The organism is Mesorhizobium sp. ArgA1, from assembly GCF_053714375.1.
Window position 1 is genome coordinate 1,226,208 of the sequence record NZ_JBSKBQ010000001.1, and the last position, 220,456, is coordinate 1,446,663.

Here is a 220,456-nt window from a genome sequence, read left to right on the forward strand (position 1 = left end):
GCCAGCCACTGGCCGGGGCCGTTGGGCAGCACCGTCTTTTCCAGCAGGAGATGGCAGACCAGCGAAAGCGCTGCGGTGGCGGCGCAGAACCAGGTGACGATCGAGGTCGGCACCGCCGGAAAACGCCGCGACAGCAGCGAATAGGACGACCACAGCAGCGCGCAAACGGCCGCCATCGCATAGCCGAAGGCATAGCGCGCATCGAAGGCCAGGCCACCGCCCTTGGTGACGATGAGCACCGTGCCGGCGAGCCCAAGCAGCGCACCGACGACGTGGTTCCAAGCCAGCTTCTCACCCGGCATCAGCGCCGATCCCAGCACGATCAGCAGCGGCCATAGATAGGCGATCAGGCTTGCCTCCACCGCCGGTGCGTTGCGCAGCGCGGTGAAGTAGAAAAAGTGGTAGCCGAACAGGCCGGCAATGCCGATCACCCAGACCTGCGGTGGTATCTTCGGCCTTTTATCGGCAGCCGGCATGAACAGCCGGGCGACCAGCCCTACCGCAGTGCCGATGGTGAAGGTGATGGCCGACAACAGAAAGGGCGGGACAGCACCAGAAGCATCGGTGAGCAATGCCAGCAGCGCCCACATGGCAACCGCCGAAAAGCCGATCAGTGTTGCGCGCGCCATGCCCGTCTCCGGCGACGCGCAAAAACGCGTCTATTCAGTTGCTTCGAACCGCCGCGCACTAACGGTCAAGGTGCCGATCTGAGTCCCGACCGTGGCGTGGATCGGCGCATATATCCCGGTTTGGCCGAGCGGTGCAAACGTCACCATCATCTGGCTCTTGTTCTTCAGGTAATTCAGCGCCTTGCGGCCCTTGCGGTAGCCCGCCACCGGCTCGAAGCCCATCTTGCAGGTGACAGTGTCGCCCTTGTAGCCCTTGACCGAGATCGAGCCCTTCGAGGCATAGGTCAGCGTCAGATCGGCGCGCATTTCGCCGTCGTAGAACTTCACCTTGCGCCCGCAGACCTTGTCGAGGCTGTCGGCATGGATGACGGTGGCGGCCATCGGATCGAGCACCGATGCCAGATCGTTGCTGCCCAGCGGTATCCAGGTCTTGGGGTTGCGCTTTTTCGGCTCGGGAATGACCTGGGTGGCGGTGACAGTGCCATTGGCAAAGCGTATGTCGACCACGGAAGCCTTCTTGCCGGACTTGTAATCGGCGCGAAATGCCTGCGGCTGCATCTGCGTGCCCTGGATCTTGCCCTTTGACGAGATCGTGCCGCTCGTATCATCGAACAAGGTGGCGAGACCGGCTGCGGCGACGGTGCCGTCTATGGCATAGCTGTCGCCCTGGTAGCGACTGGAAAATGTCGCCTTGGCCACCGAAAGGCCGAGGAAGGACACCGTGTATTCGCCCTTGAAGGACTGCGGAGCGGCCGCCGGGGTGGCGGCAAGGGTTGAGGTGGGCAAGGCAGCGACAAGAATGGCGACAAGGGCATGTGACGGACGAAGCATGGCGGGGATCGGTCCTCGATTCTCAAAGCCGAAGGTGGGCGACTCCGGCTTGCAATGTCCCTATGCGACCGCTTATAGGCTGAATTCCGGCCTTTATGTGAAATGCCCGTCACAGCCTTGGGTACGCCGGAGCTTGACGCCCCGGCGAAATGCAACTATGGAACGGCAACTTTTCCATAAGGCCGCCTGACTGAAACCGCGCGCCGCCCGGCGCGGGCGAAAATGGTTTGGCAGGCTTAGACAGAACTGAAGGTTAGAACCATGTCCCGCACCTGCGAACTCACTGCCAAGGCAGTCCAGACCGGCAACAATGTGAGCCACGCCAACAACAAGACCAAGCGTCGCTTCCTGCCGAACCTCGTCAATGTGACGCTGATTTCGGAAGCGCTGAACCAGAATGTGCGCCTGCGCATTTCGGCCAACGCGCTGCGTTCGGTCGAGCATCGCGGTGGCCTCGACGCCTTCCTGGCCAAGGCCGACGCCAAGGAACTGTCGCAGCGTGCGCGCCTCTTGAAGAAGCAGATCGCCAAGAAGCAGGCCGACCAGCCCGCCGCTTAAGACTTTAAGGCGGGGGACGACCGCCTTGAGCATCGGAGTGATCCGATGCTCAAAATCACAAGGCAGCGCCATCCGAACTTCGGATAGCGCCTGGCTGGTTCCATTACCCAGGATAAAAAAATGACTTCCTTCTCGCGATATTTGCCCTTTGTGGCCGCCATGGCGCTTGTCGTCGTGGCATCGAACATCCTGGTGCAGTTTCCGATGCAGGGCCAGGTCGGCGGCCTGTCGCTGGCCGACATCCTGACCTGGGGCGCCTTCACCTACCCGTTCTCCTTCCTGGTCACCGACCTTGCCAACCGTCGCTACGGCCCGACCGTGGCGCGCCGCATCGTCTTTGTCGGCTTCATGACGGCGGTGATCTGCTCGATCCTCATCCCGCCCTTCCTGTTTCGCCACGGGCTGATCGAATTCGAGACCGCCGCCGACCGGCTGGTGCGCATTGCGGCGGCTTCGGGTGCTGCGTTCCTCTGCGCGCAGTTGCTCGACGTCACCGTATTCAACCGGCTGCGCCGGCAGAGCTGGTGGCGCGCGCCGATCGTCGGCACGCTGGTTGGCTCGGTGTTCGATACGCTGGTGTTCTTCAGCATCGCCTTTTCCGCCCTTTTCGCCTTTGCCGGCCCGAATGACAGCTTTGCGCTGGAGACGGCACCGCTGATGGGCGTGCTGCCGGTGGAGACCATGCGCTGGGTGTCCTGGGCGCTCGGCGATCTCTCGGTGAAGCTGATCATCGCCGTTGTGGCACTGATCCCCTACCGGCTGCTCGCCGCCCGCTGGAGCCAGCCGGCGGTCGCGGTCTAGGCCGTGATCCCCTGGGTCCAGCTCGACGCTGCAAAGACGCCCGACGGCGCCCAGGAACTGCGCTTAAAGCAGCGCGGGGCTGAATTCTCGATCATGCTCGGCACCAACGAGCTTATGAACAGCCGCCTAAGCGGTTCCGAGGAAGCGCTGGCAAAACTCTCCTGCGACAGGATTGCCGGACACGGCCGACCGAAAATCCTGATCGGCGGCCTCGGCATGGGCTTTACGCTGCGCGCAGCGCTTACCGAGTTGGGCGCCGACGCGAGCATCACCGTCGCTGAGCTTGTCCCGGCCGTCGTCGCCTGGGCGCGCGGCCCGATGGCAGTGCTTTTCGACGGCTGCCTTGACGATCCCCGCGTGAGCGTCCTTGAGGCCGATGTTGGCCACATCATAAGGGCCGACAAGGCCGCCTGGGACGCCATCCTGCTCGATGTCGACAATGGCCCTGAAGGCATTGTCTACAAGGGCAATGATGCCCTCTATGACGCTGCCGGCCTCGGCGCGGCACGTGCCGCACTGAAACCTGGCGGCGTGCTGGCGGTGTGGTCGCAAGGGCCTGACAGCGGTTTTACGCGGCGGCTGAAGCAGGCAGGGTTTTCGGTCGAGGAAGCAAAGGCGCGCGCGCATGGCAAGCGCGGCGCGCGCCATGTCATCTGGCTCGCGACAAAACCGTAGCGCCGCCGCTCAATCCTGGTGCAGGATGAATTCCAGATAGAGGTTGCGCTGCAGGATCGAATGGTTGTCGTCCGAGACCAGCGATACCATCAGCGCGCCGTCATCGCGGGTCCAGACGTCGAGCCCTTCCATATTGTCGATCTGATAGCCCATGTCGGCTTCCATCAGCACCGGCCCATCGGCAACAGCGCCCTTCTCGACGCTTTCGCTATAGATGCGTCGCAACCGCATCCTGACGCCGCCAGCCATGGAGAAACTGCGCTCGAGCAGCAGCAGGTCGCCATCCGGCAGGAAGGCGCCGTCGGTGATGTCGAAATCGCCATTGCGCTTGACCGTGAAGACGCCCTTGTGCGGCCCTTCGATGATGGCGGCAAAGATGTTGCCGGCCTTATCGAGGCTCTTCTCCGAGACCACGACCAAACCGCCCTCGTGCTGGCCGTAGGGATTGGCGTGGGTGACCGTCTCGAAGCCGCGGTTCTGCCGCAGTTCCCGGGCTGGAACCAGGAAATTCAGCTGCTTGAACGGCGCCTTCATGTTGCTGGCGTCGATCTTGAACTGGGCGACGCGATGATCGCGCTCGAAGCCGACGGTGGCAATGCCATCCTTGACCGCCAGGCCTTCGGCGTCGACCTGCCATTTCTTGTCGATCGGCCGGCCCGAGCCATCGACCATCTGCTGCATGCGGAAATTCTGGACGCCTGACGGACGCTTGTCGGCATCGTGGGTGACCGAACCGAAAAACCAGAAGCCGGTATCGGCGACGCCGATGAAATCGCCGCCGGGCTTGAGGAAGCGAAACGCTGACAGCGCTCCGAAATCGCGCGTCGGCGACGTCATCTCCAGCCCGCCGACAAACTCCAGCAGACCGAACTGTTTGTCGGCGCTGCCTATATGGAAGGTGGTGATCGGCCGTGCCGAGACTTCGACCGGCTCGACCGAGCTTGGGCCGGCGGCGTTGGCCGGCGCCAAAGCCAGGCCGGACAAGGCAGTGGCGGCGAAGAGCGTCTGCCTGAAGCCGCCGCGCAAGAAGATCATCCGGCGCGCCGATAGCCGCCGCGGCGCGTGTCGCGCGCGTTTTCCTCGGCAAACAGCGAGGCCAGTTGCTCGGTCATGGCACCGGCCAGTTCCTCGGCGTCGACGATGGTGACGGCGCGCCGGTAGTAGCGGGTGACGTCGTGGCCGATGCCGATGGCCAGCAACTCGACCGGCGAGCGTGTCTCGATCAGTTCGATGACGGCGCGCAGATGACGCTCGAGATAGTTGCCCGGATTGACCGACAGCGTCGAATCGTCGACCGGCGCGCCATCCGAGATCATCATCAGGATCTTGCGCTGTTCGGGCCGGGCGATCAGCCGGTTGTGCGCCCACAGCAGCGCCTCGCCGTCGATGTTTTCCTTGAGCAGGCCTTCGCGCATCATCAGGCCGAGATTGCGCCGGGCACGGCGCCACGGATGGTCGGCGGATTTGTAGATGATGTGGCGCAGATCATTGAGCCGGCCGGGGTTCGGCGGCTTGCCATCCTTCAACCACTTCTCGCGCGCCTGGCCGCCCTTCCACGCCCGCGTGGTGAAGCCGAGGATCTCGACCGAAACGCCGCAGCGCTCCAGCGTACGCGCCAGTATGTCGGCGCAGGTGGCGGCCACCGTGATTGGCCGGCCGCGCATCGAGCCCGAATTGTCGAGCACCAGCGTCACCACCGTGTCGCGGAATTTGGTGTCGCGCTCCTGCTTGAACGACAGCGGCTGCATCGGGTCGATGACGACGCGCACCAGCCGGGCCGGATCGAGATAGCCCTCTTCGAGGTCGAAATCCCAGGAGCGGTTCTGCTGCGCCATCAGGCGGCGCTGCAACCGGTTGGCGAGCCGCCCGACGACGCCGGAGAGATTGGCCAGCTGCTTGTCGAGGAAAGCGCGCAGCCGGTCGAGCTCTTCCTCCTCGCACAGCTCTTCCGCACCGACCGTCTCGTCGAAGGCGGTGGTAAAGACCTTGTAGTCGATTTCCTTCGGCAGGTTGGTGAAGGGGTTGTCGTTGCGGCGCGCCTCACCGGGCGTCTCGGCATCCGCATCGTCGTCGTCGGACAAATCGTCGGCCGTGGCGTCGGAGGCTTCCGTCTCGGACGACTGTTCGTCGTCGGCCGACGCCTCGGCATCCTCGGACTGCGACTGCTCGGAGCCGGAATCGTCTTCGCCGCCCTCCTCGCTCTGCTCCTCGCCTTGCGGCTGGTTCTCGTCATTGTCCTCGGAGTCTTCCGTCTCCTGATCGTCGCCGAGTTCCTCGGCCATCTCCATGGACGCCAGCATGTCGCGCACGACGCGGGCGAAGGCCTGCTGGTCGCCGAGCTTGGCCGACAGCCCGTCGAGATCGGCCTTGGCCTTCTCCTCGACCCAGGGCCGCCAGAGGTCGACCAGCCGCTCGCCGCTCTTCGGGATCGGGCGGCCGGTCAGCTTCTCGCGCACCATGAGCGCCAGCGCTTCCTCGATCGGCGCGTCGGCCTTGTCCTTGACGTCGACGAGGTTGGCCTTGGCGTATTTATCCTCCAGCATCGAGCCGATATTGTCGGCGACGCCCTGCATGGCGCGGCTGCCGATCGCCTCGACCCGCGCCTGTTCGACCGCGTCATAGATCGAGCGCGCCAGCTTGCCTTCCGGCGCCAGTTTGGTGTGGATGCGCTGATCGTGGCAGGCGCGCTTCAGCGCCATGGAGTCGCCGAGGCCGCGGGTAATGGCGATATCCTCTTTCGAGGCTTTCTTCGGCAGTTCCGGCAAGCGTGCACGACTGCCGGCCAGGGCGGGCCTGTCCTTGGCGAAACCGACCTCGAGCTCCTTGTGGCCGGCAATGGCGCGCATGCAGACGGTGACGGCGCGCTTGAAGCTGTCGGCTTCAGACCCCGTCTTCGACTTGTTGCGCGTGTTGTCGCCAGGACCCGCCATCGAGGCTCTGCTTAGCCCAGCACCACGTTGGCGGCGCTCTCGGGCAGATCCTCACCGAAGGCGCGCTGGTAGAACTCGGCCACCACCGAGCGCTCGAGCTCGTCGCACTTGTTGAGGAAGGTCAGACGGAACGCCATGCCGATATTGCCGAAAATCTCGGCATTTTCGGCCCAGGTGATGACGGTACGCGGGCTCATCACGGTCGACAGATCGCCATTGATGAAGGCCGAGCGCGTCATGTCGGCGACGCGCACCATCTTGTTGACGATGTCCTTGCCCTTGCCGTCGCGATAGTGCTTGGCCTTGGCCAGCACGATGTTCACCTCATTATCGTGCGGCAGGTAGTTCAGCGTGGTGACGATCGACCAGCGGTCCATCTGCGCCTGGTTGATCTGCTGGGTGCCGTGATAGAGGCCGGTTGTGTCGCCGAGGCCGACCGTGTTGGCGGTCGAAAACAGCCGGAACGCCGGATGCGGGCGAATGACCCGGCTCTGGTCGAGCAGCGTCAGGCGGCCAGACGATTCCAGCACGCGCTGGATGACGAACATCACGTCCGGACGGCCGGCGTCATACTCGTCGAAGCAGAGCGCGACATTATGCTGGTAGGCCCAGGGCAGGATGCCGTCGCGAAATTCGGTGATCTGCAGCCCGTCCTTGACGACGATGGCGTCCTTGCCGACGAGGTCGATACGGCTGACATGGCTGTCGAGGTTGACGCGCACGCAGGGCCAGTTGAGGCGGGCGGCGACCTGTTCGATATGCGTCGACTTGCCGGTGCCGTGATAGCCCGACACCATGACGCGGCGGTTGTAGGCAAAGCCGGCGAGGATCGCCAGCGTCGTCGCCTTGTCGAACAGATAGTCCGGATCGATGTCCGGCACATGTTCGCTGGTCACCGAATAGGCCGGCACCACCATCTTGGAGTCGAAGCCGAATTTGTCCTTCACCGAGACCGTCGTGTCGGGCAAATTGGCGATGTCGCGATCGACCTTGTTCATCTCTATCCACGTCTCCACAGGCGAAATGCCTGATTTCGCCGGCAATCGATTTTGTCCGGGGGCGGTCTTAGAGCCTTTTCCACCCTTATGAAAGTTGGAAAACGACACGAACCGTTGGGTCGCTCAGCACAAACCCGCCTGCTTGAGCACGCGATAGGCCTGCAGCACATCGCGGAACCGGTCTTCCGAACCTCTGTCGCCGCCATTCGCATCCGGATGGTGGCGCTTCACAAGTTCCTTATAGCGCGCCTTAATGTCCTTGCCAGTCGCCTTTGTATCAAGGCCAAGCGTTTCCAGCGCCTTGGCCTCAAGCGGCTTGGCCTTTCGTTCACGCGCCTCGCGCGGGTCTTTCGGCCCTTTGAACAGATCGAAAGGGTCGCGCATGCGGTTGTAATAACCGGCGCGGCCGGAGCGCATCTGCGCCATATCTGGCGAAGAGCGGGTCGAGGCGCCGGCGAGGCCCATCTTCCATGTCGGCCGGTGGCCCGTCATCGCTTCCTTCTGGAAGCGGGCGATCTCGGTGTCCGGGACGCCGGAGAAGTAATTGAAACCCTTGTTGTATTCACGCACATGGTCGAAGCAGAACTGGAAATACTCGCCTTCCTTCATGCGACCGACCGGCGCACGATGGGTGCCGGCCTCCTTGCAGCCGTCCCACTGGCAGATCGGCGAGCGTGACTTCAGCTCCGCATCCTTTTCGGGACGGATCCGAATCTTCTCGAAATATTTGGGGTACGGTTTCATCTCACCCATTTATGGGCTGTTCGCACTCGCGAAACAAGAATTGACATTTTCGCGATGATCGCCCTAACCGCTGAATCGCGGCATAAAGCAGGGCGAATGGCGATTTTTGAGGCGGCCCGGCGAGATCGATCCCGATTTCCTGATCACGCCTTGCAGATATGGTGAAGGGAAGTGGCGATGTCCATACAGGCGACCATGGAAGACAAGCTGAACAAGGCGTTTTCGCCGGAGCGGCTGGTGATCGTCAATGAAAGCCACCTCCACGCCGGTCACCACCACCACGGCTCGGACCATCACGGCGCCTATGACGGCACCGGCGAGACGCATTTTCGCGTCCGCATCGTCTCGCCGGTCTTTGCCGGCATGAGCCGTATCGACCGCCACCGCGCCGTCAACGAATTGCTGGCGGCGGAGCTGAAGGCCGGCGTCCATGCGCTCGCCATCGAACCGGCCGCACCCGGCGAAAAGACCCGCTGGTAAGTCACTCAGATCACCGCTTCGATCAGGAACGGTCCGGGGCGCGACAATGCGCTGTCGAGCAGCGCGTCGAAGCGCTCGCACGTATCGGCGCGGGCCGCTTCCACGCCCATCCCCTTGGCCAGCGCAACCCAGTCCAGCACCGGATGGTCGAGATCGAGCATGCGCCTGGCGTTCTCTCCGATCGAATTCACGCCGAGATTCTTCATCTCGCCATGCAGGATGGCGTAGGTCCGGTTGGAAAAGACGATCGTGACCACGTCGAGCTTTTCCCGGGCCTGCGTCCATAGGCCCTGCACCGTGTACATGCCGCTACCATCGGCTTCGAGATTGATCACCTTGCGATCCGGGCAGGCGATCGCCGCGCCTGTTGCCATCGGAATGCCGCCGCCGATCGATCCGCCCGTACCCATCATATAATCGTGCGGGGCAGCAAAGGCCGACAGCGCGAAGAACCGCCGTGCCGAGGTGACCGCTTCGTCGCAGACGATCGCATTCGCAGGCAGCTTGCGCGCCACCGAAAGAGCGATCGCGTCGTCCGTCAATCTGCCGCTTGGCGTCGGCTCGTCGGGAAAGGCCGTTGCGACGGTGAATTCGTTCGTCGACTTGATGCCGAGCTCGTCGGCCAACGCCTCCAGCGCCGCTTTCAAATCCTCCCCATGCGCCGCCAGGGAGAGTACCTGGCAATCGTCTCGGACCAGCCGTCCCGGCTTGCCCGGATAGGCGAAGAAGGCCACCGGCTCCTTCGCGCCGACCAGCACCAGCACGTCGACATCCCGGAGCGTGGCTGTCGCCGCATCGACCGGATAGGGGATGCGCGTCGGCGCGAACCGTCCGCGCCCGCGCTGCATCCGGGCGATCAGAACCTCGCTGAACAGGCGGACATCGCCGGCCGCCGAGATTCGACCCGCGATCTCAAGCGCATCGGCCCGCGCTGCACGCCCGCGCACCACCATGCCAATACGGCCCGGACGGGCGCGGATCGCTTCGGCGACTGCGCGCACGGCTTCCATGTCGACGGCTGGGGGCGGCGCCAGTTTCACCTTGCCAGGTGAAAGCGCGTCAACCTCGCCCCAGGCGGCATCTGCCGGCAGGATCAGGGTCGTGACACCAGGCGGCGTCAGCGAGGCGCGATAGGCGGCCTCCGCTGCCGGGGCGATATCGGCCGGACCTTTGACGCGGCCAACCCAGTTCGACATCGGCGCTGCCAGGCCCTCTATGTCGCTGGTCAGCGGCGCGTCGAGCGGCAGATGGTAGGAGGCGTGATCGCCGACAATGTTGATCATCGGGCTGCGCGCACGCCTTGCATTGTGCATGTTGGCAAGGCCATTGGCCAAGCCCGGCCCGGTATGCAGCAGAGTCGCCGCGGGACGATCGGTCATGCGCGCATAGCCGTCGGCGGCACCCGTTGCCACGCCCTCGAACAGGCCGAGCACGCACCGCATCTCAGGCTTGCGATCCAGCGCGGCAACGAAATGCATTTCGGACGTGCCGGGATTGGCGAAACAGACCGTGACGTCATTGGCCAGGAGCACGTCACACAGCAGGTCGGCGCCATTCATGAAATTCTCTCCAGTTGGCGTCACAAAGCAGACGGTCGAAAAGTGCAATAGCACCTGCAAGTGCCGGCACGGCAATATCCCGCCGGCGCTTTTGGTCTGATCCAGGACGCCTCGGCGGGTGGGCGATCAGGCGACCGTCGATTTCAGGAATGCCAGCGTGGCGGCCGTCAACGCATCGCCGTCCTCGCCAAAGTCATGGTTGATCGACATATGCGTGTAGGCGCTGCCGTCGAACAGTGTCACCGCAGTGCCGGTGGCGCGCAGGCGCTCGGCAAAGGCCGTCGATTGCTCGTCGCGGCCATCGGCGCGTGAATAGGCGATGAAGGTCGGTGGATGCTTGCGCCCGTCGATATAGCTCGCCGGCGACAGAGCCGCCCATTGCGAAGGATCGGAAAAGACGCGGGCATAAGCGCGGACCATGCCGCCGCTTTTTTCGAGTGCCGCAAGATCATAGGCCCTGGTATCGTCGAGGATCAACCCGGCAACACCGGGCAGCCCGCCGCGCATGCCGGTCAGGGCGATCAGGTGGCAGCCGGCCGAATGGCCCATGCCGACGATGCGGTTGGGGTCACCGCCATGCCGGGCGATGTTGGCCCTGACATAGGCATAGGCCTTTTCGACGTCGCCCGCCTGGGTGGCGACATCGGCCTCGGGCAGCATGCGATAGTCGATGGAGACGAAGCAGAAGCCGTTGGCAAGCAGGAAGGCCGGCTTGGCGCCGACCTGGCTGCGCTTGCCGAACCGCCAGGCGCCGCCATGAACGAAAAGCACCACCGGCAGGTTGTTCGCACCGGCGGGAGCGTAGATGTCGAGCTTGGCCGGTCCATAGTCGAACGTTTGCGGTTCTGGCTGGCGTAGCCGCAAGGCAGCCGACGCGCCGACCGGCAGCATCGCTGCCAGCGACGCGAATATCAGACTTCGCCGGTCCATCATCGCCCTCTCCTGGTCTGCCGCTACAGTGCATCGCAGTAGCGGGCACGTCCAGTTATCGATTGGCAAACAAGCCGACCGCGCGCACACTGATCTTGGCTGTTGATTCGGGTGGGCACACTGGTTCACAACGAGATGCGCGACGCGCCGCTTCTTTGCGGCCACGAGGAGTGGCGCTCTCAAAGCTATGTGATCCCAGCCGGTTAATTGAGTTTGCCGGGAACAAACAACGCTTGCCGGCAGTTGAAGGAGCGATGAGCCGATTGGCAGCCTATCGGCTCCGAGGCAAGGCATCATGCGCGAGAACCAATCAGACGTCTTCGATCTGTTTTCGGAGATCTATGCGAACGCGGCTCAGGAAGAGATAAGCCTTCAGCAATATCTGCTAGCCTGCCGTGAGGACAAATCCATGTATGCCTCGGCCCCCGAGCGAATGGTCGAGGCGATAGGCGAGCCGAACCTGGTCGATACCAGCAAGGATGAGCGGCTGGGCCGCATTTTCTCCAACCGCACGATCAAGATCTACCCCTCCTTCTCCGACTTCTACGGAATGGAGGATACGATCGAACGTATCGCCGGATATTTCCGCTATGCCTCGCAGGGGTTGGAGGAACGCAAACAGATCCTCTATCTGCTTGGCCCTGTCGGCGGCGGCAAATCCTCGCTCGCGGAGCGGCTGAAGAAGCTGATGGAGCAGCGGCCAATCTACACGCTGAAGGTCGGCAACCAGATCAGCCCGGTCTTCGAATCTCCGCTCGGCCTTTTCAACCCCGACCGCATGGGCGATCTGCTGGAAGACAAATACGGCATAGCCCGACGCCGCCTGAACGGACTTATTTCGCCCTGGGCGGCCAAGCGCCTCGACGAATTGGCCGGCGACATCTCCAAATTCAGTGTCGTCAAGCTGTTGCCGTCGCGGCTGCGCCAGATCTCCATCGCCAAGACCGAGCCCGGCGACGAGAACAATCAGGACGTCTCGGCACTGGTCGGCAAGGTCGACATCAGGCAATTGGAGAACTTCAGCCAGTCCGACCCGGATGCCTATTCCTACAGCGGCGGCTTGAACCGGACCACGCAGGGGCTGCTTGAGTTCGTCGAGATGTTCAAGGCGCCCATCAAGGTCCTGCATCCGTTGCTGACGGCAACCCAGGAAGGCAGTTACAACGGCACCGAGAATTTCGGTGCCTTCCCTTACCAGGGCATCGTCGTCGCCCATTCCAATGAATCGGAATGGCAGCAGTTCAAGAACAACAAAAACAATGAGGCCTTCCTCGACCGCATCCTGGTGGTCAAGGTTCCCTATTGCCTGCGCATCACCGAGGAAAGGCAGATCTACGAGAAGCTGCTGCGCGAGAGCGAGCTGGCGAGCAGTCCCTGCGCGCCCGAGGTGCTGGACATTCTCAGCCGCTTCACCGTTTCGACCCGCCTGGCCGAGCACGAGAACTCACCGCTCTACACCAAGATGCGCGCCTATGACGGCGAGAATCTCAAGGAAGTCGACCCCAAGGCCAAATCGGTCCAGGAATATCGCGACGCCGCCGGCGTCGACGAGGGCATGACCGGAGTTAGCACACGTTTCGCCTTCAAGATCCTGTCGCAGACGTTCAACTACGACACCAAGGAGGTGGCGGCCGATCCGGTGCATCTGATGTACATCCTCGAGGAGGCGATCAAACGCGAGCAGTTCCCGAAGGCAACGGAAGCCGCTTATCTCGAATTCATCAAGTCGGAACTCGCGGCCCGCTATGCCGAGTTCATCGGTCACGAGATCCAGAAGGCCTATCTGGAATCCTATAGCGAGTACGGCCAGAACCTCTTCGACCGTTACATCGCTTACGCCGATGCCTGGATCGAGGATCAGGACTACAAGGACCCCGATACGGGGCAGATCCTCAACCGCGAGGTCCTGGAGAAGGAATTGTCCCAGGTCGAAAAGCCGGCTGGCATCGCCAATCCCAAGGACTTCCGCAACGAAGTCGTCAAATTCACCTTGCGAGCCCGGGCTCGCAACGACGGTCGCAATCCCTCCTGGACGAGTTATGAAAAGCTGCGCGAGGTCATCGAGAAGCGCATGTTCGGCCAGGTCGAAGACCTGCTGCCGGTGATCAGCTTCGGCTCCAAGCAGGACAACGTCACCGAGAAGCGGCACAATGAGTTCGTGCAACGCATGGTGGAGCGCGGCTACACTGAACGGCAGGTGCGCCGGCTGGTCGACTGGTACATGCGCGTGAACAAGGCGGGTTGAGCAAGCCTGGACGGTTCCATGCCGATCTTCATCGACCGCCGTCTGAACCCGAAGGACAAGAGCCTTGGCAATCGCCAACGCTTCCTGAAGCGTGCGCGCGAAGAACTCAAGCGCAGCATCCGCGACCGCGTCCGCGCCGGTGGCATCGCCGATCTGGATCGCGACCATGCCGTGCCGATCCCACGCAAAGGCACTGGCGAGCCGACCTTCAGCGACGCCAAGGATAGCGGCCGGCGCCAGCACATCCTGCCGGGCAACAAGTCGTTCAATACCGGTGACCTGGTCCCAAAGCCAAGCGGCGGAGGAGGCGCAGGCGCTTCGGCTCCCGGAACCACGGAATCCGAAGACGATTTCCGCTTCGTGCTGTCGCGCGAGGAGGTGCTGGATCTATTCTTCGAAGACCTCGAATTGCCCGATCTGGTCAAGCTCAGCCTCAAGCAAATCCTCAGCTTCAAGCCGAAGCGGGCGGGTTTCGCGGCCAGCGGAGCGCCGACCAACATCAATGTCGGACGCACGATGCGAAACAGCCACGGGCGACGCATCGCGCTGAGGCGTCCGAAACGGGCGGAGGTGGAAGCCCTGGCCCGGCAGATCGCCGAACTGGAAGCAAAGCAGACAAATCCCAAGACGCATGAGCGCATCGTCGCCCTGCGCGCGGAGCTCGATCGGCTGGAGCGCCGGCGCCGGCGGATCGCCTATGTCGATCCGGTCGACATTCGCTTCAACCGCTTCGACCCCCAGCCGAGACCGAATGCCAGCGCCGTCATGTTCTGCCTTATGGACGTGTCCGGATCGATGGGCGAGCGGGAAAAGGATTTGGCCAAGCGCTTCTTCGTCTTGCTGCATCTGTTCCTGACGCGGCGCTATGAGCGCACGGAGATCGTTTTCATCCGCCACACGCACGAGGCCAAGGAGGTGGACGAGCACACATTTTTCTATCATACGCAGAGCGGCGGCACCGTCGTTTCCACGGCGCTCGAGGAGATGCACCGCATTATCGAAGAGCGCTATCCGGCCTCTGAGTGGAACATTTACGCCGCCCAGGCCTCCGACGGCGACAACTTTGCCACCGACTCCGAGCGCTGCATTGAGCTGCTCGACCGCAGGCTCATGCGGCTTTGCCAGTATTTCGCCTATGTCGAGATCATCGACGAACGGGAAAGCCACATTTTCGGTTCGACCGAGAACGGAACGTCGCTCTGGCGCGCCTACAACGCCGTCGATCAGAAATGGCCGAGCTTCCAGATGCGGCGCATCGCCGCTCCGGCCGATATCTATCCGGTGTTCCGCGAACTCTTCGCCAGACAACCCTATCTGCGCAAGAGCGCTTGAGGACATCGCCGATGGCCAGCCAGGCGCGCAAATCCGCACTGCTGTTTTCCGGATCGGACTGGGATTTCGCGAAACTGTCGCGAGTATATGACGAAATCGAGGCGATTGCCGTCGAAGAGCTCCGACTCGATATCTATCCCGTGCAGATGGAGGTCATTTCGTCCGAACAGATGCTCGACGCCTATTCGTCCGTCGGCATGCCACTGATGTATCGCCATTGGTCGTTCGGCAAGCATTTCATCTATGACGAGCTTCTCTACCGCAAGGGGGCGCGCGGCCTGGCCTACGAGATCGTCATCAACTCCAATCCCTGCATCGTCTATCTCATGGAAGAAAACACCATGGCGCTGCAGGCGCTGGTAACTGCCCATGCAGCATTTGGCCACAACCACTTCTTCAAGAACAATCATCTCTTCCGCCAATGGACGGATGCCGGCGGCATCCTGAGCTACCTGAATTTCGCCAAGGGCTACATCGCCCGGTGCGAGGAGCGGCATGGGCTGGCCGCGGTTGAGTCGATCCTCGATGCCGCCCACGCTCTGATGGAGCAAGGCGTGTTCCGCTACCATCGGCCGCCGAAACTGTCCTCCGAGCGGCAGCGCGAAGGACTGCGCGAGCGCCTCGAATATGAGGAGCGATCGTTCAACGATCTCTGGCGCACGCTGCCGCCGTCGCAGGGAAAGAACAAGCCTGAAGCGAGGGACGAGGTCCTGGCGGAGCGCAAGAAGTCGCTCAACCTGCCCGAGGAGAACCTGCTCTATTTTCTCGAGAAGAACAGTCTGGTGCTCGAGCCCTGGCAGCGTGAGATCGTCAGGATCGTGCGCGTCGTCGCGCAATATTTCTACCCGCAGCGGCAGACCCAGGTGATGAACGAAGGCTGCGCCACTTTCGTGCACTACACTTTGATGAACACGCTCTTCGATCGGGGCCGCATCAGCGAAGGCGCCATGCTGGAAATCCTGCGCAACCACTCCAATGTCATCTTCCAGCCGGCCTATGACGATCCACGTTTCTCCGGCATCAATCCCTATGCGCTGGGTCTCGACATGATGCAGGATATCCAGCGCATCTCAACCGAACCGACGGCCGAAGACCGCGACTGGTTCCCTGACATCGCCGGTCGCGGCGACTGGCGCGACACCCTGCTCGATGCCTGGGCCAATCATCGCGACGAATCCTTCATCCACCAGTATCTCAGCCCGGCGCTGATCCGAAAATGGCGGCTCTTCTTGCTGGCCGATGGTGCCGACGAGCCGCATTACCAAGTCGCCTCGATCCACAATGAGCGTGGCTATCGCAGGATACGATCCGCGCTGGCTCACAGTTACGAGATTGGCGCGAAAAGGCCCGACATTGAAGTGGTGGACGTCGACCTCTTGGGCGATCGGCACCTGCGACTGCAGCACAATGTCAAGAATGGCATCCTGCTCGATGGCGAAAGCCGCGACGCGACGCTGCGCCACATCAGGCGCCTCTGGGGCTACGACGTCAGTCTGGCGGCAATCGATGCCGAGACCGGCGCGATGCTCAGCGAGCGCTCGACAAAAGAGCTTTGAGGTGGGCTGATCTTAGAGCAATTCCAGGAAAGTGCGTAGCGGTTTTCCGTCCGGAATTTGCGCAAAAACAAAGAGATAGAGCGGTTGGCCTTTCCGTGAAACGGCGAGACGCTCTAGCCATCGCCGGCCGGCCTGATCCTCAACCGCGCAATCCGGTTCTTGTCGCGCTTCATCACCACGAAGCGCTTGCCGTGGAAGGTAAAGGCCTGCTTCTCCTCGGGGATAGACTGCGTCTCGTGGATGACCAGGCCGGCAATGGTGGTGGCTTCCTCGTCCGGCAGGTTCCAGTCGAGCGCCCGGTTGAGATCGCGGATCGGCACGGTGCCATCGACGACGACGGAGCCGTCGGCTTCCTGCTTGACGCCCTGGATGTCGACATCGTGCTCGTCGGCGATCTCGCCGACAATCTCCTCGATGATATCCTCCAGCGTCACCAGCCCTTCGACCTCGCCATATTCGTCGACGACGATGGCAAAATGCGCCTTGGCGCGCAGGAAGGCGTTGAGCTGTTCCTGCAAGGTCGTGGTGTCGGGCACGAACCACGGCTTCGACGCGATCTTCATCACGTCGATTTTGGTAAAGTCGTTGCCGACCTCGTTCAGCGCCCGCAGCAGGTCCTTGGCATGCAGCACGCCGACAATGTTGTCGAGCGAGCCCTTCCACAGCGGCATGCGGGTATGCGGGCTCTGCAGGATCTCGCGCACCACAGCTTCCGGCACATTGTCGGCATTGACCGAGCGCATATTGGTGCGGTGGACCATGATGTCGGAGACTTCGAGCTCGGCGAGATCGAACAGGCCGCCGACGCGGTCGCGTTCCTCGCGCACCATCTGGCCGTCGCGGCGGAAATCGTCGACCGCGCCGCGCAACTCGTCCTGGGTCGAACGCTGCGGCTCGATGCGCGACAGTTCGTAGCCGAACATGGCAAGCAGGCGCGTGCGCACGGCAATGAAAAACAGGATGAGGATGGCGAGGACGGCGACGACGATCCAGCCAATGTCCATCTCAGCCGGCCTTCCTGTTGTCCGGATGATTTTCCCTGAGGAATGACAGCACTTCCGACGCCGGCACATCCTTGGCGATGAAGGCCTGGCCGATACCGCGCGTCAGGATGAAGGTCAGCGCGCCGCGCGACACTTTCTTGTCCTGGGTGATGAAGCCGAGCAGCGCCTCCGCGTCGGGTAATTCGCCAGGGATGTCGGACATCCGCCAGGGCAGGCCGACGGCGCGCAGGTGCGCTTCGACCCGCGCCGCGTCATCGGGGCTCGCCAGATTGAGCCGTGCGGAAAAACGGTGCGCCAGCGCCATGCCGATGGCGACGCCTTCGCCATGGACAAGACGAGCGCCGTCATACTTTGTGGCCCCCTCCAGCGCATGGCCGAATGTATGGCCGAGATTGAGCAGCGCGCGGTCGCCGGTTTCAAACTCGTCGCGGGCGACGACATCGGCCTTGGCACGGCAGGCCTCGGCAATTGCCTCCGCCCTCTCCGCACCGCCGGCGAATACTTTTGTCCAGTTCTCTTCCAGCCATGCGAAAAACGCCGGCCGGTCGATCAGCCCGTATTTGGCAAGCTCGGCATAGCCGGCGCGGAATTCACGGACCGGCAGCGTGTCGAGCACTTCGGTGTCGGCCAGCACCAGTTTCGGCTGGTGGAAGACACCGACCAGATTCTTGCCACGCGCGCTGTTGATGCCGGTCTTGCCGCCGACCGAGGAATCGACCTGCGCCAGCAGCGACGTGGGGATCTGCACGAAATTCATGCCGCGCCGAACGATGCCGGAGGCAAAGCCGGTGAGGTCGCCGATGACCCCGCCGCCGAGCGCGATGACGACGTCGCCGCGCTCCAGTTTCGCGGCCAGGACGCCGTCGACCACCTCTTCGAGATGGGAAAAGCTCTTGGTCTTTTCGCCGGCCGGCAAGGTGATGACGGCAGGCTGGATGCCGCCTGTTTCCAGACCGGCCTTAAGCGCGTCGAGATGTGCCGCCGCGACATTGTCATCGGTGACCACCGCCGCCCTCGTGCCGGGCAGGCGGCGCGATATCTCGGCCCCGGCACGCCTCAAAAGGCCGGGGCCGATCAGAATGTCATAGGCGCGCTCGCCAAGGCCGACCTCGACAATGACAGGCTCGCTCATGGTCGCACCTCGCCCGGCGCCGTGGTGGCCGGAATGCCGAAATGCCCGCACAATGCGTCGACGACCTCGGTCGCAATGACTTCCTTGCGGTCGTCGCGGGTCGGCACGGTGACGTTTGACGTGGCATAGACCGGATAGCGCTCGCCCATCAGCCGCTCCAGCACGGCGCGCGGATCGGGGCTTTTGAGCAAGGGCCGGTTCTGCTTCTTGGAGACGCGCTCCATCAACAGATCGAGCTCGGCCTTCAGCCACACCGAGACGCCATGCGACGCGATCGCGTCGCGCGTCTGCGCATTCATGAAGGCGCCGCCGCCGGTCGACAGCACCTGCGGGCCGTGTTCCAGGAGGCGCAGGATGACGCGCTGCTCGAGCGCCCGGAATTCGGTCTCGCCATAGCGTTCGAACAGCTCCGGCACGGTCATGCGCGACACGCTTTCGATCTCCTGGTCGCTGTCGATGAACGGCAGCGACAGCATGGCCGCCACCTTGCGGCCGATCGCTGTCTTGCCGGCGCCCATCAGGCCGACAAAGACAATCGAGCGACTGCCCAGCCTGTCGAGCAGCGCGGCATGGCTCTCGCCAGGAGGAGTTGGTGGTAACACGTTCATGAGACCATGCTGTTTCTAAGCCGTCTTTGCCGGCGTATCGACATCAAAAGCCCGTTTGCGTCAAGCATCGCGCCCTGAGCAGGTCTCGGAAAGTGCAGTGGTTTTCCCGCATGGACCTGCGTTGGACAAAACCCTTCGTCCTTGAATTGCCCGGATTGGCGTCCCATAAGGACACAGGGTTTGGAATCGCAGACAAGAAGACGGGCGAAAATTGATGCCGACACTGTTCCGCTTTGTCGTGACGATGATGATTCTTGCCGGCATTGCCTATGGTACGATGGTCGCGCTGGCGATGTTCGTCGAGCCGAAAAAGGCGGAAATCACCGTGCGCATTCCGCCGGAAAAGCTGAACCCCAAGAAAAACTGACCCAAAGCAGGCTGATTTCAGAAAATGAACAGCGCGGCTCGTATCGAAGCCTTCCTCGAAATGATGAGCGCCGAACGCGGTGCCGCCGAAAACACGCTCTCTTCCTATCGCCGCGATCTCGAAGATGCCTCGCAGCAAATTGGCGGCGGGCTTGCGGGTGCCGCCGCGGCCGACATCCGCGCCTATCTCGACGACATCGCCGCGCGTGGCTTTGCGCCGACCTCGCAGGCGCGCAAACTGTCGGCGATCCGCCAGTTCTTCAAGTTCCTCTACGCCGAGGGCCTGCGCAGCGACGACCCGACCGGCACGCTGGACAGCCCGAAGAAGGGCCGGCCGCTGCCCAAGACGATGAGCGAGGCCGATACCGGCCGGCTGCTCGACCGTGCGGCGCTTGAGGCAGGCGATGGCGTTGATGGCGACCGGCTGGCGGCATTGCGCCTGCACGCGCTGGTCGAGGTGCTCTATGCCACCGGCCTGCGTGTGTCCGAACTGGTCGGCCTGCCGGTGACCGTCGCCCAGCGCGACGACCGCTTTTTCATGGTGCGCGGCAAGGGCGACAAGGAGCGCATGGTGCCGCTGTCGGCCAAGGCCCGCGAGGCCATGCGGGCCTGGCTCACGGCACGGGCCACGGTGCCGGCTTTCGCCGACAGCCCGTTCCTGTTTCCGGCCGCCGGCGACAGCGGCTTTCTCTCCCGGCAGGTCTTTGCCCGCGACCTCAAGGGCCTTGCCGCACGGGCAGGCATATCGGCCGCGAAAATATCGCCGCACGTGTTGCGCCACGCTTTTGCCAGCCATCTCCTGCAGAACGGCGCCGATCTCAGGGCGGTGCAGCAGCTGCTCGGCCACGCCGATATCTCGACCACGCAGATTTACACGCATGTGCTGGAAGAGCGGCTGGTGCGGCTGGTCAACGATCATCATCCGCTTGCCGACTAGGCCTCATGTCGCTATGTGAAGGCACGTTCCACCGCGCGGAGCCGCCACTTCCCGGGTCCCGCCAAGTCTTTGCCTTCCGACGCATCGGTCCGCTCAAGAATGTACAATTACCTCGATTTCGAAAAGCCGGTGCAGGACCTTGAACTCAAGATCCTCGAGTTGAAGAAGCTTGCCGAGAACGGCGAGGCGGTCGATGTCGGCGACGAAATCAGCCGGCTCGAGAAGCGCGTGCGCGACGCGCTGCGCGACATCTACAAGGCATTGACGCCGTGGCAGAAGGTGCAGGTGGCGCGCCACACCGACAGGCCGCATTGCCTCGACTACATCAAGGGCCTGTTCAACGATTTCACGCCGCTCGCCGGCGACCGCAATTTCGGCGAGGACCAGGCGATCATCGGCGGCTTCGCCCGCTTCCGCGGTGAACCGGTGGCCGTCATCGGCCAGGAAAAGGGCTCGGATACGGCGAGCCGGCTCAAGCACAATTTCGGTTCGGTGCGGCCTGAAGGCTACCGCAAGGCGGTGCGGCTGATGGAGCTTGCCGACCGCTTCAATATCCCGCTTCTGACGCTGGTCGACACCGCCGGCGCCTATCCCGGCGTCGGTGCCGAGGAACGCGGCCAGGCCGAAGCCATCGCCCGTTCGACCTCGGCCTGCCTCGGCCTCAAAGTGCCGTCGATCTCGGTGGTCATCGGCGAAGGCGGCTCGGGCGGCGCCATTGCGATCGCCACCGCCAACCGCGTCTACATGCTGGAACACGCCATCTATTCGGTGATCTCGCCGGAGGGCGCCGCCTCGATCCTGTGGCGCGACACCACGCGTTCGAAGGATGCGGCGACCAATATGAAAATCACCGCCCAGGATCTTCTGGAAATGAAGATCATCGACGCCATCATTCCCGAGCCGCTCGGCGGCGCCCAGCGCGCGCCTGAAACGGTGATCGCCGCCACCGGCGACCTCATCGCCAAGACGATGAAGGATTTTGCCGGCGCCAACACCGATTTCCGCGAGCAGCGCCGGGAAAAATACCTGGCGATGGGCCGCAGCCTCTAATTCTGGCTATCGCGTGCCGCAATGTGGCGTTAGGGAGCAATTTCGCCACAAAAATGCCGCTGCATTCGGTTCAATGAAAACTCCGTGAGACGGAACGAAATTGCCGTGGGGGAAGCTGCCCGGAGCTTGCGGTAAGGAATTTTCAAGGTTAACGGGCTTAGGGTTCGTGAAGGTTTAGTGTGGTGGCGCTGCGGCTGCGATGCTCCGGGCGCCCCGAGAAAAAAGACATAGCCGTAACCATGTTCGCCAAGCTTGCCCGCACCGGAATCCTGATCGCCGCCCTTGGCGTCGCCAGCTGCAACGATTCCTCGATGAAGGATTTCGCGCCGGAGGCCAACAAGCCGCTGCCGGACAAGATCCTCGCCGACATGAAGGCCAAGGGCATGGTCCGCACCTCGTCGGTGATGGCCCGCATCTTCAAGGAAGAAGGCAAGCTCGAGATCTGGAAGGCCAAGACCACCGGCCGCTACGAGATGGTCGCCAGCTACGACATTTGCAAATGGTCGGGCAAGCTCGGCCCGAAATACACCGAGGGCGACCGCCAGGCGCCGGAAGGGTTCTACACGGTTCGCCCGTCGCAGATGAACCCGCGCTCGAACTATCACCTGTCCTTCAACATCGGCTATCCGAACGCCTATGACCGCGCCAATGGCCGCACCGGCGCCAATCTGATGGTGCACGGCGCCTGCTCGTCGTCGGGCTGCTATTCGATGACCGATCCGCAGATCGAGCAGATCTATGCTTTCGGCCGCGACGCCTTCCAGGGCGGTCAGACCGAATTCCAGATCCAGGCCTTTCCGTTCCGCATGACCGCCGCCAACATGGCGCGCTACCGCAACGACCCGAACTACGAGTTCTGGAAGATGCTGAAGGTCGGATACGACAATTTCGAGATCACCAAGGTGCCGCCGAAGGTCGATGTCTGCGAGAAGCGCTATGTCTTCAACCAGGTGGCGCCTGAGGGCACCACTTTCGATCCGACCGGCGCCTGCCCTGCGACCACGCAGCCGGATTCGCTGAAGAGCGCCTACAACGCCTATCAGAGCAGCTATGACGCGGCCTTCACCGGCGCGGTCAAGGCCAGCGTGCCGGCGCCCAAGCCGACCATTGCCGGCATCAAGGAAGCCAGCATCGTTTCCGACTGGTCGAAGCGCCGCGCCCGCGGCGAGCGCGTGCCGATCGATCCGCCGTCACTGAATTCCGACGGCACGGTGACCGAGACGGCGCGCATGGGCCGCATCGATTCCCCGGCCGGCCGCAAGATGGCGGCGCTCGACGCCGAGAAGGAAGCCAAGCGCAAGGCCGAGGAACAGCGGGTTGCGGCCATCGAGGCTGCGAAAGCCGCCAAGGCCCAGGCACTGGCTGAAAAGGAAGCGGCCAAGGCCCAGGCGATAGCCGAAAAGGAAGCAGCCAAGCAGGCTGCCCAGCAGCCGGTCGCCACCGCGAGCGTCGAGGCAGCACCCGCCGAGCCGCCAACCGACGAAAGCCGGCTGTCAAAGATCAAGAACAAGCTGCTCGGCATGTTCGGCGGCTGAGCGCTTGGCCAAACGCGCTTCCGTCTATGATCTCAAGGGGCTGAACTGCCCCCTGCCCGTTCTTAAAGCGAAAAAACGCCTGGCGACGATGCAGCCGGGCAGCCGGCTGTGGCTGGAGACCACCGACCCGTTGGCGGTCATCGACATCCCCGCCTTTTGCGCCGACGCCGGCCACCAGCTGGTTGAAACAGCGGCCGTTTCCGGCGGCCATCGCTTTCTGGTCGAGCGTGGCGCGTAGCGCCTCGGAAACGCCCTTCCCGTTGTCTTGACGCAATTCCGGACGGAAAACCGCTCACACTTTTCCTTGGAACTGCTTAACCCCCGGCAATCGCCAGCGGATTGCTCTCCAGCGCCGCGCGATCCGGCGTGTCGATCGACGGACGGTTGGTGAAGGCGGCAAACAGCCGCCGCACATAGTCTTCCGGCATGTCGAGCGTGATCAGCACCAGCCTGGTGCCGCGCTGGCCGTCCGGCCAGGCCGGCAGCCGCACCGGTGGATGCAGGATCTTCTGCACGCCGTGGACGACCAGCGGCCGCGATGGATCTTCCGCAAGCTCGATGACGCCCTTCATCCGCAAAAGCTTGTCGCCATGCGCGGAGCGCAACAGGTCGAGAAACATCTCGATCGCCGAAAACGGCACCGGCCCGTTGTGGACCAGCGAATAGGAGCGCACACGGGAATCGTGGCGGTGCTCGTGCTCATGGTCGCCGTGATCGTGATCGCCATGGTGATGGTGGTGATCATGCGCGGCTTCTTCGCCGAGCCAGCGCCGGACGTCGGCGGATTTGGTCGCCGGATTGTAAAGGCCACAATCGAACAGCGCCGCGACGCCGGTTCGGCTGTCGCCGACTTCCAGCACCTTGGCGCCCGGATTGAGCTGATGGAGCCGCGCCCGCAAAGCGTCCACATCGCCGGGATCGCCGGCCAGATCGGCCTTGGTCAGCACGATGCGGTCGGCGACCGCCACCTGCTTGACGGCTTCGACATGGCCATCGAGCGTTGCATTGCCGTTGACGGCGTCGACCAGTGTAATGACGCCGTCGAGCCTGAACGCCTGGACAAGGGCGGGATGCGCCATGATGGACTGCAGCACCGGCGCCGGATCGGCGAGCCCCGTGGTCTCGACGACGACACGGGCCAGCTTTGCGATGCGGCCGGTCTGCAGCCGGTCGACGAGGTCGGCCAGCGTGTCGACCAGTTCGCCGCGCACCGTGCAGCAAAGGCAACCGTCGGACAGCTGGATGATGCCGTCCGAGGCCTGCTCGACCAGCAGATGGTCAATCGCCACCTCGCCGAACTCGTTGATGATGACGGCGGTATCGACAAGAGCCGGGTCTTTGAGCAGCCGGTTGAGCAAAGTCGTCTTGCCGGCGCCGAGGAAGCCGGTAAGCACCGTGACGGGTATCGGAAAGCCCGCCATCTCCCTAGTTCGCGGCCTTGACCGGCTGGTCGCCTTGCAGCGCGGTTGCCGAGCCTACCACGACCGGTTCCGAACCCTTTGGCGCCGGGATGTCGGGCCGCCAGTTCGGCAACGGTACATCGGCATAGTCCTGGCCGCCCTGGTCTAGCATCGCCTTCGGCGCCGGCCCGGTGGCGCCGCCAAGGCCGACGGCAACCAGCGTCGGCACATGGTCGAGCTTCTCCCGATAGGGCGATTTTGGTGCGGCCGCGGCATCCTTCGCGGCGACCGGCGGCGCTGCCTCGGACTGCTCTTCGGGTGCCTTCTTCTTGCAGATCTCGTCATGCATGTCGTTGGGCGACATGGTATCGCCGTAGGAAGGCATGGCCGCGACCGTGAGCCAGTTCGGATCCGCCATGGCAAAGCCCTGGTCGAGCAGCCTGGCAGCGGTCTCGGCGCGGCTGATCGCCGATTTTTCGCCAAGCACGACGGCGACCAAGGTACGGCCGTTGCGTGTCGCCGAGCCGATCATGTTGAAGCCCGAGGGGCAGACGAACCCGGTTTTCATGCCGTCGGCGCCGGGATAGCGCCCGATCAGGAGATTGTAGTTGGAGATCGCCTTCTTGCCGACGGCAAGGCCTTCGATCGAGAACCAGGGCGCATATTGCGGGAATTCCTTGCGGATCGCCATCACCAGCAAGGCGAGGTCACGCGCCGTCGTATACTGCTCCGGCGAAAACAGCCCGTTCGGGTTGACGAAATGCGTTCCTGTCATGCCGAGCCGCGCGGCTTCGGCGTTCATGCGGATGGCGAAGCCGGCCTGAGAGCCGCCGATGTTTTCGCCGACGGCCATTGCGATGTCGTTGGCCGATTTGACCAGCATCATCTTCAGCGCATTGTCGAGCCGCATCACCGAGCCCGGCTTGAAACCCATCTTGCTTGGCGGTTCGCCGGCGGAATGCTTGGTCACCTTGATCGGCGAATCGAGCTGGACCTCGCCGGCGGCAATCGCCCGGAAGGCGACATAGGCGGTCATCAGCTTGCTCAGCGAAGCCGGATACCAGCGGCTGAAGGCGTCCTGATGCTGCAGGACCTTGCCGCTGTTCAGATCGAACAGGACAATCGGATTGGCCGAAGCCGGCCCGGCCAGCATCGGCAGCGCCAAGGCGCCCGTTAGCAGTAATTTGAGGATATGGCTGTGCCGCATCATGGAATCCGAAATCGCCTCTTGCCGTAGTCGCCCCTGGCTCCGTAAGATTTCGTTACGAGATGGCCAGCATGATGAGATCCGGCCCTCAATTTCCGGATCACATTGTTTGCGGTGCTATTTACCCTATGTGACGCCAAGATGGCAAAGTGCCTGGCAATCACAATTGCAAAGCAGCAGGCCAAGACCGTCTGCTCCAACAGCGAGATGGAACCATAATGCCGATTCTCAACCGCGCCGCCGAGATGCAGGATGAAGTTGCCGGCTGGCGACGTCATCTGCACCAGACGCCAGAACTGAATTTCGATGTCTTCAAGACCGCCGCCTTCGTCACCGAGAAGCTGAAGGAGTTCGGCTGCGACGACGTGGTGACGGGCCTCGGCAAGACCGGCGTCGTCGGCATCATCCATGGCCGCAAGGGCGAAGGCGCGACCATAGGCTTGCGCGCCGACATGGACGCGCTGCCGATCAATGAGATCACCGGCAAACCCTACGCCTCGACCGTTCCCGGCAAGATGCACGCCTGCGGCCATGACGGGCACACGGCCATGCTGCTGGGCGCCGCCAAATACCTGACCGAAACGCGCAATTTCGCCGGCTCGGTGGCGGTGATCTTCCAGCCGGCCGAAGAAGGCGGCGGCGGCGGCAACGAGATGGTCAAGGACGGTATGATGGAGCGGTTCGACATTTCCAGGGTGTTCGGCATGCACAACATGCCGGGCCTGCCGGTCGGCCAGTTTGCCATCCGGCCGGGTCCGATCATGGCGGCGACCGCCGAGTTCACCATCACCGTCAAGGGCCGCGGCGGCCATGCGGCGATGCCGCACGGCACGATCGACCCGATCGTCATCGCCAGCCAGCTCGTCGGCGCCCTGCAGACGGTTGCCTCGCGCAGCACCGATCCGGTCGAGGCCGTGGTGGTGTCGGTGACCAAATTCCACGCCGGCGACGCCTACAACGTCATTCCCGAGACCGCCGAGATCGCCGGTACGGTGCGCACGCTGAAGAAGGAGATCGCCAAGAAATCGGAGGAGCGCATCCGCGCCATCTGCGACGGTATTGCCACCGCTTTCGGCGCGACCATCACTGTCGACTATGACGCCAATTACCCGGTAACCTTCAACAATCCGGAAGAAACGGTGTTTGCCAGCGATGTCGCGGCAAGCGTCGCCGGCGATACCCAGGTGCACCGCGCCATCCAGCCGGTGATGGGCGGCGAGGATTTCTCCTACATGCTGGAAGCCCGCCCCGGCGCCTTCATCTTCATCGGCAATGGCGAGACCGCCGGCCTCCACCACCCGGCCTACGACTTCAACGACGAAGTCATTCCGCACGGCATGAGCTATTGGGTGAAACTGGCCGAAACGGCGCTGGCGGCCTGACATAGGCTGCCGAAAGGCCGGCCGAATTGCCTTTGGCCGGCCTCTTGATTGCCTTCGGCGACCCTCTTGGCGAAACGATCCGAAGCGGCTATGTGTCTGGCCGCGTGGTCCCGTAGCTCAGTAGGATAGAGCGGCAGATTCCTAATCTGTAGGTCACAGGTTCGATTCCTGTCGGGATCACCAACGAAATCAGATACTTGGTGATTGAGATAGCCCATCGGCATGTTGCATCATGTTGCGCTGGTTTTCGGTGATTTCACTGACATGCGGCTAGGCAAGCAGCAAGATTTTAGTCCGATTGAATAAAGCCCACCACTGAGGTCTCAGCAGCGGGCTTATAAGCGACTACATCCATAAAGGGAATCGACCGCCTCGTTGAACAACTCCAGATGGGCGGCTATGGTTCCCGGTGGATCCGCTGCGGTCTGCGTTGGGAGCCGCCAACTCAATGAAAGCCGGCCATACCCTTAGCTGGCAACCAGCGGCACGGTAACGGTTGTCGAGTAATTGATGGGGAATTGGTCGAAATACGGGAAGGCGATGACGAAGGCATAGCTGGCGGTCAAATGCGCCATCTTGAAGCCGCCGTTGGCAGGGTCGGTCGCGATCGTCACAACGACGTTCTTCAGACCCAGGTTCACCAATTTCTGCGTGGCGATGGCCTGGATGTCGCTCTGCGAAAGCGTGTTGTTCAGCTGCAGCGCCCGAGAAGAGGTTTCCAGCGTATAGCGGACGGTCGACACGGCATTCATGGCCCAACCGAAGGCGAAGATACCGAACAGGAGCATCACCAGGACAGGCGCGACCAAGGCGAATTCCAGCCCTGCTGCGCCGGAGCAGTCACGGCGCCATCTGGACCCGATCCTTTCAGCGCACACGGATCACCTCCTGATGACTGAGCGCACGCGGGTCCGGGAAGACACCGAAGTTGAACGGGGGCACCCAGGTGCCCGTCGCCGTTATCTGGACGAAGACGGTCGGCAGCTTCGCTCCGGCGCATATGGTGGTCGCATTCACGACCGTGGTGCCGCACAAATAGGAGCGGACCAGCACGACCGCGGCGTCCTCGGGCTTGTCGTTCCAGCTCGAAAGCGCGACCGCCTGCGTTCCCGTGTCATTGGACGCGCCGGCCATGACGAGGTTGGCCGCGGTTTTGACGCCGGCGCGCATCTGCAGGTAACTCGTCACGTAGGACCAGCCGTCGGCGATGCCGAAGCACACCAGGCACAGGACGGGCAGCAACATGGCGAATTCCACGGCAGCTATCCCGGATTTGTCCCGGACAATGCGCAAGGTTCGCCCACCCATCCCGCTACTCGACGAGCTGAACGGACTGCGTCGCCGGAATGTCCTTCACCCCGAGGCTGGTGCAGTCCTGCTTGATGGTCGTACTGCCGGACCACTGGATGGTGTCCGCGACGACCTGAGTGCAGCCGCCGTTCCCCGAGAAGTTGCCAAGGTAGTTGACCTGCTGCTTGGGAAAATAGATGGCGCCGGTGAAAAGCGAGTCCGCGGTGCCATTGAAGGTGCTCTGCGCCGCAGTCCCGGTCCTGTCGCCGTAGAACAGCACTCCGGAATAGGTTCCGGATGTCGGCGCGCTCAGCGTCACCTTGGCGTTGCCGTTCATGCTGACGGTGTTGCTGCCTGCCATGAAGATGGTCACGCCGGTGCAAGGTGCGGCGCAGGTGACGACCGCGCCGGCGTTGATCTTCAAATTGCCCTGCACGACATAGGTGCCGGACGAAAGCGCAACATTGCCCTTCAGGTCCATGCCGCTGCAGTAGGTGCCGGCCTGGAGTGTTTGCGTGGTTTTGTTGCCGTTGACATTCTTGCACGGGTTTGTGGCGGCGGGCGTCGGCAGGCTGGAGTAAGGATCGGATGCCGGTAAGGCCTGGGTGATGTTGGACTTGCAGACCGTGGTCGCTGGATTGTTCAGCACCATGCCGCCGACCGTGATCAGGCAGTCGGCCTTGAGCACCGCCGATCCCTGCGTCTTTATGGCGTCCGAGGCAGTCGAGTTCGACATGACCGAACAGCCGGTGAGGTTGACGCTGGTATTGCCGGAAAAGAGCGCAGCCTGGGCGGCGGTCTTGCTGAGCGCCAGCACGCAAGCCTTGGAGGCATCGTTGATCAGCGCCACCGCCCTTGCCTGTTCGGCAACGGGCGCCTGGTTGAAAATCGCCGTGAAGTAGCGATCGAGGTTCTGCTTGACGATGACCTCCACCGCCTTCTTCGCGGTGTTCGGGCCGGACAATGGCGGCGTGTTGACCTGGATCGTGCCCGGCGCGGCAAAATTGTTCGAGGTCGCCGACTGCGTGGCGGCGGCGATGATGGTCGGCTTGTCGGAACCCGCGATTTTCTCGAGCGCACCGGCATAGGCCGCGGCATCGGCGACGGCCTGAAGCTTGAGGCTGTTGTAGTACCAGAAGGACGTCTCGATACCGAGGCCGGCGCCGCCGACCACGACCGGCAAAGTGAAGGCGAAGATGACGGCAACGTTACCGTTCGTGGCGCGCCTCAGGCGGCCCCAAAAAAACCAGATCCGGATGAACGCATTGAATGCCATATGTTATTAGAAACCACGAATAGATAAACGAATGTCTAAAAACTCCATTCCGATTCGACGTAGTCCGACGGGCTAGGCGCAATTGCTGCGACCGCGCCTCATGCTGTCGGAGGTATCGAGAGGCCATATGCCGCTATCGCGAGCTTTGTTGTCGGCCAAATGACATTCAGCTGCCCCGTCCCAGAAGGCAGGGGATGGTTTCAAGGCGTAAAACTGTTCAAATGTGCGGCGAGGCCGGAACGACAATCACGGCTGCTCAAGGGGTGTTCGACAGGAATGGATTTTGATTGGCAGAGCATCAACGCTTCAGGTTCGTTTGCCGAGCGTGACTACGTGACGAACAAGCTCCCAACGTGGATGCCCATTCTTGAACCGCTACGGAACACGCCGCTTTCGATTTTGGAAATTGGCTCCATGGAAGGCCGTTCCGCCCTCTTCTTTGCCAGCTATTTGCCAAAGGCCGTCATCACCTGTGTTGATCCCTTCCACAAGCGGGAGAAAAGGTTCTCCAACAATCTGCGGCGCTACGCCGATCGGGTTACGAAGATTCGAGACTTCTCGCTGCCCACGCTGATCAGGCTGCGCCAGGCAGGGGCGGAATTTGACTTGGTCTATATCGATGGCTGTCACGAGCGCGAAAGCGTCATGATGGATAGCGTCCTGGCATGGGGCATGCTCAAGCTTGGCGGCATGCTCATCTGGGACGACTACACCGACTACAAGGACGACAAGGCAAATTGGGAGCGTCCCACTTCCGCCGTCGATGGTTTCCTGGTCGCCTATGCGCAAGAGTTTCAAGAGATTTCGCGCACCAAACAGCTCATCGTGAAGAAGACTGTCGATACCCCGCGCTGCCCCGTAAGGGGAAAGATCGGCTCCCGCCGCCTCAAGAACCTTGTGCAATCCATCCAGGGCTGGCTCTGAGAGCCACGGCGACGGGGCGCCTCGGACCGACTTTCCGTCCGAAGCCACCATTCGACCCGCTATCAGCCCGCAAGCCGCCCACTAAACAACGTGGTGCCGTCCGCCAGGCGCGACCGGGAAATGTCCCGGAATCCAGCCTCGGTCATCCATGCCCGATACTGACCTTCTGTGTAGGATTCGCCTGCGCGATAGAGGTTCAGGAAGGTGAGATTGAGGAAGACACCCTCGGCCGGGCCGAGGCGGTCGTCATCGACGACACCCCACCCCGCAATCGCGATCTCGCCTCCGGGCGTCAGGCAACGCGCCGCGTTCAGGATCGAATTGCGCGCCTGGTCCGGCGGAAGAACCTGGACAACGGCCTTCAGGATCGCCAGGTCGTGCCGGCCGATCGACGGCGCGACGGTTATGTCGCCTTCTTCGACAACCACGTCGTCGGCACCGTATTCCGACAAGATGGCTGGCGCGACCGCTGCGACCGTCGGGAGTTCCATCAGCGTCGCCGCAATGTGCGGCCACCGCTCACGAAGTCCGACCAGAATCGTCCCGGCGCCACCGCCGATGTCGATCACCGAACCGACCGTCGAGAGGTCCAGCTCGCGGGCCAGATTTCGGCCGAAAATCACCCCGCCCGGTGCCAGCATGCGGCTGAAGGCCGCCGCGGACTCAGGGCTAGCCTCGGAAAAGTCGTGCAGCGCAGCCGGCCGGTTCTGCCGCAGCGAGTCTGCGGTCAAAAGGTCGGCGCCCCATAGCTCGCGCAGCAGCGCATGATCGCCGCCGCGATAGGTCGGCTTGGACGCGTCGAGGAACTCCGACGCTTCGGCTCCGTTGCGAAACTGACCATCCTCGACGTCGAGGAGAGCGATGCTGGCAAGCGCGTAGAGGAGCCGCGACAGGCGATCGGGCTCGACTTTGAGCGCCGCCCCAAGGCTCTCGGCGGTCATCGCGCTGCGGCCGAGCCGGGTGAAGATGCCAAGGTCCAACCCTGCGCGAAGCGCCAGGGCGGGTGGCACCCCTGCGATCAGCTTGTCGATCCGCTCAGAACCCACCTTGCCATATCCCGTTCCGCGATCCGGGACCGACTTTGAAACAGCTCGCCCAACCTCGTCAAATCAGTTCACCAGCGCACGCCCGCTCTCCGCGCCGCCGGCACGCCGGCGATCGTCAGATGGACCTCCGTTTCGGAGCCCGTCGGCTCGACCACGTCGACCGATGCGGGAATGCCTTTGCCCCAGGGCAGAGATGCTGAGATGTCGAAAAGCCGTAGCGCACCTGCTTTCCCCCGGCTGCGCCGAAGCTGAGGCCTTCGACCCTGATTGCGCTCGTGCCTTGTCTCATCACCGCGTCATTGCGCTATCAGCACACCAGCGCCCGCGACCTCAAGGCTACGCAGGCAAGGCCAGCAGCGCCAAGCCGGCCAGTGCCGAGCCGACTAATGTCGGCAGCATGCCGATCTTCAGTCTTAGCATGGCGACCATGGCGGCTGCCGCCAGCAGTGCGGCCCGCCAGTCCAGCGACGACAGCACCGGCACCTCCATCCCGAGGCCAACACGGTGCACCGCGCTGAAAACGACATGCAGCGCGAACCACAGAGCAAGGTTCATCACCACGCCGACGACTGCCGCCGTGATCGCGCTCAGCGCGGCCGACAGCGCCTTGTTGCCTCGCAGCGCCTCGATGTAGGGCGCGCCGAGAAAGATCCAGAAGAAGCACGGCACGAACGTCACCCAGAGCGTCAACAATGCGCCGAGCGATCCGGCAACGAGCGGGCTCATCGCACCGGCATGCCGGTAGGCGGCGACGAAGCCGACGAATTGCAACACCAGAATGAGCGGTCCCGGCGTCGTTTCGGCAAGGCCAAGCCCATCGACCATTTCGCCGGGCGCCAGCCAGCCGAACGAGGTTACGGCGGCCTGCGCGACATAGGAGAGCGCGGCATAGGCGCCACCGAATGTGACCACCGCCATCAGGCTGAAGAAGCCGCCGAGCTGCGTCCACACACTGGCAGGGCCGGTCAACGCCAGGATCAGCACGACCGGCCCGAGCCAGATCGGCAGCCAGATCGCGATAGTGCGCGGCGCGTGCCTTTTCGTCGGTTTGGTGTGAGCGAGTTCGCCGCGTTCGAACATCAGGTCGACGGCCGCCCTGACATCGGGCAAATTGTCCTTGCCGTGTGCGGCTCCGGAAAACCGCGCCGGCGCCAAACGATTGCCGATCCAGCCGGTCAGCCCAGCAAACAGGATGATCAGCGGAAACGGCAGCCTGGCGACATAGATGGCAAGGAAGGCGATCACCGCGATCGCCACCATCACCGGGTTCTTGAGCGCCCGTTTGCCGATCCGGATCACCGCCTCCACGACGACGGCCAGCACCGCCGCCTTGATGCCGAAGAACAGCGCCTCGATGACAGGCGCATCGTTGTAGAGCACGTAGAAGGTGCTGAGGCCCAACATGACCACGGCGCCAGGCAGCACGAACAGAATCCCGGCGACGAGGCCGCCGGCGGTCCGGTGCAGCAGCCAGCCTATATAGATCGCCAGCTGCTGTGCCTCGGGACCGGGCAACAGCATGCAATAGTTGAGCGCATGCAGAAAGCGCTGCTCGCCGATCCAGCGGCGCTCCTCGACCAACTCCCTGTGCATCAGCGCGATCTGGCCTGCCGGCCCGCCGAAGGAGAGCAGGCCGATCCTCGCCCACAGCCTTACCGCCTCCTTGAAGGTCGGCGCGGCGGCCGGAGCTTGCCCGGCGTCATTGTGCGCGGCAAGGTCGTTCATGGCGCCTTGCCCGCGCTTGGCCAGTTGTGGGTTTCGTCCGTGGCGTCGCGGCACCACCTGAAAAACGCATCGTAGAGCAGCATGCCGGCCTCAAGCTGTTCGAGATCGTCGCGGAACATGCGTGACAGGCCGAGCGACGCCGCCAGGAACCCCGCCGCCTGCGGCACAAGATCAAGGCGCGCGGTGTCGGCAGCGCGCACGATCAAGGCCAGGCGATCCAACGCTTCGGAGCCCAGCCCGAACTCCTCGATCATCGTGTCGAAGGTGCATCGATCGCCGCGATGGCTCCAGAACACATCGTCAATGTCGAAGGCAACCGCCGCGAAACGATCGGCGGCCGCCACCACCTCGGCCGGCTCGACGAACAGGAACACCGCCGTGGGATCGACGAAGCGGCGGATCAGCCAGGGACAGGCGATGCGGTCGACCTTGGGGCGCGAACGCGTGATCCAGACAGTGCGGCCCTCGCCATCGCGGGCCGGTATGGCGCTTGCCTTGACCAACGGGCCGCCGGCCGCGACCCAGGCCTCGAAGCCGCCTTCCAGCGATTCCGCTGCGATGCCCTCATGGCGCAGCCAGGCGACAACGCCTTGCGAGAGTTTCTGCCCCCTTTGACAGATGACCACGACCCGGGCCCCGGTGAATTCGCCCGCCCAGGTCGAAACAGTCTTGAAATCGCGCCGGCGCGAGGCCGGCAGCAGGCGCGGGTCGGCATCGTAATCGTCGTCGACGCGAACATCGATGAGTTCGGGCGCATCGGGCAGGCCGACGAGGCGGGAAAGCTGCTGTACGGTGATTGCGGTTGTTGACGGCATGGCGTCCACCTCCAGAGTGAGAGTTTGGACGCGATCGTTGGGCTGACGCCTCACGGGGCCATCGCGGTGAACCCCTTGTCACTATGCTGGATTGATCCATCGTGCTTGTCAATCCATTGGCCCGGCTGTTCGTTTCACCGTCCTCAGCGCGCAGAAATTTGCCAAACAGCGAGGCCAGCAAGAATGAGGCCGGCGATACCTTCGATGCTTCTGGATATTATGTCGAACAAGCGTGGCCGGCTGTCGAAAAAATGCACCAGCCGCTCCCGAAACAGGATCGACAACACCGCCACGCAGGACAAGGTCAGCGCCACACCGGCCATCATGGTGGCCGCAAACAGAATGCCGGCAAGTGGAACGCCTCTGGATATAGCGAAGGTCATCACGAAAAGGGTCAGCGGGCATGGAATCAAGCCGGCCGTGATCCCAACGGCTTCGCCCTCATGCTTGTGATGGTGGCCGTGGCTCAATGCGCGCCACAGCATCCAGACGCCAATCAGGCCAAGCAAACCACGGCTGACGTCTTCCAGCAAAGGCGCTCGGCCGACGCTTCCCAAGGCAACCGATACCAGCGGTAGCGAGAACGCCGCAATCAGCACCGCGATCGTCACATGCGTGAAGGAAAGCGTCAGCGACACCAGAAGGCCGCGCGAAACCTTCGCGTCCGAACCGGCCAGATACGTGGCCAGGACGGCTTTGCTATGTCCCGGCGTCAGGGCATGCGCCGCGCCAAAAAGCACGCCCATCGGCAGGAAGGCAAGGAACGCGAGCCAGCCACCGCCGGCTGAGAGCAGCTTTATCTGATCGGCGAGCGCCAGGTAGATGGTGCGCTGGAATTCAACGAGCGTCTGGAGCATCAGCCTAGACTAGCAGAGGCGGGTGGTTTTCTGCCTACATCAGTGTCGGTGGTCGTGGTGTTCGCCATGATTGTGGTCGTGCGGGTGTGGATGCTCGTGCACGCCATGTTCGCTCGAAAACCGGATGTTGGCAGTCGCGAGCGCAGGCATGTGTTCGAACAGTTCATTCTTCAGCGCTGCCGCGATCTTGTTTGCTTCTGCGAGCGGCAACGTGGCGTCTGCAGCGATGGCGATGTCGGCATGCAACTTGTGGCCAATCCAGCGAGCCTTGGCATCGACGATGTGGGCACCCGGCACATGCTGGCCGGCATGATGGATTTCGGCCATTACACCCGGCTCGACACCGTCGAGCATACGGGTGAGCACCGAGCGCGCCGATTGCCAGACGATACCGAAAATGGCGGCCGTGATGACGAGCCCGATGATCGGGTCGGCCAGCGGAAATCCGAGCCAGACGCCGATAGCGCCAATGACCACGGCAAGGCTGGTGAGCCCGTCGGTGCGGGCATGGTAGCCGTCAGCGACGAGCGCCGCACTGTTGATTTCCCTGCCGACGCGGATGCGAAACACCGCGACGGCCTCATTGCCGAGGAAGCCGACGACGCCCGCCGCCGCCAGCCAACCGAGATGCGTCACTGCCTGCGGATGGATAAGGCGCTCGATAGCCTGGTACCCGGCGACGATGGCGCTGAACAGAATGACCAGGACGATGACGATACCGGCGAGGTCTTCAACCCGACCGAGCCCGCAGGTGAAGGTTGACGACGGCTTGCGCCTCGCCAGCATAAAGGCGACCCACAAGGGGATGGCAGTGGTTGCGTCTCCAATATTGTGAATGGTGTCGGCAAGAAGCGCTACGCTGCCCGAGAGGACCACTACGGCCGTCTGCATTGCCGCCGTGACCGTCAGGATGACAAAGGACCATTTTATGGCCCAGATGCCCCGATCGGTCGTCGCGATGGTTGCATCGATGACGCCGTGTGTATGGCCATGCGGGCCGTGGTGGTCGTGATCGTGGCCGGCATGGCCGTGCGAACCGAAGCCGAACCAGTCGAGGGTACGCCTGCCGAGATCGCTCATAGGTACTTGGCCAACTGCTTGAGTTCCGCCAGCGAGTCGTGCGCTCCGCCCTCGGCGGTGTCGGCCAGGCAATGTCCGATATGATCGTGGATCAGTTCCCGCTTGGCGCTGCTTATGGCGCTTTCCACGGCATGGAGTTGCTGTGCGAGGTCAACGCAGGAACGTTGAGCCTCGAACATGGAAAGCACTGCGGCAAGGTGGCCTTGCGCGCGCTTCAGACGCTTTACGATGGCGGGGTGAGAGGCATGGATCGTGCTGGACATGCCCAATCCGGTATCCTCCCCTGGGGGATACTGTCAAGTTGCCTACTGCGCCGTCCAGCCGCCGTCCATCGGCAAGGTCGTGCCGGTGATCTGCCTGGCCGAATCCGAACACAGGAACAGCGTCAGCGCGGCAAGCTCCTCGACGGTGACAAATTCCTTTGTCGGCTGCGCTGCCAGGAGCACGTCGTGCTTGACCTGCTCCTCGGTCATGCCGCGCGCCTTCATCGTGTCGGGAATCTGCTTTTCGACCAGCGGCGTCCAGACATAGCCAGGCGCGATGGCATTGACGGTGATGCCGTCCTGCGCGACTTCGAGCGCCACCGTCTTGGTCAGGCCGGCAATGCCGTGTTTGGCCGAGACATAAGCCGATTTGAACGGCGAGGCGACCAGCGCATGCGCCGACGCGGTGTTGATGATGCGCCCCCATTTGCGCGCTTTCATGCCCGGCACCACCGCCTTGATCGCATAGAAGGCGGCCAACAGATTGATGCGGATGATGGCTTCCCATTTGTCGTCGGGAAACTCGTCGATCGGCGCGACATGCTGTATCCCGGCATTGTTGACCAGAATGTCGAGGCTGCCGAAGGCAGCTTCAGCCTCGTGGACCATGGCGGTCACCGCCGCGCCGTCCATCATGTTGGCAGCGGAATAGCGGCACTTTACGCCGAAATCCTTCTCGATGCCGGCGCGCTCCTGTTCGATCGCCGCGGCGTCGCCGAGGCCGTTGATGGTGACGTTGGCGCCTTCGGCGGCAAAGGCGCGGGCGATGGCCAGGCCGATGCCGCTGGTCGAGCCGGTGACGAGCGCATTCTTCGAAGACAGGGAACCCATGGGAGATCTCGCGACTGTTGGGAGGGACTACAAAGGCACATAGTTTGTGCGCCGCAACATGACAATGCCATAGCCATATGTCGGCCCTGTTACAGCACTTCGACGGGCTTTGCCCACTCAGCGGAGCGCCGTCGCGGGGCTGTCATGGTGCCGTGCAACATAATCGGTTGCGCGTTCGCGCGGGTCTTTCTGAACCAACCGGGGCAACACCATGGAAATCGCCGACGTTGTGAAGCGCGCCTATGCCATGCCGCTGACCAACCCTTCTTTCCCGCCCGGCCCGTACCGTTTCTTCGATCGCGAATACGTCATCATCACCTACCGCACGACGCGCGAGGCGCTCGAGGCCGTGGTGCCGGCGCCACTGGAGATCGACGATCCGCTGGTCAAATACGAATTCATCCGCATGCCTGACTCCACTGGCTTCGGCGACTACACCGAGACCGGCCAGGTCATCCCTGTCCGCTACAAGGGCCAACATGGCGGTTACGTCCATTCCATGTATCTCGACGACGATGCGCCGATCGCCGGCGGCCGCGAGCTGTGGGGTTTTCCGAAGAAGCTCGCCAGCCCAAAGATCGTGCATGAGGGCGAAGTCGTCGTCGGCACCCTGCACTATGGTAGCGTTCTCTGCGCCACCGGCACGATGGGCTACAAGCACCGGGAAGCCGATCACGACCAGGTGCTTGCCGCGCTTGCCGCGCCCAACTTCCTGATCAAGATCATCCCGCATGTCGACGGAACCCCGCGTATCTGCGAACTGGTGCGCTATTACCTCACCGATATCACGCTGAAGGAAGCCTGGACGGCCCCGGCCGCGCTCGATCTTCGCCCGCACGTCATGGCCGATGTGGCGAAATTGCCGGTGCTCGACATCGTCTCGGCCGTGCACTTCAAAGCCGATCTGACGCTTGGCCTCGGCGAAGTCGTTCATGATTACCTCGCCGACCACAGCCAGGGTGCTGCCGGCGCGACCAGACTGGAGAACGTCAGTGCTTGAGCGTAACCGCAGCAAGGCGGCTGCCGCCACGATTGGGGAAATCACCGCGCAATACGATCGCATCGCCCTGGTGTTCCAGGGCGGCGGCGCGCTCGGCGCCTATCAGGCCGGCGTCTATCAGGCGCTGGCCGATGCCGGTTGCGAGCCGACCTGGCTGTCCGGCGTTTCGATCGGCGCCATCAATGCCGCGATCATTGCCGGCAACGAGCCGAGCCGCCGGCTGCAGCGGCTGGAACAGTTCTGGCAGACGGTCTCGGGCCGCAAGATCTGGCCCTATACACCCGAAGGCGACATCTACCGCGATATCCGCAACCAGACATCGTCATTCATGACGATGGCGATGGGCCAGCCCGGCTTCTTCAAGCCGCGCTCGCCCAACCCCTGGCTCCAACTGTCGGGCGCGGAAGGCGCTACCAGCTTCTATGACACTGCCGAGCTCAAGGACACGCTGGAGAGCCTGATCGACTTCGATGTGCTGAATGACGGCAAGAAGCGGCTGAGCGTCGGCGCCGTCAATGTCAGGACCGGCAATTTCGTCTATTTCGACACCGAGAAGGTGCGCATCGAGCCGGAGCACATCATGGCCAGCGGCGCGCTGCCGCCGGCCTTCCCGTCGATCCGCATCGAGGGCGAATATTATTGGGACGGCGGCATCGTCTCCAACACACCGCTGCAATATCTGCTCGACCAGGAAGAGGACCGCTCCTCGCTGGTGTTCCAGGTCGACCTGTTCAGCGCCCGCGGCGTGCTGCCGCGCGGCATGGCCGACGTGCTGTCGCGTCACAAGGACATCATGTATTCCAGCCGTACACGCCAGAACACCGACAATTTCCAGCGCATCCACGCGCTGAAGATGAAGTTGCTCGATGCCCTGAAGCGCGTGCCGCCGGAGCAGCTGAAGGACGGCGAAAGGGAACTGATCCAGGACTATTCGGACGCCGGCGTGGTCAACATCGTCCACCTCATTTACCAGCACAAAGGCTATGAGGGGCACGCCAAGGATTACGAGTTCTCCGGCACGTCGATGCGCGAGCACTGGGAGATGGGCCTGGAGGATACGGAACGCACGCTGCGCCACAACAAGTGGCTGATGCTGCCGACCAATGCCGACGGCGTCACCATCCACGACCTGCACCGCGAGGATCCGACCTGACAGCGACACGCGGACCCGTGGACTAATCTGTCGAGTTCCTTCACACCCCCCTCTGTCCCGCGGCCATAACGAAAAAGGCAGCGCCGGTCACCCGGCGCTGCCTCGTTGGAGCTTGCGCTGCCGCTCAGAACACCTGGCGGAAGATGATGAACAGCACGAAGGCGAGCGTGATCGAGCACGGCAGTGTGAGCACCCAGGCAAGCAGGAGGTTGCGCACCGTGGACCATTGCAGGCCAGACCCGTTGGCGGCCATCGTTCCGGCGACGCCAGATGACAGCACATGGGTAGTCGATACCGGCAGGCCAAAACGGTCGGCCATGCCGATGGTGACCATCGCCACCAGTTCGGCGGCCGCACCCTGGCCATAGGTCAGGTGGCTTTTGCCGATCTTCTCGCCGACCGTGACGACGATACGCTTCCAGCCGACCATGGTGCCGAGGCCAAGCGCAAGTGCTACCGCGATCTTCACCCACAGCGGGATGAACTTCGTCGCGTTGTCGACGGCCTTGTGATAATCGGTGACCGCCTTCAGGTCGGCGGCTTCCATCGGCAGCAGTTTCTTCTTGTCGATCAGCTTTAGCGCCTCACCGATCAGATAGATGTCGTTGCGGGCGTTGCTGACCAGATCGGTCGGAACATTGTTGACCGAAGCGTAGGGCTGTAGCGAAGCCGTCGTGTCGTGGATGTATGTCTGCAGCGCCACCGTCGTCTGGTCGCTCCACGTCTTGGTGCGCACCGCATCCTGCACCGCCGCCTTGGCGTCGGGGACAGTGACGCCCGGCTTGATGTAATTGCCCAAGGCCGTCTCGACGCCGACCGAGGCCGCCTTGTAGGCCTCTAGATAGTTGATGTCGGGTGTGCGGTTAAGCGCATAGGCCGTCGGCACGACGCCGATCAGGATCAGCATGATCAGGCCCATGCCTTTCTGGCCGTCATTGGAGCCGTGCGCAAAGCTGACGCCGGTGCAGGTGAAGATCAGCAGGCCGCGGATCCACCATGGCGGCGGCGTATTGCCCTTCGGCGCTTCATAGAGCGCCGGATTACGGACCAGCAGCTTCATCACATAGAGCAGGATGGCGGCGGCGAAGAAGCCGATGATCGGCGAGACCAGCAAGGTGATGCCGACATTGGTCGCCTGACCCCAATCGACGCCGCTGGTGGCGCTGCCGGCCGGCGCCATGAACTGATTGGCGAGGCCGACGCCGATGATCGAGCCGACCATCGTGTGCGAGCTCGACGCCGGCAGACCGAGGAACCAGGTGCCGAGGTTCCACAGGATCGCCGCGACGAGCAGCGCGAACACCATGGCGAAACCCGAGGAAGAACCAACCTGAAGGATGAGCTCGACCGGCAGCAGAGACAGGATGCCGAACGCCACCGCGCCGCTCGAGGTCAAAACGCCAAGGAAGTTGAAGACACCCGACCACATGACGGCAAATTCGGCCGGCATGGAGCGCGTGTAGATGACGGTTGCCACCGCATTGGCGGTGTCGTGGAAGCCGTTGACGAACTCGAAGCCCAACGCAATCAGCAAGGCAATTCCAAGTAGGATCCACGGCACGGTCTTGGCCACCGCCAGATCCTGGCTGAGCGCGTAGCCGACATAGATGACACCGACCAGCACCAGCACGCCAAAGGCCGGCAGGAACCACTTCGCACCGCCCGTTTGATTAAGCGGATGGTCCGGTCTCGGAATCCCCGCTTCGCTAGAAACCACGTCCACCATCGTCCCACTCCGTTTTGCACTGCAGCAAAGAACTGGCCATGACGCTATGGCTGGTCGATGAAGCTGGTGTGACGGCTATGGTCTTTTTGATTGCGCAAGCAGGCCAGCAGTGCCGGCTCTCTTTCGACGCCGCCAGCGGCCACGGCGCCCTGATTTATCCCGCAATCTCGAGCAGTGCCGATACAAGCAAGCGGCGTTCGTCGGCGGAAAGCACGTCGGAATCGAAGAGGTTCATGCTGCGCAGCCCTTCGATGGCCAGAAAGCAGACCAGAAGCGCCTTGAGGTCCGGCGTCTCGCTCTTCAGCCGCTGCAGAAGCTGCGACTTGAAGGCCTTTATCGGCGTCAGGAAATCCGGATCCTCGGCAATCGCCGAAAACATCCACTGGGCCGACGGCTTCGGCTCTTCACAATCGTCGGCCGAAAGCCTGATATAGGTGGCAAGCAGGCTCTCGCTATTGGCGCCAGCGACACGGCCGGATTCCAGCGCCAGCTCGAAGGCTCGCAGATAATTCTCCACCAGACCCTGCATCAATTTGGCCTTGGTCGGAAAATTGTAGAGCAGCCCGCCTTTCGACACACCGGCGCGGCTGGCGACAGCCTCCAGCGACAGGCTGCCCGGGCCGGCTTCTCGTGCTACATCTGCGGCGGCGGCAAGAATCTTGTCGCGCGAATTTGCCCTGCGAACTGCCATCACTCCACCCCCTACATTAGCCTAGGCGGAATTGACAAGACCGTCCAGACGGTACAGTAAGTTCGCCGTCATTTGTAATCGGGACTGCCGTCGATAAGCGTCCCGCTATTCGGCTATTTTGCCGGACACCGGCCGAGGGTCAGTTCGTGAAGCGCATCATCTCCATCATCGTAATTCTGCTGCTGCTCGCTCTGGTGTGTGTCGGCATTGTCGGCTTCAACCTGTTCCGCGACAGCGCTATCAAACAGTATTTCGCCACCATGAAGCCGCCGGCGGCGACGGTCTCGACGGTTGTGGTCAAGCCTTCCGACTGGACACCGGGCGTCGAGGCGATCGGCACGGTGCGCGCCGTGCGCGGCGTCGACCTTACCGTCGAGACCAGCGGCATCGTCAAGGACATCCTTTTCCATGCCAACCAGAAGGTGCCCCTCGATTCTGTCCTGCTGCAGCTCGACGACGCCGTCGAACGTGCCGATCTCGTGGCGGCCAAGGCGCAGTCGGTATCCGACAAGACTGCGCTTGAGCGCGCGCTGGAACTGCAGCGGCGCGGCGTCGGCACGGATGCCACGCTCGACACAGCGCAGGCCGCTGCATCGGCCTCCGCCGCGCAGGTCAACAAGCTGCAGGCCGTGCTTGACCAGAAGCAGTTGACGGCGCCATTCGCCGGCACCGTCGGCATCCCCAAGATCGACCTCGGCCAATATCTGTCGCCCGGCAACGCGGTGGTGACCTTGCAGGATCTGGACACCATGCGGGTCGATTTCTCGGTGCCCGAACAGCAGTTGCCGCTGCTCAAGATCGGCCAGACGGTGCGGCTCGGCCTCGGCGGCAGCAGCGGCGGCGCCGATATGCCGTTTGCCGGCACCATTCGCGGCATCGACCCCAAGATCGATGCTTCAAGCCGGCTGGTGTCGGTCCGGGGTGAGGTTGCCAACCCTGACGGCAAGCTGACGCCCGGCCAGTTCGTCCAGGTTCGCGTCGAGCTGCCGCAGGAGAAAAATATCCTGTCCTTGCCGCAGACGGCATTGACGTCGAGCCTCTATGGCGACTTCGTCTTCGTGGTCGTTCCGGCAAAGCCCGAAGATGCCGGCGCTGCTGCGCCGGCCAAGGTCGAGGACCAGAAGCCGGCCGCCGAGAAGCCGGCCGACGACGCCGCAAAGCCGCAAGCTGATGCCGCCAAGCCCGCCGCCGACGCGGCGAAGCCCACGGACAAGGCAGCCGACAAGAACGCTGCCGACGCCGGCAAACCCGCCTCTGAAGAGGAGAAGCCGGCGCTTGTCCTGTCGCAGGTGTTCGTGAAGCCCGGCCGCCGCAACGATGGCATGGTCGAGATCGTGGAAGGCATCAAGGCTGGTGACGAGGTCGTCACGGCCGGTCAGAACCGTCTCTTCAACGGCATGTCCGTTGCTGTCGACAACACCATTGACCCCAGCAAGTCGGCGAACCAGCAGGCTCAGCAATGAACTTTTCCGACATCTTCATTCGCCGGCCGGTTCTCTCCACCGTCCTCGCGTGCATGATCTTGCTCCTGGGTTTCCAGGGCATCTTCAACCTGTCGATCCGGCAATATCCCAAGGTCGACGAGACGGCGATCACCATCACGACCGCCTACCCCGGCGCCAGCGCCGACCTCATCCAGGGCTTCATCTCCGCCCCGATCGCGCGTGCCGTCGCATCGACCGAGAACATCGACTACGTCACCTCGTCCAGCCGGCCGTCTTCGAGCACCGTGGTCGTGCAGATGAAGCTCGGCTCCAATCCGGATGTCGCGCTGACCGAGGTGTTGTCGAAGGTGCAGGGTGTGCGCGGCACCTTGCCTGACGCCTCGAAGGACCCGGTCATCGTCAAGGGCACCGGTCAAGAGTTCGCGATGATGTACATCTCGATGCAGAATCCGAACATGACGAAGGAGCAGCTCACCGAATATATCGAGCGGGTCGTACGGCCGCGCATGTCGACGGTGGAAGGCGTCGCCGACGTACAGATCTTCGGCGCCGAAGAGTATTCGATGCGCGTCTGGATCGACCCGGTCAAGCTTGCCGCGCGCGGCGTGACTGCGGCCGAAGTGCTGACCGCGATCAACAACTCCAACTTCCTGTCGGCGCCCGGCAACACCGAGAACGAATATGTCGTTTCCTCGATCACCGTTCGTTCGACGCTGCAGACGCCGGAGGCCTTCGCCGAGCTTCCACTGCGATCGACCGACGGCCAGGTCGTGCGGTTGCGCGACGTGGCGCGCGTTGAGCTGGGCGCTGCAAGCACCGACACCAGGGTGAGCTTCAACGGCAAACCCGGCACCTTTCTCGCCATCTTCCCGACGCCGGCGGCAAACCCGCTGACCACTGCGGCGGCGATCCACAAGATCGTGCCGCTGATCCAGGACACGCTGCCGAAAGGCATGACGATCGAGATCGTCTACGATTCCACCGAACAGATCAGCGCCTCGATCTATGAAGTGTTCAAGACCATCGGCGAGGCGGTCGCCATCGTCATTGTCGTCATCCTTCTGTTCCTCGGCTCGTTCCGCTCGGTGATGATGCCGATCGTCACCATCCCGCTGTCGCTAATCGGCGTCTGCTTCCTTTTGTTTGCTGTGGGATATTCGATCAACCTTCTGTCGTTGCTGGCCATGGTGCTGGCGATCGGCCTTGTCGTCGACGACGCCATCGTGGTGGTGGAGAATATCCATCGCCACATGGAGGAAGACCACATGTCGCCGATGCAGGCGGCCTTCAACGGCATGCGCGAGATTTTCTCCGCCATCGTGGCCATGACCATCACGCTCGCCGCCGTGTTCGCGCCGCTGGCCTTCACCGGCGGCCTGACCGGCGCGCTCTTCCGCGAGTTCGCCGTGACGCTCGCCGGCTCGGTGGTGTTGTCCGGCCTCATAGCCGTCACCATCACGCCGATGATGGCGGCGCGTCTCCTCAAAGCGGGAACGCACAGCCGCTTCCAGCGCATCGTCGACGGCACCTTCAGCCGTGTCGAGCATGTCTATGAGCGTGCGGTCACTGCCTCATTGCGAAATCGGCCGGTGACACTGCTGATCGTCGTGGCGCTGGTTGCGCTCACCGGCTTCATGTTCACCAAGACCTCGAGCGAACTGGCGCCGGAAGAGGATCAGGGCTTCCTGCTGTCGATCGTAACCGCACCGCGCTATGCGACATCGGACTACACCGAGACCTACGTCAACCAGATCCTCGGCCTGGTGAAGGACATTCCTGAAACCAGGGCGCAATTCTCCGCCGTAGCTTTTGGCGGCGCGACCAACGGCGCCTTTGTCGGCTTCGCCTTCAAGGATTGGGCCGAGCGCCAACGCGGTTCGAAGGAGCTTCAGGCCGACATCCAGGGACGCCTCGGCAAGGTCGCCGGCGTCGAGGCCTTTGTCTTCGCGCCGCCCACCCTGCCCGGCTCGGGCGGCGGCCTGCCGATCTCCATGGTGGTGCGCTCGACCGGCGGTTCGGCCGAGGTCTACGAGGCGGCCGAGCAGATCAAGAACAAGGCGCAGGCCTCGGGCCGCTTCATCGTCGTTCAGAACTCGATGTCCTACGACGCGCCGCAGGTGACGGTGACCATCGACCGCGACCGCGCCGCCGCCCTCAACCTGCCGATCGCCGACATCGGCCAGACGCTGACGCTGCTGGTCGGCGGCGCCGAAGTGGCGCAGTTCGACCGCGACTCCAACAGCTATGACATCATCCCGCAAGTACCGCAGGAATTCCGCGACAATCCTGAAAAGCTCGGCGAATATTTCGTGCGCAGCGTGACCGGCGAGATGGTGCCGCTTTCGGCGGTGGTGAAGATTTCGACCAACGCCTCGCCGGCCGCGATCGAGCAGTTCAACCAGCTGAACTCGGCGACGATATCAGCGCTGCCGCTTCCCGGCGTGACCACGGGCGACGGGCTGCAGACCTTGGAGAACCTTGCCAAGGAGAGCCTGCCCGACACCTTCTTCATCGACTACTCCGGCCAGTCCCGACAGGAGAAGGAGCAGGGCAACACGATCCTGATCGCTTTCGCGGCCGCCGTCATCGTCATCTACCTGGTGCTGGCGGCGCAGTTCGAAAGCTTCCGCGACCCGCTGATCATCATGATGGCTGTGCCGCTGTCGATCTTCGGCGCCATCGTCCCGCTCAATCTGGGGCTTGGAACGCTCAACATCTACACGCAGGTTGGCTTGATCACGCTGATCGGCCTGATCACCAAGCACGGCATTCTTCTGGTCGAGTTCGCCAACCAGCAGCGCGAGGTGCATGGCATGCGGCGACGCGATGCGATCGTCGCCTCGGCCAAGGTGCGCTTGCGGCCGATCCTGATGACCACCGCGGCGATGGCGCTCGGCGTCGTACCGCTGATCGTGTCCAGCGGCGCGGGTGCGGCGGCGCGCTATTCGATGGGCCTGGTGATCTTCACCGGCATCCTGGTCGGAACCATGTTCACCCTGTTCGTGGTGCCGATGTTCTACACTTTCATCGCCAGCAAGGACCTGCCGCACCACGCCGAAAAGCCCGACCCGAAGCTGATGCCGGTGCACGCCGACTGAGGGCTCCGCGGAACCGAAAAGTGCAAAGAAAAAGAGGCCGGAAACTTCCGGCCTCTTTTTTGACTGGATTGATTTACCGCAAAGCTCCTGCTGGAGCTTCAGGGAGCCTGCAGTGAAGCGCGGCGTTGGCTAGACTTCACAACTGCTCCAACCGCAGTCTGCTACTTGACGATGACGATGCTGGTGTTGGTCGGGCCGAAGGTTTCGACCAGTTGGTAGAAGTCGGCGGCATTGTCGGGATGCAGCCGCACGCAGCCATGCGACGCCGGCTGTCCCAGCCGCTTGATGGCGTTGGTCGCATGCACCGCGTAGCCACCGCTGAAGAATACCGAATGCGGCATCGGCGCGTTGTCGTATTTCTTCGAGTACCACATCTCGTGCATGCGGGTCGGCTTGAACGAGCCGGTCGGCGTGACATGCGCCCTGTCGCCGGTCGAGACCTTCCAGGCGAAGGTCGGCCGGCCGTCGACCAGCACTTCCATGGTCTGCTGCGACAGCGAGACACGCGCCACGATCTGGTTTGCCGCGGCATGGGCCGTGCTGTTGGCGACGCCAAGCAGGAGCGTGGCGCCGGTAGCGGCGGCGGTGACGTTGATGAGTTTGGCGGAAATGGCTTTGTACATGATGGCTCCCCTTTGCCGGCCCCGGCCGGCGTCAATTCGATGACCGCCTTATCCCTGCGTCATGTTTCAGGCTGACTTCGCTTGATGCTCGTTTGTGTTTCGAATCTGTTTCCCCTGGTTAACAAGCAAGGTCGATCAAGGGAGGAGCCGAGGGGTGCTTCCAGGCCTGCCCGGCTCACTCTCCACCATGACCCCGGCCTCCAAACGAAAGTGCGAATATCCTTATATGAAAAGAGGTTAGCCACCCTCGAAACCGACTTGCAACAGAGCGCGGCCCGGGCGGCATGATCTGGTTACAGGCCAACGGCACAGTCATCCCCAACGAGAACAGCCGGCGCGAAACGAAAATGAGCATCAGATCGACCACCCTGTCCTGGCTCTTCAGGATAAGCATCGCCGCACTTGTCATCGGCGGCATCGGCACGGTAGCCGGCACCCCGATGACGAAACTGGCGGTCATGAATTCGGGTGAGGTTTCGACGCTGCATGCCGCGCTGTTCATAGCCTTGGTCTGGATTGTCTCCAGTCTGCGCATCAACCGTCTCAAGGCCTTCTGGCGGGTCGGCCTTGGTTTGAAGTGGATGCGCGGCCCCTCCGGCAACTTGCTGCCGAGAGGACCGAAGGCCCGCGCCGCAGCGGGGGGCTCCGTGGGCGGCGCGGGCACTTCGGGTTTATCCTGAAGCACCCGCGGTTCTGATTTTGAGGGATTACCGATGAAGACGAAATCTGCTACCTCGGTGCTTTCGGCACTGCTCTTCGCGCAAGGCCTGTTGGGCTTCGCCGGTCTCGCCACGGTTCTTCTGAAGAACCGCGCGCATGCTTCCAGCGAAATGGTAGTCGCCAGCGATTTGCCGCCGGGACCATCGCTTCTGGTGGTGCGCTAAAGCCCATGCATGCCGCCCAAAATTGCGCAGCGGTTTTGGGCGAGCCGCGAAACAATCCAGCCTCACTGCTCTCAGTCGGCGCGCTGCGTCGGCGGGTCGAACCGGTAGCCGGCGCCGCGTATGGTGATGATGGTTTCGGTGTCGAGCTTGCGGCGCAGCCGCACGATGCGCGAATCGATCGAGCGATCGAAGGCATCGGCATTTTCGGCCGGTGCCGCGGCGATGATGTCGTCGCGCGTCAGCACCTTGCGCGGGCTGGCCAGAAACAGCCTGAGCAGCGCCACCTGGCCCGGCGACAACTGCTCTTCCGCACCCGAGCGATGCATGACGATGGCCGACCGCAAATCGACGGTGGCATTTTCCAGCACGATCAGTTCCTGGGCAGACCTGCCGCGCCGCGTCAGCAGGCCGCCAATGCGCGCGGCAAGCTCCCGGACATTGAGCGGACTTTCGATGACGTCGGCGGCGCCAAGCTCGAGCGCCAGCACCTTATCGACCAGATCGGCCGGCCGGCAGATCAGGATGAAGTCCGGCCCGGCCTTCCCGTCCACGCTCTGGCCGCCGCCATAACGCCTGAGCAGGTCCCGCCCGTCTGCCTGGCTGACGCTGTCGCCGACGATGACCACATCTATGCCTCCAGCCGAGAGCAGCGATTCAGCCTCCCAGGGCTGCCGCGCCTCGCGCACGTCATGGCCACGCCGGTCGAGATGGTCGGCGAGATCGCCGGCCACCACATCGGCGACGGAAACCAGCGCGATGACGGATCGTGCAGCCATATTTTCTTCCCCTGCCCCCGCAACCGGATATGAGTGCTGGACATCATGTTTATACCCAATCTACTTTCTGCTGAAAGCGGGAGCGAGGCCATAGTGCGGGCACGAATTGTCATCGTCGAGGACGAGCCCGATCTCAGGGACGCTGTCGCCGAGTATCTCGGCGCCAATGGTTACGATGTGATCCAGGCCGGAAGCGCCGCCGAGGCGCGCACCTTGCTCGAGACCGAATCATTCAACCTGGCCATCCTCGACATCGCCATGCCCGGTGAGGACGGCCTGTCGCTCGGCCGCTGGCTGCGCTCGAAAATGCCGATCGGCATCATCTATGCCACGGCAGCCGGCACCGCGCTCGACCGCATTGTTGGGCTGGAGCTTGGTGCCGACGATTACATCGTCAAGCCCTATGAGTTGCGTGAGGTGCTGGCAAGGGTCCGCTCCGTGCTGCGCCGGGTTCCGCAACCGAGCGCGCCGCAGGCCGCGAAGGCGCAAGCCGATGGCGGCCGCCGGCTGAGCTTCGGTCAATTCCAGGCCGACCTCGACGGCAGGCTTGTCACCGGCGCCAACGGCGCCGTCATCGACATGGCCAAGAGCGAGTTCGACGTGCTGGAGGTTTTCCTGACCCGCGCCAACCGGCTGTTGACGCGGGCGGCGATCTCCGAGGCCATCGGCTTCGTCGAGGATCCTGAATCGTCGCGCGCGGTCGACATCCGTATCATGCGGCTGCGCAAGAAGATCGAAACCGATCCGGCCAACCCGAAATTTTTGCGCACCGTCCGCGGCGAAGGCTATATCTTCTCGCTGCCGACCGGCGATGGGCACTGAGCACCACCACCCACGGCCCTGAATAGATGGCTGACATGACCGCTGACCCAGCACGCATGGACCTGAAGGGCGTTCGCCAGGGCGCCGCGATGGCGGCCGTGCGTGTCGTGCGCCGGCTGCGCGAAGCCGGCGACTGGCAGCGCGAGATGGACACCATCCTGGAGACGCTGTGCGTCGCCATGCGCTGCCAGCGCGGCATTCTGTTCAGGCTGCGCGAATTGGCCGGCCAGGGTTTTGCCCAGTCGGTCGCCGCCTACTGGATCGACCCGCGCTTCGGCGGCGAGCTGGCCTCACCGACGGTGATCATGCAATCGATCGTCGATAACGACCCGCTGCTGGAGCGGGTTGCGGAGGACGAACGGCAAGGCAAGATCTTTGCCGGCCACACGCGCAACCTCGACGGCTTCCTCAGGGCCGATTTCGAAAAGCAACACATCAAATCGTTCCTGTCGGTGTCGGTGTTCGCCCACGGCCATCTGTGGGGCACGCTTGCGGTCAATGATTGCGTCAATGAGCGCGAATGGACCGAGGAGGAGGAAGCGGCGCTGCACATCATCGCGCTCGCCATCGGCGATGCCATCGAACACTCGCCATCCGAGGCCCATGCCAGCGAGGTCATCCGCCGCACCATGTTGCAAGCCTCCCTCGACGCCATCATCGTCATCGACGAGACCGGGTCGATCATCGAATTCAATCCGGCCGCCGAAAAGATGTTCGGCTTCCAGCGCAGCGACATCCTTGGCAAGGACCTGCTCGATACGGTGGTGCCGGATTACTATCGCAAGGGCTATGCCTCGGGCGCCGAATACATGTCGGGGCGCGGCGCGCCGATGGTCGGCCAGCGGCTGGAGACCGTGACCCAGAATGCGGCCGGCGAGGTGTTCCCCATCGAACTGACGGCGACCGAGATGCAGGTTGCCGACCGCCGCCTCATCTTCGGTTGGATCCGTGATCTGCGTGACAAGCTGCGCGCCGAGGAAGAGATCAACCGCCAGCGCGAGAAACTGCACCAGAACGAGAAGATGGCGGCGATGGGTTCGCTGCTGGCCGGCGTTTCGCACGAGCTCAACAACCCGCTCGCCGTGGTCGTCGCGCAGTCGACGCTGCTGCATGAATTTGCCACCGACCCGCAGACCAAGGTGCGCGCCGAGAAAGTGCGCGCCGCTGCCGAGCGCTGCGGCCGCATCGTCAAGAGCTTCCTGTCGATGGTGCGCCTGCATCCGGCGGCCCAGGCCGAGACCGATCTCAACCAGGTGATCCGCGCGGCGCTCGAGGTGACCGCCTATGGCGCGCGCTCAAGCGGCATCATCATCGACACCGATTTCGCGCCCGGCCCGCTGCTGGCGCTGGCCGATGCCGACCACGTGACGCAGGTGGCCGCCAATTTTCTCATTAACAGCCAGCACGCTCTGGCCGGCATTGGCGGTGATCGCCTGATCAAGGTGCGGACGTTCCGCAGCGATCACGGCAATCCCGGCTTTTCGGTCGAGGACAATGGACCGGGCGTGCCGGAGGCGATCCGCGGCCGCATCTTCGAATCCTATTTCACCACCAAGCCGGTTGGTGTCGGCACCGGCATCGGCTTGTCGATCTCAAAGTCGATCATCGAACGGCACAATGGCAATGTCTGGTTCGAAGAGGTGCTGCCGCGCGGCGCTCGCTTCGTCGTCCAGTTGCCGGCGATCGCCGGCGGCGTGGCCGCCGTCGGCGACAGCTCGACCCGCTCCAGCGGTCTGCGCCATGCGCTGATCATCGACGACGAACCCGACGTCGCCGGCTCGCTCTCCGACATTCTGGAATTGATGGGCATCAAATCGCGGATCGTGCCAGCCTGGACGTCCGCGGCGGCGACCTTGACCGGCCACATGCCGCCCGACATCGTCTTCTCCGACCTGCGCATGCCCGGCATCAGCGGCATTGCCATCTACCGCGAATTGCTCACCGAGAACCTGGCGCTGGCCAAACGCTTCGTGCTGGTCACCGGCGACCTGATCGGCGCCAAGGCCGAGATCGAAGCCTTGCCGGCGCAGCAGCGGCCGCAGATCCTGGAAAAGCCGTTCTCGACGCTCGACGTCCGCGGCGTGCTCTCGGCCATCGCCGACCAGGTTGCTGCCGCCGGCTGAACTCTTCCCGAAGCTGGTCCGAGGGTTAGGCGAGATTCAGGTCAGGCAGAGTCGAGGATGGTGGCTTTCGAGAACCGGAGCGGAGCGTACTTAAGTACGTGAGCACCGGAAGCGCAGAAGGCCGCCATCCGCAGGCCGGCCTCACCTGAATATCGCCTAACCCGGAAAAAAGAGGCTCCCGACCGGCAGGACGGCGGGAGCCAGGAAGGAGCGCGGGAGGAAGCGCTCGGGAGGTTCTAGAAAACGTTGGGTGTCGTAGTCAGCGGCGCGGCGTTGGCGATCATGCGAATGGCGCGCGCCCTGTGCACGCCGGACTGGGCGGCGATGACGCGCAGGCAGTCCGCGCTCTCGGCGCCCCAAGCCTGGCCCTGGCAGGCAAAATCGATTTTCGGCTCAGGCAGTCGGGCGGTTTTGATGGTGGTCGGCGCACCCTCGACGACATTGGCCGGCGGGTTGAGCGAAGCAAAGGCCGGACCGGATGCCGGCGTCAGGAACAGGACGGCAAGGGCGCAGGCGCCCAGCATCGAGAACATCACGACCGGATGGTCGCTTGCGCGCTGGCGCAACGCCAGTTTGGCGCGCCGTTCGTTGCTGGCTGTCTCAGCTTTCGTATACATTGTTGCTCCCCTTCGCATTCTTATGAAACGAACTTAAACGCGCCCGGTAACGGGCGAATGATGTGCCTGGCTTGCCCGCGTAACAGGTTTGAAACAAGAAATTCGGGCATGTCCGGGCAGATCCGGTCATGTGCCGACGGCAGAATTCGTTTGCGGAGCTGTTTCATGCGCGCAATCAAACGTTGACGACAGGCGGGCCGTGAACGCAGCAAAGCCTGATGCTGGCCGCTCGAACTATGAACAAGCTCACACTGCGGGATGAATTTGTGGGCGGCAGGCATTTTTCGTCTCCGGCCAGAGCCGCTTTGCACGGCCAGCTGGGCTAAATCCACATACTGGACTGCCGTTTCAGGACCCCGGTTAACGCCCGGATTTTCCGGGATTTTCTTCGATCGAAGCGGCTCCGAGCTGGCTCGATCCCATCATCAAGATAATTTCTGATTTCCACAAGCCATTGCATTTCAATGCAAAATATGATTTTATTGAATGATCATTCAACAAAAGAAGAGCCTTTTTATGAACCCGCACCTCCGTAACGTGGCGATCCCCAACGATTGGGACCGGCGGGGCTTGCCGGGCTGGGCTTATCACTCCAACGCGCTTCTCGAACTCGAGAAGGAATACGTCTTCCGCAACCATTGGCAGATCGCCGGCCATGTCTCCGACGTGCCAAACGCCGGCGACTATCTGACCATGGACGTGGTCGGCGAGCGGGCGCTGATCGTGCGCGGCAAGGACGGCGTCGTGCGCGCCTTCAACAACATGTGCCGGCATCGCGGCAGCCGCGTCGTCGCCGACAGCCAGGGCACCTGCAAGAACGCGCTGGTCTGCCCGTTCCACGGCTGGGTCTACAATCTCGACGGCACGCTGCGCGGTGCAGCCCGGCCGCGCTCCTTCCCGGAACTCGACAAGACCGAATTCGGCCTGATGCCGCTCGACCTCGAAATCTGGATGGGCTTCATCTTCATCCGCTTCCGCAAGGGCGGCCCGCAACCTTCTGTGGCGGAGTTGCTGAAGCCGATCGAAGCAGAGATGGCCCACTACAACGTGGCTGAGATGGTGCCGTCCTGGGGCATCTGGACACAGAAGACGCCGGTTAACTGGAAGTCGGTGCGCGACGTCGACAATGAAGGCTATCACGTCGCCATGGCGCATCCGGCGCTGCAGGATCTCTATGGCGCGACTTATTTCGACGAGCCGTTCATCAACGGCGTGTCGCGCTCCTTCGCCACCTACAATCCGCATGCCGGACGGCGCTGGAGCGTGCGCGAATACATCAAGCTCACACCCGATGCCTCGGACCTGCCTGAGCATCTGCGCAGGGCCTGGATCTATTACGGCATCTTCCCCAACAACGCGCTGTCGATCATGCCGGAATCGGTGCAGTTCTATCAGGAGTTCCCGCTGTCGACCGGCGAGACGCTGTTGCGCGGCGCCATCTACCGCTACCCCGACGAAACCAGGGAACAGGCGGCGGCGCGCTACCTCGCCTACCGCATCGACCGCGACACCATGAACGAGGATGTGCAGCTTTCCGTGTGGTCGAACGAGTCGATGATCTCGGACGCCTTCGAGGGCTTCTACCTCTCCGACCTCGAATATGGCGTGCGCACCCACCACGACCATCTGCGCAAGGAGATTCCGGTTCTGGGCCTGGAGACGGCACCCGAGGAAAAGGACATGTGGTCGCTGAACGACGCCCTGCGCTCGCGAGGGTAGCTCTCTTCCTTCTCCCTGTTCTACGGGGAGAAGGTGCCCGAAGGGCGGATGAGGGGCGGCGCCAACGCCTCGCGATTGGTCCGGCCCATCACCTTCGAATGCTATCGTCTGGTAGAAATCTTATAAGCTGGCGCAACCCCTCACCCGCCTGCCGGCACCCTCTCCCCGTAAACGGGGCGAGGGAAGCTAGCCCTGCCACACCCCTTCTTTTCTGAGATCATCCATCGTCCGCGAAATGCCTTCGCGCAGGATCGCCACCATGTCGTCGATCTGCTCGCGCGTAATGATCAGCGGCGGCGACATCACGCACATGTTGATCAGCGGCCGCACCAAAAGGCCGAGTTCATGGCAGTGCGCGTCGATGCGTTTGCCGACATCCTTGTCGAGCTGCAGCGGATCCTTGCTTTCGCGGTCGGCGACGCATTCGACGCAGCCCATCAGACCCATGCCGCGGACTTCGCCGACCAGCGGCAGCTCTTCCAGCGTCTTCAGCTGCGCCTGGAAGTAGGGCGCGACATCGCGCGTATGGGCAAGCACGCCGTCTTCAAGGATGTCGAGGTTCTTCAGTGCCACCGCGCAGCCGATCGGATGGCTGGTATAGGTCAAACCGTGGCCGAACAGCGCGTCGGGATGGTTGGAGCGGCGCATTTCCTGAAGCAGCCGCTCCGAGATGATGACGCCCCCGAGCGGGAAATAGCCTGAGGTGACGCCCTTGGCGAAAGTGATCATGTCGGGGTCGATGCCGAACACGTCGCCGGAGGCAAAGACATGGCCGAGCCGGCCGAAGCCGGTGACCACCTCGTCCGAGACATAAAGGATGTCGTTCTCGCGGCAGATCTCGCGGATGCGCTTGAGATAGCCATCCGGCGGCACGACGACGCCGCCCGACGCCTGCACCGGTTCGCCGACGAAGGCGCCGATCTTTTCAGCGCCGACACGCGCGACAGTGTCGCGGAACTGGTCAACGAGGAAATCGCAGAAGGCCGCAATATCCATGCCCTTTGGACGTCGGAACGGATCGGGCGAAGACAACTTCACGACAAGGTCATCGGCGCCGTCCATCCAGTCGCGGTCGCGCGGGCGGCCGTTGAGCGAGGCCGACAGATAGGTCGAGCCGTGATAGGCGCCGCCGCGGCTGAGGATCAGCTTCTTTTCCGGGCGTCCGCGCACATTGTTGTAGAACTGCATGAAACGCAGCGCCGTCTCGACAGCCGACGAACCGCCGGTGGTGAAGAACGTATGGCTGAGATCGCCCGGTGCATGATCGGCAATTCGCTTGGCGAGTTCGGCCGAGGGCGCGTTCATCGTGTACCAGGGCGTGTTGTAGGACAACGTCATCGCCTGGTCGTACATCACCTTGGCCAGCTCCTCGCGGCGGTGGCCGACATTGATGCACCACATGCCGGCCGGCCCGTCGATCAGCCGCTTGCCGGTGACATCGGTGATGTAGATCCCGTCGCCTTCGCCGATCAGCGCGCGCGCTTCGGCGCCGACCGAGCCGGCATAAGGCCAGGGCTGGACAAGATGGCGCTTGGCGAGCTCGACTGCATCATCGTCGCCAGCCATCTCGATCGCTCTTAGGTCTCTTGCAGCCGCCATCATTGCCTCGCAGGTCTGGAGCGTAATTTTCGCCGGACACGAAACGAAGCCATGCGATGAAAAGCGGGCTTTCTTCACTTCATTTTGAATGTCCGTTCAATCAATATTACAGAAATAGCGCTTGATTTCAATCCACGGATGCGCTCATGATGAAAGAAGGCCGGCAAGCTTGGAGCGCGACCAGAAAATCGCGCTCCGCAAAAATTGGGAACAGGCAGCCGGCCGGTCAATGGGAGCATCATGTCGGGACAGTTCGAGCCAGCAACCGAGATCACGCCCGGTGCGCTGCAATGACGGCAGCTGCCGAAGGGGTGCCCGCGCGGCGCATGACTCGAGCAAGGCGGAACGCCCTTCTGCAGTCCGAACCCGCCCAGGGCTTTGCCCTGATCAGCCCGACTTTCCTCTATGCCCTCATCCTTCTGGTGCTGCCGATCCTGGTGGTCTTCGCCCACTCTTTCTGGACGCAGGACTACCTCACCATCGACCACACATTCACGCTGGAGAATTATCGCATCGCGCTGACCGAGCCGATCTATCGCGATCTTCTGTGGCGCTCGCTCTACATCTCGCTGACGGTGAGTTTTTTCACTGTCATCCTCGCCTATCCGATCGCCTACTTCATCTCGTTCCATGGCGGCCGTCACAAGAGCCTGTGGCTGTTCCTGATCACCATTCCGTTCTGGACCAGCTATCTCCTGCGCGTCATGTCGTGGAAGGTGATCCTCGGTTACAACGGCGTGCTCAATTCCGGACTGATGGGGCTCGGCATCATCGACGAGCCGTCGACAGCGCTGCTCTACAATTCCAGCGCCGTCATCATCACATTGACCCATGCCTGGGCGGCCTTCGCCATCCTGCCGATCTTTGTTTCCCTGGAAAAGGTCGACCGCACCCTGGTCGAGGCGGCGACGGATCTCGGCGATAGCCCGCTGCGCTCCTTCCTGCGCGTGACGTTGCCGCTATCGGCGCCGGGCGTCATCTCGGCGGCGTTGATCGTCATGATTCCGACGGTCGGCGACTACGTCACGCCGAAGCTTGTCGGCGGCAAGGACGGTGTCATGATCGCCAACGCCATCCAGGCGCAGTTCGGCAAGGCATCGAACTGGCCGCTGGGTGCGGCTCTCTCCGTCACCACCATGCTGGTCGTCTCGCTGATGGCGGGCGCCACGGTGCTGATCATCCGCGCATTGCAGAGGCTGGCGCGATGACGGCGATGCGGCGCTTGTTTGCCGGCGGCTGGCTGACCGCCTACGCCTTCCTCTACATCGTCTTTCTCTATCTGCCCGTGATCTTCCTGCCGATCTTCTCGATCAACACCGCGCCGACGCCGAAGTTTCCCCTCACCGGCTACACGCTGAAATGGTACGAGGACCTGCCCAAGACGCCGGCGCTGCTCGACGCCGCCTGGAACAGCCTGATCGTCGGTGTCTCGGCATCCGTGCTGGCGACGCTGCTCGGCATCCTCGCCGCCCGCTCGATCACCCGCTACCGCTATCCCGGCCGCCGCACCATCAACGGCCTGATCATGGCGCCGCTGGTGCTGCCGGAAATCATCCTCGCCATCTCCATGCTGCTGGTCATGCTGCAGCTTGGCCTCAGCCTGTCGCTGTTCACCGTCGTGCTCGGCCATGTCCTGATCTGCATCCCCTATTCGATGACGGTGCTGACCGCCGGGTTCGAGGGCTTCGACCGCAGCCTGGAAGAAGCCTCCGCCGATCTCGGCGAAAGCGCCTTCGGTACCTTCCGGCGGGTGACGCTGCCGATGGTGGCGCCGGCGATCATTTCCAGCCTGCTGGTCTGCTTCACCATCTCGCTCGACGAATTCGTCATCGCCTTCTTCCTGACCGGAACCGAGACGACGCTGCCGATCTACATCTGGGGCCAGTTGCGCTTTGCCGCCAAGCTGCCGGGCGTGCTGGCGCTGGGCACGCTGCTGCTGGTTGCCTCTTTCGTTTTGATGACCGTTGCCGAGATCCTGCGCCGCCGTGCGGCCAGGCGCACCCAGAACGAGGGAGGCCTCTATGCCTGAGCCAACCCAGGCCGAACGGCCCCAGTCCGAGCGGGCCCAATCCGATCGATCGATGATCGAAATCCGCGACGTCACCCGCAGCTACGGCACCTTCAAGGCGCTCGACGACGCGACGCTGACCATCAGGGAAGGCGAGTTCTTCTCGCTGCTCGGTCCTTCCGGCTGCGGCAAGACCACGCTCTTGCGCATGATTGCCGGTTTCGACAACCCGACCAGCGGTTCGATCTCGGTTGGTGGCCAGTCGATGGAAGGCATTCCGGCCAACCGCCGGCCAACCAACATGGTGTTCCAAAGCTACGCCATCTTCCCCCATCTCAATGTCGAGCAGAATGTCGCCTACGGGCTGAAGCGGCTGAAACTGGGCGCGACGGAAGAAAAACGCCGCGTCGAGGAGGCGCTGGCCCAGGTGTCGCTGACCGGGCTGGGCAAACGCCTCGCCACCGAGCTGTCCGGCGGCCAGCGCCAGCGCGTGGCGCTCGCCCGCGCTTTGGTGATGAGGCCCAAGGTGCTGCTGCTCGACGAGCCGCTGTCGGCACTCGACAAGAAGTTGCGCGAGCAGATGCAGGTCGAGCTGCGCCGCCTGCAGCAGGCGGTCGGCATCACCTTCGTGCTGGTCACCCACGACCAGTACGAGGCGCTGGCAATGTCCGATCGTATCGCCGTGATGTTCGGCGGCAAGATCGCCCAGGTCGCCTCGCCCAAGGAGATCTACCAGCGGCCGATCAACCGCCAGGTTGCCGACTTCCTCGGCGGCATGAATTTCGTCAAGGCCGAGATTGTCGAGGAGAACAGCGCCTCGCTGATCGTCGACACGCTGGGCTTCGGCCGTGTCAGGACGGACAGGCCGAAGGCGTTCGTGCGCAGTGGCGGCGCTGCCACGCTGGGCATCAGGCCGGAGCGCCTGCGGGTTCTATGGGACAATGCGACGGCGAAATTCGAGGTCGCCGGCAAGGTGGTCGAACGCCATTATTTCGGCGAGATCACCCACCTGATCGTCGAGATACCCGGATTGGAAAAGCCGCTATCAGTCACCGAGACCAACGACTTCGGCGCCGACGACATCCCCGTCGGTACCTCGATCCGCCTTGCCTATGATCCTGAGGCGCTGGTGGCTATGGCGGACTGAGCATGCCCCCGAGAGGTTGGAACCGGTTTTCGGAAAAGGTCATTCTCCGCTAAGACTCTGAAGCGCGGTCAAAATTTCTTTGGCGGCGATGCGCCCCATCACGATGGCGCCTTCGACATAGCCTGGGAAGGATGGCGACAGTTCCGATGATGCGAAATGGACAGGAGCCGCGCCGGCACGGATCGTGCGCTCGGCATCCCGGGCCGTCACATCGACAATGAGGTCGCTATAGGCGCCGCCGCTCCAGCGGTCTTGTATCCAGTCGCGCTGGCTGAAATCGAGAATGTCGGCCGCGTCCGGACCAAGGGCGCTCACCAGCTGCGCCGCTACTTCCGCGCGCAGTGAAGTATCGTCGAGAGGGCGCCAGCGCAGTGCCAGCGGTCCGCCGACGAAGACGACCAGCGCCGCATGTTGCGCATCCTTGCTGGCGTCGCAGGCGAACAGACCCGGCAGGTCGCGCCACATCACCATGCCGCACAGATCGCGCTCGCGCCAGAACGGCCTGGCATAGCGCACGAGGATCTTGATCACCGCGCCGCTTTCCCAGACGCCAAGCGCCTTGCCGAGAGCTGGCGGCAAGGCGGGCGCGAAATCGAGCGTTGCGGCGGTTGCCGGCGGCAGCGCGAGCAGCACTTTTCGCGCTTCAATGGCGCCTTTGGTCGAGACGACACGAACTCCGTGTGGACCGTGCTCGATGCGCACGACCGCGTCGTCCAACCGCATCCGGTCGCCAAGATCGCTGGCCAAATCCTCTGCCAGCGACTGCATGGTCTCGCGCAAGGAATATTGCAGCTCAGGCACCTCGTTGGTGATGCGACGGTCATTGTCGATCAGGTACCACAGTGGCACCTTGTCCGCTGCCAGGCACCACAGTCCTTCGACCAGCGAGCGAAAAGCAGCCTTGGCGTCAGCCGTATCATGCTGTTGTTCCAGCCAGGTCGCGACGGTCAGCCCGGCGATCGAGGGATCGTCCGGCTCGATCCTGTTCATGCGCTCACGGATCGCCGTTGAGGCGTGGTAGGTGCGCTCGGCCCGCGCCGGGGTCATCGACGGATGGGTGATGAAATCGCCATTCACATAAGTCTCGACAAAGGCCTTGCCGCGGGCCGCGGCCAGCGCCGTTACCTCCGGCATGTCTTCGCAAAAAAACTGGCCGCCGCTGTCGATCCGTTCGCCAAGCCCGTTGCGAACCGCTTCCACTCTGCCGCCGACGCGGTCGCGCGCTTCAAGCAGCAAGACATCGATGCCGGCCTGCTTCAGCACAAGCGCAGCCGACAGGCCGGTGAAACCGGCGCCGACGATGACGACGTCGGTTCTTTCGGTCTTGTCGCTCAATAGCCGGCCTTGATCTTCTCGAATTCGGTGACCATGCGCTGCTTGAGGTCGGGCGGGACCGGCTGCTGGAACAGCGTCTTGTCGAGGAACTTGTCGAGATTGTCGAAGCCGCGGTCGGTCAGCACCTGGTGGTCGATCGCCGCCATGCCGGCGCTGTTGCCGTGGCCATAGCCGAAGGTCTTGACCAGATAGTCGGACACGGCATGCGCGTTGACCGCACTCAGGAAATCATACGCCTGATCAAGCTTGCCCGGCGCGTCCTTCATCAGCACATAACCGCACACCCAGGTCGAAATGCCTTCCTTGGTGTCGCGGTTCATGGCGATGGGCATGCCTTGCCCCTTGAGCGTCACGAAGGTCTCGTTCCAGCCCCAGACGAGATCGACCTCATTGCCGGTAAAGGCCTGGTTGAGATCGGTGTCGTCGGTCCAGTAGAAGCGGACATTCTTGTGGACGTCGCGCAGGAAGGCAGAGGCCTCCTGGAACTGCGCGTCGGTCATCTTGGTCCAGTCCTTGAGGCCGACGACCAGGCTTGCCAGCGCATAGGCATCGTCGACATTGTCGCCGATGGTGACACGGCCCTTGAATTTCGGATCGGCGAAGACCCTCAGCGACTGCGCCTCTTGAGCCGTCACCTTGTCGGTGCGGTAGAGCAACGAGGTGTCGCCCCAGTCGAACGGCATGAACCAGGCCTTGCCGTCGGCGGTGACGGCAAGATCCTTCATCGCCATGATGCCGGGATTGAGGTCCTTCCAGCCGGCGATCCTGGATGTGTCGAGCGGCTGCAGAATACCGGCCTCGCGCCATTTGGCGACGCTTTGCGAGCAGGGGTGGGCGATGTCGGCCTTGAAGCCGGCCCGCATCTTCTCGAAGGCTTCGTCCTCGTCGCCGAAGAAAGCGAAGGTCGGCTCGGCGCCGTATTTGGCGGCGTAGTCGGGATGCAGCAGCGGATCCTCATAGCCCGACCAGTCGAACACGACGAGATCGCCACCACCCTGGGCATAGGCCAACACTGTGCCGGCGCCCACTGTTAAGGTGGCGGCAAGGGCAAGGCGGCGAAGCATGGAATTCATGATGCGAAACTCCTGATCGCTAAAAGCGCCGGGCGACGTTACGGAATTTCAGCGACCTTGGCGAGACCGTCTGCCCGGCGCAATGACGGGCAGACGGATGAAGTCGAATAGGCTTTAGTAGCCAGCTTTGATCTTCTCGAATTCGGCGATCATCTTGAGCTTGAGCGCCGACGGGACCGGCGATTGGAACAGGGTCTTGTCGACGAATTTCTGCACGTCGTCATAGCCCTTCTCCTTCAGGATCGCCTGGTCGACGCCGGCCATGCCTTTGGCGTTGGCCTGGCCATAGCCCCAGTCCTTGACCAGCACCTTGGCGGTCTCGGGATCGTTGATTGCGTTCAGATAGTCATAGGCCTTGTCGACATTGTCGGGTGCGTCCTTGAACAGGACATAGCCGCAGACCCAGGTCGAAATGCCTTCGTCCGTGTCCTTCTTGGCCTTGATCGGTACACCGGCGGCGACCGACTGTACCGTCGCATCGTTCCATGCCCAGGCGAGATCGACCTCGCCGCCGCTCAGCAACTGCACGACGTCGGTGGTGTCGGTCCAGTAGGAGCGCACATTCTTGTGCACCTGCCGGAGGAAATCGGACGCCTGCTTGAATTGGTCGTCCGTCATCTTGGTCCAGTCTTTCACCCCGATGGCGAGGCTGGCCAGCGCATAGGCGTCGTCGACATTGTCGCCGATCGAGACCCGGCCCTTGAACTTGGGATCGGCGAAGGCCTTCAGCGACTGCACCTCCTTCTCGTCGATCTTGGAGGTGTTGAAGGTGACCTGCGTGTTACCCCAGTCCCACGGCATGAACCAGGCCTTGCCATCCGACGTGGTCGCCAGATCCTTCATCGCCATGATGCCGGGATTGAGATCCGTCCAGCCGGTGATCTTCGACGTGTCGAGCGGCTGCAGCAGGCCAGCCTCACGCCATTTGGTCACGCTCTGCGAGCAGGGATGGCCGAGATCGGCCTTGAACCCGGAGCGCACCTTCTCGAACGCTTCGTCCTCATCGCCGAAGAAGGCGAAGGTCGGCGAGTCACCGTTCTTCTCGACATATTTCGGGTGGAAGCTCGGGTCTTCATAGCCGGACCAGTCGAACACGATGAGGTCCTTGTCGGCGGCAACTGCAAGCGCTGCGGCGGAAGCCGCCAGCGTTGCGGTCAGCGCCAATGTCAGTGCCAGGCGTCGGGTTGTGCTTTTCATTCTGTTCCATCCTCTGTTCTGGTTATTTGAGCCCGGCTTGGATCCGCCGGTTGTTGTCAACGTCAGGTGCCTTGCGGGTAATGCTTCGGAAAAGCGGCCGACAGGAATTCGTTAGCCGCCTGCAACGCGCTCTCGCGGGTGACGTCCTCGGTGCCCATCATCAGCCGCAGCCACAGCCCTTCCAGCATGGCGCTCAGGGCCAGCGCCATGACCTGCGGCTCGTAGCCGTAGCCACCGCTTTGTTTCAGCGTGGCGCAGAGGTCGATGAAGATCTTCTGGTAGGCTGCGTCGCGCGCGCCGCACAGCGCCTGGTAGGTCGGCCGCGACTTGGCTTCGCCCCAGAACGCGCACCAGGCGGCGAGCTTGCGCTTGTTGCAGATCGAACGGTCGAAATCGGCGGCGACCAGCGCCCGCAACTGCCGGGCCGGATCGTCGCCGGCCTTGGTCAGCGCGGCGCGCCAATGCGCGGCATATTCGTCGGCCATGTAGGCAAGCGTGGCGACGAGCAGCTTCTCCTTGCTCTCGAAATGAAAATTGACGATGCCGCGCGACAGGCCGGCGCCATCGGCGACATCGGCCATCGTCGTTTCCGAATAGCCGCGCTTGGCGAGCGAATCGATCGTCGCCTCGATCAGCTGCTGCTGCCTGACCTCCTTCGACGCCTTGCGGCCGCGTTTTTCCGGTTCGTTTTTTCCAGAAATGTCGGAGGATCGCTCTTCGCGCGCTGCAGCTTTCATCGGTGCCGTCATGCTCCATATTGCCGGCTATCCCACCACAGCCGGCTTCCACCCGCGAAGATGAGTGGGACGGTGCTCGCCACTGTCAAGCACCTTCTGCATGGCTTCCCAGGTTCGAATGTTCTTGTCGACATAGGCCACTCCGACCGCGGCCGCCGCCGTCTGGTAGAGCGGTCCTTTCAGCCTTTCCAGCTCGCCGCGCGCGACTTCGCGATACCAGGGATTGCGGTCTTTGACGGCAACATCGGCAAAGCCGGCGCGGCGCATGGCCTGCGCATAGCGCGCCGGAGACGCCATGGCGAAGGACAGACCCTCGGCCGCAACATAGGCCTTCATGTCAGGTGACGGCTCGCCGTCATGGCCGATCAACCAGTCGGAAGCAGCAAAGACGCCGCCGGGTTTCAGCACGCGAAAGATCTCGGCAAACAGCGCGTCCTTGTCGGGCACGTGCAGCAACGCATCCTTGGAGAAGACGACATCGAACGAATTGTCGGCAAAAGGCAGCGGCCCCGGCGGCGCCTGGATGAAATTGGCGCGATCTGAAAGCCCGCGCGCGGCGGCACGCTTTATCGCCGCCTCGATCACTGGGCATTCAATGTCAAAGCCGGTGGCATGGGCGGCGCCATGGCGCTCGACCAGATGCAGCGCGATGCCGCCCGAGCCGCAGCCTATGTCGAGGACGGTCATACCGCTCAGCGACAGCCCCTCGACCACCCGGTCAACCTCATCAGGCCCGCCCGGCGATAGATAACCCTCGCCCCACAGCGCCTCGAGGAAACGGATGGCGGTGTCGTCATATTCTGGCTCGGCCTCTGCCGCTTCGATCATCGAACCTCGGTCCCGTCAGCCGAATTCAACACGTTCGATTGCCGGCAAAACGTAGCGCATGCCAGAGAAAACGCAAGACTATTTGTTGAACATTCATTCAATACCACTGGACAGAATGCCGGCCACCATGCCAAATTCCGCGCAATCGGGAACGAGATCACGCAAAAATGAACGCGGATCCCCAAGAGAAAACGGACGCGAATGAAAGCTTGGGACGCGATCATCATCGGCGGCGGACACAACGGCCTGGTCAACGCCTGCTACCTGCAGCGCGCCGGCCTCGACGTGCTGGTGGTGGAGAAGAACGACTGGGTTGGCGGCGCCGCCACCAGCCGCGAACTGACGCCGGGCTTCCTCTACTCCAACTGCTCCTATGTCTGTTCGCTGTTTCGCCCCGAGATCATGCGCGACCTCGAACTGCCGCGCTTCGGCCTGCAGGTCATCTCGTATGAAGGCGGCGCGGTGTTCACCCGCGACGGCGACTACCTCGCCAACTACCGCGACCATGACGCGCACCGGCGCGAATTCGCCCGCTTCTCCAAGCGCGACGCCGAAGCCTATGACCGCTATTCGCGCGACGTGACGCGGCAATGCCGCTTCATCCAGCCGCTGCTGATGCGCACCGCGCCCGACCCGACCAGTTTTCGACCACGCGACATCGGCGAGTTGCTCTATCTGGGTAAAAAATTCGCCGGCCTGTCGGCCGAGGAAATGGCGCTGACGCTGCGCTTCTGGACAATGTCGATCTCGGAATTCCTCGACGAATATTTCGAGACCGACGTCATCAAGGCGAACTTCGCTCTGTCCGGCATCATAGGCACCGCGCTCGGGCCGATGTCGCCCGGCACGGCCTATGTGCTGCTGCACCACTATATGGGCGAGGTCGACGGCTCCGTTGGCGCCTGGGGCTATGCGCGCGGCGGCATGGGCGCCGTCACCAGGGCGCTCGCCGCTTCCTTCAAGGCCTCCGGCGGCACCATCCGCACCGGCGCCGAGGTCGACCATGTTCTGGTTGGCCGCGGCAAGGCGAAAGGCGTGGTGCTGGCCGGCGGCGAGGAGATTTACGGCAAGCTCGTCGTCTCCAACGCCGACGTGAAGCGCACCTTCCTGAAACTGGTCGAGGAAAAGGAACTGCCCGACATTTTCCTGCGTCGGGTGAAGAACTTCAAGATCCGCGGCTCATCCGGAAAGGTCAACATCGCGCTGGATTCGCTGCCGGAATTCCCGGCGCTGCCGAAGGATTCGCCGGTCTATCGCGGCGACATGCATTTCACCGATTCGATGGAGCGCATGGAGCGCGCCTATGACGACTGGAAGGCCGGGCGTTGGTCGGCCGATCCGTTCCTCGACATGGTCATCCCGACGACACTCGACCCGACCATGGCGCCGCCGGGCAAGCATTTCATGAGCTGCTTCGTGCAATACGCGCCGCCCAAGGTGAATGGCCAAGACTGGACCGATGCCGATCGCGACGGTTTCGCCGAAAGCGTGATCGCGCAAATCGCCGAGTACTCGCCAGGTTTCCGCGACCGCATCGTCCACATGGAGGTGCGTACGCCACGCGAGATCGAGGCCGAGGTCGGCCTTACCGAAGGTAATATTTTCCAGGGCGAACTGACCTTCGACCAGCTGCTGTTCAACCGCCCGGTGCCCGGCTATGCACAATACCGCTCGCCGGTGGGGAACCTCTATATGTGCGGCTCCTCGACCCATCCCGGCGGCGGCGTCATGGGCGCTCCCGGCCGCAATGCCGCGGCCGAAATTTTGCGAGATCTCGCAAAGTCCACCTCCCACATGAGCCCGGCCCATGACGTCATTTGATTGCATCGTCATCGGCGGTGGCCACAACGGCCTCGTCGCTGCAGCCACGCTGGCGAAAGCCGGCCGCAAGGTGCTGGTGCTCGAAGCCGCAGCCGAAGTCGGCGGCGCGGCGCGCACCGAAGAGTTTGTGCAGGGTTTTCGCGTCTCCGCAGTCGCGCATGTGCTCAACCGGCTGCACCCCGATGTGGTGAAGACGCTCGAGCTGGAGAAATACGGGCTGCAATTCGCGCGCAGCGATTTCATCCCGACCGTTGCGCTGTCGAAAGACGGCCCTCCGCTTGTCCTGCACGGCGCCTATGGCGAAGTGCTGACCGGCTCCACTCCGTCCGAGCAGTCCGCCTGGAAGGAATTGCGCGCGCAACTCATGCGCTATGCCGGCATATTGAAGCCGTTCCTGTCGCGTCGGCCACCCGATCTTGCCGGCATGTCGCTCAAGGAGACGGCAGCGCTTGGCCAGGCAGCCCTGTCGCTGAAGAAGCTCGGCAAGGAAGACATGCGCGACTTCCTGCGTGTTCTCCTGATGAACGTCGCCGACCTGCTCGACGAGCAGCTTGCCGACGCCAGGCTGAAGGGCCTGCTCGCGTTCGACGCGACGCTGGGCAGCCATCTCGGTCCGCGATCGCCGACCTCGCTGCTTGGCCTCTACTACCGGCTGGCCGGCGAGACTGGTGGTGCGGCCGGCGCGCAGATGCTGCCGAAAGGCGGCATGGGCGCGGTCGTCAGCGCTATTCGGGCAGCTGCGGAACAAGCCGGCGTCACCATCCGAACGGCTGCACCGGTGGCTAAGATCATCGTCGAGAAAGGCCGTGCCGTTGGCGTCGCCCTCGACAGCGGCGAGGTGCTGCGCGCCAGAACGATCGCCTCCGCCATCAATCCGGCGACCACCATGCTCGACCTCATCGGGCCGCGCGACATCGACACCGGCTTTGTGCGCAAAGTGAAGAACATCCGCATGAAGGGCGATGCGGCGAAGCTCCATCTGGCGTTGGACCGGCCGCCGCAATTTTCCGGCGTCGACGCCGCTAGCCACAAGGGCCGTCTGGTCATCGCACCCTCGCCCGACCATGTCGAGCGCGCCTTCAACCCGTCGAAATATGGTGAGTTCTCGCCCGAACCGGTGATGGAGCTCACGCTGCCGTCGCTCGCCGATCCATCGCTTGCGCCGAGCGGCGCCTGCGTGCTGTCGGCGGTCGTGCAATACGCACCCTACGCGCTGAAGGAAGGCTGGGATGCGGGCAAGCCAAAGTTCTTGAAGGCGATCATGACACAGCTCGAATCTTACGCGCCCGGTATCGGCAAGTCCGTGCTGCATTCAGAACTTTTGACGCCGGCCGATATCGAGACGCGCTACCGCATGCCCGGCGGCCACTGGCACCACGGCGAATTGCAGGCCGACCAGATGCTGATGTCGCGACCTGTCTCCGGTTGGTCGGGTTACAACACACCGGTCGAGAGGCTGTTCCTCGCCGGCGCCGGCTCGCATCCCGGTGGTGGTGTTTCGGGCGCTCCGGGTCTGAATGCTGCGCGGCGCATCCTTGCGATGAAGGGTTAGATCATGGCGCAAGCAACCAAAAGGAAGCCTGTCGCGGCGCAGACGAACTCCATCGTCCCCGCACGCCTTGCCGCGCAATCGCATTTCCGCACGCTGCGTCTCGGCACGCCGTTCCAGCCGCGTATCGATGCACTCGCCAAGACCCAGGACTGGTACAATTGGGCCGGCTACCGCGCGCCGCATTCGCTGTGGGACGAGGAGCTCGAATATTTCGCCATCCGCAGCCAGGCGGCTTTGTTCGACATCTCGCCGATGACCAAATTCCGCGTCGAGGGTCCGGATGCCGAAGCCTTCCTCGATCGCGTCACGCTGCGCGATGTCACCAAGCTGAAACCCGGCCGCGTCCACTACACCGCCTGGTGCGACGATGAAGGTTTCGTGCTCGACGACGGCACGCTGTTTCGCCTGTCACCGACGCGCTTCCGCCTGTGCTCGCAGGAACGGCATTTGCCCTGGCTGCTCGACAGCGCGATCGGCTTCGATGTCTCCGTCGAGGAAGAAACCGAAACCGTCGCCGGGCTCGCTCTGCAGGGACCAACCTCGTTTGCCGTGCTGCGCGATGCCGGTTTCGCCGGCGTCGAGAAAATGAAGATCTTCGACCTCGCCGAGTCCCCGCATGACGGCGCAACGGTGATCATCTCGCGCACCGGCTTCACCGGTGATCTCGGCTATGAACTGTTCATTCCGGCCGAAAAGGCGCTCAGCCTCTGGGATCGGCTGATGACGGGAGGCGAACTGCGCGGCATTCGCGCCATCGGCTATGCCGCCCTCAACCGCGCCCGCCTCGAGGCAGGCCTGATCGTCGCCAATGCCGATTTCACCACCGCCGAGCATGCCATTCGCGCCGACCGTCTGCGCATGCCGGACGAGATCGGCCTCGGCTTCATGATCGATCTGGAAAAGGCCCATTTCAACGGCCGCCGCGCCATCCTCCAAGCCCGCGCCAAGCGCAAGCTGCGCCACGTGCTGGTCGGGCTGGAGATCGAAGGCAACATCCCGGCCGAGCACGCCATCGTCTATCACAAGAAGCATCAGGAGGTTGGGCTGGTCAGCGCCGCCATGTGGTCGCCGATGGCCAAGCGCAACATTGCCATCGCCTCGCTGGCGCGGCCCTACGGTGATACTGTCGTGGAAGAGCTCTGGGTCGAGATCTACGCCATGCGCGAACTGCAGTACCAGAAGCTGATGAAGCGGGCCAAGGTGGTGGCGCGCCCCTTCATCAAGCTGGACCGCCGCACGGCCAATCCGCCGGCGGATTTTTGATCATGGCCGACGAAGCCGATGATGAGACGGAAGCCGGCGAACAGTGGCAGTTGGTCAATACACCGCTCGGCGAAAAATGGTCGGGCCGCACTCGCTATGCCGCCGCCATGTTTTTCTACAAGCGCGGCGAGATGAGCGCCGAGACGCTCGAGGTCTACCGCATCTGCGCACGGCTGGATTCGGAAAACCCGCTGCCGATCATCAGGGATCGCGGCACCGGCCAGGAATGGCTGAAGCGCATGGGCGCCTAAGGGCTCACCCGATCGTTCGTTCCAGTACATTGAGCCAATTGCGATAAGCGATCTTATCGATCAGCGCGCGGCCGAAACCGCGTGCGGCCAGCGCATCGATCAACTTCGGCAGGCCGGCAACGTCGCCGATGACGGCCGGGATCATCGCGCCGTCGAAATCCGAGCCGAGGCCGACTCCGTCCTCGCCCAGCGCCTGCAGCAGCGAATCGACATGGCGCACCATGATGTCGAGGCTGGTGTCCGAGTTCATCCTGCCGTCCTCGCGCAGGAAGCCCGTGGCAAAATTCAGCCCGACCATGCCGCCGGTCTCGCGAATGGCGCCGAGCTGCCAGTCGGTCAAATTGCGCGAATGGGTGCACAGCGCATGCACGTTGGAATGGGTGGCGACCAGCGGCGCATCGCTGAGCGCGGCGACATCGCGAAAACCCTTTTCGTTGAGATGCGACAGATCGATCATGATCTTCAACTGATTGCAGGCCTTGACCAGCGCCTTGCCGGCATCGGTCAGCCCCGGCCCGGTGTCGGGCGACGAGGGGAAGCGGAACGGCACGCCGTGGCCAAAGGCGTTGGGACGGCTCCAGACGATGCCGAGCGAGCGCAGACCGGCTTCGTATAGCACGTCGAGCAAGGTGAGCTCGGGATCGATCGCCTCGACGCCTTCAATGTGGAACACCGCCGCGATGGAGTCTTTCGCCATCGCTTCGCGAATGTCACCAGCGCTGCGGCAGACGGTCAGCGCTCCCGCCCGTTCCAGCCGGAACAGGATGGACGCCATGGCGATGGTGGAGTTCAGGGCCTCAGCGCGCGGCAGTTCCGGCGGCAGCGGCTCGTTGTCGCTCGGCGCCGGCGGTACCGCCGAGCGCTTGGCCTTCTCGACCGGCGGCGGGAAGATCGCGAACATGCCGCCGGCGAAGCCACCCTTCCTGGCCCGGGGCAGATCGATGTGACCGCCCTGCGTCCCCTCGATGAACAGCTTTTCGACGTCCGTGTCCTTCGACTGGTAAAGTCGCAGCAGCGTGTCGTTGTGGCCGTCGAAGACGGGGACGAGATCGGATTCGGTCATCGGGAAGCCATTCGATTGAGGAGCTGCAGGCTGAAACCAGCCTGCGGGCGATACCTCTATCTAGGCAAGATGGCCGAGCCAAGCAAATGCCAGACGCGTGTTTGCGTTGCCTGGCTTATTGCTTCAGCACATCGGCCCATTCCGGATGGCGGCGGAACTGGGCGTTGGCGAAGGGACAGAGCGGGATGATCTTCTTGCCCGCCGCGCGCATGTCCTCGACGGCGCGGGTAACCAGCCGAAGTCCGGCGCCTTGGCCGCGAAACGCATCCGGCACCTCGGTGTGATCGATGATGATCTGATGCTCGCCGATCTTGGTGAAGGTCATCTCCGCCTCGGCTCCGCCCGGACCACGCAGGACATACCGACCCTTCGAGCCGCGGTCCTCCAGTTCGATATCAGGCAATTGGTCAGGCATTATCTGCTCCTTCAACCGGCACGGCGGCGAAAAGCCGCCTCGCCGCTTCGATCTCGTTTGGTCGCACCTCGTGGCCGCCATCGTGCCATTCCACTGTGACATCAGCACCATCGGCGCTCAAATAGGCTTCCAGCCGCGCCGTCAGATTGGGCGGGCAGATCGGGTCGCGCTTGCCCGCGGTGACCAGGATGCGGCGTCCGGCAAGGCTGCCCTTCACCTCGGGTTCGAACGGGATCAGCGGATGCATCAGCACCGCCGCGTCGAACAGCTTGGGCGCGGCGAACACCACCGAGGCCAGGATGTTGGCGCCGTTGGAATAGCCGAGGCCGAATACCGAAGACGGCTTTGCCGCCTCGACCTGCGCCTTGATGAAGCCGGCCATCTTGCCGGTCGCCCGGCCGAGGTCTTCCATGTCGTAGACGCCCTCGCCGGTGCGGCGGAAGAAACGCGCCGCGCCATGTTCGGAGACATCGCCACGCGGCGACACGATGGTCGCCTGGGGCGCGAGGTCGCGTCCCAGCGAAACGAGCTGGTTCTCGTCCGCCCCGGTGCCGTGGAAGACGAAAAGCAGCGGGCCGCCGGGCGAACCCGGCAGCGTCTTGTGGATGTAAGCGTCCTTGCTCATCGTCGTCAGCCTTCCAGCTTCTGCAGATGCTGTTCGAGATAGGGTCTGAGATGCTGGTGCTGCGTCGGCAGTTTCAGCGCTTCGCCCAGATGGGCGGTGTCCTCGTCGCGGTCGAAGCCCGGCTCGTTGGTGGCGACTTCGAACAATACGCCGCCCGGCGTGCGGAAGTAGATCGCCCAGAAGTAGTCGCGGTCAATCACCGGCGTCACGCCATAGCCCGTATCGATCAGCGCCTTGCGCACTTCGAGTTGCGTGGCGCGGTTCTCCACCGCGAAGGCGACATGGTGGACCGAGCCGGCGCCGAGATTGGCGAAGCCAGCCGTCGGCAACGATTCGATGTCGACGACATCGGCGCCATTGCCGTTCTTGATGGCGAGCCGGCTGACATTGCCGGATTTGTCGACTTGCTCGTAGCCCATAAACTTCAACAGCTCCTCGGTGGCGCCGCCATCCTTGAGGCGCAGCGACACCGAATGAAAGCCGCGGATCGCTTCGTCGGCGGGAACGCCGCCCTTCAACCATGGCGTACGGCTGTCTGCCTTATCCTCGACCAGCGCAAAACCATCGCCGTCCGGACCGGCGAAGGCCAGTCGCTTCTCGCCGAATGTTTCTTCGCGCGAGAGACCGCTAACGCCCTCATCGGCGAAGCGCTTTTCCCAATAGTCGAGTGTGCCTGCCGGCACGGAATAAGCCGTGGTGCCGACCTCGCCAACGCCGTGGCGGCCCCTGGCAATGTCCGGGAACGGAAAATAGGTCATCACCGAGCCCGGCGTGCCGTGCTCATCGCCATAGTAGAGGTGGTAGACATCGGGCGCGTCGAAGTTAACGGTCTTCTTGACCCGGCGCAGGCCGAGCTTGTGCGTGAAGAAATCATTGTTCTGGCGCGCATCGCCGGCCATCGACGTCACGTGATGCAGGCCCTTGATCTGGTCGAGCATTGTCTTGCTCCTTCCCTCGAGTGTTTGCGGCCCCTTGCCGCTGTCGACGCCTATATGAGGATACACCGGGCAATGGCAAAGGCAGCAAACTCAAGATGGACTGTGCATTAAAAGTGAACATCGAAAAATTGTCGTTCACCATCTCGGCGGTCCCGACAGGCTTGCGCCGCCGTCAGGATTCGGTTCATTGAACCTCTTCCAGACGTGACAGGATACATACATTGGCCGCGAAAAGCAGACGACCGAACATCCTTCTGATCTCTTGCGACCAGTGGCGCGGCGACTGCCTGTCGGCTGCCGGCCATCCGGTGGTGAAGACACCGAACGCCGATGCGCTGGCTGCCGAGGGCGTCCTTTTCAGGCAACACTACGGCGGCGCAGCGCCCTGCTCCCCAGCCCGCGCCTGCCTCTATACCGGCCTCTACCAAATGAACAATCGCGTCTGCCGCAACGGCACACCGCTCGACGCTCGCCACGGCAACATCGCGCTGTCGGCTCGCTCCCTCGGCTATGATCCGACTCTGTTCGGTTACACCGACGTCTCGTCCGATCCGCGCACGATGGCGCCGGACGATCCGCGGCTGAAAAGCTATGAGGGCGTCCTGCCGGGCTTCAGCGTACGCCAGTTCCTGCCCGAGCATCAGAAGCCGTGGCTGTCATGGCTGAAGGCGCGCGGTGTCGACACCAGCGCGGGCTCTCCTGGCATCCATCGCCCCGTCGGCGAGAAACCAGGCGACGCCGTGACCAACGCGCCGCCGATCTACTCAACAGACGAGACGCCGACGGCCTTTCTTGCCGGCGAATTCATCCGCTGGCTGGACGAACAGGATGCGTCCTGGTTTGCGCATGTGTCTTTTATCAGCCCGCATCCGCCCTTCATCGTGCCGGAGCCCTACAACACGCTTTACGATCCGGCCGACGGTCCGGCCTTCCGCCGCCAGAAAAGCTATCAGGCGGAAGCAGAAAGCCATCCCTATCTGGCTTACGACCTCGGCCGCCAGAAGCGGAGAAGTTTCCGCCCCGGCATGGACGGCAAGGTGTGCGACTGGGGCGATGACAATCTGCGCGCCATCCGCGCGATCTATTACGGCATGATTTCGGAAGTCGACGCGCAGCTCGGACACATCTGGCAGGGGCTCAAGGCCGCTGGCGCCTGGGACGACACGATCATCGTGCTGACATCGGACCACGCCGAGATGATGGGCGACCATTTCATGCTCGGCAAGGGCGGCTTCTTCGACGGCAGCTATCACATCCCGCTGATCGTCCGCGACCCGCGGCGCGGCAAAGCGGCGGGCTCGACCGTCGACCGCTTCACCGAGGCCGTCGACATCTTCCCGACCTTGCTCGATCTGCTGGATGCCGACGCCCAGCCGCATCTCGACGGCCATTCGCTGAAAGCGTTTCTGGAAAGTGAACCGCCCAAGGATTGGCGTGACGCGGCGCATTGGGAGTTCGATTTCCGCTCAATTGCCGAAGGGGAAGCCGAACGACATTTGGGCATCGCCTCGCGTCAGTGCAATCTGGCCGTCATCCGAACGGAATATTTCAAATACGTGCATTTCGGCGGCGGCCTGCCGCCGCTGCTGTTCGATCTGAAAAAGGATCCGGGCGAACTGACCAATGTTGCCGGCGATCCGAAGTATCTCAGCGTACGGGTCGAATTCGCGGAGCGGCTTCTTGCCTGGCGCGCCGAACATCTCGACCAGTCCGTGGCACTGGCGGAACTGACGGATGATGGTGTGGCAGGATATTTCGCCGGTCGTCACTCTCTCCATGAAAAAGCCCGCGCCAGCGCTGGCGCGGGCTCCCTTATGCCTCCCTAGTCGTCAATCGCTGAGGATCATCCGCTGCTCATCCCGCTTCTCGGCATAGCTGCCCTTGTCATAGGCGGCCTGCGCCTGAAGCTGCTCCTTGGTGAAGTTGGTGTAGAGATACTTCTTGCCGTCCTTGTCGGTCATGAATTTGAGCTTGTCCATGCCGACCGCGACCTCCTTGGCGCCGATGCCGAGGAAGCCGCCGACATCGATGATCACGGCATCCGGCTTGCTGTCAGGCGCCAGCACGACGTCGCCGATTTCGCCGACCCTGGCGTCGTTCGCGCCATAGACGGTCGTGCCTTTCAGATCGTCGCCCCTGATCTCACCGACCGGCATCTCGGTCAGCGTCGATTTGTCGATCGCCGCGGTCTGCGTCGGGTCTGTGGCCTTCACGTCAGGCGACTCGGCCGCCGGAGCTTCAGCTGTCTTGTCCATCGGCGCCGGAGCTGCTGTCTCAGCCGGAGCGGCCGCTGGGGCGGTCGCTGCTGGTGCAGCGGGCGTACCGGCGTCGGACATAGTGGTCACCGGCACCGGATCATAGACCTTGCGGTCAAAGTCCGGCTGCGCCTGCAATTCCTCCTTGGTCGTCTGGGCGACCAGCCAGCGATCGCCATTCTTCTCGGCCCACTGCGCCTTGGCGAAATCATAGGTGACGTTCTTCTCGCCCATGCCGAGGAAGCCGCCGACGCCGATCACCAGGGACTGCGCCATGCCATCCTTGGTCAGCACGATGTCGTTGACGTCACCGATCTTCTCGGCATCGTCGGCAGTGCCGTTGTAGACGGTCTCGCCGATGATGTTGGTGGCGAGATTGCCATCAGCGCGTTTAACCACCGGTTCCGACGGCGCCGCGTTGAGGTCGACGGGCTTCTGCGGATCGTTCTGCGCGCTGTCGGTGGATACAGGCGCTGGGGCCGGATCGTAAGGTTTGCGGTCGAAGTCCGGCAGCGCCGCCAGTGCTTCCTTCGTCGTTTCGGCAACCAGCCAGCGGTCGCCGTTCTTCTCGACCCATTCCAGCTTGCCGTAGTCGAAAGCAACGTTCTTGCTGCCTATGCCGAGGAAGCCGCCGACACCGATGATGGCGGATTTGGCCTTGCCGTTTCCATCGAAGACGACGTCACTGACATCGCCGATCTTCTGGGCATCTTCGCCGGTGCCGTTATAGACGGATTCACCGATAATATTGGTCATCAGGGCGCCGTCGGCCCGCTGCGGAGCCGGAGCAATGGTGGCGGGGGCTTCAGCCGGGGCCGGGGTCGTCGCCGGGGCCGTCGTTGACTGTGCGAAAGCACCGGTGGCGATCAGCGTTGCAAGCGCGGTTGTCGCGAACAGAGTGCGGATCATGATTAAGTCTCCTCTTGCGTGATCTCTTACGCGCCGCGACCGGCAATCCGTCGTCGGGAGACCGAAAGCGGCGCCTCCAATGTGTTCACAACGTCGTGACAAGGCGCTTGTTCCGAAAAAACGGGGAATCGGGATAGCTCGAGCAAGCCCAGCCAGCTGATGGAACCTTTGTAAGGCCTGCCCGTTTCAGCCTGTGGCTGACTAAACAATACGGAGCGGGGCATGCGATTTGCAGCGGTGCTGAACCGAGACGGCGGCACCTTGCGGACGACCGATCTTTCCACGTTTTCGGACAGGATGCGCCAGACGCTTGAGGCTGCTGGCCACACCATCGATATCGACATCGTCGAAGGCAAGGATATTGTCGCGGCGCTCGACAAGGTCGCCTCGCGGCGCGGCATCGAGGTGGTGCTGGCCGGTGGTGGCGACGGCACCATTTCGGCCGCCGCGGCGCGGCTGATGAACAGCAAGAAAGCCTTGGCTGTCCTGCCTGCAGGGACCATGAACCTGTTCGCTCGCGGCCTCGGCATTCCGCAGACCCTTGAAGGGGCCCTGACTTCCTTTGCCGACGGCGAGGTCATCGCCGTCGACATCGCCAGCGCCAACGGCCGACCCTTCGTGCATCAGTTCTCCATCGGCCTGCACGCCAGGATGGTGAGGCTGCGCGACACCATGGAGTTCGCCTCGCGCCTGGGAAAGATCCGTGCTTCGGCAAAGGCCGCCTGGAGGACGATCAACAATCCGCCCGCCATGAAGGTGGCATTGACGGTCGGCGACGCCGAGATCGTGACCCGCATCAGTGGCATCGGCATCTCAAACAATCTGTTCGGCGAGGGTCACCTGCCCTATGCCGATAACCCTGCCGGAGGCGTGCTCGGCATCTATGTCACCGTGGCGCGGCAGCGCGGCGAGCTGGCCAGGGCCCTCTTCGACATAGCGCGCGGCAGATGGCGCGACAGTGATCATGTCGAGATCCATCAGGCCGACAAGGCAGTTGTGAAAATCCACACGGGAAGCAAGAAGTTCGGTGCGGTCATCGACGGCGAACTGGTCAAGCTGGAGCGCGAAACAGCTGTTCAGATTCACCCCGGCGCGTTGAATGTCCTGGTGCCGGCGCGTGCTGCGCAGGCAAAGGCTGCCTGATGCGATCGCCGAAGACGACGAGCGCTCTAGCCGCCGGCCGGCTGGTCCTGACTGGCGGGCGCACTCTGGTTGGCGGGAGCGGCGTTGTTGATCTTTTCGCCATAAATCTCGGCGATACCCCAGGCGATGAAAGCCAGGAGCAGCGCGGCGATCAGGATGCGCAGCCCATGCCAACCCCAGCGCCCCTGACGGGCTTTGTTCTCAGGGATGATCTTGGTCATCGGCGGCGTTCCCGTGGGGCGACTGCTAGCGTGGTGGACAAAGCCATGGCTGGCGAAACATGGTCGGGTAACGATTGGTTGCTACAAAAGTTCCGGGTCCCAACCGCTGCGCACGACGCGCAGCACTGCGGATGGGACCTGCAAGCGAGGGGGCTTGGTGGATAAGAAGGTGGAGAGGGATCTGCCGGTCGAGGTCCGCGGCGCCGTGGCGGCGCCGGAACGGCTTGCCGTGCTGCACGGGCTTGACGCGATCGACACTTCTTCCGACCCCGACTTCGATCGCATCAGCGGGCTTGCCGGCGCCTTGATGCAGGCGCCAATCGCCATGGTCACGTTGCTCGATACCGAACGACAATGGTTCAAATCCTGTATTGGTCTGGACGAGACCGAGACCCCCACCGACATCTCGTTCTGCGCCCACGCCGTTGCCGCCGGGGACGAGCCTATGGGGGTGACCGATGCCAGCATCGATCCCCGCTTCGCCGCCAATCCGCTCGTGACCGGCGAGCATCATCTGCGCTTTTATGTCGGCGCGCCCATGGTGGTGGCCGGTGCTCGCATCGGCACCGTATGCGTGCTCGACCGAAAGCCGCACGATTTTCCCTCCACCACCGCACTCGATCAGTTGAAGGCGCTGGCCGGCCTCGCCGCCAGCCTGTTTACGCTCAAAGATGCGACCCGTAGCGGCGCCATTGCCGCCGCAGCTTTGGCACAGGAGGAAAAGCGCCGCGCCATTGCGCTCGATGCCGCCTCGCTCGCCAGTTGGGCCTGGGACATCCGCACCGACATGATCGAATGCGATGTGCGCCTGTCGGCACTGTTCAATCTGCCGCGCTCGAACCGGTTGCGGGCGCGCGACATATTGGGCGCCATCGACCCGCGCGACGTCTACCAGACCGAGACGCGCTTTCGCGACGCCTTGACCGGCAGCGACGACTATTTCGGCGAATACCGGGTCAAGGGCTTCGATCCGCCGCGCTGGATAGCCACGCGCGGCCGCGTCATCGAGCGCGACGACGAGGGCAAGCCGACGCTGATCTTTGGCGTCAACTACGACATATCGGAACGCAAGCTCGGTGAGGAGCGGCAAAGGTTGTTGCTGCGCGAGCTGAACCACCGGGTCAAGAACACGTTGGCGACGGTGCAGGCGCTGGCGACGCAGACCGTTCGCCACGCTCGCCGCCCAAGCGAATTCCTCGAAGCCTTCGGCGCCAGGCTGCAGGCGCTTGGGGCTGCCCACAATCTCTTGTCCGACCGCGAATGGCGCGGCATCGGCATCCGCGAACTGATGCAGATCGAGGTCAAGCCGTTCGATTCGGCCGAACGGCCGCGCATCGCGATTTCCGGCCCGGATCTCCTGCTTTCGCCCGACCAGGCGGTGGGACTCGGCCTGATCATGCACGAACTGGCCAGCAACGCGCTGCAATACGGATCGTTGTCAGTGGGCTCGGGAAAGGTCGACGTCGACTGGAAAGCGCTGGGCAAGAAAGGTGCACGCCGCCTCGTGCTGACCTGGCGCGAAAGCGGCGGGCCGCAGGTCCAGCCCCCGGAACGCCAGGGATTCGGCTCGATCCTGATCCGCCGCAGCCTCGCCAAGGTTTTATCCAGCGAGGTGGTCCACGAGTTCCGCAGCGAAGGTGTGTACGCCGAAATATCGTTGCCGCTGGAAGACCTGCCGGCCTGAGCGATTCTCATGAAAAGTGTGAACGTTTTCCCGGGAAAAGCGCGGAGCGCTCTCAGGGAATCGCGTAAAAGCTGGACTCTAGCTGGCCTCGTCGCTCGGGTCGTCGTCCCGTTCCGGCTTGACGTTCTCGCGGTAGATGGCATAGGCGGCGAGCGCGATCATCGGGCCGAGAATGAGGCCCTTGCCACCTTTTCCCTTGAGCAAAGCCGGCAGCACGGCAAGGGCCGCCGTGATGCCGAGTGCCTTGAGGTCGGCGTTGCGCCGCCGGGCGCGGCGGCGGGCGCGCCTGCCGGCCGCCAGTTGATGGATGAGCAGGATGAGCCCGGCGAGCACCAGGAAACCTGCAGCGAAGCCCAGGCATGCCGCCATCGGTCCAAAGCGGTCGGCGGCCCAGATATAGGCCGCCCCCAGCAGAAAACCGAGGCCGCACAGAACCGCAACCGCGGCGAGCCCATAGACGATTGCCGCCGTGCGCGCGCGGCGCATGGCGGCAATGGCTTCACCCGAGGCCAAGGCCGAAATCAGCGATGCCAACGTCGCCATCTCTAGCGAAAACTAGCGCCGGGCGAGAAGCGCGAACAGAAAGCCGACGCCGGCTGCGATAGCCAGCGAGGTCACCGGCTTTTCGCGCACATTGGCGGTGATCTGGGCTTCGAGGTCCTTGGCGTTGCCGCGCAGGCTGTCGAAGGCGGCTTCGCCCTGGGCGCGCAACTGTTCGACGCCTTCGGCGGCAGCGCGCCGGGCCGTCCCGTAACCATGTTCGCCGGTCTTGGCCAATTGCTTGGTCAGCTTTTCGATATCGGCCTTCAGCTGCCTGATATCGGCTTCGAGGTCGGCATTCGTCTGGCTTTCGCCAGCGGTTCTTCCTGCGGCAGTTACCATTCCCATAACTCCTTGCGTTTGCTTGGTTTCAAACGCCCCACACACGTCAAGGTTCCGCAATCGGAGACCATATCCATGAAAGGGTGTTTGCCAGCGCGAGTCCAGCCCCGGCTGGACTGGTTTCCCTGCTGGATCTGCGGCATCAGATCAGGGGCCGGCGGGCCTCGCTCAAGCCCTCCCAGCGTGCGAGGTCCTTCAACGCGTCCCTGTCGATCACTTCGCAACCGCCGTCGCGCCAGGCGATCAGCTTGCGGTCGATCAGCTTGCGGATCGTCTTGTTGGTGTGGACCAGAGACAGGCCGAGCGTATCGGCGATGTGCTGCTGCGTGATCGGGATCCGCACCGGCGCCTTGCCGTTGAGGCCAACTACAGCCGCGCGGCTGGCGATGAAAGCGATGAGATAGGCGGTGCGCTCGAGCGCCGTGCGCCTGCCGATGCTGAGCAAATTCTCGTCCAGCATGCGCTCCTCGCGCGATGCCATCCAGGTGATGTCGTAGGCAAGGCCAGGATGGTTGCGGTAGAGCTCGTGCAGGTTCTCGCGCTCGAAGACGCATAACAGCATTGGCGACAGCGCCTCGATCGAGTGCTGCATCTCACCAAGCAGGCTGCCCTGCAGGCCGATGAGATCGCCGGGCATCGAATAGTTCAGAATCTGGCGGCGGCCGTCCGACAGCAATTTGTAACGGAAAGCCCAGCCCGACAGCACCGTGTAGAGATGAGCGCTATGGCTGCCTTCTACGAGGACGGTCGCACCTTTGTCGACGGCAAGTTCGCCCTTCTTGAACCTGCTGACGAAGGCAAGCTCCTGCTTCTCGAAGTCCCGGAACACCTGCAACGGCCGGAGCGGGCACTTCTCGCACGGATATTGGCGACTGGAAAAGGAACGACCGTTCTGGCCAGACATTTCGACCCCTCTTCGAACGCCTCTTTGCCAGAGACTGACTGCAACGCCTTTGCAAGGGCCGCGGTTCCGCCACGGCGATGGGGCATGTCTTTTTTAAATGACAGGATGGCAAATAGCGATCATGACTCTCTGCACTCCAGTGAGGCGAATTCGAAGCTCGCCTGGCGTTGGAGCAGACCCGGTGAGCGAATTTTTCGGATTAAGGCCCTGGCCGATCCCCCACGGTCCGCGATGCGGTTGACTGGAGTCACTAAACCCGATGCCGCAAGAATTGAGGAGAGATTGCCAGGTGTCCCCATTGCTTGAGGGATTGCGAATTCTTGTCCTGGAGGATGAATTCCTGATCGCCATGGATGTCGAACAGCTTTGCCGCGACCATGGCGCCGGCGACGTGGTGATCGCCCGCGACCTGGCAGAGATCGACGAGCAGTCGGTCGCCGACAAGTTCGACGGCGTTATCGTCGACCTGATGCTGAGTGGAACGTCGACGCTCGACTTCGCCGCGCAACTGCGCCAGGCGGGCATGCCCTTCGTCTTTGCCTCCGGCTATTCGGATGCCGACGAGATCAAGGCGTCTTTCCCCGGCGTCCGGCTGGTGACCAAGCCATATTCGGGCGACGATCTCGTCGAGGCGCTGGCGGTGGCCTGCGGCCGCGCGCCAGTCTGAAGTGCCTTCAATCGATACTTAGAGAAATTCCAGGAAAAGTGTGTGCAGTTTTCCCCTGGGGATTGGGTAAAAAAACAAAGAGATCGAGCCCGTGCCCACAAACGGGGTCCACTGTCAGGCGGCGTTTGAGCCCGTGACCTGGGACGAGATGGCATCCGGCCCGTATTCGTCTTCGCCGGAGATTTTCAGGATCTCCTGCAACCGCGTGCGGGCCCGGCTGACCCGGCTCTTGATCGTTCCGACCGCGCAGCCGCAGATCTCGGCGGCCTCCTCGTAGGAAAAGCCGGAAGCGCCGATCAGGATGATGGCTTCGCGCTGGTCCTCGGGCAATTGCTCGAGCGCACCGCGAAAATCCTTGAGGTCGAGCTGGCCATGCTGTGCCGGATGAACGGCGAGCCTGGCAGTCATGATGCCGTCGCTGTCCTGCACCTCGCGGCCGCGCTTGCGCATCTGCGAATAGAACTCATTGCGCAGGATGGTGAACAGCCATGCCTTGAGATTGGTGCCGGGCTGGAAGCTCTCATGCTTGTCCCAGGCCTTGACCAGCGTCTCCTGCACCAGATCGTCGGCCTTGTCGGCATTCTGCGTCAGCGACACGGCAAAGGCCCTCAGGCTCGGGATCGAGCCGAGCAAATCGGTCTTGAACCCCTGTGAGACAGCTGCCATGCCTCAGTCCTTCTTCTGTGCGGGTTCGGCCTGTTCCAGTTGGCTGAGCAACTGGGCGAAGCGATCCGGCACATTGTCGGAGACCAGCTCGTCATAATATTGTTTGAGTTTGCGACCGATTTCCGAATTCGCCCCAAGCGGGTCACCGGAATTGGCCCGGCGCCTGTCAGCGGCGCCAGCCGGTGTTGCTTTGTCCATATCCTTCATTTCGCCCCTTAAAATCCAGCGCCCCAAGCCGCCCTATTACACAACGCAAAGCGGCCCCCTCGTCTGGTTGCCCATCGCCCCACAAACGTGGTCCATGGAGATTCGTTCCACAATCCTCGGAACTTTTTTGCAAAATCCGCGTTTGTTTGCCGGGGCTTGCAATCAGCTTGACCTTGAATCTATGCAATCACGTCATCTGAGGGAGACGTCTACTATGAGCCTTTCCGCAACCATTGCTCCGCACCTGCCGTTCCTGCGCCGCTTTTCGCGCGCCGTTTCGGGATCGCAGGAAAGTGGTGATGCGCTGGTCGCCGCGATGCTCGAAGCCATCATCGCCGATGTCGACATCTTCCCCGAAGCGTCGAACGACCGCATCGCAATCTACAAGGTTTTCGCCAAGCTGTTCACCTCCATTGCCATCCGCGTTCCGCAGGAAGAGGCGCAATCGGCATGGGAGCAGCGCGCGGCCGCCAATCTCAACGCCATTGCGCCACGGCCACGCCAAGCCTTCCTGCTGGTCGCGGTCGAAGGCTTCAGCGAGGACGAAGCGGCTGAAATTCTCGATGTCGACGCTGGGGAATTCTCCGAACTGCTTGCCCAGGCGAGCAACGAGATTTCCCGCCAGGTGGCGACCGACGTGCTCATCATCGAAGACGAGCCACTGATCGCCATGGACATCGAAGAAATGGTCGAGAGCCTCGGCCACCGTGTCGTCGGCACCGCCCGCACCCATGCCGAGGCGGTGGCGATGTTTGGCAAGACAAGGCCTAAGATGGTGCTGGCCGACATCCAGCTTGCCGACGGCAGTTCGGGCATCGATGCGGTCAACGAGATCCTGTCGTCAACCTCGGTGCCCGTGATCTTCATCACCGCCTTCCCCGAGCGCCTGTTGACCGGCGAGCGGCCCGAACCCGCTTTCCTCGTCACCAAGCCGTTCAACCCGGACATGGTCAAGGCGCTGATCAGCCAGGCGCTGTTCTTCGACCGGCAGGCCAAGGCCGCCGCCTGATATAGTGTCCAACGTTTCGTTCGCCGCCGCATCCCGCGGCGTTGCCAAGCACTGGCGATCGTCCACCCGGCGATCGCCAGTTGTCGTTTGCCATGCCGCTTGCATGCCGCTTGCATGGTCGGGCTCGCGTGCCTGAATCAATTCGCGTCGGGGGCCCTTCCAAAGGCTGTCTTTTTCGGCAAAGGGTGGAACAAACACCAACCACCTACGTTCTTATCCCAGCATCGGAAGGAGACAGATCATGCTTTACTGGGCGCTCGTATTTCTGGTCGTGGCGATCATCGCCGGCGCGCTTGGTTTCGGCGGCATCGCCGGCACCTCCGCCGGCATCGCGCAAATCCTGTTCTTCATCTTTCTCGCCTTCCTCGTCATCTCGCTTCTGGCCGGCCTGTTCAGAAGGGCGTCGTAAGACCCGTAGCGAGCCAACACTGGAAGCCGCACCCCTCAAACGGTTTCCAGCCACCGCCGGGCGGTGTCCTTTAACGGGACGCCGTCCGGCGGACCTGTTTTAGGGGCTTATTTCAGGAACTGATTTCAGAGTGAGCCGTTCAGCTTGGGCGGTTGGACAGGTGACTGATGCGTTCCAAAAGCGGCGAGACAGGCGAAAGCGGGCGGAGTGACGAAGTCATCGCCCTCCATCCCGCTGAAAGCGGCATGCAACTCGGTCGCGCCTTACTCCACGCGCTGCACAATGCCGGCATTTCCGTTCTCTACCAGGACCGCGAGATGAAGACCGTATGGGCGCGCAACATGCGTGAGCCATGGACTTCCGACACCGCGGACACCAACGGCATACTGCCGCCGGCGCAGGCCGAGGACATCGATGCCGCCAGACGCCATGTCATCGCGTCCGGCAGTCCCGAACGTCTCGAGCTCAGCGTTCCCACTGCCGAAGGCCTCCGCTGGTTCCAGGTGTGGATCGATGCCGATCACGGCGATGGCGGCGATGCTCAGGGCGTTGTCACGACAATGGTGGAGACAACCGAGCAGAAACGCCGCGAACAGACACTGACGACGCTGTTGCGCGAGGTCAGCCACCGCTCGAAAAACCTGTTGGCCATCATCCAGAGCATTGCCACCCAGACTGGCCGCTATTCCGAGACATCGGACGATTTCCTGACGCGCTTTCGTGGCCGGCTGCAGTCACTGGCCTCCTCTCAGGATCTGGTGACGTCGTCGAACTGGCGGGGTGCTGCACTACGCGAGCTTGTCCGTGGCCAGGTCGTGCGCTACGGCGCCGATCCCGCACAGAGCCTGCGCTTCAATGGCGTCAATCCATATCTCAATCCCAACGCCGCGCTTCATATCGGCCTGGCCATGCACGAGCTCGCCGTCAATTCATTCAGTTACGGCGCCCTCGCGCGGCGGGATGGCTTTGTCGAGGTAACCGCAAATCTGTCCAGCATTACTGAGGCTGCTGACAAGCCGGCTTTGTCGCTGACCTGGGTCGAGGCCATTGTCGCCAATGATAACAGGCGCACTGAGAAACGCTTCGGTAGCGTTGCCCTCGAACGTGTCGTGCCGGCATCGCTGAACGGCACGGCGACATTGGAGATCACCGGCGACCGTCTCGAGTACCGGCTTGTCGTACCGCACGGCAATTTCGAAACCGAGTGAGCGGCCGGACTTGCCCTGAAGCAATTCCAGGAAAGTGGGCGGTTTTTCCGGGAAAAGCGCGCAGCGCTCTCCTTGGGAATTGCGTCGAACCAGAGAACCAAAGCGCTGGATTCCTTAACCGGCTGTTCACCATAAAGTCCGATGCTGTGGTACCCAGAGATTGCTGGATCTTGACCGATTCAACCGACGTTTCGGCCGTAGCCTGCACGCACCTATGGGAGGATTGATCTTGACCGTTGCCGATATAAACAGGCTGGAGCAGGCCGCCCGCGTCTCGATGAGCGGCTTTCAGGATCCTGATGCCCCCACATCGCCTTTGCCGCACGCCTGGCATCCCTTGCTTCGCTTCGCCGCTGTCGCGTTCGTCGTCGCCATCGTGCTGATCGTGGCGTCGCAACTGGGCTGAGCCGGGGTCGCTCGGGTTCACGCTGCTCCCCAATCAGGCTGAGCTGAGATGCTTGTCTGGCTCCTGGCCAGCCAATATCAACGTCCCCACCTTTCATCACAGGAACTTTGACGGCTGTCGACCGTTCTTGTGGCGAGAGGATCTCTAGTCGTGGAACACATCGCCGCTTTGCTTTTGGTAATTGGCTGTTCGAACAGCATGACCGAATGCCGCGAACTGCCGGTGCCGGTCAGCGTGTTCGAGACCGCAGAGGCGTGCACTGCCGAGCGGCCTTTCGCCATGGGTGACGTGCAGGGTCAGGCCCAGCATGTCGTTGCCAAATGTCTTGCCGTCGATCCCGCCTTGGAGGACGACTACGACCAGATCGTCTGGAACGTGCGCCCGGATGGTTCGCTCGACGCATCCTTACAGATTTCAAACGTCGTGGTTGCGTCGAATGGGACGCGCCCCGAAAAAGACTATCTTCACCAACAATAAGTTCGAGCGGGCAAAAGCCGGTATTTCATGCTAAATGGCGGCTGGAGCTTACTAAAGTGAGGACGAAAGTGAGGAGAGACTCAATGCGGAAATTGATTATTGCCATGGTTGCAGTGGTCGCCGTCAGCGGCTGCAGCACGACCGAGCAGGACGTTGGTGTCGGAACGTTGGTTGGCGCCGGCGTCGGCGGCCTGGTTGGCGGCGGCAAGGGTGCGCTCATCGGCGCAGCCGTTGGTGCTGGTTCCGGTCTGCTGGTGCGCAACCTGCGCAATGGCTATTGCCAGTATCGCGACAATCGCGGCCGGCTCTACACCGCTCGCTGCTGATCCGCTTCAAAAGCGCCAAACAATCGAGACGGAGACCGGTCAGCCGGTCTCCGTTTGTTTGCCTGTATCAGGCGGCGGAATCCTGATTTCCACCGTAAGCCCGTCGGCGCGAAAATTCCGGCTGATCGTGCCGCGTAATTCGCGCGTGACATTGAGATCGATCAGCTTGGTGCCGAAGCCGGTCTTGGCCGGCGCTTCGAGTTGCTTCTGCCCGGCCTCGCGCCAATTCAGGACCAGCATTCTGTCGGGCCCACGCCCCTGGAACGACCAGTCGACCTTCAGCGCGCCAACCGAATTGCCGGCCTCGCCATATTTCAGCGCATTCGTCGCCAGTTCATGGAAGGTAAGGCCAAGCGCCTGCGTCGTCGTCTCGTCGAGCAGCACCTGAGGCCCTGACAATATTCCGTCGGGAAGCTCCTTGCCGAACACCTGGCCAAGCTCGATGCGCAAGAGGTCGCCAAGGTCGGCTTTCTGCCAGCGCGAGCGCGTCAGCATGTCCTGGGAAGCCGCCATTGCCTGCAGGCGGGCCGAGAACGAGGACGAGAACTCCTTTACGTCGGTGGCATGCGCTGCCGTCTGGCGCGCGATCGCCAGCACCCGCGTGATAGAATTCTTGATCCGATGCTTCATCTCCTGCAGCATCAGATCCTTTTCGAGCAGGCTCTTTTCCGTCGTCTCGTGCAACAGCGACTTGGCGTCATAGGCGCGCTCCTGGTAGCGGGCCACCAGTGCGATGGCGCCGGCCAGGAGCAGCCCGAACAGGCCGAGCATCACCGGAATGGCGCGCGAAGACGGCTGCGAGAAAGCGCTGGTCGGCCGAAACAGCACCGTCCACGGCCGGCCGGCGACGATGATCTTGCGCGTCACCAACAGCCTGTCGCCAAAGCTCGCAACCGGCGGCGTTTCCGACTGGAACAGAAGATTGCCGGCGTCGACCTTGCCGTCATAGACCTCGGTGTTGACCGGCAGCAGCGGTGTGCGGCTGAGCGCCGTCTGGAACAAGTCGCGAGCGCGGAAAGCGGCGTAGAGAAAGCCTGATGTCGACGACCTGGACGCGTTGATGCCATCCGGCGCGGTTTCGACATTGAGCCTGACGAAGACCAGGAAGCCGGTAAAGGTCTGCGCCGCGCCGGTGCCCTGGCCGAGTTGAACCAGACCGCTTGCATGCTGTGCGTCATCGGCCATCGCCTTTTCGATCGCTTCGCGCCGCACCGGTTCGGTGAACATGTCGTAGCCGATGGTCGACTCGTTGGCAGGATCGAGCGGCTCGAACAGCACGACGGGCGTGCGCCAGGACTGCGCCGTGTCTGGATAGACAGTGTGGGGCACGCCGCGGTCGCGCAACATGTCGCGCTCGACCGCCGCTTCATCGCCGGCTTTGGCCAGCCTGAGATAACCGATGCCGCGCATGCCGGCGAAATTGGTGTCGAGGTCGAGCGCGCCGAAGAAGGCCTTGAACTCACTTCGCGAAATCTCGCCATTGCGAGCGTCAAACAGGGCCTGGGTCGAGCGCAGCAGCGAAAGATGCAGGTCGATGCGGCTTTCGATACGGTTGAGCGCATCGTCGGCCGTCGCCTCGAATTTGATCCGCGCCGCCTCCTGGGTGGCGAAGTAGGCGAAGCCCGCCATCGTCAGGCTGATAAGCGCGACGGCAATGAAGGCGACGATCGGGAAAAACTTCTTCAAAGGATGCTGCGGCCCATGTATCTGGAACCTTTATGGCATGTCACCGCGCCAACACAATGGCGAGGCCAAACCATCGTGACAGCTGGCACATCATGGTCCAGATATTAGCCGGCTTATCGATCGCGCATCGCAGAACAGCCGAAGATGGCGCATGTCTCAGGCGGCGATCTTCAGCGCGCCCGGCCCGGGAATGGCGCCAGGCGGGCATTTGCCGAGGATGATCATGCCGAGCACCTCGTCCTGGGTGACATCGGTGGTGCGCGCGGTGCCTACGACCTGGCCGTTCTTCATCACGCAGACGCGGTCGGCAAGCTCGAACACGTCATGGATGTCGTGGCTGATCAGGAAGATGCCGATGCCGTCGGATTTGAGCTGCTTGACCAGCTCGCCGACCTGCGCCGTTTCCTGCGGCCCAAGTGCCGCCGTCGGTTCATCCATGATCAGGATGCGGGCGTTGAACAGGATGGCGCGCGCGATCGCCACCGACTGGCGCTGGCCGCCCGACAGCTTGACCACCGGCTCCTTGAAGCGCTGGAAACGCGGGTTGAGCCGGCCCATCACCTTGCGCGCCTCGGCTTCCATGGCGACATCGTCGAGCGTGCCCCAGCCGGTCATCAGCTCACGGCCGAGGAAGAGGTTGGCGGCGGCGTCGACATTGTCGGCCAGCGCCAGCGTCTGGTAGATGGTCTCGATACCGTATTTCTTGGCGTCGCGCGGGTTGGAGATCGAAGCCTCCTGGCCGTTGACGAAGATCTGCCCGGCATCGCGCTTGTAGGCGCCCGACAGGATCTTGATCAGCGTCGATTTGCCGGCGCCGTTGTGGCCGAGCAGCGCCACGACCTCGCCCGGGAAAAGATCGATGGATGCATCGTCGACGGCGCGGATGCCGCCGAAGGCGATCGAGATGTTGCGCATGTCGATCAGCGCTGTGCCGGTGTTTGCGGAGGCAGTCTTTTCCATGATCGTTCTCCTCCTAAACGCGCTTGCGGTAGACGGTGTCGAGAAACACCGCGACCACCAGCACTGCGCCGACGACGATACTCTGCAGCGGCGAGTCGACGCCGAGAAGCACCATGCCGGACTGCAGCGACTGCATCAAAAGCGCGCCCAGCATGGCGCCGATCACGGTTCCCGAACCGCCGGCCAGCGACGTGCCGCCGATGACGGCGGCGGCGATGACCAGCAACTCGTCCAGCGTGCCCAGTGCGTTGGTCGCGGAATTCAGCCTGGCCGACGAGATGGCAGCGGCGATCGTAGCCAGCACGCCCATGATCATGAACACCTTCATGGTGACCCAGCGTGTGTTGATGCCGGCGAGGTTGGCGGCTTCCGGGTTGCCGCCAATGGCAAAGACATAGCGGCCGAAACGCGTGCGTTTGGTGATGAAGGTCATGACGATGCCCACCATCACAGCCATCAGCACCGGAATGGCGATGCCATGGGCGATGAACAGCCCGCCTTCGGGAATGGCGATGTTGTTGGCCTCCGCATACCGCTTCACGATACCGACCGGCCATGGATAGGAATTGGCAACCCACACCGCGCCCAGGATGGCTGCGCAGGTCACAGTGCCTATCAGCGTCTCGGCCCAGATCGGTCGCAGCGGAAAGCGGAAACGCTTGCGCTGTCGGCGCCCGTTGAACAGCGCGAACACCACGGCAAGGCAGGCGACGATGCCGACGACCCAGCTCCAGGTCGCGCCGATCGATCCGGCGGGACCGCCACCCATCAGCTGGAAGGTGGCATCGAGCGGGGCCACGGTCTGGCCGCTGGTCACCCACCAGGCCGCACCGCGCCAGACCAGCAGGCCGCCGAGCGTGACGATGAAGGCCGGCACTTCGAGATAGGCGATGATAAAACCCTGGAAGGCGCCGATGAGAAGGCCGAGCGCCAGGCCGATCGCCAGCGCCAGCACCCAGATCCAGGGATTGCCAAGCTCAAGCCCGACAAAACGCACCAGGAAATGCACCTGCGCGAAGCCCATGACCATGCCGATCACCCCTTCGGCCGATCCAACCGACAGATCGATGTTGCGCATGACGATGACCAGCACCATGCCGGAGGCCATGATGGCGACCGCTGATGTCTGGACCGACAGGTTCCACAGATTTCGCGGTGTCAGAAAAAGACCGCCCGACAGGATGTGCAGGCCGACCCAGATGACCACCAGCGCGCCGACCATGCCGAGCATGCGGGTGTCGATCTCCGTCGCCTTCAGGAAGCGCGCGACCGCGCCGAGTTCCGACGCGCGCGCGGTGTCGGCCTGCGAAGTCGAGGTCGTGTCGGTCATGATGTCCTCCCAGCGGCTTGCCGTCTGACGCGGATGCCGGACCACAGCCTAGAAGTTAGCCGCCCGCGGCGGAAACACAAATTGCCTTGAAAAAACGCCGCGGCCTGTCAGCCGCGGCGTTACTCTACTTGAAGTCGGCAGATCAGTTGCAGGCAGCGACGCTGCCGGCGGCGACACCCGCGCAGACTTCGTCCTTCTTGATCCAGCCGGCGTCGATGACGACGTTGAGGTTGTCCTTGGTGATGGCAACCGGGGTCAGGAACAGCGACTTGACGGTGTTGCCGCCAGGCGTGGTGAAGTCCTTGGCTCCGGCAATGTCGCCGGTCTTCTTGCCGTCGGCGAGCTGCGAGGCGATCTCGGCGGCGTTCTTGCCGAGTTCGCGCGCATCCTTCCACACCGACACGGTCTGCGTGCCGAGCGCGATGCGGTTCAGCGCGGCATGGTCGCCGTCCTGGCCCGAGACCGGGACGGTTCCGGCCAGGCCCTGCGCCGTCAGCGCGGCGACGACGCCGCCGGCGGTACCGTCATTGGCCGCGACCACGGCATCGACCTTGTTGTCGTTGGCGGTCAGGAACTGTTCCATGTTCTTCTGGGCGTTGGCCGGCAGCCAGCCATCCGTGTAGGCCTCGCCGACATTCTTGACCTTGCCGGAATCGATGGCTTCCTTGAGCACTTCCATCGAGCCCGAGAACAGGAAATCGGCATTCGGGTCGGAACCCGACCCCTTGATGAAGACGTAGTTGCCTTCAGGCTTCGCCTTGAACACTTCGCGGGCCTGCATGCGGCCGACTTCCTTGTTGTCGAAGGTCAGGTAGAAGACGTCCTTGTTCTCGATCAGGCGATCATAGCCGACGACCGGGATGCCTTCATCCAGCGCCTTCTGCACCGCCGGGCCGATGGCCGAGGCGTCCTGCGCCAGGATGATCAGCGAGTTGGCGCCCTGCGAGATCAGGCTTTCGACGTCGGTCAACTGCTTGCCGGGATTGGACTGCGCGTCGGCGGAAATGTACTTGTCGCCGGCCGCCTCGATCGCCGCCTTCATCGCCGCTTCGTCGGTCTTCCAGCGCTCTTCCTGGAAGTTCGACCACGACACGCCGATGACCTTGTCCTTCGCCTGCGCGACCGACACCAGCGTCAGCGACATGGCGACACCCGCCAGCATGGCGGCTGCAAATCTGTTCATGATAATCCTCCCTGCGCCGCGCGCGGCGCGACAAAACTGGCCCGAAGGCCGGCACACAGAGGCTCTATTTTTTCGAGCCTCGAAAAAATACTGGTCCAACGGCGAGACCCTGTCAACATCGATTCTGATGGAATCTGATGGCCTCAGTGAATTTTTTCGGGACTCGCAATAAACAATGACAGCGCGGCCTGCTTCTGCCAATATTTGCTGGTGTCACCGACCGCCCTCACTATCATGAGGCGGGAGGAGGACCGGGAGGAAACAAAAAAGATGTCGGTTGGAATCCGCCACGACGATCTGCGCCGTCGCAACCGTGCGATGGTGATTTCGGCCGTGCGCCGGGCCGGCCAGCCGTCGCGCACCGAGATCGCGGCGACCACTGGCCTCAGCCATTCGACCATATCGGCAATCTCGTCCGACCTGATTGCGGAAGGCATCCTGGCCGAGAGCAAGCCAGGCGAGACCGGCGCGCTGAAACGCGGCCGGCCGCAAGTCGGCCTGGGCCTCAATCCGGAAGCGGCGGCGGTGATGACCGTGGTGCTGTCGCTTAATTTCCTTTCCGTCACTGTCATCGACTATGCCGGCCAGGTGGTCGCCGAGGAGCAGCGCCGGCTGGATACGTTGACCATGCCGCGCGACGAGCTGATCGGCGAATGCACGGCAATCGTGCGGCGGCGGCTCGAGGACCCCGACCTCGATGTCCAGAGCATCGCCCGCATCGCCATGGGCATCCAGGGCATCACCGATTCGCAGGCGCGCGCCATGCTGTGGTCGCCGATCACGCCGCTGACAGACATTGCATTCGCCGACATACTGGAAGCGGAATTCGGCATACAGGCCACCATGGAAAATGATTGCAACATGATGGCGGTGGCGCTGCAATGGCGCCAGCCTGAGCGCTATCGCGATGATTTCATCGCCATCCTGCTCTCGCACGGCATCGGCATGGGGCTGGTGCTGAAGGGCGAGCTGTTCACCGGCACCCATTCGTCGGGCGGCGAGTTCGGCCACATGATCCATCGGCCCGGCGGCGCGCTGTGCCGCTGCGGGCGGCGCGGCTGCGTCGAGGCTTATGCCGGCAACTACGCCATCTGGCGCAGCGCCAAAATGATGAGCGAGGATGCCGAACCGGTCGATGTCGGCGACGCCGACATGCGGGCGTTGGCTGCACGTGCCCGCGAGACCGATGGCCCCGAGCGCGAAGCCTACCGCAAGGCCGGCGAGGCGCTCGGCTTCGGCCTCGGCAGCCTGTTCGCGCTGATCGATCCGGCACCGGTCGCGATGGTCGGCGTCAGCGCCGCCGCCTTCGACCTGATCGAGCCGGCGCTGCGCGGGGCGATCGCCCAGACCGCCGGCGGCCAGCACTCGAAATCGATCTCTTTCGACACCGAGCCGAACGAATTGCCGCTGATCCGCGAAGGCTGCGCCATGCGCGCGCTGACCTTTGTCGACCAGGAGATTTTCGCGCCGGGCGTGCAGGCGCGAGCGGGCGCTGGAAAGAGCGTTGCCTGATCAGTCTTCCCTGATCGCATACCCCGCGCCACGGATGGTGCGGATCACATCCGGCATGCGGCCATTGTTGACAGCTTTGCGCAGGCGCCCGACATGCACGTCGACCGTGCGCTCGTCGATATAGATCGTCTCGCCCCAGACATTGTCGAGCAACTGGCTGCGCGAGAACACCCGGCCGGGGTGGCGCATCATGAATTCGAGCAGCCGGAACTCGGTCGGCCCCAGCCGTATCTCGCTCTTCTTGCGGTAGACGCGGTGCGACTCGCGGTCGAGCACGATGTCGCCGACCTTGAGCACGCTGGACAGAACTTCGGGCTTGGCGCGGCGCAGCAGCGCCTTCACCCGCGCCATGAACTCCGGCGTCGAGAACGGCTTGACCAGATAGTCGTCGGCGCCGGTGGACAGGCCGCGCACGCGGTCGCTCTCTTCGCCGCGCGCGGTCAGCATGATGATCGGCAGCCGCTCGGTCTCTGGCCGCATCCTGAGCCGGCGGCAGAGCTCGATGCCCGACACCGCCGGCACCATCCAGTCGAGCACCAAGAGATCCGGCACGTTTTCCTGCAGCCGGATTTCGGCCTCGTCGCCGCGTGTCACCACCTCGACCTGGTAGCCTTCGGATTCGAGGTTGTAGCGGAGCAGCACGCCCAGCGGCTCCTCATCCTCCACGACCATGATGCGTGGCGCAATCATCAGCAGTTCACCTTTATCAGGGCGATGTGGCCATCGCCGTTTCGTCCTGCTTCGGGCGATTGGCGGGCAATTGCTGGCCGGTCAGCACATAATACGCATTTTCGGCAATGTTGGTGACATGATCGCCGATGCGCTCCAGGTTCTTGGCGCAGAACAGGAGATGCGTGCAGGCCGTGATGTTGCGTGGGTCTTCCATCATGTAGGTCAAAAGCTCGCGGAACACCGAGGTGTATTTGACGTCGATGCGCTCGTCGTCATTCCTGAGCTTCGCCAGCGCTGCCGCGTCTGCCGCAGCATATTCCTCGACAACCCCCTGCACCTGGATCAGCACCAGCTGCGCCATCGCATCGATGGAATGCGACAGGTCGCGCGGCGTGACGCTCAAGCCGACGGTGCCGACACGCTTGGCGATGTTCTTGGCGAGATCGCCGATGCGTTCGAGGTCTCCGGCCATGCGGATCGAGCCGACCACGGCGCGCAGATCGTTGGCCATCGGCTGGCGTTTGGCGATCAGCGTGATGGCGCGGTCGTCGAGTTCGCGCTGGCGCGCGTCCATGATGGCGTCGTCGGAAACGACGCGCTGCGCCAGCGCATTGTCCGAAGTGAGCAGCGCCTTGGTCGAGCCGCTCACCATCGAGCCGGCCAGATCGCCCATGTCGCGGATCAGCTTGCTGATCTGCCCCAGTTCTTCATCGAAGGATGCGACGGTATGTTCACCCATGATCCTGGTCCTCGTGCCTGAAAATTCAACCGCTGGACGGCTCAGCCGAAGCGGCCGGTAATGTAGTCCTGGGTGCGCTTGTCGTCGGGGTTGGTGAACATCTTGTCGGTGGCGCCCTCCTCGACCAGGTAGCCGAGATGGAACATCGCCGTGCGCTGCGACACGCGCGCCGCCTGCTGCATCGAGTGCGTGACGATGACGATCGTGTAGTTCTGGCGCAGTTCGTCGATCAACTCCTCGACGCGGGCGGTGGCGATCGGGTCGAGCGCCGAGCAGGGCTCGTCCATCAGGATCACTTCCGGCGACACGGCGATGGCGCGCGCGATGCACAGACGCTGCTGCTGACCGCCGGACAGGCCGGTGCCGGGCTCCTGCAGGCGGTCCTTGACCTCGTTCCAGATCGCCGCCTTCTTCAGGCTGGATTCGACGATCTGGTCCATGTCGGACTTGCGCTTGGCCAGCCCATGGATGCGCGGACCGTAGGCGACGTTTTCGTAGATCGACTTCGGGAACGGATTGGGCTTCTGGAACACCATGCCGACACGGGCGCGCAGTTCGACGACGTCGATGCTCTTGTCGTAGATGTCGTCTTCGTCCAGCGTGATCTTGCCGGTCACCCGCGCCGAATCGATGGTGTCGTTCATGCGGTTGAGGCAGCGCAGGAAGGTCGACTTGCCGCAGCCGGACGGGCCGATCAGCGCCGTCACCTGGTTCTGTCGGACGTCGAGGTTGACGTCGAACAGCGCCTGCTTCTCGCCGTAGAACACGCCGACCTTGTCGCCGCGCATCTTGATGACTTCGTTCGACTTGGCGTTCATTTTGTCGCCCACTGCGTTTTCAAGGGACTGTTCGGTCATGATGTTCATACCAAATTGCCTTTTTTCTACCAGCGCCGCTCGAACCGGCGCCGAAGCACGATCGCGGTGATGTTCATGGCCATGAGGAAGACGAGCAGGATGATGATGGCGCCGGACATGCGCTCGACAAAGGCGCGTTCGGCCTCGTTTGCCCACATGTAGATCTGCACCGGCAGCGCGGTCGCCGGATCGAAAGGCGTCTTCGGATAGTCGGCGACGAAGGCGACCATGCCGATCAGAAGCAGCGGCGCTGTTTCGCCGAGCGCACGCGCCAGGCCGATGATGGTGCCGGTCAGGATGCCGGGGGCGGCAAGCGGCAGTATGTGCTGGAACACCATCTGCATCTTCGAGGCGCCAAGGCCAAGCGCTGCCGAGCGGATCGACGGCGGCACCGCTGCAAGGGCGGCGCGCGTCGCGATGATGATGGTCGGCAGCGTCATCAGGGTGAGCACCAGGCCGCCGACGAAGGCGGCCGAGCGCGGCATGCCGAGGAAGTTGATGAACACCGCGAGGCCAAGCAGGCCGAAGACGATCGATGGCACCGCCGCCAGATTGTTGATGTTGACTTCGATCAGGTCGGTAAAGCGGTTCTTCTTGGCAAATTCCTCGAGATAGATCGATGCGGCGACGCCGATCGGCAGCGCCAGGAGAAGCACGATCACCATCATGTAGAACGAGCCGATGATGGCCACGCCCATGCCCGACGTCTCAGGCCGGCTGGAGGCGCCATAGGTGAAAAGGCCGGTGTTGAAATGTTCGGCCATCGCGCCGTCGGTCTTGAGCTTGTTCATCCACTCGATCTGCTGGTCGGAGACCTTGCGGCGCGCCTCCTCGACGCCGAGATCGATCTGGCCCTTGAAGGCCGAGTCGAGATTGGCCGCCGCCAGTATATTGACGTCGCGCGTCGTGCCGATCACTGACGGATCGGCCATGACGATGTCGCGCAGCTGGACGCGGGCGCCTTCCGACAGGAAGCCCTTGAGCTTCAGCATCATCGGCTTGTTGGCCGGATCGATGCCGAGCTTGGCGACCAGCGCGCTGTCGGCAAGCTTGGGATAGTTCGCCTTGATCAGCACGCTCGGATCGGTGGCGCGCTTGTTCGACGGGTCAATGACCTTCTCGTCAAAAGTGATCGGCAGCGTCACCGTCGTCTGCCAGAAGGCCGTGTAGCCTTTCGAGACGATGGTGATCAGCATGATGGCCAGGAAGGCCAGGCCGACCGAGATCGCAATCATACCGTAGATGCGGAACCGGCGTTCGGCGGCATAGCGCGCCTTCAGCCCGATGTCGCGGCGCGGACGCGCAACCGCACCCGCCATCGTGTCCAGGGGAATGTCGGTCATTCGTACTGCTCCCGGTACTTGCGCACGATGTAGAGGGCGACGATGTTCATCACCAGCGTCAACGCGAACAGCGTCAGGCCGAGCGCGAAGGCGACCAGCGTCTGCGGCGAGTTGAACTCGAGGTCGCCGGTCAGCTGGTTGACGATCTTGACGGTGATGGTCGTCATCGCCTCGAATGGATTGGCGGTGAGATTGGCGGCAACGCCGGCCGCCAGCACGACAATCATCGTCTCGCCGATGGCGCGCGACGCCGTCAACAGGATGGCGCCGACGATGCCGGGAAGTGCGGCCGGCAGGATCACCCGCTTGATCGTCTCGGAGCGCGTCGCGCCGAGGCCGAGCGAGCCGTCACGCATGGCGCGCGGCACCGCGGTGATGATGTCGTCGGACAGCGAGGACACGACCGGGATCAGCATCACGCCCATCACCAGGCCGGCGGTGAAGATGCTCTGGCCCTGGATGAAGGGCGAACCGCCGGTGAGTGCCGCCGACAGGTCGCGCAGGAACGGTCCGAGCGTGACCACGGCGAAGATGCCGTAGACGATGGTCGGGATGCCGGCCAGCAGTTCCAGCGCCGGCTTGACCACCGAACGTACGCTGCGCGAGGCATATTCGGACATGTAGACCGCCGACATCAGCCCGACCGGCACGGCCACCACCAGGGCGACGGCGGCGATGTAGAGCGTGCCGGCGAGCAGCGGGATCAGGCCGAACTGGCCCTGGCTGCCGCCGGAGCCGGCGGCGGCGAAACGCGGATCCCACACGGTGCCGAAGAAGAAGCTCATCGGCGACACGCTTTCGAAGAAGGTGATGGTCTGGAACAGCATCGACAGCACGATGCCGACCGTGGTCAGGATGGCGATGGTCGACGCCGCGAGCAGCCCCCACAGCATCAGCCTCTCGACATTGTTGCGCGCCCTGGCGCGCGGCGCGATCTGCCGCAGCGCATAGAAGGCGCCTGCGACAGACAAGGCCAAGGTGACGACGGCGCCGAACAGGCCGAGCCTGTCCTGGACCGTGTTCGCATCGGCGGCGATCGGGATCATGTAATCCTGCGTATCGCTGGCCAGCGCCACGCCCTTGGCGATGAGCAGCGGCTGCAATTCAGTGAAGGTGGCGGGAAGCGGCGTGGCGGCATCGAGCCGGCGCAGGCCCTTGGCGAGGCTCTTCACCAAGCTGACGTCGAGCGCTTCGCTGGCGACCTTGGAGTCGACAGTGCGCTCGGGCAGGGCGGCGTGGATGTGCCGGTCAAGATAAAAGGACGAGCCGATGTCCCAGACGGCGAGCAGCAGGACGGCAGGCAGGACGGCGAGCAGAAAGGCCCACCAGCCGTGATAGTGGGCGCGCGAATGCGGCTTTACCTTGCCGGTATCGTGCGCCGCGGCGCGCTGGCGGCCGATCACGAAGGCGACCACGCCGATGACAACGACTATGGCGAGTACGAGCAAGGACGACATCACCCACCCCTGGGAAAGTTCAGATCGCCGCCGCCGTTGCGGCAAGCGGCGAAATCAGGGCGCGGATTTGGTCCGCGCCCCGATCCGGTCAGTCGATTACATGGTCTTTCCGGCGGCGAAGGCGTCGCGCTGGCTCTGACGCTCGGCGTCGGGAGCCGAAACCAGGCCGTACTGCGCGAGCGGGCTTTCCGGGCCGATCATCTGGTCGTCAAGGAAGAACTCGACATATTCCTTGAGGCCGGGGACGACGCCGAGATGCGCCTTCTTGACGTAGAAGAACAGCGGGCGCGACACCGGGTAGGTGCCGTCGGCGATCGTCTCGGTCGAAGGCACGATGCCTTTCACGGTGGCGACCTTCAGCTTGTCGGCATTGTTCTCGTAGAAGGCGAGGCCGAACACGCCGACGCCGGTCTTGTTGGAGTCGATGCGGGCGAGCGTCTCGGTGTAGTCGCCGTCGATGTCGACAGCCTTGCCGTCCTTGCGGATGGCGATACAGGTCTTGCCGATTTCCTTGTCGTCGGCGATGCCGGTGGCCTTCAGGGCGTCCTTGTCGCAGCCGGCGTCGAGCAGCTTGGTCTCGAACACTTCGCGGGTGCCGTGCTTTTCACCTGGGATGTAGGCGGCGATATCCCAGTCGGGCAGCTTCGGGTTGACCTGGCTCCACTTGGTGTTCGGATTGTCGACGAGCTTACCGTCAACGACCAGCTTGGCGGCGAGCGCCTTGTAGATGTCGGCCGGAACCAGCGCCCAATCCGGGCCCTTGATGTCGGTGGCGAAGACGATGCCGTCATAGCCGATGCGGACTTCCTGGACTTCCTTGACGCCGGCGTCGGCGCAGGACTTCAGTTCGTCCTTCTTGATCGGACGCGAGGAGTTGGCGATGTCGATGGTGTCTTCGCCGACGCCCTTGCAGAATTCCTTGATGCCGGCGCCGCTGCCGCCGGACTCGACCACCGGGGTCTTGAAGTTGGTGAAGGTTTCGCCGAACTGCTCGGCGACGATCTTGGCGTAGGGTAGCACGGTCGACGAACCGGCGACCTGGATCTGGTCGCGCGCGGCGGCGACACCCGACGATGCGGCGAGCGCAAGCGCCACGGCCGACGCCGTAACGAGGAATTTCTTCATGTGGCCTGCTCCTGTTCGGAATATGGTCTCTCGGCGCCCTCTTCAGCCGGCGCCCGCTGAGGCCAATAGCCTTCGATTATTACAGTCGCATGACAGTTTCGTGTCAGCCCGGTAACGCCGGATGGACGCACCGAAGGCTGCAGCCGGCCGGCCTCTTCCCGAGAGCCGCAGTTTGCCGCTGGAATCATAAGCTTGCGGGATTTTGCGCCGGCATTTGTCCCGGCAGATCGCAGGCTGCGATGCCGAGAAAGAAAAACCGGACGGGAGCGCGTTGCCCATGGCCAGAGCGTATCTTGGCCGAGCCATCGCCAAAAACAGGTCCGTTGGGGTAGATTTCGACGCTGTTTCTTTGTCGGCGGTCGCTTGCTCCCGCCCGTAACTGAATGAGCGGTTTCGTTGCCGCCATTTTCCCGACTGGGCGCAAGCTTTGATATGGTGCGATCGCACCATATCCCTGAACGTCGCGGCGCCGCCGAATCCCGGCGCCGATATCAGCTAGCCGGCGTCTCGTTGGGCTTCGCTCGCGATGCCGACCCAGCGTTCGACCTTTTCGAGCAACGCCTTCGGGCTGATCGGCTTGGGCAGATAGTCATCCATGCCGGCTTCCAGGCAGCGTTCGCGATCGCCCTTCAAGGCATGCGCGGTGACGCCGACGATCGGGATATGCGTGCCGCTCTCCTCCTCCAGCCGGCGAATCGCGGCGGTGGCTTCGAGCCCGTTCATCTCCGGCATCGAGACGTCCATCAGGATCATGCGCGGATTGAGGCGGCCAAACGCGTCGAGCGCCTTGCGGCCATTGCCGACGATCTCGAAGCTATAGCCGGTTTCACCGAGGATCTGGGTGAACACCATCTGGTTCACCTCATTGTCCTCGGCAACGAGGATGTCGAGCCCGCGCTCGTTGCCGACCGCCCGGGCGCGGGCGCGCACCGGCGGCGGATGCAACTGCGCCCGCTCGGATGCGGCCCGTGCCGGCGGCGTCGGCACCGGCTGCACCATCGCCTGGCCGGAGCTGCCGCTTGCTGCTTGTTCCTCACGGCCATCTGTCGTGCCGTGGCGATGGCGCTGAATGGTCGCGACCAGCGTCTCCAGCAGCACCGAGGAGCGCGCCGGCTTGATCAGCTGCGCGTCGATGCCGAGGTCGCGGTAACCGGTGTTGGCGAGCGACTGGTCGACCGAGGTCAGCATGATGATCGGCGTGTCGGCCAGCCCTGCGGTGTTGCGCACGATGCGCGCCATTTCGGCGCCGCTCATCCCCGGCATCTGGTAGTCGAGCACGACGCAGTCGACCGGCACGCCATAGGCAGCCGCGGCGACCAGCACCTTCAGCCCTTCGGCACCGCTTTCGGCGGCGCAGGAATCGAACGTCCACGACACCATCTGCTCGGTCAGGATCGAGCGGTTGACGGCATTGTCGTCGACAATCAGCACCCGCGCGCCGGTGACGTCCACGGGCATGATGCGCTGCCCCGTCTGCTGGCCGGCCCTGGGCAGCGTAACGGTGAACCAGAAGGTCGAGCCCTTGCCCTCAGAGCTCTCGACACCGATCTCGCCGCCCATCAGCTCGACAAGCCGCGAGGTGATGGCAAGGCCTAGGCCGGTGCCCTCATGGCGCCTAGTCGACGAGGTATCGACCTGATTGAACTTTTCGAAGACGGCCTTCAGCTTGTCCTCCGGAATGCCGATGCCGGTATCGGTGACCGAGATGGTGAACCTGGTTCCGGTCGCAACCCTTGTCCCCGTGACATCGACCAGCACATGGCCTTCGTCGGTGAACTTCACCGCATTGCCGAGCAGATTGGTGACGATCTGCCTGAAGCGGCCGACATCGCCGATGAACAGGCTTTCCAGGCCCGGCTCGACGCGCACGATCAGTTCGAGATCCTTCTCCTTGGCGCGTGTCGATACCAATGTCGCCACATCCTCGATCGCCTCGGGCAGGTTGAACGGCGCCGGGTCGAGTACGAGCTGGCCGGCATCGATCTTGGAGAAATCCAGGATGTCGTTGATGATGGTCAAAAGCGCGTTGCCCGACTTGACGATGATGTCGGTGAACGTCTTCTGCTTGGGGTCGAGGTCGGATTTAGCGAGCAGCTCGGCCATGCCCAGCACGCCGTTCATCGGCGTGCGGATCTCGTGGCTCATATTGGCCAGGAATTCCGACTTGGCGCGGTCGGCGAGCACGGCGCGCTGGCGTGCCTCGCGCAGCTCGGCCTCGCGCATCTTCAATTCGGTGATGTCGGTGGTCGATCCGATGAGATAGAGCGAACCGTCGGAGGCGATCATAGCGCCCTTGCGCGCGAACTGGTGGCGCACATTGCCGTCGGCAAGCGTCACCGTCTCCTCGATCTCCTGCGTCTCGCCGGTTCGCAGCACGGCCATATCGCCGGCGACGAAGGCCTCACCGTCGGCGCCGAAGATCTCGACGTCGGTCTTGCCGATCGCCTCCTCCTTGCTGAGGCCGGTCAGGTCGCACCAGCCCTTGTTGACGTAGAACTGGCGCAGGTCCGAGCGCTTGGCGTAGATCGAGACCGGCACGTTGTCGATGAGATTGCGGAACACCTCGTTCTCGCGCATGCTTTCTTCCAGCGCCTGCTCGCGCGCCTTGATCTCGGTGATGTCGGTGCTGGAGCCGACCAGATGCACCGACCCGTCGAGCGCCACCAGGCGGCTCTTGCGCGTCATCAATTGCCGCACCGTGCCGTCGCGGTGGGTGATGGGCTCCTCGATCTCCTTGACGCTGCCGGTGACAACGACCTCGGTGTCGTCATGGCTATAGCTTTCGGCATCGTCGGCTCCGAACAGCTGACGATCGGTGCGGCCGATGGCATCTTCCTTGGCCAGACCAGTAATCGCGCACCAGGCCTTGTTGACGAATTCGATGCTGAGGTCCTGCGCCTTGATGAAGGCCGCGACCGGCAATTCGTCCATGACGTGGCGGAACAGGTCGATCTGGCGCATCGAGTCCTGCAACGCCTTTTCGCGGCTCTTGATATCGGAAATGTCGACGCGCACGCCGATAAAGGTGCCGTCCTCGGTCCGCACGTCGTAGACCTGGTACCAGCGGCCGTCCGGATTTCGCCGTTCGTAGGATGAGGCGCGCAAATGGTAGCGGGCCAGGATGCCGTCGAGCCAGCGATCGGCATCGGTATCGTAGAGTGCGTCGAGTTCGCTGTCGCCGCTGGTGCGAAAATAGCCCGCCGAATGGCCGAGCTCAAGCGCTTCGCGGAAGCTGCAGCCCGGCCTCCATACCGGTTCGAGCGCCGGCAGGGTGTCCTGCATCTTGCGGTTGGCGAAAACGAACTTGTCGTCGCGATCGTAGATAATGACGGCAGCCGGCAACGATTCCAGCACGGTGGCAAGCTGCTTGCGCGCATCCTCCGCTTCCGTCTCGCGGCGCTTCATGTCGGAAATGTCGAACAGGAAACCGGCGACATAGTTGCGGCCGCTGGGCATGCCGACGCGGGTCTTGCGCACGATTCGCGACTGCCTGGCGCCCTCGACCTCGAAATTCTCCTCCACCTCGTAAGGTGTGCCGGTGACCAGCACGGCACGTTCGCTGTCCTCGAACAGCGCGGCGTCCTTCCCCGGCATGAAGTCGCCGCCAGGCCTGCCCAGCATCGCTTGCGGCGTCTGTCCAAACAGCGCGGAGAACGCCTCGTTGACGAAGACAAAGCGCAGATTGTCGTCCTTGACGAAGATCGGGTCTTCGACGGCGTTGATCACCGCTTCGGCCAGCCGCGATTTTTCCAGCGCCTCGGCAAGTTCGGCCTCGCGGTCTTTCATGTCGGTGACGTCGACATAGGAGATCAGCCGCTGGCCCCCGGCGAGCGGCGCCGTCGATGCAATGAGCGTGCGCCCGTCGTTGCGCGGCAATTGCCGGGAGCCTGCCACGCCGGCCATGATTTCGGCCTCGCGCTCTGCCATGTGGCGCTGCCATGTCGCGTCGTCGGTGCCGTAGGGGTCCGTGTCGCGGCTGGCCTGCATCAGCTCGCGGAAGCCGCAACCGATACCGGCGCGGTGCGGATCGATTTTCCAGAAATCATAGAAGGCGCGGTTGATCACCTCGGCGCGCATGTCCGCATCGAGGACAAGCACGCCGATCGGCATCTGGTCGACCATCGTGCGCAGATTGGCAAAGGTTTCGGCGGCCCTTGCGTTGGCGCTTTCGATTGCCGCATCGCGAAGCTTGAGCTCGGTGACGTCATAGTAGGTCAGCAACCGCTTGCCGCCGGACAGCGCCGTCACCGAGAACATCATCGTGCGGCCGTTGGCGTGGGTGAACTCGCGCGGCGCAACCGCGCCGGCGCGGATCTCCTCGATGCGGGTGGCGAGGTAATGCCGCCACTGCTGTTCATCGAGATCGCCATAGATGCCGTTGCGGCGGTTGAGCTCCATAAGGAGGCTGAACGGCGCGCCGATGGTGATGGCGCCGTCGGGAATCCTCGAGAGGTCGCGATAGGCCTTGTTGACGATGAGCGTGTCGAGCTTGGCGTCGAGCAGCACGACGCCCATATGCATGGCATCCATCGTCCGCTCGAGGTCGGCAAGATGCTGCGTGCTCTCACCCGCCGCCGGCGGCACCTGCCGAAGGTCGTCCAATGCACCGGCCAGCGCCGTGACGTTGCGGCCAATACCGCGATAGCCGGTGAATTCGCCCTTGCCGTCGAAACGTGGGGAGCCGGTGATCGAAACCCAGCGGCAGTCGGGACGGCCGCCCTTCAATTCATAGACGAAGTCGCGAAACGGCCGATGCGCCTGCAGATCCTCCAGATGCGCGGCGGCGTGTCTGTTGCCATGCACCATCTGCTTGAGGAAATCGAAGCGGAAGCGGCCAAGAATGCTGGCAGGGTCGATGCCGGTGGCGGCATGGTAATTCTCTGAAAGCCAGGAAAAGCGCAGTTCGGCGTCGGTCTCCCAGATCCAGTCGGCGTCGGCCTCGGCCAGTTCGCGCAGCGCTTCGGGAGCCCCGACGGACGTATCCTCGCCGTTCACAGCCCCTTTTCGGGAACCGCGTCCGCCGCGTGTTCCAACAGTCCCGTCAGCCATCCCGTTCCCACCCCGAAAGCCAAGGCCGAACCCTCTCGGTGGTTCGCCGGCGGAATGTGCCCGAGAAGCATTAATGATCCGCTAACCATAACGTATCCAGACTACGGACCAGATCCACATTGCCCTGCGGTATTCCGCCGGTTGTCGGCGCAACCCCGGCCGGGCTATAAGTCGGCAGGGGGTGTTGTAGATGACTGGTTGGATCGTGCCTTGTTTCCTGTGCTTGGCGCTGCTTGCGAGCGGCTGCGCGCGCAGCTATGACGGCACGGTTGTGATCCCGAAGCCGCTGGATATCAGGCGGGTCTGGGATCCCGATCCATCGCAGACCGAGGCCAGCAAGTTGCAGGCGGCAGCAGGCGTGTTTCCGACGCCGCCGCAAGAGCTGTACCGGCCGGCGGCACGCCGAAAGACGACAATTGTTGCGCCGAGACGGCATGTCAGGTCCAGCCCGCCCAGCATGGCTTCCGAACCGGCCAACCTGCTCACCTGCAAGAATGTCAGCCAACCCGGCAAACGCTACAAGATGGTCTGCGAATAGCCTGACGCATGTCGACCAAGCCGGGCATCGACAATGGCCGGGGCGGCGCCATGATCAGTCCCGCCTTATCTGCCCTTGCGGTTGAAACCTTTCTCCGCTGTCTCGCGTTGTGTCGGACAAAAGGAGACCGAAGATGTCTATTCACTTCACTGTCTCTGGCCTGACCAGGAACCTGTTCCACTCGCTGGGGCTGGACCATCAATGGGCGCCGAGACCCCTCGACCCCGAGCACAGCCTGCTGCTGGAATGCTACCTTGCGGGCCAGATTCCCGAATCCGCCTGGGCCGACTACGTTTTCGAGACACCGGACCTGCAGCGGCATGTCGACATAAGGCGCCGGCACAACTGAGTGACCTATTGCTTGGGCGAGGCGAACTGCATGGTGAAGACATTGCCCGCGACGCCTTGGACAAGCTTGGGCGAGAAGCTCAGCGGCAGACATTTCTGCAGAGCCGTGGTTGCGGCGTCGACAAACGCCTTCTTGGCATTGGCGTCGCCATCGACCTTGATCGCCGTCGGGCGCGACGGACCGATCGACGTGCCGTCGCGCTTGAAGCTAAAGCTCAAGGTAACGCTGGCATTTCCGGCATCGGTCGGTGGCGTCCAGCACGCCTGGATCGCATTGCCGACCTCCGTCATGGTGTCGAGCGACGCGGCATTGGACGGGTAGCCTCCAGCCAACACAACACCGGCAATCGCAAACAATGCCGCCACGCCTTTCATGGCAAAGCTCCTCGTACCCCGGCCGCCAAGCATGATGGTAGGGTCGACGCCGGCAATGGCAATATGCCTGATGTCAGACTTTATGGCGGAGCGCGGGGACGCGTCTTGTGGCGCATCGGCGAAAAGCAAAAGGCCGGCATTGCGCCGACCTTTCCTTCCACTTTGGCGCCAGTACATCCGTGGTCGCGGGGTGGATTGCCCTCAATAGACAGGGCTTTGGTTAACGAATCCTTAGCTTTGCGCGCTGGCCTGTGATTTCACATAGGCGATATAGCCTCTGACATCGCCTGCCGGCTCGGCATAGGCCTTGCCGAGTTTCTTCTCGATCGCCGCGACATACTCCTTCGCCCATTTGGGCAGCGGGTAGTCGATGACGGCCAGGAATTCGAGCGTCGATGCCAGGCGGATGTCGGCGATCGACGGGTGCTTGCCGCCGATGAACGGCTTGCCGTCCCGGAAGAAGGAGTGAAATACCTCCAGCGGCTCGGCAATCGCGGCCATGGCAGCCTTCTGCGCCTCGGATTTCTTCTCCGGATGCGCGTCGCTGTGGCCGACCTCGCCGGCATATTGCGGGAAGCCGAGCGCCGGATAGGTTGCGCGCGCCACATAGGGGTAGAGCGTGCCGATGAGATAGAACATGGCGCTGTCGACCATCGCCCGCTTGGCCGGCGCCTTGGGATAGAATTTCTCCAGCCCGTGCTTGTTGGCGAGATACTGCATGATGGCGCAGCTTTCCCACAGCACCCCTCTGGGCAGCCCCTTGTCCTCGATCATCGGCGTCAGATGCGCCGGATTGCGCGCCATATATTCGGGCGAGCGCGTATGACCCCAAGCATCGGTCTCGGCGGCGTCGAACCCGGCCGCGCGCGCAAACACACGGACCGTCATGTTGTTGACGCTCGGCTTCAGCATGCTGATCTTCAGCGCCGGTTTTTTCGCCGCCTTGGCCTTGGCGGCCTTTGGCGCGGCCTTTTTGGCTACCGCCTTGGTCGCTGCTTTTGCAGCCGGCTTCGCCGCAGGCTTGGCGGCGGCTTTCGTCGTTGCCTTGGCTGCTGATTTCCCAGCGCTCTTCGCTGTCTTTGCCATTGTGGTTCTCCCCTTTTGTTGGCCGTCAGTATGGATTCTTCGGCATCCGGTCGTCCGACAAGGTCGCGCGTGACCATTCGACCAGCGTCTGGATCGCATCGGCAAGATGCACTTCGGCGATGTTGTAGTCGCCGCGCGCGACGCGCAGCTTGTGCGCCTGCATCAACACGTCGGCATGGGTGAAGCCGGTCGGCGGTTCGAAGCGGTAGGACGCCAACTCGATCAAAAGGCCGAGCGGATCCTCGAAATAGATCGAATCCATGAAGCCGCGATCCTTGACGCCGCTGTGCTTGATGGCGCGCTCGTCCAGCCGGGCGACCGCCTGCACGAAGGTGACGCGCGACACGGCAAAGGCGATGTGGTGGACGCAGCCCGGCTCGGTCGGCGTGCGCCGCGCCACCGCCGTGCGGCTCTCGTCGGTGAAGATGGTGATCAGCCTTCCGTCGCCCGGATCGAAATAGAGGTGGCTTTCCTTGGGCTTGTCGAGATTGGGCTGCTCGAAGATGAACGGCATGCCAAGCACGCCCTCCCAGAAATCGATGGAGGTCTGGCGCCCGGCGCCGACCAGCGTGATGTGATGGACGCCCTGCGATTGCAGTTTCTGCATCGGTCTCCTCCTCGCCGGCCCTCGCCTTCCGGGGCGAGGTTAGATCCTGCCACGTAGCGCTATCGCCGAACGCCATGCGTGCGGCGGATGTGCATGCCTGGCGGCTTTTCCCAATCTGTTCCCCGGCGTTCTGCGCGCCGCAACGAGCCCTTTGGCAAGGGCCTCGAACAATGATGCTAGTGCAATTGGCAGCGACGCGCCAGAAGCGACGATGTCGACCAGCGCATGGTAGTGAAGATGAAAAGAGCCAAGCCTTCAAGGCTGCTGGATATTCCCTAGGCGACAGCTCTGAACTCGGCTTCCGCCAATGTGCCCAGGCCCCCGCATTCAGCGCATGCCATGGTCTGCCCCGGGCAGCCGGCCCGATGCGTCCCTTGCGGGCAGCAATACCCTTTTGACGCGTACCATCTGGAGCAATCGAAAATCTTCCCGCTGCCGTGGCAATGCGGGCATGTCATTTTCACCGAGGTCATTACCACTCTACCCGACCCAAATCCGCGTTGCCGCAGATGCTATCCCCGCACCGCAAGTAACAGAGATTCCTGCGCTTTCAAGCCTCGAGACCTGACTTAAATTGGGTGTATCCGGGTGCACGGACTGGCCGGGTTTCGCTGATGCCGCCGACCCTCGCGATCAAACGCGATCCGCACGACGGCTTGCCTGAAAATTGTCGAGGGAAGAAACGGCGGAGCCGTTGCTTGGTACGTCCAAGGGGAATCGAACCCTGTTCCCGCCGTGAGAGGGCGTATGCCTTGGCGGCACCTCTTCGCCATTGCCCGCCTTTGTCTTTTATCTGTTCCCAGTGCCATGGCGTCCGCGTTCGACCCGCGCTTCGGGCGACCATTTACGGCGGGGCTCATACCGACGGGTCGCGGTAGCTATGTGCCAGCAGGCTCAATTTCTCTGACCGATCTGCTACGCCGCTATGACGCTGCGCAGGACCACACGATGAGCCGGGAGGAAGTTATCGCCGGCTACGCCGCGTAACTTTTGATGGACAATGGCCCGCTGCCTCATGGTGGCGGGCTTTTCATTTGGCGGTGGGGACTAGCGGGCAAAACGCCGTCGCTTTCGAGTGTCAGCAGATGTGGTAAGGTTGATTGTCGGCAAGTAGCAGAGGTCCAGCAACAATGACTTTGAGACGAACCAGAGCTTACGGCGCGTCCAGCTTGGTTCTGGCGGTTTGCATTGTATTTGCTTGGCAGAACGCTGCTGCCGCTCAAAATTGCGACGCAGCCGCGACGCCTGGCGTCAATTGGCAGGACTGTGACAAAAAGCTTCTCATCCTAAAGGGACAGGACTTGAGCGGGGCGAACCTGATCGGTGTTGATTTCACTTCGACCGACCTCAGGAACAGCAATCTCCTTGCGGCAAATTTTGAGAAGGCAACGCTTGTGCGTGCTTCCCTGGCCGACTCGACCGCCAAAGGCGCCCGGTTCGACAAAATCGAGGCCTACAGGACCGACTTCAGCCATATGGACGCGCAGGGCGCTGTGTTTACGGGCGCAGAAGTGCAGCGCTCGAATTTCCAGGACGCCAATCTGACCAATGTTGATTTCACAAAGGCGGAATTGGGGCGAGCGCAGTTCCATGACGCCGATATCAGCGGCAGCCGCTTTTCGTTTGCCAATCTCGCGCGGGCGGACTTCCGAGGAGCGACGTTCACCGCGCCGATAGACTTTGACCGAGCTTTTTTCTTTCTGACCCGTATCGAGGGCCTCGATCTTTCCAATTCGGCGGGTCTGTCCCAGTGGCAGCTCAACATGGCTTGCGGAGACGCCCGGACCGAGTTGCCTTCTGGCTTGACGAGGCCTGAAGATTGGCCCTGTAGCGAGCCATAGGCTCGGCGCCGAGTCCATTGACGGTGGCGGACTCTTTTGTTCTCCCGTCCCACTCCAGCCGTTCTTCTATTGCCCGAATTGCCGAGCCGCCGGCCGCGATGACAAGCGCATCGGCCTGATACACCACACGCTGTCCGCGCCCTATTCCGAATGGCCGCGCAAGCGGGAAGAATGGCGCGAGAGCGTCGGGCGGGCGCGCGCATAGGCGAGCACCGCCACAGCGAAGCGCCAATGCGCGGGAGGCGCGTCGGCGGTGCAGGATGGTGGGGGCGGGGGACCACGTACTGGGTGGAGCTTCTGCACCACACTGTCGAAACGGTCCACTTTCAAATACGACGAGAAGGCGCAATAATCACATTGATCGGCCATGTGTAGATTGACCCTTGCTCTTGCCTTCGTGCTCACCTGTAGCCCCGTGTCCGCAGGAGAGCATTGGTTTGCTCATGACGGCGACACGCTATGGCATGACAAGAACCGAGTTCAGCTGCTCGGTATCGATGCCCCCGAACTTTCGCAGACGTGTTTCGATGCCGCTGACAAGATCTGGCCCTGCGGCAGGTATGCGCGCGACCACATTCGCAATCTCATTGCTATAGGGGATGTATCTTGCACCATCGAAGGCAAGGACCGCAATGACGACGATGTCGGTGTCTGCTTCGCGGGGAGCATCGATCTCGGGCGAGACCTGGTGAAACACGGATTGGCGGTCACTGACAAACAAGCGCCGCGATACCTTGCCGAAGAGCGCGAAGCCCGCGTTGCCAAACGTAACTTGTGGGCAGGGACCTTTATCGATCCCGGCGAATATAGACGGGGTGGACGCTGAGAGCTGCTATCGCCGCCGTGCGTTCACTCATGTCTTCGGAGTCTCACACGGGCACCACAGCCATTCTCGGGGATGAACTCGACGCCGGCCGCGCCGCCCGGAAATCTGCAATTCACGCATCACGCGGTGACGCCGGAGCTCGGAAGCCGGTAGGGCCAGACCTTTATGATGTCAGCCGGCAGCGCCAAAATGCGGCCCACGGGACTCATATTCGACCGTTATTTGACGGTTTTGGCTGAGCCGCAGCTAGATGATTGAAATCCTTGGTACGCCCAAGGGGAATCGAACCCCTGTTCCCGCCGTGAGAGGGCGGTGTCCTGACCGCTAGACGATGGGCGCGTTCAAGAACCGGCGATATAGGCTGACGGTTTGGAAAAAGCAACTGGGCTTCGAGCAGCCGGACCGCTTCTGTGGAATGTCGGTTTGCAGACCTAGTGTTTCGGCTCGATCAGGTCCCAGAGATTGCCATAGAGATCGGCGAAAACCGCCACCGTGCCATAGGGCTCATGGCGCGGCGTCTCGCGAAAGTCGACGCCGTTTTCGAGCATCGCCGCATGGTCTTTGGCAAAATCATCGGTTTCGAGGAAGAAAGCCACCCGGCCGCCGGTCTGGTCGCCGATGCGGCTTTTCTGCAAATCGTCCGACGCTTCCGCCAGAAGCAGCCGCGGAGCTTGCCCGGCCGTCGGCGTTACCGTCACCCAGCGCTTGCCGTCACCGAGATTGATGTCGTCGCAGAGCGCAAAGCCAAGCTTGCCGACATACCAGGCAATCGCCTCGTCATAGTCGGCGACGACGAGGGTGACGGTGGCAATGCGGCGGCTTTCAGCAAACCCGGTCATATCAGCGGCAAACTTGTTTGTCCGCGCGGCAAACTTGTTTGTCCGCACGGCAAACGTTTTTGCTGCGTCAGCCGCCTCATTTGTTGCGGATGGCGAAGCGGCCGATGATGCGGCGTTCGGCGATGTCGTAGATGAAAATGGCGCGGCTGCCGTCGCTGAGTTCGGCGTCGATCGAGATGCGATTGCCCGACAGCGCCTGGCTGATCACCTTGGCTCCCACCGGCAGCACGATGTCGGCCGCGAGCGGCTCGCCGGGCGGTACTGGAATGTCGTTGGCGAGCGGCGGGTTCGTGGGCGGCGCTTTGCGCGATTTGTAGACAATGGCCGCGATCACCACCATAAGGGCCAGCAATAGCAGGCCGAGGTTGATGGCCATGAAGCGGATGAGCCTGCCGCGCACCTTTTCGATCTCGGGGTCGAGCGGCTTTTCCTGATCTTCGTCGTCGGCGGGCCGGGCCATGGCAGAACATTCCGGAACGGTTTCGATGAGCGCTCATAACGAAGAGACCAGACAATTCATAGAGGCGGAGCCAACCGTGCTCGAAGCCGGCGCGGAAGCGGCCGGCCAGCGCCTCGACCAGTGGCTGGCGACCGCCCTTGGCCCCGATATGTCGCGCAGCCGGGTGCAGATGCTGATCCGGCAGGGCGCTGTCACGATCGACGGCAAGCCTGTCGATGAGACCAAACGCAAGATGGCAGCCGGCGAGCGCGTATCGGTCGTCATGCCCGAGCCGGAGCCGGCGGAGCCGCAAGGCGAGAACATCGCGCTCAACGTGCTCTATGAAGACGATGAGCTGATCGTCATCAACAAGCCGGCCGGCCTCGTCGTCCATCCAGGCGCCGGCAACTGGACCGGCACGCTGGTCAACGCCCTGATCCACCATTGCGGCGACAGTCTTTCCGGCATTGGCGGCGTCCGGCGCCCGGGCATCGTCCACCGCCTCGACAAGGAGACCAGCGGCGTCATGGTGGTAGCCAAGACCGACCGCGCCCATAAGGCGCTGTCGGAAGCCTTTGCTGACCACGGCCGCACCGGCGATCTCGAACGCGCCTATCTGGCGCTGGTCTGGGACATCCCGCCGCGGCCGACGGGAACGGTAGACGCGCCGCTCGGCCGCGCCGCCGACCGCGTGCGCCGCGCCGTGGTGCCGGAAGGCCGCGACGACGCCCGCCACGCCGTCACCCATTTCACCGTCAAGGAGCGTTTCGGCGAGGACCAGCAGGAGTTCGCCACCGCCAGCCTGGTCGAATGCCGGCTCGAGACCGGCCGCACCCACCAGATCCGCGTCCACATGGCCCATATCGGCCATCCCGTCATCGGCGACCCCGATTACGGCCAGGCCTTCCGCACCAAGGCCAACCGGCTGCCCGAACCGCTGAAAAGCCAGGTCAAGGCCTTTTCTCGCCAGGCTTTGCATGCCTGGCTCCTTGCATTTCGTCACCCGGCTACCCATCTATCGATGAGGTTCGAGGCGCCGATACCGGGGGACATGGAGGAACTCGTCGGCGGCTTTCGCAAGGTCTGAACCGGTCATCTAAAACCTGAGCGGCATTGTTCACTTTGGCGTGACACACTGTTTCGTGTTGAACAAATGCCTGTCTTTTCTGGTTTTGTTCCTGTATAAAACACCTGTCGCGGGCGAGCCTTTTGGTGCTCGCGTCACATGCCCGCCGCGTTTCGGGGGCATCACTCCAATAGAGAGGGGGCGCTATCATGGCCCAGTCACTACCCAGTATCGTTTCCGGCGAAGGCGGCCTCAGCCGCTACCTGGAAGAAATCCGTCGCTTTCCCATGCTTCAGCCGCAGGAAGAGTACATGCTCGCCAAGCGTTACGCCGAGCATGAAGACACGTCCGCCGCACACAAGCTCGTCACCAGCCACCTTCGGCTCGTCGCCAAGATCGCCATGGGCTATCGCGGCTACGGCCTGCCGATCGGCGAAGTGATCTCGGAAGGCAATGTCGGCCTGATGCAGGCCGTCAAGAAATTCGAACCCGAGCGTGGCTTCCGCCTCGCGACCTACGCCATGTGGTGGATCAAGGCCTCGATCCAGGAATACATCCTGCGCTCGTGGAGCCTGGTCAAGATGGGCACGACCGCCAACCAGAAGCGCCTGTTCTTCAACCTGCGCAAGGTGAAGGGCAAGATCCAGGCGCTCGACGATGGCGATTTGAAGCCCGATCAGATCACCGAGATCGCCACCCGGTTGAACGTCTCCGAAGCCGAAGTCGTGTCGATGAACCGCCGCCTGTCGGGCGACGCTTCGCTCAACGCGCCGATCCGCGCCAGCGAAGGTGAATCCGGCGAATGGCAGGACTGGCTGGTCGACGACCACGAAAGCCAGGAAGATATGCTGATCGAGCAGGACGAGCTGGAAAACCGGCGCGGCATGCTGTCGGGCGCGCTTGCCGTGCTCAACGATCGCGAGCGGCGCATCTTCGAGGCTCGTCGCCTCGCCGAAGAGCCGCTGACCCTGGAAGAGCTGTCGGCCGAGTTCGACATCAGCCGCGAGCGCGTGCGCCAGATCGAGGTGCGCGCCTTCGAGAAGGTGCAGGACGCCGTCAAGGCCGCCGCCAAGCGCCAGATGCAGGCCCTGCGCACGATCGAGGCGCAGCCCGCGGCATAAGGCCAGGTTCGGTTACGAAACAACAGGCGGCGTCGGGAAACTGGCGCCGCTTTTTGTTTGGCGAAGCCGGCGACAGAGCCCCTTTCTCCCCGTCACTCCACGGGGAGAAATGTCCGGCAGGACAATGAGGGGCGGCGCTGGCGCTGCGAGATTTTCAGAGCATCACAGCCGGGCGCGATTGTCGCGAACACTGGCGCTGCCCCTCATCCGGCTGCCGCCACCTTCTCCCGTATAGTGACGGGGAGAAGGGAACTAAACTAATCTCAAAACCCATCCAGCGGAAACTTCAGGTAGCGCCTGCCATTGGCTTCCGGCTCGGGCAGCCGCCCGCCATTCATGTTGACCTGCAGCGCATGCAGGATGAGCCGCGGCATCGGCAGGGTCCGGTCGCGCGCTTCGCGCAAGGCGACGAACTCGGCCTCGGTACGCGCCGCAACCAGGTGGATATTCTTCGCCCTCTGCTCCGCCACCGTACTCTCCCAACGCGGCTCGCGGCCACCCTCCTGGTAATCGTGGCCAACGAAGACGCGCGTGTCGTCCGGTAATGCCAGGATGCCCTGGATCGAGCGCCACAGCCGCGCAGCACTACCGCCGGGAAAATCTGCCCTTGCCGTGCCGCTATCGGGTATGAACAGCGTATCGTGGATGAAGGCGGCATCACCTATGACATAGGTGATCGAAGCCAGCGTGTGGCCGGGCGAAAACAGCACCGTGACCGGAAGGCTGCCGATCCGAAAGGTATCGCCTTCGCCAAACAGCCGGTCCCACTGCGAGCCGTCGGCGGGAAAATCCGGCCAGTTGTAGATCGCCTTCCACAGGTTCTGGACCTCGACCACCCTGTCGCCGATCGCCGTCGGCACGCCGGTCTTCTCATGAAGATGATGTGCCGCCGAGAAATGATCGGCATGCGGATGGGTATCGAGGATCCACTCGAGTTCCAGTCCGTTTGCCTGGATGAAGTCCAGCAAGGCATCGGCGCTTTTCGTCGCCGTCGCGCCGGACCTCTCGTCGAAATCGAGGATCGGGTCGATGATGGCGCAGCGCTTCGTCGCCGGATCGGCGACGACATACTGTATGGCTCCGGTCGGCTTGTCGTAAAAGCCGCTGACCAGCGGCTTGGCCAAAGCTGCGTCCAATTTCCGACCCCCTGCCCCTGGCTCCGGCAGGAATGATTTTTTCTGCCGGAGTGAACAACCAGCATGGTCATCTGGCAAGGCGCACCCGTCAAGCACGCCTTGCCCGGAAACAGGAAAAAATCGAAACGACCCGGGCCGAGAAAACCTAGGCGGACGGCTGCTTGGTCTTCCTGAGATAGGGCAGGATCGTGTCAAAAGCGCCGAAGCGCTTGATCGCATCCTCGTTGGAGACGGCGGCGGTGATGATCACGTCCTCGCCCTGCTTCCAGTTCGCCGGCGTCGCCACCTGGTGTTTGGCGGTGAGCTGCATGGAATCGACGGCGCGCAGGATCTCGTCGAAGTTGCGGCCGGTGGTCATCGGATAGGTCAGCACCAGCTTGATCTTCTTGTCCGGCCCGATGACATAGACCGAGCGCACCGTGGCGTTGTCGGCCGGCGTGCGGCCTTCCGACGTCTCGCCGGCGCCCGCCGGCAGCATGTCATAGAGCTTGGCCACCTTGAGGTCCTTGTCGCCGATCAGCGGGTAGTTCACCGTCTGGCCGGTCGCCGTCTTGATGTCGGCCTGCCACTTGTCGTGGCTCGCAACGGGATCGACGGAAATGCCGATGACCTTGACGTTGCGCTTCTTGAACTCGCCCTCGAGCCCGGCCATCGTGCCAAGCTCGGTCGTGCAGACCGGGGTAAAATTCTTCGGATGGCTGAAAAGGATCGCCCAGCCGTCGCCGACCCAGTCATGGAAATTGATCGTCCCTTGCGTCGTCTCGGCGGTGAAGTCCGGCGCGATGTCGTTGATACGAAGGCTCATAGCACATTTCCCCTGCAACAGATTTCGTGAGGAGCGGCACCAAGGCGGCAGCCACGCTCCGGCATTGCCGCATCTTAACGCATAAATCGCGGCTGCGAGACAATAGGAAACTCTTGCCGGCGACGGAACGGGCACTTTCGTTCTACGGACCCGGCATCGGCCCCGACAAATCTTTCGTTTCTATTGGAAAAGGCTGCGCTCAGGCCTTGTTGACCGCGAGCGACGTGGCCAGGTCTTCCATGCGCTGGGCGAGCGCGCCGAGCGCGCTGGTCAACACCGTGTCGTTCTTGTCTGCCTTGGTCAACGCTTCGTCGCGCGTCTTGCGCAGCGTCTGCACCTCGGTCTCCATGCCCTTGACGCGCTTCTGCAGCTCGGAAAGCTCGTCCATCACCATGATGCCGGCCATCACCGTCAGCCGCTGGTCGCCGATCTCGCCGAATGAATCCTTCAGATGCGAGACATAACGATCGAAGCGTTCGGCCAGATCGATCAGATGCTCTTCCTGGCCTTCGTCGCAGGCCATGCGGTACTGCTTGCCGTCGATGGAAACCGTGACCTGTGCCATGGCCTGCAGCTCCTATCTGTCCAGCACCGCGCGGATGGTTTCCATGGCGGTCACCAGGCGGCGCGACACTTCCTTGTTGGCATCTTCCAGCCGTTCGGCGCGGGCTTCGGAATTGTCGAGTTCCTGCGCCAGCCGGGAACGGTCGGCGTTCATCCGCTGCACTTCGGCCTCGGCTTCGGAGTAGTCGCGCTCATGCTCAAGCTTGGCCGCGACGGCATTTTCCAAGCCCTCGATGGCCTTGCCCAGCCTGTGGATGACTTCCTTGAGTGTGGTTTCCCCGGTCATGGCCTTCGTCCTGCCCTGCCCATCACCGAATCGCTCGCGTTCAGAACGCGTTATCCCGGAAACATTAGGCACCGGGTGAAGGCAACGTCAACAAAGCTCTCGCGACTGTCCCCCGCTAACGCTAATGCAGGCCTCCCCCCGCCATCACAAGACCGGCAAATGTGCAGCCGATTTGTTGACTAAAAGCCCGCGCCTGCTATGTGTCGCGCACCCTTTCCAGGGCTCTGCCAAGCCCGCAAATCCCCACCCCGGAGGTACCATGACGTCGCGTGAACAACATGACCGGATGGCCAATGCGATCCGTTTTCTCGCCATGGACGCTGTCGAAAAGGCCCAGTCCGGCCACCCCGGCCTGCCCATGGGCTGCGCCGACATCGCCACCGTGCTGTTCACGAAGTTCCTGAAATACGATCCGAAGAACCCCCATTGGCCGGACCGCGACCGTTTCATCCTGTCGGCCGGCCACGGCTCGATGCTGCTCTATTCGCTGCTGCATCTGACCGGCTACGAGGACATGACGATCGACCAGATCAAGCATTTCCGCCAGCTCGGTTCCAAGACCGCGGGCCATCCAGAATACGGCCATGCCACCGGCATCGAGACGACGACCGGCCCGCTCGGCCAGGGTCTCGCCAATTCAGTCGGCTTCGCGCTCGGCGAGCGCATCATGAACGCCGCCTTCGGCAACGACCTCGTCGACCACTACACCTATGTACTGGCCGGCGACGGCTGCCTGATGGAAGGCGTGTCGCAGGAAGCCATCGCGCTGGCTGGCCACCTCAAACTGAACAAGCTGATCGTCTTCTGGGACAACAACAACATCTCGATCGACGGGCCGGTCTCGCTCGCCGACAACACCGACCAGGTCGCCCGCTTCCAGGCCTCCGGCTGGAATGCCAGCCACATTGACGGCACCGATCCCGAAGCCATCGCCTATGCCATCGAGGCCGCCCGTCATTCCGACAAGCCGACTATGATCGCCTGCAAGACGACCATCGGCTTCGGCGCACCGACCAAGGCCGGCACCAACAAGGCGCACGGCTCTCCGCTCGGCGCCGACGAGATCGCCGGCGCGCGCAAGTTCTTCAACTGGGACTCGCCGCCTTTCGAGATTCCGGCCGACATCCTCGACGCCTGGCGCACCGCGGGCAAGGCCGGCGCCAAGCCGCGCACCGACTGGGAAGGGCGCCTGGCCAAGGCCGACGCCAAGCTCAAGGCAGAGTTCGAGCGCCGCCTCGCCGGCAAGCTGCCCTCCAACTTCGATGCCGTCATCGCCGACTACAAGAAGAAGCTGTCGGCCGACAAGCCGAAGGTCGCCACCCGCAAGTCCTCGGAAATGGCGCTGGAAATCATCAACGGCGCCGTGCCCGAGACCATCGGCGGCTCGGCCGACCTGACCGGCTCCAACAACACCAAGACCAGCCAGACCAAGAACATCACGCCCGACGATTACGGCCAGCGTTATGTCCATTACGGCATCCGCGAGCATGGCATGGCCGCCGCGCTCAACGGCCTGACGCTGCATGGCGGCCTGATCGCCTATGGCGGCACCTTCATGTGCTTCTCCGACTATGCCCGCCCGTCGATGCGCCTGGCTTCGCTGATGGGCATCCGCTCGATCTTCGTCATGACCCATGATTCCATTGGTCTGGGCGAAGACGGCCCGACCCACCAGCCGGTCGAGCATCTGGCGGCCCTGCGCGCCATCCCAAACCACAATGTCTTCCGTCCGGCCGACGCGGTGGAAACCGCGGAATGCTGGCAGATCGCCATTGAGACGGAAAAGACGCCGTCGACGCTGGCTCTGACCCGCCAGAACCTGCCGACGGTGCGCACCGAATTCTCGGCCAAGAACCTGAGCAGCCAGGGCGCCTATGAACTGGCCGCGGCCAGCGGCGAGGCGGCGGTGACGATCTTCGCCACCGGCTCCGAGGTCGAGATCGCGCTCGCCGCCCGTGACCTGCTTGAAAAGCACGGCCACCCGACCCGCGTCGTGTCGGTGCCTTGCTTCGAGCTGTTCGACCAGCAGAGCGACGCCTATCGCAAGAAGACCATCGGCAGCGCGCCGATCAAGATGGCGATCGAAGCCGGCATCCGCCAGGGCTGGGATCACCTGATCGGCTCCGACGGCATCTTCATCGGCATGCACGGCTTCGGCGCCTCCGGCACCATCGAACAGCTTTACCCGCATTTCGGCATCACCGCCGAAGCCGCGGCCAAGGCAGCGGAAGCCCGCCTGCACAGCAAGTAATACCAAAGTCGGCCCCGCGAACCGCTTAAGGCTATTTTGCGGGACTGGACCAACCTAATCGATTTAAATTCGGCCTTCTGCGGCTGGATTCTTGTGCCGTCCGCCGCTATGAAGCTGCGGACCCATCTGCCGCCTTCAGCTCCCAGGGAGAGTAAAATGACCGTCAGAGTTGCCATCAACGGATTTGGCCGCATCGGCCGCAACATCCTGCGCGCCATCCACGAATCCGGCCGCAAGGATATCGACGTCGTCGCCGTCAACGATCTCGGCCCGGTCGAGACCAACGCGCATCTGCTGCGCTATGACAGCGTGCACGGCCGCTTCCCGCACGAAGTCTCGGTGTCCGGCGACCAGATCACGGTCGGCAAGGAGACTTTCAAGGTCACCGCGATCAAGGACCCGGCGCAGCTGCCGTGGAAGGAACTGGGCGTCGACATCGCGCTCGAATGCACCGGCATCTTCACCGCCCGCGACAAGGCCGCCGCGCACCTGACCGCCGGCGCCAAGCGCGTGCTGGTCTCGGCGCCTGCCGAAGGCGCCGACCTCACCGTCGTCTACGGCATCAACCACGACAAGCTGAACAAGGACCACATCGTCATCTCGAATGCGTCCTGCACCACCAACTGCCTTGCGCCGCTGGCTGCCGTGCTGCACGAGACCGTCGGCATCGAAAAGGGCATGATGACGACGATCCACTCTTACACGGGCGACCAGCCGACGCTGGACACCATGCACAAGGATCTCTACCGCGCCCGCGCCGCAGCACTCTCGCAGATCCCGACCTCGACCGGCGCCGCCAAGGCGATCGGCCTCGTCCTGCCCGATCTCAAGGGCAAGCTCGACGGCATCTCGATCCGCGTGCCGACGCCGAATGTCTCGGTCGTCGACTTCAAGTTCATCGCCAAGCGCGCCACGACCGTGCAGGAGATCAACGAAGCGGTGATCGCCGCCTCCAACGGCAAGCTCAAGGGCATTCTCGGCGTCACCCATCACCCGAACGTCTCGATCGACTTCAACCACGATCCGCGCTCCTCGATCATGGCGCTCGACCAGACCAAGGTCATGGACGGCAACTTCGTTTCGGTGCTGTCCTGGTACGACAATGAGTGGGGCTTCTCGAACCGCATGGGCGACACCGCGGTCGCCTTCGGCAAGACCATCGCCTGATTGCAGGCTCTAGATTTAGTCTCATAGCTTCAAACGCCCGGCTTTGTCCGGGCGTTTTCGTTTGCAGCGCTCATCCTTTTGTCCTCCACGGGCGGAGCAAGGAGCGTAGCGACGCAGCGCAGACCCGAGGATGCATGCCGCGACCTCCAGAGCGTTGCTTCGATCTGGAATTCTCCTCCGATGCACTCGACGACCAATGGATCCCGGGGTCTCCACGACGGAGCTTCGCACCTGCTACGCCCCGGGATGACGAAGTTGCAAGCCTCGGCCAAAAAACCACGCTCCCGCCTTGCGCTGGCCATGCCTTCGCCCCACTCTCCCGTAAATCGGAAGAAGAGGAATTCGAGGGGGCAAATCACGGATGGAGCATGCGATCTATCTCGTCACGCTGGTCGGCACAGCGCTTGTTGTCGCCGCAGCGTTCTCGAGCCTGATCGCCTTCCGCTTCGGCGCTCCGCTGCTCCTCCTGTTCCTCTGCATCGGCCTCGCCGCCGGCGCCGACGGTCTCGGCATCGAATTCGACAATGCGCGCCTGGCTTATTTTGCCGGCTCATTGGCGCTGGCGGTCATCCTGTTCGATTCCGGTTTCGGCACACCCCTCAACGCGCTGCGCCAGGCGGCCGGGCCGGCGCTGTCATTGGCGACTTTCGGCGTGCTTCTGACCACCGGCCTGTTCGGCGCCGCCGCCTACTATCTGCTCGATCTCAGCTGGCTGGAATCCTTTCTGCTTGGTGCTGCCGTCGCCTCGACCGACGCGGCCGCGGTGTTCTTCCTGCTGCGCGCCGGCGAGATCAATCTGCGCGAGCGCGTGCGGGCGACACTCGAAGTCGAATCCGGCACCAACGACCCGATCGCCATCTTCCTGACCATCACGCTGGTCGAGATCATCGCCGCCCACGCCAATCCCGAGACCCATATGCTGGTCACCGACCTGATCCTCGGCTTCCTGCTCAATATGGGCCTCGGCGCCATTGTCGGCGTGCTTGGCGGCCTCGGCATAGTGCGCCTCGTCGACCGGCTCAATCTCGACCACGGCCTGCTGCCGATCTTCGTGCTGACCTTGTCCTTGATGGTGTTCGCCGCCGCCGGCGCCATCGGCGGGTCGGGTTTTCTGGCGGTCTATCTCGCTGGTCTGATTGCCGGCAACTCCGACATCCGCGCCGTCACAATCCTGAAGCGCTTCCAGGACGGCATGTCGTGGCTGGCGCAGATCATCATGTTCCTGATCTTGGGGCTGTTCGCGACGCCCTCGCAATTCCCGGCGATCCTGGTGCCGGCAGTGCTGCTTGGCCTGTTCCTGATGTTTGTCGCGCGGCCGGTCGCCGTCTGGCTCTGCCTGATCCCGTTCCGTCTGCCGCGCCCCGAGGTCGCGTTCGTGTCTTGGGTCGGGCTGCGCGGCGCTGTGTCGATCCTGCTTGCGATCACGCCGCTGCTCGGCGGACTGGAGAACGGCCGCGTCATCTTCAACACCGCCTTCATCATCGTGCTGGTGTCGCTGGTGGTGCAGGGTTGGACGGTCGGGCCGCTGGCGCGCCGGCTCGGCCTGATCGTGCCCGCGAGGCTCGGGCCGCTGGACAAGGTCGAGCTCGAACTGCCGGGCTCGGCCCATCACGAGTTGCTCGCCTACCGTGTCGCCCCCGGCAGCCCGGTGGCGCGCGGCGAGCGCATCCCGCGCTGGGCACGGCCCTCGCTGGTGCTGCGCGACGGCCGCTCGATGCGCTTCCAGGACATGGGCCGGCTCGCCGCCGGCGACCAGGTCTACATCTTCGTCCCCGACCGCTATCCGCGCCTGCTCGACAAGCTGTTCGCCAGCCGTGCGGTGGTCGACCCCGAGGATGCCGATTTCTTCGGCGCCTTCGCCGTCGATCCTGCCCGTTCGGCCGAGGAACTGGAGGCCGCCTATGGGCCGGGCCTGAGCGAAGCCGAGCGCAGGCTGACTGTCGGCGCCTTGGTCACGGCGCGTCTCGGCGGCCATGCCGAATATGCCGACCGTGTGCTGATCGGCCCGATCGAGCTGATCGTCCGCGACGTCGACGACAAGGGCAAGATTACGGGCCTCGGCCTGTCCTTCGAGCCGACCGCCCCGGTGGCACGGGTGCCGGTCTTCCTCAGTGCCGGCGAGATCGGCGACCGTGTCGTTGCCTTCATCCGCAACTGGCGCAGGCCGACGGGGACGCATGTCGCGGAGGCTCCGGCTGAGGAGAAGCCGTCCTCGGAGCCTGCCGCGGAAAAGGCAGGGACCGAGAGCTGACCACGATCCGTCTGGCCGCCAACCAAAGCAAGTTCGTCGCCAGCATCACCGCTACCTTCGCCCTGACTTCAAAATTTAACGCGCGCCGCGGCTCAAGCCTTGCATCGTCATTGATGCGAGGTATGGTCCCGGCGATTTTCACGGAAAGGAACCAGCATGGCCGCCTTCAAGACACTCGACGATATCGGCAATATCAGCGGCAAGCGCGTGCTGGTGCGGGTCGACCTCAACGTGCCGGTCGCTGACGGCAAGGTCACCGACGCCACCCGCATCGAGCGCATCGCGCCGACCATCGCCGAGCTGTCCGGCAAGGGCGCCAAGGTCATCCTGCTCGCCCATTTCGGCCGGCCGAAGGATGGCCCCTCGCCGGAATTCTCGCTGGAGCCGATCGCGAAAGCCACCGCCGAGGTGCTTGGCCGTCCCGTCGGCTTTGCCTCGGATTGCGTCGGCGATACGGCCGGAAGCGCCGTCGCCGCCATGAACAAGGGCGACGTGCTGCTGCTGGAGAACACCCGCTTTTACAAGACCGAGGAAAAGAACGATCCGGCCTTCACCGAAAGGCTCGCCGCCAATGGCGACATTTTCGTCAACGACGCCTTTTCCGCCGCCCACCGCGCCCACTCCTCGACCGAAGGCCTGGCGCGGCTGTTGCCGTCCTATGCCGGCCGCACCATGCAGGCTGAGCTCGAGGCGCTGGAGAAGGGGCTCGGCAATCCGGTCCGTCCTGTGGTTGCCATTGTCGGCGGCGCCAAGGTCTCGACCAAGATCGACCTTCTGATGAACCTGGTGAAGAAGGTCGACGCGCTGGTGATCGGCGGCGGCATGGCCAACACCTTCCTCGCCGCGCGCGGCACCGCTGTCGGAAAGTCTCTGTGCGAGCATGACCTTGCCCCGACCGCCAAGCAGATCATGATAGAGGCGGCCGAGGCCGGCTGCGCCATCATCCTGCCGGTCGACGGCGTCGTCGCAAAAGAGTTCAAAGCTGGCGCCGCCTCCGAGACCGTCGCCATCTCGGACGTGCCGGCCGACGGCATGATCCTCGATGTCGGCGAAGAGACCGTGAAGGCCATCGGCGAGTGGATCGACCGCGCCGCGACGTTGGTCTGGAACGGCCCGCTCGGCGCCTTCGAGATCGAGCCTTTCGACCATGCAACCGTGGCCGCGGCCAGGCACGCGGCGGCCCGCACCACCGCCGGCAAGCTGGTTTCGGTCGCCGGTGGCGGCGATACGGTGGCCGCACTTAATCATGCCGGCGTCGCCGACGACTTCACCTATGTCTCGACCGCCGGCGGCGCTTTCCTGGAATGGATGGAAGGCAAGCCGCTGCCCGGCGTCGACGTGCTGAAAAAGCAGGCCTGACCGGAACACCGGCGCCAAATGACGCGCCGGGAAGTTTCAATCGATTCGAGCTTTCCGATGCCATTCCTTTGGCGGTAGACTTCCGTTAGAGCAATTCCAGGAAAAGTGTGAGCGGGTTTTCCGTCCGGAATTGCGTAAAAACAAAAGACATAGAGCGGCTCGCCGTTTCCGTGAAACGGTGAACCGCTCTGTGTGCGGAACAGACCCCTCAGGAGAAGCAAGAATGAGCGAACGTCTCGAAGACATTGCCGCCGCGATCGTGGCCGGCGGCAAGGGCCTGCTGGCAGCCGATGAAAGCTCCGGCACCATCAAGAAACGCTTCGACGTCATCGGCGTCGAATCGACCGCCGACAGTCGCCGCGACTACCGCGAGATGATGTTCCGCGCCAAGGACGCGATGACGAAGTACATTTCCGGCGTCATTCTCTATGACGAGACGATCCGCCAGAAGGCCGCCGACGGCACCCCTCTGGTCGACATCATCAAGGCAGCGGGCGCCATTCCCGGCATCAAGGTCGATGCCGGCGCCAAGCCGCTGGCCGGCTTTCCCGGCGACACCATTACCGAGGGCCTCGACGGCCTGCGCGAGCGGCTTGCCGACTACTACAAGCTCGGCGCCCGCTTCGCCAAATGGCGCGCGGTGATCGACATCGATACCGGCAAGGGCGTGCCTTCGGCCAATTCGATCGCCTCCAACACCCATGCGCTCGCCCGCTATGCCGCGCTTTGCCAGGAAGCCGGCATCGTGCCGATCGTCGAACCGGAAGTGCTGATGGACGGCGCCCACGACATCGACACCTGCTACGCGGTCTCCAAGGCGACGCTGGTGAAGCTGTATGACGAGCTCTACGCGGCCGGCGTGGTGCTGGAAGGCTCGATCCTGAAGCCCAACATGGTCATTGCAGGCAAGAAATCCGGGAAGACCAACAGCCCCGAGGAAATCGCCGAGAAGACGATCAAACTGTTCCGCGAAGTGGTGCCGGCGGCGGTGCCGGGCATCGCCTTCCTCTCCGGTGGACAGTCGGACGAGGAAGCGACCGCCAACCTCAATGCCATCAATGCCATCGGCCCGCATCCGTGGAAGCTGACCTTCTCCTACGGCCGAGCCCTACAGGCCGCCCCACAGAAGGCCTGGAGCGGCAAGGCATCGAACGTCGTCGCAGGCCAGGCCGCCTTCACCCACCGCGCCCATATGAACCATCTGGCGGCGCTTGGAAAATGGAAGGCGAGCCTCGAACAGGCTGCCTAAGCGCAGTCCTCCCGTTGTCATACAAACCCGGGCCGATGCGCCCGGGTTTTTTGTTTGCGGCGTGCGGGCTTGGGATGGAGCCTGTCCATCCTTATCTCCCCTTCGGCAAAAGCTGACGGCGATGTCGGGTCCTGCCCATCCCGAACGTCCTTGGGATGACAGACAGGGAGAGGTTCATGCCTAGCAACAAGGTGGTTTCGCGCGAAGACTGGTTCCAGGCGCACAAGACGCATCTGGCGCGCGAGAAGGAACTGACGCGGTTTCGCGAGCGCATCGCCGCCGAGCGGCGTGAACTGCCCTGGCTGAAGATCCGGAAGGATTACGTGTTCGAGACCGAGCAAGGGCCGAAGAACCTGGCGGAGCTGTTCGCCAACCGCAGCCAGCTCATCGTCTATCACTTCATGATGACGCCAGGGTCCGATCACCGCTGCGAAGGTTGTTCGTTCCTTGCCGACCACATAGACGGCGCCAACCAGCATCTCAGGCATCACGACGTATCTTTGGTCGTGGTTGCGCGCGCGCCCCTGGCGGAGCTGTTGCCCTACAAGCAGCGCATGGGCTGGAAATTCGACTGGGTGTCGTCCTACGCCTCGGATTTCAACTTCGACATGCAGGTTTCGTTCACCGACAAGCAGATCGCGGCCGGCGACACCACCTACAATTTCGAGACGCGTCCGCGCACGTCAAAGGATCTTCCCGGCACCAGCGTTTTCTACAAGGACCAGAATGGCGACATCTTCCTCACCTTCACGTCGCGCGCCCGCGGCGGCGAGGCGCAGATCGGCACCTATGATTATCTCGACATGACACCGAAGGGCCGTGACGAAACCGGCCCTTATCAAAGCCTGATGGATTGGGTGCGGCTGCACGACGAATATTAGGACAGGCAGGCGGACAAGCCGAACTGCTGCGACGACTGAGGCCGTTCACGGCGACGCGGACATGCGCTAAGCCTATCGCATGCCGTTCCCAACTGCTCTCACCTGGCTCGCCTACCCCGTCTATGTCTGGCAGGGGCTCGGCGTGCGCCGCCGCACCACCCGCATGCTGCCGGCGCAAGGGCCGGTAATGCACGAAAAATCGGGCAAGGCGCCGGCGATCTCGCTGCTGGTGCTTGGCGATTCCTCGGCCGCCTCGGTCGGCATCGGCAATTCCGAGGACGGGCTGGCCGCGCAGCTTGCCGTCATGATCGCAAAGCGCACCGGCAGCGCTGTGCGGTGGCGCGCCGCCGGCTTCAACTCGGCCACCTCGGGCCAGATCCGTGACCATGTGCTGCCCAATCTGTCGGCCGATCCATGGACGCATATCGTGCTCGCCATCGGCACCAACGACACCAAGAATTTCCACTCGGTGCCGCGCTTCAAGAAAGAGTTCGGCGGCCTGCTTTACGCGCTGCGCGCCAAATGGCCGGAAGCCCGCGTGGTCTGGTCGCCGGTGCTGGAGTTCACCCGTGCGCCGGCCATGCCGCCACTGCTCGGCAAGATCCTGGAGATCCGCGCCACCGCTATGAACCGGATGGGCGAGCGCCTTTGCTTCGAGCGCGGCGCGGTGCCGGCGCCGCGCCTGCCGATCACCAACCCCGAACAGGGTTTTGCCTCCGACGGCTTTCATGCCTCGGAAGCCGGCTACCGCGCCTGGGCCGAACATCTGGTCGGCCATATCCTCGCCGGTTGACCAGCGCGGGCACCGGCTCAGCGCAATTCGCATGATCGCCATGGGAACGGTCGATCCGACCTGAAGCAAGCTTGCCTGCTCCGGCAAGGGCGCGACAGCCGCCATGCTATGTCCAGTGCCCCAGCACGCCGGCCAGCGAGATGGCAGCCATGGCGAGCAGCGCCAGTTTCCAGAAATCGCCGCGCCGCCTCAAGCCAGGCCAGCCGAGCGGCTTGATGATCTGGATGAGCATGATGCCGATGAAGACAAGGGCGAGAAGCTTCGACATGCCGCCTTTGAGCAGCATCGCGACCGACTGTCAAAGCGCTTCGTGAGCGCTCTCGCCCAGTCCGGCCATTCCTGACAAAAGCCCGCTTCCGAACGGCCCGCAGATTATCGCGCGACTTTCTTCAGCGACCTGACATCCTCCTGACAGACTGCTGTCAGGAGGGGTGTGCGATAGTGTCTCCATCAGCAAGAGGAGACTGGTCATGAACGGCTTTGGTATTTTGAACAACGTACAGCACTATGTCGGTAAGATCCGCACGATGCGCAACGAAGTCCGCACCCAGCGCTTCTTGAACTCCTTGCCGGCGGACATCCGCAAGGACATTGGCTGGCCCGATATGTATGAGGGCCGCGGCCGCATTCGTGAGGTCTGAGGCGATTTTTCATGGCAATGCTTGGATTTGGCCACTGCCACGCCCAGATCAATCACATGACGCGCGGGCAGCGATGTCTGCGGGCCGGCGCAAAACATTTCGGCGCTCGCCACGGACAATGCTGAAGGCTCCTGACAGAATGCTGTCAGGAGCACCATGCCATAAGCGTGTCAGGAGACATGAATGGTGAAGAGCTGGAACGACAGGTTGAACACGCCAGGCATCAATGGCGTCAAGCCAACGCCGCGCACGATGGGCGATGTCGTCGAGGGCCAGCCGATGCTGGTGCCGACGGCCCGCCAGGTCGATGATTTCATCCGCTCCATACCCAAAGGCGTCGAGATGGACGTCCGCGCCTTGCGCACCGCGCTCGCCATCGAGCACGGGGCGCAAGTGACATGTCCGGTCACCATCGGCTATCATCTGCGCACCGTCGCGGAAGCCGCCAATGAGGATCTCGAGCGCGGCATGGAGCCGAGCGCAATTGCGCCATTCTGGCGTGTGCTCGACACCAACGCGCCGACGACGAAGAAACTGTCCTTCGGCGCGGAATTCGTCGCCGCGCAGCGCAAGCGCGAAGGATTGAAGCCATAATGCCTGCCGCCCAAAAGTGTTTAGCGGTTTTTGGGGCAAGGGCAGGCATGAAACAGGAAATGGATGTCGCCCGGAACCGGTTTGGGGACCACGACATTCATGGAAACGCAGCCGAGGGACCATACGATGCGCCGTGCCGACAGGCTCTTCCAGATCGTGCAGCATCTGCGCGGTGGCCGGCTGGTCACCGCTCAGAAGCTCGGCACCTGGCTCGAGGTTTCCGAACGAACCATCTACCGCGACATTGCCGACCTGCAGTCGACCGGGGTGCCGATCGACGGCGAGGCGGGGGTTGGCTACATGATGAGGGAGGGTTTCGACCTTCCGCCGCTGATGTTCACGCGTGACGAGATCGTGGCGCTGGTTGCCGGCGCGCGCATGGTGCGCGCCTTTGGTGGTGCCGCCATGGCGCGTGCCGCCGACGAGGCGCTGGTCAAGATCGGCGCCGTGCTGCCCGACGCCGAAAAAGACCGCATTGCCCGCACCGAGATCCACACGCCGATGTGGGTGGTGAGCGACGCAGCGCGCGAGGCTATCGACCTGATCGAGCGCGCGGTCGAGAAGCGCCAGGTGCTGACCATCGACTATCGCGACGAGGCCGGCCGCGGCACCGGTCGCGACATCCGTCCGCTCGGCCTGTGGTTCTGGGGCAAGGTATGGACGCTGGTCGCCTGGTGCGAGATGCGCGACGATTTCCGCGCCTTCCGCATCGACCGCATCGCCTCGGTGGTCATCGCCGGCCGCATCTTCAAGCCGGAACGCGGCAAGCAGCTCGCCGACTTCTACCGCGCGGTCGAACGCTCGGAGGATTACGGCATGACGCCGGACCGCGCGGCGAGAAGCTGAGATCGCAATAAAAAAGCCCGCTCGAAGCGGGCTTTTTTGTCGGTCTGCGGCAGACCTTATTCCTCGTCGTCGGAATCTTCTTTCTTCGACTTGAGCGCCGAGAGCTTGGCGAACACGGCGTTGGCGTCGAGCTCGGCATCCTCGTCCTTCGGCTTCTCCGGCGCTGGCACCAGGCGCTCGGTCAGCGCCGCCGGTAGCAGCGTGTCACCGACAGGCTGCGCCTGCTCGCGGCCGCGCGAGGCGCGGTTGACTTCCATGTCGAGGTCGATCTGCGAGGCGAGACCCAGCGTCACCGGGTCCATCGGCTGCAGATTGGCCGAGTTCCAGTGCTTGCGCTCACGGATCTGTTCGATCGTCGACTTGGTCGTGCCTACCAGGCGCGAAATCTGCGCGTCCTTCAATTCCGGATGGTTACGCACCAGCCACAGTATGGCATTGGGCCGGTCCTGACGCTTCGACAGCGGCGTGTAGCGCGGGCCCTTGCGCTTGGATTCCGGCACCCGCACCTTGGGGTCGGACAGTTTCAGGCGCTGGTTCGGATCCTTCTCGGCGCGCGCAATCTCGTCGCGGGTCAGCTGGCCGGTCATGATCGGGTCCATGCCCTTGATGCCTTGCGCCGACTCGCCGTCGGCAATCGCCTTGACCTCGAGCGGATGCAGCCCGCAGAACTGCGCGATCTGCTCGAAGGAGAGCGCGGTGTTGTCGACCAGCCAGACGGCGGTCGCCTTGGGCATCAGCAGCGTATTGGCCATTTCAAAAATCCTTCTCGTTCGCCCGCGTTCCCGCGCGGGCGGTGGTTTAGAGCCACCAAAATGGGAAATTCGCGGCCTGTATAACCGCTCCGCTGCCGTTTCGCAATGTTTTTGGCGCAGGGCCAGCCGTTGGGCGCCAGAGTGCGTGGAGGCCAGCAGGGGCCTTGGCCTCGGCGATCGTCGATGCCAAGACGTAAAAGGCCCTAAAACGACAAAACCCGCCGGACAGGGTCCAGCGGGCTCGGAACCGGCGACGGAAAACGTCTGCTGCGGCTCTTGCTTCTAGCACACGGCCAGGCCTTACGGCCGGCCATGCTTCGATTAGATGGCCTTGCGGGCAATCCGCTCGATGTCGCCGCGGTTGATGCCGAGGTCGCTGAGCTGACGGGCGTTGAGCTTGTTCAGCTCGCGCACGGTTTCGTTGTACATACGCCAGTTACGGAAAGCGCGGATCGGGTTCATGGTAGTCCTCCAGTTGTTGGATCAAATCGTTTCGATGACGCTTAGATAGGCAGCGCTGCCCACGAATTGAACAGACGTCTTTGCATAGCCGCAATGCAAATGCTGCATTGCACCATTAAGGTTCTGTTCAGCTGCCAGCAGGGGCGAGCGCGGAGGATGTGTCGAGATTCAGGTCAGGCCGAGTCGAGAATGGCTGAGCCCGATAACCGGAGCGGAGCGTACTTAAAGTACGTGAGCACCGGAAGCGCAGGGATCGGCCATTCGCAGGCCGGCCTCACATGAATATCGGCGCATCCTAGCCGACGTCGAGCACGATCTTGCCTATATGCTCGCCCTCTTCCATGCGCTCATGCGCGCGCCAGGCATCGGCCAGTGGGAAGATCATGTCCATCACCGGTGACACCTTGCGGGTGCCGAGCAGCGGCCACACCTGCGCTTCCAGCGCCGCGGCGATCGCTGCCTTGAACTCGACCGTGCGTGGCCGCAGTGTCGAGCCGGTATGGGTCAGCCGCTTGACCATGATCTTGGAAAAATCGGCACTCGCCACCGCCCCGGCCTGGACGGCGATCTGGACGATTCGGCCCTCGACCGCCGCCGCCTCGTAGTTGCGCTGGACGTAGTCGCCGCCGACCATGTCGAGGATGACGTCGGCGCCCTCGCCGCCGGTGGCGTCCTTGACCGCGGTGACAAAATCCTCCTCGCGGTAGTTGATCGCCTTGTCGGCGCCAAGCTTCAGGCAGGCGTCGCACTTCTCCTTGCTGCCGGCGGTGGTCACGACATAGGCGCCAAAGGCCGACGCCAGTTGGATCGCCGTGGTGCCGATGCCCGACGAGCCGCCATGGACAAGCAGCGTCTCGCCCTTCTTCAGGCCGCCGCGCTCGAACACATTGTGCCAGACGGTGAAATAGTTTTCCGGCACCGCGGCCGCTTCAGTATGGGTGAAGCCGGCAGGCAGCGGCAGCACGCTGCCGGCATGAACCTTGACATATTCGGCATAGCCGCCGCCCGGTGTCAGCGCGCAGACCCGGTCGCCGATGCGCCAGCGCGATATCTCGTCGCCGAGCGCTGCCACTTCGCCCGATGCCTCGAGGCCGGGTAGGTCGGAAGCGCCGGGCGGCGGCGGATAGGCGCCCTTGCGCTGCTGCACGTCGGGCCGGTTGACGCCGGCAGCGCGCACCCGGATCAGGATTTCGCCGGGGCCGGGCACCGGCACATCGCGCGTTTCCGGCTTCAGCACCCGCGGCCCGCCGGGTTGCGAGATTGCAATGGCCGTCATCGTCGCCGGAATTTTATGTCCGCTTCCCATGAAAATTTCCCGTCTCGATCAGCCCGGTCTGTCGCCGGCTGTTTGCATCAGCACCCCTGCCCTATGTATGCTGATTGCCGGATCAGGCAAATGCTCAAATCAGGCCAATACCGGATCGGCCCAAATGCTGAATCAGGGAGGAGCGACGATGGCGATCTTCGACGACGAACCAAAAAAGAAATCCAGGCCGCATGAGATCGGACAGGATCTGTCGCTGCTTTCGGTCGGTGACCTGACCGAGCGGATCGGCATATTGCGCGACGAGATTACCCGGCTGGAAGCTGAGCTCCAGGTCAAGGGCAGCACCAAATCGGCGGCCGAAGCCCTGTTTCGCCGCGGCTAGTTTTTCGCGCTAGTTTCGGCGTGGGAGCATCCGCCGCCGAAAAGCCCGAATGCGCCTATCTTCAGAGCTGCCACACCTTCAGAGCTGCTCCCGTCCTCAGAACCGACAAGCCCCTCCAGCCGGATCAAACAATGTTTGCAAGCTACAGACCGATCCTCTCGCTGCTTCGCGGCACTGCTTTCCTGCTTGCGGCATCGGGACTGCATGGCCTGCTGCTGCCGCTGCGCGGTCAGATCGAAGGGTTTTCGACCGCATCGCTTGGCCTGATGGGCACTGCCTGGGCAGGCGGCTTCGTCACCGGCTGCTTCTTCGCACCGCGCCTCGTGCGCCGCGCCGGCCATGTCAGGGCGTTCGGCGCCTTTGCCGCATCGGGTGCCATCGTCGCCCTGCTCACCGGCCTCATCATCGACGAATATGTCTGGATCCTGCTGCGCGCCTTCACCGGCTTCACCATGGCCGGCGCCTTCATGGTCACCGAAAGCTGGCTGAACGAAAAGGCCACCAATGAGAACCGCGGCACCGTCTTCGGCCTCTACATGATGGTCACCTATGCCTCGATCATGGGCGGCCAGATGATCGTTGCCGGCGGCGACGTCAAATCGGCGTCGCTGTTCATGATCACCGGCATATTGTTTTGCCTGTCGCTGATCCCGACCGCCGTCTCGTCGGCTTCGTCGCCCAAGCCGTTGCAGGACGTCAAGCTCGACGTCAAAGGGCTCTATGTCAATTCGCCGGTGTCGGCGATCGCCTGCCTGTTGATCGGCATCGCCAATGGCGCCTGGGGTACCCTGGGTGCGGTCTATGGTGCCCGTATCGGCATTTCCACCGCCGAGATCGCGCTGATGATGAGCCTTGTTGTCGTTGCCGGCGCAGCCATGCAGCTTCCGGCCGGGCGCCTCTCCGACAAGACCGACCGCCGTTTCGTGCTGGCGGGCGCGGCTTTCGGCGCGGCGCTGTTCGCCATCCTGATCTTCCTCTTCGAACCGCGTTCTTCCATCTTCGTCATCGTCTTCACCGCCGCCTACGGCGCCTTCGCCTACACGCTTTATTCAATCGCCGTGGCGCACGCCAACGACCACGCGCGCGCCGAGGATTTCGTCAAGGTCTCGGGCGGCCTGCTGCTTCTGTACGGGTTCGGCACCATGATCGGGCCCTTGCTGGCCGCCGCCCTGATGGGCTGGTTCCGCCCCGAAGGCCTGTTCCTGGCCACCGCTCTGGCGCATCTGTGCCTTGCCGCCTACACGCTGCTGCGCATCAGCCGCCGCGCGCCGGTGCCGATCGAAAACCGCGACGCCTTCAAGACCCAGCCCGCCGATCGCTCGGTCACCCCCGAAGCATTGCGGCTCAGAAAAGCGGAAACTGACGGTTGAGATTTGAAAAACTTTGCCCCACAAGTATAGGCATGATCTTTTCTGACGCCTTCATGGCGATTGCCGATCCCAACCGGCGCTATCTCCTGGAAGAGCTCCGGCGCGGCCCGAAAACCGTCAACGAGCTGGCTTCGGGCCTGCCAGTCTCTCGCCCGGCCGTGTCCCAGCATTTGAAAGTGTTGCTGGACGCCGGTCTGGTTCAGGCCAAGGCCGAAGGCACGAGGCGGGTCTATACGGTCAGCACCGCCGGATTCCTCCAGCTCAATATTTGGCTAGACCAGTTCTGGGAAGCATAGGCCAAAATCCAGGAAATTGAAGCCAGGCGGAAACTACGCTTTCCAAGCTTCAAGTGCCCGTCGCCAGTGCCTTGCCCAGCGCATCGAGCAGAAACCCGGTTCCATGCTCGCGCGTCGAGGGCGTGTCGTGGCCATCGAGAAACGCGCCCTGCTCGGTCAGCACCAGCCGCGTTCCGGTGCCTTCCGGCCGCAATTCGATCGTCGCCAGCGATACCGAAATGCGGGTCTCGCCGAACAGCATGTCATAACTGTAGACGATGCGCTCGTTGGGCACGATGTCCAGATAGGTGGCGGTGTAGGTGTGGATCGGCCCGTCCTTTGGCCCGCCGGCATTGACCTCCTGGCCGAGCCGGAAGTCCATCTCGTGCCTGTGGGCCATCGGATTGTCGGGGTCGGCGAACCAGCGCCCTTTGGCGGTCGGATCGCTGAGTGCGAAGTAGACTTTCGCTGGCGTCGCCGGATAGACGCGTTCAAGCACGAAGGTGGAGTGGACGACGGATCGGTCGGTCAAAATGGCCTCCTTCAGTTTTCTCTAGTCTTCGGTCTCGGCGAGAAAACCGCCCAGCCGGTCGAGCCGGCGTTCCCATGTCAGCCGCCGCTCATTGATCCAGTGTTCGGCGCTGCGCAGCGCCTGCGGCGCGATCTGGCAAGTGCGCACGCGGCCGAGCTTTTCCGAGCGCACCAGCCCGCTCGCCTCGAGCACGTTGAGATGCTGGACGACGGCCGACAGCGACATTGCCAGCGGTTCGGCCAACTGGCTGACCGAGGCCGGCCCGCGCGACAGCCGTTCGACCATGCTGCGGCGGGCCGGGTCGGCAAGCGCCTGGAACATCAGGTCGAGCTGGGCGGGATCGTGCAGCATCGCGATCAGCCGTTGTTGTAGGGGAAGAACTTGAAGTAGGGCTCCGCCTCCTCGATCACCCGGGCAAAGGACGGTCGCTCGAGCAGGCGGTCGTGGTAGCGTTTCACGGCCGGATAGCTGTCGCCGAACGGCTCGACCTTGTTGGCATAGAACAGCGCCGGCGAGGCCGCACAGTCGGCCATGGTGAAGCTATGGCCGGCCGCCCAGATTTTCGAACGCATCTCCTCCTCGACGATCGCATAGGCGTTCCGCAGTTGCGCCCGCGCCTCCTCGACCCCGAACGGATCGGTCTTGTCCTGCGGCCGCAACCTGTCGCCGACGATCTTCTGCATCGGCGCCTGCATGTAGAAATCGTAGAAACGGTCGGCCTGACGGACCTGGAGAGCGAGGTCGGCCTCGGTCGGGATTAGCTCGACCGGTCCCGGATAGTGGGTAGCCAGATATTCGATGACGATGGTCGATTCCAGCACCGTGCGGTTGCGCGCGTCGTCACGCAGCGCTGGCATCTTGCCGGTCGGCGAAACCTTCAGGAACGCCGCCCGCGACTGCTCGTCGCCGAGATCGACGATGACCGGCGTGAAGGGCGTCTCGTTCTCATAAAACGCAATCAGCGGTTTCCAGCAGAACGATGCCAGCGGATGGAAATGGAACGTCAGGGACATTTTTTGCTCGTCTGTTTCGAGTTCGTCGTTGCTGGAGTTGCCTCGCCACCAAACACTGAAGCAATTACTTAACTATTGCCACAGGTGGAGTGTGTCAAGGTTCCAACTCCACCGGCCGTCAGGGCTTGGTATGCGCGACGATGGCGGCAACAATTATCGGCCAATCGACGGGATGCAGTTCGTGGCCACCGCCTTCGATGCGGACAAGCCGTCCGCCAGCGACAGCATCGGCAAGGGCTGCGCCGTGCTCGACCGGAAAGATCGGATCCGATGTCCCGTGGATGACGAGCAGCGGAACCTTGATCTCGCGCAGGCGCCCTTTCAGATCCTCGCCGCCTTTCAGCATGAAATGGTTGGTCGCGCTCAAAAAGCCGCCGGATCGGTCATAGTCCTGTTCGATGAACGCCCGCATCGCCTTCTCGTCGAACGGATGCGCGGTGCTTGCGATGGCGTGAGCGTCCTTGACGACGAAGTCGATCACCTGCTCGCGGTCCGACCAGTCGACCTTTGTGCCAGCGGTCGAGTGCTCCATATAGGCCTCGGTCGTCCCTGGCAGATGCAATGTATCGATCCCCACCGGCGAACTGCTGATCACCGTCAGTGTGATGACACGTGAGGGGTGTTTCAACGCCAGTCGTTGCGCGATCATGCCGCCCATCGACATCCCCACCACATGCGCTTTTGCGATGCCACAACTGTCGAGGACACTGACGGCATCGTCCGCCATGTCGTCGAACGTATACGGCGGCTCGCCCGGCGCATATCTGGTCGACAGGCCGGTGTCGCGGTTGTCGTAGCGGATCACGAAACGACCTTCGCCGGCGAGTTTTTTGCAAAGCGCCTCCGGCCACCACAGCATCGAGGCCATGGCGCCCATGATCAGCAGCATGGCTGGATCGTCGGGATCGCCAAACGTCTGGGAGACGATTTCGGGTGCTGCGGCCTTTGTCATGGGAATCTCCTCGCCTATGCTCAAACTGATTGTATTTTGCAATCGGTTGCACGATAATAAAACTGATACGATAATGCAACTGGTTTTTACGGGGAGAGTCGGATGAAAACCGAACACCGCTCGGGATGCCCTATCAATCTGTCGCTGGAGGTGTTCGGCGACCGCTGGAGCCTGATCATCCTGCGCGATATGATTTTTGGCGGCAAACGCCACTTTCGCGAGCTGCTCAACGGCTCGATCGAGGGCATCGCTTCCAACATCCTGGCCGACCGGCTGAAGCGGCTGATGGAACTTGGTATGCTGACCAAGGCCGACGATCCCTCGCACAAGCAGAAGGCGATCTACAGCCTGACCGAGATGGCAATCACGCTGGTGCCGATCATGGCCCATCTCGGTGCCTGGGGCCGCGTCTGGCTGCCGGTCAGCGAGGAGCTGTCGATCCGCGCCGAACTGCTGGAGAAGGGCGGTCCGCCAATGTGGGAGCAGTTCATGGACGAGTTGCGCCACGACCATCTGGGCACGCCAGTCGCAGCGCCGGGGCGGCCTTCTGTCCGCGCCACATTGCAGGCCGGATACGAGGCGGTGGTGGCGCGCAAGGCGTCGAGCGCCGCATAGGCCGCCGCCTGCTGACCAACTTATTTTCCCATTTATGGGGCGGCTCTGCTATCAAGGGGCTGAAAAACATAATTTATGGGATTGGATGACGCTCTTGGTTGAGAACTCTAAGGATACCGCCCGCGCGCGGGCAGATATGCGTTTCAAGAAGCAGGAAGAGGCAGCCACGGTGCGGCAAAAGGCGATGGCGGAGTATGTCGCCGAGGCAGACGCCCGCCAGGCCAAGACCAACAAGCTCCGGGCATTGCGCCTTGCCAAGGAAGCGGAAGATCTGGCCAATGCGCCCGCCGCCCCGGTCAAGAAGCCGGCGCGGGCCAAGAAAAAAATCGCCTGACGATAGCCATAGTTGATGGCAGATTGGGACGGCTGAGCATATCGGCCGGAATGCCGGTCAACGGCACGCCGCTATAACCTCCGCCATTCCGCTTTCCCGCGCGAAGCAATTTCAACCGCAACCGGGATTTCGCATCTCGCGTGTCAGGCCGATGATCGACGCGCGTTTGAACAGGAGACTGCCATGACCGCTTTGACCCTCGAAAAGGCTAAGCAAATCATCGACGCCGCTTTCGCGAGGGGCGCCGAGTTGAAGCTCAAGCCGCTCGGCGTCTCGGTGCTCGATGCCGGCGCCCATCTCGTTGCCTTCCAGCGTCAGGACGGCGCCTCGTTCCTGCGCCCACAAATGTCGGCCGGCAAGGCCTATGGCGCGCTCGCCATCGGCATGGGCTCGCGCCGTGTCGAGGCCTTCGCCAAGGAACGGCCGCATCTCGTCGCCGGCATCTCCGACGTCTCGGGTGGTCGCGTCCTGCCGGTCGTGGGCGGCGTGCTGATCCGCAATCATACAGGCGCCGTCATCGGCGCTGTCGGCATTTCGGGCGATACGTCGGACAATGACGAGGCCGCCGCCATCGCCGGCATCGAAGCGGCTGGGTTCACCGCCGATCCAGGCTGAGGCTGAGCTCTAATTCAGATTGATATCCCTGCTGGCCGATCGCATCGACACCGAGAAGCCGGCCAGCACGTCGAACAGCGCGATCACCATAAGCGTGAAGAAGACGGAGTGCGCCGCGCCCTTCACGAGCAGGAACTCGACCAGGAACGCCACGAAGACCAATGTCGACAACAGATGGTCCATGATCGAGGCGTTCGTGGTGCGCACCGACTTCACCATTTCGAGGAACAGGAAGATCAGTCCGATGACCACCATCAGGTCGCCGAGCGTCATCGAAAACACCCCGCCAGACATCATGCGGAACGAGAAGATTTCGGTCGCCCACGGATCGTCGCCGCTGCCGAATATTCCGAGGAGTCCGAGATTGTAGGCCACGAAGGGCACGATCAGCAGCGGGATGGCACCGAACATCAGGCGTCTCCTCTAGCAATTCCAGGAAAGTGTGAGCGGTCCGGAATTGCGTAAACAATGGGGGCACCTACTGTAGAATGCCCCGCAAGCACGCCGTCAAGATTTTTAGCTAACAGCCGTGAACACGGTCGAAGACCGGGTGCAACAACCGTGTCACCCGGCTCAGCGCCTGAACTGCCCGCTGCGCACGGCAGCGCCTATGGCGTTGAGGATGATGCTGCCGGCGGTCATCGATGTGATTTCATTTACGTCTCGCGCCGGCGCGATCTCGACGATGTCCATTCCGACGACGCGCCCCTTGGCGAACAGCCCTTTGATCAGCTCGATCGTCTGCCGGTAGCTGACGCCACCAGGCGACGGTCCCTCGACCGCCGGCATGACAGCCGGATCGAGGCCATCGGCGTCGATGGTCAGGTAGTAGCGGCCGCCGTCCGGAATGCGCTTCAGCAGCGCCGCCGTGCCGATGTCCTGCCATTCATTGGCGGTGACGATGTTGGAACCATAGGCACGCGCCGCCTCCACCTCCTCTAGCCGGGCGCTGCCCTGGCCCCGGATGCCGAGCTGGAAAATCTTGTCGATATGCGCCATCTCCGAGGCGCGGCGGATGGGGCTGGAGTAGCCTTCCCTTACCCCGTTGACGTTGTCGCGCCAGTCGAGATGGGCATCGATCTGCACCAGGGTGATCGGCCCTTCGCCGTCAAGCGCCCGGAAGATCGGGATCGGAATGCCGTGATCGCCGCCGATGGTGATCGGCAAGGCGCCGGCGGCGCGGATCTTGCGGATCGCCGCTTCGGCCCGCCCGTAGTGGCCGCCGGCGGCATCGCCGGGGACATCGCCGACATCGACCACCTTGACGTCCTGTCCGTCGTACAGGGTCCCGCCAATGTCGAAATCATAGCGGTCGAGTCCGAGGCTGATGCGTTGCGAGGCGCGCCGCACCGCGGTCGGCGCGTTGGTCTGGTCGTTGATCGTCTCGTCCATCGTGTAGGGACTGCCGTAAGGCATGCCGATGATGGCGACATCGGCCTTCAGCGCATCGATATCCTCGACCAGCGGGAAGTTCAGGAAGGTCTGGAAGACGTCGCGCGGCGCTGTGGTGAGCCTGGTCATGCGGTTTCCTCTGTCGCCCTACCATGGTGCAGGCACGTGCTTCAGCCGCAATCGCGGCGACGCAACGCAATACAGCACCGCGATGGCGGCGTGTATCGCCAGCGACGGTCCGACCTTTGGCATAGAGATCGGCCCGAAGCTGCCGGGCGGCCACCAAACGCAAAAAAACCGGCCAATGGCCGGTCCTTTTGGTATTCAAACACTTCGAAAAGCTGGTCTCAGCTTTCCTTCGGCGTCAAAACCTGGCGGCCGCGATACATGCCGGTCTTCAGGTCGATGTGGTGCGGGCGGCGCATTTCGCCGGAGTTCTTGTCCTCGACATAGGTCGGGGCCTTGAGAGCGTCGGCCGAGCGGCGCATGCCGCGCTTGGACGGAGAGGTTTTTCGTTTCGGAACGGCCATGGATATGCTCCACTACATGGTCAAAATGCCCCGATAGCCCTCGTGAAAGGGCCGCGTCAGGGGCCATAATCTGAGAAAGTCGGGTGCCTATACACGCCCTGCGCCGTTTTGGCCAGCGCCGGCACGAATTTTTTTGAGCCGGCGGCGTTCGTCCTAATCAAGACACCCGACATATGCGCCGGAACGGCCGGCACGGCGCTCGATCAGCGACGCCAGACGCCGCAAGCCCGGACCGGGCTTGGCCGGATTGCGGGCAATTGGATTGGGCAGCGACACCGCGAGAAGGGCGGCCTGCCGCCGCGACAGCTGTTTGGCTGAAACGCCGAAATGATGCTGCGCCGCCGCCTCGATGCCGTAAATGCCCGGACCCCACTCGGCGATGTTGAGATAGATCTCCATGATCCGGCGTTTCGACATCACCGCGTCGAAATAGACGGCCAGCGGCAGTTCCACCACCTTGCGCACCGAGCCCAGCGGCCGCGACCACAGGAAGAGGTTCTTCACCGTCTGCATGGTGATGGTCGAGGCGCCGCGCGTTGCCTCGCCGGCCAGCGCATCGTCGACGACGCCGCGCAATTCGCCGAGGTCGACGCCGCGATGAAAACAGAACTGCCCGTCCTCCGACATGATGACCGAATTCGCCAGCACCGGCGACACGTCGTCGATCGAAACCCAGCGTCGGTCGTAGCCGGAAAACGTCGCCAGGTCTTTGACCATCAAGGTCGATATCGGATGCACGAAGGACGGCAGGTAAAGGAAGGTCAGCACAATGGGTATCGCCGCCAGCACGGCGGCGGCGACCAGGCAGCGTCGTGCCAGGCGCTTCAGACCGGCGCGGTTCACGCGCCTCGGTCGCGCCATGTCCAGCCCTTCGATTTCATGATCGACGATCGGTTCAGTCAAGCCGCCCCACCCGCGCCAGTCTCCCGCCTCCGGCATAATGGCGCGAGGCTTCTTGCGCAACGTCTGAGTGTCGGCTACCGCTCCCGGCCATGACGAATGACGAGCAAATGGCTTTTGAAGCCGCACTTTTGGTGCGGGCGGCCGCGATCGAGACCGAGCTCAGGCTGCTGCTCGACGGCAGCACACTGGCCGGCGAGATCGTCCGGCCGCAGCGCCTGATGGCGGCCATGCGCCATGGCGTGCTGAACGGCGGCAAGCGGCTGCGCCCGTTCCTGGTCATGGAAAGCGCCGCGCTTTTCGGTGCCGATGGCGAGGCGGCGGCGTCGCGCGTGGCGGCGGCGCTGGAATGCGTGCATTGCTATTCGCTGATCCATGACGATCTGCCTTCCATGGACGACGACGATCTGCGCCGCGGCCAGCCGACGGTGCACAAGGCTTTCGACGAGGCCACCGCCATCCTGGCTGGCGACGCGCTTTTGACGCTGGCCTTCGATATCCTCGCCGATGAGGCGACAGGCTTGCCGGCGGAGCGGCGCGCAGCGCTGGTGCTGGCGCTGGCGCGCGCGGCCGGCGCCGGCGGTATGGTCGGCGGCCAGACGCTCGACCTCGATGCCGAGCGCAACAGGCCCGACGAGGCCGGCATCATCCGGCTGCAGGCGATGAAGACCGGCGCACTGATCCGCTTCGCCTGCGAAGCCGGCGCGATCATTGCCGGCGCCGCACCGCAGGACCGCGACAGGCTGGCCGAATTCGGCTCGGCGGTCGGCCTTGCCTTCCAGCTCGCCGACGACCTGCTCGACCTGACCGCCGATGTCAGCCAAATGGGCAAGGCGACCGGCAAGGACGCCGCCGCCGGCAAGGCGACGCTGGTGGCGCTGCACGGCACGAATTGGGCGCGCAGCCAGCTCCATGGGCTGGTCAAGCAGGCGCATGAATTGCTTGAGCCTTACGGTGAACAGGCAACCTTGCTGAAGGCTGCGGCAAGTTTCGTCGCAATCCGCAACAACTGACGTCGCGGCCAATTGGATAGCTGAACCCGTTCTCGAAATTTGTCCGTTTTCACTGGCTTAATCAGGGTCACGCGATCGCCCCGAACCAAGTGGGTGCGCTATCTGACCTTGACGACCACCTTGCCCTTGGCACGTCCTGTTTCGACGTAAGCCAGAGCCTCCTTGGTTGCTTCAAAGGGGAAGACCCTGTCGACAACCGGGCGGATCGCCCCATCTTCGATGAGGGACGTGATTTTGCTCAGCTGCTCACCTTGCGCCCACATGAACAGGAACGAAAATTCCACGCCCCGGCGCCTGGCTTTGGTCCGGATACCGCGACTCAGCAGGCGCAGCAGCAGCCTTAGCATCAGGTTCAGTCCCTGCTTCCTGGCAAATTCGGGATCCGGCGGACCGGAGATGGAGATGAGCTTGCCGCCCGGCTTCAGTACATTCAGGGACTTTTCAAGCGTCTTGGCATCCTGGCTGTTCACCACGACGTCGTAGCCCGACAGTATCTTCTCGAAGTCATCTTTCCTGTAGTCGACGACGACATCGGCGCCGAGACCCTTGACCAGTTCGGCACTCGCCGCGCTCGCCGTTGTCGCAACGGTCGCGCCGAGGTGCTTTGCCAGTTGGATGGCGAATGTCCCTACGCCGCCGGAACCAGCCTGGATGAAGACTTTTTGGCCTTTGTTCAGGCCAGCCCTCTCGATGAGAGCCTGCCAGGCGGTCAGACCCACCAGAGGGATTGAAGCCGCTTCTTCCATGCTGAGGTTCGCGGGCTTCAGGGCCGTATCGGCTTCATCGATTGCGATGAATTCGGCGAATGTCCCGATCCGGCCGTCGCGCGGCCGCGCATAGACATCGTCCCCCGGTTTGAACTTGCGGACTTTCGAGCCCACCCTGACAATCCGCCCAGCCACGTCGTGGCCGAGGATGAAGGGCCGGCGATAGGGCAGGATGAGCTTGAATTCGCCGGTCCTGATCTTGGAATCCAGCAGGTTCACCCCTGCGGCATGGACCTCGACCAGGACATCATTGTCCCGCAGCTCCGGCTCCGGCATCTCGGCCAGCCGCAGAATGCCTTTCTTGTTATACTTATCGACGACGAATGCCTTCATGGCAGTGACTTTCTGAAAGTGTCGGTTGGCGTGCCGTTTAGGCGTGAAATTCTCCGTCTCACCGTTGTTCAGACCGGCAAGCGGAACTGCTTGCGCAAGGTCTTGTCGAACATCGCCGCGGGGGCAAAGCGGCGCAGCAGGCTGACCTGGCGCGCTGCTTTTCCTGCGGTATAGCGCCGTCGCGGACGGGCATCGGTCGCCGCCTTGACGACCACATCCGCCACCACTTCCGGCCGATCGGCTTTGGGCATCACATCGGCAAGCAGCGCTTTGAGCCCGGCTCGCGCCTGATCGTATTCCTTCAGGAGAGAATCCGGCTCGATACCGTTCTGGTCGAAGACGGTACGTACGAATGCCGGCTCGATCACCGAAACGCGAATATTGAAGGCACGCACCTCGTGATCGAGCGATTCCGAATAGCCCTCGAGCGCGTGCTTGACCGCCGAGTAATGTGCTGAATATGGCGCGGGTGCCAATCCCAGAATCGAGCCGATGTTGATGATGCGCCCTTCGCCTTGCTGCCGCATCCACGGCAACACCGCATTGGTCATGCGGATGACGCCGAACAGATTGACGTCGAACAGGGCCTGCACCTGTGCCACCGAGAATTCCTCGGCGCCGCCAAGCAGGCCAATGCCGGCATTGTTGACCAGCAGGTCGATCCGGCCGGTCTGCTCCAGCACGGTTGAAACGAGGGCGCTGACGGAGTCACCATCGGTCACGTCGCACGTCAGCATGGGCACCTGCGCCGGACCGTTGCGGGACTTGCCGCGACTTGTCCCGAAAACGGTATATCCTGCCCGCGCCAAGGCCTCGGCGCTGGCGCGGCCGATGCCCGAGGAGGCTCCGGTCACGATCGCGGTTCTTCCCGAAAATGCACCCATTTGATACTCCATAGACATGAGGGCTGGCTTTTTGCCGTTGATTGAATTACAATCGTAATATCACATTACACTCATAATGCAATAGCAGAAAGGAAAGGCCGCCATGCGCTACGAAAAGGGCCGAAAGGATGCATCACGCGATCGGATCGTGGAGGTCGCAGCCCGGCGTTTTCGCGGTGACGGCATAGCTGCGTCCGGACTGGCAACCATCATGGGCGACGCCGGCCTGACGAACGGAGCCTTCTATCCGCACTTTCGATCCAAGGCGGAGCTTGTGCGTGAAAGCCTGGTGGCGGCTATGGAGCTCCAGTCGCGGCAACTGCAGGAAGCATTGGCCGCCGGTGGCCCGGAGATGGGCATAGCAGCGTATCTGTCAGCCGAGCATCGGGATAATCCGGGAACGGGCTGCGCGTCGGCCGCGCTGTTGCCGGAACTCGCGCGTCAGCCACCCGAAACGCGCGATGCCTATACCGAACACCTGCTGGTTCTGGTGCGCCAGTTGTCTGCTGCGCTCCCGCGGACCGAGGATCCGGAAAGCGCCGCCATGGGTGTCTTCGCGACCCTCATCGGCGCCCTTCAGTTGGCTCGTGCGGTGGCTGGGACGGAATTGTCGGATCGCATCCTTGCCGCAGGAGCAGATGCTGCGCGCAGGCTGATCCAGACACCTGAGGGTGGGAAGGCATCCTAGTGGTCGGCGGCGGCAACGGCGACAGCCCGTGACATCGTCATGACGGGTCGCACACAGGAAGGGTCTGCTTTGGAGGCTTGCCGAACCGCTATTCGCGCCGTGATTTGAAGCACGGGTCTAATGCAGATGCCTGAGCTTGTCGGGATTGCGCATGACGTAGACTGCCGCGATCTTGCCCTCCTCGATTTCAAGGGCGGTCGTCTGCAATTCGCCATCGGCTTCCCGCGTAACGAACCCCGGCAATCCGTTGACGAAGCCGACGCGCACCAGCGTCGAGCGATTGTCGCGCAGCCAGGCCGCGACCTGCCTGTACTGTTTCATGACGGCGTCGAAGCCAAGCACCGGGGCCAAAGCCGCCGGACGCTTGCCGCCGCCATCGGCGTGCGAACTGACATCTTCCGTCAGCAGTGCGCCTAGCGCCTGCATGTCGCCGCTGCGTGACGCCGCGAAGAAGGCTTCGGCGATTTCAAGGCCGCGTTGCTTCTCCACCTTGAAGCGGGGCCGCTCCTGGCGGACATGGCCTCGTGCGCGGGCGGCAAGCTGCCGACAAGCTGCGGAGTCGCGCTCGATAGCGATGGCGACCTCCTCGAATTCCAGCCCGAACACATCGTGCAGCAGAAAGGCCGCCCGCTCAAGCGGCGAAAGCCGCTCCAGCGCCAGCATCAGCGGCAAGGTGACGTCCTCCAGATCGTCCTCTTCCACGACCGGCTCGGGCAGCCAGGGGCCGATATAGGTCTCGCGCTGGCGCCGCGCGGATTTGAGCTGGTCGAGGCAAAGCCGCGTCACCGTGCGGCGCAGGAACGCTTCGGGCTCGCGCACCTGCGACCGGTCGGTCCTCATCCAGCGGATGAAGGCCTCCTGCACGACATCCTCGGCGTCGGCCACCGAGCCGAGCATGCGATAGGCGACCCGCATCAGCTTCGGCCGCAGCGGGCCGAAGCCCGCTGCCGCATCCTCGGTTTCAGCCTGAGTCATCAGGCGGCCGCCGCCTTGGCGCTGGAGCGGATTGCCGCAGCGTCAGAGTAGAGCCCGAAGCCGACAGCGATGCGGTTCCAGCCATTGATGATGTTGATCAACACGGTGAGCTTGACCTGCTCCTCGTCGGTGAAATGCGCCTTCAGATCGGCATAGGCGCGTTCGCGGTCCTGTCCTTCGCTAAGCCTCGTCAGCGCTTCGGTCCAGCCGAGCGCGGCGCGCTCGCGATCGCTGTAGCAGGGCGCCTCGCGCCAGGCCGGCAACAGATAGATGCGCTGCTCGGTCTCGCCATTCTCGCGCGCTTCGGTCGCATGCAGATTGATGCAATTGGCGCAGCCATTGATCTGCGACGCACGAAGCTTCACCAACTCGTTCAAGCTGTGCTCAAGGCTGGCGGCGACGGCGAGTTCGGTCGAGCTGCGCTGCCATTGCTTCATCAGCGCAGGGGCAGCGGCGAACAGATTGATCTTGGCGGTCATGATTGGGCTTCCTTCTGTTAGAGTACGACATCATGACGAGACGGGATCGGCTGGTGTGACATGCGGACGAATTTTTCGCCCAACAGCTGATGGGCGCAGGGATGACGCCGATCTCGAGCTTCATAGCCTCGCCTCGGCGAAGATGCGGGACGCCCATTCAAGGAAAGCGCGTAGCCGGGGAGCAAGCTGCCGGTTCTGCGGATAGAGCGCCGATAATGGTGTCGGCGTCGGCGGAAAATCCTGCAGCACCTCGACCAGCGTCCCGTCCGCCAGATCCTTTTCCAGCCGATAGCGTGGTGCTTGCAAAAGCCCAAAACCCAGGCGCGCCAGATCGGCCGCGGTGTCCGAATTGTTGACCCGCACCCTGCCCGGCAGTGCAACCCGACGCACCGTCGCGCCGGTGGTGAACTCCAGCGGCAGCACGTCGCCGGTGCGCGAGGAGATGAAGCCGACGGCCTGATGGCCCTCCAGCACCTCGGGTGATGCCGGCACCCCGTGGCGCTTCAGATAGGTCGGGCTGGCGCAGGTGATTTCGCCGATTATCGCCAGCCGTCGCATGATCATGCCGCTATCCTGCAGGTCGCCGGCGCGAATGACGCAATCGACGCCTTCGCGCACCAGGTCGACCAGACGGTCGCCCTGGCCGATCTGGAGATCGATCTCAGGGTAGCGTTCAAGGAAGGCTGGCAGCTCGGGCAGCAGGAATCTCTGCGTCAGCAGCGGGTGCGCGTCGATGCGCAACAGGCCGCGCGGTTCGGTACTGCGAAATCCGGCCTCGGCGTCTTCGACTTCGCCCAGGATCGAAAGGCAGCGTTCGTAATAAGCCCTCCCATCGAGCGTCGTGGCGACGTGGCGCGTGGTTCGGTCCAGGAGCCTCGTGCCCAGATGATCTTCCAGCTGCTTGATCGCTTCGGTCGCGGTCGAACGCGGCAGGCCAAGATCGGCCGCTGCAGCGGTGAAACTGCGCCGCTCCACCACGCGCACGAACAGCTGCATCCTGTCGAGTCGATCCATACCGTATTGTTCGCCCAATCCGAATACTGCTGTCAACGCCAGGCTGATTATCCGGCGAAGACGACAATCTATATCGGCTCCAGCACAACGATTGGAGATCAACCATGGACAAGTTTCAGGCAAGAACGGCGATAGTGACCGGTGCTTCCAGGGGCATCGGCGCGGCGATCGCCAGACGGCTCGCCAAGGACGGCATTGCGGTCGTCGTCAACTATGCGCGCGGCAAGGACGAGGCCGAGACGGTCGTCTCGGCCATCGAAGCCGCCGGCGGCAAGGCGCTGGCGGTCCAGGCCGATATCGGCGAACCCGGCGGTATGGGTGTTTTGTTCGATGCTGCCGAAAAGGCTTTCGGCGGAACCGACATTCTCGTCAACAACGCCGGCTTGATGAAGCTCTCGCAGATTGCGCAGACGGACGACGCGGCGTTCGAACGCCAGGTCGCCATTAATCTCGGCGGGCCGTTCCGCGGCATGCGCGAAGGCGCGCGGCGCCTGAAGGATGGCGGCCGCATCGTCAATTTTTCCTCGAGCGTGGTAGGCTTCTACCAGCCCACTTATGGCGTCTATGCCGCAACCAAGGCCGGCGTCGAAGCCATGACGCATATTCTGGCCAAGGAGCTTGGCCCGCGCCGTATCACGGTCAACGCCGTCGCGCCCGGGCCGGTCGAAACCGATCTCTTCACCGACGGCAAGAGTGCCGCGCAGATCGAGGCGATCGCGAAACTCATCCCGCTCGGCCGCCTTGGCCAGCCCGATGACATAGCCGGGCTCGTCGCCTTCCTCGCCGGCCCGGACAGCCACTGGGTCAACGGCCAGATCATCCGCGCCAATGGCGGCGCGATCTAAGGATGCCGCACGGCCGCCGGCCGTTCCGCGTCCATATCGATCCCTCAGACGACGGCGCGGCCATCGTCAACGGCGTCGCCGACCGCGTCAGGGCGCAGCTTCTGGAGCGCATCTGCCTTGCCGACCTTCTCCACCCGTCGCCATGACACCCAACCCGAAAGGAACCTTAAAATGCCCTTTGCCAACTTCAAGACGCCGCAGGCCGCCCTCACCAAGGCGCAGAAGGAAGACCTCATCCACAAGACCACGCAGATGTTCGTCGATTATTTCGGCGAAGGCGTTCGCCCCTACACAATGGTGCTGATCGAGGAAGTCGCCGACGGAGGCTACGGCCGCGCCGACGAAGTCTTCGTCATTCCTGATGCCTACCGGGCCAAGGGCGCCTGAGTTCGGGATATCGCATCCCGTCCATGCTTGGCACCCAGGAATGCAATGGATCCGGCGCGAACGAAATTTTAATGTAAATCAAGCGTAATCCCGACCATTAAAATGATGCGTATGTGTTGGGGTTGCGCGTGCCGGAATACTCTTCCTTCATCCGTTCGATCCGGATCCGCTATATCTCGGGATTGCTGATCTTCGCGCTGGCCTCGGCCGCCGTGATGTTTGCGCTCAATCGCGTCAACTCCTTTCGTCACGACGTCGACGCACTGAGCAGCAATCTCGTCGTCTTCACCCGTGATCTGCGCAATGCTTCCAGTTTTGCCGAAACCGCCAGCACCGCCTGGCGCACGGAAACCCGCGACGGCCTTGCCGCCGCCGCGCGCGGCCATTCGCAACGCCTGACCGGTGAGATCGAAACGCTCTCGGCCCAGCTTGCCGCGATCAAGCCGAGCCTGTCGGCCAGGACCCTCAACGAACTCTCCTCCGCTTCCGTCAACGGCGACTTGTTCTGGTCGTCGCGCGACATGGTGCGCAACTTCAACCTGATGTCGGCGGCGCAAAAGACCGACGAATGGAGTTCGCGCGAAATCCTCAACCAGAACGATCTGTTCGTCCAGCCGATGCTGGTACGGGTGCGCACCGCCCTGGACAGTGAACGCCATCTGGCCGACGCCTCCAGCGACCGGCTGCTTTTGTGGGCAAGCGGCCTGTTGTTTGCGGTCCTTGCCATTGTCGCCTTGTGGATCTTCCGGCCGATGGAAAAGGCGATCCGCCGCGCCTTCACCGAATCCGCCACATCCTTGTTCAAGGCCGAAGCCGCCGATCGCGCCAAATCGGAATTCCTGGCCAATATGAGCCACGAGATCCGCACGCCGATGAACGGAGTGCTGGGCATGGCCGAGCTGCTCGCCAAGACCGACCTCACCGCGCGCCAGAAAACCTTCACCGACGTCATCGTCAAATCCGGCAATGCGCTGCTTACCATCATCAACGACATCCTCGATTTCTCCAAGATCAACGCCGGCCGGCTCACGCTCGATCCGGCGCCCTTCCGCCTTGCCGAAGCGGTCGAGGACGTCGCCACGCTGGTGTCGGCGCGCGTCGCTGAAAAGAACCTCGAGCTGATCGTGCGTGTCGACCCGCGCCTGCCGGCCCACGTCGTCGGCGATGCCGGACGGTTCCGCCAGATCGTCACCAATCTGCTCGGCAACGCGGTTAAGTTCACCGAAAAGGGCCATGTGCTGATCGATGTCGGCGGCGAGGTGGTCAACGGTCTGGTCCAGCTCAAGGTCCGCGTCGAAGACACCGGCATCGGCATTCCGGCCGAGAAGCTGGAGAACGTGTTCGAGAAATTCGCCCAGGTCGACGGCTCGTCGACGCGCCGCCATGAAGGCACCGGGCTCGGCCTTGCGATTGCCGCCCGCCTCGTCGACCTGATGGGCGGCAAGATCGGCGTCGAAAGCGAAATCGGCCGCGGCTCGGTGTTCTGGTTCGCCGTGCCGCTGCCGGCGCATCAGCAGGATACCCGCGACGAGATCGTGCCGGTCGACGTGACCGGCGCCCGCGTGCTGGTCATCGACGACAACCCGGTCAACCGCGAGATCCTGCTGGAGCAGCTCAGAAGCTGGAGCTTCGACTGCGCGGCTGCTGAAAGAGGCGCTGTCGGCCTCGCCTTCCTCGACCGGGCCAGCCAGCTCGGTGCTGCCGTCGATTGCATTATCCTCGACTACCAGATGCCCGGCATGAACGGCGCCGACGTCGCCAAGGCGATTGCCGCAGACAGCCGTCTCTCCGCCATCCCGATGGTGCTGCTGACTTCGGTCGACCAGATCGATTTCGGCAAGATGGTCATCGATTTCGGCATTGCCGCGCATCTCACCAAGCCGGCGCGCTCGGCTATCCTGCTCGGCACCGTCATCTCGGTCATCCAGAAGGCCCGCGCCCAGATCGGCAAAGCCCAATTCGTTCGCGAGCCGGTTGTCGCGCAGGCGGCTTCCGTGGCGCCGCCGGCCTTTACCGTCATTCGTGGTCCGGTGATGCCCGCGGCCACGGTGCCCGAATCGGTGACCACGCCGAACGGCCCGATCGATATCCTGATTGCCGAGGACAATGATGTGAACCAGCTGGTCTTCGGCCAGATCCTCAATGGCCTTGGCCTCAGTTACCGCATCGCCGGCAATGGCCGCACCGCCGTCGAGATGTACCGGGCGCTGCGGCCGAAGCTGATCCTGATGGACGTCTCCATGCCGGAGATGAACGGCTACGAGGCGACCCGCGCCATCAGGGCGGCGGAGGCGGCGACAGGCAACCATACGCCGATCATCGGCGTCACCGCGCACGCGCTGAAGGGCGACCGCGACAAATGCATCGAGGCCGGCATGGACGACTATCTGCCCAAGCCCGTTTCGCCCGACCGCCTCGGCAGCAAGATCGGCACCTGGCTCAGCGAGACTGTGGCGGCGAAGACGGCTTGATCAAATCGCCGCGTCCAGACGATAGCGGCGCATCCAGTTGAGACTGGTTTCGTTCGAGAGCCTCGCGACACCAGGCTTCACATCCTCCGCGTTCGGCGCCTGAACGCCGAGCGCTACGCAGATGGCTATCAACGTAGCCGCCGGATCGCTTGAAAGCCGCTCATAGCCAATCCGCAGCGGTATTATCCCCTGCTCCGCAAACCATGTGTTCCAAGCCTTGTCATAGGCTTCGAGTTTGGCGAGCTCATGCCGTATCCGCTCGAAATCGTAGCGGGGTTCCTGCGGCGGCGCGACCCGTTCGATCTCGGTTCCGTCAGGCGCGATATGCCAAAGCCCGGTCTGCTCCGCCTTGATCAGGGAGACCGCCTGCGCCAGTTTGTCCTCGCGCGAAAGGTGGATGTAGAGGACACGGCCGAAAGCCTTTTCAAAACGCGCTTTGTCCGATGGCAGGGCGGGGAAAATCCCGTCGAGGATCGCCGAAAGCTCATCCAGATTTTCCCGCATCAGACGCAGGCCGAAGACATCTGTCCGGCCCTTCCCGGCCCTGATCGCCGCCCGGAGATAGGCGACATCGAAGTCATGCGCGCTCATCGTCTCGGGATGCGGCAAATGCCACTCTTCGGCCCACTCCGCTATGTTCTGCCGCCGGTAGAACGAGTGTGGATCGCCCGCCGTCTTGGTCGATGCCAGCAGGCCGCACAGCAAGGTGCTCCCGGTTCTGGGCGTGCCGCAGATTATGTAGCCGTCTAACATTCACTGCCCTTGTCGCTCACCAGAGCCAAGGCAAGCCCGGCCACTTCAGCGCCGGCCTATAACTGAAATTCCTCCTTGATGCGACGGGCGCATTCGAGCGGCGTGAGTTGGCTGCTGTCGACTTCGAGATCGTAGTCGATGCCCTTGTGGACGCGAGGAAATTGCCAGCGTGCCAGTCCGGGCAGCCTGTCGGCGCGCGCCGCCTCGCGTGCCTCCAGCACCTCCAACGGCGCCATAACGCCGACCAGATGCAGATCGAAGCCCGTCAGCAGCTCGACATAGTCCGCTATCTCGTCAATGAAGATCACGTCGTCGACGATGAGATCGTTGCCTTGCCCGGCCATGGCGGCGATGGCATGGCGCATGCCGCGCATGGTGCGCGTGCCGACCGGTCCGCTTCTGATCACCACCGATGGCTTGCCGTCTTCCAGCACCGTCTCGAAGGAAAATCCTTCGGCATGATCCTGAAGCGCCTCCGGCAGCATATCGATGAAGGCGTCCATCTGGACATGCAGGAAGGGCGCGGAGGTGATTGTCTGCAGCGCCTTGGCGATCGAGCTCTTGCCGGCGCTGCCGACACCATTGAGCAGGACAATCCTGGCTGTCATCTCTCAAACCTTCCAAAGAGCCGCCGCGTCTCCAAGCATGCCTACCGGTTGCGTACCACAATGCACGCGCCGCCGACGCTCTGCAGCTTCTGGCAGATGACATTGGCCGCAGCGCGGTCGTCGACACCGATCCTGACCGCATAGATGCCCCGCCGGCCGATCGGCGTGCGCACCCGGCTGACAACCGGATCACGCCCGGAAAGCAGCGCTGGAAACCGGCTCCGCACCCGCAGCCATTGATTGATCGCCGCACCACGGCGGAAATTGCCGGCCACCTGCACGCCCCATGGCTTCACATTGATCGAGGCCATGGCGACGGTCCTCGACATGATCACCGGCAGCTTGCGGCAAGCCACGGCAAAGCTCATTTTCGCATCGAGCGGCTCGACCTTTCCGGCGTAGGCGCTGTCGGAGAATTTGTCGACCGGCTCGCCCATGACGTCGAAGACGTAAGCTTCGGTCTCCATCGGCAGGAAACCGCCGGACCCAAGCCAGCGCGACACCCGGTTCTCGCCGGCATTGTAGGCGGCTGCCGCCAAGCCGAGATTGCCGTAGCTGGTCTTCATTTCGGCGAGATATTTCGCCGAGGCCGGGATCGCCTGGTCGATGTCGAAGGGATCGGCCAGCCCGCGCATCTTGGCTGTGCCCGGCATGAACTGGGCGATGCCTTCGGCGCCCACCGGGCTCACCGCGTTGGGGTCGAACCGGCTTTCCTTCCAAATCAGCCGGGCGAAGTAATCCTTGGGCAGGCCGTTTTGTTCGGCATGCGTCTCGATGAGATCGCAGACGCGGCCGATCAACCGTTTCGCAGCAGAGCGCGATTGTGGTGGATCGGCGAGTGCCTGTCCGGCGCAACCCAGCCCACAGAGCAGGACCACACCGGCTTTGAGCAGCTTGCGCATCGGCCTATTCGGCCGCGGCCTTGCCGTGCTGTCCAAACCGCTGCTCGATATAGTCGGCGACCATCTTCTCGAAATCGGCGGCGATCGACGGCCCGCGCAGCGTCGCCGCCTTCTTGCCGTCGACGAAGACCGGCGCCGTCGGCGTCTCGCCAGTGCCGGGCAGCGAAATGCCGATATCGGCATGCTTGGATTCGCCGGGGCCGTTGACGATGCAGCCCATCACGGCGACCTTGAGGTTCTCGACGCCGGGATATTTTTCGCGCCACACCGGCATGTTCTTGCGCAAATCGGCCTGGATGTTTTGCGCCAGTTCCTGGAACACGGTCGATGTGGTGCGGCCGCAGCCGGGACAGGCGGCGACGATCGGCACGAACAGGCGAAAGCCCATGGTCTGCAAGAGCTCCTGCGACACCTGCACCTCGCGGGTGCGGTCGCCATTCGGCTCCGGCGTCAGCGAAATGCGGATGGTGTCGCCAATGCCTTGCTGCAACAGAATGCCCATGGCGGCCGACGAGGCGACGATGCCCTTGGAGCCCATGCCGGCTTCGGTCAGGCCGAGATGCAGCGCATGGTTGGAGCGCGAGGCAAGCTCGGTGTAGACGGCGATCAAATCCTGCACGCCGCTGACTTTGGCCGACAGGATGATCTTTTCGCGGGCGAGGCCTATCTCTTCGGCCATTTCGGCCGACAGGATCGCCGACTGCACGATCGCCTCGCGGGTAACCTCCTCCGCCGTCAGCGGAAAGCCGTTCGCCTGGTTTTCGTCCATCAGCCGGGTCAAAAGCTCCTGGTCGAGCGATCCCCAATTGACGCCGATGCGCACCGGCTTGTCGTATCTGATCGCCATTTCGACGATCGCCGCAAACTGACGGTCCTTCTTGTCCTTGAAGCCGACATTGCCGGGATTGATGCGGTATTTGGCCAGCGCTTCGGCGCAGGCCGGATGATCGGCGAGCAGCTTGTGGCCGATATAATGGAAATCGCCGACCAGCGGCACATTGATGCCGAGCCGTTCGAGCCGTTCGCGGATGCGCGGCACGGCGGCGGCGCTCTCGTCGCGGTCGACGGTGATGCGCACGATCTCGGAGCCGGCCCGGTGCAGGGCCGCGACCTGCGACACGGTCTGGTCGATATCAGCGGTGTCGGTGTTGGTCATCGACTGCACGACGACCGGCGCGCCGCCGCCGACGATCACGCCGCCGACATCGACGCCGACCGAGGTGCGGCGCGGAAAGGGGGAGGAAAAATATCCGGTCATGGCCGGCCGCCTCTTGATCACCCGAGCGACGCGTCCATGTCGACGCAGCCGCTCAAACAGTTATCAGCGCATTGCGCTGAGGTTCGGGCATGAGGTGGAGGAGCAAAGATGGCTTGTCAATGGCGAGCAGCCGGTAGCCTCGCCAAATCGAAGTAGCGCGGCGACCCGTCACAGACGGTGTCGACCGGCCAACAGTGTCAGAAATAGTAACAAGAACAGACCTCCGGCGGCGTGTCGCCACCGGAGCGATGGATACGCGCCTGGACGGCGCGTCTAATCCAGGAAGGGCGTCAGTGTGTTGTCGGTTTCGCCTTCAGTTTTTCAATCTCGTCCTTGAGTGCCAGCTTGCGTCGCTTGAGATTCACGATTTCAAGGTCGTCGACCGATGGATGATTCATCGCATCGTCGATCTCGCGTTCGATATCACCGTGTTTCCGCTGCAACTCATCAAGATGGGATGCAAGAGACATGATTGGTTCTCCCTTTCATGGTTTCCTCGATTGCAGCCGTCAAAGGCACGTCCACCGCAGTCAGTCGCATCTGTGACGGCACCATGACACTCTGCCACCATCGGGCGGCGATGTCGAATGCTGCGTGGTAGCATTCCACGACAATGTGAAATGTGGTATGGGCTGCGCGCCGGCTATAAAACCCCGCCGGTCCCGCCCAATCAGGCCCATCATTGGGCGCCGCAGACGTGCAGACGGTAGATAATGTCCGAACAGGAACAGGCTGATATCCGCCTCGAATTTTCTCGGCTGAAACAAGAGCATGCCGATTTCGACGCGGCCATCAATGCGATGATCGCCATGGGTTGTGATCCCTTGCAGATCCAACGCATGAAGAAGAAAAAACTGTTCCTCAAGGACCGGCTGATGGCGCTGGAAGACAAGATCATTCCGGACATCATCGCCTGAGCGGTAGCCTCGGAGCCTGGCCCTTTATCCCGGCATCGAAAGCCTTGCGGAGCGTTCACGCAATAGTGCAATGAGCTCGTCGGTCTTTTCCTTCGCGGTGTCGATCGGAACCACCAGGCACATCGTTGCCTCAACCTTGCCTGTGACGGAAAACACCGGAGCGGCCAGGCATTTGGTATAGGCGTCGACCAGCCCCGAAGTGATGCAGTAGCCGGTCGTCCTGGCCGTCGCGATATCGGCGATGAAATCGTCGAGCTGCAGCCTGCGGCCATCCGGCAGCAAAAGGTCGTCGTCCGATACCATCTCCTGGATAGCAGTCCTCTCAAGCCCGGCCAGAAGCAGCCGCCCTGATGCCGTCCATGGCAGCGGGATCTGCAGGCCGGTGGCGGAGCTGATGCGGAACGGCCTGGTGCCCGGGCTGGAATGGACGATGGTGTAGCGGCCGCTTTGCAGCATGCACAATTCGGAGGTCTCGCCGGTCTCGCGTGACAGATTGTCGACCTCCTGCCGGCCTCGGCGGAGCAGGTCGTTGCCGCGGACATAGTCCATTCCGTAGAGGTAGAGCTTCTTGCCGAAATAGACCCGGTTGCCGTCGCCCTCCATTTCCAGGAGACCCGCATCGACCAGCGAGCGCACCAGCGTGTAGGTGGTGGAGCGCGGCGCATTCACCCCCTTGGCGAGGTCGCCGATGCCGATGGCGCGCTGCGTGACATGCAGGAACTCCAGTATCTCCAGCACCCGGTTGAGACCCTTTTCGCGCGAACCTGACGTCCGGTCCGCGGCTGGGCCAAGAACTGGCTGATCGGTGATCCCATTGCTGTCTTGCATAACTGATTCCTGATGTTAGTATCTGTCTTGTATAGGATACATGTGTCTTTTGTAAGAGACAATTCACTCGCGTGAGCGGCACATGTGCCTGTAAGGGGAACTCAAACGAACAGGAGGTCGCAGTGAACGACGCATCCAAGCGAGATTTTCTGAAACTGGGCATGGCCGGACTGGCAACGGCAGGCGTGCTGACCGCAGTCAGCGCCGAGAAGGCGGCAGCACAGGCCGCATCCGACAGCGTGCTGCGCACCGCGCTCGACCGCGGCAAGCTGATCGTCGGCACCGGCAGCACCAACGCGCCGTGGCATTTCGAGAACGATGCCGGCGAACTGGTCGGCATGGACATCACCATGGGCCGCATCCTGGCCAAGGGCCTGTTCGACGATCCGAGCAAGGTCGAGTTCGTCATGCAGGACCCGGCGCAGCGCATCCCCAATGTCACCACCAACAAGGTCGACATCACCATCCAGTTCATGACCATGACCGCGCAACGCTCGCAGCTGGTCCACTTCTCGCGGCCATACTATGTCGAGGGTGTCGCCCTGCTGACGCTGCCGACAGCTGAAAACAAGACCTTCGACAAGCTGCTCGCCGGCGGTTCGGCGACGCGCATCTCGATCCTGCAGAATGTCGACGCAGAAAGCTCGGTGCATTTCGCGTTGCCGGAGGCGCAGGTGTTGCAGATCGACACCCAGGCCAACGTGCTGCAGGCGCTGGAATCCAAGCGCGCCGACGCCGCCGCCGTCGATCTGTCGACCGTGCGCTGGCTGGCCTCGCGCAACCCCGACAAATATTTCGATGCCGGCAAGAGCTGGTACTCGATGCTGTACGGCGCGGCGGTCAGGCAGGGCGATCTCGACTGGCTGACCTATGTCAACCAGACCTTCACCATCGCCATGTTCGGCCACGAGACGGCGCTCTATGACGCCGCCTTCAAGGACTATTTCGGTCAGGAACCGCCGGCCCGCCACCCCGGTTTCCCGGTCATCTGACAAGTAAAAAACCTAGCCAGCGGAAGGAGGCATTCCTTCCGCCTGTTTTTCCTCGACACAGGTCTGCGCGTGACGGATTCTTTCTTCCGTCACCGCAGCCATTGAGACGCACGCATGGGCTATACGCTCAATTTCAACCTGATCTGGCGGCATTTCGACAAGCTCTGGGGTGGGCTGCTGCTCAGCCTCGAGCTTGCCGTGATCTCGATCGCCATTGGCGTCGTCATCGGCCTGGTGCTGGCGGTCTGGTATGTTTCGGCCGGGCGCGTGGTGCGCGCCATCATCGCGGCTTACGTCGAGTTCATCCGCAACGTGCCGCTGATCCTGCTGGTCTATCTCGTCTTCTACGGCGTGCCGACCGTGGTCGATCTCGCCTACGACGCGCCGACCTCGTTCGTGCTGACGCTGTCGGTCTATAGCGGCGCCTATCTGGTCGAAGTCTTCCGTTCCGGCCTCGAGGCCGTGCCGCGCGGCCAGCTCGATGCCGGCAAGGCGATCGGCCTGCCACCCTGGCAGCGGCTGGTTCACGTGCGCCTGCCGACCATGCTGCGCATCACCTTGCCGGCGCTCTCCAACACCTTCATCTCGCTGTTCAAAGACACGTCCATCGCCTCGGTCATCTCCGTGCCCGAACTGACCTATGGCGCCCAGTGGATCAACTTCAACACTTTCCGCATCGTCGAGGTCTACCTGGTGACGACGGCGATGTATCTGGTGACCGGCTACGCGCTGCTCTTCGGGCTACGGCTCGTCGAGCGCCGGTTCAGGGCGGCGCGCTGACATGCTTGGCCAGATCCTCTACGCATTGCCGTTCCTCGCCCAGGGTTTCGCCGTGACCCTGTGGGTGTCGCTGCTGGTCGTGGTGTTGTCGCTGATTGCCGGCGTCGCACTCGGCGTCGGCCTCGTCTATGGCCCGGCGCCGCTGCGCTGGGCGGTGCGCATATTCTCGGACACCATCCGCGGCATCCCGATCCTGGTGCTGATGTTCTTCGTCTATTACGGCCTGCCCGCGGCCGGTCTGCATCTGCAATCCTTCTGGGCAGCGGTGCTGGCGCTCACCTTGTTCAAGACGGCGCAGGTCGTCGAATATGTACGCGGCGCGGTCGGCTCCATTCCCAAAGGCCAGTCCGAGGCGGCGATGGCGATCGGCCTGACCTTTAGCCAGCGGCTCACCTCCGTCATCTTTCCGCAGGCCTTCCGGCGCTTCCTGCCGCCCTGGATCAATGGCGTCACCGATGCGGTCAAGGGCAGCGCGCTGGTCTCCTTGCTTGGCATCACCGACCTGATGCAGGCCATCAACCAGGTGATCGGCCGCACCTATGAGGCGATGCCGCTCTATATCCTCGGCGCCTTGATCTATTTCGCCGTCAATTATTCGCTTTCCTACGCCAGCCGGCGGCTGGAACGTCGCTTCGCCTTCATCCGGGACTAGCACGATGGCCACAAGCTCGAACGACACTCCAGCGCTTCTCGATATTGCCGAGGTCTCGAAAGCCTTCGGTTCGGTCCCGGTGCTGCGCTCGGTCAGCCTCAAGGTGGATAAGGGCGAGGTGGTCACCGTCATCGGGCCTTCCGGCAGCGGCAAGACGACACTTTTGCGCTGCGTCAACTTCCTCGAAAGCTATGACTCAGGCTCGATCCGTATCGACGGCAAGGAGGTCGGTTTTCGCGAGCCGGGAACCCGACAGCGCCGCAGCGAGCGCGATCTGGCCAGCATGCGCGCCGAGACCGGCATGGTGTTCCAGAGCTTCAACCTGTTTCCACACCTCACCGCCGCCGGCAACATCATGCTTGGCCTCATCAAGGTGCGCGGCAAGAGCAAGGCCGAGGCGCGCCAGATTGCCGAGCATTGGCTCGGCCGCGTCGGCCTCGCGCACAAGGCCGACAGCCTGCCGGCGGAACTCTCCGGCGGCCAGCAGCAGCGCGTCGGCATTGCCCGCGCCGTCGCCATGGAACCGAAGATCCTGCTGCTCGACGAGATCACCTCCGCGCTCGATCCCGAACTGGTCGGCGAGGTGCTGGCGGTCGTACGCAGCCTTGCCGAGGACGGCATGACCATGGTGATGGTCACCCACGAGATGGCCTTTGCGCGCGACGCTTCAAGCCGCATCGTGTTTATGGCCGATGGCGGTGTCAGCGCTGTCGGCCCGCCGAAGGAGATCCTCGCCCAAGAGACCACCAATGAGCGCCTGCGCTCTTTCCTGGCGCGGTTCCGCGCCTCGCATTTCTGACATGGGCGGCCCAAAGCAATTCCAGGAAAAGTGTAAGCGGTTTTCCCGGGAAAAGCGCGAAACGCTTTCCCTTGGGAATTGCGTAAAACAACGAGCCGCCCCAGGGAGAATTCTTCCATGACGCCTTACATCCGGCTCGCCGAACTCGGCCTGACGCTGCCCGAGCCACCGACACCGATCGCCAATTTCGTCACCCATGCCGAAAGCGGCCGGCTGATCTTTCTCTCGGGTCAGGGACCGCTGCGCGCGGACGGCACGCTGTGCACCGGCAAGGTAGGCGACGACGTCACCGTCGAGCAGGCCTATGAGCATGCCCGCCTCACCGGGCTCAATCTGCTGGCCGTCATGCATGCCGCTGCCGGCGATCTCGGCCGCATCGTGCGCGTCGTCAAATTGCTCGGCTTCGTCAATGCGACGCCGACCTTCAGCGACCACCCGAAAGTCGTCAATGGCTGCTCCGACCTGTTCGCCAACGTCTTCGACAGGATCGGCGGCCATGCCCGCTCGGCAATCGGCGTCGGTTCGCTGCCTGGAAACATCACCGTCGAAATCGAAGCGGTTGTCGAGATCGCCGCCTGACAGTCAAGGGATCTGCTCAAATGAAAACCTATTCCGACACCGGCTCCAACACCACGATCCGCGAACGGCTGGGACTGAGGCCGATCATCAACGTCTCCGGCACGATGACGACGCTGGGCGCCTCGATCATCGTTCCCGAGGCGATCAGCGCCATGGCCGAAATCGCCTCGCAATGGGTGGAGATGGACGACCTACAGCGCGCCGCAAGCGTGATCACCGCTCGCCTGACCGGCGGCGAGGCCGGCTTCATCACCGCCTGCTGCGCCTCAGGCATCACCATGGCAATCGCCGGGGCGATGACCGGCACCAATCTGCTGGCGATCGAGCGGCTGCCCGATGACACCGAAGGGCTGAAGTCCGAAGTCGTCATCCAGCTTGGACATATCGTCAATTACGGCGCGCCGATCGACCAATCGATCCGCGTGGCCGGCGCCAAGGTTATTCCGGCGGGCACCGTCAGCGTCACCCAGGACTACCATGTGCGCGAAGCGATCAACGAGCGCACCGCGGCGGCGCTCTACGTCGTGGCGCACCACACCGTGCAATACGGCATGCTTTCCCTGGAGGAATTCTGCGACATCTGCCACGCCATGGGCGTACCGGTGATCGTCGACGCGGCTTCCGAATATGATCTGCGCAGCTTCCTGGCGCGCGGCGCCGACATCGTCGTCTACAGCGGCCACAAATTCCTCTCGGGGCCGACCAGCGGCATTGTGACGGGACGCAAGGACCTGGTGCGGGCCGCCTATCTGCAGAACCGCGGTGTCGGCCGCGCCATGAAGGTCGGCAAGGAAAGCATCGCCGGCACCATGGCAGCGCTCGACGCCTGGGAAAAGCGCGACCATGCCGGCATCCGCCGGCGCGAGGAAGCGGCGCTCAATCTGTGGAAGGACGCCTTGCAAGGCATTCCGGGCATCGCCGCCCACATCATTCCCGACCCGACCGCCAACCCGCTCGACCGGCTGCAGGTCTTTGTCTCGGCCGAAAGCCGTTTCACCGCCGCCGGCCTTGCCTCGGCACTTGCGGCCGGCTCGCCGCCGATCATCGTGCGCAACCACGAGGTCGAGCGCGGCCATTTCTTCCTCGACCCGTGCAATCTGCACCCCGGCGAGGCCGAGATCGTCGCCGAGCGCATGCGGACTATTTTGACCGCGAAGGACCGCCCGGCCGATGCGATGAAAGCCGCACGCAAGGATTCGTCAGGCGTCTTGCGCTGGCCCGACTAGGCTCGCGGCGTCCAACAATTACTTCATTGGGGATTTAATCGATGGAGGATTCTCGCCTATATGCACGCTGGGAGGATCGCAAAAATGAAAATTCCAAGGCTTGGCGAATGTAAATTTGATGAACGCGAAGGCTGCTACGTTAGCGAGCCTATCTCGTTGGCGGTCCTGAATGGGGAAAAATGCAAGATACTCGTTCAGGAGTACGGCGAAGATCCTCCTGTTGAGGACTTTGACGAAGCAATTTCCAACTTCTTGGAAGCGCCCAATACTGTCCTTACGGCAGCAGAACCGCATATCTTCAGGTATTATCTAGACGTCAAAAACACCATTGAACCAGAAGACGATTTCCCATCCATCGGTTCACCTTCTGAGATATGGCCATTCATTCAGCTTGGCGCAGAGGCCTTGATTAGCCGCCGGCCCGACGGTGACAAAGGCATATACGTCTGGGTCGAGTGTAATTGTGATTGGGAGCCTGAGCACGGCCTTCTAATCGTTTTTAAGAATGGCGCCGTGGTTAATAAAGTAGGCCCTTTTGACGGGCATCACACAAACTCGGATGCGTACGCGGATAGCACTCTTGAAAATGTTATCTATCGCTGAGCGCTTGCCGAGCGGCCGGCGGATGCGATGAGACAGCCGCGAAAGGATTCGTCCGGCGCCTTGCGCCGGCCGGATTAGACGCCAGCCGACCATCGATTTCGGATGCCGGGCTGATCACGTGACCGTGAACAGCCGAATGTGCAGGCGGCGGGAATAAATCGCCGCCGCAACAGGTCTCCTCCACATACGCCTTTGCAGGCGTTGAGGAGAACGGCATGCCGCATCATTTCGAGGACAGCCAACAGGGCCACGGCATCAGCCGTCGTCATGGGTTGGACCGTATGATCGTCATCAGCGTCTCCGGCCTGGCGCTTGACACCGGTGACGCAGATGACTTCACTTTCGCTACTGCAGGCGGCCTTGCCTGTTCCTGCGGGGTTCGCCCGAAGGGCGAAATCGCCGTCGCTGCCTGACTGCGCACGGCCTGTCCGCCCCGGAGTATCGGATCATGGTGCTGCTTTGAGCGAGAGGGCCTTGGCCGAACGCTTCAACGAGGTGGTGCTGCCGCATCTCGGCGACGCGCTTGCGCTGGCGCGCTGGCTGACCGGCAACGCCGCCGATGCCGAAGATGTCGTGCAGGATGCCTGTATCAAGGCGCATGCCGGCATCGCTGGCTATGCCGGCGGCAACCCGCGCGCGTGGCTGCTGACCATCGTGCGCAACACCGCCTACACCTGGATGGTGCGCAACCGGCAGCGCGGCATGATGGCCGTCGGTGATCTCGGCGATCTCGACGAGATGGCGGCGGCGCACGGCACCAGCTTGCCGGATGAAGACGGCCCGGAGGCGAACCTGATCGCCAGGGCCGATACGGCGGCGCTGGAAGCCGCGATCGCGGCGCTGCCGCAGCCGTTCCGCGAAACGCTGGTGCTGCGCGACATTAACGGCCTCAGCTACCGCGACATATCGGCGATGCTCGGCGTGCCGATCGGCACGGTGATGTCACGGCTGGCGCGGGCCCGTGGCCTGCTTGCGTCTGAACTGGGGAGAGCGCCATGACCGTGCATGACGACGGACTGCCCAACGATCCCGAAGGCATCAGGCTGATGATCCACGCCCTGGTTGACGGTGAACTCGATGCGGCTGCCGCACTCGCCGTGGAACGCCGCATAGTCGCCGATCCCGCGCTTGCCGCCGAACACGCCCGCATCCTTGCCCTGCAAGGCGCGGTCAGCCGCTTGCCGCGCTCCAACGTCAGCGACGCCTTTCGGGCGCGTATCGCGGCGATCGGCACGGCATCAACCGAACAGAAGGCTCAGGACAAGGAGCCGCAGCAGGGCGCGCCTTCGGCACTGCCGGGATTGATTGCAGGCGCTGGCGCAGGCCAGAACCGGCGCGCGACCGACACGCGATCGTCCCGGGCGCGGCCGACGGCGCGCCGCTTCGGCTCGTTCGACTGGCGCGCCATGGCGGCGTCGATCGTGATGTCAGCGGTGCTGGCCAGCGGGGCGACGCAATGGGTGATGTTCAACAGCGCCTCCGACGGCATCGCCGCCGAGATCGCCGGCGACCATCGCCGCAGCCTGCTCGCCGCCAGCCCGATCGACATCGTCTCGTCCGACCGGCACACGGTAAAACCGTGGCTCGACGCCCGCATCGGCGTGTCGCCGCCGGCGCCCGATCTTGCCACGGATGGCTTCGCGCTGATCGGCGGCCGGGTCGAGGTGGTCTCCGGCCGTCCCGTGCCGGCACTGGTCTACCGCCACCGCGAGCACCTGATCACGCTGGTCGCCGAACCGCAGCAAGGTGGCCGTGTCACCGAGCCGAAGGACGTTTCCTCGGGCGGCTTCTCGATGGTGCACTGGAGCGACGGCGCCTTCTCCTATTGGGCGATCTCCGACATGGAGCGCCCCGAGCTCGACGACTTCGTTGCCCGCTTCCGCAAGGCGGCCGTATAGAGTGACTTGTGGCTGCCGAGCTCGGCGGCGGCCGCCTATCCTTGCGGCTTTGCGCGAATTCCGCTAAGGCGCGCCTTTGCCGCCGGGAGCATGCGCTTGACCGACCACCGCGCCGACGTCGCCATCATCATGGGCAGCCAGTCCGACTGGGCGACGATGCGCCACGCCGCCGAAACGCTTGAGGCGCTGGGCATCCCGCACAAGCGGCTGATCGTCTCCGCCCATCGCACCCCCGATCGGCTCTATGATTTTGCCAAGGGCGCCAAGGCGGCCGGCTACAAGGTGATCATCGCCGGCGCCGGCGGTGCCGCCCACCTGCCGGGCATGACCGCGGCGATGACACCGCTGCCGGTGTTCGGCGTGCCGGTCGAATCGAAGGCGCTGTCCGGCCAGGATTCGCTGCTCTCCATCGTCCAGATGCCGGCCGGCATTCCTGTCGGCACACTCGCCATCGGCAAGGCGGGCGCGGCCAATGCGGCCCTTCTGGCGGCTGCGGTGCTGGCGCTCCACGACGAGCGGCTCGCCACCCGGCTGGATGCCTGGCGCGCCGCCCAGACCGCCAAGGTCGCCGCCGAGCCGACGGACGCACCATGAGCCTGCCGGCGGGATCGACCATCGGCATTATCGGCGGCGGCCAGCTCGGCCGCATGCTGGCTGTTGCGGCGGCCCGCCTTGGCTACCGCACCGTGATCCTCGAACCGCAGGCTGACTGTCCGGCAGCGCAGCTCGCCAACCGGCAGATCACCGCTGCCTATGACGATGCGGCCGCCCTTGCCGAACTGGCAGCAGCCAGCGCCGTCGTCACCTACGAATTCGAGAACGTGCCGGTGGCGGCTGCCAGTGCGCTTGCTGCCAAGGTCCCGGTCTATCCGCCGCCCAGGGCGCTGGAGGCTGCCCAGGATAGAGTCGCGGAGAAGCAGTTCCTCAACAGCATCGGCATCAAGACCGCGGATTTCCGCGCCGTCGACAATGACGACGAACTGACGGCGGCGCTGGGAGAGTTCTCGGGTAGCGGCATCTTGAAGACCCGGCGCATGGGCTATGACGGCAAGGGTCAGCGCGTCTTCCGCAACATGGAGACGGGCGGCTTTGCCGGCACCTGCGAGGCGATGGGCAATGTGCCGCTGATCCTGGAATCCTTCGTCGCTTTCGAGCGCGAGATTTCGGTGATCGCCGCGCGCGGGCTGGACGGCGCTGTCGCCGCCTACGATCCGGCCGAAAACGTCCACCGCGACGGGATCCTGCATACCTCGACCCTGCCGGCCCAGATCAGGCTGGACACGGCGGCTGCGGCGCAACAGGCGGCGGCAAAGATCCTGTCGGCCCTCGATTATGTCGGCGTCATCGGTGTCGAGTTCTTCGTTCTTGCTGATGGCTCCCTGCTGGCCAACGAGATGGCGCCGCGCGTGCACAATTCCGGCCATTGGACGGAAGCCGCCTGCATCGTTTCACAGTTCGAGCAGCATATCCGCGCCATTGCCGGCCTGCCGCTTGGCAACCCTGGCCGACATTCCAACTGCGTCATGGAAAACCTGATCGGCGACGATGTCCTGCGCGTGCCCGCTTTGCTCGCCGAGCCCGATCTGATGCTGCATCTCTATGGCAAGGCGGAAGCGCGCCCGGGCCGCAAGATGGGCCATTTCACCCGCATCAGCCGCCGGAGCTAAGCAATTCCAGGAAAGCGCGTAGCGCTTTGCCTGAAGGAGGCGTGGCTGGCCCCTATTGCAGCTCGTTGTTCAGGTCTTCCTCGTCGGGGCTGGCGCAGCTCGCATCGCCTTCCTGGCAGTTGGCGCCCGAGGTGAGCTGTTTGATGCGCTGGTCCGTCAGTTCGGTCAGGCATTGCGAAACCTCCATTGGATGGATGGAGCCGCCTTCGCTATCTGTTGTGTTATAGGCGCATTCGGCGTCGCGGAAGGCGATCCAGGCGCGCTGCGCGACCTGCAGCAGCTTCCTGCTCTTGTCGTCGTTGCGGCCGACCAGATCCTTGTAGGCTTGGTTGAGCTTGGCATCAGCAGCCTGGTAGTCCTCGCCGGCACAGATATTCATCATCTGCTGGCTGTCGTCGTTACGGTCGCATTCCTGCGCCTGTGCGGGGGCGGCGGCGGCGGCCAGAACGGCAAGGCAGGCGGACACAAACAACAGGCGCATGGACGTCTCCAAATCGGCTTGCAGGCGCCGCACCATTCCAGCCCGTCTTCGGCGGCGCAATGGCGTCGAGCGGCGATGGCGGATATTTGATGGCCAAAGCCGTTCCCAGCCTTTATGCAACACGCTTGCGGTTGACACGGGCAAGGCTCCTCGTTTATGAGCCACGCAAGTTCAAAGGCGCGTCTCCTGGCGCGCCTTAATAATTCGGCCCCGACAGGGCCCAGATCACGGGCAAGACCATGAAGATCAAGAATTCGCTCAAGGCGCTGAAGGCGCGTCACCGCGACAACCAGCTGGTTCGCCGCAAGGGCCGCATCTACATCATCAACAAGACCGCTCCGCGCTACAAGGCGCGCCAGGGTTGAGTTTTCGGCCGGAGGCACGCTGCCTCCGTTCATATGATGGTAATTGCCGGATATCCGGCACTTTCACGCTAATTTCAGTTTGACGATCCGCTCTCCGGGGTTAGATTCCGGCGATGCGGATTCTTTTTGCATTTTTGGCCGCCGGTTTCCTGTTCAGCGCTGCTGCGGCACGCGCGGACGACCTGCCGCCGCCCGCCGCCGCGACACCTCCCGTCGCCCTGACGAAAGAAGCGCGGCTCGACCAGCTGTTTGCCGATCTGAAGCGCGAACGCAATGAAAAGGCGGCCGAGCGCATCGCCGGACGCATCTGGGGCGAATGGTTCCAGTCCGGCAGCGCCTCGATCGACCTGATGATGCAGTGGTCGCAAAAGGCGATGGATGACCAGAAGTTCGACGTCGCCCTCGATTTCCTCGACCAGGTCGTCACCTTGCAGCCCAAATATGCCGAGGGCTGGAACCGGCGCGCCACCGTGCATTACATGATGAGGAATTTCGGGAAGTCGATGTCCGACATCGACCAGACGCTGCAGTTGGAACCACGCCATTTTGGCGCGCTTTCCGGCCTGGCGCAGATCATGGCCGCCACCGAGCACAAGCAATCGGCGCTCGAAGCCTGGCAGAAGGTGCTGGCCATCTATCCGATGATGCGCAGCGCCCAGGACCAGGTCGCGACGCTGTCGGAAGAGCTGGCGGGCGAAGGAATTTAGGAAGGGAATAAGGCAGTAGGGCAGTAAGGCAGTATGTGAAGGGCCTGGATAGCTCCTCCTACTGCCCTACTGCCCTACTGCCCTACTGCCCTACTGCCCTACTGCCCTACTGCCCTAGAACTATTCCCCCTGCACCCCCGTATCTCCGCGCATGAACCTCATTTACGCTGCCTTTGCCTTCCTCCTCGCGCTGGTCTTTGCTCTCGTCGGTGTCACCCGCGCCGGCGCGTGGCTGATCGAGTGGCGCAATCCGCCTGCCGGCGAATTTGCCGACATTGACGGCGCCCGCATCCATTATGTCCACGTGCCGGCGCCGCAGAATGCCGAGCTTCCGGCGATCGTCTTCATTCACGGCGCCAGCGCCAACCTAAGAGATCAGATGCTGCCGATCAGGCCTTTGCTCGAAGGTCGCGCCGAAATGGTCTTCCTCGACCGGCCGGGCTTCGGCTGGTCGGCACGCGGCCCCGGCAACAATGAAAGCCCGTCGGCGCAGGCCGACACCATTGCCAGGCTGATGGACCGTCTCGGCATCCACAAGGCGGTCATCGTCGGCCATTCCTTCGGCGGCGCGATAACGGCAGCCTTTGGCCGCCAGTACCCGGACAAAACATCGGGCCTGGTCTTCCTGTCGCCCGTCAGCCATCCCTGGCCGGGCGGCGCGACCGCCTGGTACTACAAGCTGACCGCTACCCCCATCATTGGCCGGCTGTTCTCGGAGACTTTGACCTATCCGGCCGGCACGCTGCAGATGAACAGCGCCACGGCCTGCGTGTTTTCGCCCAACAAGGTGCCGGACAGCTATGTCGGCAACGCCTCGATCACGCTGGTGCTGCGTCCCGGCGCCTTCCGTGCCAACGCCATCGATGTCGCCGGCCTCTACGACTTCGCGCTCAAGGCCGCGCCGCATTACCGCGACATCAAGGCGCCGACGATCGTCATCTCAGGCGATCGCGACAAGGTGGTCTATGCCTCGATCCATTCGGTCGGCCTTGTCAGGGATATCCCCGGCGCCGAACTGATCTGGGTCCACAATCTCGGCCACAAGCCGGACTGGATCGCGCCAGACCTCGTCGTCGGCGCCATCGAAAAGGTTGCCGGAAAGGACGTCGACCTTCAGGCGCTGGCGAAAACCGTGGAAGCGCGGATCGCCGGCGATGCCCATAATGAGGGGCAATGCCCCGACATCACGGTGCCCGACGTGCAGCTCGCTCCGACCTGATCGCCATGTATGTCCTGAAGCACGGCATCAAGAAGAACCCGGAGAAGCGATGGGCATTGCCGGACCGCATCTTCTTCGGTTACGGCGCGTGCGCCATTCTCGCCGGCACCTTTCTCGATCACCCCCCGCTGGAGGGATTTTACGGCGAACGGATCCTTCCAGGCGACAGCTTTTCCGGAAACCACATCTATGTGACGAATGGCGTGATCGCGTTCGATTACCACGGTTACTCCGCCCGCGAGCGGCTGCTGAAGCACCACGAAAGAGGTTGGGCTTCACGCAGCCCCGGATGGCACTGCGCGATCACCAAAGTCGATTTCGATCTGCTCGACACAGCCGAACTCAACCGGCGAAAGATACTGGGTCCGGACCAGTACCTGCACGACCCCGTTCCCCGGGCTCGCCGGTTCCTTCGGCGCATAGATCACGCCGAAGCCGCGGCAAGAGCGCTGCGAACTGTGGCGAGTGGAAGCCTCTCTCAGCCTATGTTGCGGCTGGCCTGTACGTCCGATCCGACATAGGCGATGCGCAGCATGTTGGTCGAGCCCGGCGTCCTCAGCGGCACGCCCGCCGTGATGATGACGCGGTCGCCCGGCTTGCCGAAGCCTTCGTCGAAAGCGATACGGCAGGCGCGGTCGACCATGTCGTCGAGGTCGATGGCGTCAGGCGACACGACGCAATGCGTGCCCCACAGTAACGACAGCCGCCGCGCCGTGTTGAGGATGGGCGACAGAGCGATGATCGGCACCTGCGGGCGCTCGCGCGCCGCGCGCAGGCCGGTGGTACCCGACGCCGTATAGGTGATGATCGCCGACAGTTTCAGTGTTTCGGCGATCTCGCGGGCAGCGAGCGAAATGGCGTCGGCGCCGGTCGCTTCCGGTTCCGAACGCTGTGCGTTGATGATGCCGGCATAGGTCGGGTCGGTTTCGACCTTGGTGGCGATGCGGTTCATCATCGCCACCGCCTCGACCGGATAGGCGCCGGCGGCCGATTCCGCCGACAGCATGATGGCGTCAGCGCCTTCGAACACGGCGATCGAGACGTCGGAGACTTCGGCGCGGGTCGGCACTGGTGCTGTGATCATCGATTCCAGCATCTGCGTGGCGACAACCACCGGCTTGCCGGCGCGGCGCGCCGCGCGCGTGATCTGCTTCTGGATGCCGGGCACGGCTTCCAGCGGCATTTCCACACCAAGATCGCCGCGCGCGACCATCAGCGCGTCGGACAATTCGATGATCTCGGCCAGCCGGGCAACGGCCTGCGGCTTTTCGATCTTGGCCATGATCAGCGCCCGGCCACGCGCGATCTTGCGGGCTTCGGCGAGATCTTCCGGCCGCTGCACGAAGGACAGCGCCACCCAGTCGACGTTTGCCGCCAGCACTGCATCGAGGTCCTTGCGGTCCTTCTCGGTCAGAGCGCCGACCGGCAGGTCGGTGTCGGGCAGGCTGACGCCCTTCTTGTCGGAGATCGTGGTGCCGGCGACGACCGTGCAGGTGATCGACTTGCCGTCGCTCTTCACCGCCTTGAGCTCCAGCTTGCCGTCGTCGATCAATAGACGGTGGCCGGCCTCGACCGAACTCAGGATTTCGGGATGTGGCAAGTAGACCCTGGTCGAATTGCCGGGCTCGGGATTGTTGTCGAGCGTGAAGGTCTGGCCAGCCGTCAGCACTTCCTTGCCGTTGGCGAACTTGCCGACGCGCAGCTTCGGCCCCTGCAAATCGGCCAGGATGCCGATCGGACGGCCGACCTTTTCCTCGACCGCACGGATTCGGCCGACCAGCGTGCGCATCAGCTCGTGGTCGGTGTGGCTCATATTGATGCGGAAGACATCGGCGCCGGCTTCGAACAGCTTCTGCAGCATCTCCTCGGATGAGGAGGCCGGACCGATGGTGGCGAGGATCTTGACCTTGCGGCTACGTCTCATTGACTGTTTGTTCCCGGGGCGGCTGGAGCGCCTCCCGTTGTGGACTCATCGGTCAGCTGGACCATCCAGCTTGCCTGCTCGCCCGTGTCATATTCCTGGAATCCGGCGCGCTGGAAGCCCCGGGCGACGCAATCGGTAACGCCGGCGATCTTGAACTCTTTTTCGGCCACACACATGTTGATCGGGCCATCCCAGCGCCCGCCTCGCTCGGCGTCTTCTGCATAAAGATAGTAAAACCTTGATGACAGCGGCCCTTCGATCAGCGTCTTGCAGCTCGATCCTTCGATGTGCCACCACCCCTCGGTGATCCAGCCGGCCTTGGCGCGGTAGCCGATGCCGACGCCGACCAGGTTCTGCGTTGCGTTGCAGACGCGGAAATCGGCGCGGGCGGGCGAGGCCGCGACCAGCGCGGCGAGCCCCACGGTCAAGGTCAGGAGCGGCACGGCAAAGGCGGTGCGCGCACGCGGCCTGCCGGCGGAACCCATCCCGAAACCCCTCAACAACGTCATCTGCATCTCTCAACGCCCCTTTTCGGAAAAGTCCGGGCGCATGTCAACGCGCCGTTCTGTCCAATTCCAATCGATTTAGAAAGGCCCCAGGCGCGCGATTTGCCGCGCATGACCGGATTTTCGCAGAAACCGTGGCCAAACAACGGCATTGCGCCATCGTCCTCTTCGTGGGTAATGACGATAGCACCCTCCCCGGAAGCCAGCGAACAGACCATTTCCAGCCAATGACCCGATCCACAGTTTTCGCGCCTTTCGATCTTGTCGAAGGCGACCGCAAGCGAGGCATCGTGCTTGTCGCCGACCATGCCCGCCGCGACCTGCCGGAGGAGTATGGCAGCCTCGGCCTGCCGGCGGTGGAACTCGAGCGCCACATCGCCTACGACATCGGTGTCGAGGCGGTGACGCGCGAACTGGCGGCAGCGCTCGACGTACCGGCGGTGATCGCCAATTTCTCGCGCCTGCTGATCGACCCCAATCGCGGCGAGGACGATCCGACGCTGATCCGCCAGCTCTATGACGGCACTGTCGTGCCGGGAAACTACCCGATTGCGACGGAAGAACGCGAAAGGCGGCTCGAGGGGTTCTACCGGCCCTATCACGACGCCGTCGGCGCCATGATCGCCTCGGTGGCGCGGGCCTCCGGCAAAGCGCCTTTCGTCTTCTCCGTGCACTCCTTCACCCCGGTCATGCAAGGCGTTGTGCGCCCGTGGCATGTCGGCATCCTTTGGGACCTCGACGACCGCGTTGCGCGGCCGCTGATCGACATGCTCGCGCAGGATAAAGACCTCGTCGTCGGCGACAACGAACCCTATGACGGCGCGCTGCGCGGCGACACCATGTTCAAGCACGCCATCGTCAACGGCTTTGCCCATGCGCTGCTCGAGATCCGCCAGGACCTGATCGCTGACAGCAAGGGCGCGCTGGCCTGGGCCGAACGGCTGGCGCCGATCGTTGACGCCATCGATCGGCGTCCCGATATACATCAGGTGAAGATGTTCGGCTCGCGCACCGGGCCGTTGTGAGGATCGATAAAATGACCGAACTCAGCGACGAACAGAGACGCGATTTCGAAGCCGCCGCCTTCCGGCGGCTGGTCGGGCACCTGCGCGAACGCAGCGACGTGCAGAACATCGACCTGATGAACCTCGCCGGCTTCTGCCGCAACTGCCTGTCGAACTGGTATCGCGAAGCCGCTGAGGCCGAGGGTGTCGATCTATCCAAGGATCAGTCGCGCGAGATCGTCTACGGCATGCCCTACGCCGACTGGCAGGCCCTGAACCAGACCGAGGCTTCGGACGCCAAGAAGGCGGAATTCGAGGCGAGACGGCCGAGGGATCATTAGGGCCCGCTCGGCAAACCCGTGACTTCGTCATTCTAGGGCGGAGCAAGGGAGAGGCGTTTCCGCCAATCTCCAACCTCGATCATCCGCCACGAACGGTCCGGGTCATGGTTCAGCCTTTGGTCCAAGCATTTCCCCACGCGAGCGCTTGACTGCAAATTGAATCGATCTAATTTGCCGTTCAAAGCCATTTTTTGACCGGATTCGGGACATGGACGCGCAAAACGCGATGCAGAGCGCCATTCGCGGGCGATGGGCCGTTGCAGCCATCTTCCTCGCCAACGGTTTCCTGACCGGCAGCTGGGCGCCGCAGATTCCGGTGTTCCTGACCCGGCTCGACATCACAAAATTCACGCTCGGCCTGCTGATCCTGTTGTTCGGCGTCGGCGCGGTGGCGGCCATGAGCTGGTGCGGCCATTTGATCTCCAGGCACGGCTCGCGCACGGTGCTGCGCTGGTTCGGCCTGTGCGGCAGCCTCGGCCTGCTGGTCGTGGCGCTGGCGCCCAACGTGCCGCTGGCGGCCATCGCCATGGTCATCTTCGGCGGCTCGATCGGCGGCATGGATGTCGCCATGAATGCCAATGCCGTGGTGGTGGAAAGAAGGCTCTCCCGCGCCATCATGTCGTCGTCGCACGGTTTCTGGAGCCTCGGCGGTTTCGCCGGTGGCGGTTTGGGCGGTTACGCCATCCAGACTTACGGCCACCTCGCCCATGCGGCTGTCGTCACAATCATCGCCTTTGCCGTCATAGCCGTGGCGGTCCGCTACCTCGTCGCCGAGGACAAGCCGCAGGCCGCCGAACATCACAAATTTACCCTGCCTGCCAATCCGCTGGTCTATCTGGTCGGGCTGATGGCGCTGCTGACCATGATCTCGGAAGGCGCCGTGCTCGACTGGGCGGCGCTCTATCTCAGGCAGGAGCTCGGCGCCGACCTCGCCGTTGCCGGCCTCGCCTACGCCGCCTTCTCCGGCGTCATGGCGGTCATGCGCTTCTTCGGCGATGGCGTTCGCAACCGCTTCGGCGCGGTGGCGACGCTGCGCGGCTCGGCCATCGCCGCTGCCGCCGGCATGCTGGTCGCCGGCCTGGCGCCCTCGCCCTGGATCGCCATCGCGGCCTTTGCTCTGTGCGGCTTCGGCATCGCCAACATGGTGCCGATCATCTTCTCCGCCGGCGGCAACCAGGAAGGCATGTCGTCGGGCACCGGCATGAGCGTCGTCACCACCATGGGCTATTCCGGCATATTGGTGGCGCCGTCGGCGATCGGCTTCGTCGCCGAGCATTCGAGCTTCGGCCCGATCTTCGTCGCCATGTCGGGGCTGCTGATCGTCGTGCTGTTGATGGCCGGGCTCGCTTACCGCGCCGAGTTCGCGGCCGCACCCGCCGAATAGCGCTTTAGCTCCTCATAGAGGAAATCGGCGACGCGGCGGATGCGCACACTGGTGCGCACGTCGCGATGCATCGCCAGCCACACCGGCAGGCTGGGCAATGGCATTCCGGGCAGCAATTTTTCCAGCAATGGATCGCTGTCGGCCAACGGTTCCTGGCCGAGACCGATGCCGTTTCCCGCCCGCAGCGCTTCCCACAGAACAATCTGGTTGTCGGTCCTGAAGCGGAAGTTGCCGCGGGTGACCGGGATGCCAACTTGCGTAAAGCCGCGGATCATCTCGTCGCTGCGGTCAAAGCCGATCAACGGGTGATCTACCAGGTCGGCCGGCTTGAGCGGACGGCCGTGCCTGTCGAGATAGGATTTGGCCGCGCAGCAGCAGAGCGGAATATCGCAGACCTTGCGCGCGGTCAGTTCGTTCTGCGCCGGCTTGACCATGCGGATGGCGATGTCGGCGTCCCTGCGCAGCAGGTTTTCGACCTGATTAGAGGCAACGATCTCGACCTCGATGCCAGGCTCCTCGATGCCGAGCCGCGCCGTCATCTTCGGCAGCACATAGGCGGCAACCACTTCGCTGGCGGCAATGCGCACCGTGCCTTCAATGGCTTCGACCGAGCCCAGCGCCAGCAACGAAAAGGCACTCGCCTGCTCGCTCACCGCCTTGCCGCGTTCGAACAGCGTGGCGCCGGCTTCGGTCAGCGCATAGCCGCGCCGTCCGCGCCGGAACAGCGTGACGCCGAGCGCCTGTTCAAGCTCGCCAATGTGACGCCCAAGCGTCGGCTGGCTGGCCGACAGCTTGCGCGCCGCCGCCGACAGGCTGCCGGTTTCCGCCACGGTGACGAAGCTCTTGATCAGGTTCCAGTCAATGTCAGTCATTCATTTATGAATATCAGAACGCCGATATCAGTCAATTTTCATTCGCATGTGAAGGCATCATATTCCACCTGCAAACACGAAACACGGAGACGAAAAATGACCAAGATCGCAATACTCGGCGCCAATGGCCGGCTTGGCCGCATGGTTGGCAAGGCCTTCATCGACGCCGGCTTCGACGTCCGCGCCGTCACCCGCACCGGCAAGGTCCCGGCCGAACTCAACGGCGCCACGTCCGTCGCCGGCGACGCCATGGACCGCCAGTCTTTGATCCGCGCCACCGAGGGCGTCGGCATCGTCTTCAATGGCCTCAACCCGATCTACACCGACTGGGGCAAATGCCTGCCGATGGCCGAAAACGTCATGGCCGCCTGCCATGCCAATGGCGCGCTGCATCTCTTTCCCGGCACGGTCTACAATTACGGCTCGCCGATGCCGCATTTGGTCACCGAGGACACGCCGTTCCGCCCGACCACCGAAAAGGGCCGCATCCGCTGCGCCATGGAAGCGCTGTTTCGCGCAGAGGCCGATGCCGGCCATGTCCGCACCATCATTTTGCGGGCCGGCGATTTCTTCGGCGGCACCGGCAGCGGGTCATGGTTCGACCTCGTCGTCGCCGCCAAGATGAACAAGGGCGTCTATACCGCGCCCGGCCCGGCCAACCTCGTGCATGAATGGGCCTATCTGCCGGACTTCGCCGTCGGCTTTGTCGGGCTGGCGCGCAACCTCGACAAGCTCGGCTTCTACGAAGCGCTCAATTTCCCCAGCCACGCCGTCACCGACATGGATATCAAGGCCGCGGCCGAGAAGGCACTGGGCCATCCGCTGAAGCTGACCTTCATGCCCTGGTGGGTGCTGCGCGCCGGCAGCCCGTTCGTGGCGATGTGGCGCGAGATCGTCTCGATGTCCTACCTGCGCTTCGAACCGCACCGGCTCGTGTCCGACCGGCTGGAAGACATCATCGGCGAGGTCCCGCACACGCCGCTGGACGAGGCCGTGGCCGAGGCCTTGAAGGACATCGGCATCAACCCCGATCGTGAAAAAGACGCGGCGTAGACAGACCCCATCAGCCCTGGACCAATCGCTGGAAACGAGGAACCGGATGGTCTTTATAAGGTGATTGTTTATAACGGTCGGCGAGATCACAATCACCAAGGGGAGACGATGCGTTACATACGTCCGCTTTCAATCGAAGATGCCGTTGGCGTGCTGGCCGGCGCTTCCGGCCCATCAGCCATTCTTGCCGGAGGCAGCGACCTTCTGGTGAGGATGAAGGGTGGGTTTGTCGAACCCGACCTGATCGTCGACATCAAGGCAATCGAGGGCTTGAGCGATATCAGGGAAACAGCCGATGGCTTCAGCATCGGCGCCGCCGTCCCCTGCGCGGTGCTGGGAGAAAGCTCAGGGCTGAAGAAGGCCTGGCCTGGCGTCGTCGAAGCGGCGAAGCTGATCGGTTCGAAGCAGGTGCAGGGACGCTGCACCATCGTTGGCAATCTGTGCAACGCCTCGCCGGCCGCCGACAGCGTCCCGGCTTTGGTGGCCGCCGGCGCCAAGGCAGTGGTTGCCGGCCCCTCCGGTAAGCGTACCATTGCCGTGGAGGCCGTGCCGATCGGGCCTGGAAAGACATCGCTCACCAAGGGCGAGATCATCGAGGCTATCCTGCTCGACAAGCGGGCGCCGCGTTCGGGCGACGCCTATCTGCGCTTCATTCCGCGCACCGAGATGGACATCGCGGTGGTCAGCGCCGGCGTGAACCTGACGCTCGACGAACATGGCGTCATCACAGCGGCCCGCGTCGCGCTGGGCGCTGCGGCGCCCACCGTGCTTCTGGTGGAAGAGGCAGCCGAGGCTCTCATCGGCAGGAAGCTGGATGAGGCAGCCTTTGAGCGGCTCGCCAAGGTCTGTTCGGGGGCCTGCCGGCCCATCGACGACAAGCGGGGCACCATCGAGTTCAGACGAAAAGTTGCGGGCGTGCTGGCCAGACGGGCCGCCACGACCGCCTACGCACGTGCAGGAGGCAAATGATGGCCGGTGTAGCAGTTTCAACGACAATCAACGGCGATCACGTCGAGTACCTTTGCCAACCCGACGAGACGTTGCTCGACGTCCTGCGCGACCGGCTCGGGCTGACCGGCGCCAAGGAAGGTTGCGGCACCGGCGACTGCGGCGCCTGCAGCATCATCCTCGACGACCGGCTGGTCTGCTCGTGCCTGGTGCTCGGCGCGGAAGCCGAGGGCCGAATTGTCGAGACCGTCGAGGGCATGGCGCATGGCGACAAGCTGCATACGTTGCAGGAGAAATTCCTTGAACACGCGGCGCTGCAATGCGGCATCTGCACGCCGGGCTTCCTGATCGCGGCCAAGGACCTTCTGGCCAAGAATCCAGATCCGACGGAAGAAGAAATCCGCTTCGGCCTCGCCGGCAACCTCTGCCGCTGCACCGGCTACGACAAGATCGTGCGCGCGGTCCAGGACGCGGCCAACGTGATGAAGGGAGCGTAAGCCATGAATTTCGATCCACGCTTTTCGGGCCGCAAATTCTCATCCGTCGGCACGCGGCCCATCCGCCCCGACGGCGTCGACAAGGTGACGGGCCGTGCGCGCTATGGCGCCGACTTCAACATGGCGGGACAACTGGTCGGGCGCGTGCTGCGCAGCCCGCACGCCCATGCGAAGATCCTGAAGATCGACACCTCCAAGGCTGAAAAGCTGGCCGGCGTGAAGGCGGTGATCACCGCCGCCGATCTGCCCGACCTCACCGATGGCGATGCCGCCATGTACGACGTCCTCGACAACTGCATGGCGCGCACCAAGGCGCTCTATGACGGCCATGCCGTGGCCGCGGTCGCCGCCGTCGATGCCCGCACGGCGCGGCAGGCGCTGAAGCTGATCGTGGTCGACTACGAGCTTTTGCCGCATGTCACCGATGTCGACGAGGCGATGAAGCACACCGCCCCCTTGATCAACGACACGGTCTTCACCGAGGGCCTCGAGGAAAAGCCGGTAAAGCCTTCGAACGTCACCAAGCGCAGCCAGTTCGGCCATGGCGATGTCCATCAGGGATTCGGCCACGCCGATGTCATCGTCGAGCGTTCGTTCAAGACCGAGCAGACCCATCAGGGCTATATCGAGCCGCATGCCTGCGTGGCGAGCGTCTCGTCCGACGGCACCGCGGACCTCTGGGTCTGCACGCAAGGCCATTTCGTCTATCGCCAGCACTGCGCGCAACTGCTCGGGCTGGAGGCCTCGAAACTGCGCGTCACCTCGTCGGAGATCGGCGGCGGCTTTGGCGGCAAGACCCATGTCTGGGCCGAGCCGGTGGCGCTGGCCCTGTCGCGCAAGGCCGGCCGCCCGGTAAAGCTGGTCATGACCCGCGACGAGGTGTTCCGCGCCTCGGGCCCGACCAGCGCCACCTCGATCGACGTGAAGATCGGCGCCCGCAAGGATGGCACCATCACTGCCGCCGAGGCGACGCTGCGCTACACCAGCGGTCCCTATGCCGGCACCTGGGCCGAGATCGGCGCCATGACGGCGTTTGCCTGCTACAAGCTCGATAACGTCAAGACCGTCGGCTACGAAGTGCTGGTCAACCGGCCGAAGACCGCCGCCTATCGCGCGCCCTCCGCACCGATGGCGGCGTTTGCCGTGGAAAGCGCTGTCGACGAACTGGCCAAGGAACTCGGCATGGATCCTGTCGAGTTCCGCATCAAAAACGCCGCGCAGGAAGGCACAAGGTCGTCCTATGGCCCCGTCTACGGCCCGATCGGCATCGGCCCGACGCTGGAAGCGGCCAAGCACCATCCGCACATGAAAGCGCCCTTGGCCAAGAACCAGGGCCGCGGCATGGCCTGTGGCTTCTGGTTCAATTTCGGCGGCCAGACCTGCGTTGACTTGAACATCGGTATGGATGGCTCGGTGTCGCTCGCCGTTGGCACCGTCGATGTCGGCGGTTCTCGCGCCTCGCTGTCGCTGGTGGCGGCGGAGGAGCTCGGCATCGATTATGCCCAGCTCAAGGCTGTCGTCGCCGACACGTCTTCCCTCGGTTACAACGACATGACGGACGGCAGCCGCGGCACCTTCTCCTCGTCGATGGCGACGATCTCGGCCGCCCGCAACGCGATAAAAATCCTGCGCGACCGCGCCGCACAGATGTGGGACATCCCCGTCGACGACGTGGTCTGGGAAAACGGCCATGCCATCGCCAAGGGCGAGAAGTACGGCAACCTGGCAGCCCTGTCGTTGAAGGAGATTGCAGCTGCTTCCGGCAAGACCGGCGGGCCGATCGCCGGCCACAGCGAACTCGTCGCCGACGGCGCCGGCGTCTCCTTCGCCACCCACATCTGCGATATCGAGGTCGATCCCGAGACGGGTGCCGCGCGCGTCGTGCGCTACACGGTGATCCAGGATGCCGGCAAGGCGGTGCACCCGACCTATGTCGAGGGTCAGTACCAGGGCGGTGCCGCGCAAGGCATCGGCTGGGCGCTCAACGAGGAGTATATCTACGGCAAGGACGGACGTCTGCAGAACGCCGGCTTCCTCGACTACCGCATCCCGGTCTGCTCGGACCTGCCGATGATCGACACGCAGATCCTCGAGATCCCCAACCCCAACCACCCCTATGGCGTGCGCGGCGTCGGCGAAACCTCGATCGTCCCGCCGCTGGCGGCAATCGGCAATGCGATGTCGAACGCTGCCGGCGTGCGCATGACGCATATTCCGATGTCACCGCCGAGGGTGCTTGCGGCGATCGAGGCGGAACGGGAAGGTTAGAGGGCCGAAAGGTGCAAAGCAGCTTTCGGCTCACGCTGCGATCGTATGGGGTCATCCCTGATGGTTGAAGTCACCCTCTGGGGTGCGCTGGGCCAGCTCGCCGGCGGCCAGAGCAAGGTCGAGGTCGAGGCCAAGGACATAAGGGAGCTGTTCAGGAAACTGGCTGAACAGTATCCCGGCATAGAGCCCTGGATCGAGAAGGGCATCGCGGTGGCGATCGATGGGACGATCTATCGCGATACGTGGAGCAAAGAGCTGCCGCAGGGGGCGGAGATTTTTCTGCTGCCGAGGCTGGCTGGGGGCTGAGGGGGGCAAGCGGCCGCTGCCACTGCTTAGCATTGAGGTCTCGGATGTCGTGAATTGAGCCGGTAGCGGACCGGCAGCTTAGACTGCGTATCAGTCATTCGGAGAAGCATGGGATCAGTCCGGCTGGCGGATGGATTTCGGCCTGCGGCGCGACCAGAAGCGCATGGGCCACTAGAGTTACTGCGATGCGACCTCGACCGGACAGTCGGCGCTTTCCCACGCTGGAACGCCACCGTTCAGCAGGTAGACGCGCCTGTAACCCCATCGGACCGCCTTCGCGGCGGCGATGGCCGAGATTTCGCAGTACCCGCTGTTGCAATAAAAGACGATCTCGTCGTCCGGGCGCGCAACCTTCAAGAGCTCTTCCCTCGACAGCTGGGTAACGACCGAGAGATTGACCGCCCGCGGGACATGCCCGCTGGCATAGCCGGCCTCCGGTCGCACATCGATGAAGCGAACCCCGCGGTCGAAGAGCGCGCCGGCTGTCAGCACGTTGATTCTGTCCGCGCCCCTGACCGTGAATTGACCGACCTCCCCTCTCGTTACCAAGTCCATATAGTTGCCGAGACGCAGGTCCGTCCCGGCGCCCTCCGGTACGCCTGCCCGCCGCAATCCGTCAGCCAGCCTGTCGATGGCCGAACGGTCATAGCCGAACAGGTTGCCTTGCCAGTTCCACTGTGCCTCCTGCACAGTCATCGGATCCCTCCCGGCCGCAATTGCCAGGCCGTTGTAGCGGGTCACGGCACGGCTCACGCCCTCGTCGACGCCGAGTTGGCCGAGGCTCGCTACCAGCGTGATGTAGTCGCCCGTCGTCGCCGCGCCTTGCGCGGCAATGCGATCGACCGTACCGACCGCCTCCTGATATTTGCCCTGCTGGAACAGGGCGGCCGACAAGAGTCGTAGCGCGGCCGGCGCGAACTTTGGGTCGAGCGCAATGGCCCGGCGCAGCACCAGTTCCGCTTCGGCAGGCCGCCCGCCCGCATTGAGAATCGATGCTTCGCCCATGAGCACGTCAGGGTCGTAGGGCGCTTGCTCCCTCGCCTTCGAGATGAGACCGAAGGCGGCATCAGGATGTCCCGCAACAAGCGCCTGCTCGGCCGCCACCGCGTAAGCGAGCGGGGTTGGCTGTCTGAGCGCCTTGGCAAGGTTCAGTCGCATGCTGAAGTGGGCGCGGTCGAGCTCTATGCCGTCGACAGTGCTCCAGTTGGACAGGATGATCTTCTGCTGCGCGGCGGCCACCGCCGCATAGGCGCGGCTGTATCCGGGATCGTATCTAGCCGCCTGTTCGAAGTAGGCGATCGCCTTGAGCGTGTCTTCCTGAGTTTCGAGGTGGAGGCGCTCCAGCCCGAGCAGAAGCGCGTCATGCGCCTGTGGGTTCGCGGTCTCGACGAGCCCACCGCCATCACCGTCCGCCCGGCCGACGATGGCGGCGGGCCTGGAGCTCAGCGGCCAAACGACGGTTGCGGCGAGAAGGAAAGCGAACGCGCCAGCAGCGACAGCGGCCAGGGTCGGCCTGGGTAACGCACGAGGGGCGCGACTCTCGCTGCTGTCGGACGGCAAGTTTTCGTTTGGCTTGAGCACGAGCCGATAGCCGCGTTTGCGGACCGTCTTAAGCACGGTGTGCCCCTCGTCACGGATGGCATACCGGATCTCATGGATGCATTGCACGAGGCTGTCGTCGGTGACGGCGATGCCGGGCCAGATCGCCGCTGCGAGTTCCTCTTTCGTGACGAGTTTGTCGGCGTTGCGGCTCAGATGGCGCAACACCGCGAAACACTGCCTGCGCAGTCCGACAGTCGTGCCCGACGCGTCGGTCAGCAATTCGTTGTCGAGATCGACGGTGACCCCGTTGATGGCGAATGCGATGCTGTTCTCCATCCGGCGCGCCCCTGCGCAGATGCCGTTTCCGCGCTCTTCGCCAGCAGAAGTTAGCACACGCGCGCTGCCTTGGGGATCGGCATTCAGTGCCGTTTGGGCCTGTTGCCGGCTGATTTCGGCAAAATTTCGGGAAGCCTTCGTGACCGAATGGGCCTTGGGCGCCAACATCGGCAAAGGCTGGCGCCGTTCCGCTGTCGTGAAAAAGAGAAAGGATAGGTCATGTTCGCAACCCGTTGCTACTTGCCATCCGTTGCCGGTATCGCGCTGGGCACCGCAGTCGCGATGCTTTCTGTTGCCGCGGCGCTGGCCGATCCGCTGCCGTCCTGGAACGAGGGGCCGGCCAAGGCGGCGATCGTCGCCTTCGTCGAGCGGGTTGCGACCGAAGGCTCCTCCGATTTCGTGCCGGTCGAAGAGCGTATTGCTGTATTTGACAATGACGGCACCCTTTGGGTGGAGCAGCCGGTGCCTGCCCAGGTAGCGTTCGAACTCGCTTGTGTCTCGGCCAACCTGTGGAAGCATCCAGATTGGGATACGACGCAGCCGTTCAAAGCGGCCATGGAAGGAGATACAAGGTATCTCGCGGGTATCGGCGAGCGCGGCTTTGCCGAGATTCTAGTCGCGTCCCATGAAGGGTGGGCCACCGACGACTACCAGACCGCTCTCATGAGCTGGATGGCCGACACGCGCGATGCCCGCTTTCGTCGACGATCGACCGACCTCGTCTACCAGCCGATGCTGGAGGTCATCGACTACTTCAGAAGGAACCGGTTCGAGATCTACATCGTCTCCGGAAACAGCGCCGATTTCATGCGCCCTTGGGTGGCATCCGTTTATGGCATTCAGCCTGATCATGTCATCGGCTCCACGATCAGGACGAAATACGAGCTCATCAGCGGCAGACCTCAGCTGACGCGGCTACCCGAGATGAGCAGGATCGGCGACGGTGCTGGTCGTCCGGCTGGCATCTACGAGAGCGTTGGTCGCCGCCCCATCGCCGCCTTCGCCAACGCCGACATCGATTTCGAGATGCTGCAGTGGACGACGACGACGCCGGGTCCTCGGCTCGGCGTCGTCATCCACCATACCGATGCGCAACGCGAATACGCCTATGACCGCGAGACCGGTTTCGGCCTTCTCGACGCCGTGCTCGAAGCCGCGGGGCCGAATGGCTGGCTGGTTGTCGACATGAGGAAAGACTGGAAGTCAATCTTTCCATTCGAGACGCAGTAAGCTTGAGTGCCTGGCATATTAAAAGAACTCTCGGAACCCGCTCACTGCCAAGGAGAGCCATATGCGTATTTATCAGACAATGTTGTGGGCATTTCTCACGGCAACCTCGATTGGACCGGCGGCCGCCGGGAGCGCAACGCCTCTGGAGGTGATGGTAAACGGTGAGATCATTGCCGTCATGCCCGACGGTCGCATGGCAAAATCAACCATTATCGACGCTGCGAAGATGGATGAGCTAGAGAAGATCGCCAAGCCTATCCCCTGGTGCATGATGTTCATGCTGGGGTCCGACGGAAATGTCTATATGATTAACACCTCGGGACATGCGCCAATGGTCGAGTGCGAGAACATGGTGCAGTAGTTTGCCGCTTTCATGGCAGCTAGGCTCACCTTGGCTGCAGCTTAGGACATTAGCGGCCACTGCAGGAGTGGTAGGAGTCAGTACGACGGGCTCCGCCTACTCCGGCACGGCGGACCTCGCGATGGCGCGGCGGTGGCGTTGAGCTTGAATAAGCCGCCGTTCAGGAAACTTCGCGGCCATTTCGATCAACTAATCAATGTCCGTTTTGAGACCGTACCTCTACATGCGGAGCGGCTTCAGCCTACCAGGCATAGGCCCCCGGCGCTTCGCCTGGGCTTGGCCAAATCTTGTCCAGCCTCGTCAGCGTTTCATTCGAGAGGTTCAGTGAGGTTGCCTTCAAGTTCTCGCGGAGCTGCACCACCGCGCGGGGGCCGCTGATCACCGCGCTGACAATCGGATTGTGGAGCAACCACGCGAGGGCCACGAGGGCCGGCGCTTCGCCCAGTTCATTGCAGAGCGCTTCATAGGCTTCCAGTTGCGGGCGCAGTCCGGCAACCCGCGTTTGAAGCGGCGTCGACGAGCCGTGCCCCTGGGCTGCCCCGCGGAGCACTCCGCCGAGCAACCCAGAGCCGATCGGTCCGTAGGGGATGAGGCCCACCCCGTAGTGACGCAGCGCCGGAATCACCTCTAGCTCAATGGTGCGCTGCGCAAGGTTGTAGAGGCTCTGCTCGGAAGCCAGTCCAGCAGATTGCGCGACGCGGCCGTCCACTGGGCGGTGGCGATGTCCCAGCCGGCGAAGTTGCTGCTGCCCACGTAGGTGATCTTGCCCTCGCGTATCAGCTGCTCCATCGCCTGCCAGATTTCCTCCCACGGTGTGGCCCGGTCGACGTGATGCATCTGGTAGAGATCGATGTGATCGGTCTTCAGCCGTCGCAGGCTGGCTTCGCAGGCGCGTCGGATGTGATAGGCAGACAAGCGGCGATCGTTGGGACCGGGATCCATCGGCTGGTAGACCTTCGTCGCCAACACAATCCTGTTGCGCCGGCCGCCCTGCGCGAGCCAACGGCCGATGATCTCTTCGGAAGTGCCGTAGCCCTTCTCCATTTCCGGCGATTGCGGGCCGCCATAAACATCCGCCGTGTCGAAAAGATTGATACCGGCGTCGAGAGCTTCGTCCATGATGGTGACACTGTCCGACTCATCAATCTGCCAGCCGAATTCCATCGTGCCGAGGGCTATTCGGCTGACCTTGATGCCGGTCCGGCCTAGATGGGCGTAATCCATGGCGAACACCTTTGGTTTGTTTCAGGATAGCGACTTCTGCCCCGTGACTTTCGATGCATCCATGCCATGCGCAACCTGGCTGAATACTCCAGCTAGAACCGCCCATCTTGGCGCAAAGCCGCTGCAGCGTCTGCAGCAGCGATGTCCGCTTTTGGTGATGGACCGAACCGTATGAAGGACTGCCATGCAGGCGCCGCCGGCTACTTGCGCAAAGGAGTATCCCTTCAGCGAAGACGCTGGGAAATGGTGGCGACCCTCTTCGTAACAACCGCCGCGTGCAACCTCCGCCGTTATGGCACCGGCGGAACCAATCCCGGCTTTAAGTCGCCACCGAAAGGCTCGGCGACACGCCGGGGAACGGCCCGATCCTGGCCGGGCGATGCCCGGACTGGAAGAGGTTGCTGTGGAGGTTGGCGACCCACTGCTTGCCTTCGGTCGTCAGCTCCAGATAGCGGATCGCGTCGCCGATATAGGGCTCGACCTTCAGCGTGAAGAAATCGGTGAAGATGGCGCCGAGATCGGCTGCGGTCTTGCAGCCGAGCTTTTCCACCATCCCGGTCTCGGTAAACTCGGCAAACAGCGCCGGCAGCTTGCGGTGGTAGAAGGGATCAGCGAGCTGGCCGATAAGATCCGCGGCCCTGACCAGAGCCGGCTCGGTGTTGGTGGCCTGGTAGGCCGGATCGTCCGGTACAGGAAACCGCGTCATCTCGATCGCCGCGATAATGCGCTCCTCATTGACGAACTTCGAGGAACCAAAACGTTGGCGCGCATAGATCTTGGCGCGCTCGATATGATAGGGCGCAAGCACCGCGTCGGAGGCGCCGCGCGGTGGCGTATGGCGGTCGCCGGCCTCGTTGATGACGAAGCTGTCGTCGGTGTCGCCCGGGCATATGCCGTGCACCATGCCAATGTCGTGGACAAGCAGCGCGCAGGTATAATGCAGCCAGTCATCCGGGGTCAGGGATTCCGAAAGCAGCCGGCCGCGGATGATCTGCTGGCCGGCGAGCGTGACCATCAGCGTGTGCTCGATGTTGTGATAAAGCGCGTTCGAATTGCCAATGCGCTCCAGCACAAGGCGGGCCGCCCCGCCTATGTAGCTCGCATACTCCGAATTGCGATGCGAGAAATACTGGAGATAGAGTTCCGACAGATGGTCGCCGAGCCGGTCGGCCATGATGGAAATCGGATTGAGCATGACAATCGTTCCTGGCCAATTTAAGCACGACACGTCGCGTGCGGCAGCCATCCTAGCACGGTTCCGGCGTGGATTTTATCACAGCGTCGGTGATGCACATCGCGGCGACGGCAAGCATTTTTGCGCTTGCCTTGAAGCCATCCTATTCTGCAGGGTAGTCGCGGTTGTGGGCATAGAATGTCGGTACTGCCTTTCCTGAGAATTTACGCGCCGCTCAACGCGGTGCTGGCTGCGCCCGGGCTCCTGGCGGTGGCTGCGCTGACGACACCCAACATTTCCGGACGAAGCAGGCTGGCTCTGGTTGCCCTGCTCGCCGTCATTTGGGGCGCCTATCTTGTGCAGATGGTCGCGACGCTGCTCAGGCGCCGGGCGGGAGACCTTCACGACAGGACGCCGGCAATCGCCATCGATGTGCTCGCGGCCCTGGTTCCACTCGCGGCATTTCTGCTCGTCCGCACGCCCGACTGGAGCCTCTACTGTGCCGTCTGGCTGCTGAAACCGCTGCGCGACTCGACCTTCTTCCCGGTGCTGGGCAGGGTGCTGGCCAACGAGGCGCGCAACCTGATCGGTGTCACCACGCTGTTCGGCGTCGTTCTGTTCGGTGTCGCGCTGGCGGGTTATGTCATCGAGCGCGGCATCCAGCCGGAAAAGTTCGGCAGCATCCCCCAGGCCATGTGGTGGGCGGTGGTCACGCTGTCCACCACCGGCTATGGCGACGAAATTCCGCAAAGCTTCGCCGGCCGCGTCCTTGCCGGGGCGGTCATGATGAGTGGCATCGGCATCTTCGCGCTCTGGGCCGGCATTCTTGCCACGGGCTTCTATCAGGAAGTCCGTCGCGGCGAATTCGTCCGCAATTGGCAATTGGTCGCCGCCGTGCCGTTGTTTCAGAAGCTAGGCCCGGCCGTGCTGGTCGACATCGTGGCCGCGTTAAGAACGCGCACGGTGCCGGCGGGCGCCGTGATCTGCCGCGTTGGCGAGCCCGGTGACCGGATGTTCTTCGTCGTGGAGGGGCGCGTCACCGTCGCGACGCCGAACCCGGTGGAGCTCGGGCCTGGCGCCTTCTTCGGCGAGATGGCGCTGATCAGCGGCGAACCGCGTATGGCGACCGTCAGTGCAGCAACGGCGGTCTCGCTCCTGTCGCTGCACGCTGTGGATTTCCAGATGCTGTGCTCCAGCAGCCCGGAGATCGCGGACATCATCCGCAAGACCGCGCTCGAACGGCGCGGCGCGGCGCCGACGGCTTGACCTTCGGCTATTACCCCTAAGCCCCTAGCGTCGGCTCCGTATTCACCTCCAGCGCCTCTTCCGCCTCGTCCTCCTCACCCAGCACCTCGCCATGCACTCCCAGCGGCCTGCCGATCCAGATCGGGTCTACCAGGTGGTCGCGCTTGGGGTTGGTTGTGTTGGGGTGGATGAGGATGCTGAGACCGCCATGGTTCAGCATCAGCCACGGAACCAGCGAGGCGAAAATCTCGGTGGCGAAAGACACCTGATACATGGCCTGCTCGTGCGGGCCGACCGGCTCGTCGCGCCAGTTGCCCAGCCGCACGCGGAAACGTTCGCCGATGCGCAGGCGCAGCCATTCGGCGTGCTGCCGCTCGGCCTGCCCGTCATAGTAGATGTGGGCGTGGTAGCTGGCGATCTCGGCGAGAGGCCTTGGCGAGCTTGGGCTGGCGTTGTCTGCGTTCACCCTGGCGGCTCCCTCGATGATTGTCGTGTGGGCAGCGTATACGCAAGGACGCTGCCCGTCATCTGCGCTTGATTGCAGGGCAATCGTTTAAGGCGGCGCCGAGACGGAGCGGGGGAGCGCCATCCGCTACTGCGATAGCCCTAATCAAATTCTGCCCATCAGCACCAATATCAGCAGCACCACCAGCACGACGCCGGCTATGCCCGAAGGGCCGTAGCCCCAGGAGCGCGAGTGCGGCCAGGCCGGTACGGCGCCTATCAGGATCAGGATCAAAACAACGATGAGGATGGTGCTGACGGTCATGAAGAATCCCTCGCTTTTCTATTCGTATACGAGGGGACAATGCAAAAGGCCGCCCGGTTGTTCCGGGCGGCCTTTTGTCTGGTCGATGAAAACTGGCCTATTCGGCGGCTTTCGGGAAGGCGATTGCCGGCTCGTCCAGCGGGCCTGGCTTCGGCCCCGAGGACGCGCCCGGCTTCCTGTCGCGGCCGGATATCCGGCGGAAGAACGCATAGAAGCGGCTGTTCTTGCTGCGCGTGAAGATCATCAGCATGGACGGCGTCACCACCAGCGTCAGCAGAGTGGCGAAGGACAGACCGAAGACGATAGCCGAGGACAGCGAAATCCACCATTGCGTCGACGGCGCGTTGATCGTCGTCTCGTGATGGAAGATTTCCAGCCCAAGACCGAACGCGATCGGCAGCACGCCGAGGATGGCCGACACCGCCGTCAGAACGACCGGGCGGGCACGCTCGCGGCAGGTCTGCAGCACAGCCTCCATCTTGTCCCAGCCCTCTTCGCGCAGCCGGTCATAGGTGTCGATCAGCACGATGTTGTTGTTCACCACCACGCCGGCCAGCGCGATGACGCCGATGCCCGACATGACGATGCCGAACGCCTCGCCTGTCAGGAGCAGTCCGAGGAACACGCCGATCGTCGCCATGACCACGCAGGACAGCACCAGAAGCACGCTGGTGAACTTGTTGAACTGCATCAAAAGCACCAGGAAGATCAGGAAGATCGCGGCCCCGAAGGCCTTGCCGAGGAAGGCGCTGGCTTCGGCGCTGTCCTCGTTGGAGCCGGCGAGCTTCCAGCGTATGCCGCTGTCGAGCTTCATGTCGGTAACCGCCTTGGTCACCTCCGCCTGCACCGCCGCAACCTGCGTGCCGGCGGCGACGTTGGCCTGCACCACCACGGTACGGGCGCCGTCGATGCGGTTGAGGATGCCGACGGTCGGCTCGGGCTTGCGCACGACGAAGTTCGAGATCGGCACCGAGCCTTGCGAGGTCTGCACCCTGAGCTCATCGAGCGTCGACAGCGTGCGCCGATCTTCGGGCAGGCGCAGCCTGATGTCGACGGCATCGTCGGCGCCGGCCGGCCGGTATTCCGAAAGCTTCAGGCCGTTGGTCACCAATTGCACCACGGTGCCGACCGAAGTCGGACTGATGCCGTACTGCGCCGCCTTGGCCCGGTCGACCTCGAGCGCCCAGTCGACGCCGGGCGGCGGCAGACCGTCGGAGACATCGATGACGCCGGGCACCTTGGAAATGCGTGCCGCAACGGCGCGGGCCTGGTCGTCGAGCCCCTTGGGATCGATGGCCGAAAGCCTGAGCTGGATCGCCTTGCCTGTGGGCGGACCCGCTTCCGGCACGCGCACCTCGACGTCGACGCCGGGAATACCGGCCATGACGGTGCGCAACTCGTCCAGGATCTGGTTCGCCGATTTGCGCTCGCGCCAGTCGATGAACTCATACTGGATGACGCCGACGACGTCTTCCGGCACATCCTGGCCGCCGCCTTGAGTCTTGCCGACGCGGGTGTAGACCGATTTGACGCCGGGCCAGCCGAGCAGCCGGTTTTCAGCGATCCTGGTTGCCGTATCCATTTCGGCCAGTGAGAGATTGCCGCGGGCATGCACGTAGAGCAGGCCGTAATCGGGCTCGACGCTGGGGAAGAACTCGACGCCGGCGCCATACTTCGAATAGGCGACGCCGACGCCGGTCAAAAGCACAGTGGTCAGCACCAGCACGGTGATCGGGAAGCGGACCGCCTGCTTGACCAGCGCCATGTACCAGCCGTCGCGACCTTCCTCGTGATGCTCGGGCGGTTTGGCGAAGATAGCACCCAGCGTCGGCGCGAACACCAAGGCATAGAGCATCGAGGCCGACAGCGTCACGATCAGCGTGATCGGCATGTATTTCATAAAGTCGCCGATGATGCCGGGCCAGAACAGCAACGGCGAAAACGCGGCGATGCGCGTCATCGTCGCGGCGATCACCGGGCCGGCCATGCGCTTGGCGGCAAGGGTGAAGGCTTCGGCCTTGGGCATGCCTTCGCCCATGCGCCGCTCTGCGAATTCGGTGACGATGATGGCGTCGTCGACCAGCATGCCGACCGCCAGGATAAGGCTGAACAGCACGATCATGTTGATCGTGTAGCCCATCATGGCGAGCAGCAGGATGCCGATCAGGAAGGATGACGGAATGGCAAGCCCGATCAGAAGCGAGGCACGGCCGGACAGCGCATAGAGGATGACGATGAACACCAGGATGACGGCGATCATCACATGGTTCTGCAGGTCGCCCAAGAGCTGGTTGACGAAGACCGACTTATCCTGCGTATAGGTGATGTTCATGCCTTCCGGCATGGACTTGACGTAGGCGTCGGACACTTCCCTGACCTTCGCCAGCGTGTCGATCAGATTGGCGCCGATGCGCTTCTTGACTTCGATGGCGATGGCCGGCTTGCCGTTGAGACGGGTGATCGTCTCGGCGTCCTTGAAGGTCGAGCGGACCGTGGCAATGTCCTTTGCCTGCACGACGGCATTGGGGCCGGCGACGACAGGCAGGGCAGCCACATCCTCGGGCGTCTCGATCAGCGACGGCACCTTGACCGCGTATTTGCCTTCCGAGCCCTCAAGATTGCCGGCGGCGACCAGGCTGTTGGAGGCTCCCACGGCGCCGATCAGCTGGTCGAGCTGCAGGCCGTAGGAAGACAGCTTCATCGGATCGATGACGACCTCGACGAGATCGTCGCGCGAACCCTGCAACGAGCCTTCGAGAACGCCGGGCACCTCTTCGATGCGGTCGCGCAATTCGCGTGCGGCAGCCGTCAGCACGCGCTCGGGCAGTTCGCCCGACAGCGTCACCACCAGCACCGGGAATTCGGAAATGTTGACCTCGGTGACGACAGGCTCTTCGGCGGCCTGCGGCAGGTCGGCCTTGCCGTCCTGCACCTTGGAGCGCGTGTCCTGCAGCGCTGTCGCCAGATTGGTCTGCGGCTGGAACTCGACCAGCACATAGCCGCCGCCCTGGAAGGCGGCCGAGCGCATTTCCTTGAGGCCTTTCAGGCTCTTCAGCTTGCTTTCCATCGGCCGCAGCAGAAGCCGCTCGGAATCCTCCGGCGAAATGCCCTGATAGATCAGGCTGACATACATCATCGGAATCGGAACGTCGGGTTCCGCTTCCTTCGGCGTCGACGAATAGGCGACCCAGCCCGCCAGCAGCAGGAATCCCAGCACCGAGATGGTCAGCCGGGCATTGTTGATCGCGAGTTTGACGATATCCATGGCTAACGCCTGTTCTCAAAGATTATCAGGATCCGCATTGCAGTCGGTTGTCCCCGCCCGGGGGCATCCCGGCGCTACTGCGTTGTCGCTTCGCCCAACAGTTTCTGGATGGTCGCCTGGTCGGCCTCGACCGGCTTGACGACGTCGCCTTCCTTGACCAGTTCCTGGCCGGCGACGATGACGCGGGCATCGGCGGGTATGCCGCCAAGCACGAGGCCGTTCGGCGAGTCGTCGACCAGGTCGATCGGGAAGAACACCACCTTGTTGTCCTTGTCGACGGCGCGAATGCCAAGGTCGCCCTTGTCGCCGAGCGTCACCACCGAGCGCGGCAACATGACGGCGTCGGTCGGCTGCGCGCTGAGCGAAATCTCGGCCGTCATGCCGGCCGGCACCGAACCATCGGCATTCGGGACGGCAATTTCGACGCGGAAGGTGCGCGTTGCCGACGAGGCGTCGCGGCTGATGTAGCGCACCCTGCCTTCGACGGTCTGGCCGCTGACCAGCCGCACCGCGGCCTTGTCGCCGAGCTTGAGATAGCCAAGGTCGCGCTCGCTGACTTCACCGCGCGCAATCACCGGATCGAGCTTGAGGATGGTCGCCACCTCGCCGCCCTGCATGACGGAACTGCCGAGTTCCACCGGCACCCGGTCGATAACGCCGTCGAAGGGCGCCTTGACCAGATTGCGGTCGAGCTCGGCCTGTGCCGTTTCCAGCTGCGACTGCGCCGCGGTCAGGTTCGAGCGCGCCGTGTCGAGCTGCAGCGTGGGCAGGTTGCCGGTCTTCATCAGCCGCAGCGAGGCGTCGAGTTCAGCCTGGCGCTGCACCACAAGCTGCTTGGCGCTGTCGACCATCGAGATCTTTTCTTCAGCCGCCAGCATCAGCACCAGATCGCCTGTCTTGACGTGATCGCCCTGCTTGACCGGCAGCCTTTCGATGACGCCGGCGACGCGCGTGGCGAGCACGGCGCGCTTGTCGGCCTCGGTCAGCCCGGAAATGCGGATGGCGCGGGCATAGGTCTTGCGCGGCGGCGTCACCACCGCGACGGTGCGCAGCGCCTTGGGCTCCGCTTCGGCGGCCTTCGGCCCGGTTGTCGGTGGCTTGGCTGCATCCGGCGCCTTGGCCTGATCGCCCGGCTTGGCCTGATCGCCTGCCTTGGCTGCGCCTTCGACAGCGGCGCTGCCGACCGACGAGAACGCGCCTGTTCCCATCCAGGCGGCGAAGCCAATGAGCACAACTATAGCGGCAAGCTTGTGAAACCTGATTTTCGGCATCATTGTTTTTCCACTGCGGGTTCGGCCAGATCGTTTTCCAACAAGGCCCGTCTTCTAACAGCTACCGTGTCTTCAACTCGGGCGCGTCGCCGATATGGGTGCTCGTCAGGCCGTGTTCAATTTGCCGTGAACGGCGAAGCCGCGCTTCTACATCAAAGTTGCAGCGCAATATAGTCACAAAAGTTGCGCGATCATTGCGTCACGGGACACGGCGCGCCTGCCCCCATCCAGTTTTCGATTGCTTGATAGGTCGCTTCGGCCGAGCCAGGCGCCGCCTCACGATCGGCACCCGGGGCCCAGCCCCAGGCGACCAGTTTGTCGTCGCGTACATGCAGCGCAACATCCTCCAGACTGCGGTCGCCATTGCGACTGCGATCCTTGATCTGGGCGCAGATTTCCGCCGAGGATTTGCCAAACCAGACCATCTCGACCGGCGCCAGATGCCAGTTCTCGGCGCCGGGCGGCCCGTGCAATGCACTGGAATTGCTCGCGAAATGACACGTCGTGCAGCGCAGGCCCGGATTGCCGAAACCGGATCCGTCTGCGCCACGCTGGACGTTGAAGGCATGGACGCGCGTCCCGCCATAGTGAGCGCCGGACCAGCGCGGCCGGTCGTCGGCGACATGGCAGTCGGCGCAGCGCGGGTGCGAGAACACGGCGTAGATCTTGTCCCATTCGGGCAAGCCTTTCGCAGCGTCGACTGCAACCGGCGCCGGTGCCTGCCCTTCTTGTGCGATTGCGAAGGCCGCTGCCGAAAACAGGGTGGCAAGAGACGTCAGCATGATGAGGAGCTTTGTCATGCGAAAGCCACCGCCTTCGAAAGCGGCAGCGTCCGGATGCGCTTGCCGGTGAGCGCGAAGATGGCGTTGGCAAGTGCGGGAGCCGCAGGCGGCGTGCCGATCTCGCCGACGCCGCCCATCTTGTGGAAGTTCTCCAATATCGCGACTTCGAAAGCGGGACACTGGAAGATGCGCATGGCATCGTAGTCGTGGAAATTCGATTGCTCGACCATGCCATCGGCGAAGGTGATTTCCTGACCCATAGCCGCCGACAGGCCGTAAATGGCGGCCGAGATGAGCTGCGCCTCGATGATGCCTGGATCGAGTGCTGTGCCGACATCGGCGGCGATCCACACCTTCTCGATGCGGATGCCGGCGGGCGTGTCGGCAATCTGGATGATCTCGCCGACCCAGCTGCCGAAAGACAGGCTGAAGGCAATGCCTTTCGCCTTGCCTGCCGGCAGCGCCTCGCCCCATTTCGCCATCGCGGCGACCTTCTCGATCACCTTCACCGCCGCCGGATAGTTCGCCATGAGTTGCTTGCGCATCTCGACCGGATCGGTTTTTCCGGCGACCGCGATCTCGTCCATGAAGCCTTCATGGAAGAAGCCGTTGATCGAACTGCCGACCGAGCGCCAGAAGCCGACCGGGACAGTGACCGGAGCGGCGACGCCGCTCACCCGGTAGTTCGGGATGGTGTAGGGCTGGTCGTAGGCGCCGTCGACGATGGCCTTGTCAGGCCCGAGCGGCGATATCGAGGGGAACAGCCGGCGCAAGGTGCCGGCGATCACCGATGGCGAGGCGATTGTCATGTCGACGGCGACCGGCAGGCCATCGTCGCCCAGCCGCGCCCGGAATTTGCCGACGGCCGCCGGCCGATAGGCGTCGTGACGCATGTCCTCCTCGCGCGTCCACGTCACCTTGACGGGACGCCCGCCCGTTTCCTTCGCCATCAGCGCCGCACACAGCGCATAATCCATCTCGACGCGGCGGCCGAAGCCGCCACCCATGAAGGTGGTGTGGACCGTCACTCTGTCCTGTTCGATGCCGAGCAGATTGGCGCAAAGCTGGCGCACAAGGGTCGGCGCCTGGTTGCCGCACCAGATATCGAGCACGCCGTCCCTCAGCCGCGCCGTGGCATTCATCGGCTCCATCGTGGCATGCGCCAGATAGGGCACAGCATAGTCGGCCTCGATTGTCCTTTCGCGCGGCGCATCGGCGAAGGCCTTGGCGACATCGCCATCGTCGCGCAGTGCCGAGCCCTCGGTGCCAAGCGCCTGCTTCAGCACCCCGGCGATCGCCGCGCTGTCCGGCGGATATTCGGGATCGGCCCATTTGGCGTCGATGGCGTCCGCCGCCTTGAACGCCGCCCAGGTGTTTTCGGCGATGATACCGAAACCGTGGCCATAGTTCGTTTCGAGCGGCACGATCCTGATCACGCCGGGCATTTTTTCGGCCTTGGCAAGGTCCGCGCCGACCGGCCTAGACCAGAAGCGTGGGCTCATCTTCACCGTGCCGTAGAGCATGTCCGGCAGCCTGACATCGATGCCGAAGATCGGCGCGCCGGTGACCTTGGCCAGCATGTCGATGCGCTTCTGCGGCTTGCCCAACAGTTTCCAATCGGCTTTGTCCTTGAGCCGGACTTCCGCCGGCGGCGCAATCGCGGCAGCGTTTGCCGCCACTTCGCCGTAGGTCAGCGACTTGCCCGACGCCTTGTGCAGGATCGAACCGTTGGCCGTTTCAAGATCGGCAGCTTCCATGCCAAACTTCTGCGCCGCCGCAGCAATCAGCATCTGCCGCGCGGCTGCGCCCGCCTGCCGCATCTTGTTGAAACCGTCGCGCGTCGAGGCCGAGCCGCCGGTGCCTTGCAAAGCGAGGAATTTGCCGACCACACCCAGGCCTGAACGCACAGCCTGCGCGGTCATGCTCTCGTCGAAGAAGGCAAACGGGCCGCCCTCTTCCAGGATCGCTGCATTGTAATAGGCGTAGGAGGCCGGGCCGTGTTCGACCTTGACCTGGTCGAGGCTGACGTCGAGCTCCTCGGCGACCATGACGGCAAGCGTTGTCGAGATGCCTTGCCCCATCTCGGCGCGCGGCGCGACGATGGTGATGGTGTTGTCGGCGCCGATTTTCACATAGGGATTGAACGTCGCCTCACCGGCGGCGAGATCGCCATCCAGCGGGTTCGGGTAGGGCTTGCGGTAATAGTAATAGCCGACGGCGACGCCACCGGCGATGGCAGCCGCGCCGATGAGAAAGCTGCGCCGTGCGATCTTTGCGACACGGGCCATGATCAAAGCCCCGCCGTCTTGAGTGCCGCAGCTTTTTTGATAGCCGCGCGTATCTTCGGATAGGTGCCGCAACGGCAGAGATTGCCACCCATGGCGTTGTCGATGTCGGCATCGGTCGGATCGGCGACCTCGTCGAGCAGTGCCACGGCGCTCATGATCTGGCCAGCCTGGCAGTAGCCGCATTGCGCGACCTGCTCTTCCAGCCAGGCCTGCTGCACCGGATGCAGTTTGCCGGGCGCACCGATGCCCTCGATCGTAGTAATGGCGCCGGTGGCCTGGCCGACCGGCAACGAGCAGGAGCGGACGGGCTGGCCATCGACATGCACCGTGCACGCGCCGCAGGCGGCGATGCCGCAACCGAATTTCGGCCCGGTCTTTCCGATGAGATCGCGCAGCGCCCATAGCAGCGGCATTTCGGGATCGGCATCGATGTCGAACGACTGACCGTCTACGGTGAGGCGCATGGGGGATACCCTTCGTTGTCGTCCACAGTCCGAAGCGGAATGGGTACGCCATCTCGCTTCATACAAGTTGACAAAATTCGTAATTTTGTCAATAGAGGTTACGCAGATAGTGTCGCAGCCGTGAATCAGATCGAAGACATCACCACCACAGACCCGAGGCGCGTCCGCATTCTGGACGGCGCCATGAAGGTGTTTCTGGCCTATGGTTTTTCGCGCACCACCATGGACGATATTGCGCGCGCCGCCGACATGTCGCGGCCGGCGCTCTATCTGCTCTTCAAGAACAAGACCGACATTTTTCGCGCCATAGCCATGATGCTCCTGTCGCGCTCAGTCGAGGCGGCAAAGGTGGCGCTGGCCGGCGATGGCACCTTCACGGAGCGCATGACGCGGGCCATCGACGAGGGGCTGATCTCGATGATGCGAGGTGTCATCTCATCGCCGCACGGCGCCGAGCTGCTCGACATGAAGTCGAGCCTTGCTGATCTCGTCGTCTGCTGGCGCGACGGCCTTGGCGAACATATCGCTGCGGCGATCGAGAAAGAGGCCGGGCGCAACGGCGCCGACCTGGCGGCCGAGGGCCTGTCGGCGCGCCTGCTCGCCGACATGCTGCTTGACGGGCTGGAAGGCATGAAGGCGCGCATCAGCGATGCGGACGAACAGCGCAAGGCCGCGGGCGCGCTGGTCAAGGTGATCGACCTCGCCCTTCAGGCCTGACGCCGCTCCGCCTCCGGCTTCTTGCGCGCCGCGAGGAACTCCTTGACCCGCCGGCCCGGCGCGGGGCCGCGCACCGGCTTGAAGCCATCGTCGAGCTCGCCCGAGAGATCAAGCGTTGGCCGCTTGCCGACGGCGTCGTAGTTCTCCTCCAGCCAGTCGCTCGCCGCCGTGCGGCCGAGGTCGCGCAGATAGGTCAGGAACGCCCATTCCGCATTGACCTTGGACGACGCCGAGAGGTCCTTGAACGCCTCGTCGGCGTCGATGCGGTGCATGCGGATGTCGCGATACTCGCCATGCGGCAGGCGGCCGGCGGCGATCAGTTCCTTGACGAAGGCGATCGAGCGGAATTCGTTCAGCAGCCCGGCATTGAAGGTGATCTCGTCAATGCGGTTCTGGATTTCGTTGGCGCTTTTCGGCGTGCCTTCGCGCACCACCGGGTTGATCTGCACCAGAAGCACGTCCTCGGTCGCCGCCGTCTTGAAGAACGGGAACAACGCCGGATTGCCGCCATATCCACCATCCCAGTAGGGCACGCCCTTGATCTCGACGGCGCGGAACAATTGCGGCAGGCAGGCCGAGGCCATCACCGTGTCGAGGTCGATTTCGCCATCGGAAAAGACGCGCAGCTGGCCGGTCTCGACATTGGTTGCCGAGATGAACAGCTCCGTCGACTTGCAGGCGCGCACATTGGCGAAATCGATCTCCTGCTCGACCACGTCGCGCAGCGGGTTGAGCCCGAGCGGATTGGCGACATAGGGCGAAAACACCCGCGACATGGTGTCGAAGAAGAAATAGCCGGGCGTATTTTCGATCGACCAATTGCCCCAGGCGACGTCCCATGGCATGCGCTGCACCGGGCTGAACCGGCCTTTCGCCGCCACCGCACGCCAGAAATCATCGAGCTTCTTGCGTGCGCCATCAACGCCGCCGCGCACAAAACCGTCGGCCAGCGCCACCGCGTTCATGGCGCCGGCGCTGGTGCCGGACACAGCCGCGATCTCCAGCCTGCCATCCTCCAGCAGCCGGTCGAGCACGCCCCAGGAGAAAGCCCCGTGCGAGCCGCCGCCCTGCAGGGCAATGTTGATCTTCTTGGTTTCCTCCGCCTTGCCGTTTTTCGTCATGGCGTTCCTGTATCGGTTTGGGCGCTGCAGCCTTGTCCCGCCCGGGAATCGGGCGGGGTTCGACCGCAGCGGACTTATGTTGCAGTGCAGCATATAAGTGATGACCGAGGCAAGAACACGAACACGGTCGCGTGATCACATGAAATTTCGGTCATGAAAGAACGGCCTCTCCACCTGAAATGGAGAGGCCGTTTTCCTTCGAAACGGTGTTGCGATCTCAGGCGACGAGCTTCGGCACCGGCCCGACATAGCGCGATTGCGGTCTGATCAGCCGCCCTGTCGTCTGCTGTTCACGCGCATGCGCGATCCAGCCGGCGACGCGCCCGGCGGCAAAGACATTGCTGAAGGCCTGTGGCGGAAAGCCCGCCGCTTCCAGCACCAGCGCGGTGAAGAATTCGACATTGGTCTGCAACGAGCGCTGCGGCTTGGCGATCCGCAGCACCTCCAGCGCCGTCTGCTCCACCTTCTCGGCGAAAGCCAGCCTGCGGCCGGTCTCGCCTTCGCTGCCGAGCTGCCGCACCACCGCTTTCAGCACGTCGGCGCGCGGATCGCGGACACGGTAGATGCGATGGCCGAAGCCCATGATGCGTTCGCCATGCGCGACCTCGTCGCGCAGCCAGTCGGCGGCATCGCCATGCGCCTGGATTGCGTCCAGCATCTCGATCACCAGACCGGGCGCGCCGCCATGCAACGGCCCCTTGAGCGCGCCGAGCCCAGCCAGCACCGACGATGTCAGGCCGGCGAGCGTCGAAGCGACGACGCGGGTGGCGAAGGTCGAGGCGTTGAGGCCATGGTCGCAGACGGTGACAAGATAAGTGTCGAGCGCTTTTGCCAATGCCGGCGACGGGATTGCTCCGTTAAGCATCCGCAACATGTCGGCGGCATGATCGGCATTGCCATCCGGCGCGATCGGCTGATCGCCGCGCTTGAAGCGCAGCAGGGCCGGCGTCAGCACCGCAGGCGCCCCGATCAGACGCAAGGCGTCCGCCAGGTTTTCGCCGTCAGGCAAAAGTGCGATGCCGGCGCGCATCGCGTCGTAGACATCAAGCGGCGCCAGCATCGGCAGCGATGGCTGGAGGCGCTCAAACACTTCGACGCGCGCCTCGCCCAGTCTCGCCGCCAATTCGGCATCGCCTGGAAGTTCGTCGAAGAAGCCGTCCAGCAGCAGGCGGACCACTTGCGCGTAGCGCCAGTGGCCGGCCAGTTCCGGCAGCGAATAACCGCGGATCGTCAGACGGCCGCCAAGACCATCGACATCGGAGAGCACGGTCTCCGCCGCCACCACATCATCGAGCCCGTTTGCCATGTTTCGTCTCCTTGCAGCTTTTCTCCACTAGACATAGGGGTTAAGCAGCGCATAAATCAATCTTGATCAATATAATCAATATCAGAGCTGATCATGTCCGAATGGTTGTCGCGGGAAGAGGCGCTGGGAAGGCTGAAGGTCCGGCCGCAAACCCTTTATGCCTATGTCAGCCGTGGGCGCATCGGCATGCGGCCGGATGAGACCGACCCGCGCCGCAGCCAGTACCGCGCCGACGACATCGCAGCCCTGGCAACCCGCCGGGCGCGCGGCCGCAGTCCCTCGGCCATCGCCGAAAGCGCGATCGCCTGGGGTGAACCATCAATCGTAACGGCTATCTCGACTGTCCTGCACGGCCGACTGATCTATCGGGGACGGGATGCGGTAACGCTTTCCAGATCGGCCACGCTGGAAGAAACTGCCGCTTTGCTTTGGGCCTTGCCTGAACCGGTGGCTTTCAAGGCACGCTCATCGGATGTCCCTTCTCAAATCGGCCGCGCCTCGGCCTTTGCGCAGCTTGCCATGCTTGCCAGCCAAGGGCGGCCTTCGCTTGGACGCAGCGCTGCCTCGCTGTGCACCGAGGCTGCGCACACAGTTGGAGCGCTGGCGCAGTCGCTGGGCGCTGTAGCCGGCACAGACCCTGTCCATCGGCGTCTGGCGCGGGGCTGGTCGATGGGTGATGACGGCGCGGAAGCGATCCGCTGCGCACTCGTCCTGCTTGCCGATCACGAACTCAACGCATCGACCTTCACTGCCCGCGTCGCCGCCTCGACCGGGGCTTCGCCTGCCGCTTGCCTGCTGGCGGGCCTGGCAACCTTGTCCGGCCCACGCCACGGTGGCGCCGGCGAAGCGGTAATGCAATTGGCGGAAGATGCGGCGGTGCACGGCGCCGAGGCGGCGGTCCGACGCTGGCTCGGCCACGACCGGCCATTGCCGGCGTTCGGCCACCCGCTCTATCCTGAAGGCGATCCCCGTGCCACCGCACTTCTGGCCGTCATCCCAGTCGACGAGATACTGCAACAGTTGCAAAAAGCCGCCATTGCCGCGACCGGCGCGCATCCGAACATCGACTTTGCCCTGGCTGCGTTGACACGTGGCCTGGGCCTACCGCGCGATGCGCCGTTCCATTTGTTTGCGTTGGGACGCAGCGTCGGCTGGGCCGCTCATATGGTCGAACAGATCATGAGCGGCAGCATCATCAGACCGCGCGGCCGCTATGAGGGATTGTCGCCGTCGGCGAAGCAAAGCGAACATCCGAAAGGCGCGTAATTCGCCGCCTCACTATCCCGAATCGCAAGGACCCGGCGATTCTTAGTCTCGAACGCCCTCAGCAAAAATATCGGAAAAATCGGTCACGCAGAATTCGCAGATAAAGGCAGAGGGACCGGCCCCTATCCTCGCGTCAGCCTGCGTTCTGCCGCAGAACGAGCACGACACAGTCGAGGCTTCGGCGGCACCTTCGATGGCGCTATCATCGGAGCTTGTCGACAAGAGATGCTGGACGGTTACCGATATGACACCCAAACACGCAGTGGCCTCTTCTGTGCTCCCAGCCTGGGTGAGAGTCTCATAATACTCGCAAGCCGTGCGAAGTATTGCGGCGTAATCACCTTCTCGAGATAATTTGACCCAAGTTTCGGTAATGCTCTCGTCATGCATGACCTGCACCTCTTGCTCGTCTCACAACAGCACCAGGTACAGATATGGTCGGGGTCTCCTCGAAGCGCCAGTGACGTGGATTGACCATGCAGCGGCTGGCAGTCAGCCGTCAGGCCGGCTTGGCCCCGAACCGTGCGCGGTAGGCGGCCGGCGTCGTGGCGAACTGCTGGCGGAAATGATGCCGCAATGTGCCGGCCGCGCCGAAGCCGGCGGTCTCGGCAATCCGCTCGATCGGCATGGCCGTGTCTTCCAGCAGAGTGCGCGCCCGCGAAAGCCGTTCCGAGAGCAGCCAGCGCGCCGGCGTGACGCCGGTTGCGGCCGCGAACCGGCGCAGAAATGTCCGCTCGCTCATCCCGGCAAGTTGGGCCAAAGTGGCGACGGGATAGTCGGCGGAAATATCGGCGCGCATCCTGTCGATCAACGGTCCAAGCCGGCTGCGCTCGTGCGGCTCGGGCACCGAGCTCTCGACATATTGCGCCTGGCCGCCGTCGCGGTGCGGCGGCACGACCAGGCGGCGCGCCACCATGTTTGCCGTCTTGGTGCCGAAGTCGCGCCGCACCAGATGCAGGCAAAGATCGATGCCCGCAGCACTGCCGGCCGATGTCAGGACATTGCCCTCATCGATGTAGAGCACATCGGGAACCACTGTGATGTCGGGATAGAGTTCCGTCAGCTTCTCGCTATAGCGCCAATGCGTCGTCGCCCTTTTGCCTGCCAGCAGGCCTGCGGCGGCAAGCACGAACACGCCCGAACAGATCGAAAGAATTCGGGCGCCGCGCTCGTGTGCCTTTTGAAGCGCCTCGATCAGCGACGGCGGCACCGGCGACTCCGATCCGCGCCACCCAGGCACGATCACTGTGTCGGCTTGGCCGATCAGATCGGCTCCGCCATCGGCAACGATGCGCACGCCGCCCAAAGCGCGCATTTCACCGCCATCGATCCCGGCGACCGCAAAACGGTACCAATCCTCACCCATTTCCGGCCTGGGCAAGGCGAAGATCTCAACCACCACGCCGAACTCGAATGTGCACAGCCCGTCATAGGCAATGGCAACGACAAGCGGATTGACAGGATGGGAAGATGCATTTGGCATGATCTTGACGATATATGGCAAAGCTGCCAGCTGCAATCGCCCTGCCCGGTGCTTTATCTCTCCGTCGCATCAGCAACGGAGATTAGAGATGAGCTACGTGACAGAGACTCCCGCAGCATCGCCGGAAATTGCCCGCGACCACTTCCTGCGCCGGCTTTCCGTCGAGACCGACTGTTCCGACGTCGCCGCTGCGCTGCGCGCCGGAGAGCAGGACTTTGTCCTTCTGCATGTGGTCGGTTCGCCGGAAGCCTATGAGCTCCGCCATGTACCGGGCGCTCTGCATTTGCCGCACCGCGAGATAGCGGCCGAGCGGATGGCGGAGTGGCCCGAACAGACGCTGTTCGTCGTCTATTGCGCGGGACCCCATTGCAATGGCGCGGATCGGGCGGCCTTCAAGCTGGCCAGCCTCGGCCGTCCGGTGAAGATCATGATCGGCGGCATCACCGGCTGGGAGGACGAGGATCTTCCATTCGCCTCAGGCAAGGAGCCGGGTACCCTGCGAGCATGATCCCGAGGCCAAGCTCGGCGCGTAAAGCAGCACTTGCCGTCCGCCCCTTCGAGCAACGGGATGGCGACTGGCGCTCTACGACATCGTGTCGAGTTTGCGCTGCATGGCGGCGATCTGGTCCTTCAATTCCTGAAGGTCGTCGCCACTCTTTTCCGGCGCTTCCTTGCGGGCCGGTTCGGGCGCAGCCCCCGCAGCGCCATTTGAGGTGGCTGACGGGAACGGCGTGAACAGGCGCATGGCGTTCTGGAACATTTCCATGTTGCGCCGCGTCTGCTCTTCCAGCGCTTTGATCGGCGTGGCGATCTTCATCACGTCGAGCGGCGACTTGCCGATCGCGCCTTTCATCTGCTCGCGGAAACGCTCCTGTTCCTTGGAGAAGGCGATCATCGACTGCTCGAGGAAGCTCGGCACGATCATCTGCATCTGGTCACCGTAGAAGGCGATCAGCTGGCGCAGGAACGGGATCGGCAGCATGTTCTGCCCATCCTTGTTCTCCAGTTCGAAGATGATCTGGGTCAGCACCGGATGGGTGATGTCGTCACCGGTCTTGGCGTCCTGGACCGTGAACTCTTCGCCCTTCTTGACCATCTCGGCCAGATCCTCGAGCGTCACATAGGTGCTGGTGCCGGTGTTGTAGAGACGGCGGTTGGCATATTTCTTGATAATGATTGGGTCGTCTTTCGCGGCCATCAGCATCCTCCCGGGGACACCGGCGCGCCTGAGTAAGCCGCCGGTAACGATTGCGCCATTTTTAAGGATATGCGCAAAAGCTTCATAATTCCAAGCGCTTTGTGCAGTGCGGCATCATTTATTGCTGCATGGCGGGCTAAATATGCTGCGCAGCAATGGCCAGGCGATCCCGCCGGCCGCTCGCGCCCTGCTTGCGGCGCATGGCCGGCATGCCCATTTCCGGTTTGACTTGGGGTGTGGAACGGGCAAGAAAAGTCCCAACAACACCCAAGAACACGACACCTCGAAGTCTGGAGAGAAAAATGTCCGCTTCCAATTCAATCGTCGTCGCCAGCGCCGCACGCACCGCTGTCGGCTCCTTCAACGGCGCCTTCGCCGCCACACCGGCGCATGAGCTTGGCGCCGTCGTCATCAAGGAGCTTTTGTCGCGTGCCGGTGTCGAGCCGGGCGAAGTCGATGAGGTCATTCTCGGCCAGGTGCTGACGGCGGCACAGGGCCAGAACCCTGCCCGCCAGGCGTCGATCAATGCCGGCCTGCCCAAGGAGACCACCGCCTGGGGCCTCAACCAGGTTTGCGGCTCGGGCCTGCGCGCCATCGCGCTCGGCATGCAGCAGATCGCCACCGGCGACGCCAAGGTGATAATCGCCGGCGGCCAGGAATCGATGTCGCTGTCGCCGCACGCCGAGCACCTGCGCGCCGGCGTGAAGATGGGCGACTACAAGATGATCGACACCATGATCAAGGACGGCCTGTGGGACGCTTTCAACGGCTACCACATGGGCAACACCGCCGAGAACGTCGCCCGCCAGTTCCAGATCACCCGCGACGACCAGGACCAGTTTGCGCTCGCTTCGCAGAACAAGGCCGAGGCCGCGCAGAAGGCCGGCAAGTTCAACGACGAGATCGTCGCCGTCACCATCAAGGGCAGGAAAGGTGACACCATTGTCGATCAGGACGAATACATCCGTCACGGCGCCACTATCGACGCCATGACCAAGCTTAAGCCAGCCTTCGACAAGGACGGCACGGTGACCGCCGCCAACGCTTCCGGCATCAATGACGGCGCTGCCGGCGCCCTGCTGATGACCGAGGCCGAGGCATCGCGGCGCGGCATCACCCCGCTGGTGCGCATCGCGTCCTGGGCGACCGCCGGCGTCGATCCGGCGATCATGGGTACCGGACCTATTCCCGCTTCGAAGCGGGCACTGGAGAAGGCCGGCTGGTCGGTCAAGGATCTCGACCTCGTCGAGGCCAATGAGGCCTTCGCCGCACAGGCCTGCGCCGTCAACAAGGGCATGGGCTGGGATACGTCCATCGTCAACGTCAATGGCGGGGCGATCGCCATCGGCCATCCGATCGGCGCGTCGGGCGCGCGCGTCTTCAACACGCTGGTTTTCGAGATGCGCCGCCGCGGCGCCAAGAAAGGCCTCGCCACGCTCTGCATCGGCGGCGGCATGGGCGTGGCGCTGTGTGTGGAAGCGATTTGAGAAAAATAGAGTGAATGGTGAATGGCAAATGGTGAATGACGGATAGCCACCCGTCTTCGACCATTCACCATTCACTATTGACCATTCACCAGGGAGGAGGAACTCAATGTCCAAAACAGCAATCGTCACCGGCGGATCGCGCGGCATAGGTGCGGCGATCTCGATCGCTTTGAAGAACGCCGGCTATTCCGTTGCCGCCAACTATGCCGGCAATGACGAGGCGGCGAAGAAATTCACCGCCGAAACCGGCATCAAGACCTATAAATGGTCGGTCGCCGACTACGATTCCTGCGCCGCGGGGATCAAGCAGGTCGAGGCCGATCTCGGCCCGGTCTCGGTGCTGGTCAACAATGCCGGCATCACCCGCGACGCCATGTTCCACAAGCTGACGCGCGAGCAGTGGAAGGAAGTCATCGACACCAACCTCTCCGGCGTCTTCAACATGACGCATCCGCTGTGGGGCGGCATGCGCGACCGCAAGTTCGGCCGCGTCGTAACCATCTCCTCGATCAATGGGCAGAAGGGCCAGGCCGGGCAGGTCAACTATTCCGCCGCCAAGGCCGGCGACATCGGCTTCTCCAAGGCGCTGGCCCAGGAAGGCGCCCGCGCCGGCATCACCGTCAACGTCATCTGCCCCGGCTACATCGCAACCGAGATGGTCAAGGCCATCGATGAAAAAGTGCTCAACGAGCGCATCATCCCGCAGATCCCTGTCGGCCGCCTCGGCGAACCGGAAGAGATCGCGCGTTGCGTCGTCTTCCTCGCCTCCGAGGACGCCGGTTTCATCACCGGCTCGACAATCACCGCCAATGGCGGCCAGTACTTCGTCTGACCGAAATCGCACGGCTCAAATGCAAAGGTACCGGCGTCTTCGCCGGTACTTTTGTTTTGAGCGTGATGTGTATCGGTTCAGGCGACCAGCTTGAACTCGCGCTTCGCCGACGGCTTGCGCATGCCGGGCTGCTTCGGCGTCGGCAGCCTCGCCATATCGGCCCGGCTGAGACCTGACAGCTTCAGCGAAATCCTGCGCTTGGCGATCGGGTTGATGTTGACGAAGCCAAGCACGAGGTTACGCAGGAAGCGCCTCAACGGGGTGCGCGTCAGCGCCATGCCGGTGAGCCTGCCCGCCAGTTCAATCACCTCCTTGGCCGCCGGCCGGCGAAGCGTCTCATAGAGGTCGAGCTCGCTCTCCGGACGAATTCCGTTGATCACGTCGCCGAGCAGTTCTCCCAGCACGACGGCGTCGATCAGGCCCGTGTTCATGCCTTGGCCGCCGGCCGGGCTGTGCACATGGGCGGCATCGCCCATCACGAACAGGTTCCCCTTGCGATAGGATTTGGCGATGCGGTGATGGACGCGGAAGCGCGTGCTCCAGCTTAGATCGAGAACCCGCGCCTTGCTGGCGGAAGGGCCACGGCTGTCCAGCAGCGCCTGGACGTCGGCGATGCCAGGCCGCTCCGGCGCCTCATCCATGGTCGCGACGATGCGGTAGGACCCATCCGGCAGTGGCGCCACGACAACCAGCCCGGCCGGCGAGAACAGCAGCGAGACTTCCGTCGGCCCGAGCGGCCAGTCGAGGCGGACGTCTGCGAGAACAAAGGAGCCGTCATAGGCCTCACCGTCGAAGCCGATGCCCGCTGCGTCGCGGACCACGCTGTGCATACCGTCTCCACCGACGACGTAGCGTGCCGCGATCGTGCTTTCGCGGCCGTTCTGGACAAGGGTAACGCGTACACCGTCCTGGTCCTGCGTCAGCCCCTTCGCTTCGACGCCGCGATGGATGGCGCCGCCCAGTGCGGCGATTCGTTCGGCCAACACCTTCTCGGTCAGGTTCTGCGGGATCATCAGCACATAAGGGTATGCTGTGGGCAGACCGGCGAAGTTGAGATTGACCAGCGTCCGGTCGCGGTCGCGGATGGCAAAATTGTCGAGCTTCAGCCCGAGTTCGACCAGGCGCCCGGTGACGCCGAGCGGCTTCAGTGTTTCCAGCGTCTGCGCATGGATCACGCCGGCGCGTGAGGTGTTGAGGCCTTCGGCGAGACGGTCTACCAGCACATGGTCGACGCCTGCCTGATGCAAAGCAATTGACAGCGCAAGGCCAGTTGGGCCGGCGCCAATGATCAGGACTTCGGTGGTATCGGGCAACATTTTCTGGCTCCATTTGTCAACGATTGGTGACTTTTAGTTTGAGCGCTTGAATTTGTCAACAGTCGTTGGCATATGAATTTTCATGATTACGAATCAGCCTAAGAAACCCAGCAAATCCGACCGTACCCGCGCACAAATCCTGGACGCCGCCAGACAGCTTTTCGCCGAGCATGGCTATGATGGTGCCTCGATCCGTGACATCGCCGCACGCGCGTCGATCGATCCGGCAATGGTGATCCGCTACTTCCACAGCAAGGATGAACTGTTCGCCAGGGCAGCGCTGTTCGACCTGCAACTGCCGGCAACCCAAGTGACCGACGAAAGCTCGATCGGTGATGCAATTATCCGACGCTTCCTTCGAACATGGGAAGGTTCGGTCAACGCCACCGGCATGGTCATCCTGCTGCGTTCAGCAGCATCGAACGAATTCGCCGCCGACAAAGTTAGGGAGATCTTCGCTACGCAAGTGAGACCGGTCGTTGCGGCGTTCGGCGACCCTGCCGACGCCGGCCGCCGCGCCGGACTTGTCGCCAGCCAATTGCTTGGCCTGGCGACCTGCCGCTATCTGCTGCAGCTTCCACCGGTCGTTGCCCTGTCGCATGATGAAATCATCGCCAGCATCGGCCCGACCTTGCAGCGCTACGTCACCGGAGCGGCGGCGACCTGAAAGGTCGCCAGCCGACGGCTATAGCTGATCACTTGTGCTGTTCCGGCACGCAAAGATTAACAGCTCCGGTCCCCCTCTGTGCGAAACCCTCCTCACAAGCGGTGAATTCTCGGTGGACAAGCTGTGGATAACACAACATGTTGGGGTGAACAAAACGGGAAAGTTCCCCACATCGCTAATTTGTCGCCGATTCGTTCCGGCTTTGACCGGAACGTTAACGACGAAGACCCAAACCGCCAGCCAAATGGTTAAGTTCGGTTAGGAAAAGTCAATAATTTCATAACCTTGACGGCGGTCTATCGGAGCGTGGCCAGGCTTCGCCGGCAAAGGTCAACGGGAACGCTCGCCCTGCATGAATCGGGCCAGTTTCAGAGATTCAGCATGTGGTGAGAATCCCAGTGCCAAAATCCACATGTAGCCGTGAACAAAAGCTGAACCAGCTGGAGTCACCGATTCGTCGCCGATTCGTTCCAGACTCGTTCCAACTTTTTAATCGGAAGAGAATCCTGACCTCGAAGGAGACGCCAAAACTGCCGGCCGGAACATTCCGCTTTCGCTTCGCGCTCGAAATCCCTATGTGTCGGCTGTCATACGCGCCATGCGAGGCGCGCTCCCGACAACACGATGCAGAAAGCCTCATTTCCGGGCCGATGAACATCCAGCCGAAACACACCGAGCCGCTGATCCTGTCGGGCCGCGACGTGACCGCCGTGCTGGGGCCGACCAATACCGGCAAGACCCATCTCGCCATCGAGCGCATGGTGGCGCATGAGAGCGGCATCATCGGCCTGCCGCTCCGCCTTCTGGCGCGAGAGGTCTACGCCCGCGTCTGCGAAAAGGTCGGCGCCCACAAAGTGGCGCTGATCACCGGCGAGGAAAAGATCCAGCCGCCCGGCGCGAAATATTCGGTCTGTACCGTCGAGGCCATGCCGCGCGAGACCGACGCTGCCTTCGTCGCCATCGACGAGGTGCAGCTTGCCGGTGACCTCGAACGCGGCCACATCTTCACCGACCGCATCCTGCACCTGCGTGGCCGCCAGGAGACGCTGTTGCTTGGCGCGGCCACCATGCACGGCATCCTGCAACGGCTGTTGAAGGGCGTCTCTGTTGTAACGCGTCCCAGGCTGTCACACCTGGCCTATGCCGGCTCGAAGAAGCTGACCCGGCTGCCCCGGCGCACGGCGATCGTCGCCTTCTCCGCCGACGAGGTCTATGCCATCGGCGAACTGATCCGCCGCCAGCAGGGCGGCGCCGCCGTCGTGCTGGGCGCCCTCAGTCCACGCACCCGCAACGCCCAGGTGGCAATGTTCCAGGCGGGCGATGTCGACTATCTCGTTGCCACCGACGCCATCGGCATGGGTCTCAATCTCGATCTCGACCATGTCGCCTTTGCCCAGAACCGCAAATTCGACGGCTACCAGTACCGCAATCTGACGGCGGCCGAGCTCGGCCAGATTGCCGGCCGGGCCGGCCGGCATCTGCGCGATGGCACCTTCGGCGTCACCGGCCAGGTCGATCCGCTGGACGAGGACCTGGTCAAGCGCATCGAAGGCCATGAATTCGATCCGGTGAAGGTGCTGCAATGGCGCACCGCGCATTTCGATTTCGCCAGCCTCGATGCGCTGAAGCGCTCGATCGAGACCAACGCACCGGTCGAAGGCCTGACACGGGCGCTGCCGGCGGTCGATGCGCAGGCGCTCGAACATCTCTCCCGCGACGAGGACATCCGCGCGCTCGCCACCAATGCCAAGCGCGTGGCGCTGCTGTGGGAGGCCTGTGCTCTCCCTGACTACCGCAAGATCGCGCCGGCCCAGCATTCCGACCTCATCGCCTCGATCTATACGGACCTCGCCAAACACGGCCATGTCGACGAGAACTATATGGCCGAGCAGGTGCGCAGGGCCGACACGACCGAAGGCGATATCGATACGCTGTCGCACCGCATTGCCCAGATCCGCACCTGGACATTCGTGTCCAACCGGCCGGGCTGGCTGGCCGATCAGGCACACTGGCAGGAAAAGACGCGCGAAATCGAAGACAGATTGTCGGATGCGCTGCATGAGCGGTTGACGAAACGGTTTGTAGACCGCAGGACTTCCGTCCTCATGCGGCGCCTTAGAGAAAATACAATGCCTGAAGCCGAAATCAGTCCTACCGGAACCGTCCTTGTCGAAGGCCATCATGTCGGCGAGTTGCAGGGGTTCCGCTTCACCGCCGACCAGAGCGCTGGCGGCGAAGACGCCAAGGCCGTGCGTACGGCGGCGCAAAAAGCGCTGGCCGCCGAGTTCGAGGCGCGCGCCGAACGCTTCGGCGCCTGCGCCAATGGCGATCTCGCGCTCGGCTCCGACGGCACGCTGCGCTGGATCGGCGCACCGATCGGCACGCTGGTTGCGGGCGAAGACGCGCTGAAGCCGCGCCTTGTGCTTTTGGCCGACGAGCAGCTGACCGGCCCCGCTCGCGACAAGGTCGCCGCGCGCGCAGAGCGTTTCGTCAATTTCCAGATCGAGTCCCTGCTGAAGCCGTTGGTCGACTTGAAGAATGCCGAGCAGATCACCGGCATCGGCCGCGGCATCGCCTTCCAGCTCGTCGAACATTTCGGCCTTATCAACCGCCGCGACATCGCCGAGGAGATGAAGTCCCTCGATCAGGAGGGACGCGCCGCCTTGCGCCGGCTCGGCGTGCGCTTCGGTGCCTATCACGTCTTCGTGCCGGCGCTGATCAAGCCCGCGCCCGCCGGACTGATCACGCTTTTGTGGGCGCTGAAGAACGACGGCAAGGACAAGCCCGGCTTCGGCGACGTCGTGCACGCGCTGGCCTCCGGCCGCACCTCGGTGGTCATCGACCCGGCTTTCGACAAGACTTTCTACAAGCTCGCCGGCTACCGTAATCTCGGCCGCCGCGCCGTGCGCATCGACATTCTGGAACGGCTGGCCGATCTGATCCGCCCGGCGACCAACTGGAAGCCCGGCCTCGGACAGCGCCCGGACGGCGCCTATGACGGACAGTCCTTCATGGTGACGCCGCCGATGATGTCGATCCTGGGCGCAACCGCCGACGACATGGAAGAGATCCTGAAAGGTCTCGGCTACCGCGCCGAGCCAAAGCCGGCAGCGGATGTGAAGGCGCGGCTGGAAGCGCAGGACAATGCCGCGCGGGAAGCCGCGGCGGCCAAGCTGGCAGCGGACGCAGCTGCAAAAGCCGAACAGGCCAAGGCGGCGGAAGCCGCCGCAACTGACACTGTCGCCGAAACGCCAGCCGACGGTTCTGAACCGGACGCGACTGCCGTCACTAAGGTTACAGCTGAGGAGCCCGTTGCCGAAGTGGCAGCGGAGGCTGTTGCAGACGCTCAGCCGGAAACTCCAGCTGAGGTTAAGGACGACGTGCCGGCGCCAGCAGCCGAAGCCGTTGCAGAAGAGGCACCAGAAGCTCCGGCCGAAGCTGGAGAAGAGACTAGGCTTGCGGCGGAGGCTCTCACTGAGGAACCTGCCGGCGAAAGCGCCGGAGCCCCTACCTCCCCCTCGATGGGGGAGGTCGCGTCGCGAAGCGACGCGGGTGGGGGTGACAACGCCGACGGTGCAGATACTGCCGAAGCCGGCGCTCCCCCCGCCCCGGCGCTGCGCGCCGACCCTCCCCACGAGGGGGAGGGTGGAAACGCTGCGCCTGCCCCAGAGGCTGAAGAACCAAAGCCGATATTGCTGTGGCGGCAGGGCCGTTTTGAGCAGCGCCCACGCCATCGGCACGAAAACCGCCGGGACAATCGTCCGCGCAACGGCCAGGCTGCCCGCACCGATGCGCCTGCCGACGCTGCCGGCGGACAGCCCGCAACCGGCGAACGGCCGGCCTATCAGGGCCGGCGCGACCAGCGCGACGGCGCTGCCAAGCCGCGCTTCGACCGTTCGAAGTTCAAGCCCAAGCCGCAGGCCGAAGGCGAACAGCGCCGCGACGGCAAGCCGCAAGGCGAGCGTCGCGAAGGCCGCCCCGATTGGAAAGGCAGCAGGCCGGAAGGCAAGGGCGGGCCGCAAGGGGGCAAGCCGGCCTTCCAGCCCAAGCCGCGCGAGGAGCGTCCCATGCGCTTCGATCCGGATTCGCCCTTCGCCAAGCTCGCCGCCTTGCGCGACCAGCTGAAGAAGTAGGGTCGGCGCGCTGCGATGGTTGCTGAAGGTCGTCAGCGCATCGACAAATGGCTGTTCTTTTCGCGCGCGGTAAAATCGCGCTCGCTGGCGGCCAAGCTGGTGATCGCCGGACGCGTGCGCGTTAACAGCGACAAAGCAGCGCAGGCATCGGATCTGGTCAAACCAGGCGACGTTTTGACCATCACGCTCGAGCGCCGCATCTCCGTCTGGAAGGTGCTCGGCACCGGTGTGCGACGCGGCCCCGCCGAGGAAGCGCGCACGCTCTATGAGGATCTGTCACCGCCGCCTGCGCCCAAAGGCGAGGCTGTCGCCGATGCCATTCCCGCGTTGCGCGAGGCCGGCAGCGGCCGGCCGACCAAGAAAGAGCGCAGGCAAACCGACCGGCTGTTTGGGGACGACTGAGAGGATCTGCGGTCTCCGCCGTGCCGGTGATCTGGAATTCCATTCCGGAAGCGCCGGTCCCACCGGCAATGGCCGCCCTTGCAAGCGGCAGGCAAAGGCGTTACCTCACCAAAAAAGCCTGATAAAATCGGGACGTCCCGGAGCCGACCAATGACCTATGTCGTGACCGACAACTGCATCAAATGCAAGTACATGGACTGCATCGAGGTCTGTCCGGTCGACTGTTTCTATGAAGGCGAAAACATGCTCGTCATACATCCCGACGAGTGCATCGACTGCGGCGTCTGCGAACCGGAATGCCCGGCCGATGCGATCAAGCCCGACACCGAGCCGGGTCTCGATAAATGGTTGCAGGTCAACACCGAATACGCCGAGAAATGGCCCAACATCACCGCCAAGAAGGAGCCTCCGGCAGACGCCAAGACCTTCGACGGCGAGGCCGGCAAGTTCGAGAAATATTTCTCCGCTGAGCCAGGCGAAGGCGACTGATGCTACGGCCGACTTGGCCGTCATAACGCCGCGTAACGCGCATCACAGATTACCTGCCTTGACAGGCGGCGATGTTGCTCGGCCTTCGCGTTTGCAGCAAAACCTTGATTCTCCCTACTTTTTGTGCTACATCAGCTGAAACATGCCGGTGACACAACGTCGATTTATGGCGCAAGCGCCCAAAATCACTGAAAGGTGAAATCCCCAATCGGACCAGAGCAATCTGGGCCAGGCAGTCGCTATGTATGCGGTTTGCCGGTCCCGGCTTTTTCCGATGGGTTCATCTGTTGTGCGGCTAACGATCGGCTTCCCCGGTCGCACGCGTTCGGACCGGCAGGCCGCCGGTGCCACAACAAGGAGTTCAGGGCGTAATGGCAACGATCACCCCGCAGAAGAAGTCCACCGCGGCACGTCACGGTTTCAAGACCGGCGAGTACATCGTCTATCCGGCGCACGGCGTCGGCCAGATCGTCTCGATCGACGAGCAGGAAGTTGCGGGCCACAAGCTGGAACTGTTCGTCATCGACTTCCAGAAGGACAAGATGCGCCTGAAGGTGCCGGTCGCCAAGGCGACCTCCATCGGCATGCGCAAGCTGTCCGAAGAGGATTATGTCGAGCGCGCGCTGAAGGTCGTGCAGGGCCGCGCCCGCGTCAAGCGCACCATGTGGTCGCGCCGCGCCCAGGAATATGATGCCAAGATCAATTCGGGCGACCTGATCTCGATCTCGGAAGTCGTGCGCGACCTCTACCGCGCCGACAACCAGCCGGAGCAGTCCTATTCCGAGCGTCAACTCTATGAGGCCGCGCTCGACCGCATGGCCCGCGAGATCGCCGCGGTCAACCGCATGTCGGAAACCGAAGCTGTGCGCCTGATCGAGGTCAACCTCAACAAGGGCCCTAAGCGCGGCGCCAAGGCCGACAATGAGGAAGCCGAGCAGGAAGAAGCTGCCTGATCGCTTTTGCAGTCGAATTCATGAAAAACCCGGCCTCGGCCGGGTTTTTTGTTTTGAACCCTACCCTCCCCCTTGTGGGAAGGGTCGCTGCGAAGCAGCGGGGTGGGGGTGCGTGGCACCTGCCCCCACCCGGACCTTCGGTCCTACCTCCCCACAAGGGGGAGGTAGGGAGCTCTGCCTAAGCTTCCTTCTCGGCTTCCTGCTTCAGCGTGGCGATAAAACGCTTCGTCCGCTCCCGCTCGGGGGTGGAGAACACCTTTGCCGCAGAGCCTTTCTCCACAACCACGCCGGCGTCGAGGAACACCACCTCCTGCGCGATCTTGGAGGCAAGCCTGAGATCGTGCGTTGCCATCACCATGGTCGTGCCTTCGCTGGCGAGTTTTCCCAGCACGTCGACCACTTCCTGCGCCAGTTCGGGATCGAGCGCCGAGGTCGGCTCGTCGCACAGCAGCACCTTTGGCGACGGAGCAAGCGCGCGGGCAATCGCCACACGCTGCTGCTGGCCGCCCGACAGCGTCGCCGGCCATGCATCGGCCTTGTGCACCATCCCCACCTTTTCCAGCAGCGCCAGCGCTCGCTCGCGCGCCTTGGCCGTTGGCCATTTCAGCACCGTCACCAGCCCTCCATGACGTTCTCGATTGCGGTGCGATGCGGGAACAGCTGGAAATTCTGGAACACCATGCCGGTCTGCAGCCGCAGCCGCTGGATGTCCCGGCTGAGGATCTTGATACCCGGTCGGAATTCCAGCGTCTCGTCGCCGATGCGCACCGTGCCGGAGGTCGGGATCTCCAGGAGGTTGATACAGCGCAGCAACGTGCTTTTTCCCCCGCCGGACGGGCCGACCAGCGCGGTGACGCCGCCTTCGGCAATGGTGACCGTCACGCCTTTCAGCACCAGATTGTCGCCGAAGCGCTTTTCGATGTCGGTGAGGCCGATCATGAGCGCGCCTCCAGAAAGCCGCCATAGCGGTTCAGCCGCTCCTCCAGCCGCGTCTGCAAGGCCGATAGCACCGAGCTCATTGCCAGATAAAGGATCGCCGCTTCGACATAGAGGATCAGCGGTTCATAGGTGGTGGCGACGATGCGCTGCGCCGCCTGGAACATCTCCGGCACGGTGATGGCGGCGGCCAGCGAGGTATCCTTGACCAGAGAGATGAAGGTGTTGGACAGCGGCGGCACCGCGACCCGGCCGGCTTGCGGCAGGATGGTGCGCCGCATCGCCTGGCTCCAGGTCATGCCGATCGAATAGGCCGCCTCCCACTGCCCTTTCGGCACCGAGCCGATCACGGCGCGGATGATTTCGGAACTGTAAGCGCCAATATTGAGGGTGAAGCCGATCAGCGCCGCCGGAAACGCATCGAGCAATATGCCGACCGAGGGCAGGCCGTAAAAGATCAGGAACAGCTGCACCAGAAGCGGCGTGCCGCGAAAGATCCAGACATAGAAGCGAACCACGGCGACCAGAGGCTTCGGACCGAACAGTCGCACCAGGGCGACAACCAGCCCGACGAACAGGCCGAGCGCAAACGACAGCAGCGTTAGCGGTACGGTGAAGATCAACGCCGCCCACAGCAGCGTCGGCAACGAGTCCAGCATCAGGCACAGCCAGTGCGGCACGAACGGCTCCTTCCCTCACAGACTGCCGGCCATGACCGGGAGTGCGATTGTGCTTCTCATATCATGCGAAAAGCGGCGAGCCGTCAAAGACGGCCCGCCGCTGTTGTGTCATTGCCGCCGGCGACCGCCGGGAGACCTTCGTTACTGCGAAACGTCCTGGCCGAAATAGGTGTCGGCGATCTTCTTGTAGGTGCCGTCGGCCTTGATGTCGGCCAGCGCCTTGTTGATCGCAGCCACCAGTTCCGGATCGCCCTTGCGCACGATGACGCCGGAATAGTCGGCGTTTTCTTCCTGCGCGGCGATCTTCACATTGGCGTCAGGCTTGTGCTTCTTGAAGTCGAGGAACGACAGGCTGTCGTTGATGGTTGCGTCGGCACGACCGGTGAGCAGCAGCTGGATCGACTGGTCGAAGCCGTCGGTGCCGACGAGCTCGGCGCCGTTGGTCTCGGCGAGCTTGCCGAAATTCGAGGTCAGCGACTGTGCCGACTTCTTGCCCTTGAGGTCGGCAAAGGTCTTGATGTCGGTGTTGTCACCGCGCACGATCAGCACCGCCTTGGAGGCGATGTAGGGATCGGAGAAGTCGTACTTCGCCTTGCGCGCGTCGGTAATGCCGACCTCATTGATGACAGCGTCGTAGCGGTTGGCGTCGAGGCCGGCGATCAACCCGTCCCATTTGCCTTCGAGGAACTCGACCTTCACGCCAAGCTTGTCGCCGATCGCCTTGGCGACCTCGACGTCGAAGCCGACCAATGCTCCGGATTCGTCATGATAGGTGAAGGGCGCGTAGGTGCCTTCGGTGCCGACCTTGATGGTGCCGGCCTGCTTGATCTGGTCGAGATTGGCGCCGGCATGGCCTGATGTGACGGCCAGAACCTGCAGCGTTCCGGCGACGATGAGCGAATTGAGCCATTTCATTTTTCTGTGAACCCGTCCTTGGCCGGTGTCCGGCGTGTTGTGAGAGCCGGAAACTGACAGATAGAGCACCGCAAAATAAGGAACCAAATTTCAAAAAAATGCCGATCCAGAAATCAGATTCTCAAAGCAGATCTGATCCATGCCAATCGGCCCGCTTTGCAGTGTCGGCTCACTCTCCCGAACAGCACAAAACAACCGCCATCGGCGGCGGAACCAATCCCCGGTGTGGCACGTTCATGCCGTGTTGTAGGGCGCTGCGTTTCCATTTCAAGAACCCCAGCTGCGCCAGACCCAAAGCAATTCCAGGAAAAGTGGGAAACCGGTTTTCCGTCCGGAATTACGTCAGATCAGGATAGCGGCCTCCAGGCCGTCCGAAAATGTCCGGGAGCAGGAGCGCGGCATGATCGAAGACACGGCAGGACGGACCATGGTCCGCGCGGCGATGAAGGCGCCTTACCTCGAGCGCGACGAGGAGCATGTTCTCGCCTTGCGCTGGAAGGAAGACCAGGACCAGCAGGCGCTGCACCAGATCACCGTCGCGCATATGCGGCTGGTCATCTCGATGGCTTCGAAATTCCGTCATTACGGCCTGCCGCTCGGCGATCTGGTCCAGGAAGGGCATGTCGGGCTGCTGGAAGCGGCGGCGCGCTTTGAGCCGGAGCGCCAGGTGCGCTTCTCGACCTATGCGACCTGGTGGATCCGCGCCTCGATGCAGGACTACATCCTGCGCAACTGGTCCATCGTGCGTGGCGGCACCTCTTCGGCACAAAAGGCGCTGTTCTTCAACCTGCGGCGTCTGCGCGCCCGGCTGGCCAATGGCGCCGAGCCGATCTCCAACGCCACGCTCTATCGCGAAGTCTCGGTAGCGCTCGGCGTCTCCGAGGCCGATGTGGCGATGATGGATTCCAGGCTTTCCGCACCTGACTCCTCGCTCAACGCGCCGCTCGCCGACGATACCGGCACCACCGAGCGCATGGATTTCCTTGTCTCGGACGATCCGCTGCCGGACGAAGTCGCCAGCGACACCATCGATTTCGAACGCCGCCTGCTCTGGTTGAAGGCAGCGCTCGGCGCGCTCAATGCTCGTGAACTCAGGATCATCGAGGAACGCCGGCTGAGCGACGACGGCGCGACACTGGAGGCGCTTGGCGAAACGCTCGGCATTTCCAAGGAGCGTGTGCGCCAGATTGAGGCCCGCGCCATGGAAAAGCTGAAGGTCGCGCTGGTGAAGCAGAACCCGGAGTTTCAGACGCAGGCCGCCTGAAGTTCCTGGTCGGCAGCAGTATTAAGATATTTGCCAATCAGCACATAAGATCAGCGCACAGATTTCCTTCCCCTCATTCCCGGATTGTGAATTCTTTAACAGACCTCCTGAGCTGAAGGGGGTCTGTTGGGGTTTACCAGATCATAGCGGATGAGGATTTTCCATGTCGCGATTCTGTGTGTTTCTTGCAGCTTTGATCCTTGTGACCCTGACGACTTTCGAGGCTAGCGCCGATCGAAGGGTTGCTCTTGTGATCGGCAATTCCGGATATCGGGAACTTCCGGCGCTCAAGAACCCGGACAGGGACGCCGGAGACATCGCAAGCACGTTCCGGACGGCCGGCTTCGACGTTTTCGTCGCCAAGGATTTGACCAAGCTTCAATTCGAGGAGCGTTTCCGCACCTATCTCGCGGCGGCCGACGGTGCTGATCTCGCCGTGGTCTATTATTCGGGCCACGGCTTCCAGATCGGCGGCGAGAACTTTCTCATCCCGGTCGACGCCACGCTCAAGGATGCCGCCGACGTGGAAGTTCAGGCAATCAAGCTCGATGACATGTTGCAGCAGTTGCGCTCGAAATCGAAAATCCAGGTGATCATCCTCGACGCCTGCCGCAACAATCCTTTTCCGCGCAAGAACTACTGGCTTCGCGACCAGTTGATCGTCGCGAGCGGTAGCGGATTGGCGCAGGTGAAGGGGTCTGAGAACGCGCTGATCGCCTTTGCCACCGAGCCGGGAGCCTTTGCCTATGACGGGAGCGGCAATCTCAGCCCATTTTCCTCCGCCTTCTCTCGTCGTGCGCTGGCGCCGAACCAGGAGATCCGGGCTGTCATGGCCGCCGTGCGCCGCGACGTGGTCAAGGCAACCGATGGCAAGCAGGTTCCATGGGAAAATTCCTCTCTTCTCGACGATGTCTTTCTGATGCCCCGCGCCAACCGCCCGGCGCTGCCGCCGGTGCTGGAGAAAATCGTGCCGTCTGGCATCGGGCCAGTGGTGCTGGATCTGCCGGCACCGGTTGACATCGACGGGGGCGCTGTCAGCGTCAGCATCGAAAGCCTGCCGGCACTCGGACGGCTGACGCTTGATGGCAAGCCCTTGGCCATGGGCGAAAGGATCGAGGGCAAGGACCTGCCCCGTCTGCGCATGGACGCTCCCGAATTGACGGGTTGGCAGGAACAGGTGGATACGCTGGCCTACACCACGCACAACGAGTGGGGCGGCGAATCCCAAGGCGTTCTGCTGTTGCGGATCAGAAACGGCGCGGGCGCAGCGGGCAAGCAGCTCGTGGCCTCACTCGCGGCCGAGCAGAAGCAGCAGGTGGTTGAGCGCGGCATTCGTATCGCCGACGCCGCCGAAGCGATCGAAAACCGCGACATCGAAATTCCCGTCGGCGTCGGCCCAATTCCGCTCAAGCTGGATTTCCCGGCCAAGGATCCGTCGATCAGCTTGAAGGTTGCAACCTATCCGGCAACCGGGACGCTTTCCCTGCCGGACCGCATTCTGTGGCCTCAATCGAGCCTGATCGCCGACGACGTCGACAAATTGCGCTACGAGGCGCAGATCGGCTCCGCGACGCCAGTCGAGATAGGCTTTCAGATCCGTGCCGACAACGCATCGAAGCAGGCGACGCTGAAGCTGTCGCCAAGGGTCGATCCCTGCGATCGGGCGGCGGGCGAACCTCTCGACCTGCAAGGCGTTGTCCCGGGCCGGCTGGCGAACGAGATTGGCGACGGCGCGGTTGAACTCTGCCAGGCCGCGGTGAAGGCGTATCCGGAGATTGCCCGCTTCCGCTACGAACTCGGACGGGCGTTGCTGGCCTCGGGCAAGGTCGATGAGGCCAGGCAGGCAATCCAGCAGGCCGCTGACAGGGGATATGTCCGCGCGGTTTTCGCACTCGGCTCCATCGTCTCGTCTGGAATAGGGACGGCCGCGGATCCCGAACAGGGCAACCGCTTCTATTTGGAAGCATCCTACAAGGGTGACCCCTACGCCATGACTGCGTGGGGACGCACCCTGTTCAATGGGCGCGGCGTCCAGCGCGATGCCGCCAAGGGATTGGACTTGCTGCTCAAATCGGCGGCGATGGGGCATATCGATGCCATGAACGATCTTGCATCCATCTTCATGGAAGGCCGCAATGATGTGCCAGCTGATCCGGACCGGGCGCTCGCCTTCTTCAGAGCCGGAATCGAGCGGCAGGAGATGCATTCCCTGGGTGTTCTCAGCACGCCGAAGCGGGTCGCCTTGGCGGTTCCGGCGTGTAAGGTCCAGCCCCCGAAAATCATCACGAAAATAAAGGTCGTTCCCATACCTGCGCCAAGGCCGAAGACCCCCAAGGCAGGCAAGCGGACAGCCGCAGCAATCCCGGACAAACCCGTCGGCCGGACGGCCTGGAGCGGCAATAACGGTGATCGTTCCGGGCGCGGTTCTGCAAATTTTGGTGGTGGTGAGACCACGACCAGCAGCACCAGCGAAGGCACCGTTGGCGAAAGTAGTACCGATACAGCCACCGACAGCAACCTCTGAGGAGTGGCGGTGACCGCAGCCGCACATCGCACGGTCAGGCCCCATCGAACCTAACCGCGCTGCTACTTGTCCGTAACGATCTTGACCTTGTCCCCGGCCGAAACGGAGGCGCCCGGCGACATCGCATTGAGCACCCTGAACAGATCGAGCTTGCGGTCGACACCGACCATCTGCGCCGAGAGCGAGCCCATGGTCTGCCCCGCCTGCACCGTGACGACACGGATATGCAGCGGCTTCAGCACCGCCTTCTCGGCCGCACTCAGGATGCGGAACGAACCGCTGACCGAGCGCGCCACGGGATCGAGCGTGGTGCTGGCCGAGGGGGCCGCCGTCAAAAGCCGGTAGACCTGGCCGCCGGCGCGGATCACCGCAATGTCGAACTGCCAGCCATCGGCGCCGGCATGCGCGGTCGCCGCCTCATTGCCGTTGATCGTCTCCTGGCGCACGCTGGTCTCGTCAAGACCGGCCACCCAGCCACTCCTGATATAGTCGGTCAGCGCGCGGTTCTTGTCGATCGATACGCCGTCGAAGCGGATCGCCATGTCGCCGGGGCCCGTTGCCGTCACTGCCGCCGCCGTGTTGTCGATGATGAAACCGTCCGGCACGGTGAACGACACGCCGAGGCCCGGATGCAGGAAGGTCTGGCCGCGCACATAGCCTTCTTCCGGCGTGTCGCCGTAGAGCAGGCCGTCGATGCCGGCCAGGAAGGAATCGCGGTCGCGCGTGCCGACGCCGGGCGCACCGAACTGGCGGGCGTGGCGTTGCGCCAGATCGATACGCTGCGGCGTGTTGGGGTGCGTCGCCAGGAAGTCGAGGCTGGCATCGGTGGCGCCCGATATCGAACGGAAATCGGTATAGGCCGACATCGACTGCAGGAAGCGGCCGGCGGCGTAGGGATCGTAGCCGGCCTCGCCGATCGACTTGATGCCGATGGCGTCGGCCTCCAGCTCCTGGTTGCGCGAGAACTGCGCCAGCCTCAACTTGCCGCGGATCAATGCCGCCTTGGCGGTCGGGCTGTCGCCGAGCACATCGGAAACAACCTTGGTCGCCAGGCCTTCCTCGGCCTCGAGCTGCTGGCGCTGCAGGCCATGGTTGGCGGTGACGTGGCCCATCTCATGCGCGATCACGGCGGCGAGTTCGGCCGAATCATTGGCCAACGCCAACAGGCCGCGGGTGACGTAGAGATAGCCGCCCGGCAACGCGAAGGCGTTGACGTTGGGCGAATTGAGGATGGTGATGCGATAGGTCTGGGTCGGATTGGCCGACACCACCGTCAGGCTGCCGACGACCTTGGCCACCATCCGCTCGAGCTTGGGATCGGAATATTCGCCGCCATAGGTGGCGAGGATGCGCGGGTGCTGCGCCTTCGCAAGCTCCGCGAGCTTGCTGTTGGCGGCGACATTGTCGACCGTGATCGGCTTGTCGGAAGGCTGAAAGCCGGATTCCTGCACCTCGGGCGGCGTGAACATCTGGCAACTGGCCAGCGCCACAGCAAGGCCGGCCAGCGCGAGGAAGCGCACCAGCGGTCTGCGTCTCAAAGTGTCAGTGCCGGTCGACAGCACGGCGTCCCTTCAGCTCTCGGCGCACGACCTGGACCCAAGGGTCCGCGCCAGCGAAAAATCGAATTCTCGGTGGCACATCCTGCACAAATCAAAAAACCTACAGCGTTTTACACATCCAGACGGATGTGGCGCTGTAGGGGGCAAATCACGGCTCGTGCCGGACCAGTACTGGGCGGACCTAGCCACATCAACCGGACCATGGCAAGCAAGCGCCACATCACCTGTAGCCGGTTTGGTCGTAAATTATGTCCGCTTCCGGGCAACATCGCGTGAACCGCCCGAACTCGCGCCGATATAGCGTCGAAACGCTTCAGGGCCAGTGCCATCGAAAAAATCGGCGGCAAGTCCCGTTGCGGCAACCCTGCCATTGTCCAGAAAAACCATCTCCCCCCCGATGCGGCGCGCGTCTTCCGGCTGATGCGTGACGAACAGCATGGTCATCGCGCGCTCGGCATGGAGGCCGGCCACCAGGTCGAGCATGTCGTCGCGCAGTGCGGGTCCGAGCGAAGCGAACGGCTCGTCGAGCAGCAGCACCGGCCGGTCGCGCACCAGCACGCGGGCGAGCGCCACGCGCTGCCGTTCGCCGCCGGAGAGCTCGCGCGGCAGGCGCTTTTCCTTGCCGGCAAGGCCGACACGCTCAAGCGCCTCGGCGATTGCGGCGCGGTCGGCTTGCGTCAGATTAAGCGACGGCGAGCGACCGAGCCCGACATTCTTCTCGACAGAGAGATGGGCAAAAAGGTTGTTTTCCTGGAACACCATCGACACCGGCCGTGCCGACGGCGCGGAAGCGCCGACATCGGCGCCGCCGATCAGCACGCGGCCGGATTGCGGCGTCTCGAAGCCGGCGACCAGATTGAGCAGGGTCGACTTTCCCGAACCGCTGGCCCCCATGATGGCGGTGATCTTTGACGCGGCGAATTCGACATCGAACAGGAACGGCGTCTCGCCATAGCTGAACGCGACCTGGTCCAGCCGCACGGCCGCGCCTTTTTCCATGGCGGAAGTCACGATCTTTCTCCTCGTCCCAACCAGTCCGCGGCGACCACCAGAGCCAGGCAGACCGACCCGAGCAGCAAAGCCAGTCCGGCGGCGTCGGCCGTGCGGTAGCTGCCCATGCGCGCCAGCAGGAGATAGGGCAAGGTCTGCACCGAATCGCTGCCGAACAGCGCGATGACGCCAAGGTCCCCGAGCGACAGCGCCATGGCGAAGGCAAAGCCGGTGGCCAGCGGCCGCCGTAGCGACGGCCAATCGACCAAGCGTAGCCGGTTCCAGCCGGAAATGCCGAGCTGTGCGCACAGCTTTTCGTGGCGTTCACTCGCTGCATCATAGGCCGGACGCATCGCACGGATGGCAAAAGGCATTGCCATCACCGCATTGACGACGATGACCATGACGGGCGCGATGGCAAAGACGTCGCTGAACGTGCGCAGCAAGAGGAACCAGCCGGCGCCGATGACGATGGGCGGCACGACGAGGACAAAACCGGCGCCGGTGTCCGCCGCGTGCTCGAGCAACGAACGCGCGCCGGAGCGACGGCTTAGCGACAGCGCCCGGCGCGCCATGATCAGCGACAGCGACAGCGCCACCGAAAGCAATGCCGCCAGCAGGCCGAGACCGGCGCTGGTCAACGTCGCCTGGCGCACCGCGCTCTCGCCGGCCAGCCGGCTGAGATCGGCGCCAAGGCCTGATGCCACGGTTGCCGCCATCGGCCCGGCGACGAACAGCAAGGCAAGCACGATCAACGCCGTGTTGAGCGCCGTTTCGATCGGGCCGGCCGAGAGATAGCGGCGTGGCGCCACCGGCAGGTTGGCGTCGCCGGTCACATTGGCCCCAAGCCGCGTCAGTGCCAGCACGACGGCAAAGGTCAGCGCAATCTGCAGCACTGTCAGCGTCACAGCCCGCGCCGGATCGAAGTCGAAACGCAGCGCCTGGTAGATGGCGACCTCCAGCGTCGTCGCCGCCGGCCCGCCGCCGAGGATGAGGACGATGGTGAAGGAGGTGATGCAAAGCATGAAGACAAGCCCGGCGACAGCAGGCAGAGCCGACCGCAGCACCGGCCATTCGATCAGCCGAAAGGCTGGCCTCGCCCCCATGCCGAGTTGGCTTGCCAGCCGCCATTGATCGGCAGGCACCGTGCCCAGAGCTTCGAGGAACAGCCGCGTTGCCAGCGGCAGATTGAAGAAGACATGCGCGACGAGGATGCCGGACAGGCCATAGATATCGGGCCAGCTTTGGCCGGCGATCGCGGCGAAACAGCCGGCTCGGCCATAGAGCGCCAGTATGCCCAGCGCCGCGACGATGGCCGGCAGTGCCAGCGGCACGGTGAACAGCTGCAGCATGAAGCCGCGGCCAAGGAAGCGCGGGTGCCGCGATAGAGCGCGCGCGACGAACAGCGCCGGCGCGACGGAAAGCAGCGTCGAGAGGACTGCCTGCCAGAGCGTGAAGCGGACGACCCGCAAGAGATAGAGATCGAAGGCGGACGCAGCGCCTGCGAGGTCATGTGCGCCTTCGCGGATGAGCCCGGCGAAGGCGCCGCCGATCAGCAACGCGATTGCCGCAAGCGCGACGATGCCGGCTGCGTTGCGGGGGTCGGCGGAGTGTTGCGTTCGCATGTCGCGCTAGCCAACATTGCGGTAGGCTGGCGGAAACATTTCGCGAAAGCCGAGTTCCCGCCCACCCCCCTCTGGCCTCCCGGCCATCTCCCCCGCAAGGGGGGAGATTAGCAGCTTCGCTCCTCTCGCCGCCTTTGCAGTGCTGGAGATTGGCGAAAGCGATTGAGCGCTTGATCTCCCCCCTTGCGGGGGAGATGGCCGGCAGGCCAGAGGGGGGTGCTCAAGCGCCATCCCGAAGCCCTATTTGCTCATCACCGCCAGCCATTCATCGACCCAGGCCTTGCGGTTGGCCGCGACCTCTTCCGGGCTGAACAGCAAAGTCTTGGTCGGTTTGACCA

The 220,456-nt window shown here is 63.2% G+C and carries 224 protein-coding genes, 2 tRNA genes and 2 pseudogenes (2 of these 228 only partly in view); 110 read left to right on the plus strand and 118 right to left on the minus strand.

The window, feature by feature from the left end; genetic code table 11:
* Together yddG and ACWGTI_RS05990 are read right to left on the minus strand one after the other, a co-directional pair.
* Nucleotides 1-629: the 5' portion of an aromatic amino acid exporter YddG gene (yddG, locus tag ACWGTI_RS05985; RefSeq protein ID WP_454586228.1), read on the minus strand. It extends 307 nt beyond the left edge of the window; the window shows 629 of its 936 coding nt (coding positions 1-629); the start codon lies at nucleotides 627-629; the stop codon falls past the left edge of the window.
* Between the two features lie 30 nt (nucleotides 630-659).
* Nucleotides 660-1,460: a DUF3108 domain-containing protein gene (locus ACWGTI_RS05990; RefSeq protein WP_454586229.1), complete on the minus strand. Its 801-nt coding sequence runs from the start codon at nucleotides 1,458-1,460 to the stop codon at nucleotides 660-662.
* Between the two features lie 261 nt (nucleotides 1,461-1,721).
* Between ACWGTI_RS05990 and rpmB the strand changes: the two genes are divergently transcribed.
* From rpmB to ACWGTI_RS06005, 3 genes are all read left to right on the plus strand, one after another.
* Nucleotides 1,722-2,018 (plus strand): 50S ribosomal protein L28, encoded by a 297-nt coding sequence (gene rpmB, locus ACWGTI_RS05995; protein ID WP_454573202.1) that lies wholly within the window; start codon nucleotides 1,722-1,724, stop codon nucleotides 2,016-2,018.
* A 120-nt stretch (nucleotides 2,019-2,138) separates the two neighbouring features.
* Nucleotides 2,139-2,819 (plus strand): queuosine precursor transporter, encoded by a 681-nt coding sequence (locus tag ACWGTI_RS06000; RefSeq protein WP_454586230.1) that lies wholly within the window; start codon nucleotides 2,139-2,141, stop codon nucleotides 2,817-2,819.
* A 3-nt stretch (nucleotides 2,820-2,822) separates the two neighbouring features.
* Nucleotides 2,823-3,494 carry a hypothetical protein gene (locus tag ACWGTI_RS06005; protein ID WP_454573200.1) on the plus strand — a complete coding sequence of 224 codons (672 nt, stop codon included), beginning with the start codon at nucleotides 2,823-2,825 and terminating at the stop codon, nucleotides 3,492-3,494.
* Between the two features lie 9 nt (nucleotides 3,495-3,503).
* Here the strand turns inward: ACWGTI_RS06005 and ACWGTI_RS06010 are convergent, their stop codons facing one another.
* The 4 genes from ACWGTI_RS06010 to ACWGTI_RS06025 form a co-directional block, all read right to left on the minus strand.
* Nucleotides 3,504-4,529, minus strand: a complete 1,026-nt coding sequence (locus ACWGTI_RS06010; RefSeq protein ID WP_454586231.1) for an esterase-like activity of phytase family protein — start codon at nucleotides 4,527-4,529, stop codon at nucleotides 3,504-3,506.
* Nucleotides 4,526-6,424 carry a cobaltochelatase subunit CobT gene (gene cobT / locus ACWGTI_RS06015; RefSeq protein ID WP_454586232.1) on the minus strand — a complete coding sequence of 633 codons (1,899 nt, stop codon included), beginning with the start codon at nucleotides 6,422-6,424 and terminating at the stop codon, nucleotides 4,526-4,528. The genes ACWGTI_RS06010 and cobT overlap by 4 nt, the downstream gene beginning before the upstream one ends.
* 11 nt (nucleotides 6,425-6,435) lie before the next feature.
* Nucleotides 6,436-7,422, minus strand: a complete 987-nt coding sequence (gene cobS / locus ACWGTI_RS06020; protein WP_023763848.1) for a cobaltochelatase subunit CobS — start codon at nucleotides 7,420-7,422, stop codon at nucleotides 6,436-6,438.
* A 123-nt stretch (nucleotides 7,423-7,545) separates the two neighbouring features.
* Nucleotides 7,546-8,175, minus strand: a complete 630-nt coding sequence (locus ACWGTI_RS06025) for a J domain-containing protein (RefSeq protein WP_142866468.1) — start codon at nucleotides 8,173-8,175, stop codon at nucleotides 7,546-7,548.
* A 168-nt stretch (nucleotides 8,176-8,343) separates the two neighbouring features.
* Between ACWGTI_RS06025 and ACWGTI_RS06030 the strand changes: the two genes are divergently transcribed.
* Nucleotides 8,344-8,646 (plus strand): BolA family protein, encoded by a 303-nt coding sequence (locus ACWGTI_RS06030; RefSeq protein WP_192258319.1) that lies wholly within the window; start codon nucleotides 8,344-8,346, stop codon nucleotides 8,644-8,646.
* A gap of 5 nt (nucleotides 8,647-8,651) precedes the next feature.
* Here ACWGTI_RS06030 and ACWGTI_RS06035 read toward each other — a convergent pair whose 3' ends face one another.
* Complete coding sequence (locus tag ACWGTI_RS06035; RefSeq protein WP_454586233.1) at nucleotides 8,652-10,205, minus strand: acetolactate synthase large subunit; 1,554 nt, start codon at nucleotides 10,203-10,205, stop codon at nucleotides 8,652-8,654.
* Between the two features lie 126 nt (nucleotides 10,206-10,331).
* The gene (locus tag ACWGTI_RS06040) at nucleotides 10,332-11,138 is read right to left on the minus strand and encodes an alpha/beta hydrolase (RefSeq protein WP_454586234.1); all 807 of its coding nucleotides are present in this window, start codon (nucleotides 11,136-11,138) and stop codon (nucleotides 10,332-10,334) included.
* Between the two features lie 292 nt (nucleotides 11,139-11,430).
* Between ACWGTI_RS06040 and ACWGTI_RS06045 the strand changes: the two genes are divergently transcribed.
* The 3 genes from ACWGTI_RS06045 to ACWGTI_RS06055 are packed head-to-tail and all read left to right on the plus strand — an operon-like array spanning nucleotide 11,431 to nucleotide 16,268.
* A complete protein-coding gene (locus ACWGTI_RS06045) occupies nucleotides 11,431-13,380 on the plus strand; it encodes a PrkA family serine protein kinase (protein ID WP_454573195.1) in 1,950 nt (649 codons plus the stop codon).
* A gap of 18 nt (nucleotides 13,381-13,398) precedes the next feature.
* Nucleotides 13,399-14,712: a YeaH/YhbH family protein gene (locus ACWGTI_RS06050; protein ID WP_454586235.1), complete on the plus strand. Its 1,314-nt coding sequence runs from the start codon at nucleotides 13,399-13,401 to the stop codon at nucleotides 14,710-14,712.
* 11 nt (nucleotides 14,713-14,723) lie between these two features.
* Complete coding sequence (locus ACWGTI_RS06055) at nucleotides 14,724-16,268, plus strand: SpoVR family protein (protein WP_454586236.1); 1,545 nt, start codon at nucleotides 14,724-14,726, stop codon at nucleotides 16,266-16,268.
* A gap of 113 nt (nucleotides 16,269-16,381) precedes the next feature.
* Here the strand turns inward: ACWGTI_RS06055 and ACWGTI_RS06060 are convergent, their stop codons facing one another.
* The 3 genes from ACWGTI_RS06060 to ACWGTI_RS06070 are packed head-to-tail and all read right to left on the minus strand — an operon-like array spanning nucleotide 16,382 to nucleotide 19,012.
* Nucleotides 16,382-17,272, minus strand: coding sequence for an HlyC/CorC family transporter (locus tag ACWGTI_RS06060; protein WP_454586237.1), 891 nt, complete (start codon nucleotides 17,270-17,272; stop codon nucleotides 16,382-16,384).
* Between the two features lies 1 nt (nucleotide 17,273).
* Nucleotides 17,274-18,404 carry a 3-dehydroquinate synthase gene (gene aroB, locus ACWGTI_RS06065; protein ID WP_454586238.1) on the minus strand — a complete coding sequence of 377 codons (1,131 nt, stop codon included), beginning with the start codon at nucleotides 18,402-18,404 and terminating at the stop codon, nucleotides 17,274-17,276.
* On the minus strand, nucleotides 18,401-19,012 hold the full coding sequence (locus ACWGTI_RS06070; RefSeq protein ID WP_454586239.1) for a shikimate kinase: 612 nt from the start codon (nucleotides 19,010-19,012) through the stop codon (nucleotides 18,401-18,403). The genes aroB and ACWGTI_RS06070 overlap by 4 nt, the downstream gene beginning before the upstream one ends.
* Nucleotides 19,013-19,226: 214 nt before the next feature.
* On the opposite strand from ACWGTI_RS06070, the gene ACWGTI_RS06075 reads away from it, so the two are divergent.
* The 5 genes from ACWGTI_RS06075 to ACWGTI_RS06095 all read left to right on the plus strand — a co-directional run bounded on the left by ACWGTI_RS06075 (nucleotide 19,227) and on the right by ACWGTI_RS06095 (nucleotide 23,138).
* Nucleotides 19,227-19,379, plus strand: a complete 153-nt coding sequence (locus ACWGTI_RS06075; RefSeq protein WP_023670666.1) for a hypothetical protein — start codon at nucleotides 19,227-19,229, stop codon at nucleotides 19,377-19,379.
* A gap of 24 nt (nucleotides 19,380-19,403) precedes the next feature.
* A complete protein-coding gene (locus ACWGTI_RS06080) occupies nucleotides 19,404-20,315 on the plus strand; it encodes a site-specific tyrosine recombinase XerD (protein WP_454586240.1) in 912 nt (303 codons plus the stop codon).
* Nucleotides 20,316-20,414: 99 nt separating this feature from the next.
* A complete protein-coding gene (locus ACWGTI_RS06085) occupies nucleotides 20,415-21,365 on the plus strand; it encodes an acetyl-CoA carboxylase carboxyltransferase subunit alpha (protein ID WP_454573188.1) in 951 nt (316 codons plus the stop codon).
* 239 nt (nucleotides 21,366-21,604) lie between these two features.
* Nucleotides 21,605-22,900: a L,D-transpeptidase family protein gene (locus tag ACWGTI_RS06090; RefSeq protein WP_454586241.1), complete on the plus strand. Its 1,296-nt coding sequence runs from the start codon at nucleotides 21,605-21,607 to the stop codon at nucleotides 22,898-22,900.
* Between the two features lie 4 nt (nucleotides 22,901-22,904).
* Nucleotides 22,905-23,138, plus strand: a complete 234-nt coding sequence (locus ACWGTI_RS06095) for a sulfurtransferase TusA family protein (RefSeq protein ID WP_454586242.1) — start codon at nucleotides 22,905-22,907, stop codon at nucleotides 23,136-23,138.
* 76 nt (nucleotides 23,139-23,214) lie between these two features.
* Here the strand turns inward: ACWGTI_RS06095 and ACWGTI_RS06100 are convergent, their stop codons facing one another.
* Nucleotides 23,215-24,321, minus strand: a complete 1,107-nt coding sequence (locus ACWGTI_RS06100) for a CobW family GTP-binding protein (RefSeq protein WP_454586243.1) — start codon at nucleotides 24,319-24,321, stop codon at nucleotides 23,215-23,217.
* Between the two features lie 4 nt (nucleotides 24,322-24,325).
* Entirely contained in the window at nucleotides 24,326-25,507 is a 1,182-nt protein-coding gene (locus tag ACWGTI_RS06105; RefSeq protein WP_454586487.1) for a D-alanyl-D-alanine carboxypeptidase family protein, read from the minus strand.
* Nucleotides 25,508-25,725: 218 nt separating this feature from the next.
* Between ACWGTI_RS06105 and ACWGTI_RS06110 the strand changes: the two genes are divergently transcribed.
* Both ACWGTI_RS06110 and ACWGTI_RS06115 read left to right on the plus strand, forming a co-directional pair.
* Nucleotides 25,726-26,889: a M20 aminoacylase family protein gene (locus ACWGTI_RS06110; protein ID WP_454573183.1), complete on the plus strand. Its 1,164-nt coding sequence runs from the start codon at nucleotides 25,726-25,728 to the stop codon at nucleotides 26,887-26,889.
* Between the two features lie 106 nt (nucleotides 26,890-26,995).
* A tRNA-Arg gene (locus tag ACWGTI_RS06115) sits at nucleotides 26,996-27,072 on the plus strand.
* A gap of 284 nt (nucleotides 27,073-27,356) precedes the next feature.
* Here the strand turns inward: ACWGTI_RS06115 and ACWGTI_RS06120 are convergent.
* The 3 genes from ACWGTI_RS06120 to ACWGTI_RS06130 are packed head-to-tail and all read right to left on the minus strand — an operon-like array spanning nucleotide 27,357 to nucleotide 29,455.
* Nucleotides 27,357-27,767, minus strand: coding sequence for a TadE/TadG family type IV pilus assembly protein (locus ACWGTI_RS06120; RefSeq protein ID WP_454586244.1), 411 nt, complete (start codon nucleotides 27,765-27,767; stop codon nucleotides 27,357-27,359).
* The gene (locus ACWGTI_RS06125) at nucleotides 27,757-28,146 is read right to left on the minus strand and encodes a TadE/TadG family type IV pilus assembly protein (protein WP_454586245.1); all 390 of its coding nucleotides are present in this window, start codon (nucleotides 28,144-28,146) and stop codon (nucleotides 27,757-27,759) included. Before ACWGTI_RS06125 ends, ACWGTI_RS06120 begins: the two co-directional genes overlap by 11 nt.
* A 55-nt stretch (nucleotides 28,147-28,201) precedes the next feature.
* Complete coding sequence (locus tag ACWGTI_RS06130; protein ID WP_454586246.1) at nucleotides 28,202-29,455, minus strand: DUF7305 domain-containing protein; 1,254 nt, start codon at nucleotides 29,453-29,455, stop codon at nucleotides 28,202-28,204.
* 276 nt (nucleotides 29,456-29,731) lie between these two features.
* Here ACWGTI_RS06130 and ACWGTI_RS06135 point away from each other — a divergent pair, with 276 nt between their 5' ends.
* Nucleotides 29,732-30,379, plus strand: a complete 648-nt coding sequence (locus ACWGTI_RS06135; protein WP_454586247.1) for a class I SAM-dependent methyltransferase — start codon at nucleotides 29,732-29,734, stop codon at nucleotides 30,377-30,379.
* 62 nt (nucleotides 30,380-30,441) lie between these two features.
* On the opposite strand, the gene ACWGTI_RS06140 is transcribed toward ACWGTI_RS06135, so the two are convergent.
* From ACWGTI_RS06140 to ACWGTI_RS06170, 7 genes are all read right to left on the minus strand, one after another.
* Nucleotides 30,442-31,425, minus strand: coding sequence for a methyltransferase (locus tag ACWGTI_RS06140; protein ID WP_454586248.1), 984 nt, complete (start codon nucleotides 31,423-31,425; stop codon nucleotides 30,442-30,444).
* Between the two features lie 336 nt (nucleotides 31,426-31,761).
* Entirely contained in the window at nucleotides 31,762-33,150 is a 1,389-nt protein-coding gene (gene chrA / locus ACWGTI_RS06145; protein ID WP_454586249.1) for a chromate efflux transporter, read from the minus strand.
* The gene (locus ACWGTI_RS06150) at nucleotides 33,147-33,965 is read right to left on the minus strand and encodes a chromate resistance protein ChrB domain-containing protein (protein ID WP_454586250.1); all 819 of its coding nucleotides are present in this window, start codon (nucleotides 33,963-33,965) and stop codon (nucleotides 33,147-33,149) included. The genes chrA and ACWGTI_RS06150 overlap by 4 nt, the downstream gene beginning before the upstream one ends.
* Before the next feature lie 143 nt (nucleotides 33,966-34,108).
* Nucleotides 34,109-34,822 (minus strand): HoxN/HupN/NixA family nickel/cobalt transporter, encoded by a 714-nt coding sequence (locus ACWGTI_RS06155; RefSeq protein WP_454586251.1) that lies wholly within the window; start codon nucleotides 34,820-34,822, stop codon nucleotides 34,109-34,111.
* A gap of 39 nt (nucleotides 34,823-34,861) precedes the next feature.
* Nucleotides 34,862-35,902, minus strand: a complete 1,041-nt coding sequence (locus tag ACWGTI_RS06160) for a cation diffusion facilitator family transporter (RefSeq protein WP_454586252.1) — start codon at nucleotides 35,900-35,902, stop codon at nucleotides 34,862-34,864.
* The gene (locus ACWGTI_RS06165) at nucleotides 35,899-36,165 is read right to left on the minus strand and encodes a metal-sensing transcriptional repressor (RefSeq protein ID WP_454586253.1); all 267 of its coding nucleotides are present in this window, start codon (nucleotides 36,163-36,165) and stop codon (nucleotides 35,899-35,901) included. The genes ACWGTI_RS06160 and ACWGTI_RS06165 overlap by 4 nt, the downstream gene beginning before the upstream one ends.
* 42 nt (nucleotides 36,166-36,207) lie before the next feature.
* Nucleotides 36,208-36,996, minus strand: a complete 789-nt coding sequence (locus tag ACWGTI_RS06170; RefSeq protein ID WP_454586254.1) for a 3-hydroxybutyrate dehydrogenase — start codon at nucleotides 36,994-36,996, stop codon at nucleotides 36,208-36,210.
* Between the two features lie 211 nt (nucleotides 36,997-37,207).
* On the opposite strand from ACWGTI_RS06170, the gene ACWGTI_RS06175 reads away from it, so the two are divergent.
* Both ACWGTI_RS06175 and ACWGTI_RS06180 read left to right on the plus strand, forming a co-directional pair.
* Complete coding sequence (locus ACWGTI_RS06175) at nucleotides 37,208-37,996, plus strand: acetoacetate decarboxylase (protein WP_454586255.1); 789 nt, start codon at nucleotides 37,208-37,210, stop codon at nucleotides 37,994-37,996.
* Nucleotides 37,989-39,149 carry a patatin-like phospholipase family protein gene (locus tag ACWGTI_RS06180; RefSeq protein WP_454586256.1) on the plus strand — a complete coding sequence of 387 codons (1,161 nt, stop codon included), beginning with the start codon at nucleotides 37,989-37,991 and terminating at the stop codon, nucleotides 39,147-39,149. Before ACWGTI_RS06175 ends, ACWGTI_RS06180 begins: the two co-directional genes overlap by 8 nt.
* Nucleotides 39,150-39,273: 124 nt before the next feature.
* On the opposite strand, the gene ACWGTI_RS06185 is transcribed toward ACWGTI_RS06180, so the two are convergent.
* Both ACWGTI_RS06185 and ACWGTI_RS06190 read right to left on the minus strand, forming a co-directional pair.
* The gene (locus tag ACWGTI_RS06185; protein WP_454586257.1) at nucleotides 39,274-40,875 is read right to left on the minus strand and encodes an inorganic phosphate transporter; all 1,602 of its coding nucleotides are present in this window, start codon (nucleotides 40,873-40,875) and stop codon (nucleotides 39,274-39,276) included.
* 154 nt (nucleotides 40,876-41,029) lie between these two features.
* Nucleotides 41,030-41,566, minus strand: a complete 537-nt coding sequence (locus ACWGTI_RS06190) for a TetR family transcriptional regulator (protein ID WP_454586258.1) — start codon at nucleotides 41,564-41,566, stop codon at nucleotides 41,030-41,032.
* Between the two features lie 146 nt (nucleotides 41,567-41,712).
* On the opposite strand from ACWGTI_RS06190, the gene ACWGTI_RS06195 reads away from it, so the two are divergent.
* Nucleotides 41,713-43,029 carry an efflux RND transporter periplasmic adaptor subunit gene (locus ACWGTI_RS06195; protein WP_454586259.1) on the plus strand — a complete coding sequence of 439 codons (1,317 nt, stop codon included), beginning with the start codon at nucleotides 41,713-41,715 and terminating at the stop codon, nucleotides 43,027-43,029.
* On the plus strand, nucleotides 43,026-46,109 hold the full coding sequence (locus ACWGTI_RS06200) for an efflux RND transporter permease subunit (protein ID WP_454586260.1): 3,084 nt from the start codon (nucleotides 43,026-43,028) through the stop codon (nucleotides 46,107-46,109). Before ACWGTI_RS06195 ends, ACWGTI_RS06200 begins: the two co-directional genes overlap by 4 nt.
* A gap of 161 nt (nucleotides 46,110-46,270) precedes the next feature.
* On the opposite strand, the gene ACWGTI_RS06205 is transcribed toward ACWGTI_RS06200, so the two are convergent.
* Nucleotides 46,271-46,732: a L,D-transpeptidase gene (locus tag ACWGTI_RS06205; protein ID WP_454586261.1), complete on the minus strand. Its 462-nt coding sequence runs from the start codon at nucleotides 46,730-46,732 to the stop codon at nucleotides 46,271-46,273.
* Between the two features lie 347 nt (nucleotides 46,733-47,079).
* Here ACWGTI_RS06205 and ACWGTI_RS06210 point away from each other — a divergent pair, with 347 nt between their 5' ends.
* Nucleotides 47,080-47,412: a hypothetical protein gene (locus tag ACWGTI_RS06210; RefSeq protein WP_352766273.1), complete on the plus strand. Its 333-nt coding sequence runs from the start codon at nucleotides 47,080-47,082 to the stop codon at nucleotides 47,410-47,412.
* A gap of 33 nt (nucleotides 47,413-47,445) precedes the next feature.
* Nucleotides 47,446-47,616, plus strand: a complete 171-nt coding sequence (locus tag ACWGTI_RS06215; RefSeq protein ID WP_454586262.1) for a hypothetical protein — start codon at nucleotides 47,446-47,448, stop codon at nucleotides 47,614-47,616.
* 71 nt (nucleotides 47,617-47,687) lie between these two features.
* Here the strand turns inward: ACWGTI_RS06215 and ACWGTI_RS06220 are convergent, their stop codons facing one another.
* Nucleotides 47,688-48,392, minus strand: a complete 705-nt coding sequence (locus ACWGTI_RS06220) for a winged helix-turn-helix domain-containing protein (protein ID WP_454586263.1) — start codon at nucleotides 48,390-48,392, stop codon at nucleotides 47,688-47,690.
* A 45-nt stretch (nucleotides 48,393-48,437) separates the two neighbouring features.
* Between ACWGTI_RS06220 and ACWGTI_RS06225 the strand changes: the two genes are divergently transcribed.
* Both ACWGTI_RS06225 and ACWGTI_RS06230 read left to right on the plus strand, forming a co-directional pair.
* The gene (locus ACWGTI_RS06225; protein WP_454586264.1) at nucleotides 48,438-49,214 is read left to right on the plus strand and encodes a response regulator; all 777 of its coding nucleotides are present in this window, start codon (nucleotides 48,438-48,440) and stop codon (nucleotides 49,212-49,214) included.
* Nucleotides 49,215-49,249: 35 nt separating this feature from the next.
* Nucleotides 49,250-51,337 (plus strand): ATP-binding protein, encoded by a 2,088-nt coding sequence (locus ACWGTI_RS06230; protein WP_454586265.1) that lies wholly within the window; start codon nucleotides 49,250-49,252, stop codon nucleotides 51,335-51,337.
* Between the two features lie 236 nt (nucleotides 51,338-51,573).
* On the opposite strand, the gene ACWGTI_RS06235 is transcribed toward ACWGTI_RS06230, so the two are convergent.
* Together ACWGTI_RS06235 and ACWGTI_RS06240 are read right to left on the minus strand one after the other, a co-directional pair.
* The gene (locus tag ACWGTI_RS06235; RefSeq protein ID WP_454586266.1) at nucleotides 51,574-51,954 is read right to left on the minus strand and encodes a hypothetical protein; all 381 of its coding nucleotides are present in this window, start codon (nucleotides 51,952-51,954) and stop codon (nucleotides 51,574-51,576) included.
* A 20-nt stretch (nucleotides 51,955-51,974) separates the two neighbouring features.
* On the minus strand, nucleotides 51,975-52,235 hold the full coding sequence (locus ACWGTI_RS06240; protein ID WP_454586267.1) for a hypothetical protein: 261 nt from the start codon (nucleotides 52,233-52,235) through the stop codon (nucleotides 51,975-51,977).
* A 235-nt stretch (nucleotides 52,236-52,470) separates the two neighbouring features.
* Between ACWGTI_RS06240 and ACWGTI_RS06245 the strand changes: the two genes are divergently transcribed.
* On the plus strand, nucleotides 52,471-53,673 hold the full coding sequence (locus tag ACWGTI_RS06245; RefSeq protein ID WP_454586268.1) for an aromatic ring-hydroxylating oxygenase subunit alpha: 1,203 nt from the start codon (nucleotides 52,471-52,473) through the stop codon (nucleotides 53,671-53,673).
* 186 nt (nucleotides 53,674-53,859) lie between these two features.
* Here the strand turns inward: ACWGTI_RS06245 and ACWGTI_RS06250 are convergent, their stop codons facing one another.
* Nucleotides 53,860-55,272: an aminotransferase gene (locus ACWGTI_RS06250; protein ID WP_454586269.1), complete on the minus strand. Its 1,413-nt coding sequence runs from the start codon at nucleotides 55,270-55,272 to the stop codon at nucleotides 53,860-53,862.
* Nucleotides 55,273-55,562: 290 nt separating this feature from the next.
* On the opposite strand from ACWGTI_RS06250, the gene ACWGTI_RS06255 reads away from it, so the two are divergent.
* Genes ACWGTI_RS06255 through ACWGTI_RS06265 form a run of 3 tightly spaced genes read left to right on the plus strand, consistent with a single transcriptional unit; the run spans nucleotide 55,563 to nucleotide 58,427 of the window.
* On the plus strand, nucleotides 55,563-56,480 hold the full coding sequence (locus tag ACWGTI_RS06255; protein ID WP_454586270.1) for an ABC transporter permease: 918 nt from the start codon (nucleotides 55,563-55,565) through the stop codon (nucleotides 56,478-56,480).
* Nucleotides 56,477-57,301, plus strand: a complete 825-nt coding sequence (locus tag ACWGTI_RS06260; RefSeq protein WP_454586271.1) for an ABC transporter permease — start codon at nucleotides 56,477-56,479, stop codon at nucleotides 57,299-57,301. Before ACWGTI_RS06255 ends, ACWGTI_RS06260 begins: the two co-directional genes overlap by 4 nt.
* 52 nt (nucleotides 57,302-57,353) lie before the next feature.
* A complete protein-coding gene (locus ACWGTI_RS06265) occupies nucleotides 57,354-58,427 on the plus strand; it encodes an ABC transporter ATP-binding protein (protein WP_454586488.1) in 1,074 nt (357 codons plus the stop codon).
* 39 nt (nucleotides 58,428-58,466) lie between these two features.
* Here ACWGTI_RS06265 and ACWGTI_RS06270 read toward each other — a convergent pair whose 3' ends face one another.
* The 5 genes from ACWGTI_RS06270 to ACWGTI_RS06290 all read right to left on the minus strand — a co-directional run bounded on the left by ACWGTI_RS06270 (nucleotide 58,467) and on the right by ACWGTI_RS06290 (nucleotide 63,597).
* The gene (locus ACWGTI_RS06270) at nucleotides 58,467-59,762 is read right to left on the minus strand and encodes a flavin monoamine oxidase family protein (RefSeq protein ID WP_454586272.1); all 1,296 of its coding nucleotides are present in this window, start codon (nucleotides 59,760-59,762) and stop codon (nucleotides 58,467-58,469) included.
* Complete coding sequence (locus ACWGTI_RS06275) at nucleotides 59,759-60,835, minus strand: extracellular solute-binding protein (protein ID WP_454586273.1); 1,077 nt, start codon at nucleotides 60,833-60,835, stop codon at nucleotides 59,759-59,761. The genes ACWGTI_RS06270 and ACWGTI_RS06275 overlap by 4 nt, the downstream gene beginning before the upstream one ends.
* Nucleotides 60,836-60,949: 114 nt before the next feature.
* Nucleotides 60,950-62,032, minus strand: a complete 1,083-nt coding sequence (locus ACWGTI_RS06280; RefSeq protein WP_454586274.1) for an ABC transporter substrate-binding protein — start codon at nucleotides 62,030-62,032, stop codon at nucleotides 60,950-60,952.
* 62 nt (nucleotides 62,033-62,094) lie between these two features.
* Entirely contained in the window at nucleotides 62,095-62,769 is a 675-nt protein-coding gene (betI, locus tag ACWGTI_RS06285) for a transcriptional regulator BetI (protein ID WP_454586275.1), read from the minus strand.
* 27 nt (nucleotides 62,770-62,796) lie between these two features.
* Nucleotides 62,797-63,597, minus strand: coding sequence for a methyltransferase domain-containing protein (locus tag ACWGTI_RS06290; protein ID WP_454586276.1), 801 nt, complete (start codon nucleotides 63,595-63,597; stop codon nucleotides 62,797-62,799).
* Nucleotides 63,598-63,798: 201 nt separating this feature from the next.
* Here ACWGTI_RS06290 and ACWGTI_RS06295 point away from each other — a divergent pair, with 201 nt between their 5' ends.
* From ACWGTI_RS06295 to ACWGTI_RS06310, 4 genes are read left to right on the plus strand one after another with little or no spacing between them, the layout of a single operon-like run.
* On the plus strand, nucleotides 63,799-65,418 hold the full coding sequence (locus ACWGTI_RS06295; RefSeq protein WP_454586277.1) for a phytoene desaturase family protein: 1,620 nt from the start codon (nucleotides 63,799-63,801) through the stop codon (nucleotides 65,416-65,418).
* Nucleotides 65,405-66,970: a phytoene desaturase family protein gene (locus ACWGTI_RS06300; RefSeq protein WP_454586278.1), complete on the plus strand. Its 1,566-nt coding sequence runs from the start codon at nucleotides 65,405-65,407 to the stop codon at nucleotides 66,968-66,970. Before ACWGTI_RS06295 ends, ACWGTI_RS06300 begins: the two co-directional genes overlap by 14 nt.
* Before the next feature lie 3 nt (nucleotides 66,971-66,973).
* Nucleotides 66,974-68,233 (plus strand): aminomethyltransferase family protein, encoded by a 1,260-nt coding sequence (locus ACWGTI_RS06305; RefSeq protein WP_454586279.1) that lies wholly within the window; start codon nucleotides 66,974-66,976, stop codon nucleotides 68,231-68,233.
* 2 nt (nucleotides 68,234-68,235) lie between these two features.
* A complete protein-coding gene (locus tag ACWGTI_RS06310; protein WP_454586280.1) occupies nucleotides 68,236-68,484 on the plus strand; it encodes a hypothetical protein in 249 nt (82 codons plus the stop codon).
* A 4-nt stretch (nucleotides 68,485-68,488) separates the two neighbouring features.
* Here ACWGTI_RS06310 and ACWGTI_RS06315 read toward each other — a convergent pair whose 3' ends face one another.
* The 4 genes from ACWGTI_RS06315 to ACWGTI_RS06330 form a co-directional block, all read right to left on the minus strand.
* Complete coding sequence (locus ACWGTI_RS06315; RefSeq protein ID WP_454586281.1) at nucleotides 68,489-69,547, minus strand: dipeptidase; 1,059 nt, start codon at nucleotides 69,545-69,547, stop codon at nucleotides 68,489-68,491.
* Nucleotides 69,548-69,662: 115 nt separating this feature from the next.
* Nucleotides 69,663-69,962 carry a GNAT family N-acetyltransferase gene (locus ACWGTI_RS06320; RefSeq protein WP_454573144.1) on the minus strand — a complete coding sequence of 100 codons (300 nt, stop codon included), beginning with the start codon at nucleotides 69,960-69,962 and terminating at the stop codon, nucleotides 69,663-69,665.
* Entirely contained in the window at nucleotides 69,955-70,587 is a 633-nt protein-coding gene (locus ACWGTI_RS06325) for an alpha/beta hydrolase (protein ID WP_454586282.1), read from the minus strand. The genes ACWGTI_RS06320 and ACWGTI_RS06325 overlap by 8 nt, the downstream gene beginning before the upstream one ends.
* 5 nt (nucleotides 70,588-70,592) lie before the next feature.
* A complete protein-coding gene (locus tag ACWGTI_RS06330) occupies nucleotides 70,593-71,525 on the minus strand; it encodes a ring-cleaving dioxygenase (protein ID WP_454586283.1) in 933 nt (310 codons plus the stop codon).
* A gap of 221 nt (nucleotides 71,526-71,746) precedes the next feature.
* Here ACWGTI_RS06330 and ACWGTI_RS06335 point away from each other — a divergent pair, with 221 nt between their 5' ends.
* The gene (locus ACWGTI_RS06335) at nucleotides 71,747-73,351 is read left to right on the plus strand and encodes an alkaline phosphatase family protein (RefSeq protein ID WP_454586284.1); all 1,605 of its coding nucleotides are present in this window, start codon (nucleotides 71,747-71,749) and stop codon (nucleotides 73,349-73,351) included.
* A gap of 3 nt (nucleotides 73,352-73,354) precedes the next feature.
* Here ACWGTI_RS06335 and ACWGTI_RS06340 read toward each other — a convergent pair whose 3' ends face one another.
* Nucleotides 73,355-74,689: a PRC-barrel domain-containing protein gene (locus ACWGTI_RS06340; protein WP_454586285.1), complete on the minus strand. Its 1,335-nt coding sequence runs from the start codon at nucleotides 74,687-74,689 to the stop codon at nucleotides 73,355-73,357.
* A gap of 222 nt (nucleotides 74,690-74,911) precedes the next feature.
* Here ACWGTI_RS06340 and ACWGTI_RS06345 point away from each other — a divergent pair, with 222 nt between their 5' ends.
* Complete coding sequence (locus tag ACWGTI_RS06345) at nucleotides 74,912-75,832, plus strand: diacylglycerol/lipid kinase family protein (RefSeq protein WP_454586286.1); 921 nt, start codon at nucleotides 74,912-74,914, stop codon at nucleotides 75,830-75,832.
* A gap of 26 nt (nucleotides 75,833-75,858) precedes the next feature.
* Here the strand turns inward: ACWGTI_RS06345 and ACWGTI_RS06350 are convergent, their stop codons facing one another.
* Nucleotides 75,859-76,053: a hypothetical protein gene (locus ACWGTI_RS06350; protein WP_454586287.1), complete on the minus strand. Its 195-nt coding sequence runs from the start codon at nucleotides 76,051-76,053 to the stop codon at nucleotides 75,859-75,861.
* A 157-nt stretch (nucleotides 76,054-76,210) separates the two neighbouring features.
* Between ACWGTI_RS06350 and ACWGTI_RS06355 the strand changes: the two genes are divergently transcribed.
* A complete protein-coding gene (locus ACWGTI_RS06355) occupies nucleotides 76,211-77,737 on the plus strand; it encodes a sensor histidine kinase (protein ID WP_454586288.1) in 1,527 nt (508 codons plus the stop codon).
* Nucleotides 77,738-77,815: 78 nt separating this feature from the next.
* Here ACWGTI_RS06355 and ACWGTI_RS06360 read toward each other — a convergent pair whose 3' ends face one another.
* From ACWGTI_RS06360 to ACWGTI_RS06370, 3 genes are all read right to left on the minus strand, one after another.
* Complete coding sequence (locus ACWGTI_RS06360) at nucleotides 77,816-78,280, minus strand: hypothetical protein (RefSeq protein WP_454586289.1); 465 nt, start codon at nucleotides 78,278-78,280, stop codon at nucleotides 77,816-77,818.
* Between the two features lie 12 nt (nucleotides 78,281-78,292).
* The gene (locus tag ACWGTI_RS06365) at nucleotides 78,293-78,619 is read right to left on the minus strand and encodes a DUF883 family protein (RefSeq protein ID WP_454586290.1); all 327 of its coding nucleotides are present in this window, start codon (nucleotides 78,617-78,619) and stop codon (nucleotides 78,293-78,295) included.
* Between the two features lie 142 nt (nucleotides 78,620-78,761).
* Entirely contained in the window at nucleotides 78,762-79,523 is a 762-nt protein-coding gene (locus ACWGTI_RS06370; RefSeq protein ID WP_454586291.1) for a Crp/Fnr family transcriptional regulator, read from the minus strand.
* 289 nt (nucleotides 79,524-79,812) lie between these two features.
* Here ACWGTI_RS06370 and ACWGTI_RS06375 point away from each other — a divergent pair, with 289 nt between their 5' ends.
* Nucleotides 79,813-80,190, plus strand: coding sequence for a response regulator (locus tag ACWGTI_RS06375; protein WP_454586292.1), 378 nt, complete (start codon nucleotides 79,813-79,815; stop codon nucleotides 80,188-80,190).
* Nucleotides 80,191-80,304: 114 nt separating this feature from the next.
* Here the strand turns inward: ACWGTI_RS06375 and ACWGTI_RS06380 are convergent, their stop codons facing one another.
* Both ACWGTI_RS06380 and ACWGTI_RS06385 read right to left on the minus strand, forming a co-directional pair.
* Nucleotides 80,305-80,856, minus strand: coding sequence for a sigma-70 family RNA polymerase sigma factor (locus ACWGTI_RS06380; RefSeq protein ID WP_023670095.1), 552 nt, complete (start codon nucleotides 80,854-80,856; stop codon nucleotides 80,305-80,307).
* Nucleotides 80,857-80,859: 3 nt separating this feature from the next.
* Nucleotides 80,860-81,063: a NepR family anti-sigma factor gene (locus ACWGTI_RS06385; protein ID WP_454586489.1), complete on the minus strand. Its 204-nt coding sequence runs from the start codon at nucleotides 81,061-81,063 to the stop codon at nucleotides 80,860-80,862.
* Between the two features lie 214 nt (nucleotides 81,064-81,277).
* On the opposite strand from ACWGTI_RS06385, the gene ACWGTI_RS06390 reads away from it, so the two are divergent.
* The 6 genes from ACWGTI_RS06390 (at nucleotide 81,278) to ACWGTI_RS06415 (ending at nucleotide 84,898) form a co-directional block, all read left to right on the plus strand.
* Entirely contained in the window at nucleotides 81,278-82,072 is a 795-nt protein-coding gene (locus ACWGTI_RS06390; protein ID WP_454586293.1) for a response regulator, read from the plus strand.
* Between the two features lie 241 nt (nucleotides 82,073-82,313).
* Nucleotides 82,314-82,481 carry a DUF1328 domain-containing protein gene (locus tag ACWGTI_RS06395; protein ID WP_023670098.1) on the plus strand — a complete coding sequence of 56 codons (168 nt, stop codon included), beginning with the start codon at nucleotides 82,314-82,316 and terminating at the stop codon, nucleotides 82,479-82,481.
* A gap of 167 nt (nucleotides 82,482-82,648) precedes the next feature.
* Entirely contained in the window at nucleotides 82,649-83,689 is a 1,041-nt protein-coding gene (locus tag ACWGTI_RS06400; RefSeq protein WP_454586294.1) for a sensor histidine kinase, read from the plus strand.
* A 229-nt stretch (nucleotides 83,690-83,918) separates the two neighbouring features.
* Complete coding sequence (locus ACWGTI_RS06405; protein ID WP_454586295.1) at nucleotides 83,919-84,095, plus strand: hypothetical protein; 177 nt, start codon at nucleotides 83,919-83,921, stop codon at nucleotides 84,093-84,095.
* A 150-nt stretch (nucleotides 84,096-84,245) separates the two neighbouring features.
* Nucleotides 84,246-84,572: a hypothetical protein gene (locus ACWGTI_RS06410; RefSeq protein WP_454586296.1), complete on the plus strand. Its 327-nt coding sequence runs from the start codon at nucleotides 84,246-84,248 to the stop codon at nucleotides 84,570-84,572.
* Nucleotides 84,573-84,655: 83 nt separating this feature from the next.
* Nucleotides 84,656-84,898, plus strand: a complete 243-nt coding sequence (locus ACWGTI_RS06415) for a YMGG-like glycine zipper-containing protein (protein WP_112559509.1) — start codon at nucleotides 84,656-84,658, stop codon at nucleotides 84,896-84,898.
* Between the two features lie 39 nt (nucleotides 84,899-84,937).
* On the opposite strand, the gene ACWGTI_RS06420 is transcribed toward ACWGTI_RS06415, so the two are convergent.
* The 4 genes from ACWGTI_RS06420 to xylF all read right to left on the minus strand — a co-directional run bounded on the left by ACWGTI_RS06420 (nucleotide 84,938) and on the right by xylF (nucleotide 90,057).
* Entirely contained in the window at nucleotides 84,938-86,584 is a 1,647-nt protein-coding gene (locus ACWGTI_RS06420; RefSeq protein ID WP_454586297.1) for a CHASE domain-containing protein, read from the minus strand.
* 156 nt (nucleotides 86,585-86,740) lie between these two features.
* A complete protein-coding gene (locus tag ACWGTI_RS06425) occupies nucleotides 86,741-87,544 on the minus strand; it encodes an ATP-binding cassette domain-containing protein (RefSeq protein WP_454586298.1) in 804 nt (267 codons plus the stop codon).
* 13 nt (nucleotides 87,545-87,557) lie between these two features.
* Nucleotides 87,558-88,874 carry a sugar ABC transporter permease gene (locus ACWGTI_RS06430; RefSeq protein ID WP_454586299.1) on the minus strand — a complete coding sequence of 439 codons (1,317 nt, stop codon included), beginning with the start codon at nucleotides 88,872-88,874 and terminating at the stop codon, nucleotides 87,558-87,560.
* A 142-nt stretch (nucleotides 88,875-89,016) separates the two neighbouring features.
* A complete protein-coding gene (gene xylF / locus ACWGTI_RS06435; protein WP_454573125.1) occupies nucleotides 89,017-90,057 on the minus strand; it encodes a D-xylose ABC transporter substrate-binding protein in 1,041 nt (346 codons plus the stop codon).
* Between the two features lie 270 nt (nucleotides 90,058-90,327).
* On the opposite strand from xylF, the gene ACWGTI_RS06440 reads away from it, so the two are divergent.
* Nucleotides 90,328-91,569 (plus strand): ROK family protein, encoded by a 1,242-nt coding sequence (locus tag ACWGTI_RS06440; RefSeq protein WP_454586300.1) that lies wholly within the window; start codon nucleotides 90,328-90,330, stop codon nucleotides 91,567-91,569.
* Here the strand turns inward: ACWGTI_RS06440 and phoB are convergent, their stop codons facing one another.
* The 7 genes from phoB to ACWGTI_RS06475 all read right to left on the minus strand — a co-directional run bounded on the left by phoB (nucleotide 91,570) and on the right by ACWGTI_RS06475 (nucleotide 102,811).
* Nucleotides 91,570-92,259 carry a phosphate regulon transcriptional regulator PhoB gene (gene phoB, locus ACWGTI_RS06445; protein WP_010911896.1) on the minus strand — a complete coding sequence of 230 codons (690 nt, stop codon included), beginning with the start codon at nucleotides 92,257-92,259 and terminating at the stop codon, nucleotides 91,570-91,572.
* Between the two features lie 16 nt (nucleotides 92,260-92,275).
* Entirely contained in the window at nucleotides 92,276-92,980 is a 705-nt protein-coding gene (phoU, locus tag ACWGTI_RS06450) for a phosphate signaling complex protein PhoU (protein WP_454573123.1), read from the minus strand.
* Between the two features lie 41 nt (nucleotides 92,981-93,021).
* Nucleotides 93,022-93,846, minus strand: a complete 825-nt coding sequence (gene pstB / locus ACWGTI_RS06455; RefSeq protein WP_454586301.1) for a phosphate ABC transporter ATP-binding protein PstB — start codon at nucleotides 93,844-93,846, stop codon at nucleotides 93,022-93,024.
* Between the two features lie 17 nt (nucleotides 93,847-93,863).
* Entirely contained in the window at nucleotides 93,864-95,180 is a 1,317-nt protein-coding gene (gene pstA, locus ACWGTI_RS06460) for a phosphate ABC transporter permease PstA (RefSeq protein ID WP_454573122.1), read from the minus strand.
* Nucleotides 95,177-96,637, minus strand: coding sequence for a phosphate ABC transporter permease subunit PstC (pstC, locus tag ACWGTI_RS06465; RefSeq protein WP_454586302.1), 1,461 nt, complete (start codon nucleotides 96,635-96,637; stop codon nucleotides 95,177-95,179). The genes pstA and pstC overlap by 4 nt, the downstream gene beginning before the upstream one ends.
* 96 nt (nucleotides 96,638-96,733) lie before the next feature.
* The gene (locus tag ACWGTI_RS06470) at nucleotides 96,734-97,762 is read right to left on the minus strand and encodes a substrate-binding domain-containing protein (protein ID WP_454586303.1); all 1,029 of its coding nucleotides are present in this window, start codon (nucleotides 97,760-97,762) and stop codon (nucleotides 96,734-96,736) included.
* Nucleotides 97,763-98,257: 495 nt separating this feature from the next.
* Nucleotides 98,258-102,811 carry a PAS domain-containing protein gene (locus ACWGTI_RS06475; RefSeq protein ID WP_454586304.1) on the minus strand — a complete coding sequence of 1,518 codons (4,554 nt, stop codon included), beginning with the start codon at nucleotides 102,809-102,811 and terminating at the stop codon, nucleotides 98,258-98,260.
* Between the two features lie 190 nt (nucleotides 102,812-103,001).
* On the opposite strand from ACWGTI_RS06475, the gene ACWGTI_RS06480 reads away from it, so the two are divergent.
* Together ACWGTI_RS06480 and ACWGTI_RS06485 are read left to right on the plus strand one after the other, a co-directional pair.
* Nucleotides 103,002-103,349: a hypothetical protein gene (locus ACWGTI_RS06480; protein ID WP_454586305.1), complete on the plus strand. Its 348-nt coding sequence runs from the start codon at nucleotides 103,002-103,004 to the stop codon at nucleotides 103,347-103,349.
* Nucleotides 103,350-103,482: 133 nt separating this feature from the next.
* On the plus strand, nucleotides 103,483-103,698 hold the full coding sequence (locus ACWGTI_RS06485) for a hypothetical protein (RefSeq protein WP_454573117.1): 216 nt from the start codon (nucleotides 103,483-103,485) through the stop codon (nucleotides 103,696-103,698).
* 5 nt (nucleotides 103,699-103,703) lie between these two features.
* On the opposite strand, the gene ACWGTI_RS06490 is transcribed toward ACWGTI_RS06485, so the two are convergent.
* The 3 genes from ACWGTI_RS06490 to ACWGTI_RS06500 all read right to left on the minus strand — a co-directional run bounded on the left by ACWGTI_RS06490 (nucleotide 103,704) and on the right by ACWGTI_RS06500 (nucleotide 105,765).
* Nucleotides 103,704-104,072 (minus strand): hypothetical protein, encoded by a 369-nt coding sequence (locus tag ACWGTI_RS06490; RefSeq protein WP_454586306.1) that lies wholly within the window; start codon nucleotides 104,070-104,072, stop codon nucleotides 103,704-103,706.
* A 231-nt stretch (nucleotides 104,073-104,303) separates the two neighbouring features.
* Nucleotides 104,304-105,158, minus strand: a complete 855-nt coding sequence (locus ACWGTI_RS06495) for a glutathione S-transferase family protein (RefSeq protein WP_454586307.1) — start codon at nucleotides 105,156-105,158, stop codon at nucleotides 104,304-104,306.
* 25 nt (nucleotides 105,159-105,183) lie between these two features.
* Nucleotides 105,184-105,765, minus strand: coding sequence for a VOC family protein (locus ACWGTI_RS06500; protein WP_454586308.1), 582 nt, complete (start codon nucleotides 105,763-105,765; stop codon nucleotides 105,184-105,186).
* 1,130 nt (nucleotides 105,766-106,895) lie between these two features.
* Here ACWGTI_RS06500 and ACWGTI_RS06505 point away from each other — a divergent pair.
* Together ACWGTI_RS06505 and ACWGTI_RS06510 are read left to right on the plus strand one after the other, a co-directional pair.
* Complete coding sequence (locus ACWGTI_RS06505; RefSeq protein ID WP_454586309.1) at nucleotides 106,896-107,606, plus strand: pentapeptide repeat-containing protein; 711 nt, start codon at nucleotides 106,896-106,898, stop codon at nucleotides 107,604-107,606.
* A gap of 376 nt (nucleotides 107,607-107,982) precedes the next feature.
* Nucleotides 107,983-108,432, plus strand: a complete 450-nt coding sequence (locus tag ACWGTI_RS06510) for a thermonuclease family protein (RefSeq protein WP_454586310.1) — start codon at nucleotides 107,983-107,985, stop codon at nucleotides 108,430-108,432.
* Nucleotides 108,433-108,696: 264 nt separating this feature from the next.
* Here ACWGTI_RS06510 and ACWGTI_RS06515 read toward each other — a convergent pair.
* The 3 genes from ACWGTI_RS06515 to ACWGTI_RS06525 all read right to left on the minus strand — a co-directional run bounded on the left by ACWGTI_RS06515 (nucleotide 108,697) and on the right by ACWGTI_RS06525 (nucleotide 109,731).
* Nucleotides 108,697-108,771: transfer RNA gene (locus ACWGTI_RS06515), tRNA-Glu, on the minus strand.
* A gap of 92 nt (nucleotides 108,772-108,863) precedes the next feature.
* Nucleotides 108,864-109,271 (minus strand): VOC family protein, encoded by a 408-nt coding sequence (locus tag ACWGTI_RS06520; protein WP_454586311.1) that lies wholly within the window; start codon nucleotides 109,269-109,271, stop codon nucleotides 108,864-108,866.
* A 76-nt stretch (nucleotides 109,272-109,347) separates the two neighbouring features.
* Complete coding sequence (locus ACWGTI_RS06525) at nucleotides 109,348-109,731, minus strand: fimbrial protein (protein WP_454573109.1); 384 nt, start codon at nucleotides 109,729-109,731, stop codon at nucleotides 109,348-109,350.
* Between the two features lie 25 nt (nucleotides 109,732-109,756).
* Between ACWGTI_RS06525 and ACWGTI_RS06530 the strand changes: the two genes are divergently transcribed.
* Nucleotides 109,757-110,797, plus strand: coding sequence for an RluA family pseudouridine synthase (locus tag ACWGTI_RS06530; protein ID WP_454586312.1), 1,041 nt, complete (start codon nucleotides 109,757-109,759; stop codon nucleotides 110,795-110,797).
* Between the two features lie 188 nt (nucleotides 110,798-110,985).
* Complete coding sequence (gene rpoH, locus ACWGTI_RS06535; protein ID WP_142869964.1) at nucleotides 110,986-111,897, plus strand: RNA polymerase sigma factor RpoH; 912 nt, start codon at nucleotides 110,986-110,988, stop codon at nucleotides 111,895-111,897.
* A 263-nt stretch (nucleotides 111,898-112,160) separates the two neighbouring features.
* Here rpoH and ACWGTI_RS06540 read toward each other — a convergent pair whose 3' ends face one another.
* The 4 genes from ACWGTI_RS06540 to ACWGTI_RS06555 form a co-directional block, all read right to left on the minus strand.
* Nucleotides 112,161-113,033, minus strand: a complete 873-nt coding sequence (locus ACWGTI_RS06540; RefSeq protein WP_454586313.1) for an MBL fold metallo-hydrolase — start codon at nucleotides 113,031-113,033, stop codon at nucleotides 112,161-112,163.
* Between the two features lie 145 nt (nucleotides 113,034-113,178).
* Nucleotides 113,179-113,838 carry a peroxiredoxin gene (locus tag ACWGTI_RS06545; RefSeq protein ID WP_454586314.1) on the minus strand — a complete coding sequence of 220 codons (660 nt, stop codon included), beginning with the start codon at nucleotides 113,836-113,838 and terminating at the stop codon, nucleotides 113,179-113,181.
* 199 nt (nucleotides 113,839-114,037) lie between these two features.
* A complete protein-coding gene (locus ACWGTI_RS06550) occupies nucleotides 114,038-114,403 on the minus strand; it encodes a cell division protein ZapA (RefSeq protein WP_023670127.1) in 366 nt (121 codons plus the stop codon).
* A 12-nt stretch (nucleotides 114,404-114,415) separates the two neighbouring features.
* Entirely contained in the window at nucleotides 114,416-114,688 is a 273-nt protein-coding gene (locus ACWGTI_RS06555; protein ID WP_023670128.1) for a DUF4164 domain-containing protein, read from the minus strand.
* 259 nt (nucleotides 114,689-114,947) lie between these two features.
* Here ACWGTI_RS06555 and tkt point away from each other — a divergent pair, with 259 nt between their 5' ends.
* The 7 genes from tkt to ACWGTI_RS06590 all read left to right on the plus strand — a co-directional run bounded on the left by tkt (nucleotide 114,948) and on the right by ACWGTI_RS06590 (nucleotide 124,639).
* The gene (gene tkt / locus ACWGTI_RS06560) at nucleotides 114,948-116,939 is read left to right on the plus strand and encodes a transketolase (RefSeq protein WP_454586315.1); all 1,992 of its coding nucleotides are present in this window, start codon (nucleotides 114,948-114,950) and stop codon (nucleotides 116,937-116,939) included.
* Between the two features lie 156 nt (nucleotides 116,940-117,095).
* The gene (gene gap, locus ACWGTI_RS06565) at nucleotides 117,096-118,106 is read left to right on the plus strand and encodes a type I glyceraldehyde-3-phosphate dehydrogenase (protein ID WP_454586316.1); all 1,011 of its coding nucleotides are present in this window, start codon (nucleotides 117,096-117,098) and stop codon (nucleotides 118,104-118,106) included.
* 361 nt (nucleotides 118,107-118,467) lie between these two features.
* Nucleotides 118,468-120,357: a potassium/proton antiporter gene (locus ACWGTI_RS06570; protein ID WP_454586317.1), complete on the plus strand. Its 1,890-nt coding sequence runs from the start codon at nucleotides 118,468-118,470 to the stop codon at nucleotides 120,355-120,357.
* A gap of 156 nt (nucleotides 120,358-120,513) precedes the next feature.
* Nucleotides 120,514-121,716 (plus strand): phosphoglycerate kinase, encoded by a 1,203-nt coding sequence (locus tag ACWGTI_RS06575; RefSeq protein WP_454586318.1) that lies wholly within the window; start codon nucleotides 120,514-120,516, stop codon nucleotides 121,714-121,716.
* A 223-nt stretch (nucleotides 121,717-121,939) separates the two neighbouring features.
* Nucleotides 121,940-122,965: a class I fructose-bisphosphate aldolase gene (locus ACWGTI_RS06580; RefSeq protein ID WP_454586319.1), complete on the plus strand. Its 1,026-nt coding sequence runs from the start codon at nucleotides 121,940-121,942 to the stop codon at nucleotides 122,963-122,965.
* 176 nt (nucleotides 122,966-123,141) lie between these two features.
* The gene (locus tag ACWGTI_RS06585; RefSeq protein WP_454586320.1) at nucleotides 123,142-123,846 is read left to right on the plus strand and encodes a DUF899 domain-containing protein; all 705 of its coding nucleotides are present in this window, start codon (nucleotides 123,142-123,144) and stop codon (nucleotides 123,844-123,846) included.
* A gap of 79 nt (nucleotides 123,847-123,925) precedes the next feature.
* Nucleotides 123,926-124,639 carry an SGNH/GDSL hydrolase family protein gene (locus ACWGTI_RS06590; RefSeq protein ID WP_454586321.1) on the plus strand — a complete coding sequence of 238 codons (714 nt, stop codon included), beginning with the start codon at nucleotides 123,926-123,928 and terminating at the stop codon, nucleotides 124,637-124,639.
* Nucleotides 124,640-124,745: 106 nt separating this feature from the next.
* Here ACWGTI_RS06590 and ACWGTI_RS06595 read toward each other — a convergent pair whose 3' ends face one another.
* The gene (locus ACWGTI_RS06595) at nucleotides 124,746-124,925 is read right to left on the minus strand and encodes a hypothetical protein (RefSeq protein ID WP_454586497.1); all 180 of its coding nucleotides are present in this window, start codon (nucleotides 124,923-124,925) and stop codon (nucleotides 124,746-124,748) included.
* Nucleotides 124,926-125,109: 184 nt separating this feature from the next.
* Here ACWGTI_RS06595 and ACWGTI_RS06600 point away from each other — a divergent pair, with 184 nt between their 5' ends.
* From ACWGTI_RS06600 to ACWGTI_RS06610, 3 genes are all read left to right on the plus strand, one after another.
* Nucleotides 125,110-125,280, plus strand: a complete 171-nt coding sequence (locus tag ACWGTI_RS06600) for a hypothetical protein (RefSeq protein ID WP_454573096.1) — start codon at nucleotides 125,110-125,112, stop codon at nucleotides 125,278-125,280.
* Between the two features lie 183 nt (nucleotides 125,281-125,463).
* A complete protein-coding gene (locus ACWGTI_RS06605; RefSeq protein WP_454586322.1) occupies nucleotides 125,464-125,874 on the plus strand; it encodes a hypothetical protein in 411 nt (136 codons plus the stop codon).
* Between the two features lie 126 nt (nucleotides 125,875-126,000).
* Nucleotides 126,001-126,720 (plus strand): helix-turn-helix transcriptional regulator, encoded by a 720-nt coding sequence (locus ACWGTI_RS06610; protein ID WP_454573499.1) that lies wholly within the window; start codon nucleotides 126,001-126,003, stop codon nucleotides 126,718-126,720.
* A gap of 56 nt (nucleotides 126,721-126,776) precedes the next feature.
* On the opposite strand, the gene ACWGTI_RS06615 is transcribed toward ACWGTI_RS06610, so the two are convergent.
* From ACWGTI_RS06615 to ACWGTI_RS06625, 3 genes are all read right to left on the minus strand, one after another.
* Nucleotides 126,777-127,472 carry a DUF1013 domain-containing protein gene (locus ACWGTI_RS06615; RefSeq protein WP_454573094.1) on the minus strand — a complete coding sequence of 232 codons (696 nt, stop codon included), beginning with the start codon at nucleotides 127,470-127,472 and terminating at the stop codon, nucleotides 126,777-126,779.
* A 321-nt stretch (nucleotides 127,473-127,793) separates the two neighbouring features.
* A complete protein-coding gene (locus tag ACWGTI_RS06620; protein WP_454573093.1) occupies nucleotides 127,794-127,934 on the minus strand; it encodes a DUF1127 domain-containing protein in 141 nt (46 codons plus the stop codon).
* A gap of 295 nt (nucleotides 127,935-128,229) precedes the next feature.
* Nucleotides 128,230-129,240 (minus strand): NAD(P)H-quinone oxidoreductase, encoded by a 1,011-nt coding sequence (locus ACWGTI_RS06625; protein ID WP_454586323.1) that lies wholly within the window; start codon nucleotides 129,238-129,240, stop codon nucleotides 128,230-128,232.
* Between the two features lie 148 nt (nucleotides 129,241-129,388).
* On the opposite strand from ACWGTI_RS06625, the gene ACWGTI_RS06630 reads away from it, so the two are divergent.
* The 3 genes from ACWGTI_RS06630 (at nucleotide 129,389) to ACWGTI_RS06640 (ending at nucleotide 131,249) form a co-directional block, all read left to right on the plus strand.
* On the plus strand, nucleotides 129,389-129,583 hold the full coding sequence (locus ACWGTI_RS06630) for a DUF1192 domain-containing protein (protein ID WP_454586490.1): 195 nt from the start codon (nucleotides 129,389-129,391) through the stop codon (nucleotides 129,581-129,583).
* Between the two features lie 131 nt (nucleotides 129,584-129,714).
* Nucleotides 129,715-130,953 carry an MFS transporter gene (locus ACWGTI_RS06635; protein WP_454586324.1) on the plus strand — a complete coding sequence of 413 codons (1,239 nt, stop codon included), beginning with the start codon at nucleotides 129,715-129,717 and terminating at the stop codon, nucleotides 130,951-130,953.
* Between the two features lie 32 nt (nucleotides 130,954-130,985).
* Complete coding sequence (locus tag ACWGTI_RS06640) at nucleotides 130,986-131,249, plus strand: ArsR/SmtB family transcription factor (RefSeq protein ID WP_454573090.1); 264 nt, start codon at nucleotides 130,986-130,988, stop codon at nucleotides 131,247-131,249.
* 49 nt (nucleotides 131,250-131,298) lie between these two features.
* Here ACWGTI_RS06640 and ACWGTI_RS06645 read toward each other — a convergent pair whose 3' ends face one another.
* The 4 genes from ACWGTI_RS06645 to ACWGTI_RS06660 form a co-directional block, all read right to left on the minus strand.
* Nucleotides 131,299-131,760: an SRPBCC family protein gene (locus ACWGTI_RS06645; RefSeq protein WP_454586325.1), complete on the minus strand. Its 462-nt coding sequence runs from the start codon at nucleotides 131,758-131,760 to the stop codon at nucleotides 131,299-131,301.
* A gap of 21 nt (nucleotides 131,761-131,781) precedes the next feature.
* Nucleotides 131,782-132,111: an ArsR/SmtB family transcription factor gene (locus ACWGTI_RS06650; protein ID WP_454586326.1), complete on the minus strand. Its 330-nt coding sequence runs from the start codon at nucleotides 132,109-132,111 to the stop codon at nucleotides 131,782-131,784.
* A gap of 5 nt (nucleotides 132,112-132,116) precedes the next feature.
* A complete protein-coding gene (locus tag ACWGTI_RS06655) occupies nucleotides 132,117-132,773 on the minus strand; it encodes a glutathione S-transferase family protein (RefSeq protein WP_454586327.1) in 657 nt (218 codons plus the stop codon).
* Nucleotides 132,774-132,891: 118 nt separating this feature from the next.
* Nucleotides 132,892-133,725 carry an alpha/beta fold hydrolase gene (locus ACWGTI_RS06660; RefSeq protein ID WP_454586328.1) on the minus strand — a complete coding sequence of 278 codons (834 nt, stop codon included), beginning with the start codon at nucleotides 133,723-133,725 and terminating at the stop codon, nucleotides 132,892-132,894.
* Between the two features lie 102 nt (nucleotides 133,726-133,827).
* Between ACWGTI_RS06660 and ACWGTI_RS06665 the strand changes: the two genes are divergently transcribed.
* From ACWGTI_RS06665 to ACWGTI_RS06675, 3 genes are all read left to right on the plus strand, one after another.
* The gene (locus ACWGTI_RS06665; protein WP_454586329.1) at nucleotides 133,828-134,340 is read left to right on the plus strand and encodes a winged helix-turn-helix transcriptional regulator; all 513 of its coding nucleotides are present in this window, start codon (nucleotides 133,828-133,830) and stop codon (nucleotides 134,338-134,340) included.
* Nucleotides 134,341-134,425: 85 nt separating this feature from the next.
* Nucleotides 134,426-134,674, plus strand: a complete 249-nt coding sequence (locus ACWGTI_RS06670) for a hypothetical protein (RefSeq protein WP_454586330.1) — start codon at nucleotides 134,426-134,428, stop codon at nucleotides 134,672-134,674.
* Between the two features lie 183 nt (nucleotides 134,675-134,857).
* Nucleotides 134,858-135,289, plus strand: coding sequence for a GlcG/HbpS family heme-binding protein (locus tag ACWGTI_RS06675; protein ID WP_454586331.1), 432 nt, complete (start codon nucleotides 134,858-134,860; stop codon nucleotides 135,287-135,289).
* A 9-nt stretch (nucleotides 135,290-135,298) separates the two neighbouring features.
* On the opposite strand, the gene ACWGTI_RS06680 is transcribed toward ACWGTI_RS06675, so the two are convergent.
* From ACWGTI_RS06680 to ACWGTI_RS06695, 4 genes are all read right to left on the minus strand, one after another.
* A complete protein-coding gene (locus ACWGTI_RS06680; RefSeq protein ID WP_142869343.1) occupies nucleotides 135,299-135,700 on the minus strand; it encodes a hypothetical protein in 402 nt (133 codons plus the stop codon).
* Between the two features lie 162 nt (nucleotides 135,701-135,862).
* Complete coding sequence (locus ACWGTI_RS06685; protein ID WP_454586332.1) at nucleotides 135,863-136,810, minus strand: agmatinase; 948 nt, start codon at nucleotides 136,808-136,810, stop codon at nucleotides 135,863-135,865.
* Between the two features lie 218 nt (nucleotides 136,811-137,028).
* Nucleotides 137,029-137,211: a 50S ribosomal protein L32 gene (gene rpmF, locus ACWGTI_RS06690; RefSeq protein ID WP_008834724.1), complete on the minus strand. Its 183-nt coding sequence runs from the start codon at nucleotides 137,209-137,211 to the stop codon at nucleotides 137,029-137,031.
* Nucleotides 137,212-137,364: 153 nt separating this feature from the next.
* Nucleotides 137,365-138,072, minus strand: coding sequence for a biosynthetic peptidoglycan transglycosylase (locus ACWGTI_RS06695; protein WP_454573497.1), 708 nt, complete (start codon nucleotides 138,070-138,072; stop codon nucleotides 137,365-137,367).
* 131 nt (nucleotides 138,073-138,203) lie between these two features.
* Between ACWGTI_RS06695 and ACWGTI_RS06700 the strand changes: the two genes are divergently transcribed.
* On the plus strand, nucleotides 138,204-139,124 hold the full coding sequence (locus ACWGTI_RS06700; protein WP_454586333.1) for a polyprenyl synthetase family protein: 921 nt from the start codon (nucleotides 138,204-138,206) through the stop codon (nucleotides 139,122-139,124).
* A 98-nt stretch (nucleotides 139,125-139,222) separates the two neighbouring features.
* Here ACWGTI_RS06700 and ACWGTI_RS06705 read toward each other — a convergent pair whose 3' ends face one another.
* Nucleotides 139,223-140,224 (minus strand): NADP-dependent oxidoreductase, encoded by a 1,002-nt coding sequence (locus ACWGTI_RS06705; RefSeq protein WP_454586334.1) that lies wholly within the window; start codon nucleotides 140,222-140,224, stop codon nucleotides 139,223-139,225.
* A gap of 68 nt (nucleotides 140,225-140,292) precedes the next feature.
* Nucleotides 140,293-141,108, minus strand: a complete 816-nt coding sequence (locus ACWGTI_RS06710) for an oxidoreductase (protein WP_454586335.1) — start codon at nucleotides 141,106-141,108, stop codon at nucleotides 140,293-140,295.
* 103 nt (nucleotides 141,109-141,211) lie between these two features.
* Here ACWGTI_RS06710 and ACWGTI_RS06715 point away from each other — a divergent pair, with 103 nt between their 5' ends.
* A complete protein-coding gene (locus ACWGTI_RS06715; protein WP_454586336.1) occupies nucleotides 141,212-141,796 on the plus strand; it encodes a TetR/AcrR family transcriptional regulator in 585 nt (194 codons plus the stop codon).
* Between the two features lie 117 nt (nucleotides 141,797-141,913).
* Here the strand turns inward: ACWGTI_RS06715 and ACWGTI_RS06720 are convergent, their stop codons facing one another.
* From ACWGTI_RS06720 to ACWGTI_RS06730, 3 genes are all read right to left on the minus strand, one after another.
* On the minus strand, nucleotides 141,914-142,771 hold the full coding sequence (locus ACWGTI_RS06720) for a sigma-70 family RNA polymerase sigma factor (protein ID WP_454586337.1): 858 nt from the start codon (nucleotides 142,769-142,771) through the stop codon (nucleotides 141,914-141,916).
* Nucleotides 142,771-143,250 (minus strand): carboxymuconolactone decarboxylase family protein, encoded by a 480-nt coding sequence (locus ACWGTI_RS06725; RefSeq protein WP_454586338.1) that lies wholly within the window; start codon nucleotides 143,248-143,250, stop codon nucleotides 142,771-142,773. Before ACWGTI_RS06725 ends, ACWGTI_RS06720 begins: the two co-directional genes overlap by 1 nt.
* A gap of 120 nt (nucleotides 143,251-143,370) precedes the next feature.
* Complete coding sequence (locus tag ACWGTI_RS06730) at nucleotides 143,371-144,264, minus strand: LysR family transcriptional regulator (protein ID WP_454586339.1); 894 nt, start codon at nucleotides 144,262-144,264, stop codon at nucleotides 143,371-143,373.
* A 104-nt stretch (nucleotides 144,265-144,368) separates the two neighbouring features.
* Here ACWGTI_RS06730 and ACWGTI_RS06735 point away from each other — a divergent pair, with 104 nt between their 5' ends.
* From ACWGTI_RS06735 to ACWGTI_RS06750, 4 genes and pseudogenes are all read left to right on the plus strand, one after another.
* Nucleotides 144,369-145,109, plus strand: coding sequence for an SDR family oxidoreductase (locus tag ACWGTI_RS06735; RefSeq protein ID WP_454586340.1), 741 nt, complete (start codon nucleotides 144,369-144,371; stop codon nucleotides 145,107-145,109).
* 5 nt (nucleotides 145,110-145,114) lie between these two features.
* Nucleotides 145,115-145,255, plus strand: a pseudogene (locus ACWGTI_RS06740) (oxidoreductase); the annotation flags it as partial.
* A gap of 25 nt (nucleotides 145,256-145,280) precedes the next feature.
* Nucleotides 145,281-145,496, plus strand: coding sequence for a tautomerase family protein (locus ACWGTI_RS06745; protein WP_454586341.1), 216 nt, complete (start codon nucleotides 145,281-145,283; stop codon nucleotides 145,494-145,496).
* 128 nt (nucleotides 145,497-145,624) lie between these two features.
* Entirely contained in the window at nucleotides 145,625-147,967 is a 2,343-nt protein-coding gene (locus tag ACWGTI_RS06750; protein ID WP_454586342.1) for a response regulator, read from the plus strand.
* Here ACWGTI_RS06750 and ACWGTI_RS06755 read toward each other — a convergent pair whose 3' ends face one another.
* From ACWGTI_RS06755 to ACWGTI_RS06775, 5 genes are all read right to left on the minus strand, one after another.
* Complete coding sequence (locus ACWGTI_RS06755; RefSeq protein ID WP_454586343.1) at nucleotides 147,968-148,720, minus strand: Stf0 family sulfotransferase; 753 nt, start codon at nucleotides 148,718-148,720, stop codon at nucleotides 147,968-147,970.
* A 56-nt stretch (nucleotides 148,721-148,776) separates the two neighbouring features.
* Nucleotides 148,777-149,328 (minus strand): chloramphenicol phosphotransferase CPT family protein, encoded by a 552-nt coding sequence (locus ACWGTI_RS06760; protein ID WP_454586344.1) that lies wholly within the window; start codon nucleotides 149,326-149,328, stop codon nucleotides 148,777-148,779.
* Between the two features lie 41 nt (nucleotides 149,329-149,369).
* Complete coding sequence (locus ACWGTI_RS06765; RefSeq protein WP_454586345.1) at nucleotides 149,370-150,230, minus strand: transglycosylase SLT domain-containing protein; 861 nt, start codon at nucleotides 150,228-150,230, stop codon at nucleotides 149,370-149,372.
* 4 nt (nucleotides 150,231-150,234) lie between these two features.
* Nucleotides 150,235-151,488 (minus strand): flavodoxin-dependent (E)-4-hydroxy-3-methylbut-2-enyl-diphosphate synthase, encoded by a 1,254-nt coding sequence (gene ispG, locus ACWGTI_RS06770; RefSeq protein WP_454586346.1) that lies wholly within the window; start codon nucleotides 151,486-151,488, stop codon nucleotides 150,235-150,237.
* A gap of 290 nt (nucleotides 151,489-151,778) precedes the next feature.
* Entirely contained in the window at nucleotides 151,779-151,958 is a 180-nt protein-coding gene (locus ACWGTI_RS06775; protein ID WP_095487303.1) for a YdcH family protein, read from the minus strand.
* A 243-nt stretch (nucleotides 151,959-152,201) separates the two neighbouring features.
* On the opposite strand from ACWGTI_RS06775, the gene ACWGTI_RS06780 reads away from it, so the two are divergent.
* Nucleotides 152,202-152,405, plus strand: a complete 204-nt coding sequence (locus tag ACWGTI_RS06780) for a YdcH family protein (protein WP_112559568.1) — start codon at nucleotides 152,202-152,204, stop codon at nucleotides 152,403-152,405.
* 24 nt (nucleotides 152,406-152,429) lie between these two features.
* Here the strand turns inward: ACWGTI_RS06780 and ACWGTI_RS06785 are convergent, their stop codons facing one another.
* Nucleotides 152,430-153,233, minus strand: coding sequence for an IclR family transcriptional regulator (locus ACWGTI_RS06785; protein ID WP_454586347.1), 804 nt, complete (start codon nucleotides 153,231-153,233; stop codon nucleotides 152,430-152,432).
* A 122-nt stretch (nucleotides 153,234-153,355) separates the two neighbouring features.
* Between ACWGTI_RS06785 and ACWGTI_RS06790 the strand changes: the two genes are divergently transcribed.
* From ACWGTI_RS06790 to ACWGTI_RS06845, 12 genes are all read left to right on the plus strand, one after another.
* Nucleotides 153,356-154,225 carry a transporter substrate-binding domain-containing protein gene (locus ACWGTI_RS06790; protein ID WP_454586348.1) on the plus strand — a complete coding sequence of 290 codons (870 nt, stop codon included), beginning with the start codon at nucleotides 153,356-153,358 and terminating at the stop codon, nucleotides 154,223-154,225.
* Between the two features lie 114 nt (nucleotides 154,226-154,339).
* Nucleotides 154,340-155,005: an amino acid ABC transporter permease gene (locus ACWGTI_RS06795; protein WP_454586349.1), complete on the plus strand. Its 666-nt coding sequence runs from the start codon at nucleotides 154,340-154,342 to the stop codon at nucleotides 155,003-155,005.
* A 1-nt stretch (nucleotide 155,006) separates the two neighbouring features.
* Nucleotides 155,007-155,657, plus strand: a complete 651-nt coding sequence (locus tag ACWGTI_RS06800) for an amino acid ABC transporter permease (protein WP_454586350.1) — start codon at nucleotides 155,007-155,009, stop codon at nucleotides 155,655-155,657.
* A 4-nt stretch (nucleotides 155,658-155,661) separates the two neighbouring features.
* On the plus strand, nucleotides 155,662-156,456 hold the full coding sequence (locus tag ACWGTI_RS06805; protein ID WP_454586351.1) for an amino acid ABC transporter ATP-binding protein: 795 nt from the start codon (nucleotides 155,662-155,664) through the stop codon (nucleotides 156,454-156,456).
* 117 nt (nucleotides 156,457-156,573) lie between these two features.
* Nucleotides 156,574-157,035: a RidA family protein gene (locus ACWGTI_RS06810; RefSeq protein WP_454573063.1), complete on the plus strand. Its 462-nt coding sequence runs from the start codon at nucleotides 156,574-156,576 to the stop codon at nucleotides 157,033-157,035.
* A gap of 20 nt (nucleotides 157,036-157,055) precedes the next feature.
* The gene (locus tag ACWGTI_RS06815; RefSeq protein ID WP_454586352.1) at nucleotides 157,056-158,261 is read left to right on the plus strand and encodes an aminotransferase class V-fold PLP-dependent enzyme; all 1,206 of its coding nucleotides are present in this window, start codon (nucleotides 157,056-157,058) and stop codon (nucleotides 158,259-158,261) included.
* A gap of 84 nt (nucleotides 158,262-158,345) precedes the next feature.
* Complete coding sequence (locus ACWGTI_RS06820) at nucleotides 158,346-158,864, plus strand: DUF6985 domain-containing protein (protein WP_454586353.1); 519 nt, start codon at nucleotides 158,346-158,348, stop codon at nucleotides 158,862-158,864.
* 215 nt (nucleotides 158,865-159,079) lie between these two features.
* A complete protein-coding gene (locus ACWGTI_RS06825; protein WP_454586354.1) occupies nucleotides 159,080-159,277 on the plus strand; it encodes a hypothetical protein in 198 nt (65 codons plus the stop codon).
* A 46-nt stretch (nucleotides 159,278-159,323) separates the two neighbouring features.
* Entirely contained in the window at nucleotides 159,324-159,863 is a 540-nt protein-coding gene (locus ACWGTI_RS06830; protein ID WP_454586355.1) for a sigma-70 family RNA polymerase sigma factor, read from the plus strand.
* Nucleotides 159,860-160,762 (plus strand): anti-sigma factor family protein, encoded by a 903-nt coding sequence (locus ACWGTI_RS06835; RefSeq protein WP_454586356.1) that lies wholly within the window; start codon nucleotides 159,860-159,862, stop codon nucleotides 160,760-160,762. The genes ACWGTI_RS06830 and ACWGTI_RS06835 overlap by 4 nt, the downstream gene beginning before the upstream one ends.
* Before the next feature lie 96 nt (nucleotides 160,763-160,858).
* Nucleotides 160,859-161,356 (plus strand): 5-(carboxyamino)imidazole ribonucleotide mutase, encoded by a 498-nt coding sequence (gene purE / locus ACWGTI_RS06840; protein ID WP_454586357.1) that lies wholly within the window; start codon nucleotides 160,859-160,861, stop codon nucleotides 161,354-161,356.
* Nucleotides 161,353-162,429 (plus strand): 5-(carboxyamino)imidazole ribonucleotide synthase, encoded by a 1,077-nt coding sequence (locus ACWGTI_RS06845; RefSeq protein WP_454586358.1) that lies wholly within the window; start codon nucleotides 161,353-161,355, stop codon nucleotides 162,427-162,429. The genes purE and ACWGTI_RS06845 overlap by 4 nt, the downstream gene beginning before the upstream one ends.
* A gap of 52 nt (nucleotides 162,430-162,481) precedes the next feature.
* Here ACWGTI_RS06845 and ACWGTI_RS06850 read toward each other — a convergent pair whose 3' ends face one another.
* Nucleotides 162,482-163,048, minus strand: coding sequence for a lysozyme inhibitor LprI family protein (locus ACWGTI_RS06850; protein WP_454586359.1), 567 nt, complete (start codon nucleotides 163,046-163,048; stop codon nucleotides 162,482-162,484).
* A gap of 101 nt (nucleotides 163,049-163,149) precedes the next feature.
* On the opposite strand from ACWGTI_RS06850, the gene ykgO reads away from it, so the two are divergent.
* The 4 genes from ykgO to ACWGTI_RS06870 all read left to right on the plus strand — a co-directional run bounded on the left by ykgO (nucleotide 163,150) and on the right by ACWGTI_RS06870 (nucleotide 165,722).
* Nucleotides 163,150-163,275, plus strand: coding sequence for a type B 50S ribosomal protein L36 (gene ykgO, locus ACWGTI_RS06855; protein WP_006203764.1), 126 nt, complete (start codon nucleotides 163,150-163,152; stop codon nucleotides 163,273-163,275).
* A gap of 113 nt (nucleotides 163,276-163,388) precedes the next feature.
* Nucleotides 163,389-163,982, plus strand: a complete 594-nt coding sequence (locus ACWGTI_RS06860) for a tetratricopeptide repeat protein (RefSeq protein ID WP_454586360.1) — start codon at nucleotides 163,389-163,391, stop codon at nucleotides 163,980-163,982.
* A 151-nt stretch (nucleotides 163,983-164,133) separates the two neighbouring features.
* Nucleotides 164,134-165,201 (plus strand): alpha/beta fold hydrolase, encoded by a 1,068-nt coding sequence (locus ACWGTI_RS06865; RefSeq protein ID WP_454586361.1) that lies wholly within the window; start codon nucleotides 164,134-164,136, stop codon nucleotides 165,199-165,201.
* A 5-nt stretch (nucleotides 165,202-165,206) separates the two neighbouring features.
* On the plus strand, nucleotides 165,207-165,722 hold the full coding sequence (locus ACWGTI_RS06870) for a hypothetical protein (RefSeq protein ID WP_454586362.1): 516 nt from the start codon (nucleotides 165,207-165,209) through the stop codon (nucleotides 165,720-165,722).
* Here the strand turns inward: ACWGTI_RS06870 and pyk are convergent.
* The gene (pyk, locus tag ACWGTI_RS06875) at nucleotides 165,680-167,125 is read right to left on the minus strand and encodes a pyruvate kinase (RefSeq protein ID WP_454586363.1); all 1,446 of its coding nucleotides are present in this window, start codon (nucleotides 167,123-167,125) and stop codon (nucleotides 165,680-165,682) included. The genes ACWGTI_RS06870 and pyk overlap by 43 nt on opposite strands.
* Nucleotides 167,122-167,610 (minus strand): DUF1036 domain-containing protein, encoded by a 489-nt coding sequence (locus tag ACWGTI_RS06880; RefSeq protein WP_454573495.1) that lies wholly within the window; start codon nucleotides 167,608-167,610, stop codon nucleotides 167,122-167,124. Before ACWGTI_RS06880 ends, pyk begins: the two co-directional genes overlap by 4 nt.
* 248 nt (nucleotides 167,611-167,858) lie before the next feature.
* On the opposite strand from ACWGTI_RS06880, the gene ACWGTI_RS06885 reads away from it, so the two are divergent.
* The 3 genes from ACWGTI_RS06885 (at nucleotide 167,859) to ACWGTI_RS06895 (ending at nucleotide 170,360) form a co-directional block, all read left to right on the plus strand.
* Nucleotides 167,859-168,656, plus strand: coding sequence for an N-formylglutamate amidohydrolase (locus ACWGTI_RS06885; protein WP_454586364.1), 798 nt, complete (start codon nucleotides 167,859-167,861; stop codon nucleotides 168,654-168,656).
* Nucleotides 168,657-168,667: 11 nt separating this feature from the next.
* Entirely contained in the window at nucleotides 168,668-168,976 is a 309-nt protein-coding gene (locus ACWGTI_RS06890; RefSeq protein WP_454573051.1) for a DUF1244 domain-containing protein, read from the plus strand.
* Nucleotides 168,977-169,184: 208 nt separating this feature from the next.
* A complete protein-coding gene (locus tag ACWGTI_RS06895) occupies nucleotides 169,185-170,360 on the plus strand; it encodes an MFS transporter (protein WP_454586365.1) in 1,176 nt (391 codons plus the stop codon).
* Here the strand turns inward: ACWGTI_RS06895 and ACWGTI_RS06900 are convergent.
* Nucleotides 170,324-171,232: a LysR family transcriptional regulator gene (locus ACWGTI_RS06900; protein ID WP_454586366.1), complete on the minus strand. Its 909-nt coding sequence runs from the start codon at nucleotides 171,230-171,232 to the stop codon at nucleotides 170,324-170,326. The two genes, ACWGTI_RS06895 and ACWGTI_RS06900, sit on opposite strands and share 37 nt — an antisense overlap.
* Nucleotides 171,233-171,328: 96 nt before the next feature.
* Between ACWGTI_RS06900 and ACWGTI_RS06905 the strand changes: the two genes are divergently transcribed.
* The 5 genes from ACWGTI_RS06905 (at nucleotide 171,329) to ACWGTI_RS06925 (ending at nucleotide 176,304) form a co-directional block, all read left to right on the plus strand.
* Nucleotides 171,329-172,285 carry an SDR family oxidoreductase gene (locus ACWGTI_RS06905; protein ID WP_454586367.1) on the plus strand — a complete coding sequence of 319 codons (957 nt, stop codon included), beginning with the start codon at nucleotides 171,329-171,331 and terminating at the stop codon, nucleotides 172,283-172,285.
* Nucleotides 172,286-172,393: 108 nt separating this feature from the next.
* Nucleotides 172,394-173,254, plus strand: a complete 861-nt coding sequence (locus ACWGTI_RS06910) for an FAD binding domain-containing protein (RefSeq protein ID WP_454586368.1) — start codon at nucleotides 172,394-172,396, stop codon at nucleotides 173,252-173,254.
* Nucleotides 173,254-173,730, plus strand: a complete 477-nt coding sequence (locus ACWGTI_RS06915) for a (2Fe-2S)-binding protein (protein ID WP_454586369.1) — start codon at nucleotides 173,254-173,256, stop codon at nucleotides 173,728-173,730. The genes ACWGTI_RS06910 and ACWGTI_RS06915 overlap by 1 nt, the downstream gene beginning before the upstream one ends.
* 3 nt (nucleotides 173,731-173,733) lie before the next feature.
* Nucleotides 173,734-175,998, plus strand: a complete 2,265-nt coding sequence (locus tag ACWGTI_RS06920) for a xanthine dehydrogenase family protein molybdopterin-binding subunit (protein ID WP_454586370.1) — start codon at nucleotides 173,734-173,736, stop codon at nucleotides 175,996-175,998.
* 60 nt (nucleotides 175,999-176,058) lie between these two features.
* Entirely contained in the window at nucleotides 176,059-176,304 is a 246-nt protein-coding gene (locus tag ACWGTI_RS06925) for a MoaD/ThiS family protein (RefSeq protein WP_023712829.1), read from the plus strand.
* A 177-nt stretch (nucleotides 176,305-176,481) separates the two neighbouring features.
* On the opposite strand, the gene ACWGTI_RS06930 is transcribed toward ACWGTI_RS06925, so the two are convergent.
* Nucleotides 176,482-178,350, minus strand: a complete 1,869-nt coding sequence (locus ACWGTI_RS06930; RefSeq protein ID WP_454586371.1) for a rhodanese-like domain-containing protein — start codon at nucleotides 178,348-178,350, stop codon at nucleotides 176,482-176,484.
* A gap of 51 nt (nucleotides 178,351-178,401) precedes the next feature.
* Between ACWGTI_RS06930 and ACWGTI_RS06935 the strand changes: the two genes are divergently transcribed.
* Nucleotides 178,402-179,412 (plus strand): HAD family hydrolase, encoded by a 1,011-nt coding sequence (locus tag ACWGTI_RS06935; RefSeq protein WP_454586372.1) that lies wholly within the window; start codon nucleotides 178,402-178,404, stop codon nucleotides 179,410-179,412.
* 61 nt (nucleotides 179,413-179,473) lie between these two features.
* Nucleotides 179,474-179,773 (plus strand): hypothetical protein, encoded by a 300-nt coding sequence (locus tag ACWGTI_RS06940; RefSeq protein ID WP_454586373.1) that lies wholly within the window; start codon nucleotides 179,474-179,476, stop codon nucleotides 179,771-179,773.
* Nucleotides 179,774-180,014: 241 nt separating this feature from the next.
* Here ACWGTI_RS06940 and ACWGTI_RS06945 read toward each other — a convergent pair whose 3' ends face one another.
* The 3 genes from ACWGTI_RS06945 to ACWGTI_RS06955 form a co-directional block, all read right to left on the minus strand.
* On the minus strand, nucleotides 180,015-180,482 hold the full coding sequence (locus tag ACWGTI_RS06945) for an aldo/keto reductase (protein WP_454586374.1): 468 nt from the start codon (nucleotides 180,480-180,482) through the stop codon (nucleotides 180,015-180,017).
* A complete protein-coding gene (locus ACWGTI_RS06950) occupies nucleotides 180,401-180,997 on the minus strand; it encodes an aldo/keto reductase (RefSeq protein ID WP_454586375.1) in 597 nt (198 codons plus the stop codon). The genes ACWGTI_RS06945 and ACWGTI_RS06950 overlap by 82 nt, the downstream gene beginning before the upstream one ends.
* Nucleotides 180,998-181,316: 319 nt before the next feature.
* The gene (locus ACWGTI_RS06955) at nucleotides 181,317-182,192 is read right to left on the minus strand and encodes a metal-dependent phosphohydrolase (RefSeq protein ID WP_454586376.1); all 876 of its coding nucleotides are present in this window, start codon (nucleotides 182,190-182,192) and stop codon (nucleotides 181,317-181,319) included.
* 177 nt (nucleotides 182,193-182,369) lie between these two features.
* Here ACWGTI_RS06955 and ACWGTI_RS06960 point away from each other — a divergent pair, with 177 nt between their 5' ends.
* Entirely contained in the window at nucleotides 182,370-183,437 is a 1,068-nt protein-coding gene (locus ACWGTI_RS06960) for a cyclic nucleotide-gated potassium channel (RefSeq protein WP_454586377.1), read from the plus strand.
* A gap of 16 nt (nucleotides 183,438-183,453) precedes the next feature.
* Here the strand turns inward: ACWGTI_RS06960 and ACWGTI_RS06965 are convergent, their stop codons facing one another.
* The 7 genes from ACWGTI_RS06965 to ACWGTI_RS06995 all read right to left on the minus strand — a co-directional run bounded on the left by ACWGTI_RS06965 (nucleotide 183,454) and on the right by ACWGTI_RS06995 (nucleotide 192,255).
* The gene (locus tag ACWGTI_RS06965; RefSeq protein ID WP_454586378.1) at nucleotides 183,454-183,882 is read right to left on the minus strand and encodes a DOPA 4,5-dioxygenase family protein; all 429 of its coding nucleotides are present in this window, start codon (nucleotides 183,880-183,882) and stop codon (nucleotides 183,454-183,456) included.
* Nucleotides 183,883-184,026: 144 nt separating this feature from the next.
* A complete protein-coding gene (locus tag ACWGTI_RS06970; RefSeq protein ID WP_454586379.1) occupies nucleotides 184,027-184,185 on the minus strand; it encodes a DUF3309 family protein in 159 nt (52 codons plus the stop codon).
* A gap of 97 nt (nucleotides 184,186-184,282) precedes the next feature.
* On the minus strand, nucleotides 184,283-187,450 hold the full coding sequence (locus tag ACWGTI_RS06975; RefSeq protein ID WP_454586380.1) for an efflux RND transporter permease subunit: 3,168 nt from the start codon (nucleotides 187,448-187,450) through the stop codon (nucleotides 184,283-184,285).
* Between the two features lie 74 nt (nucleotides 187,451-187,524).
* A complete protein-coding gene (locus ACWGTI_RS06980) occupies nucleotides 187,525-188,721 on the minus strand; it encodes an efflux RND transporter periplasmic adaptor subunit (RefSeq protein WP_454586491.1) in 1,197 nt (398 codons plus the stop codon).
* A 191-nt stretch (nucleotides 188,722-188,912) separates the two neighbouring features.
* On the minus strand, nucleotides 188,913-189,521 hold the full coding sequence (locus ACWGTI_RS06985; RefSeq protein WP_454586381.1) for a hypothetical protein: 609 nt from the start codon (nucleotides 189,519-189,521) through the stop codon (nucleotides 188,913-188,915).
* Nucleotides 189,518-191,791, minus strand: a complete 2,274-nt coding sequence (locus ACWGTI_RS06990; RefSeq protein WP_454586382.1) for a molybdopterin cofactor-binding domain-containing protein — start codon at nucleotides 191,789-191,791, stop codon at nucleotides 189,518-189,520. The genes ACWGTI_RS06985 and ACWGTI_RS06990 overlap by 4 nt, the downstream gene beginning before the upstream one ends.
* Before the next feature lie 2 nt (nucleotides 191,792-191,793).
* Nucleotides 191,794-192,255 (minus strand): (2Fe-2S)-binding protein, encoded by a 462-nt coding sequence (locus ACWGTI_RS06995; RefSeq protein ID WP_181057865.1) that lies wholly within the window; start codon nucleotides 192,253-192,255, stop codon nucleotides 191,794-191,796.
* 120 nt (nucleotides 192,256-192,375) lie between these two features.
* Between ACWGTI_RS06995 and ACWGTI_RS07000 the strand changes: the two genes are divergently transcribed.
* Nucleotides 192,376-192,972 (plus strand): TetR/AcrR family transcriptional regulator, encoded by a 597-nt coding sequence (locus tag ACWGTI_RS07000; RefSeq protein ID WP_454586383.1) that lies wholly within the window; start codon nucleotides 192,376-192,378, stop codon nucleotides 192,970-192,972.
* Here ACWGTI_RS07000 and ACWGTI_RS07005 read toward each other — a convergent pair.
* Together ACWGTI_RS07005 and ACWGTI_RS07010 are read right to left on the minus strand one after the other, a co-directional pair.
* Nucleotides 192,963-194,093, minus strand: coding sequence for a patatin-like phospholipase family protein (locus tag ACWGTI_RS07005; RefSeq protein ID WP_454586384.1), 1,131 nt, complete (start codon nucleotides 194,091-194,093; stop codon nucleotides 192,963-192,965). The genes ACWGTI_RS07000 and ACWGTI_RS07005 overlap by 10 nt on opposite strands.
* A gap of 217 nt (nucleotides 194,094-194,310) precedes the next feature.
* Nucleotides 194,311-195,399 carry a citrate synthase/methylcitrate synthase gene (locus ACWGTI_RS07010; RefSeq protein ID WP_454586385.1) on the minus strand — a complete coding sequence of 363 codons (1,089 nt, stop codon included), beginning with the start codon at nucleotides 195,397-195,399 and terminating at the stop codon, nucleotides 194,311-194,313.
* A gap of 93 nt (nucleotides 195,400-195,492) precedes the next feature.
* Between ACWGTI_RS07010 and ACWGTI_RS07015 the strand changes: the two genes are divergently transcribed.
* Entirely contained in the window at nucleotides 195,493-196,665 is a 1,173-nt protein-coding gene (locus ACWGTI_RS07015; RefSeq protein WP_454586386.1) for a citrate synthase, read from the plus strand.
* A gap of 42 nt (nucleotides 196,666-196,707) precedes the next feature.
* Here ACWGTI_RS07015 and ACWGTI_RS07020 read toward each other — a convergent pair whose 3' ends face one another.
* Both ACWGTI_RS07020 and ftrA read right to left on the minus strand, forming a co-directional pair.
* A complete protein-coding gene (locus ACWGTI_RS07020; RefSeq protein ID WP_454586387.1) occupies nucleotides 196,708-197,055 on the minus strand; it encodes a ClpX C4-type zinc finger protein in 348 nt (115 codons plus the stop codon).
* A 109-nt stretch (nucleotides 197,056-197,164) separates the two neighbouring features.
* The gene (gene ftrA / locus ACWGTI_RS07025; protein ID WP_454586388.1) at nucleotides 197,165-198,148 is read right to left on the minus strand and encodes a transcriptional regulator FtrA; all 984 of its coding nucleotides are present in this window, start codon (nucleotides 198,146-198,148) and stop codon (nucleotides 197,165-197,167) included.
* An 88-nt stretch (nucleotides 198,149-198,236) separates the two neighbouring features.
* Between ftrA and ACWGTI_RS07030 the strand changes: the two genes are divergently transcribed.
* A complete protein-coding gene (locus ACWGTI_RS07030) occupies nucleotides 198,237-198,656 on the plus strand; it encodes a rhodanese-like domain-containing protein (RefSeq protein WP_454586389.1) in 420 nt (139 codons plus the stop codon).
* Between the two features lie 75 nt (nucleotides 198,657-198,731).
* Here ACWGTI_RS07030 and phaR read toward each other — a convergent pair whose 3' ends face one another.
* Entirely contained in the window at nucleotides 198,732-199,346 is a 615-nt protein-coding gene (gene phaR / locus ACWGTI_RS07035) for a polyhydroxyalkanoate synthesis repressor PhaR (RefSeq protein ID WP_454586390.1), read from the minus strand.
* Between the two features lie 302 nt (nucleotides 199,347-199,648).
* Here phaR and ACWGTI_RS07040 point away from each other — a divergent pair, with 302 nt between their 5' ends.
* Both ACWGTI_RS07040 and phbB read left to right on the plus strand, forming a co-directional pair.
* Nucleotides 199,649-200,833 (plus strand): acetyl-CoA C-acetyltransferase, encoded by a 1,185-nt coding sequence (locus tag ACWGTI_RS07040; RefSeq protein ID WP_454573023.1) that lies wholly within the window; start codon nucleotides 199,649-199,651, stop codon nucleotides 200,831-200,833.
* A gap of 106 nt (nucleotides 200,834-200,939) precedes the next feature.
* The gene (gene phbB, locus ACWGTI_RS07045; RefSeq protein ID WP_454586391.1) at nucleotides 200,940-201,665 is read left to right on the plus strand and encodes an acetoacetyl-CoA reductase; all 726 of its coding nucleotides are present in this window, start codon (nucleotides 200,940-200,942) and stop codon (nucleotides 201,663-201,665) included.
* 77 nt (nucleotides 201,666-201,742) lie between these two features.
* On the opposite strand, the gene ACWGTI_RS07050 is transcribed toward phbB, so the two are convergent.
* The gene (locus ACWGTI_RS07050; RefSeq protein ID WP_454586392.1) at nucleotides 201,743-202,981 is read right to left on the minus strand and encodes an FAD-dependent oxidoreductase; all 1,239 of its coding nucleotides are present in this window, start codon (nucleotides 202,979-202,981) and stop codon (nucleotides 201,743-201,745) included.
* An 82-nt stretch (nucleotides 202,982-203,063) separates the two neighbouring features.
* Between ACWGTI_RS07050 and ACWGTI_RS07055 the strand changes: the two genes are divergently transcribed.
* From ACWGTI_RS07055 to ACWGTI_RS07075, 5 genes are all read left to right on the plus strand, one after another.
* On the plus strand, nucleotides 203,064-203,648 hold the full coding sequence (locus ACWGTI_RS07055; protein ID WP_454586393.1) for a TetR/AcrR family transcriptional regulator: 585 nt from the start codon (nucleotides 203,064-203,066) through the stop codon (nucleotides 203,646-203,648).
* Nucleotides 203,649-204,298: 650 nt separating this feature from the next.
* Complete coding sequence (locus ACWGTI_RS07060) at nucleotides 204,299-207,781, plus strand: helicase-related protein (protein WP_454586394.1); 3,483 nt, start codon at nucleotides 204,299-204,301, stop codon at nucleotides 207,779-207,781.
* A gap of 15 nt (nucleotides 207,782-207,796) precedes the next feature.
* Nucleotides 207,797-208,183 carry an RNA-binding S4 domain-containing protein gene (locus ACWGTI_RS07065; protein ID WP_454586395.1) on the plus strand — a complete coding sequence of 129 codons (387 nt, stop codon included), beginning with the start codon at nucleotides 207,797-207,799 and terminating at the stop codon, nucleotides 208,181-208,183.
* 150 nt (nucleotides 208,184-208,333) lie between these two features.
* Nucleotides 208,334-208,672, plus strand: a complete 339-nt coding sequence (fdxA, locus tag ACWGTI_RS07070) for a ferredoxin FdxA (protein WP_027031582.1) — start codon at nucleotides 208,334-208,336, stop codon at nucleotides 208,670-208,672.
* Between the two features lie 371 nt (nucleotides 208,673-209,043).
* Complete coding sequence (locus ACWGTI_RS07075; protein WP_006327799.1) at nucleotides 209,044-209,625, plus strand: CarD family transcriptional regulator; 582 nt, start codon at nucleotides 209,044-209,046, stop codon at nucleotides 209,623-209,625.
* A 178-nt stretch (nucleotides 209,626-209,803) separates the two neighbouring features.
* Here ACWGTI_RS07075 and ACWGTI_RS07080 read toward each other — a convergent pair.
* From ACWGTI_RS07080 to ACWGTI_RS07090, 3 genes and pseudogenes are all read right to left on the minus strand, one after another.
* A pseudogene (locus ACWGTI_RS07080) lies at nucleotides 209,804-210,564 on the minus strand (amino acid ABC transporter ATP-binding protein).
* Nucleotides 210,561-211,241, minus strand: coding sequence for an amino acid ABC transporter permease (locus ACWGTI_RS07085; RefSeq protein ID WP_454586396.1), 681 nt, complete (start codon nucleotides 211,239-211,241; stop codon nucleotides 210,561-210,563). Before ACWGTI_RS07085 ends, ACWGTI_RS07080 begins: the two are co-directional and overlap by 4 nt.
* A gap of 141 nt (nucleotides 211,242-211,382) precedes the next feature.
* Complete coding sequence (locus ACWGTI_RS07090; protein ID WP_454586397.1) at nucleotides 211,383-212,156, minus strand: amino acid ABC transporter substrate-binding protein; 774 nt, start codon at nucleotides 212,154-212,156, stop codon at nucleotides 211,383-211,385.
* 400 nt (nucleotides 212,157-212,556) lie between these two features.
* On the opposite strand from ACWGTI_RS07090, the gene ACWGTI_RS07095 reads away from it, so the two are divergent.
* Both ACWGTI_RS07095 and ACWGTI_RS07100 read left to right on the plus strand, forming a co-directional pair.
* The gene (locus ACWGTI_RS07095; protein WP_454586398.1) at nucleotides 212,557-213,420 is read left to right on the plus strand and encodes an RNA polymerase factor sigma-32; all 864 of its coding nucleotides are present in this window, start codon (nucleotides 212,557-212,559) and stop codon (nucleotides 213,418-213,420) included.
* A gap of 163 nt (nucleotides 213,421-213,583) precedes the next feature.
* Nucleotides 213,584-215,944, plus strand: a complete 2,361-nt coding sequence (locus ACWGTI_RS07100; protein ID WP_454586399.1) for a caspase family protein — start codon at nucleotides 213,584-213,586, stop codon at nucleotides 215,942-215,944.
* Nucleotides 215,945-216,006: 62 nt separating this feature from the next.
* On the opposite strand, the gene ACWGTI_RS07105 is transcribed toward ACWGTI_RS07100, so the two are convergent.
* From ACWGTI_RS07105 to thiB, 4 genes are all read right to left on the minus strand, one after another.
* Nucleotides 216,007-217,413 carry a M48 family metalloprotease gene (locus ACWGTI_RS07105; RefSeq protein WP_454586492.1) on the minus strand — a complete coding sequence of 469 codons (1,407 nt, stop codon included), beginning with the start codon at nucleotides 217,411-217,413 and terminating at the stop codon, nucleotides 216,007-216,009.
* A gap of 336 nt (nucleotides 217,414-217,749) precedes the next feature.
* Nucleotides 217,750-218,502: a thiamine ABC transporter ATP-binding protein gene (gene thiQ, locus ACWGTI_RS07110; RefSeq protein WP_454586493.1), complete on the minus strand. Its 753-nt coding sequence runs from the start codon at nucleotides 218,500-218,502 to the stop codon at nucleotides 217,750-217,752.
* An 8-nt stretch (nucleotides 218,503-218,510) separates the two neighbouring features.
* Nucleotides 218,511-220,118, minus strand: coding sequence for a thiamine/thiamine pyrophosphate ABC transporter permease (thiP, locus tag ACWGTI_RS07115; protein WP_454586400.1), 1,608 nt, complete (start codon nucleotides 220,116-220,118; stop codon nucleotides 218,511-218,513).
* A gap of 240 nt (nucleotides 220,119-220,358) precedes the next feature.
* On the minus strand, nucleotides 220,359-220,456 hold the 3' end of the coding sequence (thiB, locus tag ACWGTI_RS07120) for a thiamine ABC transporter substrate binding subunit (protein WP_454586401.1). It continues 910 nt past the right edge of the window; 98 of the gene's 1,008 nt are visible here — the last part of the coding sequence; its start codon lies off the right edge, out of view; the stop codon is at nucleotides 220,359-220,361.

Bases quoted from the DNA above. Each gene is read 5' to 3' on its own strand.
- ACWGTI_RS07030 (WP_454586389.1), top strand. From the start codon at position 198,237: ATGAGCTACGTGACAGAGACTCCCGCAGCATCGCCGGAAATTGCCCGC.
- ACWGTI_RS06630 (WP_454586490.1), top strand. From the start codon at position 129,389: ATGGCGATCTTCGACGACGAACCAAAAAAGAAATCCAGGCCGCATGAG.
- ACWGTI_RS06980 (WP_454586491.1), bottom strand. From the start codon at position 188,721: ATGCCGAAAATCAGGTTTCACAAGCTTGCCGCTATAGTTGTGCTCATT.
- ACWGTI_RS06390 (WP_454586293.1), top strand. From the start codon at position 81,278: ATGAGCCTTTCCGCAACCATTGCTCCGCACCTGCCGTTCCTGCGCCGC.
- ACWGTI_RS06505 (WP_454586309.1), top strand. From the start codon at position 106,896: ATGACTTTGAGACGAACCAGAGCTTACGGCGCGTCCAGCTTGGTTCTG.
- ACWGTI_RS06290 (WP_454586276.1), bottom strand. From the start codon at position 63,597: ATGATCGAAGCGGCAGAGGCCGAGCCAGAATATGACGACACCGCCATC.
- ACWGTI_RS06665 (WP_454586329.1), top strand. From the start codon at position 133,828: ATGAAAACCGAACACCGCTCGGGATGCCCTATCAATCTGTCGCTGGAG.
- phbB (WP_454586391.1), top strand. From the start codon at position 200,940: ATGTCCAAAACAGCAATCGTCACCGGCGGATCGCGCGGCATAGGTGCG.
- ACWGTI_RS06605 (WP_454586322.1), top strand. From the start codon at position 125,464: ATGGTGAAGAGCTGGAACGACAGGTTGAACACGCCAGGCATCAATGGC.
- phoU (WP_454573123.1), bottom strand. From the start codon at position 92,980: ATGGGTGAACATACCGTCGCATCCTTCGATGAAGAACTGGGGCAGATC.
- ACWGTI_RS06545 (WP_454586314.1), bottom strand. From the start codon at position 113,838: ATGAGCCTTCGTATCAACGACATCGCGCCGGACTTCACCGCCGAGACG.
- ACWGTI_RS07090 (WP_454586397.1), bottom strand. From the start codon at position 212,156: ATGAAATGGCTCAATTCGCTCATCGTCGCCGGAACGCTGCAGGTTCTG.
- ACWGTI_RS06820 (WP_454586353.1), top strand. From the start codon at position 158,346: ATGAAAATTCCAAGGCTTGGCGAATGTAAATTTGATGAACGCGAAGGC.
- phaR (WP_454586390.1), bottom strand. From the start codon at position 199,346: ATGGCCGCGAAAGACGACCCAATCATTATCAAGAAATATGCCAACCGC.
- ACWGTI_RS07075 (WP_006327799.1), top strand. From the start codon at position 209,044: ATGGCAACGATCACCCCGCAGAAGAAGTCCACCGCGGCACGTCACGGT.
- ACWGTI_RS06675 (WP_454586331.1), top strand. From the start codon at position 134,858: ATGACCGCTTTGACCCTCGAAAAGGCTAAGCAAATCATCGACGCCGCT.
- ACWGTI_RS06730 (WP_454586339.1), bottom strand. From the start codon at position 144,264: ATGGATCGACTCGACAGGATGCAGCTGTTCGTGCGCGTGGTGGAGCGG.
- ACWGTI_RS06315 (WP_454586281.1), bottom strand. From the start codon at position 69,547: ATGACCGAATCCGATCTCGTCCCCGTCTTCGACGGCCACAACGACACG.
- ACWGTI_RS06900 (WP_454586366.1), bottom strand. From the start codon at position 171,232: ATGACTGACATTGACTGGAACCTGATCAAGAGCTTCGTCACCGTGGCG.
- ACWGTI_RS06415 (WP_112559509.1), top strand. From the start codon at position 84,656: ATGCGGAAATTGATTATTGCCATGGTTGCAGTGGTCGCCGTCAGCGGC.
- ACWGTI_RS07100 (WP_454586399.1), top strand. From the start codon at position 213,584: ATGTCGCGATTCTGTGTGTTTCTTGCAGCTTTGATCCTTGTGACCCTG.
- ACWGTI_RS06720 (WP_454586337.1), bottom strand. From the start codon at position 142,771: ATGACTCAGGCTGAAACCGAGGATGCGGCAGCGGGCTTCGGCCCGCTG.
- ACWGTI_RS06685 (WP_454586332.1), bottom strand. From the start codon at position 136,810: ATGACCAGGCTCACCACAGCGCCGCGCGACGTCTTCCAGACCTTCCTG.
- ACWGTI_RS06470 (WP_454586303.1), bottom strand. From the start codon at position 97,762: ATGAAGAAATTCCTCGTTACGGCGTCGGCCGTGGCGCTTGCGCTCGCC.
- ACWGTI_RS06715 (WP_454586336.1), top strand. From the start codon at position 141,212: ATGCGCTACGAAAAGGGCCGAAAGGATGCATCACGCGATCGGATCGTG.
- ACWGTI_RS06205 (WP_454586261.1), bottom strand. From the start codon at position 46,732: ATGTACAAAGCCATTTCCGCCAAACTCATCAACGTCACCGCCGCCGCT.
- chrA (WP_454586249.1), bottom strand. From the start codon at position 33,150: ATGAACGACCTTGCCGCGCACAATGACGCCGGGCAAGCTCCGGCCGCC.
- ACWGTI_RS06780 (WP_112559568.1), top strand. From the start codon at position 152,202: ATGTCCGAACAGGAACAGGCTGATATCCGCCTCGAATTTTCTCGGCTG.
- ACWGTI_RS06710 (WP_454586335.1), bottom strand. From the start codon at position 141,108: ATGGGTGCATTTTCGGGAAGAACCGCGATCGTGACCGGAGCCTCCTCG.
- tkt (WP_454586315.1), top strand. From the start codon at position 114,948: ATGACGTCGCGTGAACAACATGACCGGATGGCCAATGCGATCCGTTTT.
- ACWGTI_RS06655 (WP_454586327.1), bottom strand. From the start codon at position 132,773: ATGTCCCTGACGTTCCATTTCCATCCGCTGGCATCGTTCTGCTGGAAA.
- ACWGTI_RS07105 (WP_454586492.1), bottom strand. From the start codon at position 217,413: ATGTTCACGCCGCCCGAGGTGCAGGAATCCGGCTTTCAGCCTTCCGAC.
- ACWGTI_RS06920 (WP_454586370.1), top strand. From the start codon at position 173,734: ATGAATTTCGATCCACGCTTTTCGGGCCGCAAATTCTCATCCGTCGGC.
- ACWGTI_RS06680 (WP_142869343.1), bottom strand. From the start codon at position 135,700: ATGTTCGGTGCCATCCCGCTGCTGATCGTGCCCTTCGTGGCCTACAAT.
- ACWGTI_RS07010 (WP_454586385.1), bottom strand. From the start codon at position 195,399: ATGGCAAACGGGCTCGATGATGTGGTGGCGGCGGAGACCGTGCTCTCC.
- xylF (WP_454573125.1), bottom strand. From the start codon at position 90,057: ATGAACAGATTTGCAGCCGCCATGCTGGCGGGTGTCGCCATGTCGCTG.
- ACWGTI_RS06555 (WP_023670128.1), bottom strand. From the start codon at position 114,688: ATGACCGGGGAAACCACACTCAAGGAAGTCATCCACAGGCTGGGCAAG.
- betI (WP_454586275.1), bottom strand. From the start codon at position 62,769: ATGAAAGCTGCAGCGCGCGAAGAGCGATCCTCCGACATTTCTGGAAAA.
- ACWGTI_RS07005 (WP_454586384.1), bottom strand. From the start codon at position 194,093: ATGACGAAAAACGGCAAGGCGGAGGAAACCAAGAAGATCAACATTGCC.
- ACWGTI_RS06245 (WP_454586268.1), top strand. From the start codon at position 52,471: ATGAACCCGCACCTCCGTAACGTGGCGATCCCCAACGATTGGGACCGG.
- ACWGTI_RS06240 (WP_454586267.1), bottom strand. From the start codon at position 52,235: ATGCCTGCCGCCCACAAATTCATCCCGCAGTGTGAGCTTGTTCATAGT.
- fdxA (WP_027031582.1), top strand. From the start codon at position 208,334: ATGACCTATGTCGTGACCGACAACTGCATCAAATGCAAGTACATGGAC.
- ACWGTI_RS06325 (WP_454586282.1), bottom strand. From the start codon at position 70,587: ATGAGCAAGGACGCTTACATCCACAAGACGCTGCCGGGTTCGCCCGGC.
- ACWGTI_RS06185 (WP_454586257.1), bottom strand. From the start codon at position 40,875: ATGGTGGACGTGGTTTCTAGCGAAGCGGGGATTCCGAGACCGGACCAT.
- ACWGTI_RS06310 (WP_454586280.1), top strand. From the start codon at position 68,236: ATGGCCGACGAAGCCGATGATGAGACGGAAGCCGGCGAACAGTGGCAG.
- ACWGTI_RS06990 (WP_454586382.1), bottom strand. From the start codon at position 191,791: ATGGCCCGTGTCGCAAAGATCGCACGGCGCAGCTTTCTCATCGGCGCG.
- ACWGTI_RS06255 (WP_454586270.1), top strand. From the start codon at position 55,563: ATGACGGCAGCTGCCGAAGGGGTGCCCGCGCGGCGCATGACTCGAGCA.
- ACWGTI_RS06030 (WP_192258319.1), top strand. From the start codon at position 8,344: ATGTCCATACAGGCGACCATGGAAGACAAGCTGAACAAGGCGTTTTCG.
- ACWGTI_RS06795 (WP_454586349.1), top strand. From the start codon at position 154,340: ATGGGCTATACGCTCAATTTCAACCTGATCTGGCGGCATTTCGACAAG.
- pstC (WP_454586302.1), bottom strand. From the start codon at position 96,637: ATGTCGTCCTTGCTCGTACTCGCCATAGTCGTTGTCATCGGCGTGGTC.
- ACWGTI_RS06760 (WP_454586344.1), bottom strand. From the start codon at position 149,328: ATGACAGCCAGGATTGTCCTGCTCAATGGTGTCGGCAGCGCCGGCAAG.
- ykgO (WP_006203764.1), top strand. From the start codon at position 163,150: ATGAAGATCAAGAATTCGCTCAAGGCGCTGAAGGCGCGTCACCGCGAC.
- phoB (WP_010911896.1), bottom strand. From the start codon at position 92,259: ATGATTGCGCCACGCATCATGGTCGTGGAGGATGAGGAGCCGCTGGGC.
- gap (WP_454586316.1), top strand. From the start codon at position 117,096: ATGACCGTCAGAGTTGCCATCAACGGATTTGGCCGCATCGGCCGCAAC.
- ACWGTI_RS06000 (WP_454586230.1), top strand. From the start codon at position 2,139: ATGACTTCCTTCTCGCGATATTTGCCCTTTGTGGCCGCCATGGCGCTT.
- ACWGTI_RS06880 (WP_454573495.1), bottom strand. From the start codon at position 167,610: ATGGGTTCCGCCGGCAGGCCGCGTGCGCGCACCGCCTTTGCCGTGCCG.
- ACWGTI_RS06130 (WP_454586246.1), bottom strand. From the start codon at position 29,455: ATGGCATTCAATGCGTTCATCCGGATCTGGTTTTTTTGGGGCCGCCTG.
- ACWGTI_RS06345 (WP_454586286.1), top strand. From the start codon at position 74,912: ATGCGATTTGCAGCGGTGCTGAACCGAGACGGCGGCACCTTGCGGACG.
- ACWGTI_RS06330 (WP_454586283.1), bottom strand. From the start codon at position 71,525: ATGCTCGACCAGATCAAGGGCCTGCATCACGTGACGTCGATGGCCGGC.
- ACWGTI_RS06570 (WP_454586317.1), top strand. From the start codon at position 118,468: ATGGAGCATGCGATCTATCTCGTCACGCTGGTCGGCACAGCGCTTGTT.
- ACWGTI_RS06725 (WP_454586338.1), bottom strand. From the start codon at position 143,250: ATGACCGCCAAGATCAATCTGTTCGCCGCTGCCCCTGCGCTGATGAAG.
- ACWGTI_RS06615 (WP_454573094.1), bottom strand. From the start codon at position 127,472: ATGGCCAATACGCTGCTGATGCCCAAGGCGACCGCCGTCTGGCTGGTC.
- ACWGTI_RS06200 (WP_454586260.1), top strand. From the start codon at position 43,026: ATGAACTTTTCCGACATCTTCATTCGCCGGCCGGTTCTCTCCACCGTC.
- ACWGTI_RS06090 (WP_454586241.1), top strand. From the start codon at position 21,605: ATGTTCGCCAAGCTTGCCCGCACCGGAATCCTGATCGCCGCCCTTGGC.
- ACWGTI_RS06035 (WP_454586233.1), bottom strand. From the start codon at position 10,205: ATGAATGGCGCCGACCTGCTGTGTGACGTGCTCCTGGCCAATGACGTC.
- ACWGTI_RS06705 (WP_454586334.1), bottom strand. From the start codon at position 140,224: ATGAAGGCATTCGTCGTCGATAAGTATAACAAGAAAGGCATTCTGCGG.
- ACWGTI_RS06295 (WP_454586277.1), top strand. From the start codon at position 63,799: ATGAAAGCTTGGGACGCGATCATCATCGGCGGCGGACACAACGGCCTG.
- ACWGTI_RS06935 (WP_454586372.1), top strand. From the start codon at position 178,402: ATGTTCGCAACCCGTTGCTACTTGCCATCCGTTGCCGGTATCGCGCTG.
- ACWGTI_RS06955 (WP_454586376.1), bottom strand. From the start codon at position 182,192: ATGCTCAATCCGATTTCCATCATGGCCGACCGGCTCGGCGACCATCTG.
- ACWGTI_RS06670 (WP_454586330.1), top strand. From the start codon at position 134,426: ATGACGCTCTTGGTTGAGAACTCTAAGGATACCGCCCGCGCGCGGGCA.
- ACWGTI_RS06175 (WP_454586255.1), top strand. From the start codon at position 37,208: ATGGAAATCGCCGACGTTGTGAAGCGCGCCTATGCCATGCCGCTGACC.
- ACWGTI_RS06775 (WP_095487303.1), bottom strand. From the start codon at position 151,958: ATGTCTCTTGCATCCCATCTTGATGAGTTGCAGCGGAAACACGGTGAT.
- ftrA (WP_454586388.1), bottom strand. From the start codon at position 198,148: ATGCCAAATGCATCTTCCCATCCTGTCAATCCGCTTGTCGTTGCCATT.
- ACWGTI_RS06765 (WP_454586345.1), bottom strand. From the start codon at position 150,230: ATGCGCAAGCTGCTCAAAGCCGGTGTGGTCCTGCTCTGTGGGCTGGGT.
- ACWGTI_RS06500 (WP_454586308.1), bottom strand. From the start codon at position 105,765: ATGCAGAAACTGCAATCGCAGGGCGTCCATCACATCACGCTGGTCGGC.
- ACWGTI_RS06835 (WP_454586356.1), top strand. From the start codon at position 159,860: ATGACCGTGCATGACGACGGACTGCCCAACGATCCCGAAGGCATCAGG.
- ACWGTI_RS06395 (WP_023670098.1), top strand. From the start codon at position 82,314: ATGCTTTACTGGGCGCTCGTATTTCTGGTCGTGGCGATCATCGCCGGC.
- ACWGTI_RS06905 (WP_454586367.1), top strand. From the start codon at position 171,329: ATGACCAAGATCGCAATACTCGGCGCCAATGGCCGGCTTGGCCGCATG.
- ACWGTI_RS06810 (WP_454573063.1), top strand. From the start codon at position 156,574: ATGACGCCTTACATCCGGCTCGCCGAACTCGGCCTGACGCTGCCCGAG.
- ACWGTI_RS06275 (WP_454586273.1), bottom strand. From the start codon at position 60,835: ATGAATTCCATGCTTCGCCGCCTTGCCCTTGCCGCCACCTTAACAGTG.
- ACWGTI_RS06135 (WP_454586247.1), top strand. From the start codon at position 29,732: ATGGATTTTGATTGGCAGAGCATCAACGCTTCAGGTTCGTTTGCCGAG.
- ACWGTI_RS06280 (WP_454586274.1), bottom strand. From the start codon at position 62,032: ATGAAAAGCACAACCCGACGCCTGGCACTGACATTGGCGCTGACCGCA.
- ACWGTI_RS06400 (WP_454586294.1), top strand. From the start codon at position 82,649: ATGCGTTCCAAAAGCGGCGAGACAGGCGAAAGCGGGCGGAGTGACGAA.
- ACWGTI_RS06165 (WP_454586253.1), bottom strand. From the start codon at position 36,165: ATGTCCAGCACGATCCATGCCTCTCACCCCGCCATCGTAAAGCGTCTG.
- pstB (WP_454586301.1), bottom strand. From the start codon at position 93,846: ATGAACATCATGACCGAACAGTCCCTTGAAAACGCAGTGGGCGACAAA.
- ACWGTI_RS06640 (WP_454573090.1), top strand. From the start codon at position 130,986: ATGATCTTTTCTGACGCCTTCATGGCGATTGCCGATCCCAACCGGCGC.
- ACWGTI_RS06650 (WP_454586326.1), bottom strand. From the start codon at position 132,111: ATGCTGCACGATCCCGCCCAGCTCGACCTGATGTTCCAGGCGCTTGCC.
- cobS (WP_023763848.1), bottom strand. From the start codon at position 7,422: ATGAACAAGGTCGATCGCGACATCGCCAATTTGCCCGACACGACGGTC.
- ACWGTI_RS07095 (WP_454586398.1), top strand. From the start codon at position 212,557: ATGATCGAAGACACGGCAGGACGGACCATGGTCCGCGCGGCGATGAAG.
- ACWGTI_RS06580 (WP_454586319.1), top strand. From the start codon at position 121,940: ATGAGCGAACGTCTCGAAGACATTGCCGCCGCGATCGTGGCCGGCGGC.
- ACWGTI_RS06110 (WP_454573183.1), top strand. From the start codon at position 25,726: ATGCCGATTCTCAACCGCGCCGCCGAGATGCAGGATGAAGTTGCCGGC.
- ACWGTI_RS06960 (WP_454586377.1), top strand. From the start codon at position 182,370: ATGTCGGTACTGCCTTTCCTGAGAATTTACGCGCCGCTCAACGCGGTG.
- ACWGTI_RS06380 (WP_023670095.1), bottom strand. From the start codon at position 80,856: ATGGCAGCTGTCTCACAGGGGTTCAAGACCGATTTGCTCGGCTCGATC.
- ACWGTI_RS06210 (WP_352766273.1), top strand. From the start codon at position 47,080: ATGAGCATCAGATCGACCACCCTGTCCTGGCTCTTCAGGATAAGCATC.
- ACWGTI_RS06940 (WP_454586373.1), top strand. From the start codon at position 179,474: ATGCGTATTTATCAGACAATGTTGTGGGCATTTCTCACGGCAACCTCG.
- ACWGTI_RS07020 (WP_454586387.1), bottom strand. From the start codon at position 197,055: ATGCATGACGAGAGCATTACCGAAACTTGGGTCAAATTATCTCGAGAA.
- ACWGTI_RS06915 (WP_454586369.1), top strand. From the start codon at position 173,254: ATGGCCGGTGTAGCAGTTTCAACGACAATCAACGGCGATCACGTCGAG.
- ACWGTI_RS06260 (WP_454586271.1), top strand. From the start codon at position 56,477: ATGACGGCGATGCGGCGCTTGTTTGCCGGCGGCTGGCTGACCGCCTAC.
- ACWGTI_RS06045 (WP_454573195.1), top strand. From the start codon at position 11,431: ATGCGCGAGAACCAATCAGACGTCTTCGATCTGTTTTCGGAGATCTAT.
- ACWGTI_RS06060 (WP_454586237.1), bottom strand. From the start codon at position 17,272: ATGGACATTGGCTGGATCGTCGTCGCCGTCCTCGCCATCCTCATCCTG.
- ACWGTI_RS07040 (WP_454573023.1), top strand. From the start codon at position 199,649: ATGTCCGCTTCCAATTCAATCGTCGTCGCCAGCGCCGCACGCACCGCT.
- ACWGTI_RS06350 (WP_454586287.1), bottom strand. From the start codon at position 76,053: ATGACCAAGATCATCCCTGAGAACAAAGCCCGTCAGGGGCGCTGGGGT.
- ACWGTI_RS06925 (WP_023712829.1), top strand. From the start codon at position 176,059: ATGGTTGAAGTCACCCTCTGGGGTGCGCTGGGCCAGCTCGCCGGCGGC.
- ACWGTI_RS06975 (WP_454586380.1), bottom strand. From the start codon at position 187,450: ATGGATATCGTCAAACTCGCGATCAACAATGCCCGGCTGACCATCTCG.
- ACWGTI_RS06995 (WP_181057865.1), bottom strand. From the start codon at position 192,255: ATGCGCCTCACCGTAGACGGTCAGTCGTTCGACATCGATGCCGATCCC.
- ACWGTI_RS06225 (WP_454586264.1), top strand. From the start codon at position 48,438: ATGTTTATACCCAATCTACTTTCTGCTGAAAGCGGGAGCGAGGCCATA.
- ACWGTI_RS06300 (WP_454586278.1), top strand. From the start codon at position 65,405: ATGACGTCATTTGATTGCATCGTCATCGGCGGTGGCCACAACGGCCTC.
- cobT (WP_454586232.1), bottom strand. From the start codon at position 6,424: ATGGCGGGTCCTGGCGACAACACGCGCAACAAGTCGAAGACGGGGTCT.
- ACWGTI_RS06495 (WP_454586307.1), bottom strand. From the start codon at position 105,158: ATGGCAAAGACAGCGAAGAGCGCTGGGAAATCAGCAGCCAAGGCAACG.
- ACWGTI_RS06250 (WP_454586269.1), bottom strand. From the start codon at position 55,272: ATGGCGGCTGCAAGAGACCTAAGAGCGATCGAGATGGCTGGCGACGAT.
- thiQ (WP_454586493.1), bottom strand. From the start codon at position 218,502: ATGGAAAAAGGCGCGGCCGTGCGGCTGGACCAGGTCGCGTTCAGCTAT.
- ACWGTI_RS06610 (WP_454573499.1), top strand. From the start codon at position 126,001: ATGCGCCGTGCCGACAGGCTCTTCCAGATCGTGCAGCATCTGCGCGGT.
- ACWGTI_RS06430 (WP_454586299.1), bottom strand. From the start codon at position 88,874: ATGACCGACACGACCTCGACTTCGCAGGCCGACACCGCGCGCGCGTCG.
- ACWGTI_RS06220 (WP_454586263.1), bottom strand. From the start codon at position 48,392: ATGGCTGCACGATCCGTCATCGCGCTGGTTTCCGTCGCCGATGTGGTG.
- ACWGTI_RS07015 (WP_454586386.1), top strand. From the start codon at position 195,493: ATGTCCGAATGGTTGTCGCGGGAAGAGGCGCTGGGAAGGCTGAAGGTC.
- ACWGTI_RS06425 (WP_454586298.1), bottom strand. From the start codon at position 87,544: ATGGAAAAGACTGCCTCCGCAAACACCGGCACAGCGCTGATCGACATG.
- ACWGTI_RS06235 (WP_454586266.1), bottom strand. From the start codon at position 51,954: ATGTATACGAAAGCTGAGACAGCCAGCAACGAACGGCGCGCCAAACTG.
- ACWGTI_RS06490 (WP_454586306.1), bottom strand. From the start codon at position 104,072: ATGAAAGGCGTGGCGGCATTGTTTGCGATTGCCGGTGTTGTGTTGGCT.
- ACWGTI_RS06950 (WP_454586375.1), bottom strand. From the start codon at position 180,997: ATGGATTACGCCCATCTAGGCCGGACCGGCATCAAGGTCAGCCGAATA.
- ACWGTI_RS06595 (WP_454586497.1), bottom strand. From the start codon at position 124,925: ATGCTGCTCAAAGGCGGCATGTCGAAGCTTCTCGCCCTTGTCTTCATC.
- ACWGTI_RS06870 (WP_454586362.1), top strand. From the start codon at position 165,207: ATGTATGTCCTGAAGCACGGCATCAAGAAGAACCCGGAGAAGCGATGG.
- ACWGTI_RS06480 (WP_454586305.1), top strand. From the start codon at position 103,002: ATGACTGGTTGGATCGTGCCTTGTTTCCTGTGCTTGGCGCTGCTTGCG.
- ACWGTI_RS06890 (WP_454573051.1), top strand. From the start codon at position 168,668: ATGACCGAACTCAGCGACGAACAGAGACGCGATTTCGAAGCCGCCGCC.
- ispG (WP_454586346.1), bottom strand. From the start codon at position 151,488: ATGACCGGATATTTTTCCTCCCCCTTTCCGCGCCGCACCTCGGTCGGC.
- ACWGTI_RS06660 (WP_454586328.1), bottom strand. From the start codon at position 133,725: ATGACAAAGGCCGCAGCACCCGAAATCGTCTCCCAGACGTTTGGCGAT.
- ACWGTI_RS06155 (WP_454586251.1), bottom strand. From the start codon at position 34,822: ATGCTCCAGACGCTCGTTGAATTCCAGCGCACCATCTACCTGGCGCTC.
- ACWGTI_RS06440 (WP_454586300.1), top strand. From the start codon at position 90,328: ATGTCGGTTGGAATCCGCCACGACGATCTGCGCCGTCGCAACCGTGCG.
- ACWGTI_RS06625 (WP_454586323.1), bottom strand. From the start codon at position 129,240: ATGGGAAGCGGACATAAAATTCCGGCGACGATGACGGCCATTGCAATC.
- ACWGTI_RS06735 (WP_454586340.1), top strand. From the start codon at position 144,369: ATGGACAAGTTTCAGGCAAGAACGGCGATAGTGACCGGTGCTTCCAGG.
- rpmF (WP_008834724.1), bottom strand. From the start codon at position 137,211: ATGGCCGTTCCGAAACGAAAAACCTCTCCGTCCAAGCGCGGCATGCGC.
- ACWGTI_RS06800 (WP_454586350.1), top strand. From the start codon at position 155,007: ATGCTTGGCCAGATCCTCTACGCATTGCCGTTCCTCGCCCAGGGTTTC.
- ACWGTI_RS06600 (WP_454573096.1), top strand. From the start codon at position 125,110: ATGAACGGCTTTGGTATTTTGAACAACGTACAGCACTATGTCGGTAAG.
- ACWGTI_RS06055 (WP_454586236.1), top strand. From the start codon at position 14,724: ATGGCCAGCCAGGCGCGCAAATCCGCACTGCTGTTTTCCGGATCGGAC.
- ACWGTI_RS06475 (WP_454586304.1), bottom strand. From the start codon at position 102,811: ATGGCTGACGGGACTGTTGGAACACGCGGCGGACGCGGTTCCCGAAAA.
- ACWGTI_RS06025 (WP_142866468.1), bottom strand. From the start codon at position 8,175: ATGGGTGAGATGAAACCGTACCCCAAATATTTCGAGAAGATTCGGATC.
- ACWGTI_RS06985 (WP_454586381.1), bottom strand. From the start codon at position 189,521: ATGACAAAGCTCCTCATCATGCTGACGTCTCTTGCCACCCTGTTTTCG.
- rpoH (WP_142869964.1), top strand. From the start codon at position 110,986: ATGGCCCAGTCACTACCCAGTATCGTTTCCGGCGAAGGCGGCCTCAGC.
- ACWGTI_RS06160 (WP_454586252.1), bottom strand. From the start codon at position 35,902: ATGAGCGATCTCGGCAGGCGTACCCTCGACTGGTTCGGCTTCGGTTCG.
- ACWGTI_RS06910 (WP_454586368.1), top strand. From the start codon at position 172,394: ATGCGTTACATACGTCCGCTTTCAATCGAAGATGCCGTTGGCGTGCTG.
- pstA (WP_454573122.1), bottom strand. From the start codon at position 95,180: ATGACCGACATTCCCCTGGACACGATGGCGGGTGCGGTTGCGCGTCCG.
- ACWGTI_RS06620 (WP_454573093.1), bottom strand. From the start codon at position 127,934: ATGAACCCGATCCGCGCTTTCCGTAACTGGCGTATGTACAACGAAACC.
- ACWGTI_RS07065 (WP_454586395.1), top strand. From the start codon at position 207,797: ATGGTTGCTGAAGGTCGTCAGCGCATCGACAAATGGCTGTTCTTTTCG.
- ACWGTI_RS06785 (WP_454586347.1), bottom strand. From the start codon at position 153,233: ATGCAAGACAGCAATGGGATCACCGATCAGCCAGTTCTTGGCCCAGCC.
- ACWGTI_RS07055 (WP_454586393.1), top strand. From the start codon at position 203,064: ATGATTACGAATCAGCCTAAGAAACCCAGCAAATCCGACCGTACCCGC.
- ACWGTI_RS06190 (WP_454586258.1), bottom strand. From the start codon at position 41,566: ATGGCAGTTCGCAGGGCAAATTCGCGCGACAAGATTCTTGCCGCCGCC.
- ACWGTI_RS06050 (WP_454586235.1), top strand. From the start codon at position 13,399: ATGCCGATCTTCATCGACCGCCGTCTGAACCCGAAGGACAAGAGCCTT.
- ACWGTI_RS06860 (WP_454586360.1), top strand. From the start codon at position 163,389: ATGCGGATTCTTTTTGCATTTTTGGCCGCCGGTTTCCTGTTCAGCGCT.
- ACWGTI_RS06745 (WP_454586341.1), top strand. From the start codon at position 145,281: ATGCCCTTTGCCAACTTCAAGACGCCGCAGGCCGCCCTCACCAAGGCG.
- ACWGTI_RS06520 (WP_454586311.1), bottom strand. From the start codon at position 109,271: ATGACCGGGTTTGCTGAAAGCCGCCGCATTGCCACCGTCACCCTCGTC.
- ACWGTI_RS06525 (WP_454573109.1), bottom strand. From the start codon at position 109,731: ATGGCCCGGCCCGCCGACGACGAAGATCAGGAAAAGCCGCTCGACCCC.
- thiP (WP_454586400.1), bottom strand. From the start codon at position 220,118: ATGCGAACGCAACACTCCGCCGACCCCCGCAACGCAGCCGGCATCGTC.
- ACWGTI_RS06385 (WP_454586489.1), bottom strand. From the start codon at position 81,063: ATGAAGGATATGGACAAAGCAACACCGGCTGGCGCCGCTGACAGGCGC.
- ACWGTI_RS06320 (WP_454573144.1), bottom strand. From the start codon at position 69,962: ATGCCTGACCAATTGCCTGATATCGAACTGGAGGACCGCGGCTCGAAG.
- ACWGTI_RS06700 (WP_454586333.1), top strand. From the start codon at position 138,204: ATGACGAATGACGAGCAAATGGCTTTTGAAGCCGCACTTTTGGTGCGG.
- ACWGTI_RS06550 (WP_023670127.1), bottom strand. From the start codon at position 114,403: ATGGCACAGGTCACGGTTTCCATCGACGGCAAGCAGTACCGCATGGCC.
- ACWGTI_RS06105 (WP_454586487.1), bottom strand. From the start codon at position 25,507: ATGCGGCACAGCCATATCCTCAAATTACTGCTAACGGGCGCCTTGGCG.
- ACWGTI_RS06635 (WP_454586324.1), top strand. From the start codon at position 129,715: ATGTTTGCAAGCTACAGACCGATCCTCTCGCTGCTTCGCGGCACTGCT.
- ACWGTI_RS06530 (WP_454586312.1), top strand. From the start codon at position 109,757: ATGAGCGCTCATAACGAAGAGACCAGACAATTCATAGAGGCGGAGCCA.
- ACWGTI_RS06305 (WP_454586279.1), top strand. From the start codon at position 66,974: ATGGCGCAAGCAACCAAAAGGAAGCCTGTCGCGGCGCAGACGAACTCC.
- ACWGTI_RS06010 (WP_454586231.1), bottom strand. From the start codon at position 4,529: ATGATCTTCTTGCGCGGCGGCTTCAGGCAGACGCTCTTCGCCGCCACT.
- pyk (WP_454586363.1), bottom strand. From the start codon at position 167,125: ATGAGACGTAGCCGCAAGGTCAAGATCCTCGCCACCATCGGTCCGGCC.
- ACWGTI_RS06265 (WP_454586488.1), top strand. From the start codon at position 57,354: ATGATCGAAATCCGCGACGTCACCCGCAGCTACGGCACCTTCAAGGCG.
- ACWGTI_RS06930 (WP_454586371.1), bottom strand. From the start codon at position 178,350: ATGTTGGCGCCCAAGGCCCATTCGGTCACGAAGGCTTCCCGAAATTTT.
- ACWGTI_RS06365 (WP_454586290.1), bottom strand. From the start codon at position 78,619: ATGGTAACTGCCGCAGGAAGAACCGCTGGCGAAAGCCAGACGAATGCC.
- ACWGTI_RS07060 (WP_454586394.1), top strand. From the start codon at position 204,299: ATGAACATCCAGCCGAAACACACCGAGCCGCTGATCCTGTCGGGCCGC.
- rpmB (WP_454573202.1), top strand. From the start codon at position 1,722: ATGTCCCGCACCTGCGAACTCACTGCCAAGGCAGTCCAGACCGGCAAC.
- ACWGTI_RS06040 (WP_454586234.1), bottom strand. From the start codon at position 11,138: ATGATGGACCGGCGAAGTCTGATATTCGCGTCGCTGGCAGCGATGCTG.
- ACWGTI_RS06815 (WP_454586352.1), top strand. From the start codon at position 157,056: ATGAAAACCTATTCCGACACCGGCTCCAACACCACGATCCGCGAACGG.
- ACWGTI_RS06230 (WP_454586265.1), top strand. From the start codon at position 49,250: ATGACCGCTGACCCAGCACGCATGGACCTGAAGGGCGTTCGCCAGGGC.
- ACWGTI_RS06805 (WP_454586351.1), top strand. From the start codon at position 155,662: ATGGCCACAAGCTCGAACGACACTCCAGCGCTTCTCGATATTGCCGAG.
- ACWGTI_RS06590 (WP_454586321.1), top strand. From the start codon at position 123,926: ATGCCGTTCCCAACTGCTCTCACCTGGCTCGCCTACCCCGTCTATGTC.
- ACWGTI_RS06575 (WP_454586318.1), top strand. From the start codon at position 120,514: ATGGCCGCCTTCAAGACACTCGACGATATCGGCAATATCAGCGGCAAG.
- ACWGTI_RS06075 (WP_023670666.1), top strand. From the start codon at position 19,227: ATGCCGACACTGTTCCGCTTTGTCGTGACGATGATGATTCTTGCCGGC.
- ACWGTI_RS06070 (WP_454586239.1), bottom strand. From the start codon at position 19,012: ATGAACGTGTTACCACCAACTCCTCCTGGCGAGAGCCATGCCGCGCTG.
- ACWGTI_RS06825 (WP_454586354.1), top strand. From the start codon at position 159,080: ATGCCGCATCATTTCGAGGACAGCCAACAGGGCCACGGCATCAGCCGT.
- ACWGTI_RS06865 (WP_454586361.1), top strand. From the start codon at position 164,134: ATGAACCTCATTTACGCTGCCTTTGCCTTCCTCCTCGCGCTGGTCTTT.
- ACWGTI_RS06755 (WP_454586343.1), bottom strand. From the start codon at position 148,720: ATGTTAGACGGCTACATAATCTGCGGCACGCCCAGAACCGGGAGCACC.
- ACWGTI_RS06485 (WP_454573117.1), top strand. From the start codon at position 103,483: ATGTCTATTCACTTCACTGTCTCTGGCCTGACCAGGAACCTGTTCCAC.
- ACWGTI_RS06895 (WP_454586365.1), top strand. From the start codon at position 169,185: ATGGACGCGCAAAACGCGATGCAGAGCGCCATTCGCGGGCGATGGGCC.
- ACWGTI_RS06150 (WP_454586250.1), bottom strand. From the start codon at position 33,965: ATGCCGTCAACAACCGCAATCACCGTACAGCAGCTTTCCCGCCTCGTC.
- ACWGTI_RS06085 (WP_454573188.1), top strand. From the start codon at position 20,415: ATGTACAATTACCTCGATTTCGAAAAGCCGGTGCAGGACCTTGAACTC.
- ACWGTI_RS06215 (WP_454586262.1), top strand. From the start codon at position 47,446: ATGAAGACGAAATCTGCTACCTCGGTGCTTTCGGCACTGCTCTTCGCG.
- ACWGTI_RS06100 (WP_454586243.1), bottom strand. From the start codon at position 24,321: ATGGCGGGCTTTCCGATACCCGTCACGGTGCTTACCGGCTTCCTCGGC.
- ACWGTI_RS06695 (WP_454573497.1), bottom strand. From the start codon at position 138,072: ATGGCGCGACCGAGGCGCGTGAACCGCGCCGGTCTGAAGCGCCTGGCA.
- ACWGTI_RS06970 (WP_454586379.1), bottom strand. From the start codon at position 184,185: ATGACCGTCAGCACCATCCTCATCGTTGTTTTGATCCTGATCCTGATA.
- ACWGTI_RS06080 (WP_454586240.1), top strand. From the start codon at position 19,404: ATGAACAGCGCGGCTCGTATCGAAGCCTTCCTCGAAATGATGAGCGCC.
- ACWGTI_RS06885 (WP_454586364.1), top strand. From the start codon at position 167,859: ATGACCCGATCCACAGTTTTCGCGCCTTTCGATCTTGTCGAAGGCGAC.
- ACWGTI_RS06170 (WP_454586254.1), bottom strand. From the start codon at position 36,996: ATGGGTTCCCTGTCTTCGAAGAATGCGCTCGTCACCGGCTCGACCAGC.
- ACWGTI_RS05990 (WP_454586229.1), bottom strand. From the start codon at position 1,460: ATGCTTCGTCCGTCACATGCCCTTGTCGCCATTCTTGTCGCTGCCTTG.
- aroB (WP_454586238.1), bottom strand. From the start codon at position 18,404: ATGAGCGAGCCTGTCATTGTCGAGGTCGGCCTTGGCGAGCGCGCCTAT.
- ACWGTI_RS06585 (WP_454586320.1), top strand. From the start codon at position 123,142: ATGCCTAGCAACAAGGTGGTTTCGCGCGAAGACTGGTTCCAGGCGCAC.
- ACWGTI_RS06370 (WP_454586291.1), bottom strand. From the start codon at position 79,523: ATGTCTGGCCAGAACGGTCGTTCCTTTTCCAGTCGCCAATATCCGTGC.
- ACWGTI_RS06845 (WP_454586358.1), top strand. From the start codon at position 161,353: ATGAGCCTGCCGGCGGGATCGACCATCGGCATTATCGGCGGCGGCCAG.
- ACWGTI_RS07050 (WP_454586392.1), bottom strand. From the start codon at position 202,981: ATGTTGCCCGATACCACCGAAGTCCTGATCATTGGCGCCGGCCCAACT.
- ACWGTI_RS06340 (WP_454586285.1), bottom strand. From the start codon at position 74,689: ATGATCCGCACTCTGTTCGCGACAACCGCGCTTGCAACGCTGATCGCC.
- ACWGTI_RS06360 (WP_454586289.1), bottom strand. From the start codon at position 78,280: ATGGCGACGTTGGCATCGCTGATTTCGGCCTTGGCCTCGGGTGAAGCC.